A 230,686-nucleotide genomic window follows, 5' to 3' on the forward strand; every position below is an offset into this window, starting at 1 on the left:
CTGCGGCTCAATTGGCTACTTGAGTGCCTGTGGCAACATGGATACCAGTATAACAATTCGTACTTTAGTGTGTCATCAAGGTGCTATCTATTGCTGGGCTGGCGGCGGCATTGTGGCTGATTCAAAGGTCGACTTGGAGTACCAAGAAACTTACGATAAAGTAAATAAAATACTGCCTTTGTTAAAGTAAAAGTTGAAGTAACTACCTTGAATAGTCAGCAAATAATAGCTCGTTTTAGTTTAAGTAAAACCACACAGAGCCCTACCACCATTCGCTTTAATGCCGAAAAGCGCGCCAGTGCCGTGATGCTACCATTGCTTGATGTAAATGACGAAGCACATTTATTACTATGTAAACGACCAAGTTATCTGCTTCACCACCCGGGGGAAATTTGCTTACCAGGTGGTAAGTATGAAAAGCATGATGACTCTTTGATGCACACAGCCCTTCGAGAGCTCAATGAAGAGCTCAATATTGCGACACATCAAGTGACGGTTCACGGTAAATTACACCAATACGCGACCCTAACCGGTTTCACTATTGAGCCATTTGTTTGTGTCCTTAGCGAAGGCACAACATGGCAGGCAGATCCCAACGAAGTTGCTGCTAGCTTTTTACTGCCTTTATCTTATTTGAGTAATCAACAAAATTGGCAGCCCTTGCCCTTTGAACGAAATGGTAAAATCATTATTTTACAAGGCTTAATGACCCCGCATGGTCTGCTTTGGGGGGCAACAGCCAGCATTATTAATAACTTTATCAAACAGCTCGCCCTACCAGTTTAATTATCCTGCTTTTAGGGTTACACAGACACGTTTAAACGTTATCATGTGGCACCGTTCAAAGGCAGGTAGTATGCCGTTAATAGAAAAATGAGTAGCAAATTATGATCAGTGCATTCGATATGTTTAGTATTGGTATTGGCCCATCGTCATCTCACACTGTTGGCCCAATGCGCGCTTCGCGTTTATTTGTAAACGAATTAGAAGAAAAAAACTTACTTGCAAACGTGACAGATATTAAAGTTGAGCTGTTTGGCTCATTAGGGCAGACAGGTATTGGCCACGGCTCTGGTAAAGCCGTAATATTAGGTCTTGCTGGTTATGATCCAGAAACCATTGATGCTGATTTAGTAGACGATATCCTCGCAAAAATCGAAAAAGAACAGGTTATTTATTTAAACCAAAGCCATAAAGCCAATTTCCCAAAGCAAGGGGCGATTGTATTCCACCGCCGTAAAACACTACCAAAACATTCAAATGCAATGGAAATCATTGCCAGCCAAAATGGCGAAAAATTATTTAGTAAGGTGTATTACTCAATCGGTGGTGGTTTTATCGTAAGCGATGATGAGTTCGAGAACGAAAAACAAAAAGCGCTCGAGATACGCGAAGAAAACCCAGCTCCTTACCCGTTTAATACTGCAAAAGAGCTATTAGATCTATGCCGTGAATCAGGTTTTAGTGTATCAACGCTTATGATGCACAACGAAAAAACTCTACGCAGCGAAAAAGAAATTAAAGATGAGCTGTTTAATATTTGGCAAGTAATGAAAGCCTGTATCGAGCGAGGTATGCGTACAGAGGGTATCTTACCAGGTGGTTTAAAAGTAAAACGCCGCGCACCAAGCTTACACCTTAAATTAAATATTGAGGTTAATAATGACCCATTGCGCGCAATGGACTGGGTTGATTTGTTTGCTCTTGCAGTAAATGAAGAAAATGCAGCAGGTGGCCGTGTTGTTACCGCACCAACCAATGGTGCTGCGGGTATCTTGCCAGCGGTATTAATGTATTATCACACTTTCATTAAAGAAGTAGACCGTGATATTGCAACACGTTATTTATTAACAGCTGCAGCAATTGGTATTTTATATAAAAAGAATGCTTCAATTTCGGGTGCTGAAGTAGGTTGCCAAGGTGAAGTGGGCGTTGCCTGTTCAATGGCCGCTGGTGCACTAACTGAAATAATGGGTGGTAATGTTGTGCAAGTTGAAAATGCCGCTGAAATCGGTATGGAGCACAACCTGGGTTTAACTTGTGACCCTGTTGGCGGTCTTGTGCAAGTTCCGTGTATTGAACGTAATGCGATGGGTTCAATTAAAGCAATTAACGCATCACGTTTGGCAATGCGCGGTTCTGGCGAGCAAAAGGTTACGCTTGATAAGGTCATTAAAACCATGCTCGACACAGGAAATGATATGAAAACAAAATACAAAGAAACCGCGCGCGGTGGCTTAGCTGTTAATATCATCGAGTGTTAATTTATAGCACGTTTTGAGCACAATAAAAAAAGCCGCTTTAACGCGGCTTCTTTATATCTATTTTACTGGTAACTCAATGTTTTCAAATAGTTTATCAACATCTTCTTGATTACGTAATAAGCTTGCTTTTTCCACTAACTCTTTAGTTAAGTGTGGTGCAAAACGCTCAATAAAATCATACATGTAGCTGCGTAAAAAGCTGCCTTTTCTAAAACCAATTTTGGTAGTGCTCGCTTCAAATAAGTGGCTTGCATCAATACACACTAAATCAGAATCAGTTATTTGATCAATCGCCATAGACGCCACAACACCCACACCTAGCCCTAAACGGACATAGGTTTTGATTACATCAGCGTCGGTTGCAGTAAATACAATATGCGGCTCAAGCCCATGCGCATTGAAAGCTTTATCTAATTCAGAACGACCCGTAAAACCAAACACATAAGTAATAAGTGGGTATTTAGCCACATCGGCAACCGTTAAATTATCAGCCTTTTGCGCGAGCGGATGTGTTTTTGCCACAACAATACTGCGATTCCAGTGATAACAAGGCAACATGACTAAATCAGAATATAAATGCAATGCCTCAGTCGCAATGGCAAAGTCAGCATCGCCGCGTGCTGCAGCATCTGAAATTTGTTGCGGCGTACCTTGATGCATGTGCAGCGAAACAGCTGGGTACTTTTTCATAAAACCTTGAATAACATTCGGCAATGCATAACGAGCCTGAGTATGAGTAGTCGCAATATTAAGCTTACCTTGATCGGGTAAGGTATGCTCATTGGCAACCGCTTTAATACCTTCAACTTTCGACAGTATTTCCCGTGAGATATTAATAATTTCGTTACCTGCACTGGTTACATGGGTAAGGTGTTTACCACTGCGGCCAAAGATCTGTACACCGAGTTCGTCTTCAAGCATACGAACTTGTTTCGAGATCCCCGGTTGCGAGGTAAATAAACTTTCTGCTGTTGCGGATACATTCAGTTTATGATTTTGGACTTCGACTATATATCTGAGTTGTTGTAGTTTCATGGCTGCATTGTAGACGTTGTTATTGTTTATTTATAAAGGCTGTAAAGCGCAATGCCAAGCGATATTTCATCGCGCTATACATTTATATCGATTGTTTCTAAGGCTAACACATTAAATTACAGCTCGGTAGCGGTGTTTACTCGCAAAATATTCAATAAAGGTGCTAGTTTAAGGCTATACTCATTATAAAGTAGTAAGTGTAAGAAGTTTATTCGAGATAACTAACCGCAAAACTGTTCAGATCTAATCTTTTTAATGTAAGATAAAAAAATTAGATAGTTAAAACTGAGATTTAGTAATGATTGTTTCTATCATCATCATGCTCATTGTTGCATTAATTGTGATCGCACTATGGGTCAGTGCAGTGCAACAACATAAAGAAAAACAAGAAGCAGAGCGCCGTAAAGAGCTTACAAAACAGAAAAAAATCATTGAAGAAGCAGAGGATGTACTGCTTAACAGTGCCAATATCCCAATGTCTGAAAATATCCTACGTATTATTCAGCGTCGTATTTATGATGCTTTAGCAGGTATGGTAGAGCTCTCTCCAAGCTCAAAAGAATTGAAAAACAGATTAAAAGAATCAAAAGAACGTTTAGCCTCTCCAATCGAAGCTAATAATAGTGATGCATTAGCCCTACCAGATAACGACAAACAACTGATTGCCCTAATTCAAGGGATAAAGAAATTACGTGCCTTACTTCGCTCAGAGCATGGCAAAGGTAAAATAGATAGCCAAATATTTGTTGCTGAAGATAAACGTCTTGAAAAGTTACAACTGCGAATCAATGTAGAAAGCCAAATTAAGCGTGGTATCTCTGCCCGTTCAGCAAACATGGTGGGTTCTGCCAGACAGTATTTTGAAAAGGCACTTGCGACTCTCAGCGCAGTTAGCTATAGCGATGATTATGTTAATACCAAAAAGCAAGAAGTAGAGAATTATCTAGAAACGATTAGTTCTGAATTAAAAGCATCAAATGCAACGTCACTGAAGAAAAAAGCAGAACAAGAGCAAGACGATTTAGATGTATTATTCGCACCAAAGAAAAAGTGGTAAACCACTTTTTCTTTGCTTTGTGCTAATTAAGATAAAAACGCAAACTTAACAATAAACAGCGCTGTTAATACCCACACACTAATACTGATTTCATCTTTTTTACCACATACCAACTTCACTGCAGTATAAGAAATAAAACCAAGTGCAATACCGTGTGCAATCGAGAAAGTGAGCGGTGTCATTAATAATACCACGCTGACAGGGATTGCATCTGTCATATCGTCCCAATTTACCAGCTTTAAGTTTTGCATCATTAAAACAGCAACATACAAAATCGCACCCGCAGTTGCATAAGCTGGGATCATACTAGCAAGTGGCGCAAAGAACATCATTAACAAAAAACAAATGCCTACAACCACAGCAGTAAGACCTGTACGGCCGCCCACTGACACACCTGCTACTGATTCAATGTAAGACGTTGTTGTTGATGTACCAAGCATTGAACCTGCAATGGTAGCTGTGCTGTCGGCACTTAATGCACGACCTAAACGAGGCATTTTACCTTGTTCATCAGCAAGACCTGCTTTTTGCGTTACAGCAACTAAAGTGCCTGAAGTATCAAACAAATCAACAAATAAGAACGCAAAAACCACTGTTAGCATTGAGATTTCGAATGCGGCTGCAAAGTCCAATTGCATAAAGGTTGGTGCAATTGAAGGCGGCATTGAAATAATTCCTTGATATTCCACAAGGTCTAAACCAAGCGCAATAGCCGTTACTAGTAAAATACTAATAAGCACGCCGCTTTTCATATCGCGATATAACAGCGCAGCAATAACAAAGAAGCTAAAAATCGCAAGTAGTGGACCTGGGGCTGTGATATCGCCTAACTGCACTAAGGTTGCAGGGCTTGCTACGATAATCCCAGCGTTTTTCAATGCAATAAGCGCTAAGAAAGCACCGATACCTGTGGCAATGGCACGCTTTAATACCAGTGGAATAGCGTCAATGATCCACTCTCTCACCTTAAATAGGCTTAAGAATAAGAAAATACAGCCAGACATAAAAACTGCACCTAATGCAGCTTGCCAAGTGTAGCCCATGCCCAAAACAACACCATAAGTGAAGAAGGCGTTTAAGCCCATACCCGGAGCCAGTGCTAATGGGTAGTTTGCCCATAAACCCATGATAAAACAGCCAATTGCAGCAGCAATACAGGTTGCTACGAATGCCGCACCTTGATCCATTCCCGCTTCTGCTAGCATGGCAGGGTTAACAAATACAATGTAAACCATGGTAATGAATGTTGTGATGCCAGCAATAGTCTCGCGGCGCACAGAGGTGTTGTTTTCAGTGATTTTGAAAAGTCTTTCGAACATGTTGAACTTTAAGTTGAGATTAATTGGCTAATTTTATCATATTTTATCTCAATAAGAGGACATTTTGCCTTGCAATGTTCTAAACTAATAAGGTCTTTTAATTCAAGAAAATAACTAAACTATGTCTGATAATTCGCCAGTAGGCTTAGATTTAGAGCAACAGCTTGATAATGTACTTGCCTTTATTACCCAACCCGATAAAGGGTCGGCGCCAGATAAAAGTACTCAATCTGTTGAAAACGTACTAAACAAAGCTTTGTATTATTTAAAAAATGAACAACCTCCCCTTGCAGCCAAATGGATGCGCCTAGCAGCTATGGCGGGTAACCATAGAGCGCAATTTTATATGGGGCTGTTTTTCATCAAAGGGCAAGGTGTACCGCACAGTGTTTTTCATGGCGCGGTGTGGTTAAGTCTGGCAAGTAGCCAAGGTTATGAGCCTGCAACGGCAGCACTTGATGACCTTAGAAAGCACATTAGTACTCGCCGATTACATGATGCGCAAAGCTATGCAGCGACCTTATACGAACAAATCCACCAGCAACAGTTTGCTCATTTAATTCCTCGTGACCCTGACGCGAGCTAACACGCGTCAGGTTCTGCAACTCATTAATGCTGTCTTGTCAGTTTACTCTCAAATGTGATGAGACCTGCACCAACCACAAGCAATAAGATACCTAAAAACTCAAGCCACACATGGCCTTTATGCGGCTTGATAATAGGTGTTTTTGAAGTAAGGCTGTATAAGCGTCTGCTGTCTTGCTCGCCAGGCTCTACAAACGAGATGCCCTTATAGTCAGCTGAGATAATAAATTTAAAATCATGCCTGCTAATCATTTCTCGACGTTTTGCATCTATTTTCTCGCGGCTTTGTTCAACGAGTAGCGTTCGCCAATCATGAAAAATGCCATCTGGTTCATTATCTTTCACTTCACCGTATGATTTGTACTCATAGAACATTGTATTGAATAGCTTTTCTTGATGCCCTAAATAAAACATGGCACAGCCTAGCGCACTCAACAGTATGGCAACATATATCAATGAGCGCTGTTTAATGAATTGTTTATTACTTTGTCGCTTATACCAAGCTTCAATGTCAGGCACATTAATCAACCTAGCTTTATCTGCCGAGTGTTTTAATGGCTCCATAAAGTCACAAATTGTTAGGTTGAGCGCCGTTAGTATCGAACGAAATGTGTCATTTGAAGGCACTGATTTATCGTTCTCAAGTTTTGATAGGTAACTTTGCTCTATCCCTATTTGCTCAGCAAATTCTGGTTGGCTTAGTTTTAGCTCACAGCGATAGTGTTTTAGTTGTGTTCCGAATGTACTCATAACGCATTTCCTTTTGTAGTGGAGCCACTATTCTTTGCTATTCATGCAGATATAAGAAGCTGAATAAATAGAAATAATTAAGAATATTAGCAAGATAGGAAGAAATATACGAGATACGAGATACGAGATACGAGATACGAGATACGAGATACGAGATACGAGATACGAGATACGAGATACGAGATACGATGTCAGTATAAGAGAAAAGTACGCTGTAATGTAAAGATTTATCTAATCATTTGTTTGAGGAAAACAAATGGCGGAGTGGACGGGACTCGAACCCGCGACCCCCGGCGTGACAGGCCGGTATTCTAACCAACTGAACTACCACTCCGCAGTGGTATGTGCATGGGGTAATGCACTTAATTTGTTTATGATATCAAATGGCGGAGTGGACGGGACTCGAACCCGCGACCCCCGGCGTGACAGGCCGGTATTCTAACCAACTGAACTACCACTCCGCAGAGATATCATTGTTATTACTTAATTTGTTGGCGGAGTGGACGGGACTCGAACCCGCGACCCCCGGCGTGACAGGCCGGTATTCTAACCAACTGAACTACCACTCCGCGATACAAATTTTGTAATAAAATAGCGTTTAAATAGTGGCGGAGTGGACGGGACTCGAACCCGCGACCCCCGGCGTGACAGGCCGGTATTCTAACCAACTGAACTACCACTCCGCAGTATCTAATGCTATTTATTTTCCTATTGGCGGAGTGGACGGGACTCGAACCCGCGACCCCCGGCGTGACAGGCCGGTATTCTAACCAACTGAACTACCACTCCGCAAAGAAAAATGTTTTACAACCATAAGTTGTGCAAGTAATTGGCGGAGTGGACGGGACTCGAACCCGCGACCCCCGGCGTGACAGGCCGGTATTCTAACCAACTGAACTACCACTCCAGCGCATACTTACAAATTGTCGAAAATTGGCGGAGTGGACGGGACTCGAACCCGCGACCCCCGGCGTGACAGGCCGGTATTCTAACCAACTGAACTACCACTCCACATTTTCGTTGCTGACTGAGTCTCCCCTGACAGCGGCGTGAATAATACGAATCACCCTCTGGTTCGTCAAGGGGTTTTTTGTATTTTTACAGGTTTTTTAGTCATCTGACATCGAAAGGTTTAAAATTTCACCTGATTTGTCATTTTTTGAGCCGTTTTTGCCAACTTCATTTTCATTCGTTGCTTGCTCATCATTTTCGGTTTGATTTTTTTTCTTTAAAAACGGTAACGAAAATTTAAATTTAAGCGGTTTCTTTTGAACAAAAATTCTAATTGCTAGCCAACCCAATAAAAGTACGGTTAAATTTCCAACAACAATTAAGGTCACCATGAGCATGGTGGATGTTTTTTGTTCTTCTTCAAGAATTCGTTGTTGCTCCGCTTGCGCTTCTAAATCAATTTCAGGGCGAACAATTTCTGGTACAGCTTCAATTGGGCGCTCTATTTCAAATTTATAAGTAGGTAAAGTAGCCATAAATTCACGGTCATTTATATTGCTACCAAATACAGAAAGCTCGACACTGTATCGACCCCAATCATAATTTTTAATGGCAAGCTCACGTGTTTGCGATTTATCAGCATCTAAAGAGAACATTTGCTCTTCATTATTGGGGTAATATATTTTTCCTTGAATAAGCACTGTTTCTGGTTTGACGATTTCAGGATTTAAGGTGATCGTTAAAATGTGATCATCTTCATCTTGCTCAGCAAGTGCTATTTCGTAAGCAAAAGGCGGTTCGTGCACGACAATGGGTTTTTGTACCACGGTACGCTTTAATATAGGGGTTTCTATATAAAGCTCGGGTTGCCACTCCCCGGCTGGGAATATCAGCTTAAATTCACCGGTAAACACACCATCAAGAGGACGCTCATCAAAGCCACGCCCATCATCTCTAAAATCGGTAACACTTTGCGTACCTGCGCCAAAGTTTGCGAAATCACTATTATTCGTGCTGACAAAATCAACGTGTAGACTTATTACATCACGAAACTGGCCAACTTCTATAGGCTCACCATCATTTAATACGCGGCCAGTCAGTTTGACTGTTTCTCCACGAAACAGCATAGGCGGGAGTGGATCAACATTAAGCTCTATTTCACCCAGCACCATTATACGGCTATCTGGCAAAATGCTGCCGACTACTTGCCAGGGACCAGGCATTGGGTTGCTGATGGTGATCAAGTCATAGCTTAATTCATCATGCCAGTCGAGGTCATCATTTTTGACTGAGTCAGTAGCATAGTACTTGGTACCATCAGGGCGAACTAAAACAACGGCAGGCGCACCGCGCTTACGAAAGAAGAGTAAAGTAACTTTATCGATTTTATGGTCAATACGAAAACGGTTCTCTAGCAGGGGAATTTCATTTTGCACCCCATCACGTTCTAATGGGGTTATTTTATCTTGCTCGTTGGCAAATCCCGTTAAGGGAATTAAACACACTAATCCTGCTAGTAGTTGTTTTCTCATTTTATTACCCTATTCTGCACGCCATAAGCATTGACCACCTTTAGCGACCAAGTCTAAACGCTCTTCATGAGCGGCGTGCTCTTGTTCTGTTGCTCTTAATACGACAAGCGGTGCTCTATCAGCACTAAGTCGGCGAATACCACCAGCTTGTTGTGTTGAGCTTTCATCTTTATTTTGATTAAGATTCAGCTTTACTTGTCCACCCGTCATAGAAAGGTAAACATCTGCTAGAATTTCGGAATCCAGCAGTGCGCCGTGTAAGGTACGCTTTGAGTTATCAATATCGTAACGACGACAAAGTGCATCAAGGTTATTCTTTTGACCTGGATGCAAGTCACGCGCCATTTTCAAAGTATCAAGTACACTACATACATCGGCAGTATTCGGAAAACCTTGATTTAACAATGCAAATTCATTGTCCATGTGACCGATATCGAACGCAGCGTTGTGGATTACAAGCTCAGCGCCGCGAATATATTCTAAAAATTCATGAGCAATCTGGTGGTATAAAGGCTTATCACGCAAAAATTCATTGGTTATACCGTGAACGTCTATCGCTTCTTCTTCTATTTCACGCTGTGGATTGATATACACATGAAAGTTGTTGCCAGTAAGGCGGCGATTAACAAGTTCAACACAACCGATTTCAATAATGCGGTGGCCTTGCTTTGGGTCAATACCCGTGGTTTCTGTATCTAAAACTATTTGTCTATGTGCCATATCGTCTTAAGCCTGACTCTGGTATCTTTCTATCATCACTTTATTGTACACAATATCAAGGTAAAACAGTGCAGAAAACCGTAGAGATTTACACCGATGGATCATGTTTAGGTAATCCAGGGCCTGGAGGTTATGGCATCGTGATGCGATACAACGGCCACGAGAAGCAATTAAGTCAAGGTTATACCCTAACAACAAATAATCGGATGGAAATGCTCGCAGCTATCGTTGCACTAGAAACCCTCACCCGCTCTTGTCACGTCATTCTGACAACCGATAGCCAATATGTGAAACAAGGGATTGAGTCATGGGTCGAAAATTGGAAAAAACGCGGCTGGAAAACAGCAGCAAAAAAGCCAGTCAAGAATGTCGATTTATGGAAACGACTTGATGCAGCATGCCAACAGCATGACGTAGAATGGCGCTGGGTAAAGGGCCATAGCGGCAATAAATATAATGAAATTGTTGACGATCTTGCTCGCGAAGCTGCTGGCAGCGATAAATTACTTGAAGACACAGGTTACGACGGTAATTAAGGAGGCTTGAAATAAACTTGGCGCAGGCCGTTTTATATTTTTGTTATATGGTATAAGATTTGGCTATAAAGAATTATAAAGGACTCATTATGGCTCTGCGCATTCACTCTTTTTATCATCAACAAAGCGCCACTCTCTGTTATTTAGTTAGTTGTGAAAGCACTAAAGATTGCTTGCTGATTGATGCACCCGCTGATTTTGATATGCCAAGTGGTGAGTTAAGTTTTACAACAGCCAATGAGATCATCAGCTACATAAAGACTGAGCAGCTCACATTACAATGGCTACTTGAGACCCATGCACATGCTGACCATATCACCGCAGCAAGTTATATAAAGCAACAATTACAAAACACACATCCCTGTAAGCTTGGTACAGGCGAAGGGATCACACACGTTCAAAAACACTTTAGCCAACTTTATAATCTAGATATGCCATGTAATGGTGAACCGTTTGATGCCTTATTTGCTAATAAAGCACAATTTCAGTTAGGTGATTACACGGTTGATGTGATTGCCACACCGGGCCACACTCCTGATAGTGTGTGTTACCACATTGATGGCAATGTATTTGTAGGTGACACCTTCTTTATGCCAGACAGCGGCACAGCCCGCTGTGACTTCCCTGGCGGTAGTGCAGCCGAGTTATATGATTCACTACAACGTATTTTAGCTTTACCTGACGACACGGTACTTTGGATGTGTCATGACTACCAACCAGATGGCCGCCCTCTCGCGAACAAAACCACAGTGAAAGAGCAGCGTGAGCAAAACATTCATTTAAAAGGCGATAAACAAAGCTTTATTGCAACTCGGGAAGACCGCGATGCAACTTTAGCTGTACCAAAGCTGCTGCACCCTTCTATTCAATTAAATATTCGTGCAGGCCAATACCCAAGCAAAACGGATACTCACCAACACTATTTAGCTATCCCGCTCACAGTGCTGCTTTGATGTTTGTCTAAGCCCAGCTCCTTTTACCGGCGAAAATTGCGGCCTTGCATGCCATTTAGGTTTAATTGGTGTAAGCGGGGCCACACGTTTTCGAGCCACCAGCATATAAACACTCCCCATTGGCTTTAAATATTGTTGACCAAAACTACGCCAAGCAGCAAAGCGTGATAAACGGCTCCCTCTTGCAAGCGATGAATGGATAAATCGCTCATCCGAAATAATCTCAAAACCCAATAGATTCAGCCAATCTTTTACTCGCGACGGTGTAAAAAAGCGCCCTGTCCAAGGAAGCTTTTGGCGACTAAAAGGTAAAAGCTGCGCCAATCCACACAAGCTAAACGGGTTAAAGCCCGTGATCACCAGATAGCCACCGGGAATTAAAGTACGGTGTGCTTCGCGTAAGATGTGGTGCGGATCAGAATGATATTCTAAGCAATGCGATAAAATACATGCATCAACACTGTGCTCATAAAAAGGCAGTTCGTCTACATCCGCAATTACACCGGTAAATAACCCCTGCTCTGCTACACAAACTTGATGCTTAATAGGACTTTCACTAGTTGCCAGCTCACCACTTAAATTACCAAGTTTGAGCATGTGATAGCCAAACATGCGTGGCAGCCATGGCGTTAGCTTACGTTCAATTTCAGCACGTAAATAGTCACCATGAGGGAACTGCTGCCAAGAGTATGGCTTAGGACCTTCTTGAAAACTAAGGGCTGGTTTCATTTTCTGAGCTCGTTATACTGTGTGTTAACTGTCACTTTATAGAGCAATTAAACATGGTGCAAGTTAAAGCAATTAAAGCCTTTTCTGATAATTACATTTGGTGCATCAGCAATGAGGCTGAGCAAACTGCATGGGTTGTAGACCCAGGTCAAGCAGAACCTGTTTTAAACTACCTAAACGAGCAAAACTTAACACTTTGCGGTATTTTGATTACCCATCACCACTATGACCATACCGATGGCGTTGCTGCACTGGTTAAGGCATGTCGTGATATTCCGGTTTATGGGCCAAGACATAGCCCTTTTAAAGGCATTACTCATGGCGTATCAGAAACGGATAAAGTCACTGTGTATGATTACACTTTTACCGTGCTTGCGACACCCGGTCATACCCTAGACCATGTTTGTTACATTAATGACGAATTAAGTTTTACTGGCGACACCTTATTTAGTGCTGGCTGCGGACGATTATTTGAAGGCAGTGCTGAGCAAATGTGGCACTCGCTATGTAAATTAAGAGCCCTGCCAGATGAGTGTAAAATCTATTGCACTCATGAATACACGCAAGCCAACTTAGCCTTTGCAAAAGCCGTTGAACCAAATAATGAATACCTACTCAACTACAGTGATAAAGTAGATATGCTGCGCGCCAACGGCGAAATAAGCCTGCCAACTCAGTTAGGCGTTGAAAAACAAATAAATCCATTTTTGCGTAGCAACGTAGCAACTATCACCGATGAGCTGCCTGATGAGCTAAAAATTAATTTGGATCTGAATGAACCTTGGCAACGCTTTTCAGGTCTCAGAGCTTGGAAAGATAACTTTTAAATAAACGTAAACGCCAGTGTTTACAATTTTGTATATTTAGATCAGCATCTTGCAATAATAAGCTGACATAAACTGGTCATAAAGTGGCAATATGTTCTCAGAGCAGGTAATATTCGCCGAGTTTTTTTACCTGATGTATGGGTATATATGTATAAGTCTCCTTTAGTTTTATCACTTGCGCTGATTTTAAGTGGCTGTCAATTAACAGCCTCTGACTCAGCAAGTACAGATGTTGCGAACAATAATGTTGAGCAACAATTAGACGGCGCAAGTCCGAGCGACATCAATGATGCATTGATGATCAACGCTCAGTATCAACAATTAACCGATATTGATGAGCCGCCTCCTGTATTTGATGATGTATGGGAACGTATTCGCTACCAGCTTTCGATTGATGTGCCACAAAACCGCCCTGTTGTTGCTGAGCGTAACTATTATGCGCGTCATCAGGCCTATTTAGATCGTATCTCGAAGCGAGCTGAGCCATACCTATACTTCATTGTTGAAGAAGTCGAAAAACGTCAAATGCCAATCGAAATTGCCCTTTTACCCATTGTAGAAAGTGCATTTGACCCATTTGGCTATTCGCACCGCAGTGCTTCAGGTATCTGGCAATTTATGCCACAGACCGGTGAGCGTTTCGATTTAAAACAAAACTGGTGGTATGACGGTCGTCGTGACATTGTGCAATCGACCCGTGCAGCGCTAGATTACTTATCATATTTACACAAAACCTTAGAAGGCGATTGGCTAAATGCCATTGCGGCCTATAACTCAGGTGAAGGTCGTTTACTTCGCGCCATTAAAAAGAACCGTAAAAAGCATTTACCAACGGATTTTTGGTCACTTGATTTACCAAAAGAAACCACTTCGTACGTACCAAAGCTGTTAGCGCTGTCTGATCTAGTAAAACGCAGCGACGAGTTTGGTGTGAAGTGGCAGCCAATTATTAATGCTCAAGTAGTTGAAGCGGTTAATGTAGGTAGCCAAATCGACTTGGCACTCGCTGCTGATATGGCAGATATTAGCTTAACTGAACTTTATCGTTTGAACCCTGGTTTTAATCGCTGGGCGACTGATCCAAATGGACCGCACTTTTTATTATTACCGTCAGATAAAGTTGAATCGTTTTCTGAGAGACTAGCAAAAACAGAGCAAAAAGACCGACTGCGCTGGCAGCAATATGTGGTTGCACGTGGTGACAGCTTATCTGTGATTGCGAAGAAGTTTTCTACAAGTACAAATGCCATTAAAACGCTGAATAAACTTTCATCGAATACTATTCGTGTTGGTCAGCAATTACTTGTGCCACTAAGTGATGGTGAGATAAATAGCCAGCATTTACCAAAATCAGTACGTATGGCAGCGAATAAAGCAACACGTAAAAAGCTAAGCCATAAAGTCGCCAGTGGCGATACACTTTGGGATATCAGCCGTGAGTACGATGTGACTATTGCAGAACTAGCAACATGGAATAAGCTGAAAAAAAATTCAGTGCTTCGTGTTGGTCAAAAGCTAACTGTATATAAGGAAGAAAAGTCACAACTTGCTGCGACACAAACCAAAGAGCGAACAATTACCTATAAAGTTCGTCGTGGTGACTCGTTAGCGCGAATTGCCGCTAAGTTTAATGTTTCTGTGCAAGATATTATTAAATGGAACTCATTAGCTGGACAAAAATACATTCAGCCTGGGCAAAAGCTTAAGTTAAAAGTTGATGTACGAAGCGCATAACGGCTTCATTTTATGTTAAAAAAAGAGCGCCTTTAGGCGCTCTTTGTCTCTCTCACTTAGTATTTATGCTTTAAAGCCCATAAGTGTAATAACTCATTGGCAATGGTCGCTGCGGCAATCGCGGTTAATTCACTTTGATCATATGATGGCGATACTTCAACCACATCCATACCGACCATATTAATGCCCTTCAATGCACGAAGCACCTTAAGCACTTTATCGCTTGTTAAGCCACCACACACAGGTGTGCCTGTCCCTGGAGCGAATGCAGGGTCAAGGCAGTCAATATCAAAGGTTAGATACACAGGTAAGTCACCCACGCGTGCTTTGATTTGCTCAGCGATATCTTGTGCAGGTAAATCATTGGCAGCCATTGCATCAATCACCGCAAACTCATGTTTGCTCTGATCAAAGTCAGTACGAATACCAATTTGAATACTGTGTTCAACATCAATGAGTCCTTCCATCGGCGCATGATAAAACATGGTACCGTGATCATAACGTGAGCCATTGCTGTAAGTATCTGTGTGAGCATCAAAATGAACTAATGCCATCTTACCGTATTGCTTAGCATGGGCGCGCAGTAAAGGCAAAGTCACAAAATGGTCGCCACCTAAGCCTAATAATGTTTTACCTTGACGAAGAATTTGCTCAGCCGCTAATTCTAATTGCGCTGTAAAATATTCTGGGTCACCTACTGGGTAGGTAAAATCACCAGCATCAGCTAATTTTAAACGCTCAAACAACGGGAACGTCCACGGGTACTTGATTTCTTCCCACGCAAGGTGCACAGAGGCACGACGAATTGCATCAGGGCCTAAACGTGCACCTGGGCGACCAGAGGTCGCCAGGTCAAATGGTAAACCTAGCACCACTACATCGGCATCGATTGCAGTGATGTTTTGCACCATCGGCTGACGTAGAAACGTCATGCCGTTTGAATATAACGAATGATCTGTGTGGTCAAACAATGTCGACATTGCTTATAACTCTTCTAAATAAGTGTAACCATTTAAGCCAGTTTGCAACTCATCTAATACGCTTTGCTGCTCTGATTCTGGTAATTTTGCCGCTACCAGTTGGGCGTAAGATTGCTGAAAACCTTCTACATCTAAATGTACATAACGCATCATGTCAGCAACGGTATCACCCTCGTTAACTTCAGTGATTTTCGCCTGACCCTGCTCGTCCATTTTTATAATTGCACTGTGCGTGTCACCAAATAAATTATGCATATCACCTAAAATCTCTTGGTAAGCACCCACTAAGAAAAAGCCCATTAAATAAGGTTTTTCTTCGCTAAATGCTGGTACCGGCAAGGTGCTTTCAATACCTTGACCATCGACATAGTGCTCCATAGCACCATCTGAGTCGCAGGTAATATCAAGTAACACTGCACGCTTTTGTGGTGCCTCTGTCAAACCACTTAAAGGCAAAACAGGAAACACTTGGTCAATACCCCATGCATCCGGTAATGACTGGAACAATGAAAAGTTCACAAAAAACTTATCTGCTAAACGCGCATTTAATTCATCAATAATCGGACGATGAAAACGGTTTTTGTTATCCATATGTTTGTTAAGTTCATAACATACACGTAAGTTAACTTGCTCCGCCCATGCTCGCTCTGTTAAATCTAATAAGCCAAGTGCAAATTGATTATGTGCTTCGGCTAAATCACCTTGGCTATCATGATAAATTTCAATTAATGCACGGTCGTCATTGTCATCACTTAACTGCTGCCATGATGTCCACATATTCTTTAACAGTAGGGGTGCATCAGCGGCTGGCGCTTGAATGTCCTCTGGTACATAGCTTTCGGTACCAATAACATTCGAAATCAATACAGCATGGTGCGCTGTTAACGCACGACCTGATTCAGAAATAATGCGCGGCATGGGTTGCTCATATAACTTACAGGTATCACCAATGGTGTATACAATGTTATTAGCGTATTCACTTAAGCTGTAGTTCATTGAGTTATGAGACTGGCTTCGTGTACCGTCATAATCTACCGCTAAACCGCCACCTACATCTAAACAATCAATTTGTGCACCTAATTTGCGTAACTCACAGTAAAAACGCGCAGCTTCACTCACACCTAAGCGAACATCGCGGATGTTTGCCATTTGCGAGCCAAGGTGAAAGTGTACAAGTTGGATCAGATCAAGTTGATCAGACGCTTTTAAACGATTAACCACACTGAGTACTTGCGATGCCGACAAACCAAATTTCGATTTTTCGCCACCACTTGCTTGCCACTTGCCCTTACCTTGCGACGCTAAACGTACACGAATACCAATGCGTGGCTTTACGTTTAACTCTTTTGCTTGGCTAAGCACCATGTCTAGCTCAGACAGTTTTTCAAGAACAATGTAAACCTTGTGACCTAGCTTCTCGCCAATCAGTGCTAAACGAATGTATTCTTGGTCTTTATAGCCATTACATACAATTACAGCACTGGTTTTTTCAGCCATGGCTAAAACCGTTAATAGCTCAGGTTTACTGCCCGCTTCTAGACCCAATTGCTTCTTTTCAATATCAGCTTGGCTTGCAACTATTTCTTCAACAACTTCGCGTTGTTGGTTTACTTTAATTGGATAAACAAGCAAATAGTCTTTCGGATAACCATAATTTTCAATCGCCGTGTTAAATGCCTGACATAAGCTATGTACACGATGATGTAAAATTTGTGGAAAACGAACCAACGCAGGCAAGCTTAAGCCTTTGTCTTGTAATTGCTGTGCGATATCGATTAGTGCAATGGTTTGCTCTGGGGCATGGGCCTTTGGCGCAACATACACATCACCTTGATCATTAATACCAAAAAAACCTTGGCTCCAATGACGAACATTGTAACTCGTGCGAGCTTGTTCTAGTGATGTTGTCTCTTTCATCTATCTTTCTCTTTTATTTTAGTAATGCCAAAAACGGCAAGGGTTGTTGCCGCGCATTAAAAGAAAAATAGTGATTCAAGTCCAACAAGAATTTTTACTCGTAACGAGTGATTTTTAATGTGAAAAACGAATCGATAATTCCCTACCCATACTCAAAATTATTTAAGGACAGGCACTGTAAACAAGAATACATATTAGTGGACTGTTTTTCATTTTAGAGTATTTTAGAGGACAGGCATTTTAGAGGACAGGCACTACTTTTGTGATTTCATCTGCTTTTGTTGAGTTCGATCCCAAACGCCTCCATGCCTCATATTGCTCGTTATCATGCCACGTAATACCGATGTACTCTTGCCAATTTTCAAAGTCCTTTGTCCGAAACTTTTCAACCCCACACCCTCCTGCACCAAAAGATGTGCGGCAAATTTTTACAGTAAGATAAGTACCATCAAAATTAAGCTGTGATTGTTTATCAGTGCAAACACTTAAAGGCCGATAAGGAAATGTAAGAATAACTTTTGATTCTATAGTGCCATTATGATTGAAGACACCAGTTAGGGAGTGACATGAGTTTAAGTAGAACTGGGTGGTATCAATAGTAAAGTCGGGTTGCTTACTCTTAGAAGTAATAGATACTTGTGACTTATCACCACAGGCAGTAATCAAAAAAATCGTAACAAAACATATGAATTGTAAGGAATATTTATAAATTAGGATAACCTCAATAAAACATGGCTTAATACCTAACTTACTGGTTAAGCCCTAACTCCATAAATAAACTTTGTGGATTTTCGCTATAGTTACCAAACGGACCACAACGATTGAAGCCTAAGTTTTCATATAGGCTAATGGATTCTGTTTGTTTAGGGCCTGTTTCTAATCGAATAAGCGGAATTTGCTGCTCACCTGCGTGATGCAAGAGTATTTGCATAATTCGACGTGATAAACCTTTACCACGGTAACTTGGTTTTACATATAGGCGGCGGATCTCACCATATGGAGGATTGCCTTCTTGCATCACGATTGCACCACAAGCAACGATACCATCTTCATTTTTCAAGCCAATGGCATAAACATTAGGTTCAGCAAGTCCTTCAACACTTAAGGATTGAGCGGTTGCAACAGGATATAATGAGTTTATGAGTCGGTCTATATCAGAAAACACGTGTACTACTTCAGGATCATGTGGATTTAAATCGACTAACTGCATAAAACTCCCATTTTTATATGTCGTTTTTGTTAATGATGTTAACAATGATATCGGATATTAGTTTAATCCTCTACTGTTGTTTTCAATATTCATTTTTATAGGTACTGTTCAGACCGCCATACTATCGCTTAGTTCAACAGTATGTAACTGAAAAAACGCCCAGTTGATAAAAATTAAAGTCCAACCTACACCGCTCAATTAAAGATTAATGATTTTTACTGACAACTTTAAGAAGACAGTCACTTTAGTTTTTAATTTAACTAAAATGGACAGGCACTTAAAAATAAAAACCTTAGACTTAGGTTAAAACTCCTCTCAATCTCTCTAAACTTGACCTTGCAAAGCCCGCTTAACTATAAAGGTCTTTCTTTTCCTTTAATCTTAAAACTGATTTTGATTAATTTGAGAAACGCTAGCCATTTCAAAGTAATGGTTTTAAAAAATAATATTACAAAAATCACATAAAAGAATTAACTAGCTAACAGTAATAGACTATTAGTCCTGTTACTTCGCCGCTTTCGAGCAGTTTTACTACAGTAGTTTTCAATAGCTTGTATTCGACCTACAGCACCGTGAAATAAATGTTCAAACTGTGTTGTTAATGTTAGCCAATTTGCTGGCTCGAGATTAAGCCTCTCAAGGATAGGAGGTAAATGATGATCTATATATCCGCGTTTATCCGTGCTAATACGACGCCCTGTCTGCTCTACAAGTAACAGGTATGACTTTAACTCAAAAGGTATTCCCTTTGATTTATTCTTGTTCATACCACCAACAAAACGAGCTAGTAGCTGAGGTTGTTTTGAATTCTTCGCACTTTGGCTTCGCTTTTTAAAACTTGTATAGTTAGATTGCTCTGGGGTCCTCGCAACCTCTGCACGAACAGGGTTTAAATCAACATAGGCCATGCACGCTAAAAGAGCAGATTCATCAAGTAGTGCTTGGCTCTTGAAGCGCCCTTCCCAAAAATGCCCGGTACATTCGTCTTCTTTATTTGCACGCCTGGCAATATACTCATTAAGCATTCGCATGAACCAACTAATACTAGAAAGGCGCGCTCTGTATTCTACAACCTCTTTATTTAAAAAGGCCTGTTGAACGTCACTCAAGTGCTCACCACGGAGGAAGTTTTGACCTAAAGGCGTCATTTTACTGAGCTTATTCCAGCGTAGAAGAACGGCCTTATCGGTTAACCTATTTGCTTTTTTATCATCTACATAAAGCACAATATGAGTATGATTACTCATCACGGCATAAGCACACACATCAATACAAAATACCTTCGCAAGAACAAGCAGACGATCTTCAACCCACCCTCGGCGATGTTCATATGATTTACCTGTGAGAGTATCTTCTCCGCAAAGGTAGGCGCGTCTAACGCATCGGGATACACAGTGATAGTATTTAGTATTCGACAAACAGATTTGCCGCTTCCTTGCTATAGCCATCGTCCACTCCTTGAACCGATAATTTAAAATGCATGGGCTGTAACTAAAGTGTAGACAAAAACTCTTGTGCTGCAAAAACAGTTAAGTGTAATGACTGTCTATTTAAATTTCTTCCCTTGGAATACAGCTGAGAGCTAGGCTTAAAGTGACTGTCCATGTAAAGAGTTAGTCCATGTAAAGAGTTAAACACTTTGTTACGGAAAAAAGCTGTTCAAATATCGTTAAAACCATATACTGCAAACAACAAGAAAAAAGATGAGGTTTTCTCGTGCAGTTCACTCAAGGTATGGAATACTTCTTTTCTGGCTTTAAGTTAATTAGCCAAAAGGGGTTGAAACGTTTTGTACTTATTCCTTTAACAATCAATATCCTGCTTTTTGGTAGTTCGCTGTTCTTTTTGTACGGTTGGCTCACTGATGGCTTTGCTTACATGAACTCGTTATTACCAGAATGGCTTAGCTGGCTCGAATGGCTAATGTGGCCGATTGCCGTGCTGGTGATTTTATTTAGTTACAGCATGCTCTTCACGGTTATTACGAATTTTATAGCAGCCCCATTTAACGGCCTGCTCAGTGAAAAAGTTGAGCTTTACTTAACTGGGCAAAAAATTAATGATGATAGCCTTTTCGATACAATGAAAGATGTGCCACGCATGCTAGGACGAGAGTGGACAAAACTTTGCTATTACCTACCACGCGCTATTGGCTTTTTTATTTTATTGTGGATTTTACCTGTGATCGGGCAAGTTTTATGGGTGCTTTTCACCTGTTGGATGTATGCCGTTCAATATGAAGACTACGCTTTCGATAACCATAAAATTAGCTTTAACGAAATGAAAGGTGACTTAAAGCAAAAGCAAACCTTGTCCTATGGTTTTGGTTTAGCTGTAATGATTTTAACTGCAATCCCAATTGTTAACTTAATTGTCATGCCTGTTGCAGTATGTGGAGGCACACGTTTATGGGTCGATAATTACCGAAGTAAATATCGAACTTAAATTAGATGTTTAATCGTCTAATTAAAAGGCCAATAGTTTTAGCTATTGGCCTTTTAATTTTCAAATTGATGCTAACTGTAAAGGCTTTGTGGAACCTTAGTTACATTCAAATGTACTGTGACCTCTTCACGATCGTGATACAAATGCTTGGCTTGCAGCTCGTAGCTCACTCCATATTTATCAAGCTCTTCTTTGATCATTTTCAAACATTCGTAAACGCTGTCAAAACGTTTTTTCATAGGCAACTTGAGATTAAAGATTAGCTCTTTAGCGTAGGCATTAACTGCCCAATCAATCATAAGATTAGTCACTTTTGTCGGCTTCTCTACCATGTCACACACTAACCACTGAATATTGCGCTTTTCAGGGCGATATTTAAAACCATCTACTCTGAAGTGCTTAACCTGCCCTGTTTCCATCAAATCATCATTCATTGGGCCATTATCGATTGCGCTTACAAACATTCCACGGCGCACTAGCTGATAAGTCCAACCACCTGGGCAAGCGCCTAAATCAACGCCTCGCATGCCAGGTTGCATACGTTCTTCGGCTTCATGGGGGGGAATAAACACGTTAAAGGCTTCATCGAGTTTTAAGGTAGAGCGGCTCGGCGCATCATTAGGCATACGTAAGCGCGGAATACCCATAAAGAAAGGCGAGTTGTTAAATGTATACGAATAGCCGACATAAGCACTGTCATTTGCTAAAAATAACACATGCATTACTGGTTTCTTCTCTGCAAGCTCGCGAGTTACCTTCGAGCGCTTTTCAAGCGACTTTTTCAGTGGCGTCGAAATCTTTTTGCAGAACTTAGACAGCTCTTTACCTTCGTTAGTATCGGGCGTTTCTACGCGTAAGTCACCACATTCAGGAAAGTCAGCGGCAGCATCAACAATGGCACTAACACGGTCTTCAAGTGGCATATTATCCACTAGAGTGCCAGTAAACCATTGACGCGCAAATACCATATTTTTGAAGTCGACTTTTTTTATGATTTCATCGCCGTGACTTGCATCAAAACATTCATAAACAACAATACCTGTATTTGGTTTTGTTTTAACGTAACCTGCAAAGCCTTGTTCAGCAGCTTGAAAGGTAATTTCAGCAGCGGCATCATTTTCAAAACCACTGCGACAATAAATAATTACACTCGACATAGATAACCCTTAAAACTTATATCGTGCGGCTTGAACTAACAAAATAGCCCAACCAATAATAAAACAAACGCCGCCAATAGGGGTGATAGGCCCAAGCCATTTCATGCCCGTTAATGCGAGTAAATACAAACTACCACTAAATAGAAACGTACCTGCTATAAAAAATCCACCAGCCCAACTTAGGTTCATGCCCCACTTAATTAAGATAGCAATAGCTATAAGTGCAAGGCCATGCACCATTTGATACTCAGCAGCTGTTTTAAAAATCCCAATTGCGTATTCCGAGACACGGTTTTTTAAACCATGAGCGGCAAATGCACCAAGCATCACCGAAAACATGCAGAATAAGCTGCCAACCATTAAATATAGTTTGATCATTGCTCATCTCCTGCCACTAAATTAATAATAAACTTTGCTGCATAATCAGCAGCTTGCTGTAGATTCTCTTCTTCAGTAATTCCACTTTTTTTACGTGGTTTTAGTGAATGATCACCATCTTTGAGAAATTTGATTTCTGGCGGATTAATCATTTTAAGATCAGCGAGCTCTTGCTGATTTCCAAATGTATCGCGCTCACCTTGCAGAACTAAAAAAGGACATGGTATGTCTGCAAAATGCTCTATACGAAGTTTTTCAGGTTTTCCTGGTGGGTGAAACGGATAACCAAAAGCCACAACTCCGGCTATTTTAGCTAGGCTCTGCTCGGTACAAAGCATAGAAGCCATACGCCCCCCCATTGATTTACCACCGATAAATAAAGGCAGCTCTGGCTGTCTCTCTCTCAGCACCTCTGCAAAGTATGCAAGCAACTTAGGAGCACGCTCTGGCGGTCTTCGCTTGCCTGTCTCTTTTGCAATTTGCATATATTGAAAATCAAACAACGCCACATCAATATTGAACTGACTAATAAGTTTAGCCATTGTTTGCATAAACTCAGAGTCGCTGCCCGCCCCTGCGCCGTGTGCAAATATAAACTGTGCACGGGCATTGCCCGTTGCACTTTTAAACCACTGTAACATGTTAATACTCTTGTTCTTGCTCTACTAAGCTCAGCATCCAGTCTTTGAAAGACACTATTTTACCAAGCTCTGTTTGCGATTCGCGGATCACTAAATAGTAAGCATTTTTACTTTCTAATGAGTGATTAAACGGTATGACAAGTCGACCTGCATCAATATCAGGTTTAGCTAATACGCTATTACCAATAGCAACACCCTGACCATGCACCGCAGCTTGTAATACCATCGATGAGTGACTAAAAATTGGCCCTTGGTTAACTTGCACATTACGCACACCAGCCGTTTTCATCCAAGTTTTCCAATTTTTACGGGTCGTATCATGCAATAACGTATGATTCGCCAAATCACTTGGTTGATTGAGTGGCTTAGGGCCTGTTAATAATAATGGGCTACATAAAGGCACCAGATATTCAGTGTGCAGCTTATAAGTTTGCACCCCACTCCAGTGACCTCGGCCATAATAAATGGCAATATCGACATCGTCAGAAAGTGAATTCTCATCCTGATCTTGCGCTTTAATTCGCACATCAATCTCAGGGTGTAATTCATTAAATAAACTAAGTCTGGGCACTAACCATTGAATCGCAAAACTTGGCGTTAAGCTCACTGTCAGTGAACCTTTCGCACCTCGTGCAAGCAACTTTTCTGTAGCATCAATCAGCTGGGTAAAAATCTCTTTAATATCTAAAAAGTAACCTTGCCCTTCTTCGGTCAGCAATAACGAGCGATTTTTACGCAAAAACAGTTTTAAACCTAAATGCTCTTCTAGGGTTTTAATTTGGTGACTCACCGCTGCTTGCGTTACATACAGCTCTTCTGCCGCTTTAGTAAAGCTCAAATGACGAGCCGCAGCTTCGAATGCTTTTAGCGCATTTAAGGGAGGTAAACGACGAGACATAATCACCAAGCTTAGAATTAGTTTTTCTTATGCGTCGATTATAGCGATACAAATAAAAAAAGGCGACCATGGTCGCCTTTTTCATACTTAAATAGCAAGATTACAAGTCACTAGCGCTAGTATCTAGTGGTGCAAAGCTCTTAACCAAGTCATCAACCGCTTTCATTTGCGATAAATAACCTTCTAGTTTACTTAGTGCAAGTGCACAAGGACCATCACATTTTGCTTCATTAGGATTAGGGTGTGCTTCAATGAACAGACCTGCAATACCTAATGCCATACCACTACGCGCAAGCTCTGCAGCTTGTGCACGGCGACCATCCGCAGAGTCAGCACGACCACCAGGACGCTGTAATGCGTGTGTTGCATCAAAGATAACCGGCGCCATAGGCTTCATGTCATCCATACCTAGCATATCAACCACTAGGTTGTTATAACCAAAGCTTGTGCCACGTTCACACAGCGCAACGTTGTTGTTGCCCGCTTCATTAAACTTTTTAATGATATGGCGCATTTCATGTGGCGCTAAAAACTGTGGCTTTTTCACGTTGATAATGGCGCCAGTTTTTGCCATAGCAACGACTAAATCAGTTTGTCGAGCAAGAAAAGCAGGTAATTGAATAACATCAACAACTTCAGCCACAGGTGCGGCTTGATGCGGCTCATGTACATCAGTGATTAAAGGCACATTGAAAGTAGATTTAATTTCTTCAAAGATTTTTAAACCTTCTTCCATACCTGGGCCACGGTATGAATTAATTGAAGAGCGGTTTGCTTTATCAAAAGATGCTTTAAACACATATGGAATGTTTAGCTTTGATGTTACTTCTACGTAATGCTCAGCAATACGCATCGCTAAATCACGTGATTCAAGTACATTCATACCACCAAACAGCACAAATGGCTTGTTGTTGGCTAATTCAATGTCGTTAATTTTAATTAACTGGTTGTTCATTTCTATTCCTTAAGGTGCAACAGCTTGAAGCATTAATCCACAAATATAAGCCATGTAAGTACCTACACCGTAACCCAAAACAGCAAGTAAAACACCTACTGGCGCGAGAGACGGGTGGAATGCTGATGCAACAACAGGTGCAGATGCTGCGCCGCCTACATTCGCTTGAGAGCCTACTGCCATATAAAACAGTGGTGCTTTAATTAGTTTCGCGACGATTAACATTAAGCTTGCATGAGTAATCATCCAAATCGCGCCCAGTACAAAATACATTGGCGAGTCAAAAATCGCGGTAATATTCATATGTAAACCAATTGAAGCAACAAGAATATATAAAAAGCTTGATGCTACTTTTGAAGCACCAAAGGCTTCAATATGGCGAACTTTAGTAAATGATAAACTAATACCTATGGTGGTAGAAATAACAATCAACCAAAAGAATTTACTATTTAAACTATACTCTTGCGCCCAAGGGAAATTAGCCCCAAAAAACGGACCTAAAAAGTCTGCACAAAAATGAGCAAGGCCAGTAATACCAAAGGCAATAGCAATAATCGTCATGTAATCATTTAAGGTTGGCATACGCGCATGCTCAGCATGATACTTTTCAACGCGCTCTTTTAAATCTTCAATTGCACGAGTATCTGCCCCTGTTTTGGCATCAATCGCCTTATGATTAGCTGCCATTAATAACAACACCGCCATCCATAAGTTCGCCACGATGACATCAACAGTTACCATTGCAGAGAAAATATCACCGCCCACTTCAAACATTTCTTTCATTGATGCTTGGTTTGCACCACCACCAATCCAGCTACCAGCAATGGTCGTCATACCGCGCCATACAGCATCAGGGCCATGGCCTCCGACAGCTTCAGGGTAAACCGCACTCATTACTAAGATAGCGAGTGGTCCACCAATAACGATACCCATGGTACCCGTTAAAAACATTATTAATGCTTTAGGGCCAAGGTTAATAATGGCTTTTAAATCAATACTAATGGTCAGCAATATTAAGCAGGCTGGCAGTAAATAACGTGATGCAACAAAATAAACATTTGAAGAGTGACCATCAACAATACCAAAGGTATTCAGTAATGATGGTAAAAAGTAGCAAAGTAATAATGCCGGTACGTATTTATAAAATTTTTGGCACGCAGCATTATTACTGTGAGAGGTTTTAAAAATAAACCCCAAAATAACGGCAAGCAAACCAAGTACGACTGCGTCATTGGTAATTAGCGCACTGTGGGCGTCAGTCATAAATGTTCCTTTAAAATTAGTGGTGTGTATTATTGTTGTCTTCTATTTCAGCAATTTGATGCTGAATAACTTCGATAGCAGGATCATCTGGGCACTCGTTAATAAAGTACTGCAAATCATCGCGGGCCATTTTTGGGCAATCTAGCTGATTAAGTAAATAACCACGGTCACGACGCTCATAAGGGTCATCACCAAGTAATTCCATCAACATTTCAACACAATGCAAAGCATGACCAAATTTACTTTCGCTAATAAAAGACCATTTTTGCTGAGCTAAATATAATTTATATAGCTCTTCATCAAAAATCAGCTCAAGAGGTTCTTGTTCATCACCATTTTCTTCACACGCATTCTCTGGTGTTATATACCAGCTCTGCTGTCCCGTGCTGGGCTCAATTAAATAACCTTCTTCATCACTCATACCAACATGAACGTGCACGTCTCCTTGACTAAGAGTAACAGTCGCGTCCAATTCAGCATGTTGCAATAAATGACAAAGTAAAACTGCCAGCGTGGTTTGTGTACCACTGCGCATGGTAATGGTGTAGCTAAAACTATTTAACGTATACTCAGGCACTTTTAAGCTTGATGAGCTAAATAGCCATTGTTGATAAAAGGTATCAAGTAACTTATCGAGACGCTCATGTGGCTCTTTTAATTCAGCGCAAAGAGCTGTTACCGTGTCTTCAAGCTCATTGAGGGTGTCATAACAGGCTGTTAAATCAGCTTGATGATCCCACTTCAATTCAGCGTCGATACAACGATAAAGCACTTTCGAAGAAAATGCGTCAAAGGCCTCTTCTTGATAGGATTCATTTTGATCTTCAAACCAAGGGGTGGTCATTTATACTGCTACATCTCTTACAAAAACGAACAGCTAGTTTACCTACTTTTCCCCTAAGTTACCAATACTGAGCGATGAGATATAAAAAAGCGGTATGACAACCTAGGCCATCAAATACCGCTTAGAGATTCTTAAAGAAGAAGTGCTGTTTTAGCAGAGGCTAAATAGCCAATTGCCAATAAGATGAGTGTGGTGATTACAAGTAATACGAGCTTCGCACTTTTTGCATTTTGCTTAGCAGCAACAACACCTAACACAATGTATGCAATAACTAAGATTATCTTTTCTAATAACCAAGACTGCTCTAAAGGGTTAAGTCCTGCCATCACAATCAATACCACTGCAGAAACTAGCAGTAAAGTGTCGATACTATGACTACCAATAAATACCACTTTATTTTTTGCCAAAGTGCCCGATTTTAAGCGTGAAAACGAACGAACGTAAAATAAGATAATACTCAACACGGCAAACAGCATGTGAGTATGTTTTACTGCTAAATAATCCATATGCCCCTAATTTTGTTTTAATTAATCTGGATAACGTACAAGTACGTCTTCTATTTCTTCAACCCGCTGATTAAACACTTCAATTAACTTCGGATCAAATTGTTTGCCCTGTTGCGAGTTAATTTCCTTGATTACATCTTCAAGTGACCACGGCTCTTTATAACAGCGTTTATGACGTAGCGCATCAAACACATCAGCTAATGCTACAATGCGACCTGCAATTGGAATTTCCTCACCTTTTAAACCTTTCGGATAGCCTGAACCATCCCAACGCTCATGATGTGATAAAGCAATAATGGCTCCTGTATTAACAATGTCACGATTTGAATCTTTTAAAATTAAATGACCTTTTTCAGCATGCTGCTGCATGATAGCCCATTCTTCGTCGGTGAGCGGCCCTGGCTTATTTAAAATTGCATCAGGAATACCCACTTTACCTACATCATGTAGGGGCGCTGCTAAGCGAATAAGTTCAGCTTCGCGTTTGGGTAAACCATAGCCCAAGGCCAATTCATAGCAAATGTGCGAAACACGTTTTACATGGTTACCGGTTTCCGTTGAGCGTTGCTCTAACGCTTCACTAAGCCTAAATACTAACTCTTGCTGTGTTGCTTCAATTTCAGATTGTAACTGTACATTTTCATACGCCAACTGCACATTTTGTGAAAAAATTTCAATCAGATGACGCTGAGTGTCTGTTAAATGCTTAGGGATACCGGAAATAAATAACATCGAGTTGTGATTACATTCACTACAACAATAAGCAAATAAATAATTTTCACGGTAGACGATGGTTTTTTCGTTCAATGCTTGCTGGCAGGCTTGCAACTGCTCATTATCTAGGACTTCTTCGATAGCCTTACCTTCACTACGTTCAAACTCACCACGCCCCGAAAATACCACTAACTTCTTTTGATTATCCTGCGGGTTACTGGCAACTAAGCTTGTTGCATACATTGCTTGATCTACAGTACCGAGTAATGAGGTGAGTTGTTGCATCACCCCTTCAATAAAGCTCTCAAGTGAATGAGTTGAGAAAATATCACGTGATGCTTTAATAATTTTTTCAAGGCCTTGACGAGATTGCTCAATCGATAAAATGTCACGGTAAGAACGTAAACTCGACATAACCACGGTAAAAAGTTTTTGTGCAGTTAGCTCAGTTTTTGACTTGTAGTCATTGATATCGTAGTTAACTATCACTTGTCGCTCAGGTGCTTGACCTGGCTGACCGGTACGAAGAATGATACGAATGTGATTATTTTTTGCAGTTTCGCGAATAAACTTAGCAACCCTAAGGCCTGCGTCGTCAGTTTCCATTACCACATCAAGTAATACGATGGCAGCATCTGGATGCTGCTCAATTACCTCTTTGGCTTCTTCACCCGAATAGGCACTAATAAACTCTAAGCGTTTATCTTGAAATTCAAAGTCACTCAACGCAAGCTTTGTTACGGCATGTACTTCTGGCTCATCATCGACGATGATGACTTTCCAACTACCCTGAACCACCTCATTAACTTCATCAAGTGCTTCATCCGAAAACAAAAAATCATCCATTGTATGGGACCCTCAAAGGCTATGTACGCACAGTGCTCTTCATGATTATTTAGGCCATTGTGCTAAGGTTACACGGTCATTACCGCCAAGATCTTTAATTGTAAGTATATGGCTATACGACATTTGTGCAAAAAATTCTTGTACCTTCACACTTTGTTTGTAGCCATGTTCAATTAAAAGATAGCCATTTGTCGTTAAATAGTCACGCGCGCTAGTAATAATTTGTTTAATATCAGCCATACCGTCATCATCTGCAACTAATGCAGAGAGCGGTTCAAAGCGAACATCACCTTGGCTTAAGTGCTCATCATCATGTTCAATATACGGAGGATTGCTGACAATTAGGTCAAACTTTTCTGTACTTACTGCACTAAACCAATTGCTCAACGTAAAAGTGGCGTTGTTAATACTAAGTCGTTGTTTGTTCTCTTGGGCAAGCTCAACTGCATCAGCAACTCTATCAACCCCTGTCACCTGCCAACTTGGCATTTCACTGGCTAATGCTAAGGCAATTGCCCCTGTTCCCGTGCCTAAATCAAGCACCTTGGCATCAGCAGGTAATTCAAGACCTAAAGCATACTCAACTAAAGTTTCGGTATCGGGTCTTGGGATCAAAGTCGTTGGGTTAACCTTCAAAGGAAGGCTCCAAAATTCACGAAAGCCAACAATGTGAGCAACAGGTTCACCATTTAAACGGCGCTGACATGCTTTTTCAAAATCAAGTTGTTGCTGTTCGGTAAGTTGTTTTTCTGGCCAGGTAAATAAGTAACTGCGTGGTTTATCAAGAATGGATAATAAGAGGACTTGTGCGTCTAGCTTAGCACTGTCGCTGCTAGGCGTTAATAACGCCGTTGCAGCAACAATTGCTTGTTCAATGCTTTGCGGCACGATTATTCATCGCCCATCGCAGCAAGTAAATCAGCTTGGTGTTCTTGCATTAGAGGTTCAATAACACTGCCCAAATCACCTGCAACTACTTCATTTAAACGGTAAAGCGTTAAATTAATACGGTGATCTGTGATACGACCCTGCGGGTAATTATAAGTACGAATACGCTCAGAACGGTCACCACTACCTACTAGGTTACGACGCTCTGATGCTTCAGCCGCTTGACGCTTTTCATCTTCAGCTTGTTGTAAGCGCGCACCAAGTACTGACATCGCTTTAGCACGGTTTTTATGCTGTGAACGTTCATCCTGACACTCTACAACTACGCCCGTTGGAATATGCGTAATACGGATTGCTGAGTCAGTTTTATTTACGTGCTGACCACCGGCACCCGATGCACGGAAAGTATCTACTTTAATATCCGCAGGATTAATCTCAATTGCTTCCGCTTCAGGGATTTCAGCCATGACTGCTACAGTACACGCAGATGTATGAACACGGCCTTGCGATTCTGTCTCTGGTACACGTTGTACACGGTGCGCACCTGATTCGAACTTAAGCTGACCATAAACACCTTCACCTGAGATATGTGCAATCACTTCTTTATAACCGCCGTGCTCACCTTCATTAGTACTAACGACTTCCACCTTCCACTTTTTAGTTTCAGCGTAGCGACTGTACATACGGAATAAGTCACCTGCGAAGATAGCAGCTTCATCACCACCGGTACCGGCACGAACCTCTAGGTAGACGTTATTATTGTCTTTAGGGTCCTTAGGTAACATTAGAATTTGGATTTCGTCTTCTAAAGCAATTATTTGTGCTTTTGCTTCTTTATATTCTTCTTGCGCCATTTCACGCATATCAGGATCAGAGTCTTTTAACATTTCTTCAGCAGTAGCAACATCATCTTGTGCTTGTTGGTAAGCTAAAAATGCTTTTACGATTTCTTCTAATTCTGAGTATTCTTTAGATAAGGCACGAAAGCGATTTTGGTCGCTGATCACAGAGGGGTCGCTTAGTAGCGCTTGCACTTCCTCATAACGCTCAACTAAGGTTTCTAATTTTCTATAAACAGACTCTTTCATTTAACGACTATTCCTGATCAATACCTAACATTTTCTTTAATTGGCTTAACTCCGCTGCTTCACCTTTTTTAGCAGCATCTTGAATGGCACGGGTAGGTGCGTGCATCAAGCGGTTGGTCAGTTTGTTTGCCAACTCGAGTATAACTTTTTCAGCTTCTTTACCTGCTTGCAGCTGGCCTAAGGCTTTTTCGACAAGTTCTGACTTTATATCTTGTACATCGTTGCGATAATGGCGAATTAAATCCACCGAATCGAGTGAACGCAACCACATAGCAAATTCATCGGTACGTGAGCGAATAATAGCTTGTGCTTGCTCAGCAGCCTGCTCACGGGCGGCGATATTCTCGCTTACTATGGCTTGTAAGTCATCAACTGAATACAAATAGGCCGCATCTAATTCGCCTACTTGGCTCTCGATATCACGTGGTACTGCAATATCAATAAATAACATTGGTTTGTGACGGCGCTTTTTCAGCGCTTGTTCTACTACCCCTTTACCAATGATGGGCAAAGTACTGGCGGTTGAACTAATTACAATATCTGCATCATGTAAACGCTCAGGTAACTGAGCTAATGCAATGACATCCGCATTAACATCATCTGCTAACGTTTTAGCTCGTTCAATAGTACGGTTAGCAACTGTTATTTTTTGCGGATCATTTTGGTATAAGTGTTTAGCAACCAGCTCTATCGTCTCACCTGCCCCAATAAGCAATACATTGGTTTTATCTAATTTGCCATAAATGTGCTTAGCAAGATTAACAGCTGCATAAGCAACAGATACCGCACTGGCACCAATATCAGTTTCGGTACGAACTTGTTTTGCAACTGAAAATGTTTTTTGAAATAAACGGTCGAAGGTTACACCTATCGCATCATGGGTTTTCGCATTATGGTAAGCTTGCTTTATTTGCCCTAAAATTTGCGGCTCACCGAGTACTAACGAATCTAAACCACATGAAACCCGCATTAAATGGTTAATTGCTTCATGATCTTCATGATAATAAACATTATTGCTCAGTTCCTGTTCATCCAACCCATGGAAACTGGCTAACCAGTGCAACAGGGTTTGGGAATTACGCTCGGCAAGGCTACAATAGATTTCAGTTCGGTTGCAGGTCGAAACAATAACCGCCTCATTAAAATGCGAGTGACCACTTAATTGCTGCAACGCCTCAGACATTTGCTCTGGCGAAAAAGCGACTTTTTCACGTAATTCTACGGATGCGGTTTTGTGATTTATACCAAGTGCTACGATGGTCATATGTACCAAATATTGCTAAGCCCAGCTGTAAAGGCGTTAATTTTACCAAAAATCAGCGGAATATGGAAAGTAAGGAACGACATTTGATTAAACAATATTTGATTTTATTCATATTTTTTTTATTTATAGGTGGCTGTGCGCAAAAAATTTCAACAGTTGATTACATTTATCCCGACTGGAAAAGCCGATTAGAACAACAAGCTCAGTGGCAAGTACAAGGCAAAATGGCATTTATTAGTACAGAGCAACGCCAATCCGCCAATTTAAATTGGCAGCACGATGAGCAGCACAGTGAAATGGTACTCACCAGTTTTATTGGTACTCGCATCCTATCTTTAAAACAAAATGCACAAGGTGCTGAACTTGAATATGACGGCGATGTTTATACAGATAGTGATGCCTCAATGTTATTATATCGCCTAACAGGTTTTTCAATCCCATTAGATAACGCGGCAAAATGGCTAAAAGGAACTGTAGAAAACGAACAAGCCAGCTTTGATGAGCAAGGTCGTTTAAAAAAACTTATATGGCAAGCTCAAGATGGTCAGCAATGGCAGATTAGCTATTCAAATTACATCAAACATAATGGCTATTGGCTTCCTGTTAAGCTAAGCCTTAAAAACCAAAAAATTCGTATTAAAATTCAACTTAATGATTGGCAGTTAAATTAATAATGACGCAAGCTTCAACCGCCCCGCTAACTTTAATAGCACCAGCAAAACTTAATTTATTTCTTCATATAAATGGTCGCCGTGAAGATGGCTACCATGAACTAGAAACTTTATTTACCTTTTTAGAATTTGGTGATGACTTAACATTTACAGTGACCAATGATCTGGACATAAATGTAAAGGGTGATACCAGCGGCATTGAGTTAACAGACAATCTTATATACAAAGCAGCCCGTTTATTACAACAGCATTGTGATTGCCAACAAGGCGTTTCTATAGAATTATTAAAACGCTTGCCTATGGGCGGTGGCGTCGGTGGTGGTTCATCCGATGCGGCCACTACCCTATTAGCTCTCAATAAGCTATGGGGCTGTGATTTATCACTCGCAGAGTTAGCAAAACTTGGAGTAACATTAGGCGCCGATGTTCCGGTGTTTATTAATGGTCACAGCGCGATTGCTCATGGTATTGGCGAGCAGTTAGAAAATGTTGAATTACCGCGAAGCTGGTTTTGTGTTATTCATCCAGGGGAACATGTCAGCACCGCGAAAATTTTTACTCACCCTGATTTAAAACGCGACACTCCCAAGCTAAAAGCAGACTGGCAAATAGAAAATTTAGGCAACGATTGTGAGGCTTTAGTTAAAAAGCTCTGCCCCGAGGTTGAAAAAGCCCTGCAGTGGTTGCTAAAATACGCACCGTCAAAGATGACTGGTACAGGCGCTTGCTGCTTTGCTGAGTTTTCAACCGAGGCAGAAGCACAACAAGTTTTAGCTCAATTACCAGAAAAATGGACAGGTTTTGTTGCAAGTAGTGCTACACTTTCACCTGCTCATACAGCATTAAATGCTCACTTTGAAATGAAGTAACGTACAAGTAAATGTTAACGTGCTTTGGTGCCTACCATAGCCTGTTAGTCCCAAAATTCAGTGCCTGAGGAACCCTACCGTGCCTGACATGAAGCTCTTCGCTGGTAACGCAACACCTGAGCTAGCTCAAAAAGTTGCAAAACGTTTGTATATTGAATTAGGCGATGCTGTTGTTGGCCGTTTTAGTGACGGTGAGATCAGTGTTCAAATTAATGAAAATGTTCGTGGCTCTGACGTTTTCATTGTCCAATCAACCTGTAACCCCACTAACGATAACCTGATGGAGCTTATCGTTATGGTTGATGCCCTACGTCGTGCATCTGCTGGACGTATTACCGCAGTTATTCCTTATTTTGGTTACTCACGTCAAGACCGCCGCGTGCGTTCTGCGCGTGTTCCAATCACAGCTAAAGTAGTTGCAGATTTCCTTTCAAGTGTTGGGGTTGACCGCGTTCTGACGGTTGATTTACACGCTGAACAAATCCAAGGTTTCTTCGACGTACCAGTTGATAACGTATTTGGTAGCCCAGTGCTACTTGAAGATATGAAAGAACGCGACTTCGATGATGTTGTGGTTGTTTCTCCTGACATCGGTGGTGTTGTTCGTGCTCGTGCAATCGCTAAGCTATTAAACGACACAGACCTTGCTATTATTGACAAGCGTCGTCCGCAAGCAAACGTTTCACAAGTAATGCACATTATTGGTGACGTTGAAGGTCGTGACTGTATCATCGTTGATGATATGATCGATACTGGTGGCACTTTATGTAAGGCAGCGGCAGCACTTAAAGAGCACGGTGCAAAACGCGTATTTGCTTACGCAACTCACCCTGTGCTTTCAGGTGATGCAGCTGAGAACATCCGTAATTCAGTGATTGACGAAGTTATCGTAACTGACTCAATTACATTAACTGATGAGCTTAAAGCAATTGATAAAATCAAAGTGCTCACGCTTGCAGATATGCTTGCTGAAACAATCCGTCGTATCAGCAACGAAGAATCTATTTCAGCGATGTTTGAACACTAATCAAAGTCACTGAAATACTATAAAAAGCACCGCCTAGGTGCTTTTTTTGTAGTCGTTATTTATTTTCCCTGAAAGGGGTGGTATGATAGCGCGCCTTTTGGCTGGGGACCTTGGTCGCAAAGGCCCTAAGACTATTAATTATTGGAGACATTATGTCAACTTACACATACAATGCAGAATTACGTACAGAAACAGGTACTGGTGCGAGCCGCCGCCTACGCCGTGAAGATAAAGTTCCTGCAATCCTTTACGGTGCTGACAAAGAAGCTGCATCAATCGTTCTTGCACACAAAGATATGATCAAAGCGCAAGAAGACGAAGGTTTCTACACGCATATCCTTACTTTAAACATCGGTGGCGAGTCAGTTGAAGCTATCCTTAAAGATATTCAACGTCACCCGTTCAAGCCTAAGATCACTCACTTAGACTTCCAACGTGTAGATGCTACTCACAAACTTCACACTAAAGTGCCAGTACACTTCATCGGTGAAGACAAAGTAACTAAAGCAGGCAACACAGTTGTTCACCAATTAACTGAAATCGAAATCACGTGTCTTCCTAAGTCACTTCCTGAGTTCGTAGAAGTTGATGTTGCTGATCTAGTAGCAGGTGATTCAATCCACCTTTCTGACCTTAAACTTCCTTCAGGTGTTTCATCTGTTGAGCTAGCTAAAGGCGCTGATCACGATCAGTCAGTTGTTACTATCAAAGCTAACAAAGCAGCTCCTGCTGAAGACGAAGCTTCAGAAGACGCTGCAGAATAATTTTTAAGGTGTAAACACCTTGAATTCTATTCAAATGCTTGTGGGCCTGGCTAATCCAGGCCCCGAATACGCAAATACACGCCATAATGCAGGTGCTTGGTTCATCGAAGAACTGGCTGCACGTTATAACTGCACACTCAAACATGATCCAAAATATCACGGCCTCACTGGCAAAGTGATTATTCAAGGCCAAGAATTTAAATTACTGATCCCTACGACTTATATGAATTTAAGTGGTAAAGCGGTGAGTAGTCTCGCTAATTTCTTTAAAATTCCTGTAGAGAACATTCTCGTTGCACACGATGAAATGGACTTAGAACCAGGGGTTGCAAAACTTAAAAAAGGTGGTGGCCACGGCGGTCACAACGGTTTAAAAGATATTATTGCGAAAATGGCAAACCAAAAAGATTTCATGCGTCTTCGTATTGGCATTGGTCATCCTGGTCACCGAGAAATGGTAACAGGCTGGGTGCTAGGTAAAGCTGCGAAAGACGATCAAGAAAAAATGGACGCCGCCGTTGACGAAGCAGTTCGTTGTATGGAAATACTTGCAAAAGATGGTGTGTTAAAAGCACAAAACAGACTACATTCATTTAAACCTTAATCCGTTTTAATGAAATTACACAAGGTATCTTACTATGGGTTTTAAATGTGGCATCGTTGGTTTGCCAAACGTTGGTAAATCAACACTATTTAATGCACTAACTAAAGCGGGTATTGAAGCCGCTAACTTCCCTTTCTGTACCATCGAACCAAATACGGGTGTGGTACCGGTTCCTGATGCGCGCTTAAATGATTTAGCCGCTATCGTAAATCCTCAGCGTATTTTACCAACGACGATGGAATTCGTTGATATTGCCGGTCTAGTAAAAGGTGCATCTAAAGGTGAAGGTTTAGGTAACCAGTTCCTAGCAAACATTCGTGAAACAGATGCGATTGGTCATGTTGTTCGTTGTTTTGAAGATGAAAACATTGTTCACGTTGCTGGCACAATTGACCCTGCTGATGATATTGATGTAATTAACACTGAATTAGTACTGGCTGATATGGACAGTGCTGACAAAGCCATTTTACGTAATGCTAAAAAAGCTAAAGGCGGCGACAAAGACGCTAAAGAACAAAATGCTGTTTTAGAAAAAGTGAAAGTACATCTAGATGAAGGTTTAACGTTACGTTCTTTAGAACTAACAAAAGAAGAACAGGCTGCAATTAAGCCTCTTAACTTCTTAACAATTAAACCAACTATGTACATTGCTAACGTAGCAGAAGATGGTTTTGAAAATAACCCTTACCTAGATAAAGTACGTGAAATTGCTGCTGCAGAAGATGCCGTTGTTATTCCAGTATGTGCTGCTATTGAATCTGAGTTATCTGAGCTTGAAGAAGAAGATAAATTAGAATTTATGGCTGACTTAGGTTTAGAAGAGCCAGGTCTTAACTTAGTGATCCGCGGTGGTTACGAGTTACTTAAATTACAAACATACTTCACTGCAGGCGTAAAAGAAGTACGTGCATGGACAATCCCTGTAGGTGCAACTGCGCCACAAGCTGCGGGTAAAATCCACACTGACTTTGAGCGTGGCTTTATCCGTGCACAAACTATCGCATTTGATGACTACATTGCGTTTAAAGGTGAAAGTGGTGCTAAAGAAGCAGGTAAAATGCGCCAAGAAGGTAAAGAATACATCGTTAAAGATGGTGATGTAATGAACTTCTTATTTAACGTATAAGCATTTTCGCTAGTTTTATTTTAAAAGGCTCGTTATTACGAGCCTTTTTTATTACCTAAGTTTTGCTAGCTTTGTAGATAATGCTAGTCTTAAAGATGCCTGTCACTTTAGGGGATTAATGTTCTTTAATTTATGTGTATTGATTGCAAATCGTATTTTTACACATATGAATTAAGCAAGCTGATCTCAACAACAGTTTAACCAGAAAGTTAATAAGGTCAGTATCAATTCAATCTACCCTATTGCTGAATTAATGAACCAATAATAGGTAAAAGTGCAAACTATTTTTAGCTAAAGTGCTTATTGAAAACCCTTAACTTTGACTTTTATGCGATTAAACTGCCTAAAAGAACACACTAACTAATTTTGCAACTTGATTTTTGTTTAAAAATCAATCAGATTAAAATCAGTGTAATAGCAACCTCAAAGCAGATTGCAGTTTTAAATTGGCAAATAGCTGTCAAAAAAACAGCAATTCAAATGAAATTTAGCCACTTAGCTTAATTTTAGCGCAAACAAACACAGATAAGCGTTTTTTTGCAAAAAAGGTGTTGACGGATTTAGGTCATATCAGCATAATACGCCCCGCACTCAGCGATGAAGTGCTAACAAAAAAGATGGCTAAGTAGCTCAGTTGGTTAGAGCACATCACTCATAATGATGGGGTCACAGGTTCAAATCCCGTCTTAGCCACCATTCTTTTTGTTGCTCAATGAAGAGTTTAAAATAACTACCAGTACTTTAAGTACAAATGATGCGGGAGTGGCGGAATTGGTAGACGCGCTGGATTTAGGTTCCAGTAACTTCGGTTGTGAGAGTTCAAGTCTCTCCTTCCGCACCATGTTCTTGATAAGAACTAAAACTATCAAGCTTTTGTTGGGATATCGCCAAGCGGTAAGGCAGCAGGTTTTGATCCTGCCATTCCCAGGTTCAAATCCTGGTATCCCAGCCACAATGGCTAAGTAGCTCAGTTGGTTAGAGCACATCACTCATAATGATGGGGTCACAGGTTCAAATCCCGTCTTAGCCACCATTCTTTCTTTAGAATGGCTCTACAGGAGTTTAAACTGTACTCAATGAAGAGTTTAAAATAACTACCAGTACTTTTAAGTACAAATGATGCGGGAGTGGCGGAATTGGTAGACGCGCTGGATTTAGGTTCCAGTAACTTCGGTTGTGAGAGTTCAAGTCTCTCCTTCCGCACCATGTTCTTGATAAGAACCAAAACTATCAACTTATTCTTTGTTGGGATATCGCCAAGCGGTAAGGCAGCAGGTTTTGATCCTGCCATTCCCAGGTTCAAATCCTGGTATCCCAGCCACTTTCTCTACCAAGAGAGTGTTGAAGAATGTCTCTAGCTAAGAGTTGAAAGTAGCAACCCTTTTGATGCGGGAGTGGCGGAATTGGTAGACGCGCTGGATTTAGGTTCCAGTAACTTCGGTTGTGAGAGTTCAAGTCTCTCCTTCCGCACCATGTTCTTGATAAGAACCAAAACTATCAACTTATTCTTTGTTGGGATATCGCCAAGCGGTAAGGCAGCAGGTTTTGATCCTGCCATTCCCAGGTTCAAATCCTGGTATCCCAGCCACTTTCTCTACCAAGAAAGTGTTGAAGAATGTCTCTAGCTAAGAGTTGAAAGTAGCAACCCTTTTGATGCGGGAGTGGCGGAATTGGTAGACGCGCTGGATTTAGGTTCCAGTAACTTCGGTTGTGAGAGTTCAAGTCTCTCCTTCCGCACCATGTTCTTAAGTAGAACTAAAACTCTTCAAGTTTAGCGTTGGGATATCGCCAAGCGGTAAGGCAGCAGGTTTTGATCCTGCCATTCCCAGGTTCAAATCCTGGTATCCCAGCCAACTAACTTCCCTTTCTAATTTCTAATTTCTAATTTCTAATTTCTAATTTCTAATTTCTAATTTCTAATTTCTAATTTCTAATTTCTAATTTCTTCAAAATTGTACTCGATTATATCTACATAAAAAAACGGGCTAATTTTCATTAACCCGCTTGTTAGTATTGATTACGAATTTGTATTAATCTAATGTCCCGCTGATAGCATACTTTAACACCCAGTTTTTTGCAGGACCTGTATTATTTGCAAGCTTTAAAAACTTACTGCGCACCCAGCTAAGTGGTTTAACCTCATTTGAAAAGCCAAAGTAACACGCATCCATCATACTCATCATTAGTAAATTAGCGTGACGGCGTTTTTTCTCATAGCGTTTTAATAAATCATGGTGACCAACATCCTGTTGTTCTGCCAAAATATCAGCCAACGCGACGACATCCTGAAAACCTAAGTTCACGCCCTGACCTGCAAGTGGGTTTATTGTGTGAGCCGAATCGCCAACCAAAACTAAACGCCCCTGTGAATAATCATTAGCATGTTGGCGTGCAAGTGGAAAAACGGCATGTTCAAGTACCTCAAAGTCGCCTGGTAGCTCAGGAAAGTGCTCTATAAGCTTTGCTTTCAGTTGTTCATTTGAGAGTTTATGCCATTGCTTTAATACCGCAGCGTCGTGATAGCAAATTAAATTGGCATACGGTGCCTGCATTGGCAAAAACGCCACAGGTCCGGTTGGGGTAAATTGTTGCCATGTTTTTACTTGCTGCGGTGCATCTAATTTGATTAAAACCCCCATGCAGTGTTGGCCGTACTGCCAACCCGTTACACCTAAGCCAGCTTTGGTACGTAATTGGGACTGTCCGCCATCTGCAGCAACAACTAAATCAGCGGTATATTTAGTATCACCATAATGTAAGGTAATTGCATCAGGCGTTTGACTAATATCTGTGATTAGTGACGTTTGTTCTATTACTTCAATGTTGTACTTAGCAAATTGTTGCCAAAGACTGGCTTGTATTAAATTATTTTCTATTAAATGACCTAAATGTGTTTCGCCAATATCTTTGCAATCAAACAATAGATTCTCGTCTTGCTGCTGGTAGGCTTCAAGCTGTTGATAAGGCGCGATGCGATTTTGCCTAAGTAACGGCATTGCACCTAGGTCGTCGAGTAAGTTTTCTGAAAAACGATTAATAGCCGAAATGCGAATATCTACTTTATCTGAACTAAGAATGTGATCAGCATCTATAAGGTGCTTTTCAATGACGGTGACATCCCTACCCTGTTTAGCCAGTGTTACCGCTGTAGCAGCGCCGACCATGCCACCACCGACAATTATTACCTTATTTTTATTCATTTAATATTCGCTCATTTGGCTATTAAAATACGCGACAAATTGTAACGTAATTCAATATTGCGTGTCAGTGCATTTACCGCTTATGAATTTCAAAACAGTAACTTGTTTGATTTCACACCACAAAGATAAAAACTATACTTGGATCTGTGCGGGTATCCAGCTAAAATACGCGTCCTTTAGGTCGGCATACTGCCACTTAATCCTGTTTCTAACACATTTTTGTGTCACTACCGAATTGAAAACGAGGCTATATTTCAATGAGTAAAAAGCTGCATATTAAAACCTGGGGTTGTCAGATGAACGAGTACGACTCTCAGAAGATGGCTGATCTACTAGATGCGACTAACGGCTATCAGTTAACTGAAGAAGCTGAAGACGCAGACGTGATCTTACTCAATACCTGTTCAATCCGTGAAAAAGCACAAGAAAAAGTATTCCATCAGCTTGGCCGTTGGAAACTGTTAAAAGACGACAAACCAGAATTAATCATTGGTGTTGGTGGCTGTGTTGCCTCGCAAGAAGGTGACTCGATTCGTCAACGTGCGCCGTTTGTTGATGTAATCTTTGGCCCGCAAACATTACACCGCTTACCAGAAATGATTAAGCAAGTGCAAAGTGGCGACTGCAGCTCGGTAGTTGACGTTTCATTCCCTGAGATTGAAAAGTTCGACCGTTTACCTGAGCCAAAAGCGGAAGGCCCTACTGCGTTTGTATCAATTATGGAAGGTTGCTCTAAATACTGTACATTCTGCGTAGTACCTTATACGCGTGGTGAAGAAGTAAGCCGTCCACTTGATGACGTATTACTTGAAGTAGCACAACTTGCAGAGCAAGGCGTTCGTGAAGTGAACCTACTTGGACAAAACGTAAATGCGTATCGCGGTGAAACTCATGACGGTGAGATTTGTTACTTCTCTGACCTACTACGTTATGTAGCTGCAATTGACGGTATTGACCGTATTCGTTACACCACATCGCATCCTGTAGAATTTACGCCAGATATCATTGATGCGTATGCAGACGTACCTGAGCTTGTTGATCACCTACACTTACCAGTACAAAGTGGTTCAGACCGTATTCTTAATTTAATGAAACGTGGTCACACTGCACTTGAGTACAAATCTACAATCCGTAAGCTACGTAAAATTCGCCCTAACCTAAGCATGTCATCTGACTTCATCATTGGTTTCCCTGGCGAAAGTAAAGCTGACTTTGAAGCAACCATGAACCTAATTAATGATATTGGTTTCGATATGAGCTTCAGCTTTATCTACAGTGCGCGACCTGGTACTCCTGCTGCTGATTTACCTGATGATGTGACAGAGCAAGAGAAAAAAGAGCGTTTATACCTTCTACAGAATCGTATTACGCAAATGGCACAACAAATCAGCCGACAAATGTTTGGTACTGAACAACGTATTCTAGTTGAAGGCCCCTCTAAAAAGAATCCTATGGAATTACGTGGCCGTACCGAGAATAACCGTGTGGTTAACTTTGAAGGCCCTCACTCAGTGATCGGTCAATTCGTTGATGTACGTATTACAGAAGCATTGCCAAACTCTTTACGTGGTGAGTTAATTCGTACAGAATCAGAAATGAACTTACGTCGTGATGTGGCACCTTCAGCTATTTTAAGTAAAGCTGCTGAAGCTGAGGCCGCTGCGGCCCCTAACGAAATTGGCGTTGCTACTTTCGTACCTTAGGGTGACACTTGGTGCAGGTACTGCCTGCACCCATCAATAGGAAGCAATTTTGAGTAATCAGTTAAAAACATTAGAGATTTATTTAGAACCCGCCGACAACAAACGCCTTTCATCTTTATGTGGTCCGTTTGACGAAAACATTAAGCAAATTGAACGCCGCCTTGGTGTTGAGATAGCACACCGTGATAATTTCTTCAGAGTAACCGGTAAACTGCACCTTGCAGCAGCGGCTGTTGAGATCCTAAAAAACCTCTATATTGAAACTCAACCTATTCGCGGCCTGATTGGCGAAATTGAACCTGAAGCCGTACATTTGGCGATTAGCGAATCAAATGCTCTTGAGCAAGATGAAAATCCAGGTGTATATGGCAAAGACATGGTGATTAAAACTCGCCGTGGCGTTATTAAACCGCGCAATGATAATCAAGGCGTGTATGTTGCTAATATTTTGCATCACGATATTACTTTCGGTATTGGCCCAGCCGGTACAGGTAAAACTTATTTAGCCGTTGCAGCAGCTGTTGATGCCTTAGAGCGTCAAGAAATTCGCCGTATTTTATTAACCCGCCCTGCAGTTGAAGCAGGTGAAAAGCTAGGCTTTTTACCGGGTGACTTAAGCCAAAAAATCGACCCTTATTTACGCCCATTATACGATGCGTTATTTGAAATGCTTGGCTTTGAGCGAGTTGAAAAGCTGATTGAGAAAAACGTGATTGAAGTAGCGCCCCTTGCCTACATGCGTGGTCGTACACTGAATGACGCGTTTATTATTCTCGATGAAAGCCAAAACACCACAGCAGAACAAATGAAAATGTTCTTAACCCGTATTGGCTTTAACTCAAAAGCGGTAATTACTGGTGATATTACACAAGTCGATTTACCCCGTGGTGCTCGTTCAGGTCTTCGCCATGCCATCGAAGTATTAAACGGTGTAGATGAAATTAGCTTTAACTTCTTCCAATCACACGATGTGGTGCGCCATCCGGTTGTTGCCCGTATCGTTGAAGCTTATGAGCGCAACGATGAAGCAGAGCGTTTAAAACGTGCAGAGAAACAACGTGCGAAAGAAGCGCAAGCAAACCAACAAGAAGCAAACTCGTGACCGAATTAGATTTACAAATAGCCTGTGAGTTTGACGACTTACCAAGCTTTGAACAATTCCAGCTGTGGGCTGACAAAGCCCTTAGCAATTACCGTGAAGATGCAGAGCTGACCATAGTGATCAGTGATGAAGCGCAAAGCCAGCAGCTCAACAATGATTACCGCGGCAAAGATAAACCGACTAATGTCTTATCTTTTCCATTTGAAGCACCACCGGGCATTGAGTTACCTTTAGTAGGTGATTTAATCATTTGTCCGGCCATTGTTTTAGCCGAATCAATTGAGCAAGAAAAGACCTTTCACGACCATTTTGCCCATATGGTTATCCATGGATGCTTGCATTTACTTGGATTTGACCATATAAAGGACGAAGATGCACTTGAAATGGAAAGCATAGAAAAGCAATTACTTGCCGATCTGAACATCGCTGACCCATATCGAGACGATATTTAAATTAACGGAGCAATTAGACGCAATGAGCGACGACAACTCGCAAACTAGCCAGGGTTCTTCTGGCAAAACGTGGCTGGGCCGCATAGCCCAAATGTTGCAAGGGGAACCCCAGAATAGAGAAGAGCTGGTAGAAGTAATTGCCGATGCGCAAGAACGCGACCTTATCGACCCTGAAACCAAAGACATGATTGAAGGGGTACTAGGTGTATCAGAGCTAAAAGTGCGTGACATCATGATCCCACGCTCGCAAATGGTGACCTTAGAGGTTGATACACCTTTAGAAGAACTATTGCCTATGATGGTTGATTCAACACATTCACGCTTTCCAGTGGTGTGTGAAGACAAAGACCATGTTGAAGGTATTTTATTAGCAAAAGATTTATTACCACTGATCATCAATAAAGATGATCAACTACCTTCATTACGTGAATATTTACGCCCTGCGGTTGTAGTGCCTGAGAGTAAACGTGTTGACACGCTCCTAAATGAGTTTCGTCAACAACGTTACCACATGGCTATCGTTATTGATGAGTATGGTGGTGTGTCTGGTCTTGTAACTATCGAAGATATTCTTGAAATCATCGTTGGTGAAATCGAAGACGAGCACGATGAAAGTGAAGACCTACAAGATATTCGCCAAGTTGCAAAGCACGTTTACGCTGTGCAAGCACTGACTGAAGTTGATGACTTTAACGAATATTTTAAAACCGGTTACAGCACCTCTGATGCTGACACCATAGGTGGTATTGTTTTACATGCATTTGGCCATATGCCAAGCCGTGGTGAAACCATCGAAGTAGAAGGCTTACACTTTAAAGTCACTAACTCAGATAACCGCCGCATCTTACAATTGCAAGTCACCATTCCAAAGGCTGATGATAACGACAGTGAAGAAACTGCTAACTAACCTAAGCCACCTTGCAAAAGATAAAAAAGCCTGGCTCGCACTTGTTGCGGGCCTCTTTTTAACCTTAAGTTACGCACCCTATAACCTATGGTTTATAACTTTTCTTTCTCTTGGTGCCCTGCTCTACTGCATAAACCCACTCGCAAACGGTAAATTAGCTGCTAAACAAAGTGCTAAATATGGCTTTATATTTGGTTTAGGCTGGTTTGGCGCCGGCATAAGTTGGGTTCATGTATCAATAGCGACCTTTGGTGGTATGCCGTTAATAGCATCACTATCATTAATGGTGCTGCTATGTGCTTATTTAGCTCTGTATCCTGCATTAGCCGCTTGGCTGACTACACGCCTTGCTAAAGGCCCATATAGCTTTATCTGTTGGTTACTAGCCGCTATAGCAACCACAGAGTACTTACGTGGCACATTGCTGACAGGCTTTCCTTGGCTTAGTTTTGGTTACACGCAAACAGACAGCCCACTTAATTTTTTAGCGCCCGTAATTGGCGAGTTCGGTATCACGCTTGTATGCATGTTAATTGCGTTTGCCTTATATCGTATAGCATACAAAGATGCTAAACCACTTATCGCCTCTGTGGCTCTTTTAGCAGGCTTATGTACGATTGCAAACAGCAATCAGCTTCACTACCAAGACAAAACTATTAAAACTGTACTGGTGCAGGGTAATATTAAACAGCATCTTCGCTTTGAGCCGTCTGAGTTTTGGACGACGATGAGCAAATACCAAGATATGACTCGCCTACATTGGAATGCAGATTTAATTGTCTGGCCAGAGGCAGCAGTCCCCGAGCTTGAAGCATTATCAACCGAGTATTTAACAGGCCTCAATAGTGCTGCAACGTTTAATAACACTGCACTTATTACCGGCATCGTCGATTACCAATACGACACGCGTAACATTTTTAATACTTTGATTGTGCTGGGTAAAAAAGAACAAGAAGACAGTGAGGGTGATTATCAGTATTTAGGTAAAAACCGCTACCAAAAGCATCAGTTATTACCCATTGGTGAGTTTGTGCCGTTTCAAGATTTTCTGCGCCCAATCGCACCACTGTTTGACTTGCCGATGTCATCTTTCACCCGTGGTGATGAAGTGCAAAACAATTTACGCGCAAATAGCTTAAATATCTTGCCGGCTATTTGCTATGAAATTGCCTTTGCCGATTTAGTTCGTGGTAATTATCGCAGCGATTCTGATATCTTATTTACGGTTAGTAATGATGCGTGGTTTGGAGACTCTCATGGCCCACATCAGCATATGCAAATAGCGCGTATGCGCGCCCTAGAATTACAGCGCCCGTTAATTCGAGTTACTAACAATGGTATTAGTGCCGTTTACGACCCCATCGCTAAATCACAATTAGCTATGCCGCAATTTAAAGCGGATGTACTCGAAGCCAATATCACTTTAATTAAAGGTGATAGTATTTACAGCCAATATGGTAATTGGCCAGTATGGGCCGTAGTCATATTACTCAGTACTGTTGGTTTGATTTTAAGACTCAAAAAATAACAAAATAAAAGGCTTCATTATGAAGCCTTTTTTGTGTTTTATACTCATTCGCTTAACTAAGTGAACAAGTACTATTGCAGATTAAATTTAAGATTCTATCTTTATCAACTCTACGTCAAATATCAGCAATGAACCTGCTGGAATACTGCCTACGCGTTTACGGCCGTACGCAAGCTGCGGCGGGATATAAAAGGTAAACTTATCCCCTTCACTCATGAGTTGTAAGCCTTCAGTCCAGCCAGCAATCACTTGATTTAAGCCAAAGCTGATTGGCGAATTTCTTACCACTGAGCTGTCAAAAACACTGCCATCCATAAGCGTACCATGATAATGAACCTTTACTTTACTGGTTGCATTTGGCTTTGTGTCATTCCCTGAACTTTGCTCAATTTTGTATTGCAACCCAGATGCTGTTTCATGAACATCGTCGGCTTTACTATTGTTCGCTAAAAAGTCCGCTGCTAGTTTTTCATTTTCAAGGGCTTGTAGCTTCGCCTTTTTACTATTTTTAAAAATTAAAAAGCAAAAAATACCAATGATCAGTAAAAGTATTAAATTAATCATTCTGCGTCCTTCTCATCATCATTATCGCCATTAACGATATCAGCAATATTGGCAAGCCTTGCTAATGCTAGGGCATTTATTGAGCCATCAGGATAACCTTGTGGTGTCATTTCGCCTGCGTCTTTATCCATTAATAAACTCAGTGCTTGATCAACTGTTTCAACGGCATAAATGTTAAAGCGTCCTTTTTCTACCGCATCGAGCACTTCGTCATCAAGCACTAAATTGACTTGATTTGATTTAGGAATAATCACCCCTTGCTCACCAGTTAAGCCACGCATTTTACAAAGCTTAAAGAAGCCTTCTATTTTCTCGTTGACGCCACCGATTGATTGCACGTCTCCATGCTGGTTAATTGAGCCTGTAAGCGCGATAGATTGGCTAATAGGTAAATTAGTAATTGCCGATATTAGCGCGCAAAGCTCTGCTAATGAGGCGCTATCACCATCAATGTAACCATAGCTTTGCTCGATTGCGATATTGGCACTGAGCGTTAGGCTAAATTGCTGAGCATATTTATTACCTAAGTAACCGGTTAATAGCATCACCCCTTTTGAGTGAATTGCTTTACCCAGCTCGGCTTCACGTTCAACGTCAATAACGCCATCTGCACCTGCGTACACAGTGGCGGTAATACGTGCAGGGGTACCAAATGAAGTATCACCAATGTGCAGCACGGTTAAGCCATTCACTTTGCCCACGGCGTGACCTTCAGTAGCAATTAAAATTTGCCCCTCTTTGATATCACTCAACATGGTTTCTGAAATTTGCCCGGTGCGATATTGCTTACCTACAATAGCTTCATCGATGTGATGAGCATCAATCACAGTTTGCCCATCTTGCTTGGTATAAAAACTGGCTTCTGCCACTAATTCTAATACATCAGCAAAACGAGCTGAGAGCTTGTTATGATGTTCAGCTTGACGATAACTAAATTTTAATAACCTCGCCATCGCTGCTTCATTTACTGTGCAATTAAGTGTCTGCTGACAATATTCAGTGACCTTGGTAATGAACTGATATTGCAGTTTGTCACTGCTTGGCAAATAGTAATCAAAATCAGCGAGTACACGAAATAACTCAGCAAACTCTTCGTCATATTCACCTATTGTGTAATAGAGCTCCCGTGAGCCTAGCAGCACTATTTTTACATCAAGGGGAATAAGCTGCGGACGTAATGTAAAGCTACTCCCCACAGAGCTGTCTTGATAAGGTAAGTCGTTTTTGATTTGATGCGTTTTTAAAGATAACTTAAGGCCATCCCACACTTGTGGGTTAGACATAACTTTCTCTGCATCCATAATCAAATAACCACCATTAGCACGGTGCAATGCACCTGGTTGTATTGAACGGTAACTGGTGATTAAAGAGCCTTGCGAAGTCGCATATTCAATTTTTCCGAAGATATTACCAAACGTTGGATTTGGCTCATACACCACAGGCGCTGCATCATCTTCTTTGTATTCTACTAAGATATTTGGCGCAAAGAAGTCTGTGAGCATCCCTTTACGGTCAAAGTCTTCTTTATTTTCGTCGTTTTCATCGTCGTCGAGCCACTCAAGCACTGCATCAATGATTTCTTCACGAATGTCTTTTAAGTAACGTAACACACCAATATGCGTGGCATATTTGTGTTCAAGGGCTTTAATTAGTGGTTTAGTGGCAAGCTCTGCAGTTGATTTTTTAAGGTTACGCAGTTTCTCAGATGACTCACGCTTCCAGCGAGGCAGCTCAATCAGTGCTTCGATTAATGCATCTTCAAGTTTTTCAATGACCTCATAAAACTCAATACGCAACGGCTCTTCAAGGGCTGCAAATTCACTGTCACTCAGTTGTTTACCGTTAACCAAAGGCGCAAAGCCAACGACGCCATTTTCTTCAATCAGAGCCACACTTTGCTCAAGAGCAGCAATTTCGACTGATGTAATTGCCGCATCGTAAGTATCGGTAAACTCACGGTCGATTGATTTTTTCTTACGTTGATAACCAGGATTATCAAAAGCCGCGGGGAATGTATCGAGTACTTCATCAATGAAAGAATCAATATCGTCTGCTAACTGTTTTGATTGACCAGCTTGCATAAATAACGCAATAGGCTCGCGGTGGTCTTCATAGTTATTAACGTACAACCACTCATTAGGCGTTGGGCGGTCTTTTGAATGGGCTGTGAGCTTGTCTTTTACTAAGGTGTAACGTCCGTGCGCTGCTTCACCCATTACATAGACATTATATCCAGGTAATTCCATCCCCAATGAAAAGTCGAGGGCACTTTGTGCACGTTGCTGGCCAATAAATGGTAAGGCTTCTGGATATGGGTTTTGCATGCAAGTGGCAACATGGCTTGCAGCAATCTCAGGTGCTAACGCAGAAACAGGTAGAGGGATTAGTTTTTTTGTCATTCTAACTTCTTATTTCCCAGTTTTGACTGGGCATTATAGGTAACGCCCAGCACAAGCCTGCGTCACTGATTAAGGTTGTAATGCCTTACGGCGAAAATAAATACCGCCACATTCAGTACAAGGAGTAATTTGCGTAGCATGGTAAACATCGTAACTATGCTGACAATTTTTACATACTAATGTGCCCATGGCTATCCATTCTCCTTCTTGATACACACCATTGTGTTTAAAATCTTGGTTTAATGCTTGCCATTCAAGCTGGGTTTTATCTTCGATATGCGACAATTCGTACCAAAGAGACTCTTTGAGCTCTAGCCAAGCGAGTGAGTCATAATGACTGTCGTTTTCTTTGATATGGTCAATATCGCGCTTTAAATAGTCACGATACTGATATAGCTTTTCTTGACCTAAATCTTTAAGTGCCTGCTCTGACTCAACAAATTTCTCCATTGCATCTTTTAGCTCATTCTCTTTTACGTCTTTAAGCCAAGCACTCAAATCACTAAGCCAAGATTTATAATCTGCCATCGTTTACTCCTTCAAAAGTGATGAAAAATCAATCGTTATACTAGTTGAGTATAGGTTAACCTGTCCTGAAAATATATTTCATTGGAAAATTAATAAAAGCGCCTATTTGCCGCTGTGATTAGCATGTATTTTGGGTTATCCTTATCGACAATTTTTTATTAATTTGCAAGAAGTCTGGAATCGTAGATGCAAGAGCAATATAACCCGCAAGACATAGAGTCAAAAGTACAAGCCTACTGGGAAGAAAACCAAGTATTTAAAGTCACTGAAGATGAGAGCAAAGAAAAGTATTACTGCCTATCGATGTTCCCATACCCAAGCGGCCGACTCCACATGGGTCACGTTCGTAACTACACCATTGGTGACGTAGTATCTCGCTTCCAACGCTTGCAAGGCAAAAACGTAATGCAACCAATGGGTTGGGATGCGTTTGGTCTTCCTGCTGAAAACGCGGCAATCAAAAACAACACCGCACCTGCTAAGTGGACTTACGAAAACATCGATTACATGCGCGATCAGTTAAAGCAACTTGGCTTTGGTTATGATTGGGATCGTGAAATCGCAACATGTCATCCAGAATATTATAAGTGGGAACAGTGGTTCTTCACTAAGCTTTACGAAAAAGGCTTAGTATACAAAAAGATGTCAACAGTAAACTGGGATCCAGTTGACCAAACAGTACTAGCGAACGAGCAAGTAATTGATGGTCGTGGTTGGCGTTCAGGTGCCATTGTTGAGCAAAAAGAAATTCCACAATGGTTTATCAAAATCACTGATTACGCACAAGAATTATTAGATGATTTAGACAAACTAGATCACTGGCCTGAGCAAGTTAAAACCATGCAACGCAACTGGATTGGTCGTTCTGAAGGCTTAGAAATCGAATTCAAGCGTGCTGATAACGACGATACATTCAGTGTTTATACAACGCGCCCTGATACCTTCATGGGTGTGACGTATGTTGCTGTTGCAGCAGGTCACCCAATTGCACAAGAAGCCGCTAAAAACAGCGATGCTGTGGCAATGTTTGTTGATGAGTGTAAAAACACGAAAATCGCAGAAGCAGACATGGCAACCATGGACAAAAAAGGCATTGCTACTGGCTTTTATGCGATTCACCCATTAACAGGTAAGCAAGTACCAATTTGGGTTGCTAACTTTGTATTAATGGATTACGGCTCAGGCGCTGTAATGGCTGTTCCTGCACATGACCAACGTGACTACGAGTTCGCATCAGCTTATGGCCTTGAGATCACTCAAGTTATCGCACCAGCTGCAGGTTCTGAAGAAACGGTTGATTTAGACAACCAAGCTTACACAGAAAAAGGCGTGTTAGTTAACTCAGGTGAGTTCGATGGTCTTGAGTTTGAAGCAGCGTTTAATGCGGTTGCAGACAAACTAGAAGCACTTGGTGTCGGTGAGCGTAAAGTTAACTTCCGTCTCCGTGACTGGGGTGTTAGCCGTCAGCGTTACTGGGGTTCTCCAATCCCAATGCTTAGCGACGAAAATGGTGATGAGCTTGCAGCAACTGAAGACATGCTACCAGTTCGCTTACCAGAAGACGTAGTAATGAATGGTGTTACTTCGCCAATCAAAGCTGACCCTGAATGGGCTAAAACAACTGTAAATGGCGCACCTGCATTCCACGAAACTGATACCTTCGATACCTTTATGGAATCATCATGGTATTACGCACGTTACTGTAGCCCTCGTTTTGACGAAGGTATGATTGAGCCAGGTGCCGCAAATTACTGGTTACCAGTAAACCAATACATTGGTGGTATTGAGCATGCGATCTTGCACTTACTTTACTCGCGCTTCTTCCACAAACTATTACGTGACTTCGGTTTAGTTAACTCAGATGAGCCATTTGAGCGCTTATTATGTCAAGGCATGGTATTAGCAGATACTTTCTATCGTAAAGATGAGAAAGGCGGTGATATTTGGATTTCCCCAACAGACGTACAAACTGAAACAGACGACAAAGGTCGTGTTGTTAAGGCTTGGCACAAAGAAGATGGCGAGCCTGTATTCTCTGCAGGCATGAGCAAAATGTCTAAATCGAAAAATAACGGTATCGACCCACAACAAGTTATTGCCGAGTACGGTGCAGATACAGTTCGTTTATTCATGATGTTTACAGCACCACCAGAGCAAACCCTTGAATGGTCTGATTCAGGTGTTGAAGGTGCAATGCGTTTCTTAAAACGTATTTGGAAATACGCTGTTGATGTAGAAACAGTAGGCTACCAAGCGCTTGATAAGTCAGCATTAAACAACGACCAAAAAGTACTACGTCGTGAGCTTCATAAAGCAATTGCAAAAGTAACTGATGACGTTGAACGTCGTCAAACATTCAACACCGCGATTGCAGCAATCATGGAAATCTCTAACAAATTATTAAAAGCACCACTTGCAGATAAGCAAGATGTAGCTATTGCTAACGAAGCTCTTGAAGCATTGCTTATCATGCTTGCGCCTATCACGCCGCATATGTGTCACCAGTTATGGCAAGACCTTGGCAAAGAAGGCGACATCTTAGATGCAGCATGGCCAAAGGTTGATGAATCAGCGCTTGTTGAAGATGAGAAGCTAATCATTGTACAGGTTAACGGTAAGCTACGTGCTAAGTTAACAGTGCCTGCAGATGCAACGAAAGAGCAAGTTGAAACGCTAGCATTTGCTGAAGAAAACGTGACTAAGTTCACTGATGGCGTAACCATCCGTAAAGTGATTTACGTACCTGGCAAACTACTTAACGTGGTTGCTAATTAAGATGGCAGCGCTTCAAGCACTGAAAAACGGACTAGCCTTTGCGCTAGTCTGTTTACTACTAACAAGTTGTGGCTTTCACTTAAAGAAAGCCTCTAATTTGCCTGAAGACTTGAAAGTGATCACCCTTGCTGGTGATGATGAAAAATCAGCGCTATTCGAATTAGTTGAGAAAGAGCTTATTGCTAGTCAAGTAAAGCTAAACGAAAGTGACAGCCTATACCCTGAGTTAATCATCCACAAAGACCGTCTAGAGCGTCAAATATTGTCATTATTTGATAATGGTCAGGTTGCTGAATATGAACTTGCCTATAGTGTAAGCTATACCCTAAAGCGACCAGGTCAAAAAGCCATAAATCAAAGCTTTGAGCTGTATCGTAACTACCAAGACGACCCTGACAATGCCCTTGCAAAGGCAAAAGAACTTGATTTACTATTAAACGAAATTCGTAAACAAGCGAGTCGCCGTATCGTTCGTGAGTTATCACAACTCTAATGCGTTGTTATGCAAACCAACTTCCGAGCCAGTTAAAAAAAGGCCTAGCGCCTTTTTACATGGTCTTTGGTGAAGAGCCTTTTCAAATTGAACAGTGTGTCATGCAAATTCGCCAAGCTGCTAAACAGCAAGGCTTTGACGAGGTCATTAAATTTACCTTAATGCCAGGTTTTGATTGGCAAGAAATTGTTGCTCAATACCAGAGTATGTCGCTGTTTAGTGCTCGTACCTTAATTGAGTTTGATTTAAACGAGCAAAAACCAGGTACTCAAGGCAGCCAAATCTTTAAACAACTTGTTGAGCTTACTAATCCCGATACTATTTTGGTTTTAAAAGGTGCCAAAGCCAGCCAAGATATTCAACGCAGTGCTTGGTTTAAGGCCTTAGATAAACAAGGCTTATTCGTTCCTTGTTATCCCCTCACAGGTAATCATCTAAGTCGTTGGTTGGATGAGCAATGTTACCGTTTAAACTTGAACCTTCATAACAATGCTAAACAAAGCTTGATTGATGCCACAGAAGGTAATTTACTTGCCTGTCATCAAGAGCTAGAAAAACTGTCTTTACTCTACGGCAGTGAGCTAATTGACCAACAAGCCGTAATGCAAGGACTGCTTAACCAGTCTAAGTTTGATATTTTTGACTTAAGTGATGCTCTATTAAATGGCCAAGCCAAGCAAGCCGTTAAAGTAATGACTAAACTTGCCGCTGATAATACCGAAGCAATGAGTATTTTTTGGGCTATTAACAAAGAAGCTGCAAATTTACTGGCGATGCAACATGGGCGCTTAAATGGTGCCAACATGGCTGATTTATACAAGCAATTTAATATTTGGAAAAATCAACAAGCGATTGTTCAACAAGCCTTAAACCGCTTAAATATTAAAGTACTCGAACAAATTACAGTTCAGTTAGCTCAGTTTGATGCAGCTTATAAACAAGGGAACCTCGTAGCTCCCTACCAAGCATTAATGCACATATGCTTAATGTTTTGCCAACCAGTGGCAATACCTTTACCTTGCCACCCAGTCTTCGACTAAGAGTGACAATTCATGATTGCTATTTTCGGTGGCACCTTTGACCCGATTCACTTAGGTCATATTAATATGGCCCAGCAATGCGTTCAGCAGTGTCAACTTGATACCCTTTACTTCATGCCTTGCGCTATTCCCGCTCACAAAGCTAAGCCAGGAATAAGTGATGAGCATCGAATTAACATGCTGAAACTCGCGATTGAAAACAACCCACATTTTGCTATTGATTATCGAGAGTTAAATAGAGAAGGTGCATCTTATTCGCTACTGAGCTTAAAAGAGCTTCGTGCAGAAAATCCGTCTTCACCGATTATGTTTTTAATCGGCATGGACTCATTCAATAGCCTAGACAAGTGGTTTAAATGGCAAGAAATTGTCGAACTATGCCATATCGTTGTTTATCAACGTCCGGGTCAACACTGTCAAGTAAGTGGTGAGTTAGCGGTTTATAAAGAAAACGCTTTTACTGAGCAGCTCAGCCAACTGCAACAAACCCATGCAGGTAAGTTATTCTTTTTAAATGGCTTACAAGTTAATGCTGCCTCAAGCGAAATCAGAAAAAAGCTGCATTTAAATGATAATATAGCGGAACTTTTACCTACCACGGTAAGTCAATACATTGCGCAGCATCATCTTTACCAAACAGATGAATAAATACTGTCTGCGTGATAAAATAACAAATTAAGATTATTTATTTTTGAGATAACACTTTGGATTCTAAACAACTACTCGCATTTGCCCTTGATAAAGTCGACGATATGAAAGCCCGTGATGTGGTGCAACTTGATGTTCGTGGTAAGTCTGATATTACTGATTACTTATTAGTATGCTCAGGAAACTCTAAACGCCACGTACAATCTATTGCGGATCACGTTGCTAAAGAAGCACGCCATGCTGGAGAAGAGCCTCTCGGTTACGAAGGCCAAAACGAAGGCGAATGGGTGCTGGTTGATCTAGGTGATGTGGTTGTGCACGTAATGCAAGACCAAACTCGCGACTTCTATGATCTAGAAAAACTTTGGGGCTAACCCTTAGCAAGGACATAGGTAACCATTTTGAAAATACAATTGATTGCTGTTGGCACCAAAATGCCAGCATGGGTTGAAACCGGATTCACAGAATACCAACGTCGCTTTCCGCGTGATATGCCGCTTGAGCTTATTGAAATCCCCGCTGGTAAACGTGGTAAAAATGCTGATATCAAACGTATTTTACAACTTGAAGGTGAAAAGACCCTTGCAGCTATTCCTAAAGGTAACCGTATTGTTACTCTTGAAGTAACGGGTAAACCCATGGATACCCACCAGTTGGCGAAAAGCATGGAAAAATGGCAGCTTGATGGTCGTGATGTCAGCTTGTTGATTGGTGGACCCGAAGGTTTAGCACCAGAGTGTATCGCAGCCTCTGAGCAAAAGTGGTCATTATCAAACCTTACACTACCGCACCCATTGGTGCGTATTATTGTTGCAGAAAGCCTATACCGAGGCTGGAGCTTGAATAACAACCACCCTTATCATCGCGAGTAGTAAAACCAATGCGAAAACACAGACCCACGATTAGAGACCACTCGGCTGAGGCAAACTTATTTGCTCGCCGTGCCTTTGTGGGCTTTGTGTTTGTTACATTGTTAATTGGTGTGTTGCTATCTAACCTGTACAATATCCAAGTTATTGATCATCAAGATTATCAAACACGTTCGAACGATAACCGAATCAAGGTCATTCCTATTGCTCCTAACCGAGGGCTCATTTACGACAGAAATGGCGTATTATTGGCTGAGAACAAACCTGTTTACAATCTTGAAGTGATCCCTGAAGAAGTTGACGATCTTGATAAAGCTCTAACAGAAGTAAAACAGATCATCGAAATTAGTGAGCAACAAAAGGCCGACTTTTTAGATGATATTAAGCACAATCGCCGTTTCAAAAGCCAAGTATTAAAGGCCCGTCTAGACGAGACTGAGGTAGCAAAGTTCTCTGTTAATCAGCATAAATTCCCTGGTTTTAGCATCGAAGCTCGGTTAGCTCGTTTTTACCCCTATGGTGATACCCTCACCCATGCCTTAGGTTATGTTGCCAAACTCAACAAAAAAGAACTCATTAAGCTTGAAGCAGAAGATCAAGCTACTAATTACCGTGCAACTCACGACATTGGGAAGCTTGGTATTGAGAAATATTATGAAGAGCTCCTGCATGGCATGGTGGGTTCACAGCGTGTTGAAGTGAATAACCGTGGCCGAGTTATTCGTACATTGAGCCTTACTCCACCTGAACCAGGTCATGATTTAGTACTCACCCTGGATATTGGCCTGCAACAAATAGCCCAGCATGCTCTAAAAGATATGCGTGGTGCCGTTGTCGTACTTGATGCAAAAGATGGCGGCGTATTAGCTCTGTATTCAAACCCCAGTTATGATCCGAACTTATTTGTACATGGGATCAGTAGTACCGACTACAAAAAGCTGCTCAACCCGGACCGGCCACTTATAAACCGAACTACACAGGGTCGTTACGCACCAGCATCGACAGTAAAACCTCTCATGGCTATTTTAGCGCTTGAGGAAGGCCTCGTTACCGAGCAAACACAAATGTGGGATCCGGGCTTTTTTCAGATTCCAAATGTCGATCACAAATGGCGTGACTGGAGGCGTTGGGGTCATGGTCATGTTGATGTTTACAAAGCCATTGAAGAGTCTTGCGATACCTACTTTTACGACGTTGCGTATCGTTTAGGCATTACTAAAATCAGTGATTTTATGTATCAATTTGGATTTGGTGAGTTATCTGGTATTGATATCCATGAAGAAACTTCTGCAATAATGCCATCTAAAGAGTGGAAAGAAGGTCGCTTTAGAGAGTCTTGGTGGCGTGGCGATACAATTTCAGTGGGGATCGGGCAAGGTTACTGGACTGCCACACCAATGCAAATTGCTAACGCAACCAATATATTGGTAAACCGTGGACTCGATCATCCACCACATCTTGTGCAAGTAGCCAAAAAAGAAAATGAAGTAACGCAAATAAACAATGACGAAAAGCCCCCAGTGGAACTAAAAAATCCTCATCATTGGCAAATTGCTCTCGATGCTATGCATAATACAGTGCACAAAGTCACTGGTACTGCACATAAAGCATTTAGAGGGGCAAGTTACGACCCTGCTGGCAAAACAGGTACTGCGCAGGTGGTAAGTATCGCACAAGGTGAACGTTACGACGCTAAGTCGCTAAAAGAGCGTCAACGAGATAACGCTATCTATGTTGGTTTTGCACCTTATAACGACCCGCAGATTGTTGTCTCTGTAGTTGTAGAAAACACTGGGGGTGGTAGTACGGTTGGAGCTCCTATTGCTCGTCAATTAATGGATTACTACTTCTCAGCTAACCCAATTCAAATTACCCAAAGTGACGCGCCATGATCCCATTAAATAAAAAGCGCTCAATTTGGCAGCGTCTACACCTCGATTTACCGCTACTTGTAGCCCTTTTGGCTATGATGGTTGCAAGTTTAGCGATTGTATACAGCGCCAGTGGCCAAGACTCTGCAATGATGATACGCCATGCAACGCGTATGTTTGGCGCTATTCTCGGTATGTTCATTCTCGCTCAGTTTTCGCCTAATACTTTAAAAAGCATGGTAATTCCGCTTTACTGTGTGGGGCTACTAATGCTGGTAGGAGTGTTATTATTTGGGGTTAGCTCAAAAGGAGCGCAGCGCTGGCTTGACCTAGGTGTAACCCGTTTCCAACCATCAGAATTAATGAAAATTGCTGTGCCTATGATGGTTGCTTGGTATATTGGTCGCAATCATCTTCCCCCTCGTCCACTGCATTTAATTATTGGTTTTGCCATAGTGATGGTGCCAACCATTTTAATTAAAGAACAACCCGATCTCGGTACCTCTATTTTGATAGCTAGTTCAGGTATATTTGTATTGTTTTTATCTGGGCTTAGTTGGCGCTTAATTGGCTTTTTATCAGCCTCAGTGGCATTAGCAGCTTGGCCATTTTGGCATTATGTTATGCTTGATTATCAAAAGCAGCGAGTACTTACCTTTTTGGACCCAGAAAGTGATCCTCTTGGCTCTGGGTATCACATTATTCAATCGAAAATTGCTATAGGCTCCGGAGGAATTGAAGGTAAAGGCTGGTTACAAGGAACTCAATCGCAATTAGAGTTTTTACCCGAACGTCACACCGATTTTATCTTTTCTGTTCTAAGCGAAGAGTTTGGCCTTTTTGGGGTTTGTTTATTGCTGTGTATGTACTTGTTTATTATTGGTCGTGGCTTGTATATTGCGGTAAACGCGCAAGATGCTTTTGGTAAACTTCTTGCCGGTGCATTAACCCTTACCTTCTTTGTTTATGTATTTGTAAATATTGGTATGGTATCTGGGTTACTGCCTGTTGTAGGCGTTCCGTTACCTCTGATAAGTTATGGTGGCACCTCAATGGTGACCTTAATGGCTGGGTTTGGCATTATTATGTCGATCGCCACCGATAAAAGGATGCTTTTAAAATAATGACACAGCGAGTCAATTTCTTATTAATAGCGTTATTCTCAATGCTGCTAGCAGCATGTAGTTCTTCGCAGCAAGGTCGCTATGCTATGGAGCATGATGCTGCGCCGCTTCGTAAACCGACCGAACTTGAAATGCAAGATGCGATAGTTACCCCTGTTGTTAAAAGTGCCAGCGCCAGTCGCCCTTACGAAGTTCGTGGTAAACGCTACACGCCAATGCTTGATGAAACAGGCTATGCAGAAGAAGGCATCGCTTCATGGTATGGCCGAAAATTTCATAATTATCACACCTCAAACGGTGAAGTCTACGATATGTTTGCAATGACAGCAGCTCATAAAACACTCCCTCTACCAAGCTTTGCCAGAGTAACAAATTTAGATAACGGTAAATCAGTGATTGTTCGTGTTAATGACCGAGGACCGTTTCATGAAGATCGGATTATCGATTTATCTTATTCTGCGGCCTATAAATTGGGTTATTACCGACAAGGTACAGCCCGTGTTAAGGTTGAGGCTGTTACCCTTGCAAATTCTGCCCCTCGTTTAAGCTACATTCAGGTTGCAGCGGGAAGTACTCTTGCTAATGTTGAGGCGCTCGCGTTTCAACTTCGTCAGCAATATCATGTGCCAACAAACATTGTTGAAAAAGATGGAATCTATCGATTACGTCTTGGTCCAATAAAAGATGCCGCAGAAGCACAGGCTGTTTTAGAAAAGCTAAAACAAAACCAATTTCAGAACGCGTTCTTGCTTTACAGTGAGTAAGACCTTTAGAATAGGTCAACGCAACATGTTTAACTTTAACCATTAATGAGTACGATGAAATCTATAAAATATAAAATCTTAAGTGGCGTTTGTGGCCTTGTTTGCACTGCTAGCGTATTTTCTGCAACAGCCCAAATTATCCCTGCCCCACCTCAAGTTAATGCGAAAGGTTATTTCTTGGTTGATTTCACCACAGGTAAAGTAATTGCCGAAGGCGAAGCTGATACAAAGCTAGCACCTGCTAGTTTAACCAAAATGATGACCAGTTATGTTATTGGTACTGAAATCAAAGCAGGTAATATTGCTCCAACCGATATGGTTACAGTGAGTGAAAAAGCTTGGGCAAAGAATTTTCCTGAGTCATCAAAAATGTTTATTGAAGTAGGTAAGCAGATCAGTGTTGATGACCTTAATCACGGTATCATTATTCAATCTGGTAACGATGCCTGTGTAGCTATGGCAGAACACATTGCTGGTAGTGAAAGTGCATTTGCTGATTTAATGAATGCGCATGCTGAAAAACTTGGCATGACTAACAGCCACTTTGTAAATAGCCACGGTTTAGATACTAACGAACACTTCACAACACCACGCGATATGGCAACATTAGGTGCGGCTCTTATTCGTGATGTACCAGATGAATACGAAGTATACGCTAAAAAATCATTTACCTTTAATGGTATCAAGCAGTACAACCGCAACTCACTGTTGTGGGATGAAAGCATGAATGTTGACGGTATTAAAACTGGCCATACGTCTGAAGCTGGCTATAGCTTAGTCACTTCAGCAACTAAAGACGACATGCGTTTAATCGCGGTGGTTATGGGCACTGAAAGCGAGCGTGCACGAAAAGTTGAAAGCAAAAAGTTACTTAACTATGGTTTCCGCTTTTTCGAAACAATTACCCCATACAAAGCAGGCGATAGCTTTGCAGAACAACGTATTTGGATGGGTAACAAAGAAAACGTATCGCTAGGTATCTTAGAAGACACGCCAATTACTATCCCGCGTGGTCAGCGTAAAAACTTAAAAGCAAACTTCGAGCTTGATAAAACGTTAGAAGCACCTCTGGCTAAAGGAACTAAAGTAGGCACGCTTTTCTTACAGCTTGAAGGTGAAGAGATTGCTCAATACCCACTAGTTACACTAGAAGAAGTGGAAGAAGGTAGCTTCTTTAGCAAGATCTACGATTACCTGCGTTTACAAATTCAGTAATCTGCTAGTAAAGTTTATAAACGCCTTGCACCGCAAGGCGTTTTTTTTTGTCTGAAAAATGATAGAATGCGCCCCATATAAGTCGCGCTGGGTCGAGTGCGTCGTAATCTAAGTTTGCTTAACGCCAAGAAATGGCAGAGAACACCTCTATTAAGCATACTCACTGTTTGAGGAGTCACCGTCGTGGTTCAACCTGTAAAAAATACTAAGTTTGACGAGTATTTAGATTTTCCTTGCCCATTCACATTTAAAATCATGGGTTTAGCTAATGTAAATCTAACAGATCAGATCCTAGAAAAGCTGCAACCAATTGCACCTGGCGATTATGCGCCAAAGGTAAAACCAAGCAGCAAAGGTAATTACGAATCTGTAACGCTTGTAGCTACCGTTACAAGTAAAGAGCATATTGAAGAAATTTATAACGTGATCAGCAACATCGATGACGTACGTCACATGCTATAGACCGATTACGGAGTAAATCGTGAGCGAAAGAGAATTAATCGTTCGTCAATTAGGTCGTCAGCGTTACATGCCAATTTGGCAAAAAATGCAATCTTTTACCGACACCCGTGATGAGCACACAGCCGATGAAATTTGGCTCGTTGAGCACGAGCCTGTATTTACTCAAGGCCAAGCTGGTAAAGCTGAGCATTTATTAAATACCGGTGATATCGAAGTGATCCAAGTGGACCGTGGTGGCCAAGTAACATACCACGGACCAGGCCAGCAAATGATGTATGTGCTGTTCAACTTACGTCGTTTAAAAATTGGTGTAAGAGAGCTAGTTACATGGCTTGAAGAGTGTATTATCGACACGCTAAAAGAATATGACATTGATGCCTACGCCAAAGCAGATGCACCTGGTGTCTACGTAAACGATAGTAAAATCGCCTCATTAGGCCTTCGTGTTCGCCGCGGTTGCTCTTTCCACGGTTTAGCACTAAATGTAAACATGGATCTAGCGCCATTTTTGCGTATAAATCCATGTGGCTATGCTGGCATGAACATGGTGCAAACAACCGACCTTAACGGTCCGCAAAACCTCGAGCAAGCAGGTGCAGGGCTTGTAAAACACATGATTAAAAAGCTTAATGCTACTGTGGTTAAGCATACTGAAGGGTTTGAAAACGAATGAATAAACCAGTCAAAATGGAACCAGGCGTAAAACTGCGTGATGCAGAAAAAATGGCGCTGATACCAGTTAAAGTTTTACCGACTGAAAAAAACGAAATGTTACGTAAGCCAGAGTGGCTGAAAATTCGCTTACCTAAATCAACCGAACGTATTGATGGTATTAAACAAGCGATGCGTAAACATGGTTTGCACTCAGTTTGTGAAGAGGCATCATGCCCTAACCTATCTGAATGTTTCAACCATGGTACAGCTACCTTTATGATTTTAGGTGCTATTTGTACTCGTCGTTGTCCATTCTGTGATGTTGCACACGGCCGTCCATTAAAGCCAGATGCAGCAGAGCCTGAAAAGCTAGCGCTGACCATTAAAGACATGAAGCTAAGCTATGTTGTTATTACCTCGGTAGACCGTGATGATTTACGTGATGGTGGTGCACAGCACTTTGCTGACTGTATACGTGAAATTCGTAAGCACAACCCAGAAATCACCATTGAAATTTTAGTGCCAGATTTTCGTGGTCGTATGGACAGAGCCCTTGATATCTTAATCGAGACGCCGCCAGATGTATTTAACCACAACCTAGAAACTGCACCGCGTTTATACAAATTAGCGCGTCCTGGTGCTGATTATAAGTGGTCACTTGAGCTTCTACGTCGTTTTAAAGAAGCGCACCCTAATGTGAAAACTAAATCAGGTTTGATGGTAGGTTTAGGTGAAGAGATTAGCGAAATCGAAGAAGTGTTACGTGACTTACGCGAGCATAACGTTGATATGCTAACAGTAGGCCAATACTTACAACCTTCTAAGCACCACTTACCTGTTAAACGCTATGTGCCGCCAGCAGAGTTTGATGCATTAAAAGACTATGCAGACGAAATTGGCTTTACTCATGCGGCCTGTGGTCCATTTGTTCGCTCAAGCTACCATGCTGACCAACAAGCAGCTGGTAAAGAAGTGAAGTAAGACTTCTTATAAATATAAAAAGCCCGCATCAAGCGGGCTTTTTTTATGAAACAGACAATCAGCGCCCATATCGCGCTAAGAACAATTTCACGGTTTCACTAATCACTTTACTATCAGAGTCGCCAGCTTGACGTTCAAAGCCATACAGCAATGGATAAAAAATTAAGGACTTTAATTGATATACAAATTGTTTTGCAGCGAACTCAACATCATCAATATTTAAAGCCTGCGCTTGGTTTCCAGCTTCTAAAAACGACACGAGATCTTGCATGCAGCCCATGTTGTTACTAGCTAATGATTTAGCTAAATCAGGCTGTTTTAACATTTGCATGAAGGCTACTTTCGCCACTTTTAAAAACTCTTCAGAGGTTAGTAGCGCTACTTCTTGCTCGGCAATACAGGTTAACTGCTCTGCTATTGGCAAAGAAGCATCAAACACAACAGCTTGCTCTTGGCGTACTTTTTCAAACATAAACACAAGAATAGCCTGGAACAACACATCTTTATTTTCGAAGTGGTTATATACCGTACGCTTAGAGGCGCCCGCCAAGCTTGCAACCTGATCCATACTTGTATGCTCAACACCCTGCTGAAAAAATAATGTCTCTGCTGCATTCAAAATATCTAATCGCTTTCTTTGTGATAGTTTCATGTGCCCCTCCAATCAAGTTACTAGTGTACCGTAAAAACAAAAAATGCACTAGACAGTTTACTTTTACAACAAGCCACAAAAAACTACACAGGACATTTACTTATAATAAAAATTGAGATTTCAAAAATGGTTAGCAATCGCCACTCTATCTTGATATGACCCAATTAACCCCTCAACAAAAAGCATACCAAGCGCAAGTATCATTCAGTATCCAGTCGTTGCCGAGGTTTTAGAACTCAAGATACCAAGATTAATAACACTTAATAGTTCACTTGATAGAGTAATACCAATTCACTCAATTAAGTGGTCTATTTTGAGGCAATTAACCCTCGTTGATAACAAGGCAAAAATTTCGTTATTTAGTTGTGATCGACAATTGCTCCTGCATGCTACCTTCTGCATCCATGCCGTCGTAAATAAGAAATTTTAACGCAAGTAGCGACAGGTTTAATCCCTCAAAATGGTTAAGTATTATTGCGGACTAGTATAAAAGTGCATCATTACCCTTTCATCCTGAATAATTAGTTATTTGCAGACTCTTTCTGGACAGCCCCCCTTCTCGTCCCATATAGTGAAACCTTGTGCAATCAACCAGAAAAACTATGACAACTCACCTTAAATATGCAAGCTTGGCACTTGCAGTTGGTTTATTCGGCTGCTCTGAGCAACCAATATCTAGCGCTAATAAGCCAAGTGCTGAAAACCATGAAGCCGTTAACATTGCCAATGTGCGCTCACATATTAAAACACTTGCCTCTGATGAATTCTTAGGCCGTGGCCCTTTGACTGAAGGAGAAACGCTGACCATTAACTATTTAGCTGACGAGTATAAAAAACTCGGCTTAACAGGTAGTTATAATGGCGAGTTTTTACAGCCAGTTACTATGGCAAAACTCACCCCAGATCAAAACATGACCCTAAAAGTGGGTGATTTAAGCTTTAATGCTGGCAGTGATTTTACCGCCCGCACTCAGCAAATTAACCCTGAGATTAATATTGATGGTTCTGATGTTGTGTTTGTTGGCTATGGCATTAATGCACCAGAATATAACTGGGATGATTTTGCTGATATTGATGTCAAAGGCAAAACCATTATCGTACTTGTTAATGATCCAGGTTTTGCGACCCAAGACGAAGCACTTTTCACAGGTAATGCCATGACCTACTACGGCCGTTGGACTTACAAATATGAAGAAGGTGCACGACAAGGCGCAAAAGCGGTATTCATCGTTCACGAAACAGCTCCTGCGGCATACCCTTGGAGCGTAGTTGAAAGCTCGAACACTGGCAGTAAATATACCTTAATCGACCAAGAGAAAAATGTTTCCGACATTCCTGTTATGGGTTGGATTGATGAGCAAGCTGCAAATGAAATCTTTGCTCAAGCCGGTCTTGATTATCAAACTGAAAAAGCCAATGCATTAAAAGCAGATTTTAAACCCGTAGATTTAAACGCTAAGGCAGAGCTGACACTGCAAAGTGATATCTCTCAAGCTCAGTCGCATAACGTTGTTGCAACCCTAAAAGGCAGTGAAACTCCTGATGAGTACATTGTAATTGGCGCACACTGGGACCACTTTGGTACGAAGCAAACTGATGACGGCGTAAAAATCTATAATGGTGCTGTAGATAATGCATCAGGTAGTGCAGCAACAGTGGAAATAGCCCGAATTCTTACCGAAATGCATAAGAACAAGCCATTCAAGCGCTCTATTATCTTTGCCAACTTTACGGCTGAAGAAACGGGACTTATTGGTTCTCAGCAATTTGCGACTGGCGAAATTGTACCAACCAAACAAATGGTCGCGTTGCTTAATATTGATGGTATGAACGTGCTAGACGGCGTTGACTACATATTGCAATACGGTAAAGGCATGTCTGAGATGGAAGACTACCTTGCAGATGCAGCTAAAGCACAAGGTCGTCATGTAAAAATGGACCCTCGTCCTCAAAATGGTTTGTTCTTCCGCTCTGATCACTTCTCTCTAGCTAAACAAGGCGTTCCAAGCTTACTATTTATGAGCCTAGGCGATACAGATCCTGATTATATTGCTCATAAATATCATAAAGAAGCTGACGACTATTCAGCCGAGTGGTCTATGGGTGGTGTTGAGCAAGATATTGAACTGATCGTTGATATTGCAGCCAAGCTTGCTAATAACGGTGATTGGCCAAAATGGAAAGCCGAGTCTGACTTCAAAGCTCGCCGCTTACAAGACAAGCAATAGCCTTCGCTTAGATATAAAAAACCGAGCTATTAGCTCGGTTTTTTATTGATTAATATTACTCACTTATCTTAGCTTTTAATGACTGTGCTTCTTCTTGCACTTCATCAGGGCCATTCGCTATCACATCTTCAATAGCTTGCAGTGCTGCATCAAAGTCGTCTATTTCGATATATGCCCTTGCTAGGTCCAGTTTAGCTGAGTAACCACCACTTTCGGCATCAACATCAGTTGGATTATCACCTGCAAGTAAGTCATTAAAATCACTCAATCCTACATCCATATCAACCTCGTCATAAGGTTCATGGTCTAGAGCTTCATCATCACTTTGTTCAAGTAATGAATCAATATCTACAAACTCATCAGCTGTAGCTTGTTGCGCTTGTTCATCTTGATCCTCTAAGACCGCTACTTCAGGTTCAACTGTCTGTTGACTTTCACCCTGTAAGTCTTCATTTAATAGGGCATTAAAATCAACATCAAATTCACTGGCATCAGCAATATCAGCTTCATCTGGCTCTGCTAATTCATTTAACAGCGCATCAAAGTCTGTTTGAGTGAGATCAGCCATAAAATCATCATCGATTTCATCATCTGACAGCTCACTTAAATCAGCCTCGTCAGCTAAATTAGACTCGATATCAGCTAATGTTTGCTCAGCTTCTGCAGCATCATCAAGTTCAATATCGTCTAATTCGAATTCAGGGAAATCCTCTAATTCGTCTTGGCTTTCAGCAACCTCATCATCAATTGGCTCTTCGCTAGTTAACTCTTTTGTGCCTTCGTTTTCTGATTGTTCCGGCAAGTCGCCACCAGAATCAAGAACATCATCTTCTGTGAATTCATTATCAAGCAAGATGTCATCATCAAAATCATCGTCTAACTGACCAAGCTCATTACCCGTTGCTAATGAGTTAGCAAGGTCTTGCTCTGCCTGACTTAACTGTAATGGCTCATCTTCGTCTAACTGATTAGAAGTGTCTTCATCAGATTCATCTAATTCAAAACCTGCTTCATCTAGCTCAAGTTCTGGATACTCTTCCAACTCTTGGCTAGGAGTCACCGTATCTTGCTGTAATGGCTCTTCATCGGCAGTTAAATCAAATTCATCGGTTAGGTCTTCATCTGCAAGTGGATCATCGCCTAAATCAATTTCAACTTCTTCAATGTCTTGCTCTGGTTCATCTATTGACCAATCTGGTGCTTCGACATAATCATCTTCTTCACCAATTTCATTTAATAACTCATCAACGCTTTTCAGTGATGAATCATCAAATTCATCTAGACTATCATCTTCATCTAATAGCTCATCGCTATCTTCATTAAACTCTTGATTTAACGCCTCATCAATATCAACTTCGTCACTATCATCCGCGTCATCAACCAACTCAGAGGCAATCGATTCAACATTCATGTCATCAACAGCTTGATCTGCATCGGCTAAATCTTCTAGCGACTCTTGTAGATTCTCATCATGCTCTGCACTGTCACTCTGTTCATGGCTTAAATCTGAGATCTGCGCTTCGGTGTCTTGCTTCAGCTCATTTGTTTGCTGAATAAGCTCTTCTAGCTCATCATCAACGTCAGAGTCCTGCTCATCACTGCTCTGTTCATCAAGCAAAGAGTCGATATCTGCTACATCTAGTTCATCATCTTGCGCAGCATTGTCATCAATATCTGAATCACTATCATCTGTTAACTCAGGTTCTTCTGACTCTGCATCAACTTCATCGAGTAATGAGTCGATGTCATCAGTATCAAACTCATCGCTTAAATCATCTGTAATAGGCTCTTCGGTAGGCTCTTCAGCGGATTCTTGTTCTGGCTCTTGTGCTTCATCTAATAATGAATCAATGTCGTCAACATCAACATCAAGAGCATCATCAAGCTCGTTTTCATCGATTAAATCGTCTGCACTAGGTTCTTCGATTAGCTCTTCAACAAGCTCTGCTTCAGGTTCTTGCTCTTCTTGTGCCTCATCTAATAATGAATCAATGTCGTCAACATCAAGAGCATCATCAAGCTCGTTTTCATCGATTAAATCGTCTGCACTAGGTTCTTCGGTTAGCTCTTCAACAAGCTCTGCTTCAGGTTCTTGCTCTTCTTGTGGCTCTAGATCGTCTTGTGCTTCATCTAATAACGCGTCAATATCGTCAACATCAAGAGCATCATCAAGCTCATTTTCATCGATTAAATCGTCTGCACTAGGTTCTTCGCTTAGCTCTTCAACAAGCTCTGCTTCAGGTTCTTGCTCTTCTTGTGGCTCTAGATCGTCTTGTGCTTCATCTAATAACGAGTCAATATCGTCAACATCAAGAGCATCATCAAGCTCGTCTTCATCGATTAAATCATCTGTACTAGGTTCTTCGGTTAGCTCTTCAACAAGCTCTGCTTCAGGTTCTTGCTCTTCTTGTGGCTCTGGATCGTCTTGTGCTTCATCTAATAGCGAGTCAATGTCATCAACATCCAGTGCATCATCATGGTCATCGTTTTCTACTGCATCATTCGCTTCAGCTGTTGGCTCTTCTGTTTGCGCTTCATCAATTAAGCTGTCGATATCAAGATCATCTTCATCAATGAGTTCATCTGCACTTGCCTCTTCGACAGGCGCTTGTTCTTCTTGAACTTCATCTAATAGCGAGTCAATGTCATCAAGATCATCGTTTTCTAATGCATCATTCGCTTCAGCTATTGGCTCTTCTGTTTGCGCTTCATCAATTAAGCTGTCGATATCAAGATCATCTTCATCAATGAGTTCATCGGCACTTGTCTCTTCGACAGGCGCTTGTTCCTCTTGAAGTTCATCTAATAGCGAGTCAATGTCATCAACATCCAGTGCATCATCAAGATCATCGTTTTCTAATGCATCATTCGCTTCAGCTGTTGGTTCTTCTGTTTGCGCTTCATCAATTAGGCTGTCGATATCAAGATCGTTTTCATCAATGAGTTCATCGGCACTTGTCTCTTCGACAGGAGCTTGTTCCTCTTGAACTTCATCTAATAGCGAGTCAATGTCATCAACATCCAGCGCATCATCAAGATCGTCGTTTTCTATTGCATCATTCGCTTCGGCTGCTGGCTCTTCTGTTTGCGCTTCATCAATTAGGCTGTCGATATCGAAATCATCTTCATCAATAAGTTCTGCTTCAACGTTAGTTGTTGCGGCATCATTATTTTCATCTAGTAAATCATCAATATCGTCTAGGTTTACTTCTTGATTAGAATCTGTGTTATTTTGCTCATCAATTAAGCTATCAATGTCAAAATCATCTTCAGCGTCATCTTCTGCGAGCTCTTCACTAAGCGCTGCCATTTCATCATTCGCGTTATCTAACGAGTCATCTTCATCAGTATCAAATAAGTCGTCAATATCGTCAGCACTTAAAATATCACCAGATGAATCAGCTTGAGGCTGCCCACTATCAAGATCAATTTCATCACCCAAACTGTCGTCATCGGTTTGATCGAAATCTTGCTGCAAAAATGCATCTAAATCATCATCGTCAGCATTACTTGAAGACTCATCATTAAACTCGATGTCATCACTTAATAGCCCTTCTAGCTCATCTTGATTTAGAACACTGTCGTCTTCATCAAAGCTATCATCAATGCTGTCGTCAAAAATGATGTCATCATCTGGCAACATGTCTTGGTCTAAGTCATCATCTAAACGAACACTCAAGTCGTCATTTTCTTCAACCGGATCTGGAACTAGTGGATCACTTTCTACTATCGACTCTAACTCATCATCAGGATTATAACTTGGACTTTGTGGTAAAAATTCATCGTCGTCACTGCCATCAGTGTCATCGCTAGAGTTGTTACGTTTTTTCAAAAACATCACAACAGCAGCAATGATTAGTAATGCAGGAATAAACATTAATGCACCGAGAACAAATGGGTTACTCAGTAAATCCGAAAAGTTGAACCCACTGTCCTCTTCAATCTTTTTTGCTTTTTGCTGCTCTATGATTTCATTTTGTTTAGTGATCAGTTCTTTCAGCTGCTTTTGAATTTCACTGTCTTGACCAAGTTGATCTCGAACGGTTTCAAGCTCTTTAGAGATACCTGTAAGTTGTTTTTTGAGCTTATTGTTCTCTGCTAAGATTTCTTCAACATTTTCAACCGACGATTTAAACTGCTTTTGTAACTCGACAAGCTGCGTGCCCTGTTCTGTTTTAATGGTGTTGATTTCTTGCTTAAGCTCTTGCTTTGCTTCGTCTACATCAACTTTACGGGCTTGGGTGACTTTCTTTTGTGATTCATTGATTTCAGCGGTAGTCAAAGTACCGTTTTTCTTCTTTTCCCATAGTTCATCATCTTGTTCAGAACGCGCTTTTGCTAGCGTCGGATTGACCGCACGCATTTCGGCAATAGTTGGGATTTTTAGATATGCGCCATCACGCATATGATTAAGGTTTTGGTCTAAAAATGACGATGGGTTTTTGTCATACAAAGCTTGCATGACCTGATAAATACTTACAGAGTTGTCAGGGCGAATTTTAGCGGCAATGCGCCATAATGTATCGGTCGGTTTAATTGGACCAATAGAGCGCCCCTGCGCACCGTAATCGACACCTTTAGGGCCTTTAAGTGTGGTGCCTTCATCAGAGTATGTCGGTGTTACCACCAATGCAGACGCTAATATGAAGAGTGTTGCTAAACCGCGCATGCTGATCCTTTATGTTTTAAATGTTAACACAGCAACCTTAGTTGCTTAAACATCAAGTAATTCTTGCAGAATTGATTCTTAATTATGTTTTCTTGCAAGCTCTATTCCAGCTGCAAACTATAACTTAGTTGCCTTGCAATATCTATTGCAACACCTTGATAGTAAATAGCTTAAATAATAGCGGCTGAGAGGCTTTTTTATTGTTATCGTTAAGTTTATACGCTTTTACAACGTATGCGGCAATAATTTGGCAGTGAATTCACAAAAAAAGCGGCAAATTGCCGCTTTTTCTCAAATTTAGCTCAGCCTAAATCATCAGTTTACAAGTAATTTGCGATTAGCTCTTCAGCAATCTGCACACTATTTGTTGCTGCACCTTTGCGCGTGTTATCACTAACAACCCACATATTTAAACCATGTGGATGCGAAATATCAGCACGTAAACGACCCACGTAAACCGTGTCATTACCACTGGCGTCTGACACCGCTGTTGGATAATCGGCTAAGTCTTCAATAAACTCTACACCTGGTGTATCGTTTAGTAGCTGCTTAACATGTTCGATATCTACCGGCATACGCGTTTCAATATTAATCGCTTCACTGTGACCAAAGAACACGGGTACACGAACACAAGTAGGGTTAACCACAACACTGTTATCACCTAAGATTTTTTGTGTTTCGTTGACCATTTTCATTTCTTCGCGGGTATAACCGTTATCTTCAAAACTGTCGATTTGTGGGATCACGTTAAAGGCGATTTGTTTAGGGAAAACGGCATTATCCATTGGGCGTGCATTCATTAAGTTCGCTGTTTGTTTAGCTAGTTCATCAACCGCTTCTTTGCCCGCACCTGATACTGCTTGATAAGTTGATACGTTAATGCGGTCAATACCATAAGCGTCATAAATAGGCTTTAACGCCACCAACATTTGAATAGTTGAGCAGTTAGGGTTTGCAATGATGTTGCGGTTTCTGAAATCCGCTAAGCTTGATGCATTCACTTCAGGAATAATTAATGGTACGTCAAAGTCATTACGAAAGTGTGATGTATTATCAATCACCACACAGCCTGCGTCTGCCGCAATGGGTGCGTATTTTTCAGAGACACTACCGCCTGCTGAAAATAAACCAATGTGAGCTTGGCTAAAATCAAACTCTTCAACATCGATTACTTCAAGGCTTTCACCGCGAAATTGAATTTCTTCACCGGCACTACGGCTACTCGCGAGTAAAAATAATTGGTCTACCGGAAACTTACGATCTTCCAAAGTTTCGATAATTTGACGACCCACTAAACCTGTGGCACCTAATACGGCTACATTAAATTTTTGCGACATGTGTTTTCCTCTTTTGAATAAAGCAAATGACTTTATTCGTTAATTCTAAATCCCAGTGCAGCTAATGCGCCTTCACATGCACTGTTAGCAGCCACCGACAAAGTACTAAACTCTCGTCGTGGCGGGTAATTCTTACGCAAACTATCAAAGCCTTCGCTTGCTAATTTACTTCGTAAAATGCCATCGTCACGACGTACATCATAAATTAAGTGCACCAAGCGGCCGATATCTTCTTGGTTAAAGGTTTCACCTAATGTGACAGAATGACTAATTGGCTCTGGTAAAAAGTCGTCCAGAGATTTAAGTGCTGCGATACCTTCAAGCTCACATACTTTCTGATACAGCATTTGTGTACCGCGGGCCTTACCTTCGAGTGTATGCCCTGCAATATGCACGCTGGCATAACGCACATAATCAAGCAGAGGAGTCAGTATATTGGGTTCGTTTTCCCAAACATCAAGCACGCAATCTAATTTTGCGCCTTGTTTAAACAGTGCAAGCAATGCTTTGTTATCAATCACATCACCACGGCTTGCATTGATAATAGTCATTCCAGGCTTAAGTGCCTTTAAGCGCGTTTCGTCTAGCATGTGCAAGGTTTTATGTGGCCCTTGCTTAACCAGCGGCACATGAAAAGTTACGATATCAGCTTGAGCTAATAATGCGTCTAACTCAATATGCTCTGCCAACTCACCGGCTTCATGTTTTGGTGGATCGCATAGCAGCACATTCATACCAAGCAGGCTTAGCTTATCACGTAAACAGCTGCCTATGCTGCCAACGCCAACTATACCTATAGTTTTACCTTGTAATGAGCTGGAATTTTCTTGGCTCAAAGAATATAAACTGCTAATAACATATTCAGCGACTGCAACTGCATTACAACCTGGTGCGCTACTAAATGCTATATTTCGCTCAGCGAGTAGTTCGGTATCAATGTGATCAACACCTATAGTTGCTGTGCCCACAAATTTTAATTTATCTGCTTGAGTTAATAAGCTTTTATCTACATTCGTAACAGAGCGGGTTAACAAAATATCGACCCCGACAAGCTGCTCTGGCTGTAGACTACGACCATCAAATCGCTCAACATCACCAAAATCGGCAAAGTACTGCTCAACCAATGGCATATTTTGATCTGCAAGAATTTTCATTTGTGTGTCCGAAAGGCAGAAAGTGGCGCTATTGTAGCGAATTTATCAGTATTCGGATAGGTAACAACTAAGACGATTTTGGGGTTATTTATGTGAAAAAGCCGAGCAATTGCTCGGCTTTAAGCAAATACTGGAGAGGTTTAACCTTTATATTTGCTCATTACTAGTGTGGCGTTAGTGCCACCGAAACCAAAGCTGTTAGACATTACATTGTTAAGTTCAACGTCTTTACGCTCAGTTACGATATTTAGACCTGCAGCTTGCTCATCTAGTTCATCAATGTTGATAGATGGAGCAACAAAGTTATGCTCAAGCATTAATAACGAGAAGATTGCTTCGTGAACACCTGCTGCACCTAAAGCGTGACCTGTCATCGCTTTGGTTGCACTGATCATTGGTGAATTACCACCAAATACTTCTTGAATAGCACCAAGCTCTTTAACGTCGCCAACAGGTGTTGAAGTACCGTGGGTATTTAAGTAATCAATACCGCCTTCAAGGCCTTGCATTGCTTGTTTCATACAACGAACTGCGCCTTCACCTGATGGAGCTACCATATCGAAGCCGTCAGATGTTGCACCGTAGCCTGTGATTTCTGCGTAAATATGCGCGCCACGAGCAAGTGCATGCTCAAGTTCTTCAACAACAACGATACCGCCACCGCCAGAGATAACAAAACCGTCACGGTTTGCATCGTATGTACGTGATGCTTTCTCTGGTGTTTCATTGTACTTAGTAGACAATGCACCCATTGCATCGAATTCCATAGCGAGTGTCCAGTGAAGCTCTTCACCACCACCTGCAAAAATTACGTCTTGCTTACCTAGTTGAATTTGCTCAACCGCATGACCAATACAGTGTGCTGATGTCGCACACGCAGAACTTATTGAATAGTTAACACCTTTAATTTTGAATGGTGTTGCAAGACACGCTGAAGTCGTACTCGCCATAGTACGCGGTACCATGTATGGACCAACACGTTTTACGCCTTTTTCACGTAAAATATCAGCCGCTTCAACTTGCCATTTAGATGAACCACCACCTGAACCCACTAATAAACCAGTGCGCTCGTTTGAAACTTGCTCTTCACTAAGGCCTGCATCTGCAATTGCTTGAGACATTGAAATATAAGCGTATGCAGCAGCATCGCCCATAAAACGCATTGCTTTACGATCAACAAACTCTTTAACATCAATATCGATTTTGCCAGATACATTACTACGTAGGTTGTAGTCAGCAAATTCTTGGTTGAACGCAATACCACTACGGCCTTGTTTTAATGATTCTAATACTTCTTCTTTGTTGTTACCGATGCTTGAAACAACACCGATGCCCGTAATAACGGCTCTTCTCATGGGTAATTACCTTAGCTCTATACTAAATTGTGTTCTATTTTACGCTGAAATTACTTTCGAAGTGGTCAGCTTTCTAGCGTACACATGTACTCTGAATGTCTAGCTTATAAATAACGCCAGACTATTTCAAAGAAAACACGTAAAATAATGAAAAAAGTTTGTAGTTAATTAGTTAAACCATGATCAAAAACGCACATATTCATTTTAATCACCTTGGTACCCCTGTCGCCGATCAGTTTGACGATGTTTATTTCTCTAATGACGATGGCTTAGCCGAATCACATTATGTGTTCTATCAACAAAACCATATCCCGCAACGATTACAAAATCATGACCGTAACCACTTTACGATTGCTGAAACAGGCTTTGGTACGGGGCTTAACTTTTTAAATACTTGGCAACACTTTGCTGCTTACCTTGATAGGCAGCATGCAGAGCTAGAAGTTCAAAATCAACACGACCTTAGTGGTAAAAAAGCTGACAAAAAAAGTGTTAACCGCCTGCACTTTATCTCTTTTGAAAAGTTTCCTATTAAGCGTGATGATCTCGCCCAAGCACTCAAAGCCTGGCCTAATTTAAATGAATATAGTGAGCAACTGATTGCTCAATACCCTATTAATCTGGCAGGTTGTCATCGCCTTGAATTTGCAGGCGGCAAACTAATACTCGATCTTTATTTTGGTGACGTGCAAGACAGTATTGATACCATGAGCTACCCAAGCGAAGGGGTTGTTGATGCGTGGTATTTAGATGGCTTTGCACCAAGTAAAAACCCAGATATGTGGCAGCAAAGCTTATTCAACAAGATGCGAGCTATCTCAAGAGCAAACGCCACACTCGCCACTTTCACGGCCGCAGGCTTTGTAAGAAGAGGACTCATCGAAGCGGGCTTTAGCATGAGTAAAGCAAAAGGCTATGGCAAAAAGCGCGAAATGCTGATTGGCGAGCTCACCGAACCTAATGAGCAACAATCAGGGCCTGCGTATTTTGCTCATCAGCAAAGTGAACTGAGTAATGTAGCTGTTATCGGCGGCGGTATTGCCAGTAGCAGTGTACTGTATTCACTGGCAAAAAGAGGCCTAAAAGCCACGCTTTTTTGCCAAGATGAAGCGCTTGCCATGGGCGCTTCACATAATGTGCAAGGAGCTGTTTATCCGCATCTACAAGCGAAGAATTCACCGCACAGTGAAATGTTTGCCCATAGCTTTTTATATGCGATGCGTCTTTACCAGCAATTACTTGATGATGGTTTTGACTACCCTCACCAGTGGTGTGGTGTATTGCAACATGCAGTTAAACAAGGTCTAGCAGATAAACATCAAAACCTTGCCGATAAAGCGCTTTGGCCAGCTGAATTAATGCGTAATGTAAGCGCTGAAGAAGGTGACGAAATTGCCGGCGTGGATACGGGTTATTCAGGTGTATTCTTTGCAAAAGGCGGCTGGGTAAATCCACCAGCTCTGGTTAAAGCACTATTTAATGCCGCAAATTCTTTAAGTGCGACTACCAATAATAAAATGGACAGTCACTTTAATTGCCATATTGAAAAGTTAGAAAAAACCGCTGATGGCTGGTTATTACACTCTAAAGAGCAAACATTCGGACCATTTAGCGATGTAATTAACTGTGCTGGTGAACACAGCGATCAGTTCAGTCAAACTCGCGCTCTGCCCGTTGTGGGTGTGCGCGGCCAAGTCTCGCATGTGCAAGCAAGCGAGCAGTCAAAACGCCTAAAGACCGTGCTTTGCCATAAGGGCTATTTTACCCCTGAATATCAGGGTCATCATTGTATGGGCGCGACCTTTGAAAAAAACTCAAAAAGCCGTGAAGTTAAAGAGCAAGACAACCACACCAATCGCGAACAACTATTAAGTTTTTACACAGACAGCGAGTTTGCAACGACCTTAGGTGAGATAACAGCGGCAAAAGCAGCAGTAAGATGCACCTTCATCGACCATCTACCCATGGCTGGTGAGTGGGCTGAACAAAGTGATTATGTAAGCGCGTTTGCTAATCTTCGCTTAGGTAAGCGATATCAGTACCAAACTTTAACGAAACCTCTGCAAGGCTTGCATGTACTCACTGGCTTTGGTGCAAGAGGCCTGTGCAGTGCCCCTTTATGTGCAGAGCATTTAATTGCTTGTTTAAACAATGAACCAAGACCATTTAGCGAACGCGTGAGTCAAGCTATTCACCCCGCCCGCTTTATTGTACGCGACCTAATTCGTAATAAAATTTAATGATTCGATGGGGCTTTAATTAGCCCCGTTATTTTTCTTGATTACAATTTCGTTTTTAGTTTCCCCTTTAAAAATAAATTCACACCCCAAGGTCTTTACTTACAAAGCAATTAGAAGGAGTTTGATATGAAGACCTTAATCATTGGTGCAACGGGTCAAATAGGTAAAATGACCACCGAAAAAATGCTGGCAAGTGGTCATGACGTGGTGGCTTTGGTTCGGGATAAAAGCAAGCTGAGCACGCTTGAAAGTAGTCATTTAACGATTGTTGAGCAAGACCTCGAAAACGATTTTAGTCGCGCCTTCGAAGGCGTTGAACAAGTTATTTTTAGTGCTGGCTCTGGTGGGTCAACGGGTGCAGATAAAACCTTACTGATTGATTTATGGGCTGCAGTAAAAGCGATTAATTATGCGGTTGATGCCAAAGTTAAGCACTTTATTATAGTCAGTTCAATTGGCGCTGACGCCCCAGATAATATCGAAAGCAGTATAAAACCGTATTTAGTTGCAAAACACATGACTGATCAACATTTGATCAATAGCGAATTAAACTACAGCATAGTCAGACCCGGCACACTGAAAAATGATGCAGCAACTGGATTATTAACAACTACGCGACCTGCAACCCGCCAAGATGCGGTGATCAACCGTGAAGATGTAGCAGATACCCTGCTATACCTTGCTGAACATACACCGAAAAAACCACAAGTGTTTGAATTATTTAATGGTGATAAGTCAATCGACAGTCTACTGAACGATTGATACCAATTTGCTTAATTAAGTGGTCTATTTTGAGGCAAGAAAACCTTGTTGATAGCAAGGCAAAAATTTCGTTATTTAGTTGTTTAAATCAGAAATTTTTAACGCAGATAGCGACAGGTTTAATCCCTCAAAATGATTAAGTATTATTGCGGATTGGTATGAATACGTATGCATAAGAAATAAGATTGAGAAAGCGCGTAAAGCACTTTAGTTTATTGTTTACATAATAATAACAAAGGTGCTTTATGCGTCATTTTGCTTTTCTTTTTTGCTTTGCTTTTACATCTGCTTGTTATGCCGCACCGGTAAAAGTACAGAGCTACAGTGGCGATACCTCCCTTCCCCACAAATTATTGATCAGCGCCATTGAACGGGCTGGCTTAGATTATGTTCACCCTTACGAAACCAATAAAGATATCTCTAACGCGCGTATCCTAAACGATGTAAAAAACAACCAGCTTGATGTGATGTGGAGCATGACATCAACTCAGTTAGAGCAAGATTATCAGGCCGTTTATATTCCTTTGTTTCGTGGCTTACTTGGCATGCGAGTAGCAATTGTAAAAGCTCAAAACCGCGAGCTGTTTAGCTCGGTAAATAGCTTGCAAGATTTAAAACGCTTCACCGCTGGGCAAGGTAAAACTTGGCCAGATACTAAAATATTAAAAGCGAACCAATTGCCCGTTGTTACCACATTAAAATACCCTAACTTATTCCCTATGCTTGAAGGCGAGCGTTTTGATTACTTCCCACGTGGTGTGAATGAGCCTTGGGATGAAATTGCCAACCACTCAGAACTTAACCTTACGGTTGAACCACACTTGGTAATTAAATACACCGCCCCTCTTTACTTTTTCGTCAACAAAAACAATCACACACTACACAAGCAATTAAATGATGCCCTAAAAGAGATGATTGAAGATGGCACATTTAACGCGATGTTTTTGGCAGACAGCCAAGTACAAATGGTTTTATCAAAAGCCAACTTAAGCTCGCGTCGCGTTATTGAGCTAGATAACCCAACGCTATCGTCGAACACACCTAATAAAAATAGCCCTTTGTGGTTTAACCCATTTCAATGAGCGCACAATGAAATCATTAAAATATAAAATGACCTTGGCACTGTCTTTGTGCCTTTTACTTAGCGTGATCTTTGTGATCAGCGCAAACTACCTACTTGCAAAATCGAATCAAACACAACAATGGCAAGAAGACATCACTGCCCTTAATGAGCAAATGCAGGTTATTTTAGCTGAACCGGTATTCTCTTATGACGAGCCGTTAATCAATCAGATTATTAAAGCCTTTTCGCAAAACAAACATGTACATAGCATTTCAGTGACAGATCATCGTAATAAGCCACTTGCCGCTATCACTAAGCAAAGCAATAACGCATCAGTTAGCAAAACTATTGATTTACACTATTTAGATAATTTAATTGGCCATATAAAAATTGGTTACTCACAACAAGCACTGCATAGCACCATTACTGAGTCGACACGCACCATGTTTATTACCTTGCTGGTCTCTTTTATCGCCTTGGGTGCGGTGATTATTTATATCGTGCGACTGTTAGTGATAAAACCTATCGATAGCGTAAACAGCCTTGTTGATGAAATTGTCAAAGGTGAAGGCGACCTTACAAAACGCATTAGCTATCAATCTAGTGATGAAATTGGCTATTTAGTTGATGGTTTCAATCGATTTATAGCGCAGGTGCAAGAAATCATCACTGAGTTAGGCAGCACAGCCAGCGAGCTTGAAATGATTGCCAGCACAGTAAACGAAGCCTCAGTGCGCTCTAAAAACGAAGCCGAGCTTGAATATAACCGCACAGATTCTGCAACCAATGCGCTTAGTCAGTTAAGTGAGGCAACCAAAGAAATTGCGCAAGGAGCTAATCAAACCGCGCAGCAAACAACCGACGTACATCGCTTATGCCAGCAGGGCGAACAAAACATGAATGCCAATGGTAACATGGTGGATGAGTTAGCAGCACAGCTCGACCACACATCAAACGTAGTAAAACAGTTAAACGCCAGCAGTAATGAAATTAGCCAAGTGCTCGATGTTATAAAAAGTATTGCTGAGCAAACCAATTTACTGGCTCTAAATGCTGCTATTGAAGCGGCTCGTGCTGGTGAATCTGGCCGTGGTTTTGCCGTGGTGGCCGATGAAGTAAGAGCGCTTGCTAGTAAAACCTATGATTCAACGTCTGAGATTGAGTCGATTATTGTATCGCTACACAATAATACCTCTGACTGCGTAACAGCAACAGAGCAAAGTAAGTCACTCAGCGATAAAGTGAGCCAAGCGAATCAAAAAAGCCAAGCGGTATTTAAAGATATTGCTAAACAAATCAATACCATTAATCAAATGAACGAGAGCGTTGCAGCAAGTTCTGAAGAGCAAACCAGTGTTACCGCTGATATCTTAAATACTATGCAGCTTATTAACCAAGGCGCTAAGAGCCTATCGCAAGAAGCTCAGCACCTTGATAACACCATAGGCCAACTCAATGAATTAGAACATGGCATCGTTGCCAAACTGGGTTTGTTTAAATATTAAAAGCCATGATCCCCTGCCACGCGAGTTGCAGGGAAAGCACTGTTAACACTAAACGAAAAATCTTTTTAAATTTGTCTGACGAAATGCGGTGCAATAACTTAAGGCCAAGCCAAGTGCCTAATGCACCGCTCATTATCATGAGCATAACCAAAGGCAACCACTGCCAAAATGCAAACCCCACAGCCCCATATAAAATCGCTTTTAAGGTATGTTGCACTGTCATACAGCTTGAAAATGTGGCGGTAAATTTAAGCTTATTATAATTATTTACATATAAGCAGCTGCCAACCAAAGGCCCACTTGCTCCTACAAACATCGAGATAAACGTGGTCCAAAGCCCTGCAAGAACGCGCCATAACTTTGAGGTTTCTCTAAGCTTTGGCGTCACACCCCACAGTAAATAAAGCACAAAGGCAGCGACCACTATTTTCATTAATTCAAGCGGTATTAATGTGACAATCGTTGAGGCAACCAACGCCCCGATGACTCCCCCTAAAGAGAAGTACACAAACATCGACGTATCAATATGTTTAAACGTGAATAAAAAGCGATTTGCGTTCGAGCCTAATTGTACTAAACCATGCACAGGAATAACCAAACTCATAGGTAGTATTGATGCCATGATCACCAGCAGCATTAACCCACCACCTGCACCAAAAGCCGCTGAAATCATTGAAGTAAAGCCCGCAACTACAATGAGCATTATTGTGCTGATCGGACTTAATAAATCTCCACCAAAAAACTGCCAACTGATCAAATCCATTGTTCTGCTTTAAATAATGTGTTTAACCTAAAGCTACCATGACTAATCACTATTAGCGACAAATTGGAAAACCCTTTCGACTAAAAGACCATATCAACCAAAAGAGAAGTGCCCCTAAATTCACGACTGGTCAGACTTGTGGTTTATTTTGTCAAGGCGATGGTATATAACTATGCCCACGACACAATAAAATAAAGGCGTAGCATGACACTGATGAATATAAGTACACAAGGATCTGTTGCTATTTTAACGATGACAACAGCTGAAAATCGCCACAACCCTGCTTTTGCAGAGGCTTTTTTAACTTGCCTTGACGAAATCGAAAGTAACCCTGAGCACAAAGCACTAGTGATCACTTCAAGCAGCGAAAAATCATGGAGTTTGGGCATAGATACTGATTGGCTTATGCCCGCATTAAAAACACAAAAATTTGCAGAAGTAAGTGGCTTTATGCATTCAATGGATGCTGTATTTAAACGCTTATTACTCTTCCCAATGCCAGTTATTGCAGCGATCAATGGCCACGCTTTTGGTAACGGCGCAATTTTATCGTGTGCTTGTGATTTTAGGTTTATGCAAAGCGATCGTGGTTTTTTCTGTTTCCCAGAAGTCGACTTATCAATCCCGTTTTTACCAGGTATGCTCGCCTTTATTAAAAAAGCCATTCCAGACTATCGCTTTAACGAGATGATGCTAACAGGGCGCCGCGTTACCGCAGGCGAACTTGCCACTGATCATGTAATCGAACAAGCCTGCCCAGACAACGAAACTTTATTTAATACCGCCCTCGAATTTGCCAGCCAGTTCGATAAAAAACGTGCTATTTTCGCAGAGCACAAAAAGCGCCTACACAAACATATTATCGACACCATTGATATAGAAAACAAACCGATTATTGATGCTGTTCAGTTGGTTGTTTGAAATAAAAAAAATTATAAATCCATTCCCCTTCAGAGTTTGAATGGGGGTTGCCAAAGACCCTCACCTCTTCTCAATCTTATAATGGATATAAAAATCTAACTTTTCAATGGATTGGATACTTAAAAAACAGAATCAGAAATTTCTGAGTTACATAAATAGTCGTTAATTCTAAACTTCCAATTGAATATACAAACCTTAGCTATCATGAAGTATCGAAGCTGTTAGCTAGTTTCATTTACTCAAGGAGGAGTTATGGCACTTCATATTTTTAACTTTGATGGCACAGGCAATGAGCCAGAAGACATCCTACAAATCGTTAAAAAAGGCAAAAAAGAAGACGATAATATTACCAACATTTTGAAATTTCACTTCATGGCAGGTGGTAATCTTCAGGATGATGAGAATAAAGGTCTATCAATACACAGTAATGTCGATAACTGCTTTTATTACCAAGATTTTGGAACCTATAGCAACTGGTGCTCTTTGTTAATTAATCAGCGGATATCGCCTGAAAAAAAAGGCGATCAAGTTATTATCACTGGTTTTTCAAGAGGAGCAGCCTTAGCCCGCCGTTTTTGCTCAATAATTATTGAAAAATCCCCCTTATTAAATAAACATGCAACACCTTTTATCTATCTCGCAGCATTTGAAATAGTAATTAGCATTGGTTTGCCTAACTTAAGTAAAGCAGAACGCCCTGACTATGAAGTTGTTTTCGAAGATGGGCATACTATTTTAAAAATAATCAAACAAGCTACCAACCTCGTCTGCTTAGATGACAAACGTAAAGCATTACTGGAAACAAACATATTGTGCTAACTATAGAAGACTTAACTGAAGAGTAATTTTAAAGGGTTTAACTAACCTAAAGAATAATAGATTGAATATTCTTTAGGTTAGCGAAAAGTTAAAGTAATTTACTTCAAAAAAAGGAAAACATTTTGCAAAAGGTAATTTTTTTTGCATTTATTTTTGCTTCGGTCATTTTTGGCTATCAAGCCGTATTCATAGAAAGCAGAAATAAAAAAGACCAACAGGTATCTCTCAATATAAGTACGGAGTCAAAAATACCATTAAAAAAAGATTCTATTGGACCAAGGGGATGGACTCCAGCAAGAAAAGATGAAGCAGCTCACCTTATACAAGAGAAAAAGTGTTATACGTCGAAAGAATATAAGACTTTGAAGCATGTAAACGATATAGAAAGTTTTTATACAGATAACTTATTAGACCCTAGCTTTGTAGATCAAGCTTTAACTTTATTAAGTGAAGCTGAATTAGTGAGTTTGATTAATCAAAGTGAATCTCCTGAAGCAATGTATGTATTGGGAATGAATTATATGTGGCATTCATTCCATGACAGATTTATGCACCCCTTACTATCCAGAGATCTTTCTTATCGTGCGACAAATGATATTAAAAAATTTGATAAAAATATAATAGTAAAAGCACGGAAATGGTTATGGCGTGCTTCTGTAAATGGCGCCGTATTAGCATTGTCTGCATATTCTGATACTTTTAAAATAGAGTCAAGATTTGGGGACGATTTTGATGAAACTACGCTCAAGGAACTAAATTTAAAATCAGAAGCTTATAGTTATGCTGCATTAATCATTTCACCTGGATACGCGGAGGTTGCAGGGGTGGAAAAACCTTTTGAATTACCTGTTCAGCTTAACGAGGAAATTGAAGGAATTATTACGGAATGGAGGGAAGAACGAACTAGCTTAGGATTTAGTAATACAATCGAAATTCCAAATCTGGAATTATTTAGAGACTGGCAACCTCTTAACGAAAATATTTGTATTAAACATTGAAAAGGATAACAAAAAATGATGGATTTATTAGCTCAAAAATTAATTTTATTACTGATAGTTTTGTGTGCATTCAATACATATGCAGCGAAAACATACAGAGTGGATGTTGAAGCCCCTTATACAGGCGAAATATATAGTGATGCAAATGAAGTCAGGCGATATTTTGTTCAACAATACACATGGAACGTTATCAATAATAGCGATACTATCATTGCAACATTTAGTAATGGGATAACAAGGGGATATATAGTTAAAAATAAGCTTTCTTCAGATGCCCTAGCTCCAATAACTGGTGCTCAAGGGGAAACTTGCGACAACAAAGATAAAAATGTTGTTGGCCCAATTGTATTTAGCTATAGCAATCATTTTGATAATTTAGCTAATGCGGAAAGTGATTGTGGGCCGGACGGTAGTCCTCTTTTGATAGATTTGGGAAATAATGGATTTCATTTTTCTTCCACAAATACTGGAGTTACATTTGACCTATTTAACTCGAGTCACTTCAGTGCATTTCAATGGATAGCTGAGGGCAGTGATGATGTATTTTTGGCGATTGATGAGAATAGCAACGGTATTATTGATGACGGCTCCGAGCTATTTGGTGAGGGAACTGAACTTCTTAATAGTGGTAAAACTGCCAAAGATGGGTTCAAAGCATTAAAGCAGTACGACCAGAAAAAGTTCGGGGGTAACACCGATGGTGTTATAAGTGGTAAAGATCGTATATGGGGGAGTTTGTTGCTTTGGAACGATGTAAACTCCGACGGTATTACTCAAGAAGGTGAGCTATCTCAACCAGGTGAATATGGCATCAAAGAATTTAAGTTGAAATTCAAGAAACGTGATGTCGTGATAGAGGGAAACAGATTACTTTACTGGTCAAAAGCTATAAAAGAATCTGGTGAACAAATAGATGTAGTCGACGTATTCTTCAAAAGAATCTACTAATTAAATAAAGTTGTATAATGACATCGCTCTGGCTATGATTTGACATAAATCAGTCAGGGCGATTTTATATCTTTCAGCAAAAAGGCTTAATTGACTGTTCTAAAAGCCCTCCCTCTATCAGGCGAGCTCATCTCATCCACCTTAGAGCAGAAGAAGGTTAATGAATTACTTAGTTGGTGCTGATAAAATGGTTTTAGGAATCTAAAGTGCTTTTTTAACAAGCTAAGTCTAACAACAAACTTTCTGGTCAAATTCTCCCCTGTAATTCTGAAGCCGTTGAATATGTAACAATAAAGTTTGTAATTAGAGTCGTAATAAATACTGCTAGAAAAAATTGGATTTTTGACAGAGCAAAAGCGGCTTCTAATAAAGGTTTAATAATTGCCTAAGGCTAAGTAAAATTGATACTTTGAAAATCGCGTAATAAAAAAGGCTGCTCTGAGAGCAGCCTTTTTCATATTTGGTGGAGCTGGGGGGATTTGAACCCCCGTCCGAAAAGCCTCGACCTTTGGTACTACATGCTTAGTATCGTCTTTTAGTTAACCTTATACAGCTCGGACGAACACGATCTGCAAAGGCGAGGCCGCTTAGTTTTAGCCCTTCAACCCCGGCCAGGGTTTCCGTAGCGAGTCCGTGTAGGGTGACACTTCAGAACCGGGTCCACAGACATACACCGGAGAAGTGCTAGCGGGCTATTATGCCGCTAGAGCGTAGTTATCGTCGTTTGCGATTACTTTAAATTGCGGCTTTTTTACGAGGCCAACCGCACCTCGACATGCACCTCGGGCGTCTTGAATTCCGTCGAATCCTAATCAGCCCCTGAATTTGGTATCTCATTCAGAGTGTTCACGCAGTATAACTGAGTAGCCTATTCATACTCAAGGTATTAATCGGGAAATTTTTGCTAAGTGCCTTTAGATGCTGAATTTTTAAGCAAGAAAAGACTCTTTTTATACATATTTTTACATTTAATGCATACATTATCTTAACATAGTACAAAAGTTGTGCTGAAATAGGAAACGTTGTTACCCTTCTCTAAAATAACCTGTAACAACACATAACTATAATAACAGGCAGTTTTTTACAGGGCTTTTCAGATGTCGATGTTTTCATTCGATGAACAAAGCGGCTATGTCTCTTTGTGTGAGCATCCTCGAGATGCGGGTTTTCCAACTACCAGTACTCAGTTAATTGAATTACTTGAGCAGTCTCCTTATGCCAGCTACGAATATATTGATGCTAATATTGGCAAGTTGTTTACACCGAGCAGCCAATATCAAACCCAATCTTTGGTAGTTGCTAAAGCGGTTGATGCTCATCTTGAAGTTAAAGTCGATGCTAAAAACATGGTGGTTGAAGCAAATCTAACAACGGCGCGTGGCGGTCAAATTGTAAGTATGGATATGGCTCAAGAGGTACTTGCAGAAGCAGGTGTTATTAAAGGCATTAGTATGCGCGCCCTCGATACATTCTTAGGCCAACAATTTAAACAACCACCAGGCGCGCATTACAGCGCAATAGTAGCCCATGGCAGAATGCCCAAAGAAGGCACTGATGCTAAATTCGTTCGTTTATGCTCAACAGCACAAGACCGCGTACTGAGCCCACAAGCTACCTCTGGCGGTAAAGTCGATATGCGTAATTTGGGTGCCATTATTACCGTTAAACCTGGCACACCATTGATGCAAAGAGTTGCTGCAACACCCGGTGAAGATGGCTTTACGGTATTTGGTGATGTAATGCCTGCAAAACCCGGTAAAGACTTCCCTCTTGAGCCATTCGAAGGGACGCGTATTGATCCAAATAATAGTGATATGCTGATTGCCGATGCTAAGGGTGTGCCTGTTGCCCTACCCCGCGGTATGCGAGTTGATGATGTATTGTGTTTTCATCATGTTGATGTAAGTACTGGTCATGTGGAGTTTGATGGCAGTGTCATTATCAGTGGTGATGTAAAAGATGGAATGCGAGTTAAAGCCACGGGTGATATCACCGTATTAGGTTTTGTTGAATCAGCCACAATTGAGAGTAAAAGTGAAGTCACCGTTATGCTAGGGGCTGTTGGTAGAAAACGTGAGAACGTCGAAAACTTTACTTGCAACATAACGGCTTCGCGCACTATTTCTGTTGGTTATGCTCAGTACTGCCATATAAAAACAGAGCAAGATTTATTCATCGAGCGCCAAGCCTTACATTGTGATTTAAGCGCTCGCCGCCTAATTCGTGTTGGCAAAGCCAACAATCCGCGAGGCAAAATTATTGGGGGTAATATTTTAGATGCCATGCGAATTGAAACTGGCGAGCTCGGGGCACCATCTGGTACTAAAACACGAGTATTCATTGCTCAGTACTGGCATGATTTACGCCAGAAGCAGCAACAAATTAATGATTTTGAAAAGTTATTAGCAACGAAAGCAGCTGCTTTACAACAAGCGCGAAAAAAAGCCAATAAAATATCAGACCCAGCCCAGCGTGCTCATTATATTAATAAGATCACAGCCAGCGAGCAGCAGATTAAAATAAAATCGGCAAATACAAAGAAAAAGAAACACTTAGTCAAAACTAAGATTGCCCGCTTATTAGCAACAAGTCGTTTAAAAGTGAATGAATTAATGCATCCTGGGGTGGAACTTAAGATTGCGCAAGAGAGTAAACAGTTTTCACGTATTTACCCTCCTAACATGGTGCGGTTTTTTGAAGGAAAGATCACTCAGTCGTTTTAGCGGCTGAGTCTTGCTCTTCTTCTGTTGCTTCAGTTTCAGGCAATGGCCAACCACCTAGTTGTTGCCAGCGGTTTACAATTAAACAAAACAATTCTGCTGTGCGCTCGGTATCATAAAGTGCTGAGTGAGCTTGTTTATTGTCAAACTCAATACCGGCAGTTCTACACGCTTTGGCTAAAACAGTTTGCCCTAATGCAAGCCCCGCAAGTGATGTGGTATCAAAGCTAACAAATGGATGAAATGGCGTACGTTTAATTTTACAACGCTCAATTGCTGCATTTAAAAAGCCATGATCAAACGCTGCATTATGGGCCACTACAACTGAACGCTGACAACCTGCTGCTTTTTGTGCCTTACGCACTACTTTGCAGATTTCTTTAATCGCCTCTTCCTCAGGTACAGCGCCACGAAGTGCAGAGAAAGGGTCAATACCATTAAACTCAATGGCTGCTTGTTCGATATTAGCGCCTTCAAATGGCTCAACATGAAAATGCACAGTATGATCAATACTTAACACGCCATCGTCATCCATTTTAAGTACAGATGCAGCAATTTCTAATAACGCATCGGTCTCTTTGTTAAAACCTGCGGTTTCAACATCAATCACAACAGGAAAAAAGCCACGAAAGCGTTTTGCGAAAAGAGTTTGTTCAGTATTTTCCATAGTCTTCTTGGTTTGCCAGTGTAAGCTGGCTATTATGTCAAAAACCACGGCTACTCTGCTAGAGTAAATAGTGTGAAATCGCAGATTCTTACTTAGCTTTTAGGCACATTACTTGCTTTAAAATAATCAGCTAGCCCAGTGTTTAGTGTTCTTATGCTATTAAACACAAAAATTGCCAATTATTTGGCATTGATGATTTGTTGGAGAATTACCGTGATGAAGCTTTCATTACTTCCTTTAAGCCTAGGCCTATTAACCTCAGTTGCAAGTATAAATGCGCATGCAGCCATGCGTGAATATACCGCTAATGCTGATATGTCGAACTGGCAAATGGTTAAAACATCTCGCTTAGAATGCCAATTAAATCATGAAGTTCCTTACTATGGTGAAGCAATTTTCAGCACCACTGCCAGTAAAAATAAAGACGTAAACTTTAACCTTGATATGGTCGTACGCCCAGACAACTACAGTATTGCAGGTCTAAAAGCTGTACCTCCTAGTTGGCGTGCAGGAATGCCTGCTCGCGACTTGGCGAATATGAAGCTATTACGTAAGTTTGATGGCGAGCTTGGCAATAAAACCGCTTGGGAAATGCTTACCGAACTTGAAAAAGGTTATCAACCTACATTTTATTACCAAGACTGGCAAAACAGTGCCGATAAAATTGCCGTTGGCTTATCGAGTGTTAACTTTAAACAAGCATATTGGGCGTTTTTACAATGCCGAGATGCTATGCTGCCATACAGCTTTGAGGATATTTCGTTCACAATCATGAATTATGAACCTAATACCAGCAAGCTAACTAAATCATCGCAAAAACGCTTGGATAAAATTGGCGAGTACTTAAAGTACGACACCAACATTGAATCTATTTCAATATCATCTTACACCGATAGCTACGGTGGTCGCTGGAACAACCTAGAGCTATCGAAAAAACGCGCGAAGGCCATTAAAGATTACATTGTTAGTTTAGGGATTGATGAAAGCAAAGTAGATACCGATGGTTACGGTGAAAAGCGCCATGTCGCCAGCAATGACAACATTTTAGACCGAAACAAAAACCGTCGTTTAGTCATTCAAATTGCAAAAATGTAGTAGCCGCCGTAGCGGCTACTTGCCTTAACTCATTTCTACCGACTTCACGCGTTTAAAGCGCTTTAGCCACTTATCCCCAAACTGAAAAAACGCTAGGCTAACCATAATGATTGTCGCGCCAACAATCAGTGCTTGGTCAATTGGTTCAGCGTTAAGCAAACCACCAATCGCGATTGCAAAACTTGGCGTGATCAAAGTTGTTAACGCTACTGTGCTGGCGTTCAACTTTTGCAAGACATGAAAATAAGCCAGCGCACCTATTAATGAACCAAACACGCCTAAGTAAACAATTGAGTACAGTGACTTTGCACTCCATACTTGGCTATTTAGTTGACCATCTACAAGCAACCAAGTAATAAAAAACAGTGGGGTTACAAATACCAAAGCACCAAATGTTGTAGCCATTGGGTGAATGGCTATTCTTACTCGCTTGATCATCACACCACTTAAGCTAAAAAAGCACACTGCCATAAACACATATAACAGGCCACTTAACTGCTCTACTCCACCTTGAATATGGCGTTGGCTCACTAAAAACAAACCAATTAAGGCACAGCCAAGTGCGCTAAGCTTAATGGCACTAAACTTAGGCTCGTTCAGAATCTTTTGCGCAAGTAAGCCCGATAAGATCGGTGCAAGGCCAAACATCAATGATATTAAGCCTGAAGGCACAGTTTTAGCAGCCATGTAGCTTAATAACATACCACCAAAAATACCTATGCTTGAATAGCCATAAAGGAATAAAGCACGCCGATGCCAAGGTACTCGAATGTTGGCTACAGCAACGACAAACGAAGCCAACACCAGCCCCACCAGCATGCGTAAAAACACAGCCAGGGTTGGTGCTACCGTTTCACTACTCCAAACAATACCCAGTGGTGTTGTTGACCAAATCACCACCATTAAAAAATATGAGGCTTTAACAGGCACAAGCTTATTCCTTTAAAAAGGCGAAAAAAGCGGAAGAGAATTTAAAAGGGAAATAACCAACCGCTTAGAACGCGGTTAGTAATACTTACTTAATTAACCGCAGCACATAACAGACCACACGACTGACGAAGTCAGGCGCATACAATTGTTTGTTGGTCGTTGGTTTAGCTGCATCATGGTATTTAAAAAGTAAGTTGAAGAAGCTTAAGAATCCGCCTAAATGGTGATTTTGTCAACACTAATACTCATGCTATTTGGCAAAAAGTTCTTTGCTGATTTCAACAGCCTGTTTGCACATGTAAATCATAGGTTACATTTAATTTCTTTGATTTATAACAAAACTATTTAAGTTTTGTTAAACAAGTTATATCTTGCTTGCCTCTCACGAAGTTTAAGGGTCATAAAGTGCTTAAAAATAAAACAATAGGTAGCATGTTAATTGTTGCTGGCACCACCATAGGTGCAGGGATGCTGGCATTGCCTATAGCCTCTGCAGGGCTTGGTTTCACAACAGCGTTATCACTCATCTTTTTAACTTGGGTTTTAATGACCTACACAGCATTACTGATGCTAGAGCTACATCAATATGCCGACAGAGATGCAACCCTCAATACGTTAGCTAAATCATGGTTAGGTAAACGTGGGCAATGGGTGGCAAACTTTTCAGTAATGTTTTTGTTTTACGCATTATGCGCCGCATATATCGCAGGTGGCGGCGCGCAATTACAAGAAAAGCTCAACAATGGTTTATCGCTTTCTTTAGCGCCACAAGTTGGTTCAGTTATTCTGGCTATTGTGATTGGTACTGTGGTGACACTCGGTACCAGCAAAGTTGATAAGCTTAACCGCGTACTGTTCACGATTAAAGTGTGTGTATTAGCCAGCTTATTTTACATGCTGACGCCTTATGTTCACGGCCAACACTTACTTGAAATGCCGATTGAACAAGGTCTGATTTTATCTGCAATCCCGGTGGTGTTTACCTCGTTTGGTTTTCATGGCTCTATTCCGTCGATTGTGAAATACGTGGGTTTAGATATTAAAACACTTCGTAAAGTGATGGTGGCAGGCGCAGCACTGCCTTTAGTAATTTACATTTTTTGGCAATTACTAAGCCAAGGTATGATGAGTCAAAGCGATTTACTTCAAAGCCAAGGTTTACCTGGGTTTGTTAGCAGTGTCGCTAGCATTGCTCACAGCCCACATGTTGCCACTGCTGTGAACATTTTTGCTGATTTAGCATTAGCTACGTCTTTCTTAGGGGTAAGTTTAGGTTTATTCGACTTTTTTGCTGATGCATTTAAAAAAGGTAATGGCAGTAAAGATCGAATCAAAACCGCCTTGATCACCTTTATTCCACCACTAGGCTTTGCGCTATTCTATCCACAAGGGTTTATCATGGCACTTGGCTACGCCGCCATTGCACTGGTTATCTTAGCGGTGTTTTTACCGGTTGCTATGGTCTATAAGCAACGAAGCAGCAAACCTGATGCGGGTTACCAAGTTAAAGGCGGTAATATTGGTTTAGCACTCGCCGCCCTGTTTGGTGTGCTTATTATTAGTGCTCAAGGTTTACAAATGGCGGGGCTTATTCCAGCTATTGGTTAAACAGCTCATCAAATCGAAAAAAGCACCCTCGGGTGCTTTTTTTGTGTCTGGTTTAAAGTTTAATTAAAACACCATCGCCTTACCACGGCCAGATGCTTCAGATGCCGCATCTAATTTACCGTCTTTATTGATGATTACATGCATATCACCAAAATGGCGTTCATCAAGTGTATAACCCATTTTCTCTAGGGCTTTAACAACCTTTGGTTCAAGACCTGTGTGATATCTAATCACATTTTTAGGCCATAACTGGTGATGAAAGCGTGGGCTGTCTACCACTTGCTCTGCAGTCATATCAAATTCAACCGCATTTAAAATAGACTCATACACAGAGCTAATAATCGTGGTGCCACCAGGAGAGCCAGTAACCATTTTTACTTTATTATCCTGAAGTAAAATTGTTGGTGTCATTGAGCTTAACATACGTTTATGAGGTTGAATTTCGTTAGCTTTGCCTCCAATTGCACCAAATACATTCATCACACCTGGTTTGGCACTGAAGTCGTCCATTTCATCATTCAAAATAAAACCAGCGCCCGATACAACCACACCACTACCAAAGCTAAGGTTTATCGTCGTGGTATTAGCGACTGCATTGCCCCATTTATCAATAATGGAAAAATGCGTTGTTTGCTCGCTTTCATACAAACCTGGTTTGATATTCTCGGTTGTTGAAATGACATCTGGGCGAATTGTACTTGCTCGTTTAGCAAGGTAATCATTTGCAAGTAGAGCTGTTTTTGGCACTTCATAAAAATCTGGGTCACCTAAATATTCAGCTCTATCAGCAAACACGCGTTTACCTACTTCAGCCAAAATATGTACATACGCTGTAGAGTTGTGTTCAAGATTTTCCTTTGGTTTTGCAAGGTCATACATTTTTAGCCACTGTAAAATAGCAATGCCACCAGAACTTGGCGGTGGCGATGTGAGCACTTCGTAACCGCGCCAATTGCCTTTGATTGGTGTACGTGATTTAGCTTGATAGGCTTTTAAGTCTTGCTCGTTAATAATACCGCCATGTTGCTTCATAAAATCAGCAATGATCTTTGCTGTCTCACCTTCATAAAAGCCAGCCTTACCTTGATCACGAATACGTTTCAGTGTGGCGGCAAGTTCCGGCTGCTTGAATACCTTGTTTGCTTTGGCATCAGCAAAGTAATCTGCAAAGTTAATGTTGACCGACTTGTTAGCCATGCGCTTAATGTAACGCTCAATGCTGGCGGCTAATTTGGGATGTACCACAAAACCTTGTTCTGCTAACTTAACTGCAGGCTCTAGCAAAGTTTTCCACTCTAAACTGCCGTGCTTTTGATGTGCAAGCCACATACCAGCAACGCTTCCCGGAACACCGCTTGCGTGAATACCATATACCGACATGTTGTCAATAACATTGCCTTTATCATCAAGGTACATATCGCGATGAGCTGCAGCAGGGGCTGTTTCGCGGTAATCTATAAAATCACCTTTGCCATCTTTTTGGATCAGCATAAAGCCACCACCACCTATATTACCTGCTTCAGGCAGGGTGACAGCTAATACAAATTGTGCAGCTATTGCAGCATCAACAGCGTTACCGCCCTGCTCTAAAATAGCGCGTGCAGTATCACTGCTGTAACTATCTGGCATAGCTACAGCCGCTTGCTTTGCAAAGCTTAACGGATGAAAGAATATCGCGGTAACGATGAATAGATGTGCCGCGTATTTGACTAAATTTGCCATGGTACTTCCTTTTTCTTGATGTTATTTTGACCATTTAGACATGTGTAACCCTTAAGGTCAATTAGTTACGATTAACTTGCCCAAGCTGCTCTTTAAAACACGAATAAAGTACAGCTGGTATGTCGCCATGCTCATCATTATGCATATAATCCTTTACATGAGTTAGACCCAACTTTTCCATCACTTTTATAGACCCTACATTTTCTTTCAATGCAGTCGCTGAAAGCGATTTAACTACAGGGTCCTGACACACCGTATGCGCAACAGCTAGTGCTGCCTCAGATGCATATCCCTTGCCCCAGCTCATTTGCTTAAAGCGCCAACCAATTTCTAAATCACTGAAATCAGGCTGTTCAAAGAAACCCATGGGTCTTACCAATACCCAACCGATAAAGGTATCGCTGTCGTTGATATTTACTTGCCATAGCCCCCACCCTTTTTGCTCATTTCGATAAGCATTCATACGAGGAATAAATACCTCTTTGATTGTCTCCATACTGCTTACTTTGCCACGAGTTAAATATTTCATTACCTCAGGGTCGTTATCGAGTTCATAAAGTAGATCGGCATCATTTTCATCCATTAACCGAAAACTTAATCGTGCTGTTCTAGCTATATTCATTTTTTATTGCTTATACTGCTTAATAGTTGATTAACCATTAGAGAAAAATATGAACAAATTAGCAAGCTTAGTTTTATTTGGCTGTATTGCCTTAACGGGTTGTGATGATGCAGAGCAAGCCAAAAAAGATGCCAACGAAGCAAAAGATGAAGTAAAGCAGGCGCTAACCGATGCTTGGAGCGATGTAAAAGACGCCACCAATGAGTTTAACGACGACTCGCTGCAAGAGTTACTCGAAGAGAGTAAAAAGATGGGCTTGAGCATGTATGACGACGGTAAAGAAATTGCCTTAGATGCATGGATTGAAAGCAAAGAAGCTGCTGGTGAGCTTTCTGAAAAAACCAAGCAAAAAGCAAAGGAACTTGCTGAAGAGTTAAGAGAAGCACGCGAAAAACGCGAGCAAGAGAAAAATAATTAAAAAGAAGGGCAAGTATTTACTTGCCCTTTTTTGTATCAATTAAAGCTCAAATTCTTTTTTGAATTTTAAGCCAAACTCACTGCGGTCATTACTGCGCATTACACCAACAAAACCAGATTGTTGTAAACGACCCACATCGTATACTTCGTTTAACACGTTCTCACCGTAAAGAGTTACTTCAAAGTCACCATTCGGGTTTAAGTAAGAGATATTAAAACCTACTAATTCACGAGAATCAATGTGTTCACTTTGGTTGTAAACTGATTGGCCTTGCATATCGCTACGGTATGAGTAGTTAGCGTTTAAAGCAACTGTGCCACCGTTACTTAAATCAATGAAATAAGAAGGTGCGACCATAACAGTCCAACGTGGTGTGAGTGCTGGTGAATCACCTTTACCAATACCTAATACACCGTCATCAACTTCTGTAATTTCTGAATCTAGGTAACCAATTGCGCTGCGTAGAGTAAAGTCATCAGTGAATGCGATAGTTGTCTCAAGCTCAATACCTTGTGCTTTAGACTCACCCGCATTTTCTACGATAGTAACAAAGCCGCCACCTGCAGTTGGATCTGAGAATGGTAATGCAAGGTCTGTGTAATCAGTAACAAACACAGCAAGCATCATAGATACGTCTTCATGTATCTGACCTTTAAGGCCTAGCTCATAGTTAATCGCTTTTGTTTCGTCGAAAGAAACAAATTGATCAGGGCCACCAAATGGACGCGGTGGGAAACCACCTGTTTGATAACCTTTTTGGATTTGGCCATACACGTTCATGTTATTGCTAAGCTGGTACGATGCATTTAAATCCCATGTTACTGCATCAAAATCTGCACTTACATATTTACGTGCCGCAAAGGTTGGGAACAAAGCATCGGCTTCTTTTTTATCTTTCGAATAACGTAGACCACCACCTACAGTTAAATCGTCGCTTAGATCATAACTTGCATTAATATAAGCCGCGTATGAGTTAGTCTCTTGATTAATATCAAAGTAACCGTAATCACCAAACGACGCTGTAGTACCATCATTCAGAAAGCCATCTGGTGTATTAAACGGGCTAAATACAAACGGACCAGAGCTTGTGAAACCATCTTCATTAAAGAAGTATAAGCCAGATACAAAATCCATATTATCAAAACTACCGTTTAATTGGATTTCGAATGAATATTGATCTGCGCCGCCTTCTTCAGGGAATTCAGATAAGTTAAGAGCAACAGCGTCATCATCCAGACCACCTTCATACTCTGAGCTACGGTAGCTGGTAATGAACTTAGCTGTGTAAGTATTATTTATGTCCCAATCAGCTGTTAATGAAGTACCCCAGCCTGAATAAGCCGTCGACTCAATACCCGCTGCAGTTGTTGCTAAATCATCAGGATCGCTTGGTAACATATCTTCTGTTAGCAATGGAAAATCACCATTGAATGGGTCATTCGGGTCAAGTGGCGCGGTTAATTCAATTGTATATGGCGATTGGCCTGACTCGTTATCAACACCATCAACAGAGAAGACAAAAGATAAATCGCTGCTTGCTTGCCATTTAAGCGCCATACGACCGCTTAGTTCTTGCTCTTCACCGATTTCTTTTTCTGGGTTAGCAAGGTTAATCGCTTCACCTACACCATCGCGTTGCTTATAAGACACGCTTGCAGACATGCTTACAGTGTCGGTAAGGCTGTTATTAAAGTAAACGTCACCGGCTAAACGACCACGGCTACCTACTTTTGCCGTTGTCGTTACAATGCCTTCGTCACCAGGTTGCTTAGTAATAATATTTACTGCACCACCTAACGTGTTACGACCATACAAGGTACCTTGTGGACCACGTAATACCTCTACACGCTCAACATTTGGTAATGATAAGTTTGAGCCCATTTGACGACCTAGGTAAACACCGTCTAAGTAAACACCCACGCCTGGATCGGTTGTGATCACGTGGTCTTGTAAACCAATACCACGAATAAATACAGATGCATGGGCCGCATTACCTACACCATAACGAGTGATGTTTAGGTTAGGTACGTATTTACCAATGTCTTCTAGGTTGCTTATGTTCGCTTTATCAATCAGGTTTTCTCCGATTGATGTCACTGCAGTTGGCGACTCAAAAATGCTTTCTGTACGCTTACGCGCTGTTACTTCGATTTTTTCGAAAGCATCTTGTTTAGCAGTGGTTTTTTCTTGCTCAGCAAAAGCTGAAGTAGATAATGCAGCAACAATAGCTACAGTTAACTGTGAGAGGTGACGTAATTTCAATTAAAACTCCAAAGGATACCGTGTGTGTGTATTTTTACCCGTAAATTTCAGGCATAAAAAAAGACGCTTAGGTATAAGCATCTTTCCTCTGGAGGGGTATTATATGTCAGTTTTGTGAAAACATGTATATTTTTTTTAATTTTTATCAAAAATTGTATAAATAAACCACATTAACATCTCATTTCAGAATTATAAGTCATCGCAGTCTTTGCAAATAGTAAATAAAAATAAATGTTTAGTTTTGTTTTAGTTCAAGAACCTAACTCCGTAACACAATTTAAATGAACAAACATGAAGCAACCTTTACTAATATTCATATAAATAACGACAATTTTCAGAAATTTCTCGCCTTGTAGGAGGTACTTTCTTCAGCTAATGTTTAATTAAATACTCCTAAGCAATCAAAAGCTAACTAAACATTAATTTGCTCAACATTTTCCTATGTTGGCATTCCATTATTTAAAAGTAATAATCAGGAACACAAATTACTTGTTATCATTTAGCGGTAGTTATTGACGTGAATATGGATTTTCTAATTAATAAAAACGCGGATGATTCTGTATCATCTGTTTTAATTCATCCTTACTGTGTTGCAAGCGATGATAAAACTCTACTACTCAATTACGACTCTTTAGACACTTTGACTAATCGTGAATTAATAAGTGAGTTTATGAAAGCTCATGGATATCATCATCTAGTTATTTTTAACATGCCCCATAGAGCTGACGTTCTATCTCTTAAAGACTGGCCAAAATTGAAAGGGCTATTTTATAAAAACACCAAAACAGATATTTTTGAACAAGGACTGCAAGAAATTAAAAAGGGTTCGCTGTGGTTTCCAAGAACAGTCAGTGATAAATGGATGAGAGAAATGCTGGAAACTGAGCAAAAAAATCAAATCCGATCAAATAACTTAACGTTTAAAGAATCTAAAGTACTTCATTTGCTCTCCTCTGGCGCAACATGCCATCAAATAGCTGATACGTTGTTCATTAGTGAAGCAACTGTTCGAGTTCACCTGCACAAGATATACCAAAAGATTAATGTTAAAAATAAACAAAAAGCTCTACAGTGGTGCAAGAGGAATATTAATAAGATCAATAAGCTTGCAGGCTAATCTGCAGGCGAATTGTACCCCTGTACTGCCGATGAACCACCTTCAACATCCTGACCATTTTGATTAGATGGTAACTGGCACTTAAGCTATGACTGGGTGATTAATTTTCAAAATCAATATTAACTCGCTAACACAGATAATAATTAACTTATTGCTTTTATGATGAATTCTTATTAAGAGGCTAAATACATTCAACCGATGACTTTCAACTGATTTATACAAAACAGTTAATAAGACTAAAAACACAATTATAAAAATAGTGGCAAAGCATCAAAATGAGGTCATTAAATAACTGTTTTTTGATTGAATAACAAACAAATAATGGTCTATGCTTTTATTTGACCCTATTTTGCAAGGAGCAAATTTTGAAATTACCCACTCCCTTACGAACTGCGATTTTATTGGCTGTTTCAGCGGTTCCCTTGGTAGGTTGCCAGCTTACCTCAAGCGAACTTCCCGCAATCAGTGATTCAGGAACAAAAAACTCAGGTCACGTTGTCTGGCACGATTTAATCACCCCCAATTTGGCTCAATCTCAAGCATTTTACGCCAGCGTGTTTGGTTGGCAGTTTAAAGAAGTTAACGACAACTATACACTAGCATCACTAGAGGGTAAGTTAATTGCAGGCATTGCTGAGCTCGATAATAAGCAAAATGCCAGCCATTGGCTGAGCCTTATCAGTAGCAAAGATATAGCTGCTGTCAGTGAAAAAACTATCAAAGCCGGAGGTAAAGTCTTAGTAAGCAGTACCGAAATTAAAGGCCGTGGCACTATTGCTGTATTAGAAGACCCACAAGGGGCTGTATTTTCGCTGATCAATACAGTTAATGGTGACCCAGAAACTCAGCAAACTGATAACGGCTGGATTTGGCAAGAAGTATGGAGTGATAACCCAGATCAAAGCAAAGCCTTTTATCAATCACTTGACAGTTATTCAGCACAAAGTAAACCACTTAACAATGGCAATTACAGTTACTTAGCTTTAAATGGGACACCTGCTATTGGCTTTGTAAAAAAACCAGATGCCGAGATTGGTAACACATGGGTAAATTACATCAAAGTAGCTGATGTTGATGCGACCCTATTAAAAGTAACCGCCGCAGGCGGCATAGTTCTGATGGCACCAAATGACAAAGTCCGTAATGGCAGCGTCGCAATTATTCGTGATCCAGCGGGTGCTGGTATTGTAATTCAGGAGCAAATGTAATGAATAAAAAAATGATTCGCTTAGCTGCTCTTGCGGCTGCACTGTTAGCTTTAAACGCCTGCACCCCCTATGCAAGCCTAGATATTAATGCGCCGTTTAAAGTAGGCCCTGTATATGTTAATCCGAGCATTGGTATTGGCGGTACACTTTAATAAATTATAGGGCTCTGCGTTTTAAACAAAGCGCCCTATTCATTAATGTTTTACTTTTAAGCGCTGAACCTGTGTAAGCACATCTTCAGCCTTAGCGCCTAAGTAAACGTAAATAGCAAGAGCAATCAAAAGTCCAACTACAGCAAACATCATCAAAACAGCGGGTATAACATACTCTGTTTGCCCTAGTGCTGCTTTAAACATGGTAAGCAAAGCTTCTATTGATACCGCAATCAGTATTGTTGAGATAAAGCGCGTAATCGTGCGTCTTGTCGAGCTGTGACGAAAAATATCCTTATGCATAAGAATTTCTTCTTCCAGTATAGTTTTCCCTAAATCGAAAATAGCCAAAGCTAAAGTAACAAAGATAATAATAGTAAATGGCTTAAGAGGATCTGACTGTATATCTTCATTCAAGACTAAATCCACCATACCAGCAAACACCTTATATAACAGATAAATTACCAAGCAAAACAAACAGCCAACAATCAGACCATAACCAACCCTGAAGTAAGGTGTCATTCTTGCTCTCTTAATATCTCCCATAATAAATTCGATTAACTCAGTTAAGCACACATCAATTACCAAAAATTGCTGTTTACCTTTTTCGGAAGGAATCATTTTAATAACTGAAATACATAAATGCTTTGTTGCTGTCGAAATATACGGCGAAGTAAAATGGGGATCAGGCGAAGCTGAAGCAAGTAAGAAATAAGGCCGAGCGCTTAAGTCCTGACCAGCCCCTACATGCGCGAGTTTTTTCTTATATTGACGTTTAAAACAAACATTATAACCCTGCTGAATACCTTGTTCATTCAAGCAATATTGTAATTCTAGAAATGGATATTGATTGACTAGCTGCTGATATTCTTGCTTGTTAGTTAAAGATGCCTGAACGCTTGCCAGTATTGAGAGCAGTAAATTATGAATAAGCACTTGTTGCTCTTCATAGCGTTCAATAGCACTTAAATAACTCATTCTTGCCATTTTGCTTCCTTAGAGTAATAGACACACTAAGCTAAGCAAGGAAGGCTCCAAATTTGTAACGCCTTGATAATCAGTTGATTGGAGGATTTGAAGATTTAAAAACAATGATCAAGGCACTATAAAAGTGCAGAGTATAATTAAAAAGCACTAAAACGAAAAAAGCCGTAACTTATTAAGTTACGGCTTTTTAATTTTGGTGCGGATGGGGGGACTTGAACCCCCACGGCCGAAGCCACCACCCCCTCAAGATGGCGTGTCTACCAATTCCACCACATCCGCATACAATTCTGTATGTTGTTAAGCTTGTTGTTTACTTGAGGAATGAAAACTACTTAACAATAATTAGTAAAAACTAATTAGTTAGGTACGTCAGACGCTTTTTCTTCTGTCACAGGCACATCAGTTTGTGCTGGTGTTACAGTTTCAACAGCTGGCGCAGCCTCTAGGTTTTCCCACTCATCAGTCTTTTTAATTTGACCTGCAGTAAGGTTGCCCAGAACAATACTTAGTACGAAGAAGATCGTCGCTAAGATTGTTGTTGTTTTAGTCATGAAGTTACCAGCACCTGATGAGCCAAACACAGTTGCAGAAGCACCTGCACCAAATGATGAACCCATATCAGCGCCTTTACCTTGTTGGATTAAAACCATACCAACTAATGCTAAAGCAACGATTAAATAAACTACTAATAAAATTTCGTACATCTTATACGGTCCCTTTTGCACTTTCACAGATAGCAGTAAACGAATCTGCTTTAAGACTCGCGCCGCCAATAAGGCCACCGTCTATATCTGGTTGTGCAAATAATAATTCGCTATTTTTTTCATTCACGCTACCACCATATAAGATGGTTAGTTGCTGTGCTATTTCGCTATCCGCAGAAGCAATTTTCTCACGAATAAACTTATGTACAGCTTGCGCTTGCTCAGGAGAGGCAGTCTTACCTGTGCCAATGGCCCAAACGGGCTCGTATGCTACCACAGAATTCTTCAGTGCTGCTACACCTAATTTGCTAATTACAGCATCAATTTGTGCTGCAACCACTAATTCAGTTTCATTTGCTTCACGTTGCTGTTCACTTTCACCAACACATAGAATAGGTGTTAAGCCAACTTGCTGCGCTCGTGCAAACTTATCTGCAACAACGTCATCTGACTCACCGTATATGCTACGACGTTCAGAGTGACCAACAAGTGTAAAAGTTGCGCCTAAGTCTTTTACTAACTGGGCATCTACTTCACCAGTAAACGCACCAGCATGATTTTCAGAGACTGTTTGCGAACCAAAAGTTACGTTTTGTTGCTGCAAAGAACTCAACAATGGGAATGGTGGAAACACCACTATATCCAGTTCATCCGATTGAACATTTTTGATAGCAGTTGATAACTGTTCAACAAGCTCTAAAGAGCCGTTCATTTTCCAATTACCTGCGACCATCGGCTTACGTGTTGCCATTATTCCACTCCACATTAGAAAGCGGGCAAGATACTAACTCGACTTGCCCAAAGTTACAAGAGGTTATTGTTATGCCTCGGTTTGTTTGCTCACAGTTTCGACAACTTCGGCAATTTTGCGTGCGCTATCAAGAACAACCTTTTCCTGTTCAGCTTCAACCATTACTCGTACAACTGGCTCAGTCCCTGATTTACGCAGTAATACACGACCTGTATCACCTAACTGTTCTTCAACCAGTGCTACCATATCAACGACAGCTTGATCTTGCGTTGGATCAGTGCCTTGTGGGTAACGCACATTGATCATTTTCATTGGGTACTTTGTAAAACCAGCCCCTAAGTCTTGCAATGTTTTATTCTGAGCAACCATCGCAGCCAACACTTGTAAGCTTGAAATAATGCCATCACCCGTGCTAATTAAATCAAGGTTTAATACGTGACCTGAGCTTTCACCACCGATTTTCCAACCATTTTCTTGCAATAACTCCATTACATAACGGTCACCTACTTTACTGCGAGCAAAACCAATGCCACGTGCTTTTAAGGCATTTTCAAGACCCATGTTTGACATAACAGTACCAACAACACCACCACCTAACATATCGTCGTTGGCTGCTTGACAAGCAATGATATAAACAATGTCATCACCATCAAAAATTCGCCCATTATGGTCAACCATCATTACACGGTCACCGTCACCATCGTAAGCAATACCTACATCAGCATTGTGCTCAAGAACTTTACGTTTTAGGGTTTCAACGTGAGTTGCACCACATTCAAGGTTAATATTTACACCATTTGGCTCACAAGCATGACAGATAACCTCAGCACCTAACTCACGCATTACTGAAGGAGCAATGTGATAGGTAGCACCATTTGCGCAATCAAGAACGATTTTTAAACCTTCAAGTGATAAGCCTTGCGGGAATTGGCTTTTACAAAACTCAATGTAACGGCCATCTGCCGTTTCTAAACGACGTGCTTTACCAAGTTTATCAGAGGCAACACAGGTCATTGGTTCGTCCATCATAGCTTCAATTTCAAGCTCAACTTCATCTGGTAGTTTTAAACCTCTGCTTGAAAAGAACTTAATACCATTATCGTGGTAAGGGTTATGAGATGCACTAATTACAATCCCCGCTTCGGCGCGGAAAGTTTGTGTAAGATACGCCACCGCGGGAGTCGGCATAGGGCCCAATAATACAACATCGATGCCAGCAGCTATTAAACCGGCTTCAAGTGATGTTTCGAGCATATAGCCAGAAATACGGGTATCTTTACCAATAATAACCTTTTTCGTCCCTATTTTTGATAATACGCGACCTGCTGCCCAGCCTAACTTCAATGCAAATTCAGGAGTGATTGGAAACTCACCAACCATACCGCGAACACCATCCGTGCCAAAATACTTTCTTGTTTTACTCATTTGTTATTCCTTTCGTGCATGCTTGCCAAACGCTAAGCACATCAACTGTTTCTTGTACGTCATGAACGCGGATAATTTTCGCACCATTTTGTGCTGCAATCAGCGCACCTGCTAAGCTTCCCGCTAAGCGTTCATGTGTTTCTCTATTTAATAAATTACCGATCATCGATTTACGAGATAACCCCGCGAGAACCGGTAACTTGAATTGATTAAATACATCAAACTTATTTAAGATTTCGTAATTATGAGCCAGTGTTTTACCAAAACCAAAACCTGGGTCTAAAATAATACGCTGTTGCTGAATACCCGCTTGCTCACATTTGGCTAAACGCTCTGCAAAGAACTCATTAATATCAGTAAACAAATCATCATAGTGTGGGTTACTTTGCATAGTGCGAGGCTGACCTTGCATGTGCATTAAGCAAATTGCCACCTCAGGGTATTGAGCTAAGACCTCAATAGCCCCAGGTTCTTGCAATGCTCTAACATCATTAATGATGTCAGCACCAGCAATAATCGCTTGGCGCATGACTTCACTTTTACTGGTATCAATGGAAATAATGCAGTCGCTAGTTTTTCTAAGTGCTTTGACTAAAGGTATAACTCGCTCAAGCTCATCTTCAAGAGATACATCTGGAGCCCCTGGACGTGTTGACTCGCCGCCTATATCTATTATTTTTGCACCTTGGTTTAATAATATTTGAGCTTGCTTGACAGCGCTGTCTAGTTGGCAGTAGCTGCCACCATCAGAAAATGAATCAGGAGTGACATTTAAAATCCCCATCACGACAGGGGAATCGAGGTGTAAAATACGACCTCGGGGTAATTTAAGAGCGGTCATTTTTACCTTCAAATCTTCCATGCATTTGCTCTACTAACAAAGAGCCAATTTAATGCTAAAAAAAAACCCCGGCATCCGGGGTTTTTGCTGTGTATATTTTAACGATTATTCAGCTTTGTCATCAAGGCTTGTTTCATCCTTTTTTACTGAATCATCCTCTTTTGTCTCGTTGGCTACAGGCTCTGCTTTTGCTGTAGGCTTTTTATCATCTGAACGACGGTCATGAACATCACGCGGCTCTCGTACAGGCTGACGTGCCATTAAGTCATCAATTTGACCGGCATCAATTGTCTCGTACTTCATTAGTGCATCTTTCATTGCATGTAAGATATCAATGTTATCTTTAAGGATTTGCTCTGCACGTTGATAGTTACGATCTGAGAATAAACGAACTTCTGTGTCGATCACTTTTGCTGTTTCATCAGACATGCTCATAGAACGGCTACCGCCGCCACCCATGTACATTTCGTTTTGATCTTCAGCATAAAGTAACGGACCAAGTTTCTCACTTAGACCCCATTGGGTAACCATTTTACGAGCAATATCTGTTGCACGTTCAATATCGTTACTTGCACCGGTTGTAACTTTGTCTTCACCATAAATTAGCGCTTCGGCGATACGACCACCATAAAGGCTAGAAATCATTGACTCTAATAGCTCTTTTGAGTGGCTCACACGATCTTGCTCTGGCAAGTACATAGTGACACCTAGCGCACGTCCACGAGGAATGATAGACACTTTATAAACCGGATCGTGTTCAGGTACCATGCGACCAACAATCGCGTGACCCGCTTCATGGTAAGCAGTCATTTCTTTTTCTTGCTCACTCATCACCATGGTCTTGCGCTCTGCACCCATCATGATTTTATCTTTTGCGGCATCAAATTCAGCCATGCTTACTACGCGCTTGTTCCCACGAGCTGCATATAATGCTGCTTCGTTAACTAAGTTTGCAAGGTCTGCACCAGAAAAACCTGGCGTACCACGTGCAATAACAGCGGCTTCTACGTTGTCACCTAAAGGCACTTTACGCATATGAACTTTAAGGATTTGTTCACGGCCACGAATGTCAGGAAGACCAACAACAACTTGGCGGTCAAAACGGCCAGGACGTAATAACGCAGGGTCTAATACATCTGGGCGGTTAGTTGCAGCAATAACGATAATACCTTCGTTACCTTCAAAGCCGTCCATTTCAACCAGCATTTGGTTCAGTGTTTGCTCACGTTCATCGTGACCACCACCCATGCCAGCACCACGTTTACGGCCTACTGCATCGATTTCATCAATGAAGATGATACAAGGTGCTGCTTTTTTCGCTTGTTCGAACATATCACGTACACGTGATGCACCAACACCAACAAACATTTCTACGAAATCAGAACCTGAAATTGTGAAAAACGGCACTTTAGCTTCACCAGCTACTGCTTTAGCAAGTAACGTTTTACCAGTACCTGGAGGACCAACCATCAACACGCCTTTCGGGATGCTGCCACCAAGCTTTTGGAATTTTGATGGGTCACGTAAGAAGTCAACTAACTCAGTCACATCTTCTTTCGCTTCGTCACAACCCGCTACGTCAGCAAAAGTCGTTTTAACTTGGTCTTCGCTCATCAGGCGCGCTTTGCTCTTACCAAAAGACATCGCACCTTTACCGCCACCGCCTTGCATTTGACGCATGAAGAAAATCCATACACCAATAAGCAGTAACATTGGGAACCAAGAGATTAAAATGCTGGCGAGGAATGACTGCTCTTCAGGCTTAACGCCTTTAACATTAACATTGCTTTTTAAAAGATCATTCAAGATGTCTTTATCATACATAGGCATGATGGTTTGAAAGCGTTCACCGTTTGTTTTGGTACCTGTAATAGTACCCGTTGTGCTTTCAATAGAGACTTCTTGGATAGCGCCACTACGAGCGTCGCTAACAAATTGAGTGTAACTTGTTTGGCGATCAGCCTGATCACCACCATTAAAGCTCTGAAACACTGACATTAGCACTACTGCAATGACCAGCCAGAGTATTAGATTTTTCGCCATATCGCTCAAGGAGTTAACCTCTTGTATCCAATTAATTTAAATTCAACTTAACGCAGCACAACTGTACTACAGTTTGTAGCCTGTCGCCACTATATAAACTTCCCGAGAACGGGCGCGTGATGCATCAGGCTTTCTAATTTTCACCGCTTTAAAGCTATTACGTACTTCCTGCAAGTATTGATCAAATCCTTCGCCTTGGAAGACTTTGACACAAAATGCGCCATTTTTCTTTAAAACTTGGTGGCACATATCTAATGCCAACTCAACTAAGTACATACTACCAGCTTGGTCAACAGATGTATTGCCGCTCATATTTGGCGCCATATCAGAAAAAACAACATCCACGTTTTTTCCATCAATGCGTGTCAATAGAGCATCAAGCACCGCTTCTTCACGAAAGTCACCTTGTAGAAAGTCAACACCTGCCAGCGAGTCCATAGGTAAAATATCACAAGCAATAACTTGGCCTTTGTCACCTACCTTTTCCGCTAAATATTGCGACCAACTACCTGGTGCAGCACCTAAATCAACCACAGCCATCGATGGTTTAATTAATTTATCTTTGTTCTGAATTTCGTCTAATTTGAAAACCGCACGAGAACGCCAGCCTTTCTTTTGCGCTTCGTGAACATAAGGATCGTCGAAATGTTCCTTCAGCCAACGCTTAGAACTGGCTGAATGTTTTTTATTTGCCATAAATTAATACGTAACTAATTAGTAATATTCTCTAGATGGCGTTAGAATACCCTTAATTCAAGCCATATTCAGCAAAATTTGTAACATGATGAAATTATCGAACAAACAAAAGCAGTTTTTAAAAGGCCAAGCGCACAGTTTAAAACCTGTTGTATTACTTGGTGCAAACGGGTTAACCGAAGGCGTTTTAGTTGAAATTGAAAGCGCTCTAGATATTCATGAGCTAATCAAAGTTAAAGTTCCTACTGACGAACGTGAAACTAAGACATTGATTTTTGATGCTATTGTTCGCGAGACAGGCGCAACAAAACTACAAACAATTGGCCACACAATTGTGTTGTATCGCCAAAGCGAAGAGAAAAAGATTCAATTACCACGCGGTTAATCTAACCCGAGGAAATCTTGAATCAAGGAAAAGCCAGCAAAAATGCTGGCTTTTTTGTAGGCAAAAAAATTTTGCATTAATTTGTAACTAAACTTTTTACCTAGGTTATTTTTGCTCACGAGTGTATTTCAGTACCCGATTGATAAACTCAGTGGTTAACTCATTAATTAACCCGGTTTCAGCATTGAGAACTAAGCTAAACCCTATGTTCAGATGAGGAAACACAACAATATCGCTGCGATAACCTTGCACCCAGCCACTATGGTAATACAGCAGTTCATCATCATAGTTATATACACGCCAACCCAATCCATAATAAGCATCTTTGACATGACTACGCCAAACTCTACGACGAGTTTCCTTTTTAGTATGTGTATAAGGGCGTGTTTGCTTAATAAGTGCTTCTAGAGGTAACACGTCAGGATACTGCCCTAACTGCGCATTCAACCAAATAGCCATATCATTTGCGCTGGCATTGACACCTGCAGCGGCAGGTACCTTATAATAGTTTTTCTTTAATCGTGAAGTATACCAACGCTTTCTTCCACGAACATGAGGGTGAGCATAATTATCATCTCTTACCATCCCCTCAAAACCAACACTGGCATCCACCATTTTCAAGGGAGCAAATATATACTCTGAAATCCAGTGCGAGTAATCCATCTGTGTTGATTGATAAATTACAGAATCAATCAAGCTAAACATCACATTTTGATAACCGTAGCACTCGCTTGGTTTACAGATAGGTTCAACAGTCAATAACCGCTCAACAATGTCTGGGTAGCTCATACGCGACTCAATAAGGTTATCGTATGCATTAGGTACTAAGCCACTTGAGTGACTAAGGATGTGATAGATTTTTAAGTCATCTTTATAAGCTGTATTAGAAAAAGCAGGAATAAACTTACTTATTGGGTCGTCAATATTAAACTCACCTTGTGCTGCAAGTTTTGCGGTCAACGAGCCGGCAAAAGTTTTTGATACTGACGCTAATCGAAAACGTGTGTGTTTATCAACTTTGCGACCTTTTTCTATTTTTGTTCGGCCAATACCACGAATAAAATCTTCATTACCAATATTTACAATCGCCAATGAACCACCTGGGATCCCTTTGCTTTTTAGTTTTCGGGTTAGGTGTTTATTATAGTCAGCAACGAAACTTTGCCACTGTTTGTCACTCGAAGTAGCTTCACCACTCACCACAAGCAGTAATAAAGAAAAAAGAAAAAGAATTAAAGATGAGCTGTACTTCATTATTTATTTTTTTAAGTCTGTTTGGGAAGTTTCTCATAACATAATATCATGAACTTTTGCCTCGACTAACGTACAATACGCTTAATCTTAACTTTTTATGGGTAGACTATTTTTCATGCGCTTACTTGTGGTTTTGTTTTTTACTTTAATTTCAGTTGGTTGCGCTCTAAAACCTGAACCAGCTCCGTTACTTTCAATGCCTAAGAAACCAAGCTTACAAAGCCAACGCTTTCAAGTTGAGTACCAAACAGAGCATGCTGCGCCTAAAGTAAAGTCAGTACAATTACCTGCACATGTGGTTAGTACACATCAAACTGTTGTCATTGTTGCTGATAAAACCAGTGTAACAGATACGCTTTACGGGCAGCTGGCCGAAGCACTCACAGCAAAGCAATTAAAGGTTGTAGAAGAAGGTGCACAAGCAGACTATACCCTTTCAATTCACCAGCTTGATCTTGAATTGATTGAAGACACAGAATACCAATTAGTAAAACCTGAAAAGCCATTGCCTTTATTTGATGAAGTAGCAAAACAGTTCCCGGTTCAAAAGTGTGCAACTATTTTAGGCCAAGTGAGTATGCGTCTGACTCATAAAAAAACCGGTGATGTTGTTTGGTTCGCAAAATCATCGATTGATAGTGCAAGTTTTCATCGTGAGCCACTTATCTATAGTTTTGAACAGCAACAGTTAATAAAGAATGAACTTGAAGTAGCGAGTTTTGTGCACGAGCAAAACTCAGAACAAGCTCGGATGGAGCGTATTAATAAAGAAGTCACTATTCCTGCTTATCAGACCTTCACACAAGTGAACGCGTTTAAAAAAGAGCAAGGCCCGTGTAACCGTACAGAAATTAGTGCTCTAACACCTATGATGCAGTACTACTTGAGCAGTATTTTAATCGATAAAATTAAAGTTCAGTAAAACTCATTAGCTGTTTGCCTACCCATAGGCAAACAGCGCCCTCCTTGAATTTGCAACACTTTCTTACACTTCCAATTCCTACTAATACATTTTTTTACAGATTACAGGAACTCCTTAACAATATACTATAAGCTATTACCCTTTCTAACAGACAAGGAAGCAACGTTGCGAGCTCATAGTGCCCTATTATTGATATGTTTAACCCTGCTTAGTACCACAAGCCGAGCTAGTAATCGCTATTATGCAGATAATACTTTAGAACCAAGCCAAGGTTTTGCATGGGACTGGGGCATAGGTCTAGGTTACTACATTGAAGATTCTTACCTTGTTGGCATGGATTCATACAATGATGGTATAGAGCCAGATGTTCACCTCGCCGTTTCTTACGACCGTTTTTATCTTGATTACGATCAGAGCCAACTCAGTGGTGGTTTAACACTCGGTTACAGTGTTATCGATAAATTTGAATGGGGCTTAGATATTGTTGGCACGAACATTCAATCTGGATTTGATGAAACAGGCTTAAACATTTATGGCAACGATGTGATTGAAGAGCTCAAAGGGATTAGAGCTAGAGACTACGATTTTGATGTAGGGCTGCGTTTATCGCGTCGCTTTGAGAATTCACAAATTTCATTTGAGTATTTACACGATGTGTCAGGTGCGCATAATGGTTGGGTAATGAATTCATTTTTTAGTCAAATTATCCCTTGGCGAAATTGGGAATTTCGCTCAGGCGTTGGCTTGAGTGCCTATTCAAATGACTTTACAGATTATTACTTTGGCATTTCAGACGCAGAAGCATTGGATACACGCCCAGCATATAACCCAGATACCTCTTACAGCCTTATTTTTGAATTTCACGCAGAATACCCCATCAATAGGCACTGGGTATTTTTAACTGGCTGGCTATCAACTTGGTTTTCAAATGATATCCACCAAAGCCCTATTATCTCTCAAGAATATCAGCATAAAGCCAAGGTAGGCGTGCGTTATGTTTTCTAAGTATTACTTGTGCTTTATCTTCTTGGTGTCAGGGCCCTTATTCGCCAAGCAGCAGTTAGAAGCTGATCAGACAACCGAAAGTGCACTAGTTGCACTACCAGATACCTGTGTAGCGCTGCGTGAAGGCAGAAATTGTTATGCCGAAGTTGATATTACATGGCACCAGCAGCAAGTTGGTAATTACTGCTTACGTAACGCACAAAGCAAGCACATAATGCAATGCTGGTTAATGCAACAAAAGGGCTTATTTAGATACCAATTTGATTCAGCAGAAACCATAGGTTTTGAACTTATAAGTAGTGATAACGGTAAGGTTGTTGCAAGCACTGAAATACAATTACAGTGGGTCTATCAAAATCGTCAGAAGAAACGTCGTTGGCGACTGTTCTAAGCAGGAGTAAAAAATGGAACATTACGGAACTATCTTATTAGTAGAAGATGATATCTCGCTCGCCAACTGGGTTGCGGAATACTTAATTGAGCAAGGCTATCAAACGACTATATGCCAACGCGGTGACCTAGTAGTTGAGCAAGTACGTAAAACAAATCCAGACTTAGTGTTGTTAGATATTATGCTACCAGGTCAAGACGGTATTAGTGTGTGTCGCGATTTAAGGCATTTTTATCAAGCTCCGATTATTATGCTAACTGCACGTGATGATGAAATGGATGAAGTTATAGGCCTCGAAGTGGGTGCCAGCGACTATATGATGAAACCAGTTCGCCCTCGCGCTTTATTAGCACGTATTAAAGCTGCACTTCGTTCTAAAACCGACACGCATGAAGCTGCAAACTCTGAGCTTATAAGTGTTGGTAAATTATCAATTAACACTGAATCACGCACGGTTTACTTGGCTAACGACGAGGTACATATTTCAAGCGCTGAATATTTACTGCTAAACTATTTAGCAAGCAATGCAGGTCAGGTGGTATCTCGTGATGCGGTGTTTAAGGCAACGAAAGGTCGAGAGTATGATGGCTTGGACAGAAGTGTAGATGTACTCATTTCCTCATTAAGAAAAAAATTTAATGATGACCCACAGCACCCTGAAAAAATTAAAACCATTTGGGGCAAAGGCTATTTACTTGTTGCCACTGCTTGGCAATAACGACTAGCGCCTGTGAAAAAGTTTTATATTTCGCTACTTGGTAGCGCTTTGCTTTCAATCATTGTTTTGGGCTGGCTAATTGATGCTTTTAGCCAACAAACCCAGGCACCTCAGGATGTGTTTTCTAGCGAAACGAAAATGATCAAAGGTTTTGCAAAGCAACTGGCTAAACTTGACGCGAAGCAACGAGAGCACGCTATTGCAGAGTTTAATCAAGACTTTTCTGTACAACTTGAGTATCGACCAACCCAATCCCTTGCGCTGCCTTACTCATTATTAGCTCAAATAACTCAGCCAAGTGGTCTCATTCTAGAAGATCAGCAAGGCTATTATTTGCTTTACAGTGAAGCAGCCCTTGATACTCATCATATAAAAATGCGACTAGACAAAGACTTAACTCATGAACAAGGTAACGATGTATTACTTACCTTGTTATTCTACACTGGGTTATGTGTATTTATGGGCTTCATTATTGCACCACTTGCAAAGCGTTTAAGCGTATTAAACGAGGCGGCACAACGCTTTGCAAAAGGTGATTTAAAAAGTCGCATTCAATTATCACACTTTACTTATATCAAAGATGTTGAACTGACATTTAACCGCATGGCAAACCAAATAGAAAAACTCCTTGAAGAGAATAAGTTAATGGCATCGAGCTTATCTCATGATATTCGCACACCTATAGCTTGTTTACGATTTGGTTTAGAAGCGGCACAAGACTGTCCAAGTGAAGAAAAGCGCCTTGAATATCTTGCACGCATGGAAAACGACTTAGATCAAATGGAGTCTATGTTAAAAAGTTATCTGGCATTTGCAACACTTGAGCAAAAATCTAATCAGCTAACGTTTAACCACTCTGATCTGCAAACTTATATTCTAACTTTAATTCATCAAATAGAACCTAAGCTTGAGCAACGCGGTTTACGAATCAGTCACCGAGTTAAAGTTGGTGATATTTGTGCTGATTTACACTGGTTAGCACGCGCCATTGTTAATCTATTAAGTAATGCCTGTGACTTTGCAGAGTCTGAAATTTCAATCAGTGCAACCAGTACTAATGAGTGCATCACTATAAGTATTGAAGATGACGGCCCTGGTGTGAGCGAACAAAATTGGCAAAAAGTATTTAGCCCATTCTTTCAAGAACAAACGCACCGTAATCGCGATGGAGAAAGCTACGGGCTAGGTCTTGCTATCGTGGCTAAAGTCGCTGATTGGCACCACGGCACGGTCGAAGTATCAAAAAGTAAGCAGCTAGGTGGCGCCTGTTTTAGCATAACAATCCAAAATAAAAGCCAATAAACATGTTTCATTTGTGTTAATTGTTTCGTATTGTAATGCGCAATTGCACGAATTCTACGCTGACAACTCGCACACAACGAAGAACAACCAAAATGCGGATGATTAACCCTTTTTATTTAGTGTTAATTCGAGTAGATTGTCAGCGCCGTCACAAATAGAGAAGTAACAATAATATGAGCGCATCACGTGGGGAGTTCAGCTCCCGCTTTGGATTTATTATGGCTGCAGCAGGCTCTGCTGTTGGCTTAGGAAATATTTGGGGTTTCCCAACACAAACTGCAAGTAATGGCGGTGCCGCGTTTTTAGTGGCTTATTTAGTGTTAGCATTTTGTCTTGCTTATCCTGCTTTAATGGCTGAGTTAGTAATTGGTCGTCATGGTCAAGCTAATGCCGTCACTTCACTTCGAAAAGTAACGAATCAAGCATGGCAAAAGAAGTTCGCCTTCGTGGTGGGTTTTGGCGGTATTATTTGTGCGGGTCTCATCTTAAGCTTCTATGCGATTGTGGCAGGCTGGATGTTGAGCGCAACCCTCGAACCCGTTGCACAATTAGCCGGTCAAGAACAAGCTGGCACTTGGCTTAGTGAGCAGTCACTATCAAGAAACCTTATATTTACTGCTGGATTTATTATTCTAACCGTCTCTATTATCTCTAAGGGTGTAGAAAACGGCATCGAAAAATGGTCTAAACGCTTAATGCCTGCCCTTTTAGGTATTTTGTTTATGCTAATCATCTATGTAATGACGCAAGAAGGCGCGATGGAAGGCCTAAAAGCGTATTTAGTGCCAGACTTTTCATCGATTTTAAACCCAGAGTTATTAGTGAATGCGTTAGGACAGGCGTTTTTCTCATTGTCGCTTGGTACCAGCGTAATGATTATCTACGGCTCATACATAAGCAAAAAAGAGAATTTAGTATCGCTAGGTGCGTATGTTACTTTAATCGATGTGTTCATTGCCTTTGTAGCTGGTTTATTGATTATTCCAGCTATGTATGTTGCACAAGCGCAAGGCGTACAAATTTTTTCTGCTGAAGGTGCCCTACTTTCTGAAGATACCTTGGTATTCCAAGTGCTACCAGCATTATTCACTAGCATGGGTGATGTAGGTATTTTTATTGGCTTTGCTTTTTTTGCTTTAATGAGTATTGCCGCATTAACGTCATCAATCTCGATGCTAGAAGCACCTGTTTCTTATGCAGTTGAGCGCTTTGCTTTGAAACGTGTTCAAGCTACTTGGATCATCGGTGGTATCATTGCACTCGTTAGTTTTACAATCGTATTTAACCTAAGCACGTTATTTGGTTTTGTAATTACTTTAACCACTAAGATTGGGCAGCCTATTCTAGGCTTAATGTGTTGTATTTTTGTCGGTTGGATTTGGCATCGTGCGTCTTTACTAAAAGAAATTCAACAAGGATGCCCAGAAGCTGCAAACAGCTTCTTCTGGAAAGTATGGCCATGGTACATTAAGTTCATTTGTCCACTTGCCATTGCATTGGTATTTGCTAACTCATTATTAAATTAACAAATTACGGAGGTAGCCATTTGGCTACCTCAAACACATATCCTGGTGTGGAATGCCATCTTCTAAATAATCATCCCCCACATTTACAAAGTCAAATTGCTGATAAAACCCGGTTAAATAGCACTGAGCACCAATCATGATCGCTTTATCTGGCCAATGTTTTTTACAAGTATCTATCGCGGTTTGCACTAGTTTAGTTGCCAACCCATCACCACGAAATTGCTCTGCAACCAGCACTCGACCAAATGCGCTAAATTGCTCATTCTTTTTATAGCAACGTGCATAGGCAGCTACCTGCTGAGCTTTAAACAAAAATATATGCTGAGTAAGCTCATTGTTATCAACTTCGTCAATTTCTGGGTAAGGACAGGTTTGCTCTACAACAAATACATCAACCCGCGCCCGTAAAATGGCGAATAACTCATCTTTACTGAGTTCGCTATAACTTTTAATAGAAAACATAACGCTCCTTTATGAAGACAAAAAACCCAGCCGTAGCTGGGTTTTAACTAACTAGCCAATAGTTAGTCTTTAAGCAAATAATCGTTCTAGCTGATCACATAGCTGTGACAGATTTACATGATCATGTTCAATGGTTAAATCTACATAACCATCCCCTCTGAAGGCGCGATCAAGTTCGATTAATACATGTGTTTTATGCGCTTCAGGCACAAACGACAACTCAACCTCTTGTAAACCAAAGAGGCTACGGCTATTTGGGCGATATTCTAATTCTTGATAACAACCAGAGTGTGATTGAAAAGTGGGAGCCCTTAAGAAGCCTTTTTCTACATCCGCTTTTACTAGACTGAAGCCCAGTCGATCCATCGCTTCCATAAACGTGCTTACAGCGTCATTAGGATAAATATGCAATGCATCACGGTCTGTTGGATCAAGCGCTAAATCAATGTCTAAGCCAGTTTCAAGCCAAACATGCGATTGGTTATAACCAGCATTAATTTCGGTGATCGGTGTCTCAGAATGAAGGCGAGCTTCAAATGGAATATGTTTTTCAACACCCGCTGCAATTGTGCCTATATCTGTAATACGCCATTTTTCAATAACATGGTTTGTGAAATACTCACCATCTTCGCCATCGACTTTTACACGTGTCATAAGTGCTAGGTCTAAACCCGATATTTCTTGGTCCACATCGCCACCTTTGATGACAATAACGGCATTAAACTTTTGACCCGGTTGTAAATGCTCTGTCTCGAGTACAGTGTCAACTTTTGCTGCACCAATACCTACTGATGCAAGGATTTTCTTAAACATCTATTCTCCTTAAGCCAGCTTCTAACCTATGGCTTAAATTCCTTTGTTAATGCATCTTAACCACAATTAAAAGCTAATGTCAGCGAAAAAATGATGCTTTTGCCGGATTAATCAATAAATCATGTATAAGTGCTTATTTTTTGAACTCCTATTACTCGTTGTTGTTTTCCAACTACGAATATTTCGCTACACTTCAAACAAATGAAGTTAAAAGAACAATTATGGAACTAATCTACTTTGCTACCGCGTTCGTTTGTGGCTTTGCTGTTTACCAGTTAAAGCTGCCTCCTCTTATCGGCTTTTTATTAGCGGGTTTTGCACTCAACCTATATGGATATAAGACAACCGAGCTGCTAAATACCTTGGCAAGTCTTGGTGTTACTTTGTTATTGTTTAGCATTGGTCTTAAACTCAAAGTATCTAACCTAATGAAGCCACAAGTATGGGCGCCAGCCTCAATGCATATTGTTTTGAGTAGCACGCTGTTTAGTGGTTTTATGTTGTTATTAGGTGCCTTAGCACTACCTTTATTTAATGAGCTGACTTGGCAAAGTGCATTATTAGTCGGCTTTGCCTTTAGCTTCTCAAGCACCGTATTTGCAGTAAAAGTACTTGAAGAGCGCGGTGAAATGGCAAGCCTTCATGGTAAAATTGCTATTGGTATCTTAGTTATGCAAGATATCTTTGCGGTTATCTTCTTAGCCATCAGTACAGGTAAAGCCCCAAATATTTGGGCACTGGCATTATTAGTCGGCTTACCAGTTTTAAGACCTGTGATGTTTTGGGTATTAAACCGCTCAAAGCACGGTGAATTATTGCCGCTGTTTGGTTTTTTCTTTGCACTTATTATTGGCTATCAGGCTTTTGAATTCGCGGGCCTTAAGGGTGATTTAGGCGCTTTGATCATTGGTATGATGTTCGCTTCACATAAAAAAGCTGGTGAGTTATCAAAGTCGTTACTTAATTTAAAAGACGTATTATTAGTCGGCTTTTTCTTAAATATTGGCTTGAATGCAGAACTGACAACTCATGCAGTGATCGTTGCAATCATCATTATATTAGTCTTACCATTAAAAGTTGCTCTTTATTATGTGCTAACAAACACATTCAAATTACGTGCTCGTACTTCTTTGTTAAGCGCCTTCAGCTTAGCTAATTATAGTGAGTTTGGCTTAATTGTGTGTGCTGTTGCCGCCACCAGTAATATGATCACCTCTGAGTGGTTGGCAGTGATGGCTATTGCTGTGTCGATCACCTTTATTTTAGCTTCGCCATTAAATAAGCGATCAAATGAAGTTTATGTGAAAATTGAACATTGGCTGCTTAAATTTGAAAGTGATAGTCGTCTTGCTGAAGAGCTGCCCGTAAACCTTAATGATACAAAAATTGTTATATTTGGCATGGGTCGCATTGGTACAGGTGCTTATGAAACAATCAGCCAAACCCATCCAAATCTTGTCGCAGGTATTGATATAAAGCCTGATGTTGTTGATAAACATATCAAACGCGGTCGCCGTGTATTGCTTGCAGACGCCACTGACCCTGATTTCTGGCAGCGTGTAAATCACTCTCATGTAGGGATGGTGATGCTTGCGATGCCGAAGCATATGCAAAATATTTTTGCTTTAGAGCAACTTCGTGCTTCTGGCTATGAAGGTCAGGTTACTGCTATCGCAAACTACCCAGATCAGCAAAAAGAACTAGAAGATATGGGGGTTGACTCGACATATAACTTCTATTTAGAAGCTGGTAGTGGCTTCGCTGAGCATGTAAAACAAAAACTTTTCTCTTAATGTAAAAAAAAATTATCAGTACCTCCAGATGGTACTGATAATTATTTTCACTGTATTCAGTTAGTTGGCTAACTAGTTTTCTTTCCTCAACAACCCCGTCCCCACATTGGGTTAAGCCTATTTACAAAGCTTTACATCCAGATTAGCAATCAGGCTAAAAAAAAGAGTAGAATTAATTCTAAGGTGCTTAGCTAAGTATCTATTTTTAACACAAAAAAGTTTAGCCATGTTGTGATTTCGTTATCTCAAATACAGCGCGGTTAGATTGATTGAGGTTGTTTAAATGAAAAATAAGTTTACCAACGAGTTTTTAGCAAATACGGATGATGCACGTGGTGGGAAACTTTCAGATATTCAGCAGCAACTTGATGAGTTACAAAATAACGGCATGACTGCTTTGGATATTAGAACCGTGCTATTCAACAAGATGCTCGATGTATATCAAGTACCTAGTGATCATTTTCTTCGTGACTGTGAAACACCTGAACGAATCGACGACCCAGCTATTGCCCTCAAGCTAAATAAGCTTGGCTTTACGAAAAAGCGTCGTAACCAACTACACTAATACGCCGTAATTAATTTAGTGGCTGTTATTCTGAGGGCCTACATCCCTCACTAAATAGGCTGTTTCTTGCCCGTCACAGCCTATTTTCTCTCCCCTTTTTACCGTATCATCTAGCTTTAAAATTTCTTTGAGATAAAGATGGATACAGCTCAACTCAAACGCGCCATAAATACTAAGATGCCATTTGGAAAGTATGCTGGTCGCCCTTTATTATTGCTGCCAGAGCCTTATTTGGTGTGGTTTAAACAACAAGGATTTCCTGATTCCCAGTTAGGTGCACAACTAGCGATGATGTATGAAGTGAAGCTCAATGGCCTAGAAAAAATGCTAATGCCATTATTAGATGAAAAATAATTAACCTTTTTTCGAACTTTTATAATTAAGTGCGGTCTATTACTTTGCTACTTGTTTATTTTTGGTTTTAATCTTTAAAAAGCGCCTTAGGCGCTTTTTTTATGCCTGCAAAAATACCTTTAATCTAAGGCTTAATTAGTCTTGAACAAGCGAATCACAAATTTTGCTCCACCTAATGGTGAATCACACACTTCAGACTGCCCTTGATGCCAACTGACAATTTTAGCGACAATTGCAAGACCTAACCCAAAGCCACCTGTTTTCTTATCACGGCTTTTATCTAAACGAGTAAATGGCTTAAAAATACTTTGCCACTCAGATTTAGCGATCCCTGGACCATCGTCTTCAACACTAATTTGTATCGAATCACCTAACTCTTCAAGGCTCACATGAATTTTGTGGTTTGCGTATTTTTGTGCATTGCCTAATAGGTTTTGAATACAACGCGCCATAAAATGCTCGTCACACTCGTAGTAAAGCTGCTTAGGTGCACTCACTGCTACCTCAATGTCAGTAGCAAATTCGAGCTTATTCACCACACTGTTGATAAGCGCAGTAAGGTCACAAGAACGTGGTTTTAAACTCGGTTGATGTGAATCAAGCCGCGCATATTCCAGCATTTCGGAAACTAATGCCTCTAGCTCTGCAATATCAGCCTGCATGTTATCAATGTAAGTATAAGATTTTTCATTCTCAACTTGCTCTTCAAGCATAGCAATTGCAAACTTTAAACGAGCAAGTGGCGTTCTAAACTCATGAGAAACAGAAGAAGTAAGCTCTTGCTGTGCTGCTAGAAGGTATTGGATACGCTCTTGCATCGCATTGAGTGTATCTGTGATTGGCAGGAAAAAGGATTTGGAAGCGTCTTGTAGTTCGAAGTCTTGCGCTCCTCCTACAGCTTCACAAGCAAGTGTGAGTTTATTAAAATCTCGCCATAGTAATAAGCTCCATAGCCCAATAGGCAAACCAATTACTGTTAATAATAAAAAGTAAGGCCAAACTGAGCTAAAATTTGGGTTTTCAACAGAAAGTGGACCTACTTGCAAAAGCTGTGTGTCGTTGATAGCAATATACCAAACCACCTTTTGCTCTTTATTAAACAAATACAGATGATGATCATTTTTGAGCTGTGATTTTAAATCATCTGGTAAAGCAAGGTCTGAGAGATTAATCAATTCGCTTTCATACTCTCGTTCTAGCGAAGCTAAACCATTATCCGTTTGGCTTAATAGCCATAGAGATTTACCAAATTCTTGGTCGAGGGCTATTTGTTGTTGAGTTTCTTCGTAGGGCCATAACTGTTCTATGACCCCACTAACAAGAAACAGAGAAACTATTATATAAAGATATAAGCTTGCAAATAGTTTCCCCATTAATGTTTACATATCCCATGCATCAGATACAAAGAGGTAACCTTGTCCCCAAACTGTTTTAATTCGGTATGGTTTATCACTGTTATCACCTAGCTTCTTGCGGATACGTGATACGCGTACATCAACTGTACGGTCTAAGCCATCATACTGACGGCCAATCATATGCTGGTGCACATGTTCACGGCTTAACACTTCACCTGCATTTGATGCGAGTAACCAAAGTAGCTCAAATTCATGAGAAGTCAGTGTAATTTCACTGCCTTTTAGTGTAACGATGCGGCTAGTTTTATCAATAGTTAAATCACCAAAACTAAGCTCTTCAGGTGCTTTGTTAGTAGCTTGTCCACGACGTAATAACGCATTAATACGCGCTAATAATACACGAGGCTCAGCAGGCTTGATTACATAATCATCTGCGCCGAGCTCCAAACCAATCACTTGGTCAAAGTCTTCACCTTTTGCTGTTAACATTAAAATAGGTAAGCTGAATTTATCACGAACCTGACGACACACACTAAAGCCGTCTTTACCTGGTAACATGACATCTAAAATCATTAGATCAACAGGGTTGTTTTCAAGGTATTCAAATACTTCATCGCCGCGTTCAAGGACCGCAACATCCAACCCATTATGCTGAAGGTAATCACGTGTTAACTGCTGTAAGCCGAGATCATCTTCAACAAGTAAAATCTTTGCCATTGGTTGCTCCTAAATTAAAAAAAGCTCCACGGTGAGCGTAACCTACGCCTCGTTGTTTTTGCTTCGGTGCTTTGCACTTCGACTTTTGCTGTCGCAATTTTACTCCCCGTGTGCGGATTGACTAAGGAGTATATTGTTTCAATCTGAACCCGCGCTTTATGGCTGAAAACCCCTGAACTAGTGTCGTTCCAGCATTGAATTTTCTGATTATTTTGGTACAAACACAAATCTTGAGGCTGTTGACTTTGCCAACTCATTTTTAACTCAAGATCACAAAATTCGTGCTGTTGTAATACAACGCACACTTTTGGTGTGATATCAAACTGAGTCGCTTGTGCATAGCTTGGGGAAGCCCAAATAACAGCAACAAACACACACAGACTAAAAGCAAAATACTTCATATTAAAAAATATGATTGAATCCTATAAATGCAGTCATCGAGTACGTGTGTTCAAAAAGCGGACTGTCATCCACGGCTGAGTAGTCATAATATGCTAAATGAAAACGAAGAGAGTTAGCCTCACTCAGGGGCCAACGGGCGTCGATTTTAGCATAAGGTTGCCAGCTACTGCCAACATCAATTTCCCCATATGAGGACTCTTCTGCCGATAAACCATAAAAATAATCATTTAGTCTGGCTGATTTGTACCAGATCCCTAGGCTAGGTGCGACCGATAAGTTTCCTATACGGTGATGTGATTGCCATTGTAAAGCACTACGCAAACCGTTATAAACTCCGGAAACATCGGTCAACGCTTGTACAGAGATAACATGATTATTTCGAATATAGTGATAACTTAAGCCAGCATCTAAAGCCCAGCGTCTTTTTTTAATATCGCTTGTAGATACAGACTTTTCTGCCAGTTCATTACTGGTGGTCGATTCAACAATAAAACTATTTGATGTTTGCAGTGCAAATATATTACTTGGATGGAAATCTATAAAGAAACGCATCTCAGGGTTGAACTCAGTAACAAAGTTAACGACGTGACTATCACTCTCTTGTAATGAATAACCTAAACGGCCATTATCAAAGAACCATTTTTCACCATAAAAAGCGATTTCAGGCAGCACGAGCAAAGGTAAGTTATCACCTCCATGAAGTGGATTCGTGATCACCCCCGCACCTGTATTAATACTTAGATGCCATTGCTGGGTATCAATCTGTTGATTTGCCACACGGCTTTCACGTTCAGTGCGCGTTGAGTCATCAGCGCTTGCTTGACTCACTAGCATGCCAAATATGGCATAAACCAGTGCGCACATCCTGATCGTTTGAGATTTCATTGTTATTTTACGACCAAAGAAATTTATGCAATAAAAGCATAATATCAAGATGTGAACAAACTGTCGTTGCAAGGTTACAACTATTCACAAATTTGATACATATATCGATTAAGTTTGTTACTCTTCGACGATTTCTATGCGATTGCGACCATGCTCTTTTGCTAAATAAAGCGCTTTATCAGCTTTAGCAATCAGTTGTTCCGGTTTACTATTTTTAGCTTTAATAGCAATACCAAAGCTTGCTGTCACTTGGCTTAACACCTTGTCAGATTTAGGATTTTTAATTTGTAGTTTAGTAACAGCCTGACGTAGTTGCTGGGTAAAGTTAGTCATATCACTAATGCTGGCAAACTGAGCCGTGAAACAAAACTCTTCGCCACCATAACGATAAGCTTGGCCAACACTTGAAACATGCTTAAGTAGTTTTGCTGAAACAGCTCGTAAAACTTGATCTCCTTTTTGGTGACCAAAGGTGTCGTTAAACTGTTTAAAGTGATCGATATCGACCATTGTAAGCACGGCGACTTCAGCTAAATTATTAGTTTGGCAAAATCGCGTTATATCTTCATCAAACTTACCACGATTATAAAGCCCAGTCAGAGGGTCTTTTTCAGCTTTACTTCTTGACCTAACAAGCTCTTGCTTTAGCTCTGTAATTTCGGAGTACGCCATAGCGAGTTGGTTTTGAAAATCTTGCGCACGGCTTTGCAAAGCTGCCGACTCATCACTTAAACGCTCTACACAATCAAGTACATCATCAAAGCCACTTTCTTGGCTTATATCAGCACTCGTTAGTGTTTCACGACACTCTTGCAGCGCCTGATTAAATTCAGTTGAGTAATTTAGTGCTTCGTTAATATCTTGATGTACCTTGCCAACAACATCGTTAAAGCCGCTAGAGAGCTGATAAAATAGTGCCAAGTCATCCCGAGATAAGTACTTATCGAAAAGCCGTTTTGCCTGCTCATGACTACAAGTATTGTGTTGTTTAATAATACTATCGAGCTCTTTACTTAACTTTTGATTTTTATCACTCACATAGCAATACCAAAGCGCATAATTAAGCGGCGTAATTGGCATCTTGTATTTTACCATTAGAGGAATTGCTAGCTTCAGACAATGGCTCGAGTAGCTTAAAGAGTGGTCGGCTTGCGCTGAGAGTATCATGAGTCTAGGCCATGAAAATTTTTATTATTTCAATTAAGTTAACAACACCCAAAGAAAAATCAATGAAAAAGGATTTTGACAGACTAAAACCAGTAAAAACCACGAAAAAATTTTACAAAAACCAATACTAAATAACTAATTAAAGTGTGCGGTTGTATCTATGTAAAAGTTTAAATTAAAGTCAAAGCCACTAGTTATTAAGTTAAATTGCTTGCTGGGTAAGCGATTGAGCAATACTCCAAATCGCGTTGAGTGCAGGATCATGACGCTCTTTATTTAGTACGGCTAGACCAATTTCGAAACCTGCAATAGTTTGTTCTGCATCACTAACAATTTGCACTTTATCTTTGAGCGGGCTGTTATCCAGTACTATTTTTGGCACCATAGCAATACCTAAACCTAGACTCACCATAGAGACCATAGCTTCATGACCTGCAACCTGCGCATATATACGGCCATGAATATTTTTTTTACGCCACCACTGCTCAAGGCGCTGCCTTGATAAACCTTGCTCAGCAACAATAAATTCTAAATCTGACCAATCAATTTGCTCATTTGCTGACAGTTTTTCGCTGATCGGGCACACAATTTTTGGCGCAATCAATACTAGTGGCGAATAACCAACACTAGTAAAGGCAATTTGTCCCGGTAGTTTTGTTGGTTTAGCAGCAATTGCCATATCTTCATGACCATCTAAAACACGATTTATTGCTAATGCAGGGTCACCAGTATTCAAAGTAATTTCAATATATGGGTGCTGCATACGCAGTTGTTCAAGTATTTGATGTAAAAAACTATATGAGGCAGTTACAGAGCAATAAATACTGACATTGCCATAAACATGCTGTTGCGGCTCTTGTACATTAGCTTTAAAACGATGCCAGTTAGCAAGCGTCGCATTAGCGTACTCAATAAATGACTCACCCTCGCGGGTTAATTTTACGGTGCGATTATCCCTATTAAATAACACCACCCCAACCTCTTCTTCGAGTTGCTTGATGTTCCGACTCAAGGTTGGCGCACTGATATGGCAAAGCTCACTGGCTCTTGCAAAGTGTAGCGTCTTTGCTAACGCCAAAAAGTAATTAAGATGTTTATGATCCATACCACCACCATTTCATTTTATGAAATACTTTAATTCAAATATATCATTTTACGCAAGGTAAAAAATTGCATAGTGTTAAGACATACAAAGAACACTACGTCGGTTCTTTGATTTTCTAACAAAATTGTATTTATAGGACACTAACAATGGCGAATTATTTTAATACTCTTCCTTTAAGAGAGCAGTTAGCGCAATTAGCGCAGTGTGAATTTATGGACCCAGCAGAGTTTGCTGATGGTGTAGACGCTTTAAAAGGGAAAAAACTCGTTATTGTCGGTTGTGGCGCACAAGGCCTTAACCAAGGTTTAAATTTACGTGACTCAGGTTTAGATGTTTCTTATACATTGCGTGAATCAGCTATTGCTGAGCGTCGTCAATCTTTCTTAAACGCATCTGAAAATGGTTTTACTGTAGGCACATATGAAGAGCTTATCCCAACAGCAGATGTAGTATTAAACCTAACACCTGATAAACAACATACCGCTGTTGTAAATGCTATTATGCCTTTAATGAAGCAAGGCGCAACGCTTGCTTACTCACATGGTTTCAATATTGTTGAAGAAGGCATGCAAATCCGTGAAGACTTAACGGTTATCATGGTTGCACCTAAGTGCCCTGGATCGGAAGTACGTGAAGAATATAAGCGTGGCTTTGGTGTACCAACATTGATTGCGGTTCACCCAGAAAATGATCCTCAAGGCCATGGCCTAGCTCAAGCTAAAGCTTATGCAGCTGGTACCGGTGGTCATCGTGCTGGCGTATTAAAATCATCATTCATTGCGGAAGTTAAATCTGACTTGATGGGTGAGCAAACGATTCTATGCGGTATGCTACAAACCGGTTCATTACTATGCTTCGACAAAATGGTTGAAAAAGGTATTGATGCAAGCTACGCGTCTAAACTAATCCAATACGGTTGGGAAGTGATCACTGAAGCACTTAAGTATGGCGGTGTTACTAACATGCTTGACCGTTTATCAAATCCAGCAAAAGTAAAAGCATTTGAATTAAGTGAAGAGCTTAAAACAATTATGCGTCCACTTTACAATAAGCATATGGATGACATCATTAGCGGTGAATTTTCTCGTGGCATGATGGCTGATTGGGCTGAAGATGACGCAAAATTACTAGCTTGGCGCGCCGAAACAGCAGAAACCGCATTCGAGAAACAACAAAATACAGATCAAGAAATCAGCGAGCAAGCATTCTTCGACCAAGGTATTTTAATGGTTGCCATGGTTAAAGCAGGTGTTGAGTTGGCCTTCGAAACCATGACTGCGGCAGGTATCATCGCTGAATCTGCTTACTATGAATCACTACACGAAACGCCACTTATCGCGAATACCATTGCTCGTAAGAAGCTTTTCGAAATGAACCGAACTATTTCAGATACTGCAGAGTATGGCTGTTACTTATATAACCACGCGTGTTTACCGTTGCTGCAAGATTTTATGAAAAATATCGATACAGATGTAATTGGTAAAGGTCTTGATAGTGCTAGCAACCAAGTTGATAACCAAACCTTGATTGCCGTGAATAAAGCACTGCGCGAGCACCCGGTTGAAATTATTGGTAGCAAGCTACGTGGTTACATGTCAGCAATGAAGAAAATTGTTTAACCCTGGAAAGTAAGTTTCGCTTGTTAGAAACCAAGCCCAATTGCTTATATGCTTTGGGCTTTTTTTTTGTCCCTACATTGATTCGTCATCTATAAAGTGTATGCTAAAATTACTGACTTAAATGTTGTAAACTAAGACACTTTCATGGCGTTAAATCAACTCACCATTACTAAAAAAATTACACTGCTTGGCAGTTTCTATCGCCCTAATTGTTGCTGCGTTAATCGGCGCAACGGCTATATATAGTGCAAAACAAATCATTGAACAACGAATGATTGAATCTGAACTACCTAGCAAATTGCAAGCAATTGATAATTATATTACTCATGATATAAATCAAATGATCAGTGCGGCAGAGCAGCTATCTAGTAACGAATTTGTATTAGAATGGGCTCGCTCAGGTAATACTGATGACAAGACTTTGCTTAAAGAGCTCAACCGCCTTGTTAAGCAATACGACTTAGCAACTGCTTCGTGGGCTAATCGAGAAACTGCACAATATTGGAACCAAGATGGCTTTTTGCGAGTTTTAACCAAAGAGCAGGATGGCTGGTTTTATGCGTTTACCAACACTACACAGCCTTTTTCAATCAGTATCTATCAAGAATCACCCACTGATGTAAAAATGTTTGTAAATCACCAGCAAACCAATGGGATTGGTTTAGCAGGCCTTGCAAAAAGTATTGACGATATGCAAGCAATGTTACAGCGTTTTAAAATTGAAGAGACTGGTTTTGTTTACATTGCCGATAAAAACGGCCTAATTCAGCTTCATAAAGACGAGAGCAAAGTCGCCAAAGCTAAATTAGATGACGTTTATAAAACTGCTATCACTCGTTCTCTGTTAACTCAAAGTGAATTCAATTTACAGGAAATCGATCTTGATGGTGAAGCGACATTAGTAGCCGCAAGCCCAATCCAAAACACAGATTTATTTGTCATTGCCCAAGTCCCTAAGCACGAAGTATTTTCTAGCATCCAAGTTTTACAATGGCAAATTATCAGCTTTGCAATTGTTATTGCCCTCATTGCAAGTTTTGCTGGTTTAGTGCTTGCACGTACACTATCATCGCCGCTGTCTAAAATGGCAGAGTTGTTTACTCGTTTAGGGTCAGGTGATGCAAATTTAGCTTATCGTTTGCCAGCTTCCGAACAACCTGAACTCGCTAACTTGTCAGCAGGCTTTAACCAATTCATCTCTAAGATTGAGACTGCTATCAGCCAAGTTGCCCAAGAAAGTAGTGAAATAAGACAAAGCGCTGATCATGTGTTTAAGCAAGCACAGAAGAACTCTGAAGCGCTAGATAATCAAAAAGAACAAACAATTTCGGTCGCAGCAGCGATTAATGAAATGGGTGCGACAGTGCAAGAAATTGCCTCAAGCGCAGCTAATACGGCTAAACTCACTGAAAACAGTAAACAAAATACCGAACAAAGTCATACTCAGGTAACACAAAGCAAAGAAGCAATTATAGAACTTGCATGCGATATCGATAACATCACTGAGCAAGTAAACGAGCTTGCAAATAAAACGCAAGCTATCGCCAGTATTGTTGACTCTATCAGAGGTATTTCTGAGCAAACTAATCTATTAGCACTTAATGCTGCAATTGAGTCTGCTCGTGCTGGTGAGCACGGCCGAGGCTTTGCTGTTGTAGCCGATGAAGTAAGAGCGCTTGCTAATCGCACTTCACAATCAACAACTGAAATTCAAACGATGATCAGTGAACTTACCAGTACCTCTGATTTAGTGGTTAATCACATCAACCACTCGAAATCACAAGCACAGTTAAGCGTTGATGCAATGCAAAGCTCTGTTGAATTACTTAATGCCATTAACGATGCTGCCAATGAAATAAACGATATGGCAACCTTAATAGCAACTGCGACCGAAGAGCAAAGTAATGTAGTCGCAGATGTCGGTCGTAATATTGAGCAAATAAGTGACATTAGTGACAACGTCATGCGTGAACAAATTGACAGTGAACAAGCAATCAAAGACTTAGCGAACAGTGCACAAACCCTTGATGATCTTGTTGCGACGTTTGATAAACGCTGACACGTTTTGTAACAGTTAACCCTGACCCTTTTTCATTCACGGCCTATACTTAAATGGTATTAGGCCAAGAATTAAGAGGGTCAGATGAAATTACCTAGCATTGTTTTAGCCTCAAGCTTTTGCTTATTAACAGCGTGTAGTAGTACAGAAAATAACACCGCTCCCCCACCACTTGCTTTGACGCAAAGTAATACGTTTACTCAAACCTCAGTTGAAACTCAACAAGAGATTTTTGCATTAAGTAAACATATAAAAGAGCAACTTGATAGTACCTTTCCAAAAGACAGCCGGTCATTACAAAGCACTAAACGTTTGCTCAAGTTCCTTTTGCAAAATGGTGATGCTTCTTTATCTTATCAATCTGGCGCCACCTTAACGGCCAAGCAAGCCTATTCAAATTTAAATGCTAATTGTTTATCGTTATCGATTTTAGCCTACAGTCTTGCTGAGTATCTCGGCCTTGAAGGACAATTTCAAAAAGTACATATTCCAGAATATTGGGCACTTGATAATGGCTTTAATTTACTCACAGGCCATATCAACTTAAAAGTAAGTGAGGCTCAAAAGCTCGTGGTAAATAGAAAAGTCATTTACCCAGAAGAGCGCTCTTTAGTGATAGATTTTGACCCTAACAGCCGCCAAGAAGCGTTTAAAACCAGCAACATCAATAAAGCCCGCATCACAGCAATGTTTTATAATAATAAAGGCGCAGCTGCGATGCTAAAACATGATTATGATACTGCTTTTAGCTATTACAAAGCAGCTGTTAATATTGATAGCAACTACTCAGGTGCTTGGGGTAACCTTGGGGTATTGTTCAGATTAACGAGTGACTATCAGAGTGCTGAAACAGCCTACCAATACGCGATTAGTTTAGATCCAGATAACAACACCGCATTAGGCAATTTAGCCAGACTCTATAATCTGACCAATCGCGAAGAGCAAGGCCAGGCGATATTAGCCAAGCTTGATAATAAGCGCCAAGCAAACCCCTATTATCACATTTCTTTAGGTAATGATGCTTACACGACCGCCCGTTATCAAGATGCAATAAAGCACTACAAAAAAGCCCGTGACTTAAACCCAACCCTGCATGATACTGATTTTGGTTTAGCGAGAACCTATTATCAATTAGGTGACCTAAAGCTCGCTAAAAAGTACTTAACTATGGCAAACAATAAAGCAGACTTTGATCATGATAAACAGCGTTACGAAAGTAAGTTACAAGCGCTTCGCTCGCATACTGCAAAGCTTATTGATTACCGCTAGTGCTACACTAAGCACTGCGCAAGCTTTTGCCAGTACAGATTTAGAACAAGACGTCATAACGCTAACATCGGCTCAATTTGCTGGGCGAAAAACGGCGACTCAAGGCGCTCAGTTAGCCGCCGAATTCATAGCTGATCGCTTTGTAGCACTTGGCTATTCGGTTAATGAGCAAAGATTTACTTATCAATCAGGGCTCTTTGGCAAGGCTACTGGGCGGAACATTATTGCGACTAAAAATAGCCTCTGTGAAAAGTGTAAAAAAGTTATTTTTACTGCCCACTATGATCACCTAGGGCAAAAAGGTAATCGGCTCTACCCAGGTGCGAACGACAATGCCAGCGGAGTTGCCGCTTTACTTTATTTAGCTGAGCACTTTGCGCAAAGCCCTCAGCCCTATCAATTAGTTTTTGTTGCAACCGATGCAGAAGAAAATGGCCTACATGGTAGCGAGTACTTGGTATCGACACTTAATAAAGACGAAATCAAACTTAATATTAATTTAGATATGCTCGTTGTGAATCCCAGAAAACCGCGTATCTATGCATTTTTAGATAATCAATCATTAGCACATTATCAAGCTGACATTAAAATTCTATCTGATGAACAGTTAACCTTTATGGTAACTAGCTCGTCAGCGAGGCTAAATCGGTTATTTGATCTCAAAGTTGATTGGCGTAGAGCAAGCGACCATTATTCATTCGCTAAAGCGGGGATCCCTTATATTTACTTTGGTATAGGACATGACAAACACCACCACCAAAGCACAGACACGGCGGCGCACATCGACTTTACACTATTCGAATATGCCATAGCGAAAATAGCCCTATTTATTGAAAAGCTTCCAAGTTAGTTATTTAGGTAGCTCAGACGTTAAAACAAACTGTCTTTTTTGTGCTTTGCTGAGCTTTTTTACACTTATTTCTAGTTTAGTTGCTTCACTACGGTTACCCACCTGCTGTTGATAGATAAGCGTTAGAGGCCCTTTTCCCTTAAGATTTTTAGCACCTTTTCCAGCTTGATGCTGAGCGAATCTTTTTTCAACATTGGTACTGATCCCTGTATACCAATGACCTAAACGTGTTTGCACTATATACAAATACCACATGACATCTGAGTTATCGCTGTTTTTTAAAGGCTGATGTAAACTTTTTGGGTTTGCAGTGGTCAAATTTGTGCCTCGTGGTTTTTAATCGCATTTCAGTAAAAACAATTACTGAAAAGGGTTTTACCTTCTGTGACTAATCGGTATCATGCAGTGTATAAAAAATAAGGATTCAAACAAATAATGCAGTCGTTTAAAACTTTTTCTTTTTGGTTAGTACTTACCCTTACTTTAAGTGCTACAGCAGGGTGTTCAAGCTGGGTTTACCGTATCAATATTCCTCAAGGTAACTTTTTAGAACAATCAGATGTAGATAAGCTACGTGTTAATATGACTCGCGAGCAAGTACTGTATGTTCTAGGCAAGCCAGTAGCAGAAGACTCTTTTGATAAAAATACGTGGCATTACCTGTATGTATTTAACATTGGCCGTAGCAACGAGCAACGTAAGTCACTCACTATTAACTTCGAAAATGATAAGCTTGTTTCGTTATCAGGTGACTACGAGCAACCTAGCGAATTTAATACGCCGCTTGAACAAGAGTAATCTTAATTCTAATTAATTAAGGGTAGCCTGAGCTACCCTTTTTTATGCCTTGTTTAGTGGCCTTCCGCCAGTCACTTTATTGGCACGTCCTTCTTCTTTGGCCTTTTCAGCTCGACGTCTGCGCGCATCCTTTGGATCAGCAATAAGAGGTCGATAAATCTCAATACGATCCCCTTCCTTTACTTCTTGATTAAGCTTACAGGTACGGTTCCAAATACCCAGTGTTAAGTTATTTGCGTCTATTTCAGGACACTTATTGATAATACCCGACTTAATCACCGCTTGCTCAGCTGTCGTGCCTATCGGCACTTCTACTAATAAACTGGTTGCCGTTGTTGGTAAAGCAAAAACTACTTCGACAGTTATCATGGACGAACTCCGTACACAGTTTTAGCACGCTGCGTAAATGCATTAACCATATTTTTAGCTACTTCGTTAAATACTTTTCCAAAAGCCAGTTCGATAAGTTTACTCGCAAATTCAAACTCAAGATGAAGCTGTACTTTGCACGCTTTATCGTCCAGCGGTAAAAATTGCCATTTACCTTGTAACTTTTTAAATGGGCCATCAACTAAGCGAAGTGCAACAGTTTGCTCATCAATAAACGTATTTTCGGTAGTAAACCACTTTTTTAAACCCGCTTTTGAGATCTCCAAACTGGCCGTCATGCCACTAGCTTGTTGCGTGATGATTTTAGCATCTGAGCAATTTGGCAAAAACTCTGGATAAGCATCAACATCATTCACTAAATCAAACATTTCTTTGCTGCTGTACATTACAAGCGCACTTTTTTCTATTTGCGGCATATTCACTCCCAACTTTGTCGGCGAATTTTAGCAAGCTTTGGCTATTTCCCCAAATTTTAGTAACACGAAAATATCCGCAAAGCCTTAAAAAAGCGATGTAAAAACGCTGTTTTTACGTATAATATGGGCCACTATGGCTAAGAAAAAATCATCTAAATCGACAAGTAATACCATCGCGCTTAACAAAAAAGCGCGCCATGAGTATTTTTTACACGATAAGTTCGAAGCAGGGGTTGAACTACAGGGCTGGGAAGTAAAAAGTATCCGAGCTGGTAAAGTAAACATCTCTGAGACTTATATTCATATTAAAAACGGCGAAGCATTTTTACTTGGCAGTCAAATTCAGCCTCTCAACAGTGCTTCTACTCACGTAATTTGCGATCCACTTCGTTATCGTAAGTTACTTTTAAATAAACGTGAAATCGATCGTCTTATCGGTGCAACAGAACGCGACGGGTTTTCACTAATCGCAACTGCAATGTACTGGAAAAAATGCTGGGTGAAGTTGGAGTTCCACCTTGCTAAAGGTAAAAAGATGCACGATAAACGTGAAGACGGAAAGAATAAAGATTGGGCACGAGAAAAAGAGCGCCTAATGAAACATAAAGCTTAATTTATGAAATGAGCCTAACTTTCGTGTTAGGCTCGTACCCCTTACAAACACTCACTTTTTACAAAAATATCAATACCCTCTCTAAAAAACCCATCCTTTTTTGCTATTCCAAACCAGTACGTTTACATGATATCAATCTTTACCGTGACAACTTCACAACTTTTTCACAATTACACAAGGATTGAAATTTATGAAGAACACCCACCGCTTTCTACAGCGACCTCTCTACGCATTTACTATTGCAGCACTAAGTGGCACAAGCTTTATGTCTATTGCTGCTGAGTCAGATGGAGCTGAAAAGGTCGAGCGTATTGAAGTTACAGGTTCTCGTATTAAACGTTCAGACATTGAAGGGCCATCACCGGTACAGTCAATAAGTCGTGCAGACATAGACAATATGGGCTACGACAACCTACAACAATTATTAGAACGTATGCCAGTTGCAGGTAATGGCACTTTCTCTACTCGCGGCAATAACCAAGACTCTACAGCTAATGGGGCTGCTGCGGTAAGTCTCAGAGGCTTAGGCTCTGATGCAACATTAGTACTTATTAATGGCCGTCGTGTTTCAATAAGTGCTTTTGCGGAAAGCATCACCAATTCATTTGTAGATATCAACTCGATTCCTGTTTCAGCGATTGAGCGTATCGATATTTTAAAAGATGGTGCATCGGCAATATATGGTTCTGATGCGGTTGCAGGTGTAGTTAATATCATCTTAAAAAAGGATATTAATGGTCTAGAAGTAAACCTTGGATATGGTGGTACTGATGGTCCTAACTACGAAGAAAAAACAGCAAGCCTCGTTTGGGGTACCAGTACAGAAAAAAGCAGCGCATCAATTATTATTGATTACTTTAACAACTCAGCACTCTCCTCTGATGAAATGGGCCGTCTAGGTACAGCAAACCAAGAACCATATGGTGGTATGGATTTCCGTTCATCGCGTGGTTTCCCAGGCTACTTTTATGTAGATGGTGAAAAAACCATTGATCCAGCATGCCCTGCAGAAAATGCGACAGCAAGTGGTAGTTGTTTATTTGACTATGGCCCGTATGGTTACGTAACCCCTGCATCTGAACGTGTTGGTGCTATTTCGCAGTTTGAATATAACTTTGATAATGGTATATCGGCATTTTTAGAAGTTGCAGTACAACACAATAGTTCGCAAGCAGCTGGTGCACCGACTCCGCTTGATGAAGATGCCGGCCTTACAGTGCCAGCAAACCACCCTAACAACCCGTTTGGCCAAGATATCGAAATTGGTCGCTACAGAACAGTAGATGCGGGCCCCCGTCAATGGGATATCGAATCAGATACACTTCGCTTTGTTGCGGGCCTAAAAGGCGAGATCAGTGACTGGAGCTGGGAAGCAGCCGTTCAAAAAGGTCGAAGTAAATCAATGCAAACAGGCGATAGAAGCCAAGGCTGGGTGCGTACTGATTTCTTACAACAAGAAATCGATGCGGGTAACTATAACCCTTTCGGTGGCACCTATAATGACCAAGCAGTTATTGACCGTATTACGACAAGCTTAGTTCGTCGTGGTGAGTCTCATATGACATCATTTGATGCAAATATCAGTGGTGAAGCATTTAGCTTTGGCGATGATGTGGTGATGATGGCTGCCGGTATTGAATACCGTGAAGAAGATGTGAGCGATATTCCAGACGATCAATTCCAGCGTGGTTTAATCTTTGGTACTGAGTCAGTATCAGCCGCTGCAGAACGCGACCAATATGCAGCTTATATTGAGTTTTCAATTCCTCTTGCTGAAAATTTAGAGCTACAATTAGCTGGTCGATACGATGACTACAGTGATTTTGGTTCAACAACAAACCCTAAAGTAGCTGTACGCTGGGCGCCAACAGACTCAATTACTGTTCGTGGTTCATGGGCACAAGGTTTCCGAGCACCTTCACTAGCACAGATTGGTTTAGGTCCTTCTGAAGAAAGCCAATTCTTCGTTGATACATACCGCTGTCAAGCGACAGGACTTGACTGTAATGCCCTTGATTACAATATCCAATTTGCGGGTAACCCTAACCTTGAAGCTGAAGAATCAGAGTCATGGAATGTTGGTTTCATATGGGCACCAACCGCTGAATTTGGTTTCGGTGTCGATGTATGGAGCATTACGCAAGATAACAAGATAGATGAACAAGAATTCGGCCCTATCTATGATAATAACTGTAACGATCAAAACAGCACTGTGTGTGTGCGTTTAGCACCACAAAATGGTCAAAGTTTAGGTGTAATCCAAAAAGTTTACAGCACCTTTGAAAACGTTTCATCGCAAGAAGTATCGGGTGTTGATGTGTCGGCAAACTACACTCATGCTATGAACGATTACGGCTTCTTAAAATTCAATTTAGAGTGGGCATACCAAAACGAATTTAAAAAAGATGGTCGCGATTACACAGGCGAGTACCGTTATCCTGAAAACCGTTGGATTTTCTCTACCAACTGGGAGATGGGTGATTTCAATACCAATGTAAATGTGAGCTACACTGGTGAGTTTGAAGATACACCAGACATCGACTTTGATGGAAACTTAGACTTTGATAGCAACACATCACGTATGGTTGATTCGCAAACACTGGTTGATTTACAAACTGCGTATAACTTCTCAGATAAAATCAAACTATCTGTGGGTGTGAATAACGTGTTTGATGAAGATCCTCCGTTTGCAATCGGTGATGGTGATGGCGACTTATATGGCTATGTGTCGAGCGTACATAACCCACGTGGTCGTTATTTCTATACTAAACTAACAATGCGCTTTAATTAATCGCGTTGAGCTTAAAAACAAAAACCCGCCAATTGGCGGGTTTTTTAATTCGCTAACAAAGGCCTAAATTATAGGTCGCCTTCGTTTTCAGAAAGGAATTTAGCAACACCTTCAGGGCTTGCATCCATACCTTTTTTACCTTCAGTCCAACCTGCTGGACATACTTCACCGTGCTCGCTATGGAACGCTAGCGCGTCAACCATGCGGATCATTTCGTCGATGTTACGGCCTAGTGGAAGGTCGTTAACTACTTGGTGACGTACGTTACCTTCTTCATCGATTAGGAAAGAACCACGGAAAGCAACACCTGCTTCTGGGTGCTCAACGTCGTATGCTTGACAGATTTCGTGTTTAACGTCTGCAACTAGTGCATATTTAACTTGACCAATACCACCGTCAGCAACGGCAGTGTTACGCCATGCATTGTGTGAGAATTGTGAATCGATAGAAACACCGATTACTTCAACGCCACGCTTTTGGAACTCTTCAAAACGCTTGTCGAAAGCGATTAACTCTGAAGGACAAACGAAAGTGAAGTCTAACGGGTAAAAGAAGATAACTGCTTTTTTACCTTTGATAGTTTCTTTTAGGTTGAAGTTTTCAACGATTTCACCGTTACCAAGAACAGCTGCTGCAGTAAAGTCTGGTGCCTGACGGCCAACTAATACACCCATTTTTATCTCCAAATATTTGAGTTTATTTCCAATTGCCTATGCAATACTCACTTATATATGGTTACTAAAAAGCAAAAACCAAGAGTAAGTATTGATAATTTGCAAGATAGTTTAATGAGGTTACAGACAAATGAACAATCGAAAAAAGCGATATGCCTAATCGGAAAAATTGATTCACGTTAAATACTGACGATTCTTATCAATTCGTGAAATAAGTGAGGACCTTTTTATAGTGGTAGCGACAGGTCTAATCCCTCAAAATGATTAAGTATTATTAGTATTAATCTTGGTCAGAACAAAGCAGTGACGATAGAAAAGAATGTCGTGCACACTTGCTCGTAAGTCTAACTTTCTGCTGTAAAAAGTTTGCGAACACAAAAAACCCAGCATCAAGCTGGGCTCTTAAAAAATAGAAAATCAATTAGTGCTACCTAGTCCATGATATCTTCTGGCATATCACCACGGATTTGCTGCCAGATTTCACCTGTTTGATGACCGTATTTACGCATCATAGAAATCGCTCCATCGTGTTCACGACGCTCTGCCAGCACAGTTAAATCTTTATAAAACTGACGCGCTAATTCACGGGTACGTGAATCAGAGAAGTAATGGCAACCAATTTTTGAGTAGAAGCCTTTAAAGCCATTTAATATAAGCACGTAAATGCGGTTATTACCAGCAACGGCTAGTTCATGGTGAACTTTATAATCGTAATCAGCAAATGCTTGAGCACTGTCTTCAAGCTCTTCACTTTGCGCTAAGATTTCAATTACACGCTCAGGGGCAAGCTTAATTGCCGCACGAGTGTAAATTGCGCTGATATTAGTACGAGCAGAAAGTAATTGATCTGTAAGCTCTGGCATTTTATCTTCATCTAGACGCGCAAGTGTTTCTAAAATATTTAGACCTGAGGTTTCCCAGAAGTTATTTACACGAGTAGGTTTACCGTGTTGAATTGTTAACCAACCATCACGAGCTAAACGCTGCAGTACTTCACGTAACGTTGTGCGTGTTACACCAATAAGTTCTGACAATTCACGTTCGGCAGGAAGAATTGAGCCAGGCGGAAAGTCACCATTCCAAATAGATTCTACAATGTATTCTTCAGCAAAACCTGCTGGGCTTTTCGCTTTAAAAATTCTCATTCAATTTCCACTTGAGTTAGCAACTACTTTTACCGCATTTGGCATTCAACTCACTGATTGTACCAGATGATCAGCAACTAACAAGTAAACTAACTCTGCTGTGCATAAAAATCTTTAAGATCTCGTTAAATAAGTGACCTTTTGGATTAAAAGCACACCAAACGACAATACTTTCGATATACTCAACTTCTAATTATTTACAATAACAACCAGCACTAATAAAAGGTACGGCCATGCAACAGCGCGTTTTACCAGCAATATTTAAAAACTTTTTGGGGACTTCGCCACAGTGGTATAAATACACCATTATTGCGTTTTTACTAATCAACCCAGTTTTATTTCAACTTAACCCTTATCTGGCAGGATGGGTATTAGTGCTCGAGTTTATCTTCACACTCGCAATGGCGCTAAAGTGTTACCCGCTTCAACCAGGTGGCTTATTAGCCATAGAGGCGTTGTTTATTGGAATGACAACAGCCGGCCAAGTTGAGCATGAAATAGTACAGAATATTGATGTAATTCTGTTACTTATCTTTATGGTTGCAGGCATATACTTTATGAAAGACTTGCTTTTGTATATTTTCACAAAGCTTGTTGTTTCGGTGCGTAGCAAGACCGTGTTATCGCTGTCGTTTACAATTGCAGCTGCCTTCTTATCCGCTTTCTTAGATGCGTTAACGGTTATGGCTGTGGTTATTGCCGTCGCTATGGGTTTCTATAGCATTTATCATAAAGTGGCATCTGGCAAAGATTCTAACAGTGAGCACGATATTAACGATGATAACCAGGTACGTCCTGTCAATCGCCAAGAGCTTGAAGAGTTTCGCGCTTTCTTACGTAACTTGTTGATGCATGCATCAATTGGTACTGCCTTAGGTGGTGTGTGTACTATGGTAGGAGAGCCACAAAATTTAATTATTGCGGAACGAGCTGGCTGGTTCTTTGGCGAGTTTTTCTTTCGTATGCTGCCTATTACTTTGCCTGTAATGATTGCAGGTATTGCCACGACTTTCTTCCTAGAGAAAACCAAAGCATTTGGCTATGGTGCCAAACTCCCAGCACCCATTCACACTATATTATCGGACCACGCTAAAAAGCTTGAGAAAAAACGTACTACACGCGATAAAGTGAACTTAGCTATTCAAGCATTTATCGCTGTTTGGTTGATTATAGGTCTAGCACTTCATTTAGCCACTGTTGGTTTAATTGGCTTATCGGTAATTATTTTTGCGACAGCCAGTGCCGGCATCATTGAAGAACACCAACTAGGTAAAGCATTTGAAGAAGCCCTGCCATTCACTGCATTACTTTGCGTATTTTTCTCAATTGTTGCCGTTATTATCGACCAGCATTTATTTACACCCGTGATCGCATGGGTACTTACTTTTGAAGGCCAGCTGCAATTAGTCATGTTCTTCATAGCTAACGGTATTCTGTCGATGGTCAGTGACAATGTTTTCGTAGGTACTGTGTATATAAACGAAGTTGCTGCTGCACTACAAGCAGGTCAAATTACTCGTGATCAGTTCGATTTACTGGCTGTGGCTATTAACACAGGTACTAACTTGCCAAGTGTTGCTACCCCTAATGGCCAAGCTGCGTTCTTGTTCTTGTTAACATCAACATTAGCACCTGTACTAAGGCTGTCTTACGGGCGCATGGTTTATATGGCCCTACCATATACCATAGTGTTAACGATTGTTGGTTTGAGTATGACCTTATTTAGCCTATCTGATATGACAGATTTACTCTATCAATGGGGCTTAATCAACCACCATACGGGTGTGTTACCAGGCTCACTTGGTGGTCATTAATCTAAACAAAAAAGCCCGCGAAATGCGGGCTTTTGGTTTTATTGAGTATGAGTATTTAATCTAACACTTTTGCATCGTTCGCTTTGTTTAGTAAGCTTCGGCTTTGCGTTAAGAAATGCGCTGTCGCATCAGAGAAATACTCTTTCGCATCTGCAAACGCGGCAATCAATGCAGCTTTATCACCTGCTTTGAGTTTTTCGAGGGTTTCCGCAAAAGTATCTTGGTAATTTGCAAGTAATGATTCTACATCGTCGAATTGCGCTAACATGATATCAGAATATAGTTCAGGTGACTGAGCAAACAATCTCCCAACCATCATTAACTCTAACTGATAAATTGGTGATGAACAGCTGCGAAGCTCTGCCAACGTATGACTTTGCTTGGCAAGAAACTGACCGTATACAAAGGTTGTTAAGTGACGCATTACCTGAATGATTTGCATCGCTTCATCATGTTTTTTAGCATCCATTTCAACCACTTGACATCCCCAAACTTGGAGTTGCGCCATTAGCCCTTTAGCTACTTCATGATCTCGCCCTTCACACACAACAACGGTTTGTTTTACCCAGTGTGAAATATCTGGACCAAACATGGGATGCAACCCGACTACTGGGCCGCTATGAGCCGCCATTAGGGCTTTTAAAGGCTTTTGCTTAACTGATGTAATATCAACTAATAAACAGTCATCATCGAGTGTTGGTAATGCCGAAACTACGTGTTCAAGTGCATTAATTGGTACACTCACAAGGACTAATTTTGCCCCTTTTAATATCGCTTCACTCTGTGCTTGCTGTGCTTTATCTAAAATACGGACTTCATAACCTGAACGAGCAAATTGTTGAGCAAATAGCTGACCCATGGCACCTTCACCACCAACAATTACAATGGGTGATAACTGAGGTGCAACACAAGCGAGGCTACCTTGCTGGTTTTGATACGCTTCACGCATCATACGGCGCAGGATATCTTCAACTAACTCAGGGTTAACCCCTTGTGCGACTGCTTCTTTGCGGCGAGCTGCAAGTAAATCAGCCTCGCGATCTGGGGCATGTAATGGCGCACCGATTTGTTGCTTAATTGCGCCTATTTTTTCTGTAATCCCATTACGCTTTGCCAGTAATGCCACCAATTGCGCATCACATTCATCTATTCCTGCTCTTAAATCAGCTAGATCATTCACTGTTACCACGTTACTACACCTCAAACCCTAAAAACGTAAATAATTATATACAAAAAAGTAAAGCTTTTAATACAAATTATAGTAACAGGATAACAGCCAAAGCACAAAGCCCTAACGTGCATGTCGCATAGCTTATAAAGGGATAAATAGAGGTCAGTCGATCAGTTTGAAGGGAGTACTTAGGTGTCTCACAAAGGGGGGAAAATTATTTTTGTGGTATAAAAACCAAAACGGGCTGCAACCTAAGGCTGCAACCCGTTTTATTTTGCGTTGTAAAACAGCGCGTATTAGTTAAGTTTTTCTCTAATACGTGCAGATTTACCAGAACGCTCACGTAGATAGTAAAGTTTCGCACGGCGAACAGCACCGCGACGTTTAACTGAGATACTATCGATAAGAGGGCTGTGCGTTTGGAATACACGCTCAACACCTTCACCGCTCGAAATTTTACGAACTGTGAATGCTGAGTGAAGACCACGATTACGCTTAGCGATTACAACACCTTCAAAGGCCTGTAGACGCTCTTTGTTACCTTCTTTTACACGTACCTGTACAACAACTGTATCACCAGCGCCGAATGCTGGTACGTCTGATTTAAGCTGCTCTTCTTCAAGCGCTTTAATAATATTTTGGTTTACTTTTGCCATTATATTTCTCACTTTCCTAGGTGTAACTGTCTTCTAGCCACAAGCTTGTTGGTACTCTTGCTGAAACTCAGCAAGGAGTGCCGCTTGCTCCTCAGTCAGAGCTAGGTTATGCAACAAGTCAGGACGACGAAGCCAAGTTCTACCAAGTGATTGCTTTGTGCGCCACTTAGCGATTTCTTGGTGGTTTCCGCTGAGCAATACAGCAGGCACCTGTTTATCATCCAATGTCTCTGGCCGTGTATAGTGAGGACAATCAAGCAAGCCATTCGAAAATGAATCTTGCTCAGCTGACTGGTTATGACCTAACACCCCTGGTACTAATCGTGCTACTGCATCAATTAGCGTCATTGCGGGTAGTTCACCACCACTTAAAATAAAATCACCAATTGACCATTCTTCGTCAACGTATGATTCTATAATTCGCTCATCTATACCTTCATAGCGACCGGCAATTAAAATCAGCTTTTCTGAATGCGCAAGTTCACTTGCACCTTGCTGATCTAATTTGCGCCCTTGCGGTGACATATAAATTACTTTTGCACCATCACCTGCCGCTTTTTTAGCGTCAAGGATAGCTTGTTTCAATGGTTCAACCATCATTAACATGCCAGGACCACCCCCGTAAGGACGGTCATCTACAGTTCTATGCTTATCAGTAGCATAGTCACGCGGATTCCAGCAGTTAAAGTCAATTAGACCATTTTTAACTGCGCGACCTGTAACCCCTTGAGTGGTAATCGCATCAAACATGTCCGGGAAAAGGCTAATCACCCCTACCCATAGCGAACTCGTTTGTGACATTAAAACCCTGGGTCCCAGTCAACGGTAATTTCTCTTGCATCATATTTAACTTCTTTAATAACAGAGTCTGTTAAGAAAGGAATTAAACGTTCTGCTTGGCCAAATGCATCTTTTTTGTTTGCTTTCACAACCAAAACATCATTTGAGCCTGTCTCCATAAGGTCATCGACTGTGCCTAAGTTATAACCTTTATCAGTTATAACAGACATGCCGATCAGATCTCGCCAATAGAATTCACCTTGCGGTAATTCTGGTAGCTGCGCTGCGTCTACTGAGATTTCTACATTGGTTAAAGCCATTGCTTCGTCTCGGTCGTTTACTTGCGCAACTTTAGCGATAAAGCCTTTGTTGTGGCGACGCCAGTCGACCACTTCTAAGGTCTGCCATTTACCTTGCTGCCCTATCAACCATGGGCTGAAATCGAAGATCCCTTCGGGATCATCAGTAAATGAATGCACCTTAAGCCAGCCCTTTATACCATACGGGGCACCGAGCTTTCCTACTGTAATATACGAGGTGTTCTCTTGACTCATGGTTACTCTTACGCCTATTAAGCCGCTTTACGAGCGTCTTTAACTAACTTAGCTACGCGATCTGAAAGAGATGCGCCTTGACCTACCCAGTGTTCAACACGAGATAAATCTAAACGTACTTTTTCTTCCTGACCAGAAGCAATTGGGTTAAAGAAACCTACTTTCTCGATGAAGCGACCGTCACGCGAGAAACGGCTATCCGCAACCACAATTTGATAGAAAGGGCGTTTTTTAGCGCCACCACGTTGCAAACGAATAGTTACCATACCGTCCTCTACATTAGATTGACTGTTTTCATTAATAAGATTTACTCCCCAGTACGGGAAGCTGGGGAATTGTACGAGTTTTTTGCAACATTGCAAGTAAGAACTGCTGCAAAATGTAAGTTTAGTTGATTAAACACTGATCTGGCCTTTAAATCTTACATGCAGCTAACAACTATGCATAAATTATCTACAAAAAAAGGAGCTATACGCTCCTTTTTATACACTTAATAAAAAGCGCTATTAAAATTTAGGACCACCACCCATCATGCCAGGTGGTAACATGCCTTTCATACCGCGCATCATTTTCTTCATACCCCCCTTGCCTTTCATCTTTTTCATCATCTTCTGCATTTGCGTAAATTGCTTAAGCAGTTTGTTGATTTCTTGCACTTGGGTACCAGAGCCTGCGGCAATACGTTTTTTACGAGAGCCCTTGATGATTTCAGGACGCGCGCGCTCTTTTGGTGTCATTGAGTTAATGATGGCTTCCATTTGTACGAAAGTCTTATCGCCCATCTGCCCTTTTACGGCGTCTGGTAAGTTTTGCATGCCCGGTAGCTTATCAAGCATCGACATCATACCGCCCATGTTCTTCATTTGACGAAGTTGCTCAGCAAAGTCATCTAATGTAAAGCCGTCACCTTTAAATACTTTCTCAGCAACTTTAGCCGCTTTCTCTTTATCTACTTTCATTTCGACTTCTTCGATTAATGAAAGTACATCACCCATACCTAGGATACGAGAAGCAATACGGTCAGGGTGGAAAGGTTCAAGTGCATCAGTGCGCTCACCTACACCCATAAACTTGATCGGCTTACCGGTAATATGACGGATTGATAATGCAGCACCACCACGAGCATCACCATCAGTCTTTGTTAAGATCACACCACTCAAAGGTAGCGCTTCATCAAATGCTTTTGCGGTGTTTGCTGCATCTTGACCTGTCATCGCGTCAACGACGAATAAGGTTTCGATTGGATTAATCGCACTGTGCAGTGCTTTGATCTCGTCCATCATGTCGTTATCGACATGTAAACGACCTGCAGTATCGACTAATACTACATCGATGAACTTTTTCTTCGCGTGTGAAATCGCATTATTCGCAATATCTACTGGCTTTTGTGAGATATCGCTTGGGAAGAACTCAACACCCACTTCATCAGCAAGTGTTTCTAGCTGTTTGATTGCTGCCGGACGATAAACGTCAGCACTAACAACTAACACAGACTTTTTCTTACGCTCTTTTAAGAATTTAGCTAGTTTACCAACACTGGTTGTTTTACCAGCACCTTGTAGGCCCGCCATCATCACTACCGCAGGCGGCTGCGCATTAAGGCTTAACTCTTCATTTGCTTCACCCATTGCCTTTTCAAGTTCTTCACGAACAATCTTAATAAAGACTTGGCCTGGACTTAAGCTTTTCGTTACTTCAACACCAACGGCGCGTTCTTTAACTTGCTTAACGAACTCACGAACAACAGGTAATGCAACGTCCGCTTCCAAAAATGCCATGCGGACTTCACGTAATGTATCTTTTATATTTTCTTCAGTTAGGCGTCCGCGGCCACTGATATTTTTTAAGGTTTTACCTAAGCGTTCTTGGAGATTCTCAAACATGTAAAGGTTCCGATAAAACGTGTTTCACCTGTAGTGTACATAAAACAGACAAGTTTGAAGACAATACAGGCAATATTAAAATTTAATTACTAGCAGTATACCGTAAATGGTGGTCGACAATACAGTGTTCAAGTGTGTAGTTTGAGTTTCTTTTTACAAACTCTATGCTTTTTCCTTGCTATAAAATACAATGGCATCAAAGAGACAAGGATTTATCTATATAAATTAAGTGGCCAAAACACGATGATTATTAGTTTAACTATTATTGCTAGTTTGTTTTATGTGTTAGCAACGTCACATGTGCTATCACGCCTTTTCCACAAACAAGGTCCGAGCCAAAAACTCACAGTGATACTAAGCACTGTGGCTATCCTTGCCCATATGCTATTACTGGTTAATTCAGTTTTTCGTGCTGACGGTCAAGATTTGAGTATCGTCAACGTTGCTTTATTGACCTGTTGGGTCATCGTAGTATCCGTTACAGCTGTGTCGCTCAAGTTCCCTGCTACCTTATTACTACCAGTTGTGTATGGTTTTGCGGCCTTACTTACACTTGCCAGCTTATTTATTCCGCATCATGTGATTTTACAATCAATAGATGTTGAACTTGGCTTAGTCACTCATATATCGTTATCACTTTTGGCATATTGTGTGCTGATAATCTCGACACTCTATGCGGTACAGTTTTACTTTATTGATAAGCGTTTAAAGCGCAAAGACTTAGCAATCGTACACAGTCATCTTCCACCTTTAATGGTCGTTGAGCGTCAGCTTTATCAATTACTCACGCTTGGTACAATTCTACTTACCTTTGCACTACTTTCTGGGTTTATCTTCTTAGAAGGTATGTTTGCCAGTGAATTTATCCATAAAACGGTTTTATCGTTAATTGCTTGGCTTATTTTCACTGTTGTAACAGTGGGTCACTTACGTCAAGGCTGGCGTGGTAAACCCGTGGTGTTTTCGATCATGATAGCCGCTTTTATCTTGTCGCTTGCTTATTTTGGCAGCCGTTTCATCCAAGAAGTGATTCTAAATAAGTTTTAACTTGACTCAGCAAGCTGTCTCTAGCTTAATATGCACTGATTTATAAAAAAAGGATCCATCGTTGGACGACATATCGACTAGTACCCTGTTTATTATATTGGGATTATTGATACTTATTTCTGCTTATTTTTCTGGTTCTGAAACTGGAATTATGTCAATTAACCGTATCCGCTTGCGACATCTTGCTAAAGAAGATCATCGTGCAGCGAAACGCGTCAGCAAACTGTTAAGTCGCCCTGACAGACTCATTGGTCTGATCTTGATTGGTAACAACCTAGTTAATATCGCTGCAGCACAGGTTGCAACGATTATTGGTATTCGCCTATACGGTGACCTCGGTATCGCAATTGCAACTGGTGCACTGACCTTAGTGGTTTTAATCTTTGCCGAAGTAACACCAAAGACACTTGCAGCGCTTTACCCAGAAAAGGTCGCTTTCCCAAGTTCGATTGTCCTTAAGGGGCTTTTGAAAATACTTTTCCCATTTGTGGTTATCGTAAACTGGATGACCAATGGCATGCTGCGCTTGTTTGGTATCACAACAGCACAAATTGAAGAGCACAGTTTAAGTAAAGAAGAATTAAAAACCGTGGTGAACGAATCTGGTGCTCTATTACCAGCTCGCCACCAAAGCATGCTGACTTCAATTTTAGATTTAGAGCAAGTAACTGTTGAAGATATTATGATCCCACGCAACGAAATTGTTGCTATCGATATCAATGATGACTGGAAACTTATTAGCCGTCAGCTAACTCATGCTCAGCATACTCGCGTTTTATTATATCGTGACCAAATTGATGATGCTGTTGGCTTTATTCACTCACGTGATGCACTGCGCCTGTTAACTAAAGAACAGTTTGATAAGCCATCACTATTACGTGCGGTTCGTGAAATCTACTTTATTCCTGAAGGCACATCACTAAACACACAATTGCTTAAGTTCCAGCAATCAAAAGAGCGTATCGGTTTAGTTGTTGATGAATATGGCGATATCCAAGGCCTAGTAACACTTGAAGATATTCTCGAAGAAGTTGTTGGTGACTTCACAACAACGCAAACTCGCACGCCAAGTGAGGAAGTTACAGAGCAAGACGATGGCTCAGTACTTGTAGATGGCGGTGCTAATATTCGCGATTTAAATAAAGAAATGGGTTGGGAGCTCCCGATTGATGGCCCGAAAACGCTAAGTGGTTTAATCGTTGAATACTTAGAGGATATCCCAGACTCAAACCTAAGTTTACGTATTGCCGGATACCCTATTGAAGTGATCGAGATAAAAGAAAACATGGTGAAGTTAGTTAAAGTTATTCCAAGCAAACGCACGGAGTAACGTTCGACTCACCCCAAAAAAGGAGTAGCTTGCTACTCCTTTTTTGTTAGTTATAACTGAAACGCCTCAGAAAATTCACATTTTCCCAGCAGACCCCACACCGTAAAGCAATTCCTCTACTATTATTTTCTTTAAATACTCTGTTGTATAACAAGGAAAAATAATGGACGAAATATCAATCGAGAAAATCTACAACCAAGCTATAGAGTTGCTAATGCTCTACGGGCCAAAGTTTATTCTAGCAATACTGGTTTTAATCATTGGTTGGTGGTTAATTGGTAGAGTTGCCAACATGGCTGAAAAATCAATGAATAAGGTCAAATTCGAAGTTGGTTTGACGCACTTTTTAGTCTCCTTCATTTCTGTCATTTTAAAGGTACTACTGCTGATATCTGTTGCCTCGATGATTGGTATCGAAACAACCTCATTTATTGCAATGCTCGGAGCAGCCGGTTTAGCCGTAGGTATGGCACTGCAAGGCAGTCTAGCGAATTTTGCAGGTGGAGTGCTTATCCTATTCTTCAAGCCTTTTAAAGTAGGTGATGTTATTGAAGCCCAAGGCTACATGGGGAAAGTAGTAGAAATTCAAATTTTTGTCACTGTTTTACTTACCTACGATAATGAAAAAATCATTATTCCAAATGGCACGCTATCGAATGGCTGTGTTAAGAATAAGTTTGCAGAGCCAACACACCGCGTTGCAATCGAGTTTGGTATTAGCTATGGCGATGACGTTCATAAAGCCCGTGACGTGCTTATGAGCGTTCTGGATGACTATGATCTGGTATTAAAAGATATAGAAGATAAAAAACCAACAGTGCATGTTAGCCAGCACGGTGAAAGTCATATCGGCATGTTAGTGTGGGCTTGGGTTGAATCGGATAACTACTGGCCTGTGTACTTTGGTTTGTATGAACGAGTCAAAATTGCCTTTGATGCTGCTGATATCACTATTCCATTCCCACAGCGAGATGTTCATATTCACCAATTCCCTGGTAAATAATTTACAAGGCGAGGTCAACTCGCCTTATTTGATTGTGCTTGTTGAATTCGTATCAATAACTCTGCCGTAGCAGTTGCATCGGCTAATGCTCTATGATGATTCGTTAAGTTCAATTCAAAGTGTGTCGCTAAGTTACCAAGTGAATAAGACTTTAGCTTTGGAAATGTCTTTCGTGATTCAACTACTGTACATAGCTTAGGCATTTTAAAACCTTGCCCGAGTGCAGCGTATTCCTTGCGAATAAATCCGTAATCAAAATTCACATTGTGAGCAACAAATACACTGCCTTTTAACAGGGCACGCAACGTGTCGGCTATGTCCTCAAAGCGAGGAGCATCACGTACCATTGCCGCGTTAATTCCTGTTAATTTGGTAATAAAGGCAGGAATACTTCGTTCGGGATTGATTAAACTCGCCCACTGCTTAATAACTTCGCCAGCTTGTAACTGCACAACCGCAATTTCAGTGATTTTATTATTCCCTTGTACGCCGCCAGTGGTTTCTATATCGACCACACTATAAATGCGATTTGGATCATTAAACCAGCTCACCTTAACGATATTTACTTCAAAGCCGTGTTGTTTTAAGACATCAATACTGACAAGTTGGTTGCGTCTTAGTTTGTCGCCCGGAGCTTTAACTTCTTCAAATGTGAGCTTATGCTCTTTTAAAACCATTAAATCTGGGTAACCATCTTTAAGCTGCTTAAAGGTTTTTGTCATTTGCAATAAATGCGCTTTTAAACTAGCTAGACTGCTGTGTTTTATCAACATTTTTAGTGGCTCTAAAATATCGCTATGCCACATAAAAACACCATTGGCTATTTCGTAGTACTGTCCTGCGTTTTTACAAACATATTTATACAACGCTTCATTACTAGTGAAATTTGCAAGCTTTTGCTCAATTTGTGTATGCTGCGATGTGTAAAAGCAATCAGCAAGTAGTACTTGTGGATAAAGATCAAATTCATTACACGGCGGGTACGGTGTCTCGATAAAGAGCTCTTGCCAAAATGTTAGGGTAAAAAGACTTAACCAAAGATTATTCTCGGTAAAAAACACAGTGTTACCGAGCTGTTGATAATACTCGCATACTCCTTGCTCTACATCACCACGGTAAATGTCATCAACCTCTATTTGATGCTCTGTATCAATTAACATTTGTGTTAAGCGTGAACGTTGCTGCTTATTATATTTACGCTGTAGAAAGTCTTCGGCGAAATACAAAATGCTATCATCAAGCGGGTTTTGGATAATATTTTCAAGCTTATGCTCAACCCAGCTTTTGTCTCCTAGCTTGTAACGCTGGCGAATTGCCAGCTCTTGCGCTTCACTACTGCCCTCACAATGCTCTAGTAACTCAAATGCAAAACCTAAGTCATGATCTTTAAGCTGCTTATATAAGCGGATCAGTAACTTGTTTTTGATGCTCTGGGCTAATTCATCTTCACAGTTAATAGCTAAAAGTGCTTGAGCTAAGGTTTGGTACTGTGTTTCTGATTGGCTTTGCTTAAGCTGCATACGCAACTGGTTTAATTGATAATGCGATTGTGCCTCGGCTAAGGTTTTAAAACGCGATAAGCTGTCGCTGACATCACCACGTACTTTTGCAATTCCTAAGTCACGCATTACAAAGCGATTTTGATGGTTTATATCGCCTTGACTTAGTCGGCCGCTATGTAAAAACTCAAAGTATTCATAATACTGGCTTCGGCTATTGACCACGAACTGACTAAATAAAGCGTCTAAATCACTGTGGTTGCGGTCAATATACTGTTTACAAAGTTGAATTAAGCTATGTTTGCTGGCTGATTTTTTATAATCAGGTTGTGTCGTCATTAACTCATCGTTTGCTAATAAGGTTAATAAAGTTGGCTTTGTTAAATGCTCAAGCAGCAAATCTAATTCATCATGACTTGGATGTGCCACCAGCCCCTGTTGCTTTAGCTTAAAAATAGCCCCATGTAGATTAGGGATTTCTTCATAATTTAACGATGACAGTGCCACGATTTTTGGTTTACGGGAATAAATACGCAGCAAAGTACACAAACTTTGCTCATCAAGTAGGGTGAGTTTTTCAAGAAATTGCATTTGCTCAGCTAAGAGTAAATGCGTGCACTGAGATCGAATAAACTCAGCGAGCTCAAAGAAATGACTTAAATAATATTTTGCTGGTAATTGTGTTTTCATAGCCAAACCTGACACTGTATATAAATACAGTATCAGGTATTAGTAAACTGATTTCAATGTTTGAGGCTATTTAACTTTTAAAATACCTACAATCGCGCAAATTGCACCGCCTACCATACCGAGCCAAGCCTCAATCGGTGTATCACCACTAAAAGTTCGGCTAATTTGTGCACTTGCAGAGTCATAAACGTTATATCCCCATACTGCGAGCGCTACACCAATAACGATTAAAGCAATACCTATAATTTTTCCCATCGTGTTGTTCCTTTTTTGTTGTTTTGATTTCGTGCTGCTATGTTTAGTTTTGCACATATAATAATTAGCTGCAAAACCTTAAGAAATAATCAAACTAAAGGTTATGTTTTGCTCACTTAACGAAACCTGAAGTTCAGCATCAATTGCTTTACTTAACGCTTTGGCAATGGATAAGCCTAAGCCAAAGTTATCTTCAGACGTTCTGGCACTATCTTTTTGCCAAAGCGGATCAAATAACTGGCTAATGTCTTCATCTGTTAATGGTACTTTTAATTCGTTAGTAACAGAAAATTGCAACTTCCCCTTTTTATTAAGCAGCGAACTTACAGTCACTATGCTCTTTTCTGGACTGTATTGTTTAGCGTTATTTACAAGGTTGGTGATGATTGATTCAAGGGCAAATAAGTTACTTACAATGGCTGGGATATCATCTTGAAACTCAAACTTAACCCATTCTAAATCGCACTTTTCTAAGGTGCGTAAAATAACCTGATTTAAATCACATGCATCTTGCTTTGGTAGGGCTTCATCACTGTACTTATGCAGTAGCAATAAGTTCGACACAATGCTCTTTAAACGCTGGCTAATTTTTAGCACTTCAGGTTTAAAGTCTGCCTCAAACTCTTTTTCATTTGGAAAACGAATCGCCACTTCAGCCATATTTATAAGCTCAGCAATCGGCGTTTTTAACTCATGGGCAATATCTGAGGTCAAGCGCTTTTCACGAAAATAGAGCTGGCGGTTTTCTTGAATAAAGGCATTTAAGCTATCAACAATGGGTTGCAGCTCTTTCACAGGTTCTTTTATTGTTATCACGGCACTTTTATCTGCGATACTAAGCCGACTTATATCACGGTTTAGTTTATTAAGTGGCGCTAGAGAACTGTCGACCGATTTACGCACAAATAATCGAATGAATACGATTACTGACACGGTAGAAACAACAAAAATAACGTCAATTAACCATAAAATAAAATCAACTTTTTCTGATGAAGCTGCATAAGCCAAAGTAAGCGTGGTGTGATGCGTTTTGCTCACGCCATCAAAAAAATTTCTATGTGAGTGAGAGTCGATTTGCGGCTGGAAACGAGTATAAATAATTCGCCCGTCACGACCATCCGGCAGCTCAGTGGTCATTATTTTCGCTTCACCCAGTTTTAATTTTTCAAACTTGAGGTTCTTCAAAGCGAATAAGTTAAGGCTCTGTGAGCGGGTAAACACCCCATCATCAGTCCACATTTGAAAATATTCAGGCTCAACTTGACCATCAAATTCTGGCATAAAGTCACTAGAAAAATTAAAAGTTAACCCCTCTTCATCTTCATGAACCAAAGTCATCAGCATACCGGCTTTTGATTTCATGCCACGGTTAAATTCATTATCAATCCAACTATCAACGGCTATATCAGTGGCGACTAAAATACTTAAAACTAGCCCAGTTATAGTAATCGATAATGTAGTTACCAACTTACTGCGAATTGACTTCATTATTTTCCTTGAATGATATAACCAAAGCCACGCTTAGTTTGAATAGGTAATTCACCGCCTGCCACCCTAACCTTTTTGCGGGCCGATGATAAATGCGCTTCAATGGAATTTTTTGAGACCAAGTCATACTGCCCAGCTATGTAGCTACTCAACTTTTCTGCAGTGATCACTTTATTTTGATTGCTAAATAAACACTCAACTATTTTATATTCGTTAGGTGTTAAGTCGACTGAAGTACCGCCGACTTGTAAGAGTTTTAATTGTAAATTTAAAGCCAAGTTATCAATGCGGATCACATCACTGATTGTTTTCAGACCACCGCGACGCATTAAATTTAATAACCTTGCATGCAGCTCATCAAACGAAAATGGTTTGGTCAAATAATCATCGGCCCCAGTCAGCAGCCCCATTACTCTGTCTGCAGGTTCTTGCTTGGCAGATAAAATAAGCACACGCACATCGAGCTGCTTTGCTCTTATGGTTTGTAATAACGTAATGCCATCAAGACTGGGTAACATAATGTCGAGTATTACTAATTCGTACTCACCAGACATGGCCATACTCAAACCTTCAGCACCATCGCCGGTTTCATCAATGGTAAAACCTAAGTTTTCAAGGCCAATTCGTAGACTACGTCTTAATGACACCGAATCTTCTATTATCAACAATTTCATATGTTACTCATTTAGATAAAAACCACTTTTGTGTCATTAGGTTACGCTCAAAACCTTAAGATTCCCTTAAGATTTACTTAAGTTTTTCTAGTTTAGAAAATATTAAGATTACCATAAGGGTTTCTTAAGTTTCACTGCCTAGTATTGCCATAGTTTCGATTAAGTAAGTACGACTATGACAGCAAAACTCTCTGTTTTAAAACCTTTGTTCCGTTTTTCATTAATATTAATGGCAGTTTTTATACTGTCGAGAATAAGCTTGCTAATATGGCAACAGCAAAGGTTAGCTGATGGCGATAGCCTAGCGGTTTTATTTGGCGGCTTAAGGGTAGACTTAAGTAGTTTAGGGTACTTATTAGCCCTTGCCGTTTTAATGTTGATAGCTCATGTTCTTTTGCGTAGCAAAACCTCTTTATTGCAACTTATTTTTACTCTTTATAGCAGCATAGTCGTTACTTTAATCGTGGTTATTGAAGCTTCTACTCCCGCGTTTATTACCCAGTACGATGTACGACCAAATCGCTTATTCGTCGAATATCTTGATTACCCCCAAGAAGTATTTTCCATGCTATTACATGGCCACCTGTTCGCTATGATAAGCACCTTAATTATTGCAACGCTAAGCTGTGTGTTTGCGTATCGTTATATAAATGCAGCATTTAGCAAACAACAAAACGCTAAAACTGTTAGCCAAGTTGTAATACTCGTTACCACTTTATTAGTCTGCTTAATTAGCGCACGAGGCACTGTAAGCCACCGCCCTTTAAATCCTGCTTTAGTGTACTTTTCAAGTGACTCGCTGGTTAACTCGCTGGCTTTGAATTCAACGTACAGTGTGGCATTTGCTATTAAAAATATGGGCAATGAGAAAAATGCCAGTAGTTTATACGGCAACATGCCACGTAATGAGATTTTACAAACAGTAAAGCAAGCAGCCTATAAACAAAAGTTTATAACTGAGAATATTCCTACACTTTCAAGCAACACGCCTTTTAACACGGGTAAGAAAAAGAATTTAGTTATCATTTTAGAAGAAAGCTTAGGTGCACGTTTTGTTGGTGAACTAGGTGGCATTGGTGTGACTCCTGAGCTTGATAAGTTATACAAGCAAGGCTGGGGCTTTAATAACTTATACGCAACTGGCACTCGTTCTGTTCGAGGCATTGAAGCGGTAACAACTGGGTTTACTCCGTCTCCTTCACGCTCAGTGGTAAAACTATCAAAATCACAGCGTAATTTTTTCTCACTAGCTGATGTATTAGCCCGCACAGGCTACACCACTCAGTTTATTTACGGCGGTGAAAGTCATTTCGATAATATGAAAAGCTTTTTCTTAGGCAATGGCTTTAGCGATATTGTAGATATCAATGACATGCAAAACCCTGAGTTTATTTCGTCATGGGGTGTAAGCGACGAAGACTTGTTCAATCAAGCTGATAAAGAGCTAAGCGCATTAAATAAAGCAGGCAATCCTTTTTTTAGCCTTGTGTTTACTTCAAGTAACCACGATCCATTCGATATTCCAGAAGGTAAAGTAACACTACCTGAAGGCCATGACCCAGAAAACCTCAAACGTGATCTAGCAATCAAATATGCAGACTATGCACTAGGTAAATTCATAGCAAAAGCAAAAACGCAAGATTACTGGCAAGACACAGTATTTTTAGTGGTTGCAGATCATGATGTGCGAGTGTTTGGCTCAGAGCCTGTGCCGCTTAAATCGTTCCATATTCCTGCCGTGATCCTAAATAGTGGTATGGACGCAAAGCAGGATACTCGCTTAGTCAGTCAAATAGACTTACCTGTCACTTTGTTATCGCTATTAGGCGTAGACCAAGCGACACCTATGCTTGGTTATGATTTAACTAAACAATACCCAGTTGAGCGCGCCATGATGCAGTACTACGACAACTTTGCTTACGTTGAAAATGGTGAGGCAGTGATACTCATGCCAAACCAAAAGGTTAGCTATTGGCACTACGACCCAGCCACTAAAACCCAAGTAGCTATTGATAAGGCCGGCAGCAGCGTTGAACTTGCCAAAAAAGCTCTGGCTCACGTCTTATTTAGCAATTTAGCTTATACCGAACAGTTGTATCGCTTACCAAATAAATCGTAGCGATGAGGAATAATCATGAGCATGAAAATTAAACAACTCCTTATTAAAAAATGGCAAGTTAGCTACAGTCAGTTTGTGTGGCTGGTGTCGTTGTACTTGGTTATCGCATTTAATGGTCTATTTTTATTTAACATGGCTGAAGCAGCAAGCAAGCCAGAACATGTCAATTGGTTATTTATAGCAAGCGTACCGTTTTTATTATTAGCACTGACGGCAATGGTGTTAAGTTGGTTATCGTTAATCACCTTTGTAAAACCAGTGCTTTTAACAAGCATCGTAGTTTCGTCACTGTTGTTTTATGCAACCTTAAACTACGGTGTTATCTTCGATAAAAGCATGCTACAAAATATCTTAGAGACAAACTCAGGTGAGGCATTTTCATACTTAAATATACAAGTTGTCGTCTTTATTTTTGTACTTGGCGTGTTCCCCGCTTACTTGTTTTCACGTTTTAAAATTGTTGGTAACTTTCGTGTTCGTCTAAAAAACTTTGCGCTTCTCAACGTCACAGCATTTATTGCTATAGCAGCTATTGCAGTACCATTTTATAAAGATTATGCCTCTGTTGGGCGTAATAACCGTCAATTAACTAGCTATATTACCCCTTTTGCATTTTACACTGCGGGCTATAAGTATCTGCGCGATAATTATTTTTATCCGCCTTTACCATTTAAAGTACTGGATAAAACGCCGCATTTACTAGAACAGCAACAAAGTTCGCTGACAATTATGGTAGTAGGTGAAACAGCTCGTGCAGCAAACTTTTCACTGCAAGGATATAACAAGCCAACTAATCAATATACACCTAAGCTTGGCGTTAAATATTTCAGTGACGTTAGTTCATGTGGCACGGCTACGGCTATATCTGTACCTTGCATGTTCTCGCGTTTAGACCGTAATCACTATGATTCGCGCATAGCGCAAAGCCAAGAAAATGCGCTTGATATCATTCAACGAAGTGGTGTCGAAGTAACGTGGATTGATAACAATAGCAGCTGTAAAGGGGTTTGTGTGCGGGTAAACTCACAAACGGTAGAACCAACAAAGAGCAACCCACTTTGTGATGGACGCTATTGTTTTGATGAAGTACTCGTGGAAGAGTTAGCTACAAAACTTGCCAAGAGTAATGCTAAACATCAACTTGTTGTGTTACATATGATTGGTTCACATGGTCCAACTTACTATCGTCGATACCCAAAAAAAGACAGTGTATTTATGCCTGATTGTCCGCGTAGTGATATTCAAAATTGTAGCAGCGAGCAACTAACAAACACCTATGACAATACTATTGCTTATACAGACTTAGTACTCAGTAAACTTATTAATTTAATGCAAAACAGTCAGGCGGATGACAAAGCCCTGCTGTATGTTTCTGACCATGGTGAATCACTTGGAGAAAAAGGCTTGTACTTGCATGGCTTCCCATACGCATTAGCACCTAAAGAGCAAACACAAGTGCCTATGTTGTTTTGGAGTAATAAACTAGCCGATACCCGTTTTAATCAATGTATCGAACAACAGCGTAACAACGCTTTTTCTCACGATAATATTTTTGACACCCTACTTGGTTTAACCCATGTAGACAGCACTGAATATCATCCAGAGCAAGATATCTTCAATGCTTGCTCAAAACAAAGCTAACGAAATAGAGATTTCATACTATGCAATTTGATAGCACTAACAAACCCATTGGCATTAAACGAATTCGCCTAGCATTTAAAAACTCCCAACGTGCATTCACTTGGTTAGCAAAGCATGAGTCTGCTTTTAAACAAGAGCTGATACTGTTGGTCCTTGCCATAGCAGTGGTTTTTGTATGGCAAATTAACCTGTATGAGAAAATCATGCTGCTTGTATCTGTACTATTTGTGATGTTTGCTGAAGTCGTAAATACGGCAATTGAAGCCACAATAGACCGTGTAGGCCTTGAAATTCATCCATTATCAGGCCTAGCTAAAGACTTAGGATCAGCAGCCGTACTTATTGCCCTAACAATTTGTGCGCTGGTATGGGGCGGTGTGTTTGTGAACAATCTAAGTTAACTCGCTTTTTTATCATCAGGGGTGTCATTACAAAGTGCACAGTGGCGCCCTTTTGATGAATGATATAAACGGGTTGCGATAAAAATTGCCGTGGCAATAAAAGACCAAAGTAACGCAAAGCCTAATGCGCTGAGTGTCTCGTGACCTTTCAGTATTTCCACCATAAATAATAAAATAGCCACCAGCGTGAAAACTCTAGTGGCTCTTAAAACCCAAAATTTAATACCCATAACTTACTCCTTTAAATGAGACCCCTTTAAACGAGCCTCCTTTGAAAGAATGAGTGTAGTTCAAAATAAGAAAAACACCTTATAAATCCAGAACAGGCTCAGACAATATTTGTACGTTATTTTTAAATACCTCTAACAGCCCCGGCGGTGAGTGTTCAGTACCAAGTACGGTAACATGACATACATAACGATAACCGTTATTAGTAAAGGTATAAAAATGATTTCCGCCACTGCCATCAAAGCTTAGACTGCCCCCTGTGATCACAAGGCTTGGCTCATCTTGCATAGATTGATCTATTTCCCATGCTGCATAGCGGTACTGATTATCAGCAAGCTCATCGATACGAATTAAGTGCTTTTTTGTTTGCCACGTTAATATCGGTTTTGTAAATTCACGAAGGCTTTTATGTAATGCTTGTTTTTGCTCGTCAATCAGTGCTTCGCGTCGTGCTTTTTCTGCCTCTGATTCATAAGGCACAGCCCAAATAGAGCCATCAAAGTCTAACCAAAATTTGCCTGAATCAAACATAATGCCGCGCCACCCCATCATTTCCCAGTCGTGGCGAATATTTGAATTCACGATTTTTTCGACAAACTCTTTATCAAAAATTTGCTCAAACTTTTCTATAAGCATTTGCTCATTTTCAATTGCTTGCAGAGGCGCTTTGCGCTGCAGAGGATAATGCACTCGCTTGGCGATTGCAGCTCTATCACCCGCTTTAAACGCCGCAACCACAGGTTTTACAATTTTTATATGTTTTGTTGCGGCTGTTGTTGAAAAAGAGATAAGGCAACCGAACAAAATTACCGCGAAATACTTCATATGCCTACTTTAAAATTTAAAAACCAGATTATTCAAAGCGTAACAAATTTTTGTATATACAGTACAGGTGCTATTTCATTAACAACTCAATCTCAGCGCTTTGATTACCAAGCCTATCAATTGCAATTATCTTCATTGCCTCTAATGGTCGTTGTCCATAAGAAGCTGCAACAGAGAACGTACTCTCATCACTTGAGTAAATATGATAGTGCCACTGCTGCGCATATTTTAGATAGACAAGTAACTCAGACACTTGATCTGAATTTGGGTGTGTCCAAGTCAAATGAACATCGTCACCATCATATTTAACATCAACTTTAACAGCTGCTATTACTGACGCATCTAGCCAAGGAGTTTCTGGAATTAAGGCTTGATGTTGAAATACGCCTTTAGTAATCACATCACTCATCAATTGACTGCCTTCAAGCGCTGTAACATTCCAAAAAACTGTACCGGGTGAAGTTGATAAAAACCCACGATTTATCATAATTTGATTGACGACCTCATCAACACCAGCCTCATCAAATGAACGCAATGCATTAATGCCAGGCCATAAATGTCGCCCATGAGTGTTTTGTGATTGCCACCAGCTTAATAAGAGCGGGTAGCTTTGTGCATATTGATTAATTGGCCAATAAAGTTGCGGTGAAAAATAATCAAGCCAGCCTTCGTTAAGCCACAGCTTTGCATCAGCAAACAAGGTGTCATATTGATCCATACCACGAATAGTTTCAGGTTCATCAGGCCTATATATACCAAATGGGCTTATCCCAACAAGAACATGAGGCTTTGTTTGTTTAACTAATTTGTATAAGCTTTTCACAAAATGATTTACTGCTTCACGGCGCCAATCACCGATAGATAACTCACCACCTGCTTCTAAATACTGACTGTATTGTTTAGCATCAGGAAAACCTTCATCGTTATTGTAAGAAGGATATGGGTAAAAGTAGTCATCATAGTGAATACCATCTAAATCATAGTTTTCTACAAGTTCCGTTAATACACTTAAAGTATGCGACACTACAGCTTGATCTGTAGGCAAAAACCAATAGGTCTCATTTTTTAGTTTCACTACTTTATCCGTCATTTTTTCAACAACTGAATGCTCTGAAACGGGGCCTCCAATGTGATGATGAGCGCGGTATGGGTTTATCCATGCATGTAACTTTAAGCCTCGTTTATGTGCTTGTTCTATCCAAAATTTTAAAGGATCATAAAACGGTTCAGGTGCTTTTCCTTGCTTTCCAGTAAGATAATAAGACCATGGTTCATTCGTACTTTGATATAAACTGTCTGCTTGCGGTCTAACCTGAAAAATAACGGTATTGAAGTTATGTTGTTTTAGTAAATTAAGGATTTTAATTGCTTGTTGTTTTTGCTCAGCAACAGATAATCCAGGCTCTGATGGCCAATTAATATTTGCAACGGTTGCTACCCATGCAGCACGAAACTCTCTTGCAACCTGAGGTTGCTGGATAGTGCCAAAAAACTGCTTTTCAATGTTCGTAGCCTCTTGTTTTTGCATAAAAACACACGCATTCAAAGCAAAGCAGGTGAACAATAATAATAAATGTTTAAAATACACTGTATACCTCACAAAAAAGGCACAACAAAAACTTGTTGTGCCTACATGAATCTAATTCAAATAAGAAAATTAGAACTTCATTTGCGCGCCGACCAAGAAACGACGACCATAATCATGAATAGCTAAAGGGCGATTAGCATCTGGCATACCGGTGCTATTACCTGAAGTCGCTTTTTGCTCTTCATTTGTTAAGTTAATAGCTTGGAAAATAAGATTAAAATCTTCAGAAACATTGTAGCTTATATTCAAATCATACTGACCAAAACCATCTTTATACTGATTTAAACCAAGATAATTTGTATAAAAATATTCTGAACGATAGGTATAAGAAACACGCGCACTGAAAGCTGTATTTTCGTAGTAAACAGTCGCGTTGAAGGTATCTTCTGAATTGTTAGGTAACACAGCCTCTTCACCCGCAGCTTTTTGCTCTGCAGTTTGCTCTAGCTCAGCATCTGAATAAGTGTAGTTCGTTTGAATGCCGAACCCATACATTAGCTTTTGCGTGTAGTTCACTTCAAAGCCGGAATTCTCACCACCTAGCCCGTTTTGCGGTTGAGTCACTAAGAAATCACGAACCTCTTCAACGCCAGTATCAGGGTCTGTCCATGTCCACTGCTTTTCAATAGTGGTATTGGTAATATACGAATCAATGTCTTTATAAAAATAAGCTAATGACAATATTGATGACTCATTAAAGTACCACTCAGCTGATAAATCATATTGAGTTGAACGATAAGGTTTTAAATCTGGATTGCCTTGTGAGCCTTTACAACCTGTTGCCGCTGCACAGTAGCCACTTTTACGCGCTGATAAAAAATCGTAGTCAGGACGAGACATTACTTTAGCTGCAGCAAAGCGAAGCACAACATCATCCGTAAAGTCATAGTTAATATTTACACTTGGTAAAAAGTCATCGTAGCTATTTGAACTATACACATCTTGAATATTTTCAGGCGCAAAACTACGTCCTGTGTATTCAACTGAACGAGAGTCAAGCTCTGTTTTAACTGCACGTACGCCCATATTACCGCGCCACTTATTGTGCTCGAACACAGCTTTGACGTATCCAGCCGTAACGGTTTCTTCTAGATCGAAGGTGTAGTCAAGGTGCTCATAAGGACCTGAAGTAGGACTTGTTGATGAAATCCAGTCTGCATATTGGTTATTATCAAACTGCCATAAAATGCCGTCACTAGCAGAATCACTTGCAAACATACCCAAATTAAAATTTTCACCTGCTGCTGAGACTTTTGGATAATTGGCTTTCATTAAACTGGCTGCTTTTGTATGCTCACGGTATTTTACACCCGCTTTAATTGCAGTGAAAAAACCAGTATCTAATAAATATTCAACATCAAATTGTGCATAAAGCTCATCAGAATCGTTGAATATATCATTTTTATGGTTGTAATCTAATCGATAATCTTCAGGGCTTAAATCTGCAGATAAAGTTACATCAGGCGTGCCGTTTTCTAATGTAAATGATGCATTTGTATTGGCGTAATACTCAGAATACACATCACTCACCTCACCATCCGCTTTACTGTAACCAAATTGACCTGTAAGAGTGTAATCATCGGCTTTAAAAGTCACTTTTAAGTCATGCGCTTGAGTTTTAAATTCACCGCGATATCCCGCATTACCATAATAACCCAAGTTATTGTGTGCTGGTAAATCACCTGCGACAACCGTACCATCAACAATCACTGGGTTCTCAATATTAGCAATATTCTGTAAGATAAAACCGCTTGAATACGTGCCATATGATTCATGTTCTGACTTTGAATATAAGTTATTGAAAACAAATTCAAGATTATCATTAGCTGCGTATTGGAATGTCGCTGTTGCGGTATCTAAATCACTATCACTTGCGTAGCGGTTGTAACCCACTGCCCCTGGATAAAATTCTGCATTCCCATCTTGGTTGGCATCTGTGCTGCGATATCCAAAACGTACTTCTTTACTATCACGCTGCGTTGCCGTTTCTTTGTGGACAAAACCAACATTAAACCCAAAATCTTGGGCTTCATTTTTCCATGAATATAAACCAGACACGTATGGCTTAGTTTCGTCTGCGTTTTCAAAATGAAATGCTTTTACTGAAAGCGCAGCATAGTTAGCTTCACTATCAAGCGGTTTACGTGTTTTTACTACAACAGTGCCGCCAATTGAACCCTCATCAATGTCAGCTTCAGCAGACTTATAAACCTCTAGAGTATCGACCATTTCTGCTGGTAATAATGAGTAATTAAAACCACGAGACGGGCGTGTAATTGATGCCGAAGCCGTTGCAGAAGCCACGTTTTGGCCATTTAACAGCGTTATATTTAAATGAGGTGCTGTACCACGAATACTCACTCGATCACTTTCACCGCCTAAGTCTTTCTCTACTTGCACGCCTGGAATACGCTGTAGTGCATCAGCAACTGTTTGATCAGGAAATTTACCGATATCTTCGGCAGAAACCGCATCAACAACGCTGTTTGAAAAACGTTTCATGTTGATACTTTTCTCAACTGACGCCGCATAGCCGCGTACTTCGATCTGCTCTATATCCTCTTTTGTAATTTTATTTTTTCCATCTTCTTGAGCAGCTGCAAAGGCAGTCGTACATGTTCCTAACACAAGTGTTGGGAGCAATGCTTTTTTAATACAAACAGTTAGCGTGGAGAATTTTTTATTCATGGAAATGTAACCCTATCGTTTTTAAAAAGTGAGAGATTTTGTGACTACAAACTACATAAATGCTCTTTTGAACAACAACTGGTAACAACTTTATTGCTACATTGCGGCTACAATAGTAGCAATGCCGCACAAAATCAAGATATTTTATTCTTAATTATTCAACAAGATGAAATATAAAATTCCTAAAAAACATCCAACCCCCCCCTAAAAAAGACAATAAAAACACCCCATTAAAATCAATTATTTGAATTTATAATAAAAATAAGCACTTATAATTAAACCAGTACCTAATAAGCATTCTTAAAAGAAAGAATTATTCTAACAACAAATCAAACACAACATTGACACTTGCTCTGAAGGTAATCGATTCTTGTAAATACTTACCTTCTGGGACTGCATTAATACGTGAGCCCGTTACCATAATTTGTTCAATATTGTTGTTGCTACCATAGCCGAAGTGACTACCTACCTCTTGCGATTGAATACTATACACTCGACCAAGTTTCGCTTCGAATGCGCTAGCAAGGCTGCTCCCCTGTTGTTTGGCATTCACTACAGCCTTATTCAGAGCGACTTGCTCGTAGTTTGAGGCTTTCGTTGATAAAAGTTGAATTTGCTCGATCTGATTGACACCCACTTTAAGCGCAAAGTTTAAGAAACCATCCAAAAGAGAGGGTTGTTTAAGGCTGACTTTGAGCTTACGCGTGGCTCGAAAACCATCTTTAGCTAGGTTATCGTTTTCGTCATAACGCATATTGGGCTCAACAAATATCCGCCCCGCAGAGATACTTTTTTCGTCTATAGAAAAATTGCTTAATCCCGCAAGAAGTTTGTTCACTTGCGTATCGACTTGCTGCTTCGCTTGCAAACTTTCAGCTTTTACAGATTCAAACTCTAACGTGATATTAGCCATATCGGGAGCAGTACGCACAACAGCCTCACCTTTAACAACGATGTGGCGATTATCTGGTAAACTCGTTGCAGCCATCACAGAACTGGTACATAAAACCAATAGTAACAAAGATTTAAGCATCATAATCTCTCCCTAGAAAAAGTTATGACGCCTTGCTACGGTATGAAAGTATAGTAATACTATGCTTTAATGAAGTGTAAAAAAACCAAAGTTAGCAAGTCTGCACTCGCTACCGCATCGAAGTTAAGATGAGAGGAAATAAAATCTAAGCAGCTTTAGCTCGCCATCGCATTGTCGACGTAATCTTCGACCATATCTGCAAAATCTTGGTCAACAATGCCAAGTTCAGATAAGCATTGCTCTTTAATTTTAAACCACTCGCTTGAATACTGTTGGTGGCGCGCATAGTCCACAGCACTCTCTGCGCACTTTAAAATGGCATACGCCATACGCTGCTGCTCATCATTGCTTTGCTCTAAAAAGTGCGTGTTGTGATGATTTAAAATAACGTGACATAGTGGCTTAGGTAGGTGCCATGATACAGAAATAAAGTAGCCAATCACCGCATGGTCACACTGATAACGTGCTTGTTCAAGGTCTGTAATTGCGAGCTCTTTGGCTAGGTTTGCTTGCTTGAGTACCTCAACATAATCTCTAAATTTTAATGCCATGGCAGCAATACCTACATTATGAAAAAGCCCTAATGAATAAAGCTCATCCACTGGCATTAAAGACTTATAACGATTACCCAGCAACACACAGGCATTTGCAACTTCAACCGATTCATCCCAAAAGCGCTCTAAGCTAATACAAGCATTGCCTTTAAAGTTTTGCTTTAGGAGAGCCAAAGTTACCAGCCGATTAAGCTGATCTAACCCTAAAAACATCGCCGCTTGGCGTATATCACTTATGGTGCGTTGTAAGCCAAACACGGGGCTGTTGATTGTTTTTAATAATAAGGCCGAAAGGCTAATGTCACGTGATATTAAATTGGCTACTTTATCTAAGCTTGAATCAGATTTTTGCATTTCTTCGGCAATTTGGCTCAATAGCTCAGGTTTAGGTGGAATATGAAAACCGCGTTCGAGTGAAACTAGGTGTTGTTCATCTAAGTTGATCATTTGCCCAAGAGCCTCCGTTAATAAGCAACGAGCAATTTAATAGTTTAGATGTGTAAAATAACCTAAGAAGTTTGCCTTAGTATTGTTTGAGATCAATGTGTTGCGAAGAAAGGGAATTAATTCATAAAAAGCTAACACGGCATATTATGACACGTTGCTATAATATGCCGTCTTTTTGAAGGTTTGTGGTTTGCTTAGTGAGCAAGTACGCTTAGCCACTCATCAGGGTTTGCTAAAATGAACTCAAATACATCCTTGTTATTTAGAGTAATGCGAATTCCATCTGCTGTGATTGGCAAAATACCCGCACCTTTACCTGAACACTTATCAACGTTATTGATTTGCGCTCGTGAAAATCTGTATGGGCCTAAGCCTAACTCTTTATTAAACGGTTCAAAAACAATGTCTTGCTCAGTAACTAAAAGCTTACCATCCGCTTTTGCGACACCCGATTGAATAGTTGCTGCTGATTCTTTGACTGTGTGTGCGTGCATATCCTTTACTCCACTTAACAAATGAGTGTTAGCCTACACTCAATTAAACCTTAAAATAGCGTACCAACTTAAGATACAACAAGTACGAAAAAAGTACAGTTAAATCAATTAATTTCAAATCATTATTTTACAAAGGGCTTTTGAACACGTTAGGTTACTTTTCCTTTGTATAGGACTTTTAATATTTTCATAAAAAAGCCGTCACAGCTTTTACCCTTTCTTATGTGAACAAATAAAAATGCGCTATGCTTAGAATAACAACAGGATAGGTGCCGTAAACTGATGATAAAAGCGTTGCAGCAAACTAAAAACAAGTTAAAAGTAAATGCCATTATCATGATTGCATTAGTAGCTTCGCTTACTGTTACCTCTTTATTCTTTTACAGAAATGTTGACTCACAATGGCATGACTATTCAAAAACCGCCGCTAACATTTATGTACTTCACGACAAGCTAATTCAAAAACTCGGTTATGGTGGCTTTATTCACCATTTTAAAAACCTAGTACTAAGAAAAAATACAGATCTATACCTACCGCCCATTGAAAATGAACTCCGCGAAATAAAAGAGATCTTTGCCAAACTTGGCGCAATAAAAGAATACGATCAAACAGCACTTATTGACGTTAAAAAAACGGTTAATGAGTATAAAAATAATCTCGACATTGTTTTAAAAATGATTGCTGATGGCGCAACTAGCGAGCAAATAGATTCCAAAGTTAAAGTAGATGATACAGAGGCATTGAAGGCACTTGCCGCGTTCGAGCAACATATAAACTTAACACTTAAAGAAAAAAGTATCGCAATTGATGAAAACTTCCAAATTGCTTATACCGTTCATGTTTTAACAATTATATTGCTCACCAGCATATTGCTTATTTACTTTAGAAAGCTTTCAAACTCTTATAAACAACAGATTGAGCTTACTGAACGTGCCTTAGAAGGCACAAGAATAAAATCAGAATTTTTAGCTAATATGAGTCATGAAATACGCACTCCACTTAATGGCATAATGGGGCTATTACAAATTTTGCAGCCGAACATTCAAAAACCGAAAAATATTGAAGTTGTTGCTAAGGCGCTGTTTTCTTGTCGGTCACTCCTTACCATTATCAACGATATTTTAGACTTTTCGAAAATGGAGGCGAACGAGCTTTCGATTGAGCAGGTGGATTTTTCGATGTCGAAGGTCGTTGAGTCGATCAATTCTGATTTTCTGCCGCTTTGTAACGAAAAAGCAATTGAATTAAACATAGATATAGACGATGACGTTGAAGATTTATGGATAGGAGACCCAGTTCGGGTTCGACAAATTATTTTAAACCTGGTTTCTAACGCCGTTAAATTTACCGAGCAAGGTGGCGTGCAAATAAAGGTTAATAAATCTTCGCAAATCCAAAAGCAAGGTGTTGAGATAGAAGTGATTGATACCGGCATTGGTATGAATAAAGAGGGGTTAATGCATCTATTTAACCGTTTTCAGCAAGCCGATAACAGCATAACGCGGCGTTTTGGCGGGACAGGATTAGGAATGTCGATCACCGCGAATCTCGTTAAACGGATGCATGGCCGTATTGATGTAGACAGCGCACTCGGTAAAGGCACCCATTTCACGGTTTATTTACCGCTCAAAGTATCTGAAAAGCAACACTTAAATGATAGCTTTACTGATGTAACCGCACCTGATTTATCGGCTAAAACCTTATTAATTGCTGAAGATAACCCACTCAATACTATGATCATCAAATCGATGCTTGCAGAAACCAACGCAGAACTTCACTTTGCAAAAGATGGTGCTGAAGCTGTCGAGCTATTTAAACAACTCAACCCCATTTTAGTTTTGATGGATATACAAATGCCAAATATGGGAGGGATCGAAGCTTGCTCCCATATTCGTAGTATTGATAAAGAGATTCCCGTTGTTGCCTTGACTGCCAACGTGATGAAAGAAAATATAATCGAATACATGAACTGTGGTTTTAATAGCCACGTAGGCAAACCCATTGAAAAGCATTTACTATTTAAAGCGCTGCATGATGCAATTGCAGTTAGCCGCGATGAGCTCATTGACTAAGCTTTTATAGTACAGCGATAACCCTCTGATTTTTAATTTCTTATAAATATACCAATTTTTTAAAGCGTAACTTATTACATATTTTCAATGAGTTATATTTGTAGATTACTACTAACTCCCTCTCTTATAGCGCTGTACAAATATCATTCGATATTAATTGACTTAGCTAAAAAGATCCCCCATAGTCGAAAAAACCATCAGTACACATTAGACCAAATTATAAAACCAAGTAGCAAACTAATTGCTATAAACAAAAATGTGGAGGAGATGCGTTATGAACCGTAAGTCAAAATTAATCTACCGTATTATGTTGGCCTCTAAGCTTCATAGCCGTAATAAAGAGATATCACTCGATACATTAAAACAAGGCTGTTGTCTAAGTGACTCTGAATTACTAACCATTTTAAAAGAGCTAGAAATTAAAAAACTGATCAGCTGGGATGCCAGTAAATCTGCTTTTATGATTTCAGCCTAGCTCAGCATATTTAAACGACAGCTTGGCTATGCATTGCTGTCGTTTTAACATATACCCGACCCTGTTTAATCATTTAAGTTTTTACCTTCCTAGCCCTTTAAATACACCTTTGAAAGATGAACTTAATCGATTACGTAAATATACTGTGAATACGTATGTACAAATTTGTTACAAACAAACCTTGGGTATATATTTATCAGACTGTTTGTTAGTACACACAATTTAAATTGACAACAAGGTCTGACATGAATTCACTTCTTACCAAAAGCTTGCTTATATTTACACTGAGCTTACTCGCTGCATGTTCACAAACCACAAGTACAAAAAGTGCCTATGAACCAGAAGCCTATGTAAAAATAACTCATCCTGAATGGTCAAAAAATGCGGTACTTTATCAATTAAATACTCGCCAATTTACTCCAGAAGGAACCTTTATTGCAGCACAGCAACAGCTGCCTCGCTTAAAAGCATTAGGTGTAGACATTATTTGGCTCATGCCCATTAACCCTATTGGCGAAGAAAATCGCAAGGGCAGTTTAGGTAGCCCTTATTCTGTAAAAGATTACCGTAAAGTAAACCCTGAATTTGGCACATTGAATGATCTAAAAGCCTTTGTTGATAAAGCTCATGAAATGGGTATGTATGTTATTTTAGATTGGGTAGCGAATCACAGTGCCTGGGATAATTGGCTTCGCTATGAGCACCCTGATTGGTACGAGCGTGATTATCAAGGAAACTTTAGGCCAACGCCTTGGTGGGATTGGTCTGACATTATCGATTTTGATTATTCAAAGCCAGCGCTGCGTAAGTATATGACTGAATCAATGAAATACTGGGTAAAAGAAGTAGGTATTGATGGCTATCGCTGTGATGTGGCAGGCTTTGTACCCGTCGACTTTTGGAATAACGTTCGCCGTGAGCTTGATGAAATAAAGCCTGTTTTAATGCTGGCTGAGTGGGAATCTCGTGATTTACATGCTAAAGCATTCGATATGACTTACGCTTGGTCATGGTCTAAGCATATGCATAATATCGTAAATGCTCATGCCGATGTCAGCGCTCTCTTCCTTTATTATTCATGGAATGAAAGTGCATTCCCGGCCGAGGCGTACCGCCTTGTAGGTGTTGCAAATCACGACACCAATGCATGGGAAGGCACCATGTTCGAAAACTACGGCGATGCACTTGAAGCTGTAATTACACTTTCTGTGATTGGCGAAGGTTTCCCGATGATTTATAACGGTCAAGAAGCTGGCAACGATAAACGACTCGCCTTTTTCGAACGCGACCCAATAAAGTGGCAAAAGCACCCTATCGGTGATTTATACCAATCGCTATTTGCACTCAAACATAACAATGAAGCCCTGTGGAATGGTCAATTTGGCGGCCGCATGGTACATGTACCAAACACCGCACCTAAGCAGGTGCTTAGCTTTGTTCGTGCAAAAGGAAACGATAAAGTATTTGCCGTATTCAATCTTTCAAAAGAGCCTAAAACTGTCAGCTTTAAAGAGCCGTTGTTTACAGGAAAATATAAAGAAGTACTTTCTAAAGAAATAGTTGAGTTTACTGAAAGCTCAACACTAACCCTGCCTGCTTGGGGGTTTAAAGTATTCGCGAAATAACAATTTTGAGTGCACTTAAGAGAGCATGAATTCCTTTATCAATTCTTATAAAAAAAGGTGCTACTGCACCTTTTTTTATTATTAAGTATAGAAATAGTTTAGTAAAAGCAATGGCGCTAATACGACTGTCTAACGCTAGATTAGGCCAGTTATCTACTATTTTTTTCATTTCTAGATCGAGTAACCACCGCGCCAAAATTGATACTTTTTTATTAATAAATTTTCATTTCATACTACTCATCTTTAAAGTTTGAAAATTTCAATATTTTAAATAAACATAGTAATTTCATAACCTTAAGAATTTAGCGGTTTAGTAATTTAATCGTTTAGTAATTTAATATTTTTAATGGTTTTAATACTTTTAATAATTATTGATATGACAATTAAACCAAGTACCATATTTGGATACGGAGGATAAGATGAAATCAGAACACTCAGGAACCAGCCAAGCTCCAATCAAAAACAAACCTCTTATTTTTGATTACGGAAGCCTGACTATTTATGGAAAAAAATACAGAGTCAGCCCTGCCACATTTAGGGTTTTTGAGGTTCTTTATCGGAATATTGGAAAAACAGTTAATAGGTACGAATTACTAAGGATTGGTTGGCCAGAACAGAAAGCTGTTATTGGCAATGTAAATGTTTCAATTTATCAGTTAAGAATTATCTTGAATGACACCAGCTACATTATTGAAAGTGTGAGAGGAGTCGGTTTCAAGTTAATAAATATAAGGAGAGAATAAAATGAACGTATTGGACAAGAATATAGATGAGTCTATTGTTAACTTAATACTTGTTATTGACTCTTTACCACGTCTCAACTTCGCGAGAAATAACCGAGCATCTATTTCAGAGCTCTCCAGCAAACTACTTCTCGCAGGCCTAGATAACACATCACTTGAAGACAAAATAAACTTTATTAAGCTCAGCTCTACTTTTCTTAATGATGCAATGCATCATAACGACACTGAAGAAAAAGCATTAAATAGAGAAGAAATTGATTACATAAACTATGTAACAAGTAACTAAAATGATAATACTCAAAAAAAACAAATTAAGAATTATCAATCATTCTTTAGCACTTTCGTTGTTAACATTGGTGCTGTTTTACGTCGACTTTAAGCTCTTCATTTTGAGCCTAACATTCTTAATTTTATTCATCGTTTTCTGTTTCATTTCAAGATTAGAAAAGTATAGACAAGGGCTATACTTTTCATTCTTATCATTTGAATCTTACATTAATTCTGAAAGAGTTCTTGAAAGAAGGTTACCTTTCTATACTTACTATTGGGACAATAAAGCATTCCCAATTCACTTAAGTTTTAGGGAGCATTAAGGCGCTCACTATACACCTGCCTAACACCCACTGTGCCACCACCATTGAACATGCATAAATACAAGCAGCAGTTTGACCTATTTTAAGAACTCTAGACTCCTCACTTATCAAAAACCATACAAAAATTAAGTCTGTCAAATTGCACTGCAAGCCTAACGAACCGCATTAAGGCATAAGCAACAATACCATCCAAATACTATTGCACATAAACACGGCACCGCGTCTTGGACTGAAAAAGCCAAGCATCTAGAGCAATTAAAATAAAATCAGATAAATATTGGATTACAACAGAGTATTAAAACTTGAAAAAGATAATGAAAATAAAGAAAGTCACCCAAGTAGGATTTTGGGTGGCAGTCTTACCAGCCGCATCTCGGCACACACGTCACACGCTGTGGCTGCTCCCTTCCGGGCCTGACCAGGTTCACCTGCTAGTGTTGCGAGAGGACCAATAAGACTACCATTGAGGGCCTTGTTTGGCGCGGGAGGGATTATCTCTACTTTTAGCCTGTTATTCAAGGGGTATTCGAAAAAGAAAGTGCGATTGCATACTTGGTATACAATCACACTGTATTTAGAGGGGTAATTACTTACTTTTCAAGTTCAGCTTTTATGTTGCGTAAAGCTGCTTTCACTTTTTTCATATTTTCTGGCCCCATGCGCAGCAATTGTTTTTGCGCATCAGGAAGATTTTCCCATTCAGAGTATGCGTATTGATAAGTGACTGAGTTACGAACTAGTGGCATATCACCTTTTGGTTCTGGCGTATCTAGAAGCACATCAATAGCTTCTTCTAAAGTCCCAGTAAATGCATCACCTTCGTAGCCAATTTCTGCATAAGCTTCGTTGATAAGAGGTTTATATTCATCATACATACGAATCACTTGCGCAGCACTTAAGCTTGTAAAGAGTTTCACATAAGGCGTATAGCGCTCATAGCTGTTTGGATCAATTGTTAAAATATCACCTTCTATGACTTTGAACGACTCCTTAGGGCGCTCAACAGGAGCATGACTTAATGCTACTTTACCTTTTGCAATGTTATCAACATACACAACACCACGACGAATAAGATCATCAGTCACCATTAAACTCATCACTTGGTCACTTAGTAATTCATCCATGCGAGCAACAACAACTTCATCACTTTCATTTAAGGTTGGTAATGGCTTAACTTCAGGAACTGGCTCAGGAGTGCGCTCTGGAGCTGTATCTACTACAACAGGCTCTGGTTCAGGGTTTGTAACTTCTGGTTCTGACTCTGCTTCTGGTTCTTGATATTCCACAACAGGTACTTCTTCAGTAACAATGTCTTCAACAACTTGAACTGGTTTATCTTCAGGCTTTAATAAAATAAACGCTGCTACACCAGCGATAAGGATAAGAATAACAACCGCAAAAATGAGGTTATTATTTGATGAACCTTTTTGTACTTCAGGTTCTGACGAATGCTCCGACATAGACACTCCCTTAAAAATAAAACAGATAAAAATACGAAAAAACCATTTAGCCTTGAGCTAATCTTTGCTTCTTCTAGCTTAAAGACTTACAGTTGATAAATAAAGTAAAGACGCACAACTATTTAAATGCAACCATGAGCAGTAAGTTAAAAAAAACACAACACTCTAAAATCGCTTTATTACTAACAGGTGGTGGCGCACGAGCGGCTTATCAAGTCGGTGTACTTAAAGCGATAACGCAAAGCATGCCTCGAACAGCACCGCTGCCCTTTACTATTATTAATGGGACATCAGCTGGCGCAATTAATTCCGCAGCATTAGCTTGTTATGCATCTTGTGCGCACTTAGCATGTAAAAAACTTGAATGGGTTTGGAAGAACTTTTCTACTTCTCAAGTATATAAAAGTGACTTTTTAAGTGTGTTTTTGCATATCACTCGCAACATGCTGACAAGCTTTCAATCTGAACATATAAACCACCCACCAGCGAGCTTATTAAACAATAAGCCACTTAGAAAACTACTGCACGAAATACTCGATTTATCGCGTATTGAACGAAACCTACATAAAAACTATTTAGATGCAGTTTCAATTACGGCTTCAAGTTATACCACTGGCGACTCTGTAGCGTTTTTTCAGTCACTGACACAAAATCCTTGGCGCAGAGCAAAGCGTGAAGGCCAAGCAACCCGCATTAATGTTGAGCACTTAATGGCATCAAGTGCCATTCCTATGGTGTTCCCAAGTGTAAATGTTTATAACCACTATTTTGGTGACGGCTCTATTCACCAACTCTCGCCGCTTAGCCCGTCAATACATTTAGGTGCTGAGAAAATCTTTATTATTGGTGTTGATGAGCCAAAAGAGTTGCACCCACCGGGTTATCAACCCCATTACCCAGGTCTTTCTAATATTGCTGGTCACTTACTCGACAGTGTGTTCACAGACACGCTACAGTCTGATTTAGAGCGCTTACAACGTATCAATCGCACTTTGAGCCTATTGCCTGCCCGCGACAAGCACCAGGAACTAAAACAAATCGAAACATGCGTCATCAATCCATCGCAAAACTTCAATGCGATTGCTGCTCAGTTTTATGATGATATGCCCATGGCAATCAAATTACTACTGCGCATGATAGGTGTGAAAAAGCGTTCTCAATCAAGTTTAACCAGCTACTTGCTCTTTGAGAAACGCTATACCCAAAAGCTAATTGAAATTGGCTACCAAGATGGTCTCAATAAACTACCAGAAATTCGCAAATTCTTAGAGTTGGAGTAGCTATTCCATACCATCGAGTAAAAAGCGCTCTACCCGCTCTACTCGCCGAGGTTTACCTTGGAGCACTAAAATATCGCCCGCCAGTAAAATAGTTTGTGGTGAAGGAGCGTCAATTTCGCGGTCTTGTCGGCGCAGTGCTCTAACCGACACGCGGCGCTGCTCAAGCTTTAGCTCGCTAATTTTCTGATTTACCGCATAAGCATGCTCAGGCAACGCAATAACATGCAGATACTCAAGTCTGTCTGAGCTCGCCTCTTCACCATCAAGTTTATCACCAGTGAAAAAACCATGTAGAAACTTATAGCGATTACGCCTTTCTTTACTAACACGGCGAATAATTCGCGTCATCGGCACGCCAGACATATAAAGCACATGTGACACCAACATTAAGCTTGCTTCCAGCGTCTCTGGCACAACTTCAGTAACACCAAGCTCTTTAAGGGTTTCAAGTTCTGTATCATCACGCATCCTTACAAGTATTTTAACATCAGGCGCAATTTGCTTAATGGCATCTACAACTATTTGAGTTTGCTCAAAATCTGTAAAAGTAATGATCACTAGTCTTGCACGCTCTACACCCGCTGATTTTAAAATATCTTTTTGATTTACATGGCCAAATATAACAGGCTCGCCAGCTGCTTTAGCTTCTTGCAGCAAGATAGGGTTACTTTCTACCGCTACATACTCAATAGCTTCAGGTTTTAAAAAACGAGCAACAGTTTGACCTACGCGAGAAAAGCCACAGATCACCACATGATTTTGATACAAAGGACTGCTGGTCGCAGGCTGTTGCCAGTACTGACCTGTGTGGCTCAAAAGACCCAGTTTTTTAAGAATAAGGGGGGTTTTATCAATGAGGTAAGGCGTTAACGCCATTGAAAGCACGCCAACTGCAATTAAAAATGAGGCTTGCTCTGAGCTTATTAATAAATGCTGCGAAGCAAGCGCTATTAATACAAAACCGAACTCCCCCATTTGCCAAAGCATTATACCTGCCGATACAGCATCTTGCTTACGTTCACCCATCACTTGAGCAGAAATCGCGAGCACTGCAATTTTAAACAGTAACAAGCCAATTAATACGGTGATGATCCAGTACCAGCTATTTAGCACGTAAAGCACATCTAACTGCATACCTACAGTAACAAAAAATAGCCCCATTAAAATATCGCGAAAAGGCCTAATATCGGCTTCTAATTGGTGTCGATAATGACTTTCACCCAACATCATACCAGCTAAGAAAGCCCCTAACGCCATTGATAAGCCAAATAAGTAAGTTAGACCTGCGGCAAATAAGGCAACCAGTAAGGTCGTTAGCATAAATAGCTCATCGGTTCTTACTAGCGCTATTTCGCTAAACACTTTAGGTAAAATCCACTTACCTATACCAAACAACAAAATACACACCAAGGCACCTTTGGTGAGAGCAAAAGCAAGTGCGCCAACAATTTCTTCAGAGCCACTTTGAGCTAGTAAAGGATAAACAATGAGCAGAGGAACAACAGCAATATCTTGAAATAGCAACACCCCGATTGCCAGCTGACCGCGGCGCTGATTTAAATCTCCTGATTCTTTAAGCAACTTAACCACCACCGCCGTTGAAGACAGTGCCATCAAACTGGCAATAGTAAAACTATTTAAAAGGCTGTGCTCCAACAATAGTAAAACCAGCATAAACACAATACTGGTTACCACCACCTGCAAGGATCCAAGGCCAAATACAATGTTGCGCATCGCCATTAAACGCGGCAATGAAAACTCAAGCCCTAAACTAAACAATAAGAACACAATGCCTAGCTCAGCAACAAAATGCATTTCATGGCTTTGCGCCATCCAGCCTATACCATGACTACCCGCCAACAAGCCTGTAGCAAGATAAGCAAGAATAGGTGGTAAACCAATTCGTTTGAAGAACCAAACAAATAATACGGCAGCGACGAGCAAGCCAAACACTTGAATCAGCACATTTTGCAAGCAATAAACTCCTTTCTACTTGATGATAAAGCTGTACCCTCCTTTAAATATAGCAACCATCTGTTTTTCAGCCAGTTTAAAAATGTGGCACAAATCTCGCTAACTATGAGTATCTAAACACTCCGGGGGGAGAATTATCATGGAAAATGTCCATATTTTGACGCAGCGGGTGTCTGCGCGAGGCGAGTTTCTGCCGTTTTCGGCAGAGCATTACCGAATAAATGAAACGAATAATCCACAAGACTTGGTCGCGAGGTTACAAACCACGTTATCAATCGAAGAAATTTTGACTATTTTTGCCGAGCACGCAAAACAATTAATCAATTTATCTGGGTTACAGTTTCAATCTGCGCTCGGAGTGTCACAAAGTGCTGGAAGCGATACCAGTCAAACACCCTACTCTTTTGATTTAGATATCGAAAGTGAACGATTAGGGCAATTAATTTACTTTAGCCAATTTCCTATGGGCAAGGCAATTGAAGCTAAACTAAAAATGCTTCATGCAGTCCTTGTTTATCCGTTACGTAACGCACTTATGTACACCCGCGTATTACGCTTGGCTACTAAAGATGCACTAACTGGCTTAAACAACCGTAGTCAATTTAATGACAGCTTGGCACAAAAATTAGAGCGTTGCCGCCGACAACATCGTCCGTTTAGTTTAATGCTGCTTGATTTAGATAACTTTAAACAAGTTAACGATACCTATGGTCATAAAATTGGCGACGATGTTTTACAAGAATTTGCTGAAGTTTTGCGTTGCAGCGTGCGTGGAACAGACTCAATTTTTCGCTTTGGCGGAGACGAATTCGCGTTATTAATTGATGACCCCGAATTTACAACCAATAAAGTGGTTGCAGAACGCATTATGAAACTAGTAGAAGATTCCAGCTTAATGAAAAAATATAGTGTTTCTTCTAGTATTGGTTATACACTCGCCAATAACCAAGACTGTGAAAATGAAGTATTCGCACGTGCTGATAAAGGCCTTTATAAGGCAAAAGCAGCAGGCAGAAATTGCGCACGAGCTTACTAATCAAGTAAAAGCCTAGCATCCCCCGCTAGGCTTTTTTGTTTATAAATTTATAACCAAGTAGTACTAACCAAAAACCAGCAAAGAAGCCAGTTAATAAGTAAAGCAAGGCAGCCATGTTGGTAAGGGGCGATACCATCACTAAAGCCAATGGCGTAAGCACGCCTAAAATAAAGAAAATACCGCCTTTACCTGACCAATAGCCTAGCAGCAATATTGAACAAACTATGCCGCCAGCTAGCGCATAAAAAAGTGTGTTTAAAGTCAGTTCTGTATAGGCAAAACCAGCAATAACAGCCACTAACACCGATAACACAAAGCCTAGTGGTGCTTTATTAACTAGCGATAAACCTACATGTGGTTGTTCACTCATAGGGTGTCTCCCAGATAATTCCATCTTCAACACTGTGCTGCTCACTAACAAAGTAGCCAACAACTTGCACAAGTTGATCATTATAAAAAATAAGTGGTGTCTGCGCACGAAGCCAAGGGGCAACTTTGGCATCTTTAAACCAATGTTTTAAGGTATTTGAGCCAGGTTTATGCAAAGGCTTTATGCGCGCTTGTGGTTTATTAAACTCAACCCTTACTCGCTCATCTTTTTGAGGTTTCCTAACACCTTTGCCCGCTTTGACAATTAATTTGCGGCCATCTGTAAGTTCAACGCTTTGCAAAGCAATATCCATTGCCTGTGGTATTGCTTGCTCCGTCACAAAATACAAATATTGCTGATGACGACGAACATCGCCGCTTTGCAAACAGATTTTTAACTGCGCATCGGCTTTTGCCGTTAAGCCTTGCTCGATAATTTGCTGCAGTTGATTTTCAGAAGGTAACTGATACGTAAACTGATTAAGCCACGCACGCACTAGGTTAGCTTGTCTGGGCTTACTAAAATCAGCAATTGCCGCACAACTTAAGCCTTTATACTTATTTTGACAGTTTGCAAGATCGTTTTGGGTATACTCATCAAGTAACGATTGCTGTTGCTGTAACAGTCGAATACTACGCGCTGCACTTTTTTCAAAGCCTTGAAAGCGTTCAGTTAAAGTAGGCATTACCTGATGACGTAAAAAATTACGGTCAAAGCGTTCATCAACATTTGAGTCATCGGTGATGTGGGTAATGGCAAACTCATCGGCAAACTGCTCTATTTGCTCACGAGTAATATCTATCAGTGGCCTAAAGCAAACTCGCCCAGAAGCTAATAATCGCTTTTGTTGCATCGATGCCAAGCCCTGTAAGCCTGAGCCGCGTTTAAGCCGTAATAAGAAAGTTTCAAGTTGGTCATTTAAGTGCTGACCAAGCAGAATTACACTACCAACTAAACAGTGCTCATCGAGAGCTTGGTATCTTGCCTCTCGAGCTTGTGCTTCGAGTGAAGTACGCGAGCGTTCAATAATTTCAACCTGCAACGCTTTAAATGTCACACCTAGCTCTTCGCATAGCGATTTACAAAATACTTGCCACTCATAAGCATGTTCACTCAAACCATGATTAACATACACGGCTTCAAGTTCAAGTTCAGGATGCTGTTTTCGAGCTAAGCTCATTAGATGTAATAACACGACAGAGTCAACACCACCTGATAAGGCGACACTAAAGTAGCGTTGCTGAGCGTTCAGCAAAGGCTGTAATTGTGCTAAAAAATGGTGATATAAACCTGATGTTTGCATTAATAACCAATGAGTATATAAGCGCCTGAGTTATCGGCATTATAAAACAAAAAAAGCCGCAAAAGCGGCTTTTTTCATTTATTTGCTGTGTTAGCAATAACCAAACGACATTAAACGCTTGTAACGCTGATCAAGCATTTCATCAAGTGAAAGGCCTTGTAACTCAGCAAGATCACGCTTAAGTTGGTTTTTAAGGTTACGAGCCATGGCATCATAATTGCGATGTGCGCCACCTAGCGGCTCATCAATTACGTTGTTGATTAAATCAAGCTCTTTAACACGTGCAGCAGTTACACCCATTGCTTCTGCAGCTAATGGTGCCTTGTCTGCGCTTTTCCATAAGATTGATGCACAACCTTCTGGTGAAATAACTGAGTAAGTGCTGTATTGCAACATGTTAACGCGGTCACCCACACCAATTGCTAATGCACCACCAGAACCACCTTCACCGATCACAGTACAGATGGTTGGTACTTTTAATGCAGCCATTACTTTAAGGTTACGAGCAATAGCTTCACTTTGACCACGCTCTTCTGCACCAACACCTGGGTATGCACCTGGCGTGTCGATGAATGTCATGATTGGCATTTTGAAACGCTCAGCCATTTCCATTAAGCGTAGTGCTTTACGGTAACCTTCTGGCTTTGGCATACCAAAGTTGCGTTTAATTTTTTCTGCAGTATCACGACCTTTTTGTTGGCCAATAACCATCACTGGTTGACCATCAAAACGTGCAACACCGCCTAAAATAGCTGGGTCGTTAGCAAAAGTACGGTCGCCTGCTAGTTCGTCAAATTCCGTGAAAATACGCTCGATGTAATCACGAGTATAAGGACGCAACGGATGACGGGCTAACTGAGAAACCTGCCAAGCACCTAATTCAGAGAAAATTTTCTCTTTCATTTCAGCACTTTTCTCTTTTAATCGACTGACTTCCTCTTCTAATCCAAGGTCTAATTCGCCAGCGCGGCTTACATTTTGTAATTCTTCAATTTTTGCTTCTAATTCTGCAATTGGAAGCTCAAAATCAAGATAATTGAGGCTCATGCTCTAAACTACCTAATTAATTAAATTCTAGTTCTACATCTTGCGCCGCCATAAGCGATAACTTGTGAATTAAGTCATCGCTCGGCGTAACACACCATTCGGTTCCTAAAGTAATCTCAGCCAACGCATCCGGACGTTGATAGAATACTTTAATAGGACAAGTACCAAACTTATAAGGTTCCAGTACTTTTTGTAAATTATCGAAGAAGTTCGCCTCGATCTGCACCATATTTAAGGTCATTTTAATCGCTTTTATACGTTTTTCTCGCGCCTCAGCGATGGTGCATATGTCTCTAGCGGTCATTGTAATGCCACCGGAGAAGTTATCAAAGCTGACCTGTCCTGATATTACCAAGATATTGTTTACTTGCAGCAAATCTTGGTACATTTCAAACTGTTCTGGGAATAAGCGTACATCAATACGGGCACTCTTGTCATCTAAAGTTACAAGACCCCAACGATTTCCCTTTTTGTTTATCAGGGTTCGGGCAGAAATCACTAAGCCTGCAGCTGTGGACTGCACATCGCGATTAGTTGGCTGTAAATCGACTAGTCTTCCCGTTGTATAGTGTTTTAACTCTTTACGATACTGATTAATTGGGTGGCCAGTTAAATACAGGCCTAAGGTTTCTTTCTCACCATCAAGCCACTCATTGTCGGTTAAATCGGTTGCTTTAATGAATGCTTGTTCAACTTCATCTGGCTCTGTCGCAAGTAAACCAAATAAATCTGCCTGCCCTAGTGACTCAGCCTTATGATGCTGATCGGCTGCTCGCATTGCATCTTTTAAACTAGCCAATAAGGTAGCACGACCAGGCTGTGTCTTATCTGGGCCAAGTTGATCGAGTGCTCCGGCATAAATAAGCTTTTCAACAACACGCTTATTTAAACGCTTTAAGTCAACACGGGCACAAAAATCAAATAAGTCTTTAAACGGACCACCTTCGCTACGAGCTTCTAAAATAGCTTCAACAGGCGCCTCACCGACCCCTTTAATCGCACCGATACCGTAGACAATTTCACCTTGTAGATTAACCGTAAACTTGTACTCACCGGCATTTACATCTGGTGGAAGCAAGGTCAGTTTCATGTTTTCACATTCATCTACCAAGGTAACAATTTTATCGGTGTTATCCATATCCGCCGACATTACCGCAGCCATAAACTCTGCTGGGTAGTGGGTTTTCATCCACAGTGTTTGGTACGATACTAAGGCATAAGCAGCTGAGTGAGATTTGTTAAAACCATAACCTGCGAACTTCTCTACCAAGTCGAAGATTTTCATTGCAAGTTCGCCGTCAACTCCGTTATTAACAGCTCCTTCTTCGAAGGTTGAACGTTGCTTTGCCATCTCCTCTGGCTTTTTCTTACCCATCGCACGACGCAACATATCAGCGCCACCTAGCGTATAACCTGCTAGAACCTGCGCAATCTGCATTACTTGTTCTTGGTATAGAATGATACCGTAGGTTGGCTCTAATATTGGCTGCAGACTTTCATGTTGCCATTGAACATCTGGGTAGGATATTTCTTCTCGACCATGCTTACGGTCGATAAAGTTATCTACCATGCCTGATTGCAATGGACCTGGGCGGAATAGTGCTACCAGTGCGATCATATCTTCGAAACAGTCGGGTTTCAGACGGCGAATCAAATCTTTCATACCACGAGATTCTAGCTGGAATACCGCGGTGGTTTCGGCGCGTAGCAGTAACTCAATACTTGGCTTATCATCAAGAGGAATAGCGTTGATATCAACCGGCTCTTTCCCCTCTCGGGCTAAGCGCTCATTAGTCATATCAAGCGCCCACTGCAAGATAGTTAACGTTCTTAGACCTAAGAAGTCGAACTTAACTAAGCCTGCCGTCTCAACATCGTTTTTATCAAATTGCGTTACTGGGAATTTACCTTCATCATCACAATAAAGGGCCGCAAAGTCAGTAATAGTAGTTGGAGATATTACAACACCACCAGCGTGTTTACCGGCATTACGTGTACACCCTTCAAGGATGCGACACATATCGATAAGTTCTTTTACCTCTTCATCACCGTCGTAGGCTTCTTGTAAACGTGGCTCAACATCAAAGGCTTTAGCTAAGGTCATACCCGGATCGCCCGGTACTAATTTCGAAATACGATCAACAAAGCCGTAAGGGTGACCTAATACACGGCCTACGTCCCGAATAACTGCTTTTGCGGCCATGGTACCAAAAGTGATGATCTGAGATACCGCGTCACGACCATAAAGCGCCGCTACGTGATCGATTACCTCATCGCGTCGGTCCATACAGAAGTCGACATCAAAGTCGGGCATTGAGATACGCTCAGGGTTCAAGAAACGTTCGAATAGTAAGTCAAATTCTAACGGATCAAGGTCGGTAATCTTTAGTGCATAAGCAACCAACGAACCAGCACCAGAACCACGCCCTGGTCCTACCGGAATATTGTTATCTTTACTCCACTGGATGAACTCCATTACGATCAAGAAGTAACCAGGGAACCCCATTTGGTTGATTACCTCGAGCTCTATTTTTAGACGCTCATCATACTCAACACGTTTTTCTTTACGCTCTTGCTCATCGGGGAATAAAAACTGTAAACGCTCTTCAAGACCATCTTCAGAAACCTTTACCAAGAAGTCGTCAATTTTCAGCGATCCAGTTGGATAATCTGGTAAGAAGTAAGTCCCTAGCTGCACGGTCACATTACAGCGCTTGGCAATTTCAACGGTGTTTTCTAACGCTTCTGGAATATCGCTAAATAGCTCAGCCATTTGCTCCGCTGTTTTAAGATATTGCTGCTCAGAAAAGCGTTTTGGTCTACGTTTATCTTCTAATGTGTAACCGTCATGGATTGCAACTCGGATTTCGTGGGCTTCAAAGTTTTCTGGTTTTAAAAACACTACTTCGTTAGTTGCCACCACGGGTAACTGCTCTTTTGCGGCAAGCTCAACAGCTAGGTGTAAATAGTCTTCTTCTAAAGCACGCTCAGTACGAATAAGCTCAATGTAATAATGATCGCTAAAATGCTGCTTATAAAAGCTAACTACCGATTCAATGAGCCCAGGGTTACCTTTTAATAGGGCTTTACCTAAGTCACCATCTTTCGCACCAGATAATAAGATTAGGCCATTTTTGTGCTCCACCAGCCATTCACGGTCAACCACAGGGCGATGAAATAAATGTCCGCGCTGATATGCTTTAGAGATCAATAAAGTAAGGTTTTTATAGCCTTCGTTATCTTTCGCTAAGATGGTAATACGACTAGGTTCGTCTTCAAATTCAGGGCTTCTTAACCAAAAATCAGCGCCGACAATTGGCTTAATACCGGCACCATGGGCAGCACCATAAAAACGCACCAAACCACATAAGTTCATCTGATCGGTAATAGCCAATGCAGGCATTTGCAGCTCTTCTGCTTTAGCTACAATCGGCTTAGTTTTAGCTAGACCATCCACCATTGAGAAATCTGAGTGAACACGTAAGTGAACAAATTGCGGCGCTGGCATTACAGTTGCTCTCCTTTTAACGCCAAAATGCGCTGAACAGGTTTAAAGCTTTTACGATGTTCTGCAATTGCACCGTATTGTTCGAGTGCCGCAAAGTGCGCTTTAGTCGGATAGCCTTTGTGGCCTGCAAAGCCATAATCAGGATAACGCTTATCAAGCTCAATCATTTCATCATCACGGGCAACTTTAGCTAAAATAGAAGCAGCTGAAATCTCTTCGACCAAGCTATCGCCTTTTACTACCGCCTGTGCTGGAACAGTCAGTTGGCTTGGCACACGGTTGCCATCAATAAAAACAAACTCAGGTTTAACACTTAAGCCTTCAACTGCGCGACTCATTGCTAGCATAGTGGCGTGCAATATATTTAATTCGTCAATTTCACTTGGGCTACAGCGACCAATGGCATAACACAGCGCTTTTTCTTTTATTTCTGCAGCCAATAATTGACGTTTTTTGTCTGATAACTTTTTAGAATCGGTTAAACCTGCAATAGGCTTATTTGGGTCGAGTATCACCGCAGCGGTAACAACATCACCGACCAATGGACCACGGCCAACTTCATCTACACCAGCAATATAATTAACATTCGGTCGTTCAATTTGCATTTAGTAACTCCGCGACTGCTGCTGCAGCTTGTTCATTGGCATTTAATCTTATGTCTTTATGGATGGCTAAAAAGCGCGCTTTTAGTTCACTGTTATCCGTATTCAACATAGGTGTTAGCGCAGCTGATAAGTTATCAACATTACACTCTGCTTGTAGGTATTCTGGTACTAGTTCTTCATTGGCTAATAAGTTAGGCAACGAGAAATATTTAATGTTAAAAGTGAATAATGTTTTGAATATCCAATAACTCATAGGCTTAATTTTGTAGCCCACGACCATCGGCTTTTTATACAACATGCCTTCAAGTGTTGCGGTTCCTGAGGCAAGTAAAATGGCATCCGCTGCTTGCATTGCAAGGTTTGACTGACCATCCAATAATTGCAGTTTTAGCTCAGGAGCTGTTTTTTCTAAAATTTCACAAAACTGTGCTTTTCGTTTCTCATTAACTAATGGCACCACAATTTTAAGATCAGGATTTTGTGCTTGTAGTTTAGATGCCGTTTCGATGTAGGTTTCGCTTAAAAGCCCCACTTCAGAACCACGGCTACCCGGTAATAACGCTAGCACTTTATCTGTTTGTGCTAAACCAAGTTTGTTACGAGCCTCGGTTTGGTCATGCTCAAGTGCAATATCATCGGCAAGCGTGTGCCCAACAAAAGTACATGGTACACCGTGTTTATCGTAAAAGGCTTTTTCAAACGGTAATAATGCCAACACTAAATTTGTGGCTGCACTGATTTTATGAATACGTTTTTCACGCCACGCCCACACTGATGGACTAACATATTGTACTGTTTTAATGCCTGCTTCTTTTAGCGGTTTTTCAACACGTAAATTAAAGTCAGGTGCATCAATACCAATAAATACATCCGGTGGATTGTCGATAAAATGTTGCACCAATTGTTTGCGTATTTTAAGTAAGCGAGGTAACCGGCCAAGTACCTCAACTAAACCCATTACCGATAATTCATCCATATCGAATAATGTTTTACAGCCAGCCGCTTGCATACGCGGGCCCGCAATCCCTTCAAATATGGCATCCGGAAAACGGCGTTTAAGTGCTTTTATTAGCCCTTCACCTAAAATATCACCAGATAACTCACCTGCCACCAAGGCAATACGTAACGGCTTTGTATGTTCTTTCATTCGTTGATAATTCGCAACTTTTGGCACTAATAAAAATGAGTTTACCGTGTTTTAGCAGTCGGATAAATGTCACAGAGTTAATAAATACTAGAAATCGAAATTAGCGTGCTTACTTGCTCAATGATTGAGCTTCTTAAGCGCGAATCGTGCAGGTTTATTGCCGCTTGCTAAAAAAATATATGAAAAAGAATAAAATAAGCCATAGCTAACAGGCTTTTTATAACGATTAAATATTTGAAATTTTAGAGTTTTATCTCTAATCTGTAGAAAAGATGAACATAATTAATTCATCTTTATTTCATATTTTCCTATTGACTAAAATGAATACAGGTTTACTATTTGCAAAGTTTCAATAATTACTGAAACTTTATAACCGATAATTTGTCGTGTCTACCGCACCCGCTAACAAGGAGCTTAACAATGATAGATGAAACATTTGTGGATCTATCGCGATTGCAATTTGCAATCACTGCCCTATTTCACTTCCTATTTGTCCCACTTACCTTAGGTATGACGTGGATTTTGGTGATCATGGAATCCGTTTACGTGATGACTGGTCGAGAAATTTATCGTGATATGACTAAGTTCTGGGGTAAGTTATTTGGTATTAACTTTGCGATTGGTGTGGCCACAGGCCTTACCATGGAGTTTGAGTTCGGTACCAACTGGTCTTATTACTCTCACTATGTGGGCGATATTTTTGGTGCTCCACTGGCGATTGAAGGCTTAATGGCTTTCTTCTTAGAATCAACTTTTGTGGGTATGTTCTTTTTAGGCTGGGAACGACTGACACGACGCCAGCATCTTGCTGCAACCTTCTTGATGGCATTAGGTACTAACTTATCTGCGCTATGGATTTTAGTAGCAAATGGTTGGATGCAGAACCCGGTAGGTGCTGAATTTAATTACCAAACCATGCGTATGGAAATGACCAGCTTTGCTGAATTGGTATTTAACCCAGTCGCACAAGTTAAGTTTATTCATACCGTATCAGCAGGCTATGTTGCAGCATCTATGTTCGTACTTGGTATTAGTAGCTGGTACATCTTAAAAGGTCGCGACCTTGCTTTTGCAAAACGCTCGTTCTCGGTCGCGTCAGGTTTTGGTTTAGCGTCTATTCTTTGTGTTATTTTACTTGGTGATGAATCTGGCTACGAAGTTGGCGAGGTGCAAAAAGTAAAACTCGCTACCATTGAAGCTGAGTGGCACACCGAAGAAGCCCCTGCTGCATTCACACTGGTAGGTATTCCTGACTCTGAAGAGCAAGTAACCCACGCTGCTGTTAAAATTCCATATGCGCTAGGTATCATTGCAACGCGCTCAATTGATGAGCAAGTAACAGGCATTAAAGACCTCGAAGCACAGCATGAAGAGCGTATTCGTAATGGCATGATTGCATACGAATACCTAGAGAAGCTTCGTGGTGGTGAAGACACCCCTGAAAACATTGCTAAATTCGATACTTTAAAAGCTGATCTTGGCTATGGTTTGTTACTTAAGCGCTACACACCTAACGTGGTAGATGCAACAGAAGAACATATTCAAAAAGCAGTGAAAGACTCAATCCCTCAAGTTGGCCCTATGTTCTGGTCATTTAGAATCATGGTTGGCTGTGGTGTCATTATGCTTGGCGTATTTGTTCTGGCGTTTTATTACAATGCACACCGTATTATTGAGCAAAAGCGTTGGTTACTCTGGGCTGCAGTATGGAGTATTCCACTTCCTTGGATTGCCATTGAGTTTGGCTGGATTGTTGCAGAATACGGTCGCCAACCTTGGGCAATTTCAGAAATTCTACCGACCTTCTTGGCAACCTCGTCGCTGACGGTGAATGACTTATTGATTAGTATTACTGGTTTCTTAGTATTCTATACAGGTCTAGCTGCAGTTGAAGGCTGGTTGATGCTGCGCTTTGTTAAACAAGGTCCAAGCTCGCTTCATACCGGTAAATATCACCATGAACTTGCCAAAGCGGATTCACTTGTAAGCGAAGGAGCTCAGTCATGATTTTTGATTACGAAACACTAAAACTAATTTGGTGGCTGTTAATTGGTGTATTACTGATTGGCTTTGCAGTGACCGATGGTATGGATATGGGCGTGGCAATTTTGCTTCGTCTGGTTGGTAAAACTGATGTTGAACGCCGTACAGTAATTAACACCATTGGTGCTCACTGGGATGGAAACCAAGTATGGTTCATCACCGCAGGTGGTGCCCTCTTTGCTGCTTGGCCTATGGTGTATGCAGCCGCATTCTCTGGCTTTTACTTTGCAATGATGCTGGTGTTATTCGCGCTATTTTTCAGACCGCTTGGTTTTGATTACCGCTCAAAAATAGATTCACCACGCTGGCGTAATAACTGGGATTGGGGCCTGTTTGCAGGTAGCTTTATTCCAGCACTCGTATTTGGGGTTGCCTTTGGTAACCTATTACAAGGTGTGCCTTATCATATCGATGATCTACTACGTGTTAGCTACCAAGGTTCATTCTTTGCGTTATTGAACCCGTTTGCCATCGTCGTTGGTCTCGTTAGTGTACTTATGCTAGTTGGTCATGCGGGTATGTGGTTGCAACTTCGAACTGATGCAGAAGTAGCAAAACGTTCAGCACAATATGGCCAATATGCACTTATGGCGTTTATTGTATTATTTGCCTTAGCAGGTGTGTGGGTATCTCAAATTGACGGTTATAAAATCGTTAGCATGGGCGATACACAAGGCTTTGCAAATCCATTGGCTAAAACAGTAACTCAGGCACCTGGTGCATGGCTTGATAACTATACAAAAATGCCATTAACAATGCTGTTCCCTGCTCTTGCTTTTATCATGGCTGCACTGGCAATTGTGTTATCTAAATTACAAAAACCAGCGATGGCACTTATCGCTTCAAGCTTAATGCTAGCAGGTGTGATATTGACTGCGGGTATGTCAATGTTCCCGTTCGTTATGCCTTCGAGCAATAACCCAAATATTAGTCTAACTATGTGGGATGCAGTTTCGAGCCATATGACATTAAACGTGATGTTTTTCGCTGCCGTTATTTTTGTACCACTTATTCTTATTTACACGACATGGTGTTATGTGAAAATGTGGCGCAAAGTAACCATCAATGAAATTGAAAACAACACCCACGGTAGCTATTAAGGAGATTTAAATATGTGGTATTTTGCCTGGATATTAGGTGTTCTATTAGCCTGTACTCTTGGGGTGATTAACGTAATGTGGTACGAATTTCACCAACATAAAGATTCTATCGCTGATGATGAGCTAGAGCTGTACGCGAGACTCAAAAACAACGATGACAACTAAACCCCGACCAAATCGCGCGCAGCAGCAAACGCTGCGCGCTTTTTTAAAGCAGTATAGTCAGTCCGCTTCAGGACTTCTTAAATTAAGCATTAGTCTGGGTACACTCAATGCCCTATTAATGATTGCCTCTTGTTATCTTCTTGCAAACGCTGTTCATCAAGTCATGTTTGAGCAAGCAGACTTGCAAGCTGTAACCCCCTTGTTATGGCCTCTTGCTGGACTTATCTTACTACGCGCTGTGCTTGTTGCTCTTAGTGAGCGAGTAAGTAACCTTGCCGCATTAAAAATAAAAAACGTGATGCGCAATACATTACTTGAAAAGTTAACCAAACTTGGTCCGGCCTATAGTGAACAAAAAGGACATGGCGCAACGCTTAATACATTACATAATGGTGTTGAAGCGCTGCATCAATACTACGCAAACTACATTCCCAGCGTGGCATACAGCGCACTGATCCCTTTGGCTATATTAGTAGTGATTTTTCCAACCGATTACAAAGCTGGGCTCATTTTTCTTTTAACAGCCCCGCTTATCCCATTTTTTATGATTTTAGTGGGCCATAAAGCTGAGCAGCTCAACCAAGAACGTTGGCAGCAACTTGCTGTACTCGGCAATTACTTTTTCGACCGCCTACAAGGGCTTACTCAATTAAAACTATTTAATGCAACCAAGCGTGAGCTAAATAGTATCAGTCAGATTTCTGATGATTACCGTGGTGCAACCATGGGAGTATTGAAAGTTGCCTTTTTATCTTCTTTCGCACTTGAGTTTTTAGCCACTATTAGTGTTGCACTTGTTGCAGTGATCATTGGCTTTAGACTGTTTTTTGGTACGCTCGATTTTGCCACCGGATTTGTAGTGCTATTACTGGCTCCTGAGTTTTACTTACCACTTCGACAAATGGGCACTCATTACCATGCAAAGCTCGAGGGTATTAGCGCCGCTGCTGATATGGTCGACATAATTAATCAGAGCGACGCCGATGAACATTTAGGTTCCTCTAAACTTGAGTTACCGCTAAAAGACATACAACTGAGTGCGCTTAGCTACCACTACCCCGAAACAAATGAAGGGGTGACTGATATAAACTTAACCCTACCTAAAAAAGGCCTAATTGCATTTGTGGGTGAAAGTGGCTCTGGTAAAAGTACCTTATTTGATTGCCTATTGGGTTTTCATCATCAAGCCAGCAGTGCCATTATCATTAACGGACAGCAACTAAGCACTATTGCTTTACATGATTGGCAAGCACAACTTGCGTGGATCCCACAACAAGCCACGTTATTTTATCGAACTGTTGCAGACAATCTGAGATTAGCTAAACCAGATGCAAGTCAAACAGAACTCGACGAGGCCGCAATGAGAGCAGGTGCGCTAGAGTTTATAAACGCCTTACCTGATGGATTTAATACCTTATTAGGTGAGCAAGGAGAAGGCCTATCTGGGGGGCAAAAGCAGCGCATAGCCCTTGCCCGTGCGTTTTTAAAGAATGCCCCTGTGCTAATGCTTGATGAGCCTACAGCGCACTTAGACAGCCAAACAGAGCGCCTAATCAATCAGGCAATTCAAGATTATGCAAAAAACCATCTCGTGTTGGTTATTGCTCACAGGCTTAATACGGTAAAACAGGCGGATAATATTTACGTAATGCAACAAGGTCAAATTGTTGAATCTGGTCATTATCAGCAACTCATTGAACAAGCAGGCCTCTTTGCTAAACTCGTGAGCCAAGGTGAAGCCCATGCATAACTTTATACGCTTATTAAAGCTATGCAAGCCTCATGCTGGCATGCTGTTACTGGGTGCTTTTTTAGCAAGCTTAACGGTACTTGCTAACGTTGGCTTACTCGCTATTTCGGGCTGGTTTTTAGCAGCCATGGCAGCCGCTGGTATTGCCGGAGTGCAGATGAATTACTTTACTCCAGCTGGGGTGATCCGCTTTTTAGCGATAGTACGCACAGCTTCACGTTACGGTGAGCGGATGATAACTCATAATGCCACCTTTTTATTACTGAGCGAATTTCGCGTAAAAATGTTCAGGACCCTCAGCCAGCTAAACAACGTTGACTTAGCAATGAGTCGTAGTAGCGATTTGTTTAACCGCCTGCAAAACGATGTTGATGCGCTAGATAAGTTTTACCTAAATGTGCTGCTTCCCATTATCGTCGCGATTATCAGCATCCCTATCGTAATGGCATTTATGGCTATGTATAGCGCTGAGGTTGCATTAGTCTGCTTTATTTCACTGATGATTATTGGCGTACTGCTACCAGCAATATTAAGCCGTAAACTTCACCGACAAGCAGATGCAGAAACACAAATTTCAGCAGAGTTAAGGTCTGAACTTGCCGATACTCTAAAAGGTGCAAGAGAGCTTGCTGTTTATCAAGCACAAGAAGCGCAATTAACCCATTGTGACTCACTGAGTAAGCAATACAACAGCCAGCTCTATAACCGCCACAAAGCCGTTGCAAACAGCAATGGCTTAAGCACTTTGGTGATACAACTTACCATGCTAGCCAGTGTATTTATGATAATTCCGCTGGTTGCAATGGGAACCATGAAAAACGTTGAACTGGCGATGCTCGCGTTATTTGTATTAGCAAGTTTTGAAACAGTGCTCACCTTGCCCACTGCATTTATCGAGTTGCCACTCACCCTAAGTGCTGCAAAGCGACTGTTTGCACTTGAAGATAAGCACAGCAGCCATCTAAGTAAACAGCAAAACAGCTTAGCTCACCAATCTGCAATTGGTCTTGAACTGGCTGCGGTGAATTACCAATACGCAGGAGCGAAAAACAAAGCTCTTAATAATATCAATTTTGTGATTACACCAGGGAGTAAGGTTGCGCTAGTGGGTGCCAGTGGCAGTGGCAAAACTACCCTTGTTAACTTACTCACAGGCCTTTGGCCAAAGCAATCAGGCTCATTAAAATTCATTACAGATCAAGGTACCTTTGAACTAGAAAGCATGACGGCTTCAACACGCTTTAAGCAGCTGACAATTGTTGCTCAGCAACATCATATTTTTGATGGTACGCTTCGTGAGAATCTTCGCTATGCAGCGCCAGAGGCGACTGATGAAATGCTTATTGAAGCCTGTGAACAAGCTGAACTTGGCTCTTGGCTAAACAACTTAAAGACCGGCCTTAATACCCGTTTAGGCACCGCGGGAAGAAAACTTTCACATGGTCAGTCACGTCGAATCGCCATTGCCCAAGCCCTATTAAGGGAAGGTAATTTAATTGTTCTTGATGAACCAACAGAGAGCCTAGATAACCATACCAAGCAGAAATTGCTCACTACGCTTGAAAAAATATGGGCCGATAAAACTATGCTGACCATTACTCACGATCCAGAAATGCTAAGTCGTGTTGATAAGGTTATTTGGTTAGAACAAGGACAAGTAAGAGCGCTTGCAAGTCATGCTGAATTAGTGGCGAATGAAGCTGATTACGTGGAGCTCATCACCCGTTTTTAATCGAGTCGCTCAACTGTGACGTCAATCACACCTTGCTTTACAGAGGCAATTTGTGAGAACGCCTTTTTTGATAAATCGATAATACGACCGCGGATAAATGGGCCGCGGTCATTAATGGTAACAATTACACTTTTATTGTTACTAATATTGGTGACCTTTACTCTGCTGCCAAAGCCAAGCGTCTGATGAGCCGCGCTCAATGCCTGTTGATTAAACACCTCTCCACTTGCTGTAGTTCGGCCATGGTATTTATCAGCGTAATAACTGGCTTTGCCTTTTTCAATCACTCCTTTAGATACCGAAGGCGCACTACTACAACCAGTTATAATTAAGCTTAATAATGCAAAGAGGATGAGTTTGTTCATATTATATAATCCTTTTTTTTACCATAAAGGTAGCAAGCGCTTATATCAATTCGCTTAATTAAATGGTCTATTTTGAGGCAATAAAACCTCGTTGATAACAAGGCAAAAATTTCGTTATTTAGTTGTTCTAAATCAGAAATTTTTAACGCAGGTAGCGACAGGTTTGATCCCTCAAAATGATTAAGTATTTTTGCGGATTGGTATTAGCAAAACCTGAACTATAAAACAAAAAAGCCACCTTACGGTGGCTTTTAGTCTATCGCTTATTTAGCGAATAATTCCGCGCTCAGAGCTTTTCACAAAGTCTATCATCAGCTGAACAGCTGGGTACTTCGCAGCATCTTCGCTTAGCTCAGCGATTGCTTCTTCAACACCTAAGCTCTTACGGTAAAGTGTTTTATATGCACGACGTGTGGCCATGATTTCATCGCTTTCAAAACCTCGGCGCTTCATGCCTTCAGTATTGATTGCTACAGGGCCCGCCGGCGTACCAATAGTTGTTACAAATGGCGGTACATCTTTATTAACACCTGAGTACATACCAACAAAGGCATGAGAACCGATTTTACAGAACTGATGCACACCAGAATTACCTGCAAGGATCACCCAATCACCTACATGAACGTGGCCAGCAACAGAGGCATTGTTAGCAAAAATAACGTTATCGCCCACGACTGCATCATGTGCAACGTGTGTGTAAGCCATGAATAGGTTATTGCTACCAATTTTTGTCACACCTTGATCTTGAATTGTACCTCGGTGAATAGTTGCACACTCACGGATCACGTTGTTGTCACCAATAATCAAGGTTGTTGGCTCATTAGCGTACTTTTTATCTTGGCAAGCTTCACCAACCGAAGCAAATTGGAAAATATGGTTACCAGAACCAATCGTCGATGGGCCTTTTACAACCACATGAGATTCGATGATACAGTTATCACCAATAGTTACATCGTTACCGATATAGCTATAAGGGCCAACTGATACGTTATTTCCAAGTTTTGCACCTGGTTCGATTATTGCCGTAGGATGGATCACTATTAAAACTCTCTTCTCGCACACATGATTTCGGCAGTACACACTACTTTGCCGTCAACTTTTGCTTCTGCTGCAAATTTCCATATATTGCGGCGCTCTTTTACAAACTCTACATGCAAATGCATGGTATCACCAGGTAATACCGGCTGTTTGAATCGCGCATTGTCGATCGCTGCGAATAAATATAGTTCGTTATCACTGCGATTTTCAACTGTCTTAAAACCAAGTAAGCCAGTTGCTTGTGCCATTGCTTCTAAAATCAACACACCTGGAAAGATAGGTTGATTAGGAAAATGACCCGTAAAAATAGGTTCGTTCACTGTTACGTTTTTTATAGCATGTAACGACTCGCCTGGCGTGTAATCAAGTACACGGTCAACAAGTAGCATCGGGTAACGATGCGGAAGTAAACTCAAGATATCTTGGATATCAAGACTATTTAATTCATTTGCCAAAATAGCATCCTTATTTGTCTTCAATATTGAGTGACTTTGTCAGTAACTCAAGTGCTTTAATGCGGTCTTTCATATCGCCAAGGTTACGGATATGGGCAATACTACGTCGCCATTCTTTATTGGTTAAATGTGGCAAGCCTGAAGAATAAATTCCAGGTTCTGTGATTGCCTTAGTCACCATACTCATGCCAGTGATTATAGCACCATCACATACGCTAATGTGACCATTAATTGCAACCATGCCGCCAATCTGACAATTCCTACCGATCACTGTGCTGCCAGCAAATACCGTGCAACCAGCAACCGCTGTACCTGAACCGATCTCGACATTATGCGCTATTTGACATTGATTATCGATAATTACATTGCTGTGGATGATAGTATCGTCTAGTGCGCCACGGTCAATCGTGGTAGACGCACCTACCTCAACCTTATCACCGATTATAACTCGACCAAGTTGCGGTATTTTCACCCATTCGCCACGCTCGTTAGCGTAACCAAAACCATCACTGCCCACGACCGTATTCGCTTGGAATAAACAGTCACTGCCAATTTCAACTTCATGGTAAACGCTAACATTTGCCCAAAGCTTTGTGCCTTGACCTATTTTTGCTTGCTCACCGATAAAACAGCCTGGGCCAATCTGCACATTGTCAGCAATAACAGCACCCGCTTCAATTACCACATTGGCTGCGATCGCGACATTATGGCCAATAGAGGCTGAATCGTGAATGACTGCACTTGGGTGAATACCCGACACTGCAGAGCGCGGTGTGGTGTCCATCAATTGAGCGAGCTTTGCGTAACAAACATAAGGGTTTGCAACAACAAGTTTATTACCTGAAAAATACTCAGCGTCTGCTGGTGACAAAATCACTGCACTTGCTTGAGTATCATCTAATTGCAAGCGATATTTCTTGTTCGCTAAAAATGCAATATGCCCATGTTGGGCATTTGCAAGTGTAGATATTTTTTTAATCTCTGTGGCGCCGTCACCTTGAAGGTCAGCGCCCAGAAGATCCGCTATCTGCGAAAGCGTGTAGTTTTGCATATATGATTTCTATTGCTTACTTACTTTTTCAACAACTTTACTTGATAAGTCATCGACAGTTTTAGGGTTAACATAAATCGTTGTTTCTTTAACTTTAACTTCATCGAATTTGCCAGCTTTCGCTACTTCTTCGATTGCATCCAAGATTAGCTTTTGAACTTTAGCTAGTTCTTGGTTTTGACGCATTTTGATTTCTTGCTCTAAAGGACGACCTTTTTCTGCAAGCTGCTGTTGCATACCTTGAATCTTAGTACGTAATTCATCTTTTTGCTTATCGCTCATTGTTGTCGCTTCACGCTTGAACTTTTCAGCTTCAAAACGAATATCACCTTGAAGCTTTTCAAGCTCTTGACGACGCTCAGAGAATTCAGCTTCTAGCGTTTGCTCTACTTTTGCCATTTGTGGGATTTGCTTGTAGATTTCTTGCATATCAACAATACCTACTTTGTGCGCAAATGCGTTAGTAGATAGACCCATAGATAAGGTGGCAAGTAGTGCAAAAGCTGTTGATTTAATTGATTTATTCACGAAAAAACTCCTTTAGAATGTATTACTAATGTTAAAGCTGATGGTCTTCGTATCGTCATCTTCTTCTTTTTGCAATGGATACGCAAAACTGATCAGCATTGGACCCATTGGAGAGATCCATTGTAGAGAAAGACCGGTTGAAACCCTAAAGCGCATTGGATCTGAATAATCATCCAATTTTGCACGCTGATCTGTTGACAGGTTTTGATAACGGTCAATATTAAACTCTGTATCCCATACGTTAGCTGCATCTACGAAGAAGCTGGTACGTACAGAGCTGGTGTTTTCTTCATCTAAGAAAGGTGTTGGAACAATTAGCTCAATCCCTGCTACCGCTTTGGCGTTACCACCAATTCGGCCTGCTGTGTAAAGTTGGTCAAATTCTGATGCACCACCAATGCTACCAGTCGTAGTGCCATCAGGTAATGGTGTACCAGGAATATTTTGCGGAACACGCGATACAGCCCGTGGCAAAATCGTATTTCGATCGAAGCCACGTAATTCCATCTCAGTGATTCTGAAGAACTCTTGGAACGGTAGTGTTTGGTCATAACCATTCGTTGTTCCATAACCATTACCATAGCCAAGTGCTGCACGAGTTGAAAATACCCAACGATGGTCATTACTGATTGGCCAGTAGAAACGCGAGTCGTAGTTTAACTTAAAGTACTGTAAATCAGAGTTCGGCGTTGTTGCTGTTAAGTTAAGTGATTGGCGCGAACCTGCTGTTGGGAATAAACCACGGTTAACAGTAACACGTGACCAACCTGCGCTTAACTCGTACTTGGTAAAATCAAAACCAGCATCTGGATTTTCAGGATCTAAGAAAGTTTCACGAATAACACGTGTTTGCTCATATTCAGCAATATCAGATAACTCTTCTTGCACCCAACGGACACCAAAGTTAATACGGTTTACAGCATCAATTGGGAAGCCAATATTAGTACCAATACCATAACTCTTTGACTTATAGTCGATTAGGCTGAACTTGCTCGCATCATAGTTGCTGTAGAATATACTACTACCTTGCGATACACCGTCTGGAGTAAAGTAAGGGTCTGTGTAAGAAACGCTGACACGCTCAGAACCACGTGAAGTATTAATGTTAAAACCAATTTGGTTACCAGTACCTAAAAAGTTTGACTCACTCACACCAATGTTAAATTGCAGACCCAAATAAGAACCATAAGCAAGACCAGCATTGAAGCTACCTGCAGATTGTTCTTTAACAGTAAAGTCAACATCAACTTGGTCATCAACACCAGGGACTGGAACAACATTGAAATCAACGCTTTCCATATAAGGTAAACGCTGGATTTGTAGCTTAGAGCGCTCAAGGCTTTGGTTTGATAGCCACGCACCTTCAAGCTGTGTCATTTCACGACGTACAACTTCATCAGAGGTATTTTGGTTACCACCCACAATAATACGACGAACATAAACACGCTTGCCTGGGTTTACTGATAACGTTAGCTGAACTTCTTTATTTTCGTCATCAATCTCTGGGATTGTTCGTACTTCAGCATTAGCATAACCAAAACGTGCTAAGTAGCTTTTAATAAACTCTTCAGAAGAAGTAACCACAGAGCCATTATAAAGCTCGCCAGTTTTCAGCGGAATAACACTTTTAATTAGTTCTTCACGACCTAGCAAGTCACCAATAAAGTCAAAGCCTTTAACTTTGTATTTAACACCTTCGGTAATATTCGCTGTAACATAAACAGAATCACGCTCAGGGCTTACTGATACTTGTGTTGAATCGATATTAAAGCGTAAGTAACCACGGTCAAGGTAGTAGCTGCGAATTTTTTCTAAATCGCCTTCAATGGTTTGCTTTTGATAACGGTCGCTAGACATGAATTGCCACCACGGCAGATCTTGCTGAGACTCTGCTAACTTAAGCAATTCTTCATCAGAGAATAATTCGTTACCAACTAGGTTAATCTGACGAATTGAAGCTGCATCACCTTCATCAAATTCAAACATTAGTTTTACACGGTTACGCGGTAACTTAATGATGCTTACATCCACTTTTGCATTGTATTTACCAATACTATGGAAAAATTCAACTAAGCCTTTTTCAATGTTATCAAGGACTGTTTTATCAAGCGGCTCACCAGTACGGATATCTTGCTGGTCTAGCGACTCATTTAGCTGCTCATCTTTGATGTCTTTATTGCCATCAAATTCGATCATGCTGATCGTTGGGCGCTCAGTCACTCGGAAGATAACACTGTTGCCATCACGTAACGCTTTAATATTGTCAAAGTGACCTGAACGATAGAGAGCCTTTATGGTTCTTGAAATTGTGTACTCATCAATATTATCGCCCACGTTGATAGGAATATGTGTTAACGCAGCACCGAGTGCAACACGTTGTAAGCCTTCAACTTTTAAATCATCTACAATAAAGGAGTTTTGGCCTAGGGCTGCAAAGCTAGCACCTAATAAACTTGAAACTGCCAAATGTTTTTTTATAGCCATTTTGTTATCTTTATCCTTTACAACTGTATTACCGCTCAACACCTTATAAATTTAACTTTTGCGGTGTTTTACAATCGTGTTCAAATTGGAATTTTTCGCTTATTTGTTATAAACGCGATACATCATTGAACAATGCGAAACATGTTAAAAACAGAAGCAGCAAGGCCCCCACTTTAAAACCAAATTCTTGCGTCTTTTCAGAGACCGGTTTTTTGCGAAAAAGTTCAATTATGTAATACATTAAGTGCCCACCATCTAGCACTGGCAGCGGTAATAAGTTAAATACGCCAAGGTTTACACTGATTAATGCTAAAAAGCTTAAAAATGCAACCAAGCCATAGCTTACGCTAGTTCCCGCACCAACTGCAATGCCCACCGGACCACTTAAATTTTTAACCGATACCTGACCGGTAATTAAATTACCAATCATATCAAAACTAAGAGTAATTAAACGCCATGTTTCGTGTATGCCCAGCACAATACTATCGACAGGGCCATAATGTCTAGTTTCAATATAGTTTTCTGGCCATGGCTCAACCACCGGAGACACACCTAGAAAGCCCTGTGCAACACCAGCATCATTAGTTCTGCTTTGTGGCGTCACTATTAGCTCTTTTATACTATCTTGCCTTTGTACACTAAATTGTAAGGATTTGTTAGGTGATTGCTGAATTAGTGAAACTAACTTGGTCCAACTGCTGATATTTTCACCATTTACGGCAATGATTTTGTCATCAACTTGTAAGCCAGCAGCCTCAGCCGCCGAACCTTTACTGATCATGGCCACTTGTAAAAGTGCTTTAGGGCGAAATGGTACAATACCAATTGAGGTTAATGGCGGAACATCTTGTTGATCTAATTTCCAGCCATCTAGGTTGAGTGTACGTACATGTTTTTGATAATTCTGGTCACGAAGCGTTACCACAACACTTTGTTCACCTAAACGGCTCATTAGCGAGAATGTTGCATCTTGCCAAGTGTTGATATCGTCTTCACCGATTTTGATAATTTGCTGGTTTGGTTCAATATTGGCAGCAGCTGCACGGCTACCTTGCGAGACCTCGCCAACGACAGGTTTTAACGACTGTACGCCCACCATATACATCACTGCAAGAGCAAAAATAGCAAATAAAAAGTTCGCCATCGGACCTGCAGCAACAATAGCAATACGTGCTTTAACTGATTTGGCATTAAATGATAAATGACGCTGCTCTGGCGGAACTTCGTCAACTCGCTCATCAAGCATTTTGACATAACCACCTAATGGAATCGCCGCAATCACATATTCTGTTTTGTGTTTGTCATACCATTTTATCAATGGCTTACCAAAGCCAATCGAGAAACGTAGTACTTTAACACCTGCTTTACGAGCGACCCAGAAGTGACCATATTCATGTACAGTTACTAAAATGCCAAGCGCAAGGATAAATGAACCAAGGTTCCAGAAAAAATCAAACATGCTAGTCGAAGCCTCTTTTTACAAACTCAGTAGCCTTTAGGCGTGCCGCTTGGTCACAAGCTAAAATCTCTTCAAGTGTTTGCACGTTAATGTCTTGTGTAGCATTGAGTGTTTCTGCGTTGATTCGGTAAATATCCGTAAAGCCTATTTGACCATCTAAAAATGCAGCAACAGCTATTTCATTAGCTGCATTTACTGTAGTAGTTGCACCTTGCCCCATTTCACACGCATCAATTGCGAGTTTTAAATTAGGGTATCTCGCATAATCAGGCTTGGTGAAAGTAAAGTCTGCCATTTGTGAAAAATCGAGAGGTTTTACACCTGCATCAACGCGCTCAGGAAATGCTAAAGCATGCGCTATAGGAGTGCGCATATCAGGATTACCCATTTGCGCAAGCACAGAGCCATCTTGATATTGCACCATAGAGTGAATAATGCTTTGTGGGTGAATTACCACTTCAATATCACTAGCATGGCAGTTAAACAACCACTTAGCTTCAATAAACTCGAGGCCTTTGTTCATCATGGTTGCTGAATCAACGGAAATCTTTTGTCCCATTGACCAGTTAGGATGAGCCACCGCTTGTGCAACAGTTACTGATGATAACGTAGCTATGTCGCGCTTTAAGAAAGGACCGCCAGAGCCAGTTAATAAAATTTTACTCACGCCATTGTCAGCCAGTAAGCCCGACGCATTTTGTAGTGATGCTGGCATACATTGGAAAATAGCATTATGTTCACTGTCGATAGGCAGCAAAGTTGCGCCATGCTGTTTAACTTTATCGATAAACAACTGACCCGACATGACTAGAGATTCTTTATTTGCTAACAGCACTTTTTTGCCAGCTTCAACCGCACTTAAAGTCGGGAGCAGACCTGCAGCACCAACTATAGCTGACATCACAGTATCAACATCTGCATGAGCAGCTAGTTCACTCATAGCCTCAACACCCGCTAGCACTTGTGTGTTACATGAACTGTTAGCGAGTAAGTTCGAAAGTGCTGAAGCGGCTTGTTGGTCAGCCATGACAGCAAATTTAGGTTGATGCGCGATACACAGCTCAGCCATTTGATCGGCATTTTTACCGGCTGCTAATGCAAAAACCGCAAAACGCTCTGGGTTTCTAGAAACAACATCTAAGGTGCTTAAACCGATTGAACCAGTTGCGCCCAATACGACAAGTTGCTCTATTTTGCTCATAAACTCAGTGTCCATGCGTAGCAAAGTACAAAAATAGGCGCAGCTGCGGTAAGGCTATCGATACGGTCTAAAATACCGCCATGACCTGGTAAACATGAGCCACTGTCTTTTAAACCAACTTCTCGTTTGAACATGCTTTCGAGTAAATCACCTACCGCTGAGAATAATGCGATAAATGCAGTCATCACCGCATAGATGGGCCAAACACTCATATCAACATTAGTGAAGTGACAAAATATTAAGACAAAAATAACTGAGGCCACGACCCCACCTAATAAACCTTCTATCGTTTTATTAGGACTTACTTTTGGCATTAACTTGCGTTTACCAAAATTTTTGCCGGTAAAGTAAGCACCAATATCAGCGCTCCATACAATTCCTAGCACAACTAAAATCAGCATTGAACCAAAATGTGTTGACTCGTTGTAACCTGCGCTACGCAGTGTATTTAGTGCAAGCCAAAGCGGTACTAAAGTTAAAAACCCTGCTATGGCGCGCATCACAATACCTTCATTCCATGCTTTTGCCATTGCTGGATAGCGCCAAACTAAATAAGTTGCCACAATCCACCAAGCAAATGACAGGGTAAATAAATAATTTGCATCACCCACTAATTGACCATTTTGCCAAAGTGATTCTATTGGCCAATGCCAGTTAAGTAATGCCAAAAATGCCGCTGTTGCTGCAACAAATCCAAAACGTTTAACTTTATCGCACAGGCCCATAAATGCAGACCATTCCCATGCACCGAGTAAAACAATACCGGCGGCGATATAACTAAATAGTGTTAATGGGGTATAAAAAACCAAAATAAGTGCAAGTGGTGCCAACACGAGCGAGGTTAAAATTCGTTGTTTTAGCAATGTGTGTACCTTCAACTAGTAATTAGGTCTCGGCGAGTAATTGTTTTATTTGTTCGCCTGTACAACCGAATCGTCGCTCTCTGGCAACGTAACATGCGATAGCGTCAGCAAATGCAGCTTCATTGAAGTCTGGCCAAAGCGTATCAGTAAAGTAAAGCTCAGCATAAGCCGCTTGCCATAAAAGGAAGTTACTGATGCGTAAATCTCCACCGGTGCGGATCATTAAATCAAGTTCACCTTGATCGGCCATACTCATTTGTTCGGCCATGAGCTCTTCAGTAATATCTTCTGCGGCCATTTCACCGGCTGCGACTTTTTTTGCAAGCATTGTTGCGGCGTTAGTGATATCCCAACGTCCGCCATAATTAGCTGCCACGTTTAACTGTAGACCCGTATTATTACGAGTTAATTCATGGGCTGCATCAACTTTCTCGCGCAGACCTTCTGAAAAGCGTGATAAATCACCAATTATGTTTAGCTTTACATTATTTTTATGAAGCTTTTTAACTTCTTTGCCCAGTACGAATAAAAACAGCTCCATAAGCGTATTTACTTCGTCCTCTGGACGTCGCCAATTTTCGCTACTAAATGCGAATAGTGTTAACGACTGTATACCTAAGCGAGTACAAAATTGCACTGATTGACGAACTGCATCAACGCCCTTTTTGTGTCCGTAAACACGCGGGCGATTTTTCGCTTGTGCCCAACGTCCGTTGCCATCCATGATTATAGCGACATGCTTAGGCAAACTTTGCTGGGAAATTTTATCAGCGTTAAGAACCATAAATATCGAGTATTCCATAAAAAAACGCCGTCTAGTATACCCTAGACGGCGTTTCAAAACTAATAAATTTAGTTGCGCCTGTTTACTTACAGAATCAGTGTCTGAAAGATAAACAGCAGCAATTAGATTTCCATTAGCTCAGCTTCTTTTGCAGCTAATTGTGCATCCATCTCTTTGATGAACTTATCTGTAAGCTTTTGGATCTCGTCTTCTGCTTGACGTGCTTCATCTTCAGAAATATCTTTTTCTTTCAATAAGCTCTTAATGTCGCCATTTGCGTCACGACGGATGTTACGTACAGCAACACGGCCGCTTTCAACTTCGCCACGTACGATTTTGATTAGGTCTTTACGACGCTCTTCTGTAAGTGGAGGAAGTGGAACACGGATAACTGTACCTGCAGACATCGGGTTTAAACCTAAATCTGAAGCCATGATCGCTTTTTCTACTGCTTGCGCTAATGACTTGTCGAACACGCTAATTGCAAGTGTACGTGAGTCTTCAATTGTTACGTTAGCAACTTGGTTTAATGGTGTGTCAGCACCGTAGTAAGACACTTGAATACCATCAAGTAATGCTGGGTGCGCACGGCCTGTGCGAATTTTAGATAATTGACTGCCTAGTGCCGCAACACTTTTTTGCATACGTTCTGACGCATCTTTTTTGATATCGTTAATCACGGTTCAATCCTAATCTATTTGCTAGTTTCATCTGAGGCTTGTGAAGAGATAAGCGTTCCTTCATCTTCGCCCATAATAACACGCTTAAGCGCGCCTGATTTATTCATGTTAAATACGCTTAATGGCATTTTGTGGTCACGCGCCAGCGTAAATGCAGCTAAATCCATAACCTTAAGCTCTTTATCAATGATTTCATTGTAGCTTAAGTGGCGATATAGTGTAGCTTCTGGGTTTTTCACTGGATCATCAGAGTAAACACCATCAACTTTAGTCGCTTTGATTACAGTATCTGCTTCAATTTCAATACCACGTAGACACGCTGCTGAGTCAGTCGTGAAGAATGGATTACCTGTACCCGCTGAGAAAATTACAACGCGGCCAGATTTTAATAGGCTAATAGCTTCTGCCCAGTTGTAAGCATCACATACACCGTTAAGTGGAATAGCTGACATTAAACGACAATTTACAAATGCACGATGAAGTGCATCACGCATTGCCAAACCATTCATTACAGTAGCAAGCATACCCATGTGATCGCCTACTACGCGGTTCATGCCCGCTTCTGCTAATGAACCACCACGCAAGAAGTTACCGCCACCGATAACTAAACCTACTTCTACGTCGAGCTCTACAAGTTCTTTAATTTCTTGAGCCATACGGTCAAGTACTTTTGGGTCGATGCCGAAGCCTTCGTCTCCCATTAATGCTTCACCGCTAAGTTTAAGAAGAACACGTCTAAAAATAGGTTTACGATTGATAGTCATAATATTTGGGCCAGCCTTAGTAATGAGATAAAAAATAACCGCGCTATGGTTACACATAAAACGCGGTTATTTTAAAGAATTTTCATCAGTGACGCAAAAGCTAATAACAGATTAATTTCATCTAATTGGCCTACGTCACTAAGTTAGAAAATTACTCGCCTTTTGCAGCAGCGATTTGAGCAGCTACTTCAGCAGCGAAGTCTTCTTCTTTACGCTCGATACCTTCACCAACTTCTAAACGGATGAAGTTAGAAACAGTTGCGCCTTTCTCTTTAAGAATTTCGCCAACTGATTTTTTAGGTTCCATGATGAAAGCTTGACCAGTAAGAGAGATCTCACCAGTGAATTTCTTCATACGACCGATAACCATTTTCTCAGCGATTTCAGCAGGCTTGCCTTCGTTCATCGCGATATCGATTTGAACTGCTTTTTCTTTTTCTACAACGTCAGCTGGTACGTCTTCTGGGTTTACGAACTCAGGCTTAGACGCAGCTACGTGCATAGCAACTTGCTTAAGTGTTTCTTCGTCAGCTTCACCAACTACAACAACACCGATACGGTCGCCGTGGCGGTAAGAAGAAAGTTTGTCACCGTCGATGTACTCAACGCGACGAACATTGATGTTTTCACCGATTTTAGCAACTAGAGCAACACGAGTTTCTTCGAACTGTGCTTTAAGTGCGTCGATGTCTGCTTTAGATTCTGCAGCAGCGTCAAGAACTTGGTTAGCGAAACCAAGGAAGTTAGCGTCTTTAGCAACGAAGTCAGTTTGACAGTTAACTTCAAGAAGTGCAGCGAAACCGTTACCTTCTTTGATTAAGATTGTACCTTCAGCAGCGATGTTACCTGCTTTTTTAGCAGCCTTTGCAGCACCGCTCTTACGCATGTTTTCGATCGCTAACTCGATGTCACCGTTAGTTTCAGTTAACGCTTTTTTACAATCCATCATGCCAGCGCCAGTACGCTCGCGTAATTCTTTAACTAGGGCAGCAGTTACAGCCATTAGAATATCCTCAATTGAATTCTGTTATAGGGAAGCGGTATAGGCCGCTTAACAAGAATAACAAGTCTTCACCTTAATTAGATGAAGACTTGATGACAGCTAATTACTCAGCTTCTACGAAGTCGTCTTTCTCAGCTTGAGCAACGATGTTGTTCTCACGACCTTCAGTGATCGCAGCTGATACAGCGCCTGTGTAAAGTTGGATAGCACGGATCGCATCGTCGTTACCAGGAACGATGTAATCAACACCGTCTGGGTTAGAGTTAGTATCAACGATAGCAACAACTGGAATACCTAGGTTGTTAGCTTCACGGATAGCGATGTGCTCGTGGTCTGCATCGATAACGAAAAGCGCGTCAGGAAGACCGCCCATGTCTTTGATACCACCAAGGCTCTTTTCAAGCTTTTCCATTTCACGAGTAAGCATTAACGCTTCTTTCTTAGTTAACTTCTCGAAAGTGCCGTCTTGGCTTTGCGCTTCAAGATCTTTAAGACGCTTGATTGATTGACGAACTGTTTTCCAGTTAGTCAACATACCACCTAACCAACGGTGGTTCACGTAGAACTGCTCGCTTTGGATCGCTGCTTCTTTAACTGCTTCGCTTGCTGCGCGCTTAGTACCAACGAAAAGTACTTTACCTTTGTTAGAAGCTGCGTTCGATAAGAACTTAAGTGCTTCGTTGAACATTGGTACAGTTTGCTCTAGGTTGATGATATGAACACGGTTACGAGCGCCGAAGATGAAAGGCTTCATCTTAGGATTCCAGTAACGTGCTTGGTGACCAAAGTGAACACCAGCTTGAAGCATATCGCGCATTGAAACGTTTGCCATTTGTATAATCCTCTATAATTTAGGGTTAGGCCTCCACATATCCCATAGCACCAACACCGCAGTTAATTTGTAACTTAAGTGCACCCAAGTGTATGTGACGATACGTGTGTGTGTTAAAATAAAATTGTGTTTGCCTTAAATACAAAAAATCAGTTAAGAATTTATTTGTAAAAAGACGGCGCGCTTTATACCATATTAAAATTGAAAACTCAACGTCTAGTGCAAAATTTGTGCACTAAAAACTGACCTGAAAAACAACTTTGGAGCCTCAATGAGTGCTGTGATCAAGACCCCTGAAGAAATCGAAAAAATGCGTGTTGCCGGGCGCTTAGCCGCCGAGGTACTAGAAATGATAGAACCGCATGTGGTGCCAGGTGTAACCACAGATGAACTAAATACAATTTGTCATGATTATATTGTCAATGTTCAAGATGCTATTCCAGCACCGCTTAATTATCACGGTTTCCCAAAATCAATTTGCACCTCAGTGAACCATGTAATTTGTCACGGTATTCCAAATGACAAACCGCTTAAAGAAGGCGATAGCGTAAATATCGACGTGACTGTGATCAAAGATGGCTATCACGGTGATACATCTAAGATGTTCCACGTTGGTACACCTAATATTCAAGGTAAACGCCTTGCTGAAATTACCCAAGAAAGCCTATACCTTGCAATTAAAATGGTAAAACCAGGCGTACGCTTAGGTGATATCGGTGCTGCAATTCAAAAATACGCTGAAGGCTTTAACTACTCAATCGTTCGCGAATACTGTGGTCACGGCATTGGCGCTGAATTCCACGAAGAGCCGCAAGTGATGCACTATGGCAAAGCAGGTACTGGCGAAGTATTAAAAGCAGGCATGTGTTTAACAATCGAGCCTATGGTTAATGCCGGTAAACGCCAATGTAAGCTACTAAAAGATAACTGGACTGTAGTAACAAAAGACCGTTCATTGTCTGCACAGTGGGAACATACACTGTTAGTGACTGAAAATGGTGTTGAAATTTTAACGCTCCGATCAGATGATACTATCGACAGGATCATCGAACACTAGGAGCCAGCCCCTGTGGCATTACCCAATAAAGTAAAAAAGTTGCTCAGCCAAGCTGAGCAACTTAGCGATTATCGCGACTGTTCTAGTTATTTTTATAAATGGCTACAGAACGAATTCTCAAAACAACCCGTTAGCAACTTAATTAATGCCCGTGCTGAGTTTATCGACCGCTTATTAATTAAACTGTTTCACGATTACAACCTTGCTCACGAAAGTGACCTAGCCCTCATTGCTGTGGGAGGTTATGGTCGAGGCGAACTGCACCCCTACTCCGATATCGACTTTATGCTGCTAGTTAGCGAGCAACCAAGTGAAGCTGTGTGTGAAAAAATTGGTCAGTTCGTTACCATGCTATGGGACCTTAATTTAGAGATTGGTCATAGTGTTCGTACGATAGAGCAAGCATTAGAACAAAAACGCGAAGATGTGACATTTGCCACCAGCTTACTCGAAAGCCGATTAATCTTCGGTAATCATATCGAATTCGAAAAACTAAAAAAACACCTGCTTGATACGCCTATTTGGCGCTCAGACGAATTCTTTTTGGCAAAAGTTCAAGAGCAAAGTTTACGCCATAAAAAATGCCATGGTACGGCTTATAACCTTGAACCCAATATCAAAGAAAACCCAGGTGGCCTGCGCGACCTACAGACCATTATTTGGGTTGCTAAAAAGCACTTTAGAGCCGAAACATTACAAGAACTTATAAATCACGGCTATCTTACTCACGAAGAATACCAAGAGCTGTCTGAATGTTTAGAAAACCTTTGGAACATTCGTTTTGCGCTGCACATCGCTGCGGGTCGCTCTGAAAACCGTTTGTTGTTCGATCATCAACCTCATGCCGCAGAAATTCTCGGCTTTGGTAGTGATGGTAAAGCCTCGGTCGAGCGCATGATGAAACGCTTATTTAGGATCATGAGCCGCGTACGTGAGCTTAACCAAATGCTGCTTTCATACTTTGAGCAAAGCATTTTACCGGGTGCAGGTGAGTTACCTGTGATTGAACTTGACCGTAACTTTGAGCGCATTGGCCATCAAATTCGTGTTAAAAATCCATCGGTATTCTTCCGCCGTGATCAGCTATTTGTGTTGTTCGAACACATTGCTGATAACCCAGAGATCACCCATATTTACCCAAGTACCATACGCACAATGCGTCAAGTTCGCCGTCGTTTACTAGGTGATTTACAAGATTACGCCGCTTGTCGTGAGGCATTTTTACGCCTAATAAAGCATCCTAACGGTATGGGTCGTGCATTTACCCTAATGCATAAACACGGCATTATTGCCGCCTACTTACCGCAGTGGCGTAATATCTTCGGGCAAATGCAATTTGATTTATTTCATGCCTACACAGTGGATGAGCACACCCATAAACTGATCAACAATATTTATAAGTATTTTGATAAATCAAAAGTCAGCGAATTTCCGTTATGCAGTGAAATTGTCACTCGTATGGATAAGCCTGAGTTACTTTATTTAGCTGGTATTTTCCATGATATTGCGAAAGGTCGTGGTGGCGACCACTCAGAACTGGGCTCGGTTGATGCAATCGCATTTGCTAAGCTACACCGCTTCCCAGCATCAGATGGCAAGCTAATTTCGTGGTTAGTGGCTAATCACTTACTAATGTCGGTAACAGCTCAACGTAAAGACATAAATGACCCAGATGTGATCAAAGACTTTGCGAGTAAAGTAAAAAATGAGCGCCAGCTTGATTACTTATATTGCTTAACTTTAGCTGATATTCGCGCAACCAATGATAATTTGTGGAACGATTGGAAAAACACCCTACTTCGTGAGCTGTATTTACACACCCAGCGCGCACTTCGTTTAGGGCTTGAAAACCCGATGGACCAACGTGACCAGATACGTGATAAAAAGCAGCAAGCCAAACAGCGCTTATTGAATCATGGTTGTAACGAAGATCAAATCGACTTAATCTGGAGCCGCTTTAAAGCTAACTACTTTACAGCCTTTAGTGAACAGCAAATTTCATGGCATACAGAGCACTTATTGAGCTGTGATGATTTAAGCCAACCAAGCGTTGCAGTGTCAAACACTGCAATGCATGGCGGTACGCAAGTCTTTGCCTACAGCCCTTACTCAGGCGGTTTATTCTCTCGTTTAGTCAGTGTAATTGGTTCGAAAAAAGCGCAAATTCAACATGCACAAGTTTTGACTACGAAAGACGGCTACGTGCTATTTAGCTTTGTTATTTTAGAGGTCAATGGTGACCCTATTGCGAGTAATCGAGCACAAGGTATTAAACGTGCATTAGATCTTGCTATTAGCGACCCGAAAAAGAAAATTCGCTTTAAGAAGAATCGCTCACAGCGCTTCAAAGACTTTAATATCAAACCAAAAATTGTGCTTAGACCACATGCTCGTAAAGATCGCAGTTTAATTGAAATTCAAGCGGTGGATATTCCGGGTCTGTTGACGAAAATAGCTGAAGTTTTTCAAGCACACTTATTACATATTCATGCCGCACGGATCACCACTGTTGGTGAGCGTGCAGAAGATTTCTTCGTGGTATCAAATAACGAATACCAAGCATTAACAGACGAAGAACAAGCTAAAATTCATCAAGCATTGCGTAAAAAACTCAACGCAGAAACCGAATAAGAGGATCTTATGTCAGATTTAAAAACCATGATCGAAAACGCCTGGGACAACCGCGATAGCATCAGCCCGAGTACGGTATCAAGTGAAGTAAAACAAGCTATTATCGATGCGCTTGAATTACTTGATAGCGGCGCTGCTCGTGTTGCTGAAAAAATCAGCGGTGAGTGGGTTGTACACCAATGGTTGAAAAAAGCAGTGCTACTGTCTTTCCGTATTCGTGACAACCAGCCATTGAACGATGGTGTTAATCAGTTTTACGACAAAGTACCACTTAAATTTAGCGACTATACACCAGAACAATTTCAACAAGGCGGTATGCGTGTTGTGCCTAATGCTGTTGCACGTAAAGGCAGTTTTGTAGGTAAAAACGTGGTGCTTATGCCGTCTTATGTCAATATTGGTGCCTACGTTGATGAAGGCACCATGGTTGATACATGGGCAACGGTTGGCTCATGTGCTCAAATTGGTAAAAATGTTCACTTATCGGGCGGTGTAGGTATTGGTGGCGTACTTGAGCCACTTCAAGCAAACCCAACTATCATCGAAGACAACTGCTTTATTGGCGCGCGTTCTGAGATTGTTGAAGGCGTTGTAGTTGAAGAAGGCGCGGTTATCTCAATGGGTGTTTACATCAGCCAAAGCACACGTATCTATGACCGTGAAACTGGCGAAATCCATTACGGCCGAGTACCAGCCGGTGCGGTTGTTGTTCCAGGTTCTTTGCCATCAAAAGATGGTTCACACAGCCTATACGCTGCCATCATAGTGAAAAAAGTTGATCAACAAACTCGTGAAAAAGTAGGTATTAATGCCCTACTTCGCTCGATTGATGAATAACAAGACTGAGCTTTAAGTTTTAGAGATAAGAAGCGCGATACTAACTAGTTTCGCGCTTTTTTATTATCTGTAATGCAGTGATTTTTAGCTAGTTTATTGAGATACGCTCAAAAATATGTTTTAGTATAAAAAACAAACAAAATAATAGTGGAAATGTTTAAATCTTTTCGGAGTTTTACCCACACAGAGTTATTTTATTACACAGGATTATTCTATCTTGTGGCAATCTTGCTGTTTGTATCACGTAGCTACCTATACGAGTTGTTTGTAACAGATACAAATTCACATCGCGTTGAGGTCAAAAAACTTGAAGTTGCTTTAACATCACACGTTCACAAAGAATATGTTTTTGATGCATTACAAACAACCCTAGATAGCCTTGCAACCCCAGATCGAGTTGCTGTTAAAATCCAGTGTTATACAACTTTCTGCGATGTTAGTTTCACTAATCCCTTTATCACCATTAATGACCACAATAACTACAGTGCAGAAGTAAAACGTGTGTTTGAGCAAAACGTTACCAACCTGCTTCGAGAAGATACTGCCGACTAGTTTCAGGCTTTTTAGTTAAAGCTTAGGGCTTAAAACTTAAAGCTCCCCTTGTTAAATTGTTACATCTTATTTCAAATACACATTTTATCGCGTAATTAAGGCCATTCAGCGTTACTTCTGACATACATTTCCTTTACCTCACTGGCACTTTTTTTACATCGCACTACAATGCACACAAACTGATTTTGGAACACACACAATGAATCTGACACGTAGTTCGCTGAAAAACCCTGCGAGTGTTATTGTCATCTTGGTGTTGATTATGTTGTTTGGCATGTTGAGCATTTTTAAGCTGCCAATTCAGCTCACACCAGATATTGAGCAACCGCAGATCACTATTTTTTCTGGCTGGCGCCAAGCTGCGCCTGAAGAGATTGAATCGGTGATCATTGAGCCGCTCGAGAACGCAGTAAAAAACACCCCGGGTGCGCTAGAGGTTAATACTTACATTAACCGTGGTAATGGCTCTATCACGTTGACTTTTGCTGTTGGGCAAAACATGCAGCAGGCAATGCTTGATGTGTTAACTAGCCTTAACCAAGCGCCGCCCCTGCCATTAGATGCATTTGATCCTGTGGTATTTGCTGGCGGTAATAATGGTGAAGCCGCAGCAACGTTACTGGTCACCCCGAAAGACTTTAATAGCGACAGCCTTGATTTAGACATGGCGCAGTTCCAAAAACAAATCGATGAATTTGTTGAGCCCCGTTTGGCACGTATATCTGGAGTTGCCCGTGTTGATTTAGCCAGTGAACGACCAAAAGAATTACGTATTACCTTTGACCCTCACAAAGCCGCCGCACTGGGCGTCAGCCTTGACCAAATCAGTAATGTATTAGCCAGCTCACGCGATACTTCCGGTGGCCTAGCTAATGTTGGCCGTCGTCAATATACAGTACGCTTTACGGGGCAATATGATTTATCGAGCATGGCACAAATGCGCGTTGGCTATTCAGGCGACAGACCCATTTACCTTGGCGATATAGCAAGTGTAGAACGCACTTTTTCTGACCGTTTAGGAATGAGTGGCCGAAACGGTAAACCTGCGTATTACATTCGTATTTCGCGCGCTAACGAAGCCAATACCGTTGCCCTACTTGACGACATTAACCTTGCCATTAAAGAGCTCAACGAAGGGCCGCTGGCCGAAAATGGCTTATCGATTGAATTAAGTTTTGATGCCTCTGTGCATATTCGTAATGCCTTGTCGTTGGTTAAAAGTAACTTAGGCCTAGGTGTTTTGCTGTCGTGTTTAATCTTGTGGCTGTTCTTTAGAGGCTTAAAAGCCACGTTTGTGATTGCAGCGACAATTCCTGTCTCTTTGTTAGTTGCGTTTTTAACGTTGAATATTTTTGATCGCAGCTTAAATGTTATTTCACTGGCGGGCCTTGCCTTTGCTGTAGGCTTAGTACTTGATGCCGCCATCATAGTGCAAGAAAACATCGCAAGACTCAGAAGCGAAGGCTTTGATAGTAAAAAAGCCGCGCTAAAAGGCGCTGCTCAAGTAACAGGCGCTTTATTTGCTTCAACCACCACCAGCGTTGCTATTTTCTTGCCTATTTTATTTATGGCAGGTATTGAAGGGCAGTTATTCTCTGACTTAGCGCTCACTTTATCCATTGCTGTAATTGCCTCTATGATTTGCGCAATTACACTTATTCCGTTGGCTAACCACTTTTGGCCAGACAAAGAGCTCAAAGCAGATCCTTATCGTGAATATTGGCACAAGCTAACTAACTTCATCATGGCGCTTACCAATACCCGCGTGAAACAAATAGTATGGATTGTTTCGTTATTAGGTGGCTCACTCGTCGCGACCATGACCATGCTCCCGAAAACTGATTTTATGCCGCGTGCACCAACCGATGGCTTTTTCTTTAACTTGAATACCCCGCCTGGCGGCAATGTGCAGTTTATGGAAGAAGAGCTACTGATGCGTATCAAAAAGCGCTTAATGCCTTATTACACAGGCGAAAAAGAGCCGGGTATTAAAGACTTTAACTTTTATGCGTTTGGTTCTAATGCTGGCGGCTTTATTTATTCTGCCGATCCACAACGCGTTGAAGAATTAATGAAAGTAGCCCGAGAAGAAATTTTCATTGATTTACCCGACACCCAAGTATTCTTCTTTAGAGGGTCGATGATCCAAGTGGCCAATGGCGGTGATGGTCGTAATATCAATATAGATTTAACAGGCCCGAATATGGACGAGCTAATCGCTGGTGCTAATGTGGCGCTACAAGCTGTCACCGAAGCTATGCCGAACGCCACAGCCAGGCCACAACCACGACTCGATATGGCAGAGCCAGAACTTAGACTCACACCCAATGACCGTCGTATAACCCAAGCTGGGCTAACTCGTCGTGATGTATCTCAAGCAGTGCAAGCCTACACAGGTGGGTTATTTGTTAATGAATACTTTGATGGCAACGAACGCATGAATGTAATTTTGCGCGGTATTCCGTGGCAAACACCTGAGGAGCTTAAAGCACTTCCTATTGTGACCCCGCGTTCAGGTATTCAAACCTTAGGCGAGCTTGCCAATATTGAACGCACCGTGGGACCAACCCAACTTAGACGTGTTAATGGCCGCCGTACCGTGAGTATTGTTGTCACACCACCAGCAGATATGAGTTTGCAGCAAGCACAAACCATTCTTTCTGAGCAAGTTATGCCAAAAGTACGTGCAAGTTTGCCCGACAGCTCCGGCGCGATTTTGGCAGGTAATGCACAAAAGATGAATTCAGCCATGCAAGAGATGACAATCAACTTTATCTTGGCTCTGTTTATTTTATTCTTGCTAATGACCGCATTGTTTAAGTCAGCCAAAGATAGCGCGTTAGTTTTACTGGTCATGCCATTGGCAATTGCAGGCGGTGTACTGGCTCTATTTGTGCTTAACTTATTTACCTTCCAATCGCTCGACTTACTGACCATGATTGGCTTTATTATCTTGCTCGGTCTGGTAGTAAATAATGCCATTTTGTTGGTTGACCAAACCCGTGTCGCGATGGCTGCAGGACTCAGCCGAGAAGACGCTGTTCGCCAAGCTGTGCTACTGCGCGCACGACCCGTTTACTTAAGTACCTTAACCAGCTTATTTGGCATGCTGCCACTGATGCTAATGCCGGGGGTAGGATCAGAAATTTACCGTGGCCTTGCCACTGTGATTGTCGGTGGCATGGCCATTAGTGCCCTATTCACCTTGATATTAATGCCAAGTTTATTGCAACTTGGCAGACAACTGCCGCCCGTTAATAACAAACAGCAACCAGAAAAAACGCCTTTAAGCTTGGTATCGAATCAATGAGTATTAAAACAATGAACACACCTTTTCGTAAATTAACCGCTCGCTTTTGTGCGCTAATAAGCCTTATCGCATTTAATGCCTTTGCAGTCGTGCCGGTTACTGTAGAAACTGTCACACAAGCTCCACTGACAAGCGAAATTGAAGTCAGTGGCACTTTGTATGGCAAAGATGATGTAACCCTAACAGCAGGCGTTAGCGGCCGTTTATTATATGTTGTTGAGCCAGGTACTCTGGTTAAAAGTGGCGACACCCTCGTACGTATGGATACCTTACCGCTTGAGCTTGAAAAAGCACGTCAGCAAGAAATGCTCAATCGCGCCAAAATAAACTTACGCTTATATCAACAAGAGCTAGCTCGTTTACAAAAACTCGCCAAAGCCAGCAGTGCAGCAGCAAGCCAAGTTGATGATATGCAAAATAAGCATGACCTTGCGTTATCTGATATCGCACTGGCTAAGGTTGAATTAAAAGTGATAGACGATCAGCTTTCCCGTGCAACCGTTCGCGCCCCATTTGATGGCGTGATCAGCGAGCGTTTTAAACGCGCTGGCCGCGAAATAAATCGTGCTGATGAACTGGTCACCCTTCTCGATATTAATAACTTAGAAGTGCGTTTGTACGTGCCTGTTAAATACTTAAAGTTTTTACACAAAGGCATAGAGTTACCAATTCAAGCCGGCGACTTATCAGCCCCTGATATGACAACAGCTACCGTAACAGCGGTGATCCCATCAACCGATCCGCGTTCACAAACTGTAGAAGTACGCGCCCTACTACCAAGAGACGCCGAGCAAACATGGGCAATAGGCCAACTGGTTGATGTAGCCGTGCCACTAAAAAGCAAAGGGGATGTACTACTGGTGAATCGCGATGCGCTTATCTTACGCAAAAAAGGCACCCATATCGTCAAAATCGACAACGACAACAAAGCCCTGCAAGTTCCCGTAAAAGTAGGTAATGGTAAAGATAAACTTGTTGAAGTCACCCCGACTTCTAACATCGCTTTAAATGCGGGCGATAAAGTTGCAGTGCGCGGCGCCGAGCAACTACAAACCGGGCAAGAAGTCGAAGTTCAGGTAAAGCAATAGCAAGTAAGCCATGTAAGAAATAGACTGCCAGCTTTAGAGGATATTTTCAGAGCTGGCAGTTTCGACAATATAAATCCCAATACTGTTTTCTTTGAAAAAAAATACAGCTCATAACGCCAAACACCTTCCCGCTTTATTGCAAACAGCCATACCCTTTTAATGAAATTTCTTGAGTATTCGCGCCGCTTTGGTTTTTATGTTGAATGATCAAACGTGAATCTTGGCTAGTAAAAGTAAAGGTTCCAAGCCAAGGTAGCTGGGCAATTGGTTGCATATGGTAAAAACCATTGGCATCAAAGCATATAAATGAAAACTCATGATGTACCGGGGCAAATACGCCATAATCAGCGGTAAATACAGCAATGTTATCTTGCAGCATAAAGTGTTTCGCTTGCGTGCCCGCTACTAAATACCAAAAGCATATTGCAGTCATTATCACAACTTGTAAGCCGCCGAGTAAAAATACTGAAAATTTAAGCATACGGGTCGATTTACTGGCTTCCATATAAAGGCGCTTTGCTTTGAGTAATAACCAAAGCCCGATGGCAACCATAGTGAGCTTTACAATCATCAGCGCTACGCCTATTTGATACATCAGCTTAGGGCTATGCCATTGCATGCCAAATGTTTGCGGGATAAACAAGCTATCAATTAAGGGCAGTAAAATGAGTAGGAATGGCAGAATAAGCGCTTTGTTTTTCATTATTTACTTTTCTAGTGTTCTCGCAAAGATAAGAGCCTAATGTTAATTCTTGGGCTCTAAAAAAGCAAAAAGGCGCAACCTGAGGTTACGCCTTTTATCGTTCTGGGCAGAACTTAAAATTTACAGTGCAGCGAATACATCGTCTGTTTTAGCAGCACAGATAAAATCATTTTTGTGTAACCCTTTGATAGAGTGGCTCCACCAAGTAACGGTTACTTTACCCCACTCGGTTAACAGACCTGGGTGGTGGCCTTCTTCTTCAGCCATATCGCCCACTTTATTAGTGAACTCAAGTGCTTGCTTGAAGTTTTTAAACTTGTAAACACGCTCTAATTGCATAATGCCGTCGCGCACTTCTGGAACCCAGTCTGGGATCATTTTGATCAATTCTGCTAATTCAGCATCAGATACTTTAGGCGCATCCGCACGACACGCTTCACACTTTTGTGTGCTTAATGAAGACATTATAAATCCTTAACTTGCTAATTTTTCTTTAGGAGGAAACTTTGGCTCATGTAGCCCTAATTCTTTTGCTTTACTCACCAGCGACATGATATCCATTTGTGAAATATCAAATAAATCATTGATTGAGTTAATGGTGTAGTACACAGGCTGCATAATATCAATACGATAAGGTGTACGTAATACATCAAGCACGTTCATCGCATTGATTTCTGGCTTATCTGAGTACACATATTGTGTTTCACCTGGACTTGATAAAATACCACCACCATAAATACGCAGACCTTGTTCGGTTTGCATCAAACCAAACTCAACAGTAAACCAGTAAAGGCGTGCTAAATAAACACGATCTTTCTTTTCAGCGGCATAACCTAACTGACCATATTTGTGCGTAAACTCAGCAAATGCTGGGTTGGTAAGCATGGCACAATGACCAAAAATCTCGTGGAAGATATCTGGCTCTTGTAAGTAGTCAAACTCTTCACGGCTGCGAATAAAAGTCGCTACTGGGAACTGCTTGTTTGCTAATAATCGAAAGAACTCATCAAAATCGATCAGTGCCGGAACAGGCGCAACTTGCCAGCCCGTTGTTTCGAGTAGCACTTCGTTGAGTTCACTAAGTTGTGGAATACGATCTGTTGGTAAATTAATTTTCTTAAGACCTGCTAAATATTCATCACAGGCTTTACCTTCTATGCAAGCTAGTTGGCGAGCAACTAGCTCTGACCATATTTTATTTTCTTCTTCGCTCCAATGGATAACCCCATTTTCATCAGGTTGCTTGGAGGTGTAATTACTTGCTTTAGCCATAATAACCTTCTTCGTTAAATCTTGATCAGCATTGATCAGAATCTCATTAACTTGTTAAGTCGATACTATGTAAAAGTAAGCGAAATTTTAATAGTTAAGGCTGTTTCTAAGGTTTGCAGAAACAGCCTTAACGTAAACATTAAATTACAGCAAAACATCTAAAAGTTTACATACCCCATATTTAAAGGGATTAAAGAAGGTATTTTCGTAAACTTATAATTACAACCTATCCGATGAATGTAAATGCAGTTTTAAGATCGTTAATAATATCGTTAACATCTTCTAGACCAACAGATAATCGAATTAGGCCATCACTAATCCCAGCAGCCGCTCTTTCTTCAGGTGTATAAGGCGAATGTGTCATCGATGCCGGGTGTTGAATAAGGGTTTCAGCATCCCCTAAACTAACCGCAAGCGTGCAAAGCTGGGTGTTATTTATAAATGTTTCGCCATCTTCGAGGCTGCCCTTAATTTCAAAGGCTATAACACCTCCAGCAGCTTTCATCTGTGAGCCAATAAATTTGTGACCCGGGTGTGATTTAAGCCCCGGGTAATAAACTTGGCTTACTAGCGGGTGTTGCTCTAAATATTCAGCCACAACTTGAGCACTCGCGCAGTGGCGCTCCATGCGCACAGCTAGGGTTTTTAAACCACGATTAATTAACCATGCATCATGCGGGCTAATCGTTGCACCAATATCTTTTAGCACCGTCATTTTTATCAAATTGATATGCTCTTCTGTACCGCAAACTAGCCCTGCCACCACATCACCGTGGCCATTTAGGTATTTAGTTGCGCTATGTACCACAATATCAATGCCAAACGAGGTCGGTTGCTGTAGCAATGGAGTTAGGAATGTATTGTCGATAACGCTTATCAGTTGATGCTGCTTGGCAACATCGGCAATTAAACTTAGATCAAGCACCGCCATGGTCGGATTAATTGGTGTTTCTGCAAAAATCATTTTTGAGTTTGCTTTTACCGCCCCGCGAAGTTCAGCTTCGTTGGTCATATCAACAAAAGTGACTTCAATACCAAAGCGCGGCAGCATGTGAGCAAAAAATGCAAAGGTACAGCCGTATAACGCGCTTGATGCCACTAAGTGGTCACCTTGTTGTAAAAAGCTAAGTACAGACGCAGACACTGCTCCCATACCTGTAGCCGTTGCAGCAGCCGCTTCACAGTTTTCTAACTGAGCCACTTTCTGTTCTAGCTCTTGGGTTGTCGGATTACCTAAACGGGTATAAATAAAGCCCTGCTCTTCACCAGCAAATCGGGCTGCACCTTGGGCGGCATTAGCAAAAGAGAAGGTAGAGGTTTGGTAAAGTGGCGCACTCAGTGCGCCATGTGGGTCATTTGGTTTTTCTGGACCATGAATACATTGTGTATGTAAGTGATGCTTAGTCATTGTGTGTTCTCGTTTTTATTATCAGTACTTCATACTCATAAATAAAACGTAGATACCCAAGATGCACAAGCATGCCGGATGCTCAGATGGCTAAATATCACTCAGCAGTTTTTATTAACTGTACACAAAAGTTGTCATTTTGTATTTTCGGTCTCTTTATCGCTCGTGCGTGAGGCAATTTTACGGGCAATACTATTGGCAGTTTCTTTTAGCAAGCTACGCTTATGCTCTAAGCGAGGTAACGGGCGGCTAAGCTCCATTGCTTTATAACCTATACGCGCGGTAAAAATACCTGCACTTAGCCCTTGTGCTGCACGCCCCGACAATTTTCCCAATAATTCAGCGCTCAGTGCCGTTGCCGCTAAATCTGAAACCAATTCTGCACTGCCGACAAACAGCACTTGTTTCACTAATAAACGATACAACTTAATACGGCTTGCGTAACCAAAACCAATACCGTAGATCCGGCCAATTTGTTCAATTAACTTAGTGCCTCGCCATAAAACTGCCATCATATCGACTAAAGCCAGCGGGCTTAGCGCAACCAATAAACCGGACTCAGTAGCAAAACGGTTAATCAGTTTTTTCGCTTGTTGATCTTGGCTCACCAATAAACTATCAGCGTATAATGTCATGATTTCTTTATCTGTATGATGACTTGCTATTTGCTGCTTAAACTCTTCAAACCCAGTCAGTTCCTGATGTTTATTAAGCTTTTCAAGCCATGGTAGTGCTTCACCTACTTGCTCACTGTTAAGTAAGCGGTCAGCCTCGGTTCGATGCAATTGGTTGCGCTTTAAACTTCTCAACATGCGGTACTCGCGCCAAATAACACGGGCAATCAGTAGCACACCACTGAGAACAGCTGTTAAATAGACGGAACCTAAAATAATCGATTGTTGGAACGTCACAAATAATGACATTGCAAACTCAAGTAACACTAAAGCTAAAAAGCTAACAACAAACACCCCTTTTAAGGTTTGCCACTTTGACTTTTTATACACAGGCTCAAGTTCGATGCTATCTTGCAGTTCGTCCTCTGTGTCGATAAATTCTGCGTTTTCTATGACTTTTGCAACGGTTAACTCCTTTGTAGGAGCCTCATTGCTTGCTGAGCTTGAAATACGACGACCAGCCTGAAAATTCATCTCCTTAGGTTGCTCACTCATGTTAGTTTATCTCCTATCAGGTACTGCATGACATGATCTAAACGAATATGCTTTAACCGTTTATCAGGACATGGCAGTGGCGAAAACGATAAGAACTCAAAGCCCTGTTTTGGCCACTCTTGTTTGTTGAGAAGGCGTGACGGTGGCTGCGGCGGTAAATATGTTAGCCATTCTTGCTCGCCTAAAGGCTTGCCATAAATACAAGCTAACTGCTGGCCTTTTTCAGCCACTTGGCGCGGCTCTGTTGCGCAGATAGATGACATTGCCATGGTTTCGATTTGCACACCTTCGAACTTTAAGTGATTCGTTTGGTCATGCACGATTGAATCAAGCAACAGTGCTAAATCTTTGTGATACTGAGCACTAATATGATCTGACTTATTGGCCGCAAACAGTAGCTTGTCGATGTTTGGTTTAAACAAACGTTTAAAGAAGCTTGCTTCACCATAATTAAAGTGCGCCAGTAATTGGTTAATAACACGGCTTTGCTCATGCAGCGTTTCGCTACCTTCATTTAAGGCACTGAGCACATCCACCAGCACAATTTGTCGGTCAAAATGACGAAAATGCTGCTCGTAAAAAGGTTTTACAACCTCTTTTACATAGGCTTTATAGCGCTTTTTAAGATGCGCTAAATTTGACCCCTCGGTTATATCGTCAGGCACACTCGCAACCGGGAAGAACTGCAGTAACGGTGCTCCTTTTAGCTCACCGGGCATTAGCATGCGCCCAGGTTGTAGCATAGCAAGTTTGGTATCTTGTTTAAGGCTAACCAATAACTGCTGGTAAAGCGCAGCGACATCAGCAAGCTTGCTCTCATCAACACTGGCTGATAAATCAAGTTCAGCGAGGGCTGCTAAAAATGGCTTAGCCTTTTCGTTACGCGCTGTTTGCTGCAACAGTGAATATTGTAATTCACACCAATCAGCAAAGGATTGCTCTAGCATTGGCAAATCAAGTAACCACTCACCTGGATAATCAATAATATCTAAATAAAGTGTTGATTGCGGAGCAAAGTGACCACGCAGCCCCGAGTTACTTTGGTATTTAATTGCCAAACGTAAAGTATTTATACGCTCAGTGGATGCAGGCCATGCAGGCTCACCTTCAGCAGGTAATAACGCTGATAATGCATTGGTATATTCAAATGTAGGAATTGTCAGTGCTTGCTGCGGCACTATTTTTGTAGCGATATGGCGTTTTTCACGCATCACATCAAAAAAAGGTAAGTTTTTATCGTCAGCTTGGCTGGTTAAGTGTTTAACCAAGGCGGTAATAAACGCGGTTTTACCGCTGCCACTTAACCCTGTGACGGCTAACTTCACGTGTTGATCTAAACTACGATGAAGGGCTTTTTCCGCTTTATTTTTTAACGAATTAAAGGTGTTTTTTGCAAATGATTGGCTCATAAAGTGTCTAGCACCTTATTTGCGCTTGGTATCAGGATGCAAACAAGGTGCGTATATGTCCTTTAAAGTTTGTTGATTTCACGGCTAACCGTAAATTCTGTTGATGTGACATAGCGTTCCATCTCTTGTAAACGGCCATCAACTCGAGCAAGACGATCTTTTAAGTCTTGCAATGCACGGCGAGGTGGTTCCCCTTTTTGCCATACTTTAAACTTTACTTCAAGCGGGTCTTGATGGATGCTGTCTGTGCTTTTCTCTGTTTTTTCTACTGGTTTTTTATCTAAAATAAACCAAGCAGCAATGTAAGCAACAACAATAAATGGACCACCTGATAATAGCACTGCTGTCACGACTAAAATACGTACCAGCCAAAGCTCCATGTTAAAGTAGTCGCTGATACCTGCGCACACGCCAGCTATTTTACCGCGCTCTGCGTCTCTAAATAATTCGCGTTTGGTACTCATACTTTACGTCTCCACTGCGGAGCCTCTTGATCTAGTAAGGCTTCTAATGTTTCAACACGTTCTGCCATTTTATCTGCTTTTTGTGCAAGCTCTAACAGCTGGCGATGTTCGTGTTCACTTAAACCTTGGCTCACTTGCTTTTTACTACGGTAATGTAAAATTAGCCAAAGTGGGGCAACAACCACCATAAAAACAATAATGGGTGCCATCAAAACTTCTGCGTCGAACATGGTACTCTCCTGTCAATCCGTTATGTGTTTAAGCATTGGGGGACACGCCCCCATTTATTATTTTTTATCTGCTAGTTTTTTCTTAAGCTCAGCTAGCTCATCATCAATCTTTTCGTCTTGCTGAAGACCAGCAATTTCGTCAGCTAATGATTTTTTACCAAGATCATAAGACTCTATTTGTGATTCTAGACCATCGATCTTAGTTTCGTAACGTTCGAAGCGGTTTAAAGCGTCTTCAACTTTAGAACTGTCGAGTGCTTTTTTAACTTCAAGACGCGATTCAGCAGAACGCTGACGTAAGATGATTGCTTTTTGACGCGCTTTTGCATCAGCTAGCTTCTCTTGTAGCGTGCTTACTTCTTGCTGTAGCTTCTCGATATGAGATTCTACATGTTCAAGCTCAGTTTCAACTGCAGCTACTGCGTCTGCTGACTTTTGCTTTTCAATCAGTGCTGCGCGTGCTAAATCATCACGGTCTTTACTTAGTGCTAATTCAGCTTTTTCTTGCCAGTCTGCAACTTGAACTTTCAAAGTTTCAACGCGACGTACTAGCTCTTTTTTCTCAGCAAGTGTTTTTGCTGATGTAGAGCGAACTTCTACTAATGTATCTTCCATCTCTTGGATGATCAGGCGAACCATTTTTTCTGGATCTTCTGCTTTATCTAAGATGGCATTGATATTAGAATTAACGATGTCTGCAAAACGTGAAAAAATTCCCATAACATTTACCTCTTTGGTGTTTTAACTTAATCAGTTGGTATATCTAGTATCAATATGCTTGCCAACTTTTATAAAGCTAGAATAACCTAATATATTCAAACAGTTAAACTAAATTTATAAATTTCTTTAGTTCTCGAAGATAATGAAATACACTAGATCTTAGTAAAAATGACTAAGAGTTAGGGAATATGAGCCAATTTCGCCAACAGGATAATTTACTCGGCCAATCTGACAGTTTCTTAAGTGTACTTGATCAAGTGTCACAACTAGCAAGTTTGGAAAAACCTGTACTGATTATTGGTGAGCGCGGTACGGGTAAAGAGCTCATTGCTGCGCGTTTGCACTTTTTATCTAAGCGTTGGGAACAAAACTATATAAAGCTTAACTGCGCAGCGCTTAATGAAAATCTACTTGAAAGTGAATTATTTGGCCATGAAAGTGGCGCGTTCACTGGTGCTAGCAAACGCCATGAAGGCCGCTTTGAGCGTGCTAACGGCGGTACTCTATTCCTTGACGAATTAGCCAATACCTCAGCTATGGTGCAAGAAAAGCTACTACGCGTTATTGAATACGGCGAATTTGAACGTGTCGGTGGTAAGCAAACCGTTAAAGTCGATACCCGCCTCGTTTGTGCAACCAATGAAGATTTACCGACGCTTGCTGAGCAAGGCGAATTTAGAAGCGACTTACTCGACCGTCTCGCCTTTGATGTTATTACTCTGCCTCCACTGCGCGAACGCCAAGAGGATATCATGCTACTTGCAGAACAATTTGCTATCAATATGGCCCGTGATCTTGAATGGGAGTTATTTAGTGGCTTTACTCGGAGCGCCATCGAAACCCTTCAGTCTTATGAATGGCCTGGTAATATCCGTGAATTAAAAAATGTGGTTGAACGTAGTTTATATCGCCATGGTAACGAACATATTCCCGTTCACCAGATTGTTTTAGACCCGTTTGCGAGTAAGTATAGACCTAAACAGCGCGTTAAAGCGGCAGTGAGCAGTGTCCCAGTTGCAAGTGTAGAAGCTGCGCCTATTACAACAACACAAAATCAAGAAGCGGTGACACTGAGTAAGCCTGAAATTCAATTTCCTTGCAATTTAAAGCAACTGTCTAATGACTTTGAAATTGATGTGATTAAAAAAGCGCTTGAACATAGTCAATTTAACCAAAAGAAAACTGCAGAACACTTAGAATTAACGTATCATCAATTACGTGGCTATTTGAAAAAATACAATTTATTAGATCAGCAGCAATAGTTAGAGGCTAATCAGGTGTTTAAACCGTTACTTGCTTTGTCTTTGGTGTGCTTAGTAGGCTGCCTAGATAGCGAAGAAAAAACCACAGAACAAAAAAACCAGGGCTTGGTCTATTGCGCTGAAGCAAACCCTGTGTCGTTTAATCCTCAAGTGACGACGACTGGTTCAACTATCGATATTATCGCTAACCAGCTTTATGACCGACTACTGAGTATTGATCCGGTGTCTGCTGAATTTCAGGCAGAATTAGCAACCGATTGGAAAATTAGCCCAGACGGCAAAGCAATCACCTTTACCCTACGTAAAGGAGTTAAATTTCATACCACTAAATACTTCACCCCAAGTCGTGATTTTAACGCAGATGATGTAATTTTTACCTTTAGCCGCTTATTCGACGTCTACAACCCCTATCACTTTGTTGGCGAAGCCAGTTACCCATATTTTCAAAGTGTTGGTATTGATCAGCTCATTCGTCGCATTGTTCGTGTTTCTGATTACCAAGTACGGTTTGAGCTTTATAATGCTGAAAGCAGCTTTTTAGCAAACCTTGCAACAGACTTTGCTGTGGTGTTATCTGAAGAATACGCCATGCAACTTAAAGCGCGAAATCAAGAAAACTTATTTGACCAATACCCTGTGGGTACTGGCCCTTATGTATATAAAGAGTATCGTCGCGATCGTTTAATTCGCTATTACCGTAACCCTGACTACTGGAAACACCCTGTAGTACTTGAGCAACTGGTGTATGACATTACGCCAAACGGGACAACCCGGGTTGCCAAGATGCTCACTAAAGAGTGTGATGTTACTGCGCACCCAAGCAGTGCGCAGCTTAGTATTTTATCGCAACGTGAAGACATTAAAGTTCAAAAAGAACAAAACTTAAACATTGGTTATTGGGCCTTTAACACTGAGCGCCCGCCTTTTGATGATGTACGTGTACGCCAAGCACTCGCAAGCGCCATTGATATCGATAAAATCATGCAAGCGGTATATTACGGTAACGGTATTAAGGCTCAGTCTTTACTTCCTCCAGCTTCTTGGGCTTTTGAAGCACAAAAGGCTATGCCTGAATTTAACCCTGCCCTTGCCAAAACATTGCTCGCTGAAGCTGGCTACAAAAATGGCTTTGATATGAACATTTGGGCCATGCCCGTAAGTCGTATTTATAACCCTAATGCCCGAAAAATGGCTGAGCTGATGCAAAGCGATTTACGCAAAATTGGTGTGAACGTTAATATCGTCGAATACGAGTGGAATACCTTTTTACAACGGGTTGGCGAGCATCGCCACGATAGCGTATTGTTAGGTTGGGCTGCCGATACGCCGGATCCTGATAACTTTATGAGTCCATTATTAAGCTGTACAGCTACCTTTAGTGGTAAAAATCCGTCTAATTGGTGTAACCCTGAATTTGATTTGTTACTCACACAAGCTCTCGACACAACCGATCTTGAAAAACGTAAAGAATATTACAATCAGGCACAGCGGATTATAGTACAAGAGCTCCCTATCTTACCTATTGCCCATGGCATGCGCTTTCAGGCAGCAAGTAGTGATGTAAAAGGCATCAGTTTGAGCCCTTTCGGTGGTATTTCATTAGCTAACGCGAGGAAAGAATAATGATCCTAGATTATATTCTTCGCCGCCTGGCGCTCTTAATGTTTATGATGTTAACTCTGAGCATCTTTACATTCTCATTAAGCTTTTTGTTTCCTGGTGATGCGCTTACTAACTTAAGCGGTATTACCAATAGTACCTTCTCGCAAACCAGTGCACTTGAAGAAAGATTTCATTTTACCGAAAACTATATAGTGCAATATTTTGCCTTTTTAGAGCGCATTATTCAGGGTGATTGGGGGGTCTCTTTTGCATCTGGCGAGAGTGTATTTCAGCATATTAAAGACTTGTTTCCTGCAACGCTCGAATTAAGCCTTTATGCATTGTTTGTCTCAGTTGCTGTTGGCGTACCAGGGGGTATCTTAGCTTCAGCTTACTACAAACGTTGGCCAGACAAATTTATTAACTCAGGCACACTTATCGGCTACTCAATGCCGGTTTTTTGGCTAGCTCTTTTGTTAATTATGGTTTTTTCACTGCAACTAGGCTGGTTTCCTATGTCGGGTCGTATGGGCCTACTTTACGAGATTGAGCCTGTTACTGGCTTTATTTTAATTGATATCATGCTAGGTAACTTTCCATATGATGGTATGGCGTTTTTAGATGCTTTACACCATTTAACCCTGCCAACTATAGTGCTTGCTATGTATCCAACCACTGTTCTAGTGCGCTTTACCCGAGACTCAATGTTGAAAGTACTCGATCAAAGCTATATTAAAACGGCGCGGGCAAAGGGCTTAAACCGTGCACAGCTGATTATTCATCACGCACTACGTAATGCGCTGCTACCGGTTATTAAACAAATCGGTTTACAGTTTAGTACCTTGATCACCCTTGCGATGATCACCGAGGTTATTTTCTCGTGGCCAGGCATTGGTCGTTGGCTTATCGATAGTATTTATCAACGCGACTACCCAGCTATTCAAGGCGGCTTACTCGCTGTATCTATGTTTGTCATTTTAGCTACAATTATTGCTGAGCTCACTTACACCTTATTCGACCCACTATCGCGGAACCAAGCTCATGGCAAAGTTTAATTTATTCTCTGAAGAGTCGAATAAATCGCCACTAGCGCGATTTTGGAAAAAGTTTAAGACTAATCACCCAGCCCTTGTTGGCTTATGGTTGTTTATCGCTTTAGTATTACTGGCAGTATCTGCACCACTGCTTGCACCCTATGGTGTAAATCAACAACACAGCGATGCTTTATTGTTACCGCCATCTTGGCATGACGCTGGTGATGTGCGCTTTTTATTAGGCACCGACGATTTAGGTCGTGATGTGTTATCGCGTTTAATGAATGGTGCAACTTATACTTTTGGTTTGTCGGTCGTGGCAGCTTTAATAACCACCGTGATTGGGGTATTAGTGGGTACTTTTGCTGGTATTAGCCACGGTATTCGCTCAAGCTTTTTAAATCACTTACTCGATATTACGTTATCTATTCCATCGCTGTTACTGGCAATTATTATTATCGCGATTCTTGGCCCGGGCTTAATGAATACAGTATGGGCGATTATTTTAGCTTTATTGCCACAGTTTATTCACTCGGTACGTAACTTAATTGTTGAAGAGCTTAACAAGGATTACATCACAGCATTCAAACTTGATGGCGCATCCAACTGGCATATTCTCGCCCGTGGTATCTTTCCAAATATTTACGAGCATATTGTGGTTATTTTTACCATGGCGCTTTCTACCGCTATTTTGGATATCTCGGCACTTGGCTTTTTAAAACTTGGCGCCCAGCCCCCAACCACAGAATGGGGCGCTATTTTGGCTGAAAATCTCGGTTTAATTTACCTTGCCCCTTGGACTGTTGGCTTACCGGGCGTATTATTATTTTTAGCAGTACTGTCTACCAATTTAGTAGGTGACGGTTTACGCCAAGTGCTTAAAGAACGTAAGGCCGACTAATATGCAATTACTCGATATTCGCAATCTCACGATAGAGTTGCGCACCTCAGAAACCGTAATTCGTGCGGTTGATAGGGTCAGCATGACCTTAAAAGAAGGTGAAGTGCATGCTTTGGTTGGCGAGTCTGGCTCTGGTAAAAGCTTAATTGCAAAAGCCATTGTTGGGGTTTTGAACAAACGCTGGCATATCACCGCAGATCGCATGCACTGGCGTGGTGTTGATTTGATGCGCTTATCTAACGAGCAGCGCCGTAAACTGGTGGGCCAAGACATTGCTATGATCTACCAAGACCCAAGCCGCTGCCTAGACCCTACTGCAAAAATATTTGATCAAATTGCCGAAACCCTACCCGCTGAGGCCATCAGCGGCTTTTTCTTAAAGCGTAATAAACAGCGTAAAGATAGAGTAAAAGCGTTAATTCATAAAGTGGGTATTAAAGATCATAAAAAAGTGCTCGACAGCTACCCCCATGAACTCTCTGAAGGTATATGTCAAAAAGTGATGATTGCGATGGCAATTGCCCGTACTCCTAAGCTATTAATTGCCGATGAGCCAACAACTGCACTTGAAAGTACCACTCGCGCACAAGTATTTAGGCTATTAAAAAGCTTGAATCAGCTAAAGAATATGTCAATTTTAATGATCTCTCACGAGCTTGAAGAAATCATCGACTGGTCTCATGGCATGCATGTACTTTATTGCGGACAAATGGTTGAAGCAGGTCCAACTAATCGCATCTTTAGTCAGCCATACCATCCATATACTCAAGCACTTTTGAAAAGTTTGCCTGACTATGAGCAAGGTCTAGCACACAAAGAACCGTTTTATGCATTAAAAGGCACCATTCCAACCTTACAGCATTTGCCAATAGGTTGCCGATTAGGCCCACGATGCCCGCAAGCGCAAAAAGAATGTGTGGTTACACCTAAGTTAACCAAGCATCATAGCCATAGTTATGCCTGTCATTTCCCATTGATTAAGGCGATGAAATAATGCAACCACTGCTAAAAGTTCAAGCGTTATCAAAGAGTTTCAACCTACGTGCTGGCTTATTTTCACGTAAGCGCTTCTCTGTTTTAAAAGATATTTCGTTTTGTTTAGGTCAAGGCGAAACCATTGCGATTATCGGGGAAACAGGCTCAGGTAAAAGTACCTTAGCTAAATTGCTCTCAGGAGCCGATAACGCCGATAAAGGACAAATTCTACTCGATGGTAATATCATCGAAAATGATGGCTTACGTGATAATGACTGTCGCCACATCCGTATGATATTCCAAGATTCTGAGGCGTCGTTGAATCCGGGTTTAACCATTGGTGACATGCTTAACGACTGCTTACAGTACAACACTGACTTAAACAAAGAAGAGCGTGAAGATAAAATAAAGCAAACCCTCGCAAAAGTTGGATTGCTATTAGATCATCAATACTATTACCCGCATATGTTTAGTAGTGGCCAATTGCAACGTATAGCGCTTGCAAGAGCTTTAATTTTAGATCCTAAAGTGGTAGTGCTCGATGAAGCATTATCGTCTCTAGACCCATCTGTGCGCGCACAAACGGTAAACTTATTACTGCGTCTACAAAAAGATACCGGGCTTAGCTATGTGCTAATTACTCATCATCTAAGTCTGGTGCGCCACATAAGCGACCAACTCGTAGTACTTGATCACGGTGAGATTGTTGAATACGGCCAAACCGAAGCGATTTTTCAAAACCCGCAATCAAGCGTAACGCAGAAATTGTTGAATTGCTGACAGTGAGCTGTCAGTTTGATTCGGCGTTAAAAACGCCTCCTACGCGAGCATGTTGATATCTCTATTAACTCTACTCTTTTACCTTACAGCTTTTACACTTCTTCTCTGTCACCATGACTTGGTGGTGTAGATGTAACGATAAAATGCAGTGGTTCAGTACCTTGATTACTTAGCTGATGAACTTGTCCAGCACTTACATGCAAACCTTGTTGCGCAGTGAGTTTGTGTATTTGGCCATCAAGTTCAATGTTGGCACAGCCACTAAGTACGAAGAAAAATTGTTCGGCATGCTTATGATAGTGTTTTACTTCAGCCTCACCTACTGGGACATGCTCTTGAATAACACTCAGCGCATTAGACTTTACCAAATGCCAACCGTCGCAATTGTTACCCCATGTATAATGATCTGCGCTTTTTTTGTCTATGATACTCAAAACTTTTTATACATCCCTTGGCTTTGTGGTGCGACAAACTTGTAGCCAAGCTTTTCATAAAAGCCTGGTTTGTCAGCCACCATAGTGACATAACTACCTTCAAAGGCGGCAGATTCAATGTAACGGTCAATATGTTCCATAATGACACGTCCTAACCCTTGGCCTTGATATTCTGGTGCGACTGCAATATCAACCACTTCAAAATTACAGCCACCATCACCAATTACACGGCCCATGCCAATCAACTCATCGTTTTTACGAATACAAATAGCATAAAGAGAGTTTGGCAATCCCGCCTTTGCAGCCGCTAATGAACGTGCTGATAAGCCAGCTTTAAGGCGCATATCACAGTATTCTTCAGCGCTTGGTAGCTGCTCTATTTGACTGTACTCCATAAATGCTCCTTTTGATACCAATTCACGAGTTGGAATTACCTACAAAGGTAACAAAAAAGGCGCCAGTAGGCGCCTTTTATTTAACTCATTTTGCTAACTATTCAGCAGCTTGAGTCGCTTGTGGTACTTGCACTTCAGCTTGTGCTTTTAGTGCTGCAATAAATACCATGTAGTTTTTATTCACTTGAGCCATCGTGATGTTTTGCTTTTGTTGCTCGTTAATTTCAACGTCAGCTGCTGGATTAACTGCTTTTAGCGCAACAATTGCCGCATCGCCATTGTTTAGGTCAACAACTTCAACCTCTGGTGCACCTTGTGGGTGAGCCATTTTGAAAGCTTGTTGAACAATCGCTGGTGACACAGTGTAAGCTTGACGACCCAGTGCAGCTTCTTGGCGTACTGTTAAGCCTTCAGCTTGTGCAACCTCGTTTAAGCTCTTACCTGCTTCAATATCAGCGTAAAGTGTGCGCGCTTTTTCTTTAGCAAGCTCAGATGCTTTTTGTGCAACCAAAGTCGATTTAATTTGCTCAGAAACATCTGCTAGAGCTTTTGTTGTCGCTGCTTTGTGATCATTTACACGAACAACAACAGCATGCTCATCACCTACTTCAATTACTTCTGAGTTCATGCGATCTTCTAGCACTTCAGGTGAGAAAATAGCAGCCACAACTTGTGGGTTGTTAAGCGGCTCAGGTAACGCATTACGAGTTACTAGTTCTGTTTTCTGTACTTCAACGCCTGCAGCTTCTGCTGCATCAATTAAGGTATCTGAAATCTCGAACGCTAGCTCACCCATTTGAGTTTGCTTTTCATAGAACGCATTAATTTTCTTAGTACGCTCAAGTTCAGCACGAAGCTCATCTTTAACGTCAGCATATGGTTTAACTTGCTGCGTTTGAATATCAGTAAGCTTGATAATGTGATAACCAAACTCAGATTCTACAACGTCAGAAATGTCACCTTTGTTTTCAAGTGCATAAGTTGCATCTTCAAACGCAGGGTCCATCATGTCACGTTCAATCCAATCAAGGTCACCGCCCATTTCAGCACTAACTACGTCATCAGAAGATGTCTCAGCTAGCTCAGCAAAATCAGCGCCGTTTTGTAGCTGCGCTAGTAGCTCTTCAGCTTTCGCTTTTGCGGCATCATCGTCTTCACTGTTATCAATTAAGATATGTGATACACGACGTTTTTCAGGCTCAACATATTGTGCGCTGTTTTGGTCGTAGTAAGCTTTGATGTCTTCTTCTGAAACACTTGAATCAAGTGTTAAGGTGGCAGCATTTAAATCGATATAGCTTACAGATACTTGCTCTGGCGCTAAGAATTGCGGTTGATTTAATTCATAGTAATCAGCAATTTCTTGCTCTGTTACTGCAATGCCTTCTTGTAATGATTCTTTTGTCACAACCAGATAGTCGATGCTACGTGTTTGCTGTTGTAGAGCTACGCTATTGTTTAATTCGTTTTCTAAGATGAAATCAGTACCAGCAACCGCACCAACTAATTGGCTACGTGTCATGTCTTCGCGTAAATATTCACGGAAAGCATCTGGTTGGAAATTCATTTGACGAATAACTTGTAAGTAGCGGTCGTTGCTGAACTGGCCGCCTACTTGGAAGTAAGGCATTTCTAAAATTGCTTTACGAACACTTTCATCACTTACACGAAGACCTAATTCTGCCGCTAGTTGAGTTTGCAATTCTTGTTGTACTAAACGGTCGATTACACCTTGGCGAATTTGTGCCATGTAATTTGGATCAGCAGCGATCTGTGCGAAGTATTCACCAAATTGTTGTTCTAAACGGTTACGTTCGTTTTGATATGCACGGCTGAATTCGGTTTGGCTAATTTTAACTCCATTTACTTCTGCAACGGGTTGCTCTGTGGTTTGTCCTAAATAACCACCGATCCCAGCTAAAGCAAAAGATAAAATCACCGCGCCTAAAATAATTTTGGCTGCAGGTCCCTGCGAACCTTCTCTGATTTTCTCAAGCATTTATCTATCTCTATTCTGATCAGGTACAAATTAACCCTGCTCATGTAAAAAAAGCGTATCTTACCAGATACGCTTTTTCACTTGAAGTAACTGGTGATAAGTTACCTAAATTCAATTTAAGTGCGATTAGGTATCTCTCACCAACTAATCTTTAATGATTAGTTTACTGCGTCTTTCAGCGCTTTACCTGCTTTGAAAGAAGGAATGTTTGCTGCAGCAATCTGGATAGTCTCACCAGTTTGCGGGTTGCGACCTGAACGCGCTGCACGCTCACGTACAGAGAAAGTACCAAAGCCAACTAGCGCTACAGAATCGCCATCTTTTAGAGCGCCTGAAACAGCCTCGATGAATGAATCTAGTGCACGACCTGCAGCCGCTTTAGAAATGTCAGCGTCAGCTGCGATTTGATCGATTAATTGAGATTTATTCACAATATCATCCTCTTTCATTGTTATTATCAAGAGCGATTGTTTTTATTAAAAAATAACATCACTGTTTTGAAAATTGATGAGCAAATTAAGTTTATGCTCAGTTTATTATATTTTTCTCAACCCTAGGCCACATAAGGCCTAGGCTTGAAAACTAGTGCTTAACTTATCATACCCTTTGTATTTGAAAAGCCCCTAAATGCACTTTTTTGCGGTTTTTTACTGGTTTTTTTCTGTTTCGACAGAAAAACTCTCAACTGGATGCTTCAACGCCAGATTTAAAACGTCATCAATCCATGTAACTGGGTGAATTTCAAGGCCCTCTAATACGTTATCAGGGATCTCTTTTAAGTCACGTTCGTTAATTTTTGGAATAATAACGGTTTTAATACCACCGCGATGTGCTGCCAGAAGTTTTTCTTTTAAGCCACCAATTGGTAACACTTCACCACGTAAAGTGATTTCACCAGTCATAGCCACATCTGAGCGAACCGGGTTACCAGTTAGGCTAGATACCAAACCGGTTACCATGGCAATACCAGCACTTGGGCCATCTTTTGGTGTTGCACCTTCTGGCACGTGAACATGAATGTCACGTTTTTCATAAAAATCGCTATTAATGCGTAGCTTTTCAGCACGATTACGAACTACCGTCATCGCTGCCTGAATTGACTCTTGCATTACATCACCAAGCGAACCGGTGTAAGTTAGCTTGCCTTTACCTGGAACCGCAGCTGATTCGATAGTAAGTAAATCACCACCTACTTCAGTCCACGCAAGGCCCGTTACTTGACCAATACGGTCGCCGTCTTCTGCTTTACCATAGTCAAAACGCTGTACACCCAAGAACTCTTCAAGGTTGCTATCGTTGATAAGTACTTTTTTAGTGTCTTTATCAAGCAGGATGTTTTTAACTGCTTTACGGCATAGTTTTGACACTTCACGTTCTAAGTTACGAACGCCCGCTTCACGTGTGTAGTAGCGGATAATGCCAATGATTGCACTGTCGGCAATCTCAACTTCATGCTCTTTTAAGCCATTGCGCTTAACTTGTTTTGGAATTAAGTGCTGTTTTGCAATGTTTAGCTTCTCGTCTTCGGTATAACCAGATAAACGAATAACTTCCATACGGTCTAATAATGGACCCGGAATATTAAAGCTATTTGAAGTTGCCA

The 230,686-nt window shown here is 41.0% G+C and carries 208 protein-coding genes, 18 tRNA genes, 2 other RNA genes and 1 pseudogene (2 of these 229 cut by a window edge); 108 read left to right on the plus strand and 121 right to left on the minus strand.

The window, feature by feature from the left end; all coding sequences use genetic code 11:
* From pabB to HYD28_12645, 3 genes are all read left to right on the plus strand, one after another.
* Positions 1 to 190, plus strand: partial view of an aminodeoxychorismate synthase component I gene (gene pabB / locus HYD28_12635; GenBank protein ID QLE09738.1) — the end only. It extends 1,154 nt beyond the left edge of the window; 190 of the gene's 1,344 nt are visible here — the last part of the coding sequence; the start codon falls outside the window, past its left edge; its stop codon occupies positions 188 to 190.
* Between the two features lie 17 nt (positions 191 to 207).
* A complete protein-coding gene (locus tag HYD28_12640; protein QLE09739.1) occupies positions 208 to 786 on the plus strand; it encodes a CoA pyrophosphatase in 579 nt (192 codons plus the stop codon).
* Positions 787 to 887: 101 nt separating this feature from the next.
* The gene (locus tag HYD28_12645) at positions 888 to 2,264 is read left to right on the plus strand and encodes an L-serine ammonia-lyase (GenBank protein QLE09740.1); all 1,377 of its coding nucleotides are present in this window, start codon (positions 888 to 890) and stop codon (positions 2,262 to 2,264) included.
* Between the two features lie 57 nt (positions 2,265 to 2,321).
* Here HYD28_12645 and cysB read toward each other — a convergent pair whose 3' ends face one another.
* The gene (gene cysB / locus HYD28_12650; protein ID QLE09741.1) at positions 2,322 to 3,299 is read right to left on the minus strand and encodes an HTH-type transcriptional regulator CysB; all 978 of its coding nucleotides are present in this window, start codon (positions 3,297 to 3,299) and stop codon (positions 2,322 to 2,324) included.
* Between the two features lie 298 nt (positions 3,300 to 3,597).
* Between cysB and HYD28_12655 the strand changes: the two genes are divergently transcribed.
* Entirely contained in the window at positions 3,598 to 4,356 is a 759-nt protein-coding gene (locus HYD28_12655; protein QLE09742.1) for a hypothetical protein, read from the plus strand.
* Positions 4,357 to 4,382: 26 nt separating this feature from the next.
* Here the strand turns inward: HYD28_12655 and HYD28_12660 are convergent, their stop codons facing one another.
* The gene (locus HYD28_12660) at positions 4,383 to 5,675 is read right to left on the minus strand and encodes an NCS2 family permease (protein QLE09743.1); all 1,293 of its coding nucleotides are present in this window, start codon (positions 5,673 to 5,675) and stop codon (positions 4,383 to 4,385) included.
* A 121-nt stretch (positions 5,676 to 5,796) separates the two neighbouring features.
* Between HYD28_12660 and HYD28_12665 the strand changes: the two genes are divergently transcribed.
* A complete protein-coding gene (locus tag HYD28_12665; protein ID QLE09744.1) occupies positions 5,797 to 6,261 on the plus strand; it encodes a sel1 repeat family protein in 465 nt (154 codons plus the stop codon).
* Positions 6,262 to 6,284: 23 nt separating this feature from the next.
* On the opposite strand, the gene HYD28_12670 is transcribed toward HYD28_12665, so the two are convergent.
* From HYD28_12670 to dnaQ, 10 genes are all read right to left on the minus strand, one after another.
* Positions 6,285 to 7,010, minus strand: coding sequence for a helix-turn-helix transcriptional regulator (locus tag HYD28_12670; GenBank protein ID QLE09745.1), 726 nt, complete (start codon positions 7,008 to 7,010; stop codon positions 6,285 to 6,287).
* Positions 7,011 to 7,267: 257 nt separating this feature from the next.
* Positions 7,268 to 7,344 (minus strand) — tRNA-Asp (locus HYD28_12675).
* A gap of 50 nt (positions 7,345 to 7,394) precedes the next feature.
* Positions 7,395 to 7,471 (minus strand) — tRNA-Asp (locus HYD28_12680).
* A 31-nt stretch (positions 7,472 to 7,502) separates the two neighbouring features.
* Positions 7,503 to 7,579, minus strand: a tRNA-Asp gene (locus tag HYD28_12685).
* Positions 7,580 to 7,616: 37 nt separating this feature from the next.
* A tRNA-Asp gene (locus tag HYD28_12690) sits at positions 7,617 to 7,693 on the minus strand.
* A 29-nt stretch (positions 7,694 to 7,722) separates the two neighbouring features.
* Positions 7,723 to 7,799, minus strand: a tRNA-Asp gene (locus HYD28_12695).
* Between the two features lie 41 nt (positions 7,800 to 7,840).
* A tRNA-Asp gene (locus tag HYD28_12700) sits at positions 7,841 to 7,917 on the minus strand.
* Positions 7,918 to 7,944: 27 nt separating this feature from the next.
* Positions 7,945 to 8,021, minus strand: a tRNA-Asp gene (locus tag HYD28_12705).
* A gap of 98 nt (positions 8,022 to 8,119) precedes the next feature.
* The gene (locus HYD28_12710; GenBank protein ID QLE09746.1) at positions 8,120 to 9,493 is read right to left on the minus strand and encodes a TIGR03503 family protein; all 1,374 of its coding nucleotides are present in this window, start codon (positions 9,491 to 9,493) and stop codon (positions 8,120 to 8,122) included.
* Positions 9,494 to 9,502: 9 nt separating this feature from the next.
* On the minus strand, positions 9,503 to 10,213 hold the full coding sequence (gene dnaQ, locus HYD28_12715; GenBank protein ID QLE09747.1) for a DNA polymerase III subunit epsilon: 711 nt from the start codon (positions 10,211 to 10,213) through the stop codon (positions 9,503 to 9,505).
* A gap of 68 nt (positions 10,214 to 10,281) precedes the next feature.
* On the opposite strand from dnaQ, the gene rnhA reads away from it, so the two are divergent.
* Both rnhA and HYD28_12725 read left to right on the plus strand, forming a co-directional pair.
* Positions 10,282 to 10,749, plus strand: a complete 468-nt coding sequence (gene rnhA, locus HYD28_12720) for a ribonuclease HI (protein ID QLE09748.1) — start codon at positions 10,282 to 10,284, stop codon at positions 10,747 to 10,749.
* Between the two features lie 89 nt (positions 10,750 to 10,838).
* Positions 10,839 to 11,702, plus strand: coding sequence for an MBL fold metallo-hydrolase (locus HYD28_12725; protein QLE09749.1), 864 nt, complete (start codon positions 10,839 to 10,841; stop codon positions 11,700 to 11,702).
* Here HYD28_12725 and HYD28_12730 read toward each other — a convergent pair.
* Positions 11,673 to 12,431, minus strand: coding sequence for a methyltransferase domain-containing protein (locus HYD28_12730; protein ID QLE09750.1), 759 nt, complete (start codon positions 12,429 to 12,431; stop codon positions 11,673 to 11,675). The genes HYD28_12725 and HYD28_12730 overlap by 30 nt on opposite strands.
* 53 nt (positions 12,432 to 12,484) lie before the next feature.
* Here HYD28_12730 and gloB point away from each other — a divergent pair, with 53 nt between their 5' ends.
* Complete coding sequence (gene gloB / locus HYD28_12735) at positions 12,485 to 13,258, plus strand: hydroxyacylglutathione hydrolase (protein ID QLE09751.1); 774 nt, start codon at positions 12,485 to 12,487, stop codon at positions 13,256 to 13,258.
* Between the two features lie 147 nt (positions 13,259 to 13,405).
* The gene (locus tag HYD28_12740) at positions 13,406 to 14,992 is read left to right on the plus strand and encodes a LysM peptidoglycan-binding domain-containing protein (GenBank protein ID QLE09752.1); all 1,587 of its coding nucleotides are present in this window, start codon (positions 13,406 to 13,408) and stop codon (positions 14,990 to 14,992) included.
* A 56-nt stretch (positions 14,993 to 15,048) separates the two neighbouring features.
* On the opposite strand, the gene speB is transcribed toward HYD28_12740, so the two are convergent.
* The 4 genes from speB to HYD28_12760 all read right to left on the minus strand — a co-directional run bounded on the left by speB (position 15,049) and on the right by HYD28_12760 (position 20,547).
* On the minus strand, positions 15,049 to 15,972 hold the full coding sequence (gene speB, locus HYD28_12745) for an agmatinase (protein QLE09753.1): 924 nt from the start codon (positions 15,970 to 15,972) through the stop codon (positions 15,049 to 15,051).
* A gap of 3 nt (positions 15,973 to 15,975) precedes the next feature.
* Positions 15,976 to 17,889, minus strand: a complete 1,914-nt coding sequence (speA, locus tag HYD28_12750) for a biosynthetic arginine decarboxylase (GenBank protein ID QLE09754.1) — start codon at positions 17,887 to 17,889, stop codon at positions 15,976 to 15,978.
* Between the two features lie 748 nt (positions 17,890 to 18,637).
* Positions 18,638 to 19,099, minus strand: a complete 462-nt coding sequence (locus HYD28_12755; GenBank protein QLE09755.1) for a GNAT family N-acetyltransferase — start codon at positions 19,097 to 19,099, stop codon at positions 18,638 to 18,640.
* Positions 19,100 to 19,569: 470 nt separating this feature from the next.
* Positions 19,570 to 20,547 (minus strand): transposase, encoded by a 978-nt coding sequence (locus HYD28_12760; GenBank protein ID QLE09756.1) that lies wholly within the window; start codon positions 20,545 to 20,547, stop codon positions 19,570 to 19,572.
* Positions 20,548 to 20,815: 268 nt separating this feature from the next.
* Here HYD28_12760 and cysZ point away from each other — a divergent pair, with 268 nt between their 5' ends.
* Positions 20,816 to 21,544, plus strand: a complete 729-nt coding sequence (gene cysZ / locus HYD28_12765) for a sulfate transporter CysZ (GenBank protein ID QLE09757.1) — start codon at positions 20,816 to 20,818, stop codon at positions 21,542 to 21,544.
* A gap of 71 nt (positions 21,545 to 21,615) precedes the next feature.
* Here the strand turns inward: cysZ and rlmM are convergent, their stop codons facing one another.
* The 12 genes from rlmM to hemA form a co-directional block, all read right to left on the minus strand.
* A complete protein-coding gene (rlmM, locus tag HYD28_12770; GenBank protein ID QLE09758.1) occupies positions 21,616 to 22,701 on the minus strand; it encodes a 23S rRNA (cytidine(2498)-2'-O)-methyltransferase RlmM in 1,086 nt (361 codons plus the stop codon).
* Between the two features lie 9 nt (positions 22,702 to 22,710).
* Positions 22,711 to 23,079: a DUF423 domain-containing protein gene (locus tag HYD28_12775; GenBank protein ID QLE09759.1), complete on the minus strand. Its 369-nt coding sequence runs from the start codon at positions 23,077 to 23,079 to the stop codon at positions 22,711 to 22,713.
* Positions 23,076 to 23,720, minus strand: a complete 645-nt coding sequence (locus tag HYD28_12780) for an alpha/beta hydrolase (GenBank protein QLE09760.1) — start codon at positions 23,718 to 23,720, stop codon at positions 23,076 to 23,078. Before HYD28_12780 ends, HYD28_12775 begins: the two co-directional genes overlap by 4 nt.
* Before the next feature lies 1 nt (position 23,721).
* The gene (locus HYD28_12785) at positions 23,722 to 24,618 is read right to left on the minus strand and encodes a transcriptional regulator GcvA (GenBank protein ID QLE09761.1); all 897 of its coding nucleotides are present in this window, start codon (positions 24,616 to 24,618) and stop codon (positions 23,722 to 23,724) included.
* A gap of 100 nt (positions 24,619 to 24,718) precedes the next feature.
* A complete protein-coding gene (gene kdsA, locus HYD28_12790) occupies positions 24,719 to 25,573 on the minus strand; it encodes a 3-deoxy-8-phosphooctulonate synthase (GenBank protein QLE09762.1) in 855 nt (284 codons plus the stop codon).
* Between the two features lie 9 nt (positions 25,574 to 25,582).
* A complete protein-coding gene (locus tag HYD28_12795) occupies positions 25,583 to 26,836 on the minus strand; it encodes a DUF819 family protein (protein QLE09763.1) in 1,254 nt (417 codons plus the stop codon).
* 16 nt (positions 26,837 to 26,852) lie between these two features.
* A complete protein-coding gene (locus tag HYD28_12800; GenBank protein ID QLE09764.1) occupies positions 26,853 to 27,680 on the minus strand; it encodes a tetratricopeptide repeat protein in 828 nt (275 codons plus the stop codon).
* 131 nt (positions 27,681 to 27,811) lie between these two features.
* Complete coding sequence (locus HYD28_12805; protein ID QLE09765.1) at positions 27,812 to 28,186, minus strand: SirB2 family protein; 375 nt, start codon at positions 28,184 to 28,186, stop codon at positions 27,812 to 27,814.
* Positions 28,187 to 28,207: 21 nt separating this feature from the next.
* Positions 28,208 to 29,746, minus strand: a complete 1,539-nt coding sequence (locus tag HYD28_12810; protein ID QLE09766.1) for a DUF3369 domain-containing protein — start codon at positions 29,744 to 29,746, stop codon at positions 28,208 to 28,210.
* A 45-nt stretch (positions 29,747 to 29,791) separates the two neighbouring features.
* Positions 29,792 to 30,634 (minus strand): peptide chain release factor N(5)-glutamine methyltransferase, encoded by an 843-nt coding sequence (prmC, locus tag HYD28_12815; GenBank protein QLE09767.1) that lies wholly within the window; start codon positions 30,632 to 30,634, stop codon positions 29,792 to 29,794.
* Between the two features lie 2 nt (positions 30,635 to 30,636).
* On the minus strand, positions 30,637 to 31,722 hold the full coding sequence (prfA, locus tag HYD28_12820) for a peptide chain release factor 1 (GenBank protein QLE09768.1): 1,086 nt from the start codon (positions 31,720 to 31,722) through the stop codon (positions 30,637 to 30,639).
* A gap of 7 nt (positions 31,723 to 31,729) precedes the next feature.
* On the minus strand, positions 31,730 to 32,986 hold the full coding sequence (gene hemA / locus HYD28_12825) for a glutamyl-tRNA reductase (GenBank protein QLE09769.1): 1,257 nt from the start codon (positions 32,984 to 32,986) through the stop codon (positions 31,730 to 31,732).
* An 83-nt stretch (positions 32,987 to 33,069) separates the two neighbouring features.
* Between hemA and lolB the strand changes: the two genes are divergently transcribed.
* The 16 genes from lolB to HYD28_12905 all read left to right on the plus strand — a co-directional run bounded on the left by lolB (position 33,070) and on the right by HYD28_12905 (position 39,900).
* Entirely contained in the window at positions 33,070 to 33,657 is a 588-nt protein-coding gene (lolB, locus tag HYD28_12830) for an outer membrane lipoprotein LolB (protein ID QLE09770.1), read from the plus strand.
* A gap of 2 nt (positions 33,658 to 33,659) precedes the next feature.
* A complete protein-coding gene (gene ispE / locus HYD28_12835) occupies positions 33,660 to 34,526 on the plus strand; it encodes a 4-(cytidine 5'-diphospho)-2-C-methyl-D-erythritol kinase (GenBank protein ID QLE09771.1) in 867 nt (288 codons plus the stop codon).
* Positions 34,527 to 34,605: 79 nt separating this feature from the next.
* On the plus strand, positions 34,606 to 35,553 hold the full coding sequence (locus HYD28_12840; GenBank protein QLE09772.1) for a ribose-phosphate pyrophosphokinase: 948 nt from the start codon (positions 34,606 to 34,608) through the stop codon (positions 35,551 to 35,553).
* Positions 35,554 to 35,705: 152 nt separating this feature from the next.
* A complete protein-coding gene (locus HYD28_12845) occupies positions 35,706 to 36,317 on the plus strand; it encodes a 50S ribosomal protein L25/general stress protein Ctc (protein QLE09773.1) in 612 nt (203 codons plus the stop codon).
* Between the two features lie 19 nt (positions 36,318 to 36,336).
* Positions 36,337 to 36,921, plus strand: a complete 585-nt coding sequence (gene pth / locus HYD28_12850; protein ID QLE09774.1) for an aminoacyl-tRNA hydrolase — start codon at positions 36,337 to 36,339, stop codon at positions 36,919 to 36,921.
* 34 nt (positions 36,922 to 36,955) lie between these two features.
* Positions 36,956 to 38,047: a redox-regulated ATPase YchF gene (ychF, locus tag HYD28_12855; protein ID QLE09775.1), complete on the plus strand. Its 1,092-nt coding sequence runs from the start codon at positions 36,956 to 36,958 to the stop codon at positions 38,045 to 38,047.
* 619 nt (positions 38,048 to 38,666) lie between these two features.
* Positions 38,667 to 38,743: transfer RNA gene (locus tag HYD28_12860), tRNA-Met, on the plus strand.
* 60 nt (positions 38,744 to 38,803) lie between these two features.
* Positions 38,804 to 38,888 (plus strand) — tRNA-Leu (locus tag HYD28_12865).
* Between the two features lie 36 nt (positions 38,889 to 38,924).
* A tRNA-Gln gene (locus HYD28_12870) sits at positions 38,925 to 38,999 on the plus strand.
* Positions 39,000 to 39,003: 4 nt separating this feature from the next.
* Positions 39,004 to 39,080: transfer RNA gene (locus tag HYD28_12875), tRNA-Met, on the plus strand.
* 88 nt (positions 39,081 to 39,168) lie between these two features.
* Positions 39,169 to 39,253 (plus strand) — tRNA-Leu (locus HYD28_12880).
* A gap of 40 nt (positions 39,254 to 39,293) precedes the next feature.
* A tRNA-Gln gene (locus HYD28_12885) sits at positions 39,294 to 39,368 on the plus strand.
* Positions 39,369 to 39,435: 67 nt separating this feature from the next.
* Positions 39,436 to 39,520: transfer RNA gene (locus HYD28_12890), tRNA-Leu, on the plus strand.
* Between the two features lie 40 nt (positions 39,521 to 39,560).
* A tRNA-Gln gene (locus HYD28_12895) sits at positions 39,561 to 39,635 on the plus strand.
* 67 nt (positions 39,636 to 39,702) lie between these two features.
* Positions 39,703 to 39,787 (plus strand) — tRNA-Leu (locus HYD28_12900).
* 38 nt (positions 39,788 to 39,825) lie between these two features.
* Positions 39,826 to 39,900 (plus strand) — tRNA-Gln (locus HYD28_12905).
* Positions 39,901 to 40,077: 177 nt separating this feature from the next.
* Here HYD28_12905 and HYD28_12910 read toward each other — a convergent pair.
* Positions 40,078 to 41,247, minus strand: a complete 1,170-nt coding sequence (locus HYD28_12910; protein ID QLE09776.1) for an FAD-dependent oxidoreductase — start codon at positions 41,245 to 41,247, stop codon at positions 40,078 to 40,080.
* Positions 41,248 to 41,504: 257 nt separating this feature from the next.
* Here HYD28_12910 and miaB point away from each other — a divergent pair, with 257 nt between their 5' ends.
* Genes miaB through lnt form a run of 5 tightly spaced genes read left to right on the plus strand, consistent with a single transcriptional unit; the run spans position 41,505 to position 46,939 of the window.
* Positions 41,505 to 42,950, plus strand: coding sequence for a tRNA (N6-isopentenyl adenosine(37)-C2)-methylthiotransferase MiaB (gene miaB / locus HYD28_12915; GenBank protein ID QLE09777.1), 1,446 nt, complete (start codon positions 41,505 to 41,507; stop codon positions 42,948 to 42,950).
* A 49-nt stretch (positions 42,951 to 42,999) separates the two neighbouring features.
* A complete protein-coding gene (locus HYD28_12920; GenBank protein ID QLE09778.1) occupies positions 43,000 to 44,052 on the plus strand; it encodes a PhoH family protein in 1,053 nt (350 codons plus the stop codon).
* A complete protein-coding gene (gene ybeY / locus HYD28_12925; protein ID QLE09779.1) occupies positions 44,049 to 44,504 on the plus strand; it encodes an rRNA maturation RNase YbeY in 456 nt (151 codons plus the stop codon). Before HYD28_12920 ends, ybeY begins: the two co-directional genes overlap by 4 nt.
* A gap of 22 nt (positions 44,505 to 44,526) precedes the next feature.
* A complete protein-coding gene (corC, locus tag HYD28_12930; protein ID QLE09780.1) occupies positions 44,527 to 45,411 on the plus strand; it encodes a CNNM family magnesium/cobalt transport protein CorC in 885 nt (294 codons plus the stop codon).
* The gene (gene lnt, locus HYD28_12935) at positions 45,392 to 46,939 is read left to right on the plus strand and encodes an apolipoprotein N-acyltransferase (GenBank protein QLE09781.1); all 1,548 of its coding nucleotides are present in this window, start codon (positions 45,392 to 45,394) and stop codon (positions 46,937 to 46,939) included. Before corC ends, lnt begins: the two co-directional genes overlap by 20 nt.
* A gap of 87 nt (positions 46,940 to 47,026) precedes the next feature.
* Here the strand turns inward: lnt and HYD28_12940 are convergent, their stop codons facing one another.
* From HYD28_12940 to HYD28_12950, 3 genes are all read right to left on the minus strand, one after another.
* On the minus strand, positions 47,027 to 47,503 hold the full coding sequence (locus HYD28_12940) for an FKBP-type peptidyl-prolyl cis-trans isomerase (protein QLE09782.1): 477 nt from the start codon (positions 47,501 to 47,503) through the stop codon (positions 47,027 to 47,029).
* Positions 47,500 to 49,902 (minus strand): AAA family ATPase, encoded by a 2,403-nt coding sequence (locus tag HYD28_12945; protein QLE09783.1) that lies wholly within the window; start codon positions 49,900 to 49,902, stop codon positions 47,500 to 47,502. The genes HYD28_12940 and HYD28_12945 overlap by 4 nt, the downstream gene beginning before the upstream one ends.
* 69 nt (positions 49,903 to 49,971) lie before the next feature.
* On the minus strand, positions 49,972 to 50,430 hold the full coding sequence (locus HYD28_12950) for a zinc ribbon-containing protein (protein QLE09784.1): 459 nt from the start codon (positions 50,428 to 50,430) through the stop codon (positions 49,972 to 49,974).
* Positions 50,431 to 50,616: 186 nt separating this feature from the next.
* Here HYD28_12950 and leuS point away from each other — a divergent pair, with 186 nt between their 5' ends.
* The 13 genes from leuS to lipA all read left to right on the plus strand — a co-directional run bounded on the left by leuS (position 50,617) and on the right by lipA (position 63,326).
* Positions 50,617 to 53,205 carry a leucine--tRNA ligase gene (gene leuS / locus HYD28_12955; GenBank protein ID QLE09785.1) on the plus strand — a complete coding sequence of 863 codons (2,589 nt, stop codon included), beginning with the start codon at positions 50,617 to 50,619 and terminating at the stop codon, positions 53,203 to 53,205.
* A 1-nt stretch (position 53,206) separates the two neighbouring features.
* A complete protein-coding gene (locus HYD28_12960; GenBank protein QLE09786.1) occupies positions 53,207 to 53,698 on the plus strand; it encodes a hypothetical protein in 492 nt (163 codons plus the stop codon).
* Complete coding sequence (holA, locus tag HYD28_12965) at positions 53,698 to 54,738, plus strand: DNA polymerase III subunit delta (GenBank protein ID QLE09787.1); 1,041 nt, start codon at positions 53,698 to 53,700, stop codon at positions 54,736 to 54,738. Before HYD28_12960 ends, holA begins: the two co-directional genes overlap by 1 nt.
* A gap of 12 nt (positions 54,739 to 54,750) precedes the next feature.
* Positions 54,751 to 55,386 carry a nicotinate-nucleotide adenylyltransferase gene (nadD, locus tag HYD28_12970; protein ID QLE09788.1) on the plus strand — a complete coding sequence of 212 codons (636 nt, stop codon included), beginning with the start codon at positions 54,751 to 54,753 and terminating at the stop codon, positions 55,384 to 55,386.
* A gap of 56 nt (positions 55,387 to 55,442) precedes the next feature.
* Positions 55,443 to 55,760, plus strand: a complete 318-nt coding sequence (rsfS, locus tag HYD28_12975; protein ID QLE09789.1) for a ribosome silencing factor — start codon at positions 55,443 to 55,445, stop codon at positions 55,758 to 55,760.
* A gap of 27 nt (positions 55,761 to 55,787) precedes the next feature.
* Positions 55,788 to 56,258: a 23S rRNA (pseudouridine(1915)-N(3))-methyltransferase RlmH gene (gene rlmH, locus HYD28_12980; protein ID QLE09790.1), complete on the plus strand. Its 471-nt coding sequence runs from the start codon at positions 55,788 to 55,790 to the stop codon at positions 56,256 to 56,258.
* 8 nt (positions 56,259 to 56,266) lie between these two features.
* Positions 56,267 to 58,147 carry a penicillin-binding protein 2 gene (gene mrdA / locus HYD28_12985; protein ID QLE09791.1) on the plus strand — a complete coding sequence of 627 codons (1,881 nt, stop codon included), beginning with the start codon at positions 56,267 to 56,269 and terminating at the stop codon, positions 58,145 to 58,147.
* Positions 58,144 to 59,250, plus strand: a complete 1,107-nt coding sequence (gene rodA / locus HYD28_12990; GenBank protein QLE09792.1) for a rod shape-determining protein RodA — start codon at positions 58,144 to 58,146, stop codon at positions 59,248 to 59,250. Before mrdA ends, rodA begins: the two co-directional genes overlap by 4 nt.
* Positions 59,250 to 60,014, plus strand: coding sequence for a septal ring lytic transglycosylase RlpA family protein (locus HYD28_12995; protein ID QLE09793.1), 765 nt, complete (start codon positions 59,250 to 59,252; stop codon positions 60,012 to 60,014). The genes rodA and HYD28_12995 overlap by 1 nt, the downstream gene beginning before the upstream one ends.
* Before the next feature lie 54 nt (positions 60,015 to 60,068).
* Positions 60,069 to 61,229 carry a serine hydrolase gene (locus tag HYD28_13000; protein QLE09794.1) on the plus strand — a complete coding sequence of 387 codons (1,161 nt, stop codon included), beginning with the start codon at positions 60,069 to 60,071 and terminating at the stop codon, positions 61,227 to 61,229.
* A 183-nt stretch (positions 61,230 to 61,412) separates the two neighbouring features.
* Positions 61,413 to 61,691: a YbeD family protein gene (locus HYD28_13005; GenBank protein ID QLE09795.1), complete on the plus strand. Its 279-nt coding sequence runs from the start codon at positions 61,413 to 61,415 to the stop codon at positions 61,689 to 61,691.
* Between the two features lie 19 nt (positions 61,692 to 61,710).
* Complete coding sequence (gene lipB, locus HYD28_13010) at positions 61,711 to 62,364, plus strand: lipoyl(octanoyl) transferase LipB (protein QLE09796.1); 654 nt, start codon at positions 61,711 to 61,713, stop codon at positions 62,362 to 62,364.
* Positions 62,361 to 63,326 (plus strand): lipoyl synthase, encoded by a 966-nt coding sequence (lipA, locus tag HYD28_13015; protein QLE09797.1) that lies wholly within the window; start codon positions 62,361 to 62,363, stop codon positions 63,324 to 63,326. The genes lipB and lipA overlap by 4 nt, the downstream gene beginning before the upstream one ends.
* Positions 63,327 to 63,384: 58 nt before the next feature.
* Here lipA and HYD28_13020 read toward each other — a convergent pair whose 3' ends face one another.
* Positions 63,385 to 63,978 carry a TetR/AcrR family transcriptional regulator gene (locus tag HYD28_13020; GenBank protein QLE09798.1) on the minus strand — a complete coding sequence of 198 codons (594 nt, stop codon included), beginning with the start codon at positions 63,976 to 63,978 and terminating at the stop codon, positions 63,385 to 63,387.
* 602 nt (positions 63,979 to 64,580) lie between these two features.
* Here HYD28_13020 and HYD28_13025 point away from each other — a divergent pair.
* Positions 64,581 to 66,206, plus strand: a complete 1,626-nt coding sequence (locus HYD28_13025; GenBank protein QLE10559.1) for a M28 family peptidase — start codon at positions 64,581 to 64,583, stop codon at positions 66,204 to 66,206.
* A 55-nt stretch (positions 66,207 to 66,261) separates the two neighbouring features.
* Here HYD28_13025 and HYD28_13030 read toward each other — a convergent pair whose 3' ends face one another.
* The 4 genes from HYD28_13030 to fabB form a co-directional block, all read right to left on the minus strand.
* Entirely contained in the window at positions 66,262 to 70,875 is a 4,614-nt protein-coding gene (locus tag HYD28_13030) for a hypothetical protein (GenBank protein QLE09799.1), read from the minus strand.
* A gap of 320 nt (positions 70,876 to 71,195) precedes the next feature.
* A complete protein-coding gene (locus HYD28_13035) occupies positions 71,196 to 72,212 on the minus strand; it encodes an aspartate-semialdehyde dehydrogenase (GenBank protein QLE09800.1) in 1,017 nt (338 codons plus the stop codon).
* 32 nt (positions 72,213 to 72,244) lie between these two features.
* Positions 72,245 to 73,366 carry a 4-phosphoerythronate dehydrogenase gene (locus HYD28_13040; protein ID QLE09801.1) on the minus strand — a complete coding sequence of 374 codons (1,122 nt, stop codon included), beginning with the start codon at positions 73,364 to 73,366 and terminating at the stop codon, positions 72,245 to 72,247.
* A gap of 140 nt (positions 73,367 to 73,506) precedes the next feature.
* Positions 73,507 to 74,721: a beta-ketoacyl-ACP synthase I gene (gene fabB / locus HYD28_13045; protein QLE09802.1), complete on the minus strand. Its 1,215-nt coding sequence runs from the start codon at positions 74,719 to 74,721 to the stop codon at positions 73,507 to 73,509.
* Between the two features lie 179 nt (positions 74,722 to 74,900).
* Here fabB and mnmC point away from each other — a divergent pair, with 179 nt between their 5' ends.
* From mnmC to HYD28_13065, 4 genes are all read left to right on the plus strand, one after another.
* Positions 74,901 to 76,961: a bifunctional tRNA (5-methylaminomethyl-2-thiouridine)(34)-methyltransferase MnmD/FAD-dependent 5-carboxymethylaminomethyl-2-thiouridine(34) oxidoreductase MnmC gene (gene mnmC / locus HYD28_13050; GenBank protein ID QLE09803.1), complete on the plus strand. Its 2,061-nt coding sequence runs from the start codon at positions 74,901 to 74,903 to the stop codon at positions 76,959 to 76,961.
* A gap of 126 nt (positions 76,962 to 77,087) precedes the next feature.
* Positions 77,088 to 77,723: an SDR family oxidoreductase gene (locus HYD28_13055; protein ID QLE09804.1), complete on the plus strand. Its 636-nt coding sequence runs from the start codon at positions 77,088 to 77,090 to the stop codon at positions 77,721 to 77,723.
* A 245-nt stretch (positions 77,724 to 77,968) separates the two neighbouring features.
* Positions 77,969 to 78,805, plus strand: a complete 837-nt coding sequence (locus HYD28_13060; GenBank protein ID QLE09805.1) for a transporter substrate-binding domain-containing protein — start codon at positions 77,969 to 77,971, stop codon at positions 78,803 to 78,805.
* A 7-nt stretch (positions 78,806 to 78,812) separates the two neighbouring features.
* The gene (locus tag HYD28_13065; protein ID QLE09806.1) at positions 78,813 to 80,291 is read left to right on the plus strand and encodes a methyl-accepting chemotaxis protein; all 1,479 of its coding nucleotides are present in this window, start codon (positions 78,813 to 78,815) and stop codon (positions 80,289 to 80,291) included.
* Here HYD28_13065 and HYD28_13070 read toward each other — a convergent pair.
* Entirely contained in the window at positions 80,281 to 81,054 is a 774-nt protein-coding gene (locus tag HYD28_13070; protein QLE09807.1) for a sulfite exporter TauE/SafE family protein, read from the minus strand. The two genes, HYD28_13065 and HYD28_13070, sit on opposite strands and share 11 nt — an antisense overlap.
* Positions 81,055 to 81,258: 204 nt before the next feature.
* On the opposite strand from HYD28_13070, the gene HYD28_13075 reads away from it, so the two are divergent.
* The 4 genes from HYD28_13075 to HYD28_13090 all read left to right on the plus strand — a co-directional run bounded on the left by HYD28_13075 (position 81,259) and on the right by HYD28_13090 (position 84,740).
* Positions 81,259 to 81,975, plus strand: a complete 717-nt coding sequence (locus HYD28_13075; GenBank protein QLE09808.1) for an enoyl-CoA hydratase/isomerase family protein — start codon at positions 81,259 to 81,261, stop codon at positions 81,973 to 81,975.
* 252 nt (positions 81,976 to 82,227) lie between these two features.
* Positions 82,228 to 82,794, plus strand: a complete 567-nt coding sequence (locus tag HYD28_13080; protein QLE09809.1) for a DUF2235 domain-containing protein — start codon at positions 82,228 to 82,230, stop codon at positions 82,792 to 82,794.
* Between the two features lie 122 nt (positions 82,795 to 82,916).
* Entirely contained in the window at positions 82,917 to 83,792 is an 876-nt protein-coding gene (locus tag HYD28_13085) for a hypothetical protein (protein QLE09810.1), read from the plus strand.
* A gap of 15 nt (positions 83,793 to 83,807) precedes the next feature.
* Entirely contained in the window at positions 83,808 to 84,740 is a 933-nt protein-coding gene (locus HYD28_13090; protein QLE09811.1) for a hypothetical protein, read from the plus strand.
* 461 nt (positions 84,741 to 85,201) lie between these two features.
* Here HYD28_13090 and ssrA read toward each other — a convergent pair.
* Positions 85,202 to 85,560, minus strand: a transfer-messenger RNA (tmRNA) gene (ssrA, locus tag HYD28_13095).
* Positions 85,561 to 85,837: 277 nt separating this feature from the next.
* On the opposite strand from ssrA, the gene HYD28_13100 reads away from it, so the two are divergent.
* Positions 85,838 to 87,463 (plus strand): DUF342 domain-containing protein, encoded by a 1,626-nt coding sequence (locus tag HYD28_13100; protein ID QLE09812.1) that lies wholly within the window; start codon positions 85,838 to 85,840, stop codon positions 87,461 to 87,463.
* Here the strand turns inward: HYD28_13100 and rnt are convergent.
* A complete protein-coding gene (rnt, locus tag HYD28_13105; GenBank protein ID QLE09813.1) occupies positions 87,447 to 88,127 on the minus strand; it encodes a ribonuclease T in 681 nt (226 codons plus the stop codon). The two genes, HYD28_13100 and rnt, sit on opposite strands and share 17 nt — an antisense overlap.
* Before the next feature lie 216 nt (positions 88,128 to 88,343).
* Between rnt and HYD28_13110 the strand changes: the two genes are divergently transcribed.
* Positions 88,344 to 89,222 (plus strand): OmpA family protein, encoded by an 879-nt coding sequence (locus HYD28_13110; GenBank protein ID QLE10560.1) that lies wholly within the window; start codon positions 88,344 to 88,346, stop codon positions 89,220 to 89,222.
* A 24-nt stretch (positions 89,223 to 89,246) separates the two neighbouring features.
* Here the strand turns inward: HYD28_13110 and HYD28_13115 are convergent, their stop codons facing one another.
* Positions 89,247 to 90,152, minus strand: a complete 906-nt coding sequence (locus HYD28_13115; GenBank protein ID QLE09814.1) for a DMT family transporter — start codon at positions 90,150 to 90,152, stop codon at positions 89,247 to 89,249.
* Positions 90,153 to 90,557: 405 nt separating this feature from the next.
* Here HYD28_13115 and HYD28_13120 point away from each other — a divergent pair, with 405 nt between their 5' ends.
* A complete protein-coding gene (locus tag HYD28_13120; protein QLE09815.1) occupies positions 90,558 to 91,760 on the plus strand; it encodes an amino acid permease in 1,203 nt (400 codons plus the stop codon).
* A gap of 63 nt (positions 91,761 to 91,823) precedes the next feature.
* On the opposite strand, the gene ggt is transcribed toward HYD28_13120, so the two are convergent.
* On the minus strand, positions 91,824 to 93,482 hold the full coding sequence (gene ggt / locus HYD28_13125) for a gamma-glutamyltransferase (GenBank protein ID QLE09816.1): 1,659 nt from the start codon (positions 93,480 to 93,482) through the stop codon (positions 91,824 to 91,826).
* Between the two features lie 61 nt (positions 93,483 to 93,543).
* Positions 93,544 to 94,104: a GNAT family N-acetyltransferase gene (locus HYD28_13130; protein QLE09817.1), complete on the minus strand. Its 561-nt coding sequence runs from the start codon at positions 94,102 to 94,104 to the stop codon at positions 93,544 to 93,546.
* Between the two features lie 49 nt (positions 94,105 to 94,153).
* Here HYD28_13130 and HYD28_13135 point away from each other — a divergent pair, with 49 nt between their 5' ends.
* Positions 94,154 to 94,522, plus strand: a complete 369-nt coding sequence (locus tag HYD28_13135) for a hypothetical protein (protein QLE09818.1) — start codon at positions 94,154 to 94,156, stop codon at positions 94,520 to 94,522.
* Positions 94,523 to 94,561: 39 nt separating this feature from the next.
* Here the strand turns inward: HYD28_13135 and HYD28_13140 are convergent, their stop codons facing one another.
* The gene (locus HYD28_13140; protein ID QLE09819.1) at positions 94,562 to 96,784 is read right to left on the minus strand and encodes a TonB-dependent receptor; all 2,223 of its coding nucleotides are present in this window, start codon (positions 96,782 to 96,784) and stop codon (positions 94,562 to 94,564) included.
* A 670-nt stretch (positions 96,785 to 97,454) separates the two neighbouring features.
* Between HYD28_13140 and HYD28_13145 the strand changes: the two genes are divergently transcribed.
* The 3 genes from HYD28_13145 to HYD28_13155 all read left to right on the plus strand — a co-directional run bounded on the left by HYD28_13145 (position 97,455) and on the right by HYD28_13155 (position 99,261).
* On the plus strand, positions 97,455 to 97,901 hold the full coding sequence (locus HYD28_13145; protein ID QLE10561.1) for a response regulator transcription factor: 447 nt from the start codon (positions 97,455 to 97,457) through the stop codon (positions 97,899 to 97,901).
* A gap of 365 nt (positions 97,902 to 98,266) precedes the next feature.
* Complete coding sequence (locus tag HYD28_13150) at positions 98,267 to 99,109, plus strand: VOC family protein (GenBank protein QLE09820.1); 843 nt, start codon at positions 98,267 to 98,269, stop codon at positions 99,107 to 99,109.
* A complete protein-coding gene (locus HYD28_13155) occupies positions 99,109 to 99,261 on the plus strand; it encodes a hypothetical protein (GenBank protein QLE09821.1) in 153 nt (50 codons plus the stop codon). The genes HYD28_13150 and HYD28_13155 overlap by 1 nt, the downstream gene beginning before the upstream one ends.
* Positions 99,262 to 99,303: 42 nt before the next feature.
* Here the strand turns inward: HYD28_13155 and HYD28_13160 are convergent, their stop codons facing one another.
* The 8 genes from HYD28_13160 to rlmE form a co-directional block, all read right to left on the minus strand.
* Positions 99,304 to 100,248: a general glycosylation pathway protein gene (locus HYD28_13160; GenBank protein ID QLE09822.1), complete on the minus strand. Its 945-nt coding sequence runs from the start codon at positions 100,246 to 100,248 to the stop codon at positions 99,304 to 99,306.
* Positions 100,249 to 100,442: 194 nt separating this feature from the next.
* Positions 100,443 to 100,527, minus strand: a tRNA-Leu gene (locus HYD28_13165).
* 77 nt (positions 100,528 to 100,604) lie between these two features.
* Positions 100,605 to 100,952, minus strand: coding sequence for a preprotein translocase subunit SecG (gene secG, locus HYD28_13170; GenBank protein QLE09823.1), 348 nt, complete (start codon positions 100,950 to 100,952; stop codon positions 100,605 to 100,607).
* Position 100,953: 1 nt separating this feature from the next.
* On the minus strand, positions 100,954 to 101,703 hold the full coding sequence (locus HYD28_13175) for a triose-phosphate isomerase (GenBank protein ID QLE09824.1): 750 nt from the start codon (positions 101,701 to 101,703) through the stop codon (positions 100,954 to 100,956).
* A gap of 69 nt (positions 101,704 to 101,772) precedes the next feature.
* On the minus strand, positions 101,773 to 103,128 hold the full coding sequence (glmM, locus tag HYD28_13180; GenBank protein QLE09825.1) for a phosphoglucosamine mutase: 1,356 nt from the start codon (positions 103,126 to 103,128) through the stop codon (positions 101,773 to 101,775).
* On the minus strand, positions 103,121 to 103,969 hold the full coding sequence (folP, locus tag HYD28_13185; GenBank protein ID QLE10562.1) for a dihydropteroate synthase: 849 nt from the start codon (positions 103,967 to 103,969) through the stop codon (positions 103,121 to 103,123). Before folP ends, glmM begins: the two co-directional genes overlap by 8 nt.
* 105 nt (positions 103,970 to 104,074) lie before the next feature.
* The gene (gene ftsH, locus HYD28_13190; protein ID QLE09826.1) at positions 104,075 to 106,021 is read right to left on the minus strand and encodes an ATP-dependent zinc metalloprotease FtsH; all 1,947 of its coding nucleotides are present in this window, start codon (positions 106,019 to 106,021) and stop codon (positions 104,075 to 104,077) included.
* 57 nt (positions 106,022 to 106,078) lie between these two features.
* Positions 106,079 to 106,708: a 23S rRNA (uridine(2552)-2'-O)-methyltransferase RlmE gene (gene rlmE / locus HYD28_13195; GenBank protein ID QLE09827.1), complete on the minus strand. Its 630-nt coding sequence runs from the start codon at positions 106,706 to 106,708 to the stop codon at positions 106,079 to 106,081.
* Between the two features lie 88 nt (positions 106,709 to 106,796).
* Between rlmE and yhbY the strand changes: the two genes are divergently transcribed.
* Complete coding sequence (gene yhbY, locus HYD28_13200) at positions 106,797 to 107,093, plus strand: ribosome assembly RNA-binding protein YhbY (GenBank protein ID QLE10563.1); 297 nt, start codon at positions 106,797 to 106,799, stop codon at positions 107,091 to 107,093.
* Between the two features lie 105 nt (positions 107,094 to 107,198).
* On the opposite strand, the gene HYD28_13205 is transcribed toward yhbY, so the two are convergent.
* Positions 107,199 to 108,347 carry a beta-lactamase family protein gene (locus HYD28_13205; GenBank protein ID QLE09828.1) on the minus strand — a complete coding sequence of 383 codons (1,149 nt, stop codon included), beginning with the start codon at positions 108,345 to 108,347 and terminating at the stop codon, positions 107,199 to 107,201.
* Between the two features lie 115 nt (positions 108,348 to 108,462).
* Here HYD28_13205 and HYD28_13210 point away from each other — a divergent pair, with 115 nt between their 5' ends.
* The 6 genes from HYD28_13210 to HYD28_13235 all read left to right on the plus strand — a co-directional run bounded on the left by HYD28_13210 (position 108,463) and on the right by HYD28_13235 (position 114,211).
* Positions 108,463 to 109,269: a hypothetical protein gene (locus tag HYD28_13210; protein QLE09829.1), complete on the plus strand. Its 807-nt coding sequence runs from the start codon at positions 108,463 to 108,465 to the stop codon at positions 109,267 to 109,269.
* Between the two features lie 165 nt (positions 109,270 to 109,434).
* Entirely contained in the window at positions 109,435 to 110,274 is an 840-nt protein-coding gene (locus HYD28_13215) for a MipA/OmpV family protein (GenBank protein QLE09830.1), read from the plus strand.
* On the plus strand, positions 110,264 to 110,665 hold the full coding sequence (locus HYD28_13220) for a DUF3019 domain-containing protein (GenBank protein QLE09831.1): 402 nt from the start codon (positions 110,264 to 110,266) through the stop codon (positions 110,663 to 110,665). Before HYD28_13215 ends, HYD28_13220 begins: the two co-directional genes overlap by 11 nt.
* A 13-nt stretch (positions 110,666 to 110,678) precedes the next feature.
* Positions 110,679 to 111,383 (plus strand): response regulator transcription factor, encoded by a 705-nt coding sequence (locus HYD28_13225; protein QLE09832.1) that lies wholly within the window; start codon positions 110,679 to 110,681, stop codon positions 111,381 to 111,383.
* A 12-nt stretch (positions 111,384 to 111,395) separates the two neighbouring features.
* Complete coding sequence (locus tag HYD28_13230; GenBank protein ID QLE09833.1) at positions 111,396 to 112,685, plus strand: ATP-binding protein; 1,290 nt, start codon at positions 111,396 to 111,398, stop codon at positions 112,683 to 112,685.
* A gap of 173 nt (positions 112,686 to 112,858) precedes the next feature.
* Positions 112,859 to 114,211: a sodium-dependent transporter gene (locus tag HYD28_13235; GenBank protein ID QLE09834.1), complete on the plus strand. Its 1,353-nt coding sequence runs from the start codon at positions 112,859 to 112,861 to the stop codon at positions 114,209 to 114,211.
* Between the two features lie 24 nt (positions 114,212 to 114,235).
* On the opposite strand, the gene HYD28_13240 is transcribed toward HYD28_13235, so the two are convergent.
* A complete protein-coding gene (locus HYD28_13240; protein ID QLE09835.1) occupies positions 114,236 to 114,673 on the minus strand; it encodes a GNAT family N-acetyltransferase in 438 nt (145 codons plus the stop codon).
* Positions 114,674 to 114,742: 69 nt separating this feature from the next.
* Positions 114,743 to 115,486: a sporulation protein gene (locus tag HYD28_13245; GenBank protein ID QLE09836.1), complete on the minus strand. Its 744-nt coding sequence runs from the start codon at positions 115,484 to 115,486 to the stop codon at positions 114,743 to 114,745.
* Positions 115,487 to 115,707: 221 nt separating this feature from the next.
* Here HYD28_13245 and HYD28_13250 point away from each other — a divergent pair, with 221 nt between their 5' ends.
* The 3 genes from HYD28_13250 to HYD28_13260 all read left to right on the plus strand — a co-directional run bounded on the left by HYD28_13250 (position 115,708) and on the right by HYD28_13260 (position 118,198).
* On the plus strand, positions 115,708 to 117,279 hold the full coding sequence (locus tag HYD28_13250) for a cation:proton antiporter (GenBank protein QLE09837.1): 1,572 nt from the start codon (positions 115,708 to 115,710) through the stop codon (positions 117,277 to 117,279).
* A gap of 283 nt (positions 117,280 to 117,562) precedes the next feature.
* Entirely contained in the window at positions 117,563 to 117,844 is a 282-nt protein-coding gene (locus HYD28_13255; GenBank protein ID QLE09838.1) for a hypothetical protein, read from the plus strand.
* A gap of 138 nt (positions 117,845 to 117,982) precedes the next feature.
* Complete coding sequence (locus HYD28_13260) at positions 117,983 to 118,198, plus strand: DUF3820 family protein (protein ID QLE09839.1); 216 nt, start codon at positions 117,983 to 117,985, stop codon at positions 118,196 to 118,198.
* Positions 118,199 to 118,329: 131 nt separating this feature from the next.
* Here HYD28_13260 and HYD28_13265 read toward each other — a convergent pair whose 3' ends face one another.
* The 6 genes from HYD28_13265 to ilvY all read right to left on the minus strand — a co-directional run bounded on the left by HYD28_13265 (position 118,330) and on the right by ilvY (position 123,829).
* A complete protein-coding gene (locus HYD28_13265) occupies positions 118,330 to 119,571 on the minus strand; it encodes an ATP-binding protein (GenBank protein QLE09840.1) in 1,242 nt (413 codons plus the stop codon).
* A 6-nt stretch (positions 119,572 to 119,577) separates the two neighbouring features.
* Positions 119,578 to 120,270, minus strand: coding sequence for a response regulator (locus HYD28_13270; GenBank protein QLE09841.1), 693 nt, complete (start codon positions 120,268 to 120,270; stop codon positions 119,578 to 119,580).
* Between the two features lie 14 nt (positions 120,271 to 120,284).
* Positions 120,285 to 120,671 (minus strand): DUF3019 domain-containing protein, encoded by a 387-nt coding sequence (locus tag HYD28_13275; GenBank protein ID QLE09842.1) that lies wholly within the window; start codon positions 120,669 to 120,671, stop codon positions 120,285 to 120,287.
* Position 120,672: 1 nt separating this feature from the next.
* The gene (locus HYD28_13280) at positions 120,673 to 121,506 is read right to left on the minus strand and encodes a MipA/OmpV family protein (GenBank protein QLE10564.1); all 834 of its coding nucleotides are present in this window, start codon (positions 121,504 to 121,506) and stop codon (positions 120,673 to 120,675) included.
* Between the two features lie 168 nt (positions 121,507 to 121,674).
* Positions 121,675 to 122,724, minus strand: a complete 1,050-nt coding sequence (locus HYD28_13285; GenBank protein ID QLE09843.1) for a GGDEF domain-containing protein — start codon at positions 122,722 to 122,724, stop codon at positions 121,675 to 121,677.
* 202 nt (positions 122,725 to 122,926) lie between these two features.
* Entirely contained in the window at positions 122,927 to 123,829 is a 903-nt protein-coding gene (ilvY, locus tag HYD28_13290; GenBank protein QLE09844.1) for an HTH-type transcriptional activator IlvY, read from the minus strand.
* A 146-nt stretch (positions 123,830 to 123,975) separates the two neighbouring features.
* On the opposite strand from ilvY, the gene ilvC reads away from it, so the two are divergent.
* The 4 genes and pseudogenes from ilvC to HYD28_13310 all read left to right on the plus strand — a co-directional run bounded on the left by ilvC (position 123,976) and on the right by HYD28_13310 (position 129,626).
* On the plus strand, positions 123,976 to 125,448 hold the full coding sequence (ilvC, locus tag HYD28_13295; GenBank protein QLE09845.1) for a ketol-acid reductoisomerase: 1,473 nt from the start codon (positions 123,976 to 123,978) through the stop codon (positions 125,446 to 125,448).
* A 144-nt stretch (positions 125,449 to 125,592) separates the two neighbouring features.
* A pseudogene (locus HYD28_13300) lies at positions 125,593 to 127,507 on the plus strand (methyl-accepting chemotaxis protein).
* A gap of 84 nt (positions 127,508 to 127,591) precedes the next feature.
* Positions 127,592 to 128,776: a tetratricopeptide repeat protein gene (locus HYD28_13305; GenBank protein ID QLE09846.1), complete on the plus strand. Its 1,185-nt coding sequence runs from the start codon at positions 127,592 to 127,594 to the stop codon at positions 128,774 to 128,776.
* Positions 128,763 to 129,626 (plus strand): M20/M25/M40 family metallo-hydrolase, encoded by an 864-nt coding sequence (locus tag HYD28_13310; GenBank protein QLE09847.1) that lies wholly within the window; start codon positions 128,763 to 128,765, stop codon positions 129,624 to 129,626. The genes HYD28_13305 and HYD28_13310 overlap by 14 nt, the downstream gene beginning before the upstream one ends.
* On the opposite strand, the gene HYD28_13315 is transcribed toward HYD28_13310, so the two are convergent.
* Positions 129,627 to 129,881 carry a GIY-YIG nuclease family protein gene (locus HYD28_13315; GenBank protein ID QLE10565.1) on the minus strand — a complete coding sequence of 85 codons (255 nt, stop codon included), beginning with the start codon at positions 129,879 to 129,881 and terminating at the stop codon, positions 129,627 to 129,629.
* Between the two features lie 180 nt (positions 129,882 to 130,061).
* On the opposite strand from HYD28_13315, the gene HYD28_13320 reads away from it, so the two are divergent.
* Positions 130,062 to 130,424 (plus strand): outer membrane protein assembly factor BamE, encoded by a 363-nt coding sequence (locus HYD28_13320; GenBank protein QLE09848.1) that lies wholly within the window; start codon positions 130,062 to 130,064, stop codon positions 130,422 to 130,424.
* A gap of 42 nt (positions 130,425 to 130,466) precedes the next feature.
* Here the strand turns inward: HYD28_13320 and HYD28_13325 are convergent, their stop codons facing one another.
* Together HYD28_13325 and HYD28_13330 are read right to left on the minus strand one after the other, a co-directional pair.
* Positions 130,467 to 130,793 carry an RnfH family protein gene (locus tag HYD28_13325; protein QLE09849.1) on the minus strand — a complete coding sequence of 109 codons (327 nt, stop codon included), beginning with the start codon at positions 130,791 to 130,793 and terminating at the stop codon, positions 130,467 to 130,469.
* Positions 130,790 to 131,230, minus strand: a complete 441-nt coding sequence (locus HYD28_13330; GenBank protein QLE09850.1) for a type II toxin-antitoxin system RatA family toxin — start codon at positions 131,228 to 131,230, stop codon at positions 130,790 to 130,792. Before HYD28_13330 ends, HYD28_13325 begins: the two co-directional genes overlap by 4 nt.
* 133 nt (positions 131,231 to 131,363) lie before the next feature.
* Here HYD28_13330 and smpB point away from each other — a divergent pair, with 133 nt between their 5' ends.
* A complete protein-coding gene (gene smpB, locus HYD28_13335; protein QLE09851.1) occupies positions 131,364 to 131,843 on the plus strand; it encodes an SsrA-binding protein SmpB in 480 nt (159 codons plus the stop codon).
* Between the two features lie 190 nt (positions 131,844 to 132,033).
* Positions 132,034 to 134,634, plus strand: a complete 2,601-nt coding sequence (locus HYD28_13340) for a TonB-dependent receptor (protein ID QLE09852.1) — start codon at positions 132,034 to 132,036, stop codon at positions 134,632 to 134,634.
* A 68-nt stretch (positions 134,635 to 134,702) separates the two neighbouring features.
* Here the strand turns inward: HYD28_13340 and HYD28_13345 are convergent, their stop codons facing one another.
* Together HYD28_13345 and fadR are read right to left on the minus strand one after the other, a co-directional pair.
* Positions 134,703 to 135,308: a peroxiredoxin C gene (locus HYD28_13345; GenBank protein QLE09853.1), complete on the minus strand. Its 606-nt coding sequence runs from the start codon at positions 135,306 to 135,308 to the stop codon at positions 134,703 to 134,705.
* Between the two features lie 431 nt (positions 135,309 to 135,739).
* The gene (gene fadR, locus HYD28_13350; protein QLE09854.1) at positions 135,740 to 136,453 is read right to left on the minus strand and encodes a fatty acid metabolism transcriptional regulator FadR; all 714 of its coding nucleotides are present in this window, start codon (positions 136,451 to 136,453) and stop codon (positions 135,740 to 135,742) included.
* A gap of 233 nt (positions 136,454 to 136,686) precedes the next feature.
* Here fadR and nhaB point away from each other — a divergent pair, with 233 nt between their 5' ends.
* Positions 136,687 to 138,267, plus strand: coding sequence for a sodium/proton antiporter NhaB (gene nhaB, locus HYD28_13355; GenBank protein ID QLE09855.1), 1,581 nt, complete (start codon positions 136,687 to 136,689; stop codon positions 138,265 to 138,267).
* Positions 138,268 to 138,322: 55 nt separating this feature from the next.
* On the opposite strand, the gene tyrA is transcribed toward nhaB, so the two are convergent.
* The 6 genes from tyrA to ffh form a co-directional block, all read right to left on the minus strand.
* Positions 138,323 to 139,456, minus strand: a complete 1,134-nt coding sequence (gene tyrA / locus HYD28_13360) for a bifunctional chorismate mutase/prephenate dehydrogenase (protein ID QLE09856.1) — start codon at positions 139,454 to 139,456, stop codon at positions 138,323 to 138,325.
* A gap of 278 nt (positions 139,457 to 139,734) precedes the next feature.
* The gene (rplS, locus tag HYD28_13365) at positions 139,735 to 140,094 is read right to left on the minus strand and encodes a 50S ribosomal protein L19 (GenBank protein QLE09857.1); all 360 of its coding nucleotides are present in this window, start codon (positions 140,092 to 140,094) and stop codon (positions 139,735 to 139,737) included.
* A gap of 33 nt (positions 140,095 to 140,127) precedes the next feature.
* Positions 140,128 to 140,895 carry a tRNA (guanosine(37)-N1)-methyltransferase TrmD gene (gene trmD, locus HYD28_13370; protein ID QLE09858.1) on the minus strand — a complete coding sequence of 256 codons (768 nt, stop codon included), beginning with the start codon at positions 140,893 to 140,895 and terminating at the stop codon, positions 140,128 to 140,130.
* Positions 140,895 to 141,428: a ribosome maturation factor RimM gene (rimM, locus tag HYD28_13375; GenBank protein QLE09859.1), complete on the minus strand. Its 534-nt coding sequence runs from the start codon at positions 141,426 to 141,428 to the stop codon at positions 140,895 to 140,897. The genes trmD and rimM overlap by 1 nt, the downstream gene beginning before the upstream one ends.
* A 17-nt stretch (positions 141,429 to 141,445) precedes the next feature.
* Entirely contained in the window at positions 141,446 to 141,694 is a 249-nt protein-coding gene (gene rpsP / locus HYD28_13380) for a 30S ribosomal protein S16 (protein QLE09860.1), read from the minus strand.
* Positions 141,695 to 141,934: 240 nt separating this feature from the next.
* Positions 141,935 to 143,311, minus strand: coding sequence for a signal recognition particle protein (ffh, locus tag HYD28_13385; protein ID QLE09861.1), 1,377 nt, complete (start codon positions 143,309 to 143,311; stop codon positions 141,935 to 141,937).
* A 243-nt stretch (positions 143,312 to 143,554) separates the two neighbouring features.
* Here ffh and ccsA point away from each other — a divergent pair, with 243 nt between their 5' ends.
* From ccsA to HYD28_13400, 3 genes are all read left to right on the plus strand, one after another.
* The gene (gene ccsA / locus HYD28_13390; GenBank protein ID QLE09862.1) at positions 143,555 to 144,358 is read left to right on the plus strand and encodes a cytochrome c biogenesis protein CcsA; all 804 of its coding nucleotides are present in this window, start codon (positions 143,555 to 143,557) and stop codon (positions 144,356 to 144,358) included.
* Positions 144,359 to 144,419: 61 nt separating this feature from the next.
* Complete coding sequence (locus HYD28_13395; GenBank protein ID QLE09863.1) at positions 144,420 to 145,688, plus strand: DUF21 domain-containing protein; 1,269 nt, start codon at positions 144,420 to 144,422, stop codon at positions 145,686 to 145,688.
* Positions 145,689 to 145,851: 163 nt separating this feature from the next.
* Complete coding sequence (locus tag HYD28_13400; protein ID QLE09864.1) at positions 145,852 to 146,691, plus strand: mechanosensitive ion channel; 840 nt, start codon at positions 145,852 to 145,854, stop codon at positions 146,689 to 146,691.
* Positions 146,692 to 146,705: 14 nt separating this feature from the next.
* On the opposite strand, the gene HYD28_13405 is transcribed toward HYD28_13400, so the two are convergent.
* The 4 genes from HYD28_13405 to HYD28_13420 form a co-directional block, all read right to left on the minus strand.
* Entirely contained in the window at positions 146,706 to 148,880 is a 2,175-nt protein-coding gene (locus HYD28_13405) for a VRR-NUC domain-containing protein (protein ID QLE09865.1), read from the minus strand.
* 66 nt (positions 148,881 to 148,946) lie between these two features.
* Positions 148,947 to 149,135: a DUF3185 family protein gene (locus tag HYD28_13410; protein QLE09866.1), complete on the minus strand. Its 189-nt coding sequence runs from the start codon at positions 149,133 to 149,135 to the stop codon at positions 148,947 to 148,949.
* A 78-nt stretch (positions 149,136 to 149,213) separates the two neighbouring features.
* The gene (locus HYD28_13415; GenBank protein QLE09867.1) at positions 149,214 to 150,623 is read right to left on the minus strand and encodes a sensor histidine kinase; all 1,410 of its coding nucleotides are present in this window, start codon (positions 150,621 to 150,623) and stop codon (positions 149,214 to 149,216) included.
* Positions 150,623 to 151,297: a response regulator transcription factor gene (locus tag HYD28_13420; protein QLE09868.1), complete on the minus strand. Its 675-nt coding sequence runs from the start codon at positions 151,295 to 151,297 to the stop codon at positions 150,623 to 150,625. Before HYD28_13420 ends, HYD28_13415 begins: the two co-directional genes overlap by 1 nt.
* Positions 151,298 to 151,472: 175 nt before the next feature.
* Between HYD28_13420 and HYD28_13425 the strand changes: the two genes are divergently transcribed.
* Genes HYD28_13425 through HYD28_13435 form a run of 3 tightly spaced genes read left to right on the plus strand, consistent with a single transcriptional unit; the run spans position 151,473 to position 155,458 of the window.
* Positions 151,473 to 153,416, plus strand: coding sequence for an LTA synthase family protein (locus HYD28_13425; GenBank protein ID QLE09869.1), 1,944 nt, complete (start codon positions 151,473 to 151,475; stop codon positions 153,414 to 153,416).
* A gap of 15 nt (positions 153,417 to 153,431) precedes the next feature.
* Positions 153,432 to 155,057, plus strand: coding sequence for a phosphoethanolamine--lipid A transferase (locus HYD28_13430; protein ID QLE09870.1), 1,626 nt, complete (start codon positions 153,432 to 153,434; stop codon positions 155,055 to 155,057).
* A gap of 20 nt (positions 155,058 to 155,077) precedes the next feature.
* The gene (locus tag HYD28_13435) at positions 155,078 to 155,458 is read left to right on the plus strand and encodes a diacylglycerol kinase (protein QLE09871.1); all 381 of its coding nucleotides are present in this window, start codon (positions 155,078 to 155,080) and stop codon (positions 155,456 to 155,458) included.
* On the opposite strand, the gene HYD28_13440 is transcribed toward HYD28_13435, so the two are convergent.
* The 7 genes from HYD28_13440 to HYD28_13470 all read right to left on the minus strand — a co-directional run bounded on the left by HYD28_13440 (position 155,455) and on the right by HYD28_13470 (position 163,315).
* Entirely contained in the window at positions 155,455 to 155,688 is a 234-nt protein-coding gene (locus HYD28_13440) for a hypothetical protein (protein QLE09872.1), read from the minus strand. The two genes, HYD28_13435 and HYD28_13440, sit on opposite strands and share 4 nt — an antisense overlap.
* A 79-nt stretch (positions 155,689 to 155,767) precedes the next feature.
* Positions 155,768 to 156,511, minus strand: coding sequence for a hypothetical protein (locus HYD28_13445; GenBank protein ID QLE09873.1), 744 nt, complete (start codon positions 156,509 to 156,511; stop codon positions 155,768 to 155,770).
* Between the two features lie 70 nt (positions 156,512 to 156,581).
* The gene (locus HYD28_13450) at positions 156,582 to 158,039 is read right to left on the minus strand and encodes a family 10 glycosylhydrolase (protein ID QLE09874.1); all 1,458 of its coding nucleotides are present in this window, start codon (positions 158,037 to 158,039) and stop codon (positions 156,582 to 156,584) included.
* 129 nt (positions 158,040 to 158,168) lie between these two features.
* Entirely contained in the window at positions 158,169 to 160,787 is a 2,619-nt protein-coding gene (locus HYD28_13455; GenBank protein QLE09875.1) for a TonB-dependent receptor, read from the minus strand.
* Between the two features lie 313 nt (positions 160,788 to 161,100).
* On the minus strand, positions 161,101 to 161,823 hold the full coding sequence (locus tag HYD28_13460) for an SIMPL domain-containing protein (GenBank protein QLE09876.1): 723 nt from the start codon (positions 161,821 to 161,823) through the stop codon (positions 161,101 to 161,103).
* 152 nt (positions 161,824 to 161,975) lie between these two features.
* Positions 161,976 to 162,821: an HDOD domain-containing protein gene (locus HYD28_13465; GenBank protein QLE09877.1), complete on the minus strand. Its 846-nt coding sequence runs from the start codon at positions 162,819 to 162,821 to the stop codon at positions 161,976 to 161,978.
* Positions 162,822 to 163,015: 194 nt separating this feature from the next.
* Positions 163,016 to 163,315 carry a hypothetical protein gene (locus HYD28_13470; protein QLE09878.1) on the minus strand — a complete coding sequence of 100 codons (300 nt, stop codon included), beginning with the start codon at positions 163,313 to 163,315 and terminating at the stop codon, positions 163,016 to 163,018.
* A gap of 282 nt (positions 163,316 to 163,597) precedes the next feature.
* On the opposite strand from HYD28_13470, the gene HYD28_13475 reads away from it, so the two are divergent.
* The 5 genes from HYD28_13475 to HYD28_13495 all read left to right on the plus strand — a co-directional run bounded on the left by HYD28_13475 (position 163,598) and on the right by HYD28_13495 (position 168,517).
* Positions 163,598 to 165,388, plus strand: coding sequence for a response regulator (locus tag HYD28_13475; GenBank protein QLE09879.1), 1,791 nt, complete (start codon positions 163,598 to 163,600; stop codon positions 165,386 to 165,388).
* Positions 165,389 to 165,662: 274 nt separating this feature from the next.
* Positions 165,663 to 165,863 carry a hypothetical protein gene (locus tag HYD28_13480; protein QLE09880.1) on the plus strand — a complete coding sequence of 67 codons (201 nt, stop codon included), beginning with the start codon at positions 165,663 to 165,665 and terminating at the stop codon, positions 165,861 to 165,863.
* Positions 165,864 to 166,108: 245 nt separating this feature from the next.
* The gene (locus HYD28_13485) at positions 166,109 to 167,488 is read left to right on the plus strand and encodes an alpha-glucosidase C-terminal domain-containing protein (protein QLE09881.1); all 1,380 of its coding nucleotides are present in this window, start codon (positions 166,109 to 166,111) and stop codon (positions 167,486 to 167,488) included.
* Positions 167,489 to 167,907: 419 nt separating this feature from the next.
* On the plus strand, positions 167,908 to 168,231 hold the full coding sequence (locus HYD28_13490; GenBank protein QLE09882.1) for a helix-turn-helix domain-containing protein: 324 nt from the start codon (positions 167,908 to 167,910) through the stop codon (positions 168,229 to 168,231).
* A gap of 1 nt (position 168,232) precedes the next feature.
* A complete protein-coding gene (locus HYD28_13495) occupies positions 168,233 to 168,517 on the plus strand; it encodes a hypothetical protein (GenBank protein ID QLE09883.1) in 285 nt (94 codons plus the stop codon).
* Positions 168,518 to 169,181: 664 nt separating this feature from the next.
* Here HYD28_13495 and ffs read toward each other — a convergent pair.
* Both ffs and HYD28_13505 read right to left on the minus strand, forming a co-directional pair.
* Positions 169,182 to 169,278, minus strand: an RNA gene (gene ffs, locus HYD28_13500) — signal recognition particle sRNA small type.
* Positions 169,279 to 169,414: 136 nt separating this feature from the next.
* Entirely contained in the window at positions 169,415 to 170,284 is an 870-nt protein-coding gene (locus tag HYD28_13505) for a DUF3014 domain-containing protein (protein ID QLE09884.1), read from the minus strand.
* 134 nt (positions 170,285 to 170,418) lie between these two features.
* Here HYD28_13505 and HYD28_13510 point away from each other — a divergent pair, with 134 nt between their 5' ends.
* A complete protein-coding gene (locus tag HYD28_13510) occupies positions 170,419 to 171,564 on the plus strand; it encodes a patatin-like phospholipase family protein (protein QLE09885.1) in 1,146 nt (381 codons plus the stop codon).
* Here HYD28_13510 and HYD28_13515 read toward each other — a convergent pair whose 3' ends face one another.
* Complete coding sequence (locus tag HYD28_13515) at positions 171,565 to 173,538, minus strand: cation:proton antiporter (protein ID QLE09886.1); 1,974 nt, start codon at positions 173,536 to 173,538, stop codon at positions 171,565 to 171,567. It lies immediately after the preceding gene.
* A gap of 139 nt (positions 173,539 to 173,677) precedes the next feature.
* On the opposite strand from HYD28_13515, the gene HYD28_13520 reads away from it, so the two are divergent.
* Positions 173,678 to 174,574, plus strand: a complete 897-nt coding sequence (locus HYD28_13520) for a GGDEF domain-containing protein (GenBank protein QLE09887.1) — start codon at positions 173,678 to 173,680, stop codon at positions 174,572 to 174,574.
* A 25-nt stretch (positions 174,575 to 174,599) separates the two neighbouring features.
* On the opposite strand, the gene HYD28_13525 is transcribed toward HYD28_13520, so the two are convergent.
* The 6 genes from HYD28_13525 to lpxB all read right to left on the minus strand — a co-directional run bounded on the left by HYD28_13525 (position 174,600) and on the right by lpxB (position 182,554).
* Positions 174,600 to 174,944 (minus strand): hypothetical protein, encoded by a 345-nt coding sequence (locus tag HYD28_13525; protein QLE09888.1) that lies wholly within the window; start codon positions 174,942 to 174,944, stop codon positions 174,600 to 174,602.
* A complete protein-coding gene (gene tilS / locus HYD28_13530) occupies positions 174,937 to 176,247 on the minus strand; it encodes a tRNA lysidine(34) synthetase TilS (protein QLE09889.1) in 1,311 nt (436 codons plus the stop codon). The genes HYD28_13525 and tilS overlap by 8 nt, the downstream gene beginning before the upstream one ends.
* 90 nt (positions 176,248 to 176,337) lie before the next feature.
* Complete coding sequence (accA, locus tag HYD28_13535; GenBank protein QLE09890.1) at positions 176,338 to 177,294, minus strand: acetyl-CoA carboxylase carboxyl transferase subunit alpha; 957 nt, start codon at positions 177,292 to 177,294, stop codon at positions 176,338 to 176,340.
* Positions 177,295 to 177,310: 16 nt separating this feature from the next.
* A complete protein-coding gene (gene dnaE / locus HYD28_13540; GenBank protein ID QLE09891.1) occupies positions 177,311 to 180,802 on the minus strand; it encodes a DNA polymerase III subunit alpha in 3,492 nt (1,163 codons plus the stop codon).
* Positions 180,802 to 181,407, minus strand: coding sequence for a ribonuclease HII (gene rnhB / locus HYD28_13545; GenBank protein ID QLE09892.1), 606 nt, complete (start codon positions 181,405 to 181,407; stop codon positions 180,802 to 180,804). Before rnhB ends, dnaE begins: the two co-directional genes overlap by 1 nt.
* Positions 181,397 to 182,554: a lipid-A-disaccharide synthase gene (gene lpxB / locus HYD28_13550; GenBank protein QLE09893.1), complete on the minus strand. Its 1,158-nt coding sequence runs from the start codon at positions 182,552 to 182,554 to the stop codon at positions 181,397 to 181,399. Before lpxB ends, rnhB begins: the two co-directional genes overlap by 11 nt.
* 420 nt (positions 182,555 to 182,974) lie before the next feature.
* On the opposite strand from lpxB, the gene HYD28_13555 reads away from it, so the two are divergent.
* The 5 genes from HYD28_13555 to cydC are packed head-to-tail and all read left to right on the plus strand — an operon-like array spanning position 182,975 to position 189,344.
* Complete coding sequence (locus tag HYD28_13555; GenBank protein ID QLE09894.1) at positions 182,975 to 184,561, plus strand: cytochrome ubiquinol oxidase subunit I; 1,587 nt, start codon at positions 182,975 to 182,977, stop codon at positions 184,559 to 184,561.
* Positions 184,558 to 185,697: a cytochrome d ubiquinol oxidase subunit II gene (gene cydB, locus HYD28_13560; GenBank protein ID QLE09895.1), complete on the plus strand. Its 1,140-nt coding sequence runs from the start codon at positions 184,558 to 184,560 to the stop codon at positions 185,695 to 185,697. The genes HYD28_13555 and cydB overlap by 4 nt, the downstream gene beginning before the upstream one ends.
* A 12-nt stretch (positions 185,698 to 185,709) precedes the next feature.
* The gene (cydX, locus tag HYD28_13565) at positions 185,710 to 185,862 is read left to right on the plus strand and encodes a cytochrome bd-I oxidase subunit CydX (GenBank protein QLE09896.1); all 153 of its coding nucleotides are present in this window, start codon (positions 185,710 to 185,712) and stop codon (positions 185,860 to 185,862) included.
* Positions 185,852 to 187,612, plus strand: a complete 1,761-nt coding sequence (gene cydD / locus HYD28_13570; GenBank protein ID QLE09897.1) for a thiol reductant ABC exporter subunit CydD — start codon at positions 185,852 to 185,854, stop codon at positions 187,610 to 187,612. The genes cydX and cydD overlap by 11 nt, the downstream gene beginning before the upstream one ends.
* A complete protein-coding gene (gene cydC, locus HYD28_13575) occupies positions 187,605 to 189,344 on the plus strand; it encodes a thiol reductant ABC exporter subunit CydC (GenBank protein ID QLE09898.1) in 1,740 nt (579 codons plus the stop codon). The genes cydD and cydC overlap by 8 nt, the downstream gene beginning before the upstream one ends.
* On the opposite strand, the gene HYD28_13580 is transcribed toward cydC, so the two are convergent.
* The 14 genes from HYD28_13580 to rpsB all read right to left on the minus strand — a co-directional run bounded on the left by HYD28_13580 (position 189,341) and on the right by rpsB (position 202,851).
* Positions 189,341 to 189,709 (minus strand): septal ring lytic transglycosylase RlpA family protein, encoded by a 369-nt coding sequence (locus HYD28_13580; GenBank protein ID QLE09899.1) that lies wholly within the window; start codon positions 189,707 to 189,709, stop codon positions 189,341 to 189,343. The genes cydC and HYD28_13580 overlap by 4 nt on opposite strands.
* 267 nt (positions 189,710 to 189,976) lie before the next feature.
* Positions 189,977 to 190,747: an acyl-ACP--UDP-N-acetylglucosamine O-acyltransferase gene (gene lpxA, locus HYD28_13585; GenBank protein ID QLE09900.1), complete on the minus strand. Its 771-nt coding sequence runs from the start codon at positions 190,745 to 190,747 to the stop codon at positions 189,977 to 189,979.
* 2 nt (positions 190,748 to 190,749) lie between these two features.
* Positions 190,750 to 191,202 (minus strand): 3-hydroxyacyl-ACP dehydratase FabZ, encoded by a 453-nt coding sequence (fabZ, locus tag HYD28_13590; protein ID QLE09901.1) that lies wholly within the window; start codon positions 191,200 to 191,202, stop codon positions 190,750 to 190,752.
* 10 nt (positions 191,203 to 191,212) lie between these two features.
* The gene (gene lpxD, locus HYD28_13595; GenBank protein QLE09902.1) at positions 191,213 to 192,253 is read right to left on the minus strand and encodes a UDP-3-O-(3-hydroxymyristoyl)glucosamine N-acyltransferase; all 1,041 of its coding nucleotides are present in this window, start codon (positions 192,251 to 192,253) and stop codon (positions 191,213 to 191,215) included.
* A 9-nt stretch (positions 192,254 to 192,262) separates the two neighbouring features.
* Entirely contained in the window at positions 192,263 to 192,781 is a 519-nt protein-coding gene (locus HYD28_13600; GenBank protein ID QLE09903.1) for an OmpH family outer membrane protein, read from the minus strand.
* Between the two features lie 12 nt (positions 192,782 to 192,793).
* On the minus strand, positions 192,794 to 195,265 hold the full coding sequence (gene bamA / locus HYD28_13605; protein QLE09904.1) for an outer membrane protein assembly factor BamA: 2,472 nt from the start codon (positions 195,263 to 195,265) through the stop codon (positions 192,794 to 192,796).
* 106 nt (positions 195,266 to 195,371) lie between these two features.
* Complete coding sequence (rseP, locus tag HYD28_13610; protein ID QLE09905.1) at positions 195,372 to 196,724, minus strand: sigma E protease regulator RseP; 1,353 nt, start codon at positions 196,722 to 196,724, stop codon at positions 195,372 to 195,374.
* A gap of 1 nt (position 196,725) precedes the next feature.
* The gene (gene ispC / locus HYD28_13615) at positions 196,726 to 197,925 is read right to left on the minus strand and encodes a 1-deoxy-D-xylulose-5-phosphate reductoisomerase (GenBank protein ID QLE09906.1); all 1,200 of its coding nucleotides are present in this window, start codon (positions 197,923 to 197,925) and stop codon (positions 196,726 to 196,728) included.
* Positions 197,922 to 198,788, minus strand: coding sequence for a phosphatidate cytidylyltransferase (locus tag HYD28_13620; protein QLE09907.1), 867 nt, complete (start codon positions 198,786 to 198,788; stop codon positions 197,922 to 197,924). Before HYD28_13620 ends, ispC begins: the two co-directional genes overlap by 4 nt.
* A gap of 22 nt (positions 198,789 to 198,810) precedes the next feature.
* Positions 198,811 to 199,590, minus strand: coding sequence for an isoprenyl transferase (locus HYD28_13625; GenBank protein ID QLE09908.1), 780 nt, complete (start codon positions 199,588 to 199,590; stop codon positions 198,811 to 198,813).
* 104 nt (positions 199,591 to 199,694) lie between these two features.
* Positions 199,695 to 200,252 (minus strand): ribosome recycling factor, encoded by a 558-nt coding sequence (frr, locus tag HYD28_13630; protein QLE09909.1) that lies wholly within the window; start codon positions 200,250 to 200,252, stop codon positions 199,695 to 199,697.
* A gap of 14 nt (positions 200,253 to 200,266) precedes the next feature.
* On the minus strand, positions 200,267 to 201,016 hold the full coding sequence (gene pyrH, locus HYD28_13635) for a UMP kinase (protein QLE09910.1): 750 nt from the start codon (positions 201,014 to 201,016) through the stop codon (positions 200,267 to 200,269).
* Between the two features lie 151 nt (positions 201,017 to 201,167).
* Positions 201,168 to 202,019, minus strand: coding sequence for an elongation factor Ts (gene tsf, locus HYD28_13640; protein QLE09911.1), 852 nt, complete (start codon positions 202,017 to 202,019; stop codon positions 201,168 to 201,170).
* 103 nt (positions 202,020 to 202,122) lie between these two features.
* A complete protein-coding gene (gene rpsB / locus HYD28_13645) occupies positions 202,123 to 202,851 on the minus strand; it encodes a 30S ribosomal protein S2 (GenBank protein QLE09912.1) in 729 nt (242 codons plus the stop codon).
* A gap of 271 nt (positions 202,852 to 203,122) precedes the next feature.
* Between rpsB and map the strand changes: the two genes are divergently transcribed.
* The 6 genes from map (at position 203,123) to HYD28_13675 (ending at position 212,326) form a co-directional block, all read left to right on the plus strand.
* On the plus strand, positions 203,123 to 203,908 hold the full coding sequence (gene map / locus HYD28_13650; GenBank protein QLE09913.1) for a type I methionyl aminopeptidase: 786 nt from the start codon (positions 203,123 to 203,125) through the stop codon (positions 203,906 to 203,908).
* A gap of 12 nt (positions 203,909 to 203,920) precedes the next feature.
* Positions 203,921 to 206,539, plus strand: a complete 2,619-nt coding sequence (glnD, locus tag HYD28_13655) for a [protein-PII] uridylyltransferase (GenBank protein QLE09914.1) — start codon at positions 203,921 to 203,923, stop codon at positions 206,537 to 206,539.
* 9 nt (positions 206,540 to 206,548) lie between these two features.
* Positions 206,549 to 207,376, plus strand: a complete 828-nt coding sequence (dapD, locus tag HYD28_13660) for a 2,3,4,5-tetrahydropyridine-2,6-dicarboxylate N-succinyltransferase (GenBank protein QLE09915.1) — start codon at positions 206,549 to 206,551, stop codon at positions 207,374 to 207,376.
* A gap of 153 nt (positions 207,377 to 207,529) precedes the next feature.
* The gene (locus tag HYD28_13665; GenBank protein ID QLE09916.1) at positions 207,530 to 207,928 is read left to right on the plus strand and encodes a hypothetical protein; all 399 of its coding nucleotides are present in this window, start codon (positions 207,530 to 207,532) and stop codon (positions 207,926 to 207,928) included.
* A 199-nt stretch (positions 207,929 to 208,127) separates the two neighbouring features.
* On the plus strand, positions 208,128 to 211,238 hold the full coding sequence (locus tag HYD28_13670) for an efflux RND transporter permease subunit (GenBank protein ID QLE09917.1): 3,111 nt from the start codon (positions 208,128 to 208,130) through the stop codon (positions 211,236 to 211,238).
* A gap of 11 nt (positions 211,239 to 211,249) precedes the next feature.
* On the plus strand, positions 211,250 to 212,326 hold the full coding sequence (locus HYD28_13675; GenBank protein QLE10566.1) for an efflux RND transporter periplasmic adaptor subunit: 1,077 nt from the start codon (positions 211,250 to 211,252) through the stop codon (positions 212,324 to 212,326).
* 133 nt (positions 212,327 to 212,459) lie between these two features.
* Here the strand turns inward: HYD28_13675 and HYD28_13680 are convergent, their stop codons facing one another.
* The 9 genes from HYD28_13680 to pspA all read right to left on the minus strand — a co-directional run bounded on the left by HYD28_13680 (position 212,460) and on the right by pspA (position 219,701).
* The gene (locus HYD28_13680) at positions 212,460 to 213,029 is read right to left on the minus strand and encodes a hypothetical protein (protein QLE09918.1); all 570 of its coding nucleotides are present in this window, start codon (positions 213,027 to 213,029) and stop codon (positions 212,460 to 212,462) included.
* Positions 213,030 to 213,149: 120 nt separating this feature from the next.
* Positions 213,150 to 213,494 (minus strand): 4a-hydroxytetrahydrobiopterin dehydratase, encoded by a 345-nt coding sequence (locus HYD28_13685; protein ID QLE09919.1) that lies wholly within the window; start codon positions 213,492 to 213,494, stop codon positions 213,150 to 213,152.
* Positions 213,495 to 213,503: 9 nt separating this feature from the next.
* Positions 213,504 to 214,301 carry a phenylalanine 4-monooxygenase gene (locus HYD28_13690; protein QLE09920.1) on the minus strand — a complete coding sequence of 266 codons (798 nt, stop codon included), beginning with the start codon at positions 214,299 to 214,301 and terminating at the stop codon, positions 213,504 to 213,506.
* 226 nt (positions 214,302 to 214,527) lie between these two features.
* Positions 214,528 to 215,709: a methionine gamma-lyase gene (gene megL, locus HYD28_13695; protein QLE09921.1), complete on the minus strand. Its 1,182-nt coding sequence runs from the start codon at positions 215,707 to 215,709 to the stop codon at positions 214,528 to 214,530.
* Between the two features lie 134 nt (positions 215,710 to 215,843).
* The gene (locus tag HYD28_13700; protein ID QLE09922.1) at positions 215,844 to 216,878 is read right to left on the minus strand and encodes a TIGR01620 family protein; all 1,035 of its coding nucleotides are present in this window, start codon (positions 216,876 to 216,878) and stop codon (positions 215,844 to 215,846) included.
* Positions 216,875 to 218,287, minus strand: a complete 1,413-nt coding sequence (locus tag HYD28_13705; protein ID QLE09923.1) for a YcjX family protein — start codon at positions 218,285 to 218,287, stop codon at positions 216,875 to 216,877. Before HYD28_13705 ends, HYD28_13700 begins: the two co-directional genes overlap by 4 nt.
* Before the next feature lie 62 nt (positions 218,288 to 218,349).
* On the minus strand, positions 218,350 to 218,751 hold the full coding sequence (gene pspC, locus HYD28_13710) for an envelope stress response membrane protein PspC (protein ID QLE09924.1): 402 nt from the start codon (positions 218,749 to 218,751) through the stop codon (positions 218,350 to 218,352).
* A complete protein-coding gene (gene pspB / locus HYD28_13715; protein ID QLE09925.1) occupies positions 218,748 to 218,981 on the minus strand; it encodes an envelope stress response membrane protein PspB in 234 nt (77 codons plus the stop codon). The genes pspC and pspB overlap by 4 nt, the downstream gene beginning before the upstream one ends.
* A 57-nt stretch (positions 218,982 to 219,038) precedes the next feature.
* Complete coding sequence (gene pspA / locus HYD28_13720) at positions 219,039 to 219,701, minus strand: phage shock protein PspA (protein ID QLE09926.1); 663 nt, start codon at positions 219,699 to 219,701, stop codon at positions 219,039 to 219,041.
* 188 nt (positions 219,702 to 219,889) lie between these two features.
* Between pspA and pspF the strand changes: the two genes are divergently transcribed.
* From pspF to HYD28_13750, 6 genes are read left to right on the plus strand one after another with little or no spacing between them, the layout of a single operon-like run.
* Positions 219,890 to 220,963, plus strand: coding sequence for a phage shock protein operon transcriptional activator (gene pspF, locus HYD28_13725; protein QLE09927.1), 1,074 nt, complete (start codon positions 219,890 to 219,892; stop codon positions 220,961 to 220,963).
* A gap of 15 nt (positions 220,964 to 220,978) precedes the next feature.
* On the plus strand, positions 220,979 to 222,586 hold the full coding sequence (locus HYD28_13730; protein QLE09928.1) for an ABC transporter substrate-binding protein: 1,608 nt from the start codon (positions 220,979 to 220,981) through the stop codon (positions 222,584 to 222,586).
* Positions 222,586 to 223,620 carry an ABC transporter permease gene (locus HYD28_13735; GenBank protein ID QLE09929.1) on the plus strand — a complete coding sequence of 345 codons (1,035 nt, stop codon included), beginning with the start codon at positions 222,586 to 222,588 and terminating at the stop codon, positions 223,618 to 223,620. The genes HYD28_13730 and HYD28_13735 overlap by 1 nt, the downstream gene beginning before the upstream one ends.
* Complete coding sequence (locus HYD28_13740) at positions 223,607 to 224,500, plus strand: ABC transporter permease subunit (protein ID QLE09930.1); 894 nt, start codon at positions 223,607 to 223,609, stop codon at positions 224,498 to 224,500. The genes HYD28_13735 and HYD28_13740 overlap by 14 nt, the downstream gene beginning before the upstream one ends.
* A 1-nt stretch (position 224,501) precedes the next feature.
* Complete coding sequence (locus HYD28_13745; protein QLE09931.1) at positions 224,502 to 225,494, plus strand: ATP-binding cassette domain-containing protein; 993 nt, start codon at positions 224,502 to 224,504, stop codon at positions 225,492 to 225,494.
* Positions 225,494 to 226,255 (plus strand): ATP-binding cassette domain-containing protein, encoded by a 762-nt coding sequence (locus tag HYD28_13750; GenBank protein QLE09932.1) that lies wholly within the window; start codon positions 225,494 to 225,496, stop codon positions 226,253 to 226,255. Before HYD28_13745 ends, HYD28_13750 begins: the two co-directional genes overlap by 1 nt.
* 92 nt (positions 226,256 to 226,347) lie before the next feature.
* On the opposite strand, the gene HYD28_13755 is transcribed toward HYD28_13750, so the two are convergent.
* The 5 genes from HYD28_13755 to lon all read right to left on the minus strand — a co-directional run.
* Complete coding sequence (locus tag HYD28_13755; protein QLE09933.1) at positions 226,348 to 226,689, minus strand: cupin domain-containing protein; 342 nt, start codon at positions 226,687 to 226,689, stop codon at positions 226,348 to 226,350.
* Entirely contained in the window at positions 226,686 to 227,084 is a 399-nt protein-coding gene (locus HYD28_13760) for a GNAT family N-acetyltransferase (GenBank protein QLE09934.1), read from the minus strand. The genes HYD28_13755 and HYD28_13760 overlap by 4 nt, the downstream gene beginning before the upstream one ends.
* Before the next feature lie 97 nt (positions 227,085 to 227,181).
* On the minus strand, positions 227,182 to 229,083 hold the full coding sequence (ppiD, locus tag HYD28_13765; protein ID QLE09935.1) for a peptidylprolyl isomerase: 1,902 nt from the start codon (positions 229,081 to 229,083) through the stop codon (positions 227,182 to 227,184).
* A 158-nt stretch (positions 229,084 to 229,241) separates the two neighbouring features.
* A complete protein-coding gene (hupB, locus tag HYD28_13770) occupies positions 229,242 to 229,514 on the minus strand; it encodes a DNA-binding protein HU-beta (GenBank protein ID QLE09936.1) in 273 nt (90 codons plus the stop codon).
* Positions 229,515 to 229,730: 216 nt separating this feature from the next.
* On the minus strand, positions 229,731 to 230,686 hold the final stretch of the coding sequence (lon, locus tag HYD28_13775; protein ID QLE09937.1) for an endopeptidase La. The gene runs 1,405 nt beyond the window's last position; only the last 956 of its 2,361 coding nucleotides appear in the window; the start codon falls outside the window, past its right edge; it ends in the stop codon at positions 229,731 to 229,733.

This window comes from Pseudoalteromonas shioyasakiensis, assembly GCA_013391845.1.
GTDB classification, from domain to species: domain Bacteria; phylum Pseudomonadota; class Gammaproteobacteria; order Enterobacterales; family Alteromonadaceae; genus Pseudoalteromonas; species Pseudoalteromonas apostichopi.

Coding starts and splice junctions, on each gene's coding strand:
- HYD28_13275 (QLE09842.1), bottom strand. CDS start 120,671: ATGAAGTATTTTGCTTTTAGTCTGTGTGTGTTTGTTGCTGTTATTTGG.
- HYD28_13685 (QLE09919.1), bottom strand. CDS start 213,494: ATGTCTTCATTAAGCACACAAAAGTGTGAAGCGTGTCGTGCGGATGCG.
- HYD28_13055 (QLE09804.1), top strand. CDS start 77,088: ATGAAGACCTTAATCATTGGTGCAACGGGTCAAATAGGTAAAATGACC.
- map (QLE09913.1), top strand. CDS start 203,123: ATGAGTGCTGTGATCAAGACCCCTGAAGAAATCGAAAAAATGCGTGTT.
- prfA (QLE09768.1), bottom strand. CDS start 31,722: ATGAAAGAGTCTGTTTATAGAAAATTAGAAACCTTAGTTGAGCGTTAT.
- HYD28_13430 (QLE09870.1), top strand. CDS start 153,432: ATGAGCATGAAAATTAAACAACTCCTTATTAAAAAATGGCAAGTTAGC.
- cydC (QLE09898.1), top strand. CDS start 187,605: ATGCATAACTTTATACGCTTATTAAAGCTATGCAAGCCTCATGCTGGC.
- rnt (QLE09813.1), bottom strand. CDS start 88,127: ATGGAAAATACTGAACAAACTCTTTTCGCAAAACGCTTTCGTGGCTTT.
- pspB (QLE09925.1), bottom strand. CDS start 218,981: ATGTTCGACGCAGAAGTTTTGATGGCACCCATTATTGTTTTTATGGTG.
- HYD28_12660 (QLE09743.1), bottom strand. CDS start 5,675: ATGTTCGAAAGACTTTTCAAAATCACTGAAAACAACACCTCTGTGCGC.
- HYD28_13245 (QLE09836.1), bottom strand. CDS start 115,486: ATGTTTAAGAAAATCCTTGCATCAGTAGGTATTGGTGCAGCAAAAGTT.
- fabB (QLE09802.1), bottom strand. CDS start 74,721: ATGAGAAGAGCCGTTATTACGGGCATCGGTGTTGTTTCAAGCATCGGT.
- HYD28_12910 (QLE09776.1), bottom strand. CDS start 41,247: ATGAATAAAAATAAGGTAATAATTGTCGGTGGTGGCATGGTCGGCGCT.
- HYD28_13345 (QLE09853.1), bottom strand. CDS start 135,308: ATGGGTGTATTAGTTGGCCGTCAGGCACCAGACTTTACTGCAGCAGCT.
- HYD28_12760 (QLE09756.1), bottom strand. CDS start 20,547: ATGGCTATAGCAAGGAAGCGGCAAATCTGTTTGTCGAATACTAAATAC.
- speA (QLE09754.1), bottom strand. CDS start 17,889: ATGAAAGAGACAACATCACTAGAACAAGCTCGCACGAGTTACAATGTT.
- HYD28_12960 (QLE09786.1), top strand. CDS start 53,207: ATGGCAGCGCTTCAAGCACTGAAAAACGGACTAGCCTTTGCGCTAGTC.
- HYD28_13510 (QLE09885.1), top strand. CDS start 170,419: ATGAGCAGTAAGTTAAAAAAAACACAACACTCTAAAATCGCTTTATTA.
- HYD28_12670 (QLE09745.1), bottom strand. CDS start 7,010: ATGAGTACATTCGGAACACAACTAAAACACTATCGCTGTGAGCTAAAA.
- HYD28_13030 (QLE09799.1), bottom strand. CDS start 70,875: ATGCGCGGTTTAGCAACACTCTTCATATTAGCGTCTGCATTGGTGGTA.
- HYD28_12810 (QLE09766.1), bottom strand. CDS start 29,746: ATGGATGATTTTTTGTTTTCGGATGAAGCACTTGATGAAGTTAATGAG.
- dapD (QLE09915.1), top strand. CDS start 206,549: ATGTCAGATTTAAAAACCATGATCGAAAACGCCTGGGACAACCGCGAT.
- HYD28_13080 (QLE09809.1), top strand. CDS start 82,228: ATGGCACTTCATATTTTTAACTTTGATGGCACAGGCAATGAGCCAGAA.
- HYD28_13070 (QLE09807.1), bottom strand. CDS start 81,054: ATGGATTTGATCAGTTGGCAGTTTTTTGGTGGAGATTTATTAAGTCCG.
- HYD28_13255 (QLE09838.1), top strand. CDS start 117,563: ATGAAAAATAAGTTTACCAACGAGTTTTTAGCAAATACGGATGATGCA.
- HYD28_12945 (QLE09783.1), bottom strand. CDS start 49,902: ATGACAAAAAAACTAATCCCTCTACCTGTTTCTGCGTTAGCACCTGAG.
- trmD (QLE09858.1), bottom strand. CDS start 140,895: ATGTCACAAACGAGTTCGCTATGGGTAGGGGTGATTAGCCTTTTCCCG.
- HYD28_13760 (QLE09934.1), bottom strand. CDS start 227,084: ATGGAGTACAGTCAAATAGAGCAGCTACCAAGCGCTGAAGAATACTGT.
- HYD28_13090 (QLE09811.1), top strand. CDS start 83,808: ATGATGGATTTATTAGCTCAAAAATTAATTTTATTACTGATAGTTTTG.
- dnaE (QLE09891.1), bottom strand. CDS start 180,802: ATGCCAGCGCCGCAATTTGTTCACTTACGTGTTCACTCAGATTTCTCA.
- HYD28_13480 (QLE09880.1), top strand. CDS start 165,663: ATGAACCGTAAGTCAAAATTAATCTACCGTATTATGTTGGCCTCTAAG.
- HYD28_13155 (QLE09821.1), top strand. CDS start 99,109: ATGAATAAAAAAATGATTCGCTTAGCTGCTCTTGCGGCTGCACTGTTA.
- ispE (QLE09771.1), top strand. CDS start 33,660: ATGACGCAAGCTTCAACCGCCCCGCTAACTTTAATAGCACCAGCAAAA.
- HYD28_13315 (QLE10565.1), bottom strand. CDS start 129,881: ATGTGGTATTTGTATATAGTGCAAACACGTTTAGGTCATTGGTATACA.
- folP (QLE10562.1), bottom strand. CDS start 103,969: ATGACCGCTCTTAAATTACCCCGAGGTCGTATTTTACACCTCGATTCC.
- HYD28_13035 (QLE09800.1), bottom strand. CDS start 72,212: ATGTCGCAAAAATTTAATGTAGCCGTATTAGGTGCCACAGGTTTAGTG.
- HYD28_12805 (QLE09765.1), bottom strand. CDS start 28,186: ATGGATTATTTAGCAGTAAAACATACTCACATGCTGTTTGCCGTGTTG.
- rlmM (QLE09758.1), bottom strand. CDS start 22,701: ATGTCGAGTGTAATTATTTATTGTCGCAGTGGTTTTGAAAATGATGCC.
- corC (QLE09780.1), top strand. CDS start 44,527: ATGAGCGACGACAACTCGCAAACTAGCCAGGGTTCTTCTGGCAAAACG.
- cydX (QLE09896.1), top strand. CDS start 185,710: ATGTGGTATTTTGCCTGGATATTAGGTGTTCTATTAGCCTGTACTCTT.
- HYD28_12795 (QLE09763.1), bottom strand. CDS start 26,836: ATGACTGACGCCCACAGTGCGCTAATTACCAATGACGCAGTCGTACTT.
- pspA (QLE09926.1), bottom strand. CDS start 219,701: ATGGGAATTTTTTCACGTTTTGCAGACATCGTTAATTCTAATATCAAT.
- HYD28_13340 (QLE09852.1), top strand. CDS start 132,034: ATGAAGAACACCCACCGCTTTCTACAGCGACCTCTCTACGCATTTACT.
- HYD28_13110 (QLE10560.1), top strand. CDS start 88,344: ATGAAGCTTTCATTACTTCCTTTAAGCCTAGGCCTATTAACCTCAGTT.
- HYD28_13700 (QLE09922.1), bottom strand. CDS start 216,878: ATGAGTGAGCAACCTAAGGAGATGAATTTTCAGGCTGGTCGTCGTATT.
- smpB (QLE09851.1), top strand. CDS start 131,364: ATGGCTAAGAAAAAATCATCTAAATCGACAAGTAATACCATCGCGCTT.
- HYD28_13420 (QLE09868.1), bottom strand. CDS start 151,297: ATGAAATTGTTGATAATAGAAGATTCGGTGTCATTAAGACGTAGTCTA.
- pspC (QLE09924.1), bottom strand. CDS start 218,751: ATGAGTACCAAACGCGAATTATTTAGAGACGCAGAGCGCGGTAAAATA.
- HYD28_13075 (QLE09808.1), top strand. CDS start 81,259: ATGACACTGATGAATATAAGTACACAAGGATCTGTTGCTATTTTAACG.
- HYD28_13130 (QLE09817.1), bottom strand. CDS start 94,104: ATGAATATAGCTAGAACAGCACGATTAAGTTTTCGGTTAATGGATGAA.
- mrdA (QLE09791.1), top strand. CDS start 56,267: ATGCGAAAACACAGACCCACGATTAGAGACCACTCGGCTGAGGCAAAC.
- leuS (QLE09785.1), top strand. CDS start 50,617: ATGCAAGAGCAATATAACCCGCAAGACATAGAGTCAAAAGTACAAGCC.
- HYD28_13450 (QLE09874.1), bottom strand. CDS start 158,039: ATGCAAAAACAAGAGGCTACGAACATTGAAAAGCAGTTTTTTGGCACT.
- HYD28_13405 (QLE09865.1), bottom strand. CDS start 148,880: ATGAAAACACAATTACCAGCAAAATATTATTTAAGTCATTTCTTTGAG.
- HYD28_13470 (QLE09878.1), bottom strand. CDS start 163,315: ATGCACGCACACACAGTCAAAGAATCAGCAGCAACTATTCAATCGGGT.
- kdsA (QLE09762.1), bottom strand. CDS start 25,573: ATGAACAACCAGTTAATTAAAATTAACGACATTGAATTAGCCAACAAC.
- HYD28_13750 (QLE09932.1), top strand. CDS start 225,494: ATGCAACCACTGCTAAAAGTTCAAGCGTTATCAAAGAGTTTCAACCTA.
- HYD28_12950 (QLE09784.1), bottom strand. CDS start 50,430: ATGGCAGATTATAAATCTTGGCTTAGTGATTTGAGTGCTTGGCTTAAA.
- HYD28_12785 (QLE09761.1), bottom strand. CDS start 24,618: ATGTCTCGTCGTTTACCTCCCTTAAATGCGCTAAAAGCATTCGAAGCT.
- HYD28_13495 (QLE09883.1), top strand. CDS start 168,233: ATGAACGTATTGGACAAGAATATAGATGAGTCTATTGTTAACTTAATA.
- HYD28_12780 (QLE09760.1), bottom strand. CDS start 23,720: ATGTTACAGTGGTTTAAAAGTGCAACGGGCAATGCCCGTGCACAGTTT.
- rodA (QLE09792.1), top strand. CDS start 58,144: ATGATCCCATTAAATAAAAAGCGCTCAATTTGGCAGCGTCTACACCTC.
- HYD28_13220 (QLE09831.1), top strand. CDS start 110,264: ATGTTTTCTAAGTATTACTTGTGCTTTATCTTCTTGGTGTCAGGGCCC.
- rpsP (QLE09860.1), bottom strand. CDS start 141,694: ATGGTAACTATTCGTTTGCAACGTGGTGGCGCTAAAAAACGCCCTTTC.
- HYD28_13320 (QLE09848.1), top strand. CDS start 130,062: ATGCAGTCGTTTAAAACTTTTTCTTTTTGGTTAGTACTTACCCTTACT.
- rpsB (QLE09912.1), bottom strand. CDS start 202,851: ATGGCAAACGTTTCAATGCGCGATATGCTTCAAGCTGGTGTTCACTTT.
- HYD28_12710 (QLE09746.1), bottom strand. CDS start 9,493: ATGAGAAAACAACTACTAGCAGGATTAGTGTGTTTAATTCCCTTAACG.
- HYD28_13625 (QLE09908.1), bottom strand. CDS start 199,590: ATGGAATACTCGATATTTATGGTTCTTAACGCTGATAAAATTTCCCAG.
- HYD28_12755 (QLE09755.1), bottom strand. CDS start 19,099: ATGCAGTTAGTCGATTTAAATCCACATGATCCTGAAGTAGTACACGTG.
- yhbY (QLE10563.1), top strand. CDS start 106,797: ATGAAATTATCGAACAAACAAAAGCAGTTTTTAAAAGGCCAAGCGCAC.
- cydB (QLE09895.1), top strand. CDS start 184,558: ATGATTTTTGATTACGAAACACTAAAACTAATTTGGTGGCTGTTAATT.
- ffh (QLE09861.1), bottom strand. CDS start 143,311: ATGTTTGAGAATCTCCAAGAACGCTTAGGTAAAACCTTAAAAAATATC.
- rnhB (QLE09892.1), bottom strand. CDS start 181,407: ATGCAAATTGAACGACCGAATGTTAATTATATTGCTGGTGTAGATGAA.
- HYD28_13330 (QLE09850.1), bottom strand. CDS start 131,230: ATGCCGCAAATAGAAAAAAGTGCGCTTGTAATGTACAGCAGCAAAGAA.
- HYD28_13665 (QLE09916.1), top strand. CDS start 207,530: ATGTTTAAATCTTTTCGGAGTTTTACCCACACAGAGTTATTTTATTAC.
- HYD28_13690 (QLE09920.1), bottom strand. CDS start 214,301: ATGGCTAAAGCAAGTAATTACACCTCCAAGCAACCTGATGAAAATGGG.
- rseP (QLE09905.1), bottom strand. CDS start 196,724: ATGTTTGATTTTTTCTGGAACCTTGGTTCATTTATCCTTGCGCTTGGC.
- HYD28_12730 (QLE09750.1), bottom strand. CDS start 12,431: ATGAAACCAGCCCTTAGTTTTCAAGAAGGTCCTAAGCCATACTCTTGG.
- holA (QLE09787.1), top strand. CDS start 53,698: ATGCGTTGTTATGCAAACCAACTTCCGAGCCAGTTAAAAAAAGGCCTA.
- HYD28_13135 (QLE09818.1), top strand. CDS start 94,154: ATGAACAAATTAGCAAGCTTAGTTTTATTTGGCTGTATTGCCTTAACG.
- secG (QLE09823.1), bottom strand. CDS start 100,952: ATGTACGAAATTTTATTAGTAGTTTATTTAATCGTTGCTTTAGCATTA.
- HYD28_13680 (QLE09918.1), bottom strand. CDS start 213,029: ATGAAAAACAAAGCGCTTATTCTGCCATTCCTACTCATTTTACTGCCC.
- HYD28_13525 (QLE09888.1), bottom strand. CDS start 174,944: ATGAGTGAACAACCACATGTAGGTTTATCGCTAGTTAATAAAGCACCA.
- HYD28_13285 (QLE09843.1), bottom strand. CDS start 122,724: ATGATACTCTCAGCGCAAGCCGACCACTCTTTAAGCTACTCGAGCCAT.
- HYD28_13235 (QLE09834.1), top strand. CDS start 112,859: ATGAGCGCATCACGTGGGGAGTTCAGCTCCCGCTTTGGATTTATTATG.
- HYD28_13445 (QLE09873.1), bottom strand. CDS start 156,511: ATGAAGTATTTCGCGGTAATTTTGTTCGGTTGCCTTATCTCTTTTTCA.
- lpxD (QLE09902.1), bottom strand. CDS start 192,253: ATGCAAAACTACACGCTTTCGCAGATAGCGGATCTTCTGGGCGCTGAC.
- HYD28_12665 (QLE09744.1), top strand. CDS start 5,797: ATGTCTGATAATTCGCCAGTAGGCTTAGATTTAGAGCAACAGCTTGAT.
- HYD28_13425 (QLE09869.1), top strand. CDS start 151,473: ATGACAGCAAAACTCTCTGTTTTAAAACCTTTGTTCCGTTTTTCATTA.
- HYD28_12655 (QLE09742.1), top strand. CDS start 3,598: ATGATTGTTTCTATCATCATCATGCTCATTGTTGCATTAATTGTGATC.
- HYD28_13265 (QLE09840.1), bottom strand. CDS start 119,571: ATGGGGAAACTATTTGCAAGCTTATATCTTTATATAATAGTTTCTCTG.
- HYD28_13100 (QLE09812.1), top strand. CDS start 85,838: ATGTCGATGTTTTCATTCGATGAACAAAGCGGCTATGTCTCTTTGTGT.
- HYD28_13160 (QLE09822.1), bottom strand. CDS start 100,248: ATGGCAAGAATGAGTTATTTAAGTGCTATTGAACGCTATGAAGAGCAA.
- nadD (QLE09788.1), top strand. CDS start 54,751: ATGATTGCTATTTTCGGTGGCACCTTTGACCCGATTCACTTAGGTCAT.
- lpxB (QLE09893.1), bottom strand. CDS start 182,554: ATGAAAGAACATACAAAGCCGTTACGTATTGCCTTGGTGGCAGGTGAG.
- HYD28_13325 (QLE09849.1), bottom strand. CDS start 130,793: ATGATAACTGTCGAAGTAGTTTTTGCTTTACCAACAACGGCAACCAGT.
- ilvC (QLE09845.1), top strand. CDS start 123,976: ATGGCGAATTATTTTAATACTCTTCCTTTAAGAGAGCAGTTAGCGCAA.
- HYD28_13060 (QLE09805.1), top strand. CDS start 77,969: ATGCGTCATTTTGCTTTTCTTTTTTGCTTTGCTTTTACATCTGCTTGT.
- HYD28_13520 (QLE09887.1), top strand. CDS start 173,678: ATGGAAAATGTCCATATTTTGACGCAGCGGGTGTCTGCGCGAGGCGAG.
- pspF (QLE09927.1), top strand. CDS start 219,890: ATGAGCCAATTTCGCCAACAGGATAATTTACTCGGCCAATCTGACAGT.
- HYD28_12800 (QLE09764.1), bottom strand. CDS start 27,680: ATGACCACCCCTTGGTTTGAAGATCAAAATGAATCCTATCAAGAAGAG.
- HYD28_13260 (QLE09839.1), top strand. CDS start 117,983: ATGGATACAGCTCAACTCAAACGCGCCATAAATACTAAGATGCCATTT.
- pyrH (QLE09910.1), bottom strand. CDS start 201,016: ATGACTATCAATCGTAAACCTATTTTTAGACGTGTTCTTCTTAAACTT.
- HYD28_13740 (QLE09930.1), top strand. CDS start 223,607: ATGGCAAAGTTTAATTTATTCTCTGAAGAGTCGAATAAATCGCCACTA.
- HYD28_13145 (QLE10561.1), top strand. CDS start 97,455: ATGAAAGCTCATGGATATCATCATCTAGTTATTTTTAACATGCCCCAT.
- HYD28_13475 (QLE09879.1), top strand. CDS start 163,598: ATGATAAAAGCGTTGCAGCAAACTAAAAACAAGTTAAAAGTAAATGCC.
- HYD28_13025 (QLE10559.1), top strand. CDS start 64,581: ATGACAACTCACCTTAAATATGCAAGCTTGGCACTTGCAGTTGGTTTA.
- HYD28_13505 (QLE09884.1), bottom strand. CDS start 170,284: ATGTCGGAGCATTCGTCAGAACCTGAAGTACAAAAAGGTTCATCAAAT.
- HYD28_12725 (QLE09749.1), top strand. CDS start 10,839: ATGGCTCTGCGCATTCACTCTTTTTATCATCAACAAAGCGCCACTCTC.
- HYD28_13440 (QLE09872.1), bottom strand. CDS start 155,688: ATGGGTATTAAATTTTGGGTTTTAAGAGCCACTAGAGTTTTCACGCTG.
- HYD28_13490 (QLE09882.1), top strand. CDS start 167,908: ATGAAATCAGAACACTCAGGAACCAGCCAAGCTCCAATCAAAAACAAA.
- HYD28_13670 (QLE09917.1), top strand. CDS start 208,128: ATGAATCTGACACGTAGTTCGCTGAAAAACCCTGCGAGTGTTATTGTC.
- lipA (QLE09797.1), top strand. CDS start 62,361: ATGAATAAACCAGTCAAAATGGAACCAGGCGTAAAACTGCGTGATGCA.
- HYD28_12740 (QLE09752.1), top strand. CDS start 13,406: ATGTATAAGTCTCCTTTAGTTTTATCACTTGCGCTGATTTTAAGTGGC.
- fadR (QLE09854.1), bottom strand. CDS start 136,453: ATGAGAATTTTTAAAGCGAAAAGCCCAGCAGGTTTTGCTGAAGAATAC.
- HYD28_12645 (QLE09740.1), top strand. CDS start 888: ATGATCAGTGCATTCGATATGTTTAGTATTGGTATTGGCCCATCGTCA.
- HYD28_13000 (QLE09794.1), top strand. CDS start 60,069: ATGAAATCTATAAAATATAAAATCTTAAGTGGCGTTTGTGGCCTTGTT.
- accA (QLE09890.1), bottom strand. CDS start 177,294: ATGAGCCTCAATTATCTTGATTTTGAGCTTCCAATTGCAGAATTAGAA.
- HYD28_13210 (QLE09829.1), top strand. CDS start 108,463: ATGCGCTTACTTGTGGTTTTGTTTTTTACTTTAATTTCAGTTGGTTGC.
- HYD28_13580 (QLE09899.1), bottom strand. CDS start 189,709: ATGAACAAACTCATCCTCTTTGCATTATTAAGCTTAATTATAACTGGT.
- HYD28_13225 (QLE09832.1), top strand. CDS start 110,679: ATGGAACATTACGGAACTATCTTATTAGTAGAAGATGATATCTCGCTC.
- HYD28_12845 (QLE09773.1), top strand. CDS start 35,706: ATGTCAACTTACACATACAATGCAGAATTACGTACAGAAACAGGTACT.
- ilvY (QLE09844.1), bottom strand. CDS start 123,829: ATGGATCATAAACATCTTAATTACTTTTTGGCGTTAGCAAAGACGCTA.
- HYD28_13400 (QLE09864.1), top strand. CDS start 145,852: ATGGACGAAATATCAATCGAGAAAATCTACAACCAAGCTATAGAGTTG.
- hemA (QLE09769.1), bottom strand. CDS start 32,986: ATGACCATCGTAGCACTTGGTATAAATCACAAAACCGCATCCGTAGAA.
- cydD (QLE09897.1), top strand. CDS start 185,852: ATGACAACTAAACCCCGACCAAATCGCGCGCAGCAGCAAACGCTGCGC.
- mnmC (QLE09803.1), top strand. CDS start 74,901: ATGATCAAAAACGCACATATTCATTTTAATCACCTTGGTACCCCTGTC.
- HYD28_13410 (QLE09866.1), bottom strand. CDS start 149,135: ATGGGAAAAATTATAGGTATTGCTTTAATCGTTATTGGTGTAGCGCTC.
- HYD28_13485 (QLE09881.1), top strand. CDS start 166,109: ATGAATTCACTTCTTACCAAAAGCTTGCTTATATTTACACTGAGCTTA.
- nhaB (QLE09855.1), top strand. CDS start 136,687: ATGCAACAGCGCGTTTTACCAGCAATATTTAAAAACTTTTTGGGGACT.
- ccsA (QLE09862.1), top strand. CDS start 143,555: ATGATTATTAGTTTAACTATTATTGCTAGTTTGTTTTATGTGTTAGCA.
- bamA (QLE09904.1), bottom strand. CDS start 195,265: ATGGCTATAAAAAAACATTTGGCAGTTTCAAGTTTATTAGGTGCTAGC.
- HYD28_13460 (QLE09876.1), bottom strand. CDS start 161,823: ATGATGCTTAAATCTTTGTTACTATTGGTTTTATGTACCAGTTCTGTG.
- HYD28_13205 (QLE09828.1), bottom strand. CDS start 108,347: ATGAAGTACAGCTCATCTTTAATTCTTTTTCTTTTTTCTTTATTACTG.
- ggt (QLE09816.1), bottom strand. CDS start 93,482: ATGGCAAATTTAGTCAAATACGCGGCACATCTATTCATCGTTACCGCG.
- tsf (QLE09911.1), bottom strand. CDS start 202,019: ATGGCTGTAACTGCTGCCCTAGTTAAAGAATTACGCGAGCGTACTGGC.
- HYD28_12995 (QLE09793.1), top strand. CDS start 59,250: ATGACACAGCGAGTCAATTTCTTATTAATAGCGTTATTCTCAATGCTG.
- gloB (QLE09751.1), top strand. CDS start 12,485: ATGGTGCAAGTTAAAGCAATTAAAGCCTTTTCTGATAATTACATTTGG.
- HYD28_13240 (QLE09835.1), bottom strand. CDS start 114,673: ATGTTTTCTATTAAAAGTTATAGCGAACTCAGTAAAGATGAGTTATTC.
- HYD28_13555 (QLE09894.1), top strand. CDS start 182,975: ATGATAGATGAAACATTTGTGGATCTATCGCGATTGCAATTTGCAATC.
- ispC (QLE09906.1), bottom strand. CDS start 197,925: ATGAGCAAAATAGAGCAACTTGTCGTATTGGGCGCAACTGGTTCAATC.
- HYD28_13175 (QLE09824.1), bottom strand. CDS start 101,703: ATGGCAACACGTAAGCCGATGGTCGCAGGTAATTGGAAAATGAACGGC.
- HYD28_13705 (QLE09923.1), bottom strand. CDS start 218,287: ATGAGCCAATCATTTGCAAAAAACACCTTTAATTCGTTAAAAAATAAA.
- HYD28_13250 (QLE09837.1), top strand. CDS start 115,708: ATGGAACTAATCTACTTTGCTACCGCGTTCGTTTGTGGCTTTGCTGTT.
- HYD28_13415 (QLE09867.1), bottom strand. CDS start 150,623: ATGAAGTCAATTCGCAGTAAGTTGGTAACTACATTATCGATTACTATA.
- rimM (QLE09859.1), bottom strand. CDS start 141,428: ATGAGTCAAGAGAACACCTCGTATATTACAGTAGGAAAGCTCGGTGCC.
- rplS (QLE09857.1), bottom strand. CDS start 140,094: ATGGCAAAAGTAAACCAAAATATTATTAAAGCGCTTGAAGAAGAGCAG.
- rlmE (QLE09827.1), bottom strand. CDS start 106,708: ATGGCAAATAAAAAACATTCAGCCAGTTCTAAGCGTTGGCTGAAGGAA.
- HYD28_13040 (QLE09801.1), bottom strand. CDS start 73,366: ATGAAAATTCTTGCAGATCAAAATATGCCATTGGTTGAGCAGTACTTT.
- HYD28_13020 (QLE09798.1), bottom strand. CDS start 63,978: ATGAAACTATCACAAAGAAAGCGATTAGATATTTTGAATGCAGCAGAG.
- HYD28_13735 (QLE09929.1), top strand. CDS start 222,586: ATGATCCTAGATTATATTCTTCGCCGCCTGGCGCTCTTAATGTTTATG.
- megL (QLE09921.1), bottom strand. CDS start 215,709: ATGACTAAGCATCACTTACATACACAATGTATTCATGGTCCAGAAAAA.
- HYD28_13675 (QLE10566.1), top strand. CDS start 211,250: ATGAACACACCTTTTCGTAAATTAACCGCTCGCTTTTGTGCGCTAATA.
- HYD28_13435 (QLE09871.1), top strand. CDS start 155,078: ATGCAATTTGATAGCACTAACAAACCCATTGGCATTAAACGAATTCGC.
- HYD28_12940 (QLE09782.1), bottom strand. CDS start 47,503: ATGATTAATTTAATACTTTTACTGATCATTGGTATTTTTTGCTTTTTA.
- tilS (QLE09889.1), bottom strand. CDS start 176,247: ATGCAAACATCAGGTTTATATCACCATTTTTTAGCACAATTACAGCCT.
- miaB (QLE09777.1), top strand. CDS start 41,505: ATGAGTAAAAAGCTGCATATTAAAACCTGGGGTTGTCAGATGAACGAG.
- HYD28_13745 (QLE09931.1), top strand. CDS start 224,502: ATGCAATTACTCGATATTCGCAATCTCACGATAGAGTTGCGCACCTCA.
- ychF (QLE09775.1), top strand. CDS start 36,956: ATGGGTTTTAAATGTGGCATCGTTGGTTTGCCAAACGTTGGTAAATCA.
- HYD28_13305 (QLE09846.1), top strand. CDS start 127,592: ATGAAATTACCTAGCATTGTTTTAGCCTCAAGCTTTTGCTTATTAACA.
- HYD28_13465 (QLE09877.1), bottom strand. CDS start 162,821: ATGATCAACTTAGATGAACAACACCTAGTTTCACTCGAACGCGGTTTT.
- HYD28_13270 (QLE09841.1), bottom strand. CDS start 120,270: ATGGCAAAGATTTTACTTGTTGAAGATGATCTCGGCTTACAGCAGTTA.
- glmM (QLE09825.1), bottom strand. CDS start 103,128: ATGAGTAAAACAAGAAAGTATTTTGGCACGGATGGTGTTCGCGGTATG.
- HYD28_13280 (QLE10564.1), bottom strand. CDS start 121,506: ATGCTAGTGAGTCAAGCAAGCGCTGATGACTCAACGCGCACTGAACGT.
- dnaQ (QLE09747.1), bottom strand. CDS start 10,213: ATGGCACATAGACAAATAGTTTTAGATACAGAAACCACGGGTATTGAC.
- HYD28_12775 (QLE09759.1), bottom strand. CDS start 23,079: ATGATCAAACTATATTTAATGGTTGGCAGCTTATTCTGCATGTTTTCG.
- HYD28_13065 (QLE09806.1), top strand. CDS start 78,813: ATGAAATCATTAAAATATAAAATGACCTTGGCACTGTCTTTGTGCCTT.
- speB (QLE09753.1), bottom strand. CDS start 15,972: ATGTCGACATTGTTTGACCACACAGATCATTCGTTATATTCAAACGGC.
- ppiD (QLE09935.1), bottom strand. CDS start 229,083: ATGCTTGAGAAAATCAGAGAAGGTTCGCAGGGACCTGCAGCCAAAATT.
- cysB (QLE09741.1), bottom strand. CDS start 3,299: ATGAAACTACAACAACTCAGATATATAGTCGAAGTCCAAAATCATAAA.
- HYD28_13455 (QLE09875.1), bottom strand. CDS start 160,787: ATGAATAAAAAATTCTCCACGCTAACTGTTTGTATTAAAAAAGCATTG.